Genomic DNA, 223,544 nt, shown 5'->3' with positions numbered 1-223,544 from the left:
TCGGCCCTGCGACCGCCGGGCGCCGCCCCGGCGGCCGAACGCACTCGACCGGTCACCCCCGCTGGCACGGGGGTGACCGGTCGAGTCACGACAGGGGCGTCGCCTCAGCCCTCGGGGGTGTCGGCCTCCCGCTGGCCCTCCAGGTCCGCCGAGCCGGCCGAGCTGGTGGGCTTCTTGCCCTCCTGGGTCGGCGTCGTCGGGGTGTCCGGGCGCTCCTGGACCGAGTCGGCCCCGGACTCGCCCGCGTCGCCGTCCAGCAGCGCCGTCAGGGCCGCCCCGGTGATCCGCCGGAACGTCCGGCCCACCCGGCGGCGGTCCAGGACCGCCACCTCCAACTGGTTGGCCGCGATCGTACGGGCCGCGCCGCCCTCCCCGCCGACGCTGCTCAGCGCCGACAGGGCCAGCCGCGCGGCCTCGCCGAGCGACATGTCGGGCCGGTGCTGCGACTTCAGCGACCCGGAGATCGCCTCCGCCTGCCCGCCCATCGCCATCCGGCCCGGCTCGTCGTTGACCGAACCGTCGTAGGTCAGCCGGTAGAGGGCGTCGTCCTCGGGCGTCGCGCCGACCTCCGCCACGCAGATCTCCACCTCGAACGGCTTGGACTGCTCGGTGAAGATGGCGCCGAGGGTCTGCGCGTACGCGTTGGCCAGCGCCAGGCCGGTGACGTCGCGCCGGTCGTAGCTCAGGCCGTTGAGGTCGGCCATCCGGACCCCGGCGCGACGCAGGTTCTCGAACTCGTTGTACCGGCCGACGGCGGCGAAGCCGATCCGGTCGTAGATCTCACTGACCTTGTGCAGGGTGCTGGAGAGGTTCTCCGCGACGAAGAGCACCCCACCGGAGTAGCTGAGGATCACCGCGCTGCGCCCCCGGGCGATGCCCTTGCGGGCCAGCTCGGAGCGGTCGCGCATGATCTGCTCGGGCGAGGCGTAGAACTGCATGGCCACGGCGGCGGTTCTCCTTTGAGCGGCTGTGGGCGACGACTGCTGACTGAGGCGGGCCGGACGGCTCAGCCGCCCGGGTTCTCCATCCGGGCGGCGACCACGGCCTCGGCGATGGCGGCCGTCTCGGTGTCGGTGAGCCGGTGGGTGCCCTCCGCCGTCGCCGTCATCACCACCGGGTAGATCCGACGGGTCAGGTCCGGGCCGCCGGTCGCGGTGTCGTCGTCGGCGGCGTCGTAGAGCGCCTCGACCGCGAGCCGCGTGGCGTCGTCGATCGACAGGCCGGCCCGGAAGCGCTTCTTCAGCGCCGACCGGGCGAAGATCGAGCCGGAGCCGATCGCGTCGTAGCCGGTCTCCTCGTAGGGGCCGCCGGTGACGTCGAAGCTGAAGATCCGCCCGGCCCGGGCCGGGTCGTCGGCGGCGAGGTCGAAGCCGGCGAAGAGCGGGATGACCGCGAGGCCCTGCATGGCCGCGCCCAGGTTGCCCCGGATCATCGTCGCCAGCCGGTTGGCCTTGCCGTCGAGCGAGAGCATCGCGCCCTCGATCTTCTCGTAGTGCTCCAGCTCCACCTGGAACAGCCGCATCATCTCGATGCCGATGCCCGCCGTGCCGGCGATGCCGACCAGCGAGTACGCGTCGGCGGGGTGCACCTTCTCGATGTCGCGCTGGGCGATCAGGTTGCCCATGGTGGCCCGGCGGTCGCCGGCCATCACCACGCCGCCGGCGGCCGAGATGGCCACGATGGTGGTCGCGTGCGGCGCCATGTCGGCGGCCATCCCCGGCGGCAGCGGCCGGCGGCCGGGCAGCATCTCGGGAGCGACCTTGCTCAGGAACGTGGTGAAGGACGACGTCCCCGCGTTGGTGAACACATCTGGTAGACGCCCGGATGGATCAAAACCCGCTGCCACGTGGTTCCTCTCAGGTACGTGATCGCCCTGGCCAGCCTCGTGGGACTGTCACGGAACTGGCCAAGACCACCGTTGCAGTTGAAGCAGAGTATCCCGCGCACCCATCCGGTGCGGTGATCGTGGTCCAGATGTTGGGGGTCCGCGCCGCCGCAGATCGCGCAGACCCCGTCCTGCTCGGCCAGCAGCTCGTCGAACTCCTGCTGACCGACGCCGTACCGCCGCCGGAGGTGGTACTCCCTCGTGCCGCCGTAGAGCCGCTGGGACGTCTCCTTGCCACGAACGTTGTGGCACGGCTTGCAGTACGAATGCCGCCCGCTGGCCTTTCCTGGGGCGACCCTGGTCCGGGGAAAATCCTCGAGCGGCTTGATGAGACCGCAGTCCGGGCACCATTTCGAACCGACGGGCACCGGGACCGGAGACTTCTTCTGCGAGCTGATCCCGCGCTTGCGGCGGCTCGCCTCCGAGCGGGCCGCCGCGCAGGTCTTGCAGTAATAGGCCAACCCGTCCGGTCGCCTGCGGTTGCGATGGAACTCGGTCGCGGGCAGCTGGCGCTCACACTGGGGGCATCGCTTGTCCGAACCGACGAGCAAATCGGACATATTAGATCATTGTCCCCCTTTTTGGACATAGCCTCTGACGAATTCCTCTGCGTTTTCCTCCAGGACGGAGTCGATCTCGTCGAGCAGGTCGTCGACGTCCTCGGTGATCTCGGCGTGTCGCTCGGCGACCTCCGGATTCGCCTCGGTCGTGACGTCCTCGATCTCCTCGCCCTGCCGGGCCTTGCCGGACTGCGACTGCCCGCCGCTGTCATGAGTGGCCATTGCCGCCTCCTCCACGATCGCCTCCGATGAACTTACCTCGCGGAGGCGACGAAAAGCCCGCCCCGCGCCGGGTTCCCGGCACGCGACGGGCCCGCGTCGACCGACGCCTCAGCCGCCGGTCAGCGACTCCAGCAGGTCCTTGGCGCTGACGCACCGGTCGAACAGCGCGCCCACGTGCGCGCGGGTGCCCCGCTCCGGCTCCATCATCGGCACCCGGACCAGCGACTCGCGGCCCACGTCGAAGATGACCGAGTCCCAGCTCGCGGCCACCACCTCCGAGGCGTACTGGGCCAGGCAGCGGCCCCGGAAGTAGGCCCGGGTGTCCTCCGGCGGCTCGGTCATCGCGGTGCGGATCTGCTCCTCGGTCAGCAGCGTCTTCATCGCCCCCCGGGTCACCAGCCGGTGGTAGAGCCCCTTCTCCGGCCGCACGTCGGAGTACTGCAGGTCGACCAGTTGCAGCTTGTGCGAGCCCCAGCCGAGCTTCTCCCGCTCCCGGTAGCCCTCCAGCAGCCGCAGCTTCGCCACCCAGTCCAGCTCGTCGGCGCAGAGGAACACGTCGCGGCCGAGCCGGTCCAGGACGCTCTCCCAGCGCTCGAGCACGTCGGTGGTCTGCGCGTCGGCGTCCGTGCCGTACCGGTCGTCCACGAAGGACCGGACCCGCTCGTAGTACGCCCACTGCAGGTCCAGGGCGGTCAGTCGACGGCCGTCGCGCAGCCGCATCCGGTGCGTCAGCGACGGGTCGTGGCTGACCGCGCGCAGCTCGTTGACCGGGTCGGCGATGCCCAGGTCGGGGCCGAGCGCCTTCTCCTCGATCATGGTGAGGATCAGCGCGGTGGTGCCGACCTTGAGGTAGGTCGAGATCTCCGAGAGGTTGGCGTCCCCGATGATCACGTGCAGCCGGCGGTACTTGTCGGCGTCGGCGTGCGGCTCGTCGCGGGTGTTGATGATCGGTCGCTTGAGGGTGGTCTCCAGGCCGACCTCGACCTCGAAGAAGTCCGCGCGCTGGGAGATCTGGAAGCCGCTGGCCGCGCCGTCCTGGCCGATGCCGACCCGGCCCGCGCCGCAGACGATCTGCCGGGTCACGAAGAACGGCGTCAGGTACGCGACGATGTCGGCGAACGGCGTCTGCCGCCGCATCAGGTAGTTCTCGTGCGCGCCGTAGCTGGCGCCCTTGTTGTCGGTGTTGTTCTTGTACAGGTGGATGGGGTGGGTGCCCGGGATGGTCGCCGCCCGGCGGGACGCCTCGGCCATCACCCGCTCACCGGCCTTGTCCCAGCGCACCACGTCCAGCGGGGTGGTGACCTCCGGAGTGGAGTATTCCGGGTGGGCGTGGTCGACGTAGAGCCGCGCGCCGTTGGTCAGTATGACGTTGGCCAGGCCCAGGTCCTCGTCGGCGAGGGCCTCGGCGGGGTCGTAGACGGCGCCGGAGTAGGTGAAGCCCCGGGCGTCGCGCAGCGGCGACTCCTCCTCGTAGTCCCAGCGGGCCCGGCCGCCCCGGTTGAGCTCGGGGCGTGCCCCGTAGGCGTTGACCACCTGGGAGGAGGTGACCATCGGGTTGGCCCCGGCCTGGCCGGGGACGGAGATGCCGTACTCGATCTCGGTGCCCATGATCCGTCTTACGCTCATCGACCTACCCGCTTCGCTCGCCGACCCGGTCCCCCGTCACGTCGAGCGTAGTCCGCGTCACGCGGTGCGGGGGTGTGGCGGGCGGGCCGCGTGGCGGTGTCGTCCCGGGACGGTCGGCGGCGGCGGGAGCCGACGGGCCCGCGACGAGGTGCGTCGCGGGCCCGGTGGCGTGCCCGGTCTACAGGTACTGACCGGTGTTGCTGGCGGTTTCGATCGACCGGCCGGCCTCGGTGCCCTTGCCGCCGGAGACGAGCGTGCGGATGTAGACGATCCGCTCGCCCTTCTTGCCGGAGATGCGGGCCCAGTCGTCCGGGTTGGTGGTGTTGGGCAGGTCCTCGTTCTCGCGGAACTCGTCGACGCAGGCGTCGAGGAGGTGCTGCAGGCGCAGGCCCTTGCGGCCGGAGGTGAGGAACTCCTTGATCGCCATCTTCTTGCCCCGGTCGACGATGTTCTGGATCATCGCGCCGGAGTTGAAGTCCTTGAAGTAGAGGACTTCCTTGTCGCCGTTGGCGTAGGTGACCTCGAGGAAGCGGTTCTCCTCGGTCTCGGAGTACATCCGCAGCACCACGGCGTCGATCATGGCGGCGACGGTCGCCTGCGGGTCGCTGCCGTGTTCGGCCAGGTCGTCGGGGTGCAGGGGCAGCCCGGCGAGGATGTACTTCGAGAAGATGTCCTTGGCCGCCTCGGCGTCCGGACGCTCGATCTTGATCTTTACGTCGAGCCGGCCGGGGCGCAGGATGGCCGGGTCGATCATGTCCTCGCGGTTGGAGGCGCCGATGACGATGACGTTCTCCAGCCCCTCCACGCCGTCGATCTCGCTGAGCAGCTGGGGGACGATCGTGTTCTCCACGTCGGAGGAGACGCCGGAGCCACGGGTACGGAAGATCGAGTCCATCTCGTCGAAGAACACGATCACCGGCGTGCCCTCGCCGGCCTTCTCCCGGGCCCGCTGGAAGATCAACCGGATGTGCCGCTCGGTCTCGCCGACGTACTTGTTGAGCAGCTCCGGGCCCTTGATGTTGAGGAAGAAGCTGGTGTGCCGCTCCTTGCCCAACCGCTCGGCGATCTTCTTGGCCAACGAGTTGGCCACGGCCTTGGCGATGAGCGTCTTGCCGCAGCCCGGTGGCCCGTAGAGCAGGATGCCCTTGGGCGGCCGGAGCTGGTGCTCACGGAACAGATCGGCGTGCAGGAAGGGCAGCTCCACCGCGTCGCGGATCTGCTCGATCTGCGACTGGAGGCCACCGATGTCGGTGTAGTCGACGTCGGGCACCTCCTCCAGGACCAGCTCCTCGACCTCGCTCTTCGGGATCCGCTCGTACGCGTACGCCGAGCGGGGCTCGATCATGAGCGAGTCGCCGGCCCGGATCGGCGAACCGATCAGGGTCTCGGCGAGGTGCACGATCCGCTCCTCGTCGGAGTGGGACACCACCAGCGCCCGGTCACCCGGTGCGCCGTCGGGACCCGCCAGGATCTCCTTGAGCATCACCACCTCGCCGACCCGCTCGAAGCCGAACGCGTCGACGATGTTGAGTGCGTCGTTGAGCAGGACCTCCTGGCCACGCCGCAGCTCTGCGACGTCCAGCGAGGGTGAAACGGCGACCCGGAGCTTGCGCCCCCCGGTGAACACGTCCACCGTGCCGTCCTCGTGCGCCGCCAGGAAGACACCGTAGCCACTCGGCGGTTGCGCGAGCCGGTCGATCTCCTCCTTGAGCGTCACGATCTGCGCGCGGGCCTCCTTGAGAGTGCTCACGAGCCGTTCGTTGTTCTCGGTCAGCCGCGCCAACTGTGCCTGGGTGGCCGCCAGCCGCTCTTCGAGCTGCCGGACGTGTCGGGGGCTTTCGGTCAACTTGCGCCGCACCAGGGCGAGTTCCTCTTGGAGGAATGCGACCTGCGTGGAGAGATCGTGGGCCTCCTTCTCCCACCGTGCGGCGCGCGAGTCCGCGTCGTCGCTGCGTGCCACGTCCCACCTCCCCGGGGGGCTTGAACGTTCTGCCCTAACACTAGCCGCTATGAGGCCGATTCGGTCCCACGCAACACCCTCGTCACTGAAGCTTGATCGCCACGGGTGGCCGCAGGGGCAGGTCCGGGCGTTCGGGTACCGTCGTGGGGTCGGGCGGGAGAACATGGGGGGTGCGGCGATGGCCGAGGTCACGACGGACGAGTTGCACGTCTGGGTGGATCAGGACCTCTGCACGGGCGACGGCCTGTGCGTGCAGTACGCGCCGGAGGTCTTCGAGTTCGACGTCGACGGCCTGGCGTACGTCAAGGGCGCCGACGGCGAGCTGCGGCTCGCCCCGGGCAGCCGGGTGGAGGTGCCCGAGCACCTGCGCCTGGAGGTGATCGACTCGGCGAAGGAGTGCCCGGGCGAGTGCATCCACGTGGTGCGCGGCAGCGACGGCGCGGCCGTCGCCGGCCCGGACGCCGAGGACGACTGACCGCCCAGCGGGGCGGCGCAGGACGACCGGCCACCCGGCCCGGACGCCGAGGACGACCGACCGCCCGGCGGGGCGGCGCTCAGAGCAGCGGTCGGCCGACGACCGAGGCGACCAGCCGGGCGAACTCCTCCAACCGGGCGATCTGCCCGGCCCCGCCGTCGTCGATGGTCTTGCCGAAGCGCAGCGCGTCGTGCCGGGGCGTCCCGGCGATCTCGTCGCCCGGCGGGGCCTCGTCCAACGAGGTCAGCAACAGGTAGACGTCGATGCTGTCGACCCGGATGCCGCCGTCGTCGGCCCGGGTGAGCCGCCGTCGGCAGCCCACCTCGGTGACGCTGGAGACCGGCACGACCCGCAGCGACGACGTCATCGACCCCGGCGGCCCCTCCCCCGGCGGCACGTCCTCGCCGTGCCAGAGCACGAGCCGGCTGCCGTCGCAGACCGCCACCTCCTGCCACACCCCGTTGACCTCGTTGACGAAGCGTTCCAGGGTGAAGCCGAGCACGGACGCGCCGCGCAGCACCCCGCCGAGGGCCTCCAGGGCGACGTCGGGGTCGCGCAGGTAGGCGCGCGCCGCCGACTCCAGGTCGGTGTAGGGCGACCAGTCCGGGAAGACCGCCGGCACGTCCTGACCGCCGAATCCGGGCTGGCTCACGCGGCCTCCCCCCACCCGCCGGAACGGGCCGTCCACTCGCCCCGGCCGCCGGCCGACGAGCCCGCGGCAACGGTGGGACGACCCGCACCCGCCCCGCTCGGCCGCCCGTACCCGCCCCACGGGTTCTGCTGTCCGGTCACCGCGCCTCCCGCTCCCCGGTGGCCTCCGGCGGCACCTCGGCGGCGGCGACGGGCGGCACCTCCGCGGCCATCGGCGGGGCCACGGCTGCGGCGGCCTCGGGCGGGGTCGCGGCGGCCTGCCGGGCCGCCTCGACCTGGCGCAGCGCCTCGCGCCGCTCCGCGTACGCCTCGGCGCCCTTGCTGGGCTTGCGCCGCCTCGGCGGGGCGGTGACGCCGGGGGCGAGCTTGCGGGCCGAGACCAGGAACGCGGTGTGCGCGATCATCCGGTGGTCGGGGCGCACGGCCAACCCCTCGGCGTGCCAGTCGCGCACCAGTGACTCCCAGGCCCTGGGCTCGGTCCAGCCGCCGCGCTCGCGCAGCGCCTCCACCAGCTCGGAGAGCTGGGGGGTGGTCGCCACGTAGCCGATGAAGACCCCGCCGGGCAGCAGCGCCCGCTCGACCATGTCGAGGGTCTCCCAGGGGGTCAGCATGTCCAGGATGATCCGGTCGAAGCCGGTCTCGGGGCACCCGGCCACGTCGCCGACGTGCAGCTGCCACGCCGGGTGGGGGCCGCCGAAGAACGCCTCGACGTTGCGCCGGGCGATCTGGGCGAAGTCGTCGCGGACCTCGTAGGAGTGCAGCTCACCGCCGGTGCCCACGGCCCGCAGCAACGAGCAGCTCAGCGCGCCCGAGCCGGCGCCGGCCTCCAGCACCTTCGCGCCGGGGAAGATGTCGCCCATGGCGACGATCTGCGCCGAGTCCTTCGGGTAGATCACCTGGGCGCCGCGCGGCATGGAGAGCACGTAGTCCGACAGCAGCGGGCGCAGCGCGAGGAACGCGGTCCCGCCGCCGGAGGTGGTCACGACGCTGCCGTCGGGCAGCCCGATCAGCGCGTCGTGCTCCAGGATGCCCCGGTGGGTGTGGAAGGCCTTGCCGTGCTCCAGGGTGACCGTGTGCATCCGCCCCTTCGGGTCGGTCAGTTGCACCCGGTCGCCGGGGCGGAACGGCCCCCTGCGCTGGCTCGGGCCCGGCACCTCGGACGCCGCGCCGGGGTCGTGCGCCGGCGGCGTGGGCGGGGTGTCGGCGGGCGTCGGGGTCTCGACGTCGGCCGGGAGGGCGGGGGGTTGTGCGGTCACGTGTTCATCTTCCGTTTGGGTTCCAGGAGCTGCGCCAGATCCGCGATGTGCAGAACGCCGACGACATCTTCGCCTGCCGTCACCACGTACTGCGCGCCCGGGTGGGTCTGCACGGCCGCCATCACCCGTTCGCCGTCGAGGCCGACGGGCAGGGCGGGCAGCCCGGCCAGGGACCGCGACACCGCGTCGACGGCGATCCAGGGCCGCCGCGCCGGCGGCACGGCGTCGGCGGCCACCGGGTCGAGCAGGGCGACCGGCCGCCCGGCGCCGTCGGTGACGGTGATGGCCGCGTCGGGTCGGGCCCCCTCGGCCCGGCGGCGCTGCGCCTCGGCCAGCGGGGTGCCGGTGGGCACCGCCAGCACCGGGCGGGCCAGCCGGCGCAGGTCGATCAGCGGGATCCGGCGGCTGATCCGGGCCAGCCGCACCGACTGCCCGGCGCCGCGCCACAGGGTGAGCGCGACCAGCAGCATCAGCGGCAGCGCCAGGGGCGCCAGCACCCCGTAGGTGGTCAGGACGACGACGGCCACGGCGGTGCCGCCGGCGACGGCCCGGCCGACCCAGCCGGCGACCTCGGTGCCGGTGTGCCGGTCGCGGGTCACCGCCCACACGGCGGCGCGCAGCGCCCGGCCGCCGTCCAGCGGCAGGCCGGGCAGGGAGTTGAACACCGCCACGATGACGTTGCTCACCGCGAGCTGGAAGGCGAGCTGGTGGGCCAGGGTGCCGGCGGGCAGCGCCCAGGTGACGGCGACGGCCGCCGCCCCGAGCAGCGCGGAGACCGCCGGGCCGGCCAGCGACACCAACAGGTCGACCTTGGGGCTGGGCGCGTCGCGGTCCATCTCGGTGTAACCGCCGAGCAGCTCCAGGGTGATTCCCCGGACACCGATGCCGTAGCGGCGGGCGGTGAGGGCGTGCCCGAGCTCGTGCAGCAGCACCGAGCCGAGCAGCGACACGACGAACCCGAAGCCGATCAGGTAGCCGCCGACCTGGGAGAGCTCGAGCTGGCGGCGGGCGAACTCGGCGTACATGACGGTGACGAGGACGGTGAGCAGCAGCATCGTCGCGTCGAGGTGCAGGGGCACCCCGAAGACCCGACCGACGGTGAGCCCGGCGCGCCGCCGTGGTCGCTGCGGCGGCCCGCTCTGCTGCTGTTCCATCGCCCCGATGCTACCGGGATGCGGGCCAGTGCTCCGGCCTTCAGGCCGGGGGTGAAGGCCCGTGCTGTGCGGGCCGTCAAGGCCCGAGCAGTGCCTTAGACCGGGCGGTTCTGCTGCGCGATGTACTGACGCACGATACTCAGCGGTGCCCCGCCGACGGAGCCCGCGAAGTACGAGCCTGACCACAGTTTGTTGGCCCGGTAGTAGTGGCGCGCGAGGTCGGGGAACTCCTGCCGCAGGCGGCGCGAGGAGACCCCCTTGAGGCTGTTGACCAGCTTGGCGGGGGCGACTTTCGGCGGGAAGTTGACGAGCAGGTGGACGTGGTTGTCCTCGCCGTTGAACTCGACCAACTCGGTCTCGAAGTCGGCGCACACCGCCCGCATGATTTCCTCCATCCGGGCGAGGTGCCGGTCATCGAACACCTGGTGTCGGAATTTCGTCACGAAGACCAAGTGGGCGTGCAGAGCGAAAACGCAGTGCCTACCGGTGCGGATTCCTTCAAGTTTAGACATAGACCAATGGTATTGTGTGGGGGTGCAGCTGCGGTACAACTACCGGCTTTACCCGGACTCCGGCCAGCAGGCTTCGCTGGCGAGGGCGTTCGGGTGCGCGCGGGTGGTGTTCAACGACGGGTTGCGCGCACGGCAGGAAGCCCGCGAGCAGGGGCTGGCGTACATCTCCGACGGGGAGTTGTCCCGCCGCCTGATCACCGAGGCCAAGCAGACCCCGCAACGGGCGTGGCTCGGCGAGGTGTCGGCGGTGGTGCTGCAACAGGCCCTCGCCGACCTGAACACCGCCTACCGCAACTTCTTCGCCTCAATCACCGGCAAGCGCAAGGGCCGCAGGGTGGCACCGCCCCGGTTCCGGTCTCGTAAGGACAACCGGCAGGCGGTCCGGTTCACGAAGAACTCCCGGTTCGCGGTGTTGGACAACGGCCGGTTGCGGCTGCCGAAGGTCGGGGATGTGCCGGTGCGGTGGTCCAGGGCGCTTCCCTCGGTCCCGTCGAGCGTGACGGTGATCCGGGATGCGGCGGGCCGGTACTTCGCCTCGTTCGTCGTGCAGGCCACCGACGCACCCCTACCGCCGGTCGACTCCGAGGTGGGTATCGACCTGGGGTTGACGCACTTCGCGGTCCTCTCGGACGGCACGAAGGTGGCCGCCCCGAAGTTCCTGCGCCGGGCGGCCCGCAAGCTGCGCCGGTTGCAGCAGGATCTCGCGCGCAAACAGCGCGGGAGCCGGAACCGGAAGAAGGCCGTCGTGAAGGTCGCCAGGGCACACGCCCGGGTGGCCGACACCCGGCGGGACTGGCAGCACAAACTGTCCACCACGATCATCCGCGACAACCAAGCGGTGTACGTCGAGGACCTGTGCGTGACCGGTCTCGGCCGGACCCGGCTGGCCAGGTCGGTGCACGACGCCGGCTGGTCGCAGTTCGTGGCGATGTTGGAGTACAAGGCGGCCCGGTATGGGCGCACGTTCGGACGTGTGGACCGTTGGTTCCCGTCGACCCGGATGTGCTCCGACTGCGGCCGGGTCAACGACAAGATGACCCTCGACGTCCGATCGTGGGACTGCCCGTGCGGCAGCCACCACGACCGGGACGTCAACGCCGCCAGGAACATCAGGGCCGCCGGACGGGCGGACCTCAACGACCGTGGAGCGCAGGTAAGACCGGGACCCGTGCCGGCACCGCGCCGTGAAGCGGTAACCCACCCGGACGTTGCGTGTTCCACGCGCAGCGTGGAGGGAATCTCCGCCCTTTAGGGCGGAGAGGATGTCAAGGACCCTGCGGCGACGCCGACTGCGCGGAGCGGCGAGTGCGGGTTGTCGGACCGGTGGCCTAACCTTCCGGGCATGACGGCGGAACCGCAGATCGACCAGCAGCAGGCGCAGAGTTCGGCGGGGGTGCCGGCCACCGTCCGGGCGTCACTGTCGCCGTCGCGGGCGGCCGACTTCAAGACCTGCCCGTTGCTCTACCGGTTCCGCAGCATCGACCGGCTGCCCGAGCGGCCCAGCATGGAGCAGGCCCGGGGCACGCTGGTGCATGCGGTGCTGGAGCGGTTGTTCGACCTGCCGGCGGGGGGGCGCACCCCGGAGGCGGCCGGCGACCTGGTGGCCCCGCAGTGGGATCGGCTGGTCACCGAGCAGCCGGAGCTGGCCGCCCTCTTCGACGCCGACGACCCGGCCGGCACGGGTGAGTTCCTGCGCTCGGCGGCCGGGCTGCTGGAGGGCTACTTCGCGGTGGAGGACCCGCGCCGGTTGGAGCCCGCCGAGCGGGAGGCGTTGATCTCCGCCGTGGTCGACGACGAGCTGCTGATCCGGGGCTATCTCGACCGGCTGGACGTGGCGCCGGACGGCGCGCTGCGGGTGGTCGACTACAAGACCGGCGGTGCCCCCCGGGAGGCGTTCGAGGCCCGGGCGCTGTTCCAGCTCAAGTTCTACGCGCTGGTGCTGTGGCGCACCCGGGGCGTGGTGCCCCGGGTGCTGCGGCTGCTCTACCTCAAGGACGCGCAGGTCTGCGACTACGCCCCCGACGCCGAGGAGCTGCTGCGCTTCGAGCGCACGGTGGTGGCGCTGTGGCAGGCGATCGAGGCGGCCACCGCCCGGCAGGACTTCCGGCCCCGCCCGAGCCGGCTCTGCGACTGGTGCAACCACCAGGCGCTCTGCCCCACCTTCGGCGGCACCCCGCCGCCGTTCCCGGTCGCGGCCGCACCGGCCGACCCGCTGGTCGACGCCCGCTCCCGGCCCGCCCGCCCCGGCGCGGACGAGTGACCCGCCGCTGACCCGGGCCACCCACGCGCAGCGCCCCGCCCGCGGCCGGGCGGTCAGTCCGGTGGCGGCTCGCCGAGCAGGGCCGCCAGCAGCTCCAGGTCGACCCCGGTCAGGCTCTCCAACTGGTGTACGCCGTCCGTCGGCGCGATCGGCAGCTCCGCCGGCACGGCCAGCACGGCTGCCCCGGAGGCCAGGGCGCTGGCCACCCCCGTCGGGGAGTCCTCGATCGCCACGCAGCGCTCGATCGGCACCCCGAGCAGCCGGGCGGCGGTCAGGTACGGCTCCGGGTGCGGCTTGGTCGCCCCCACCTCGTCGCCGCAGACGATCACGTCGAAGCTCTCCCGCCCCAGGGTGTCCAGCGCCACCTCGACCACCGAGCGCAGGCTGGAGGTGACCAGGGCGGTCGGGATGCCGGCCGCGCGGACCGCCCGCAGCAGCGTCACCGCCCCCGGGCGCATCGGCACCTCGGTGCGGAACAGCTCCAGGATCCGGGCGTCGATCCACTTCGCGCTGGCGACCGGGTCGCGGTGCGGTTGGCCGAGGTCGTCGTGCAGGATCCGCATCGAGTCGGCCATGCTGGTGCCGATGATGGCCCGGCGGGCGGCCTCGGAGAGGGTGCCGCCGTACTCCACCGCCAGCTCGCGCAGGGCGATGGTCCAGAGTCCCTCGCTGTCGATCAGGGTGCCGTCCATGTCGAAGAGCACGGCGGCGGGATGTTGGCTGCTCAGCGGGTCCTCCAGAGGGGTCACGGGGTCGGCGCGATTGTCTCAGCGCCCGGCGTGCCCGCGACGCCCGGACCCGGCCGGGGTGACCTCGACGACCTCCGCCCGGGCGGGCGCGGCACCCCCGGTCGGCCCGGGTCGCCGGCGGCGTCACCCCAGGTTGCAGGCCGCCAGGCCGGACTCGTAGCCCCGGAAGAAGTAGTCGGTGCGCTGCTCGGCGGTGCCGTGCGCCCCCTCGGCGAACCACGGCTGGTCGGGGTCGTCGCCCACGGCCAGCAGCCCTTCGCGGAACTCCTCCAGGTCGCCCTCTTCCAGGGTCAGCTGCTGCGCCTTGATCGACCCGCCGAGGTACGCCCCGGCCATGCAGTCGGCCTGCAACTCCTGCTGGATGGTGAAGTTGTAGCGGATGCCCAGGCGCACCTGCACGCCGTGGGCGTACTCGTGGCCGAGCAGGTAGAACAGGAACGCGTCGCCGACCTGCCGGAACGCCGCCACCGACCAGTTGACGTCGTAGGCGATGAAGTCGCCCGCCGAGCAGTACACGGCGTTGTTGCGCGGCAGCGCCTGCTCACCGCAGGAGACCTCGCCCTCCCGCTGGTACGGCACGACCCGCCGGATCGGTTGGAACTTGCGGCCGGAGGAGCGGAACTGCGCCTCCCAGTAGAGCTCGGCCTTCTCCACCGCGACGGCGAAGTCCTCCTTGAACTCGTCGACGCTGGTGGAGCCGTCGGCGCGGGTGCGATCCGCGCCGGGTGGGGCGGCGGAGCGCTGGGGCTGCCCGGGGCCGGGCTGCTCCGGTCCGCTCTCGTCGACGCCGCCGCCGACCATGCAGCCGGCGACCAGCACCAACGCCGCGACGAAGCCGGCCAGCGGCCCTCGCGACCGACGTCCCCAGCGTGCCGTCACAGTCGCCCTCCCCGGCTCGTCCCTGACCGGCCCAGTACCCCGGACCTCCGTCGATCATGCCGGCCATCGGCTCCCCGTTGATCATCCTTTTGGTCGGCGTCCCCGCAAGCAGATCAGGGACTGGCGGCGAGGAAGACGAAGGCGGCGAGCAGGACCAGGTGCACGCCGCCCTGCAACAGCGTCGCCCGGCCCGGCACCACGGTCAGCACGCTCGTGACCATCGTCAGCGCCAGCAGCGCCAACTGGGTGCCGCCCAGCCCCAGCAGCAGCGGCCCGTCGAGCCAGATCGACGCCACGGCGATCGCCGGGATGGTCAGGCCGATGCTGGCCATCGCCGAACCGAGAGCCAGGTTCAGGCTGATCTGCACCCGGTCCCGGCGGGCGGCGCGGGCCGCCGCCAGGGTCTCGGGCAGCAGCACCAGCAGCGCGATGACCACACCGACGAACGCCTGCGGCAGGTTGGCCGCGGCCACCCCGGACTCGATGGCCGGTGACACCATCTTCGCCAGGCCGACCACGGCGATCAGCGCCACCAGCAGCAACGCCAGGCTGATCAGGGCGGCGCTCTTCGGCGGCGGGTCGGCGTGCCCGTCGCCGTCGGCGTCGACCACGGTCCCGTCGGCGGTGACCGGGAGGAAGTAGTCCCGGTGCCGGCCGGTCTGCACCAGCACGAACAGCCCGTACAGGGCCAGCGAGGCCACGGCCGCGAAGGCCAGCTGCGGCGGGGAGAACTCCGGGCCGGGACGACTGGTGGTGAAGGTCGGCACGACGAGGCTGAGGGTGGCCAGGGTGGCCACGGTCGCCAGCGCCCCGCCGGTGCCCTCGGGGTTGAACACCGCCACCCCCCGGCGCAGCGCGCCGAGCAGCAGGGACAACCCGAGGATGCCGTTACAGGTGATCATGACGGCGGCGAAGACGGTGTCCCGGGCCAGCGACTGCGTCTTCTCCCCGCCGCTGATCATCAGCGTCACGATCAGGGCCACCTCGATGACCGTGACCGCCACGGCGAGCACCAGCGAACCGAACGGCTCGCCCACCCGGTGGGCGACCACCTCCGCGTGGTGCACCGCCGCCAGCACCGCCCCCGCCAGGAAGACCGCCACGACCACCACTGCCAGCGCGGGAAGCTCCCGCCCCCAGCACGCCGCGAGGAGCACCACAGCGAGCAGCGGTACGACGAGGGTCCAGTCGGTGACACGGGAGCGGAGGAGGGCGACCATGACGACAACCCTGCCAGAAAGCGTGATCATCGCCCACCTGGCGGCGTGTCGTCACCGTTCATCAGCGCAGCTCGGAGCCCATGCTCCCCATGGCGGTGTCCCTTGCGCCCCCTGACGACGCTGGCGGCGGGCGACGTCAGGGGGCGGGGAGTTGCCGCCGGAACCGGACGGGTCAGGCAATGGCCGCTTCGGTGGCCACCGTAGCCGTGTTGGCCACCTGAGCTGCCCGAACGCCAGCCTCGGTCGGCACCCGTTGGTCACCCCCGGTGGACGGCACCCGGCGGTGTCCGACCTGCTCCGGAGCCGCCAATGTCAGCTGTTTCCGCCGATGTAGCCGCGCCTCCAGGCCGTCATGAATCGGGCAAAGGTAATCGGCCGAGCCGACCACAGGTAGACCACCATGAGTGCCAGGCCCCCACCGCCTGCCGTAAGGAGCACCCAACGGGGCAGTTCCTTCGACACCGGGGCCGGCGCGCACCTGGCGGGCGTGTAGTCAACGACCATCCTCGCGTCCAGCGGTGGGAGACGCTCTCCTGGAAACGCCGCCCGGTCGATGCTGCAAAGAGCCGGTCCGTCACGTTCTTCGACCCGCAGCAGCACTGAAGCACCCCGACCACTCGAGCCGGGCTCAACAGCAACCACTGTGGCGGGGACCAGCTCGCCAACCGGCGGTGGCGGCCCCAAGTCGGCAAACAGACCAGCGAGAAGGAGCCCAAGAGACCCGACCACACCCGCGATCGTCGACCGGGGCCAGACCGGCAGGCGCGACGCCCGCCGCCGAGCGCGGCCGGAGAGAGGCATGCCAGCAGGCTAGCGTGCGCCTCGCGGCAGATCCACGCACCAGGTCTCAGCCAAGCCAGGAATCGACCGCGTGTACGTGTGGCCGCACGTCAGGTCCGTCGAGTCAACGCACATGGGCTACTTCGGTCTGGATCAACGCCTGAAGGTGGCCGCTGAGCAGCCGATGTCCATGCGTCCGCCCGGGTGAGGGCTCACCCTCGACGAAGGTAATCTGCTCCACGCACCGCTCGTGGTGGTGGTCGAGGTGACGATCGCCGCCACCACGACCTTGTCGATACCGGCTCGGCCCGTACGATCGCGGCGTGAGTCAAGTCGAGTCGCCCTGTCGCTGCATCCTCTGCCACGACTACGGCGACCCGCAAGATCGGCACCCGTTGGAGCTGACCACGATCGCTCACATCCAGCAGCACGGCTGGAGCGTCATGACGATCGTTGCTACGTCCTGAAATGCGACTGGGCGGCGGTTGGCTGGCGGGCGGGTTGGCCGCGGGGTTGGGAGGGCTGACAGGCTGGGCCTCAGCTGACGCGGGCGGTTCGGTCGAACGCGCCCCCACCGCCGTTCTCATCATGGCCGCCGGCCTCGGTGGCGCAGCCCTGACGATCGGCATTCTCCTGGGTCTGAGCAAACGGCCGACCTGGTGGGCAGCGCTTGCGCTGCTTCCCCTGCCGCTCCTCGCCGGTGTCGAAGAACGCCGTCAGGTATGCGCGCCCGCACCTGGCGGCCTTGTACTCCACCATGGCGGTGAAGCTGGCCCACCCGGCGTCGCGCACGCTCTTGGCGAGCCGGGTCCGACCGAGACCGCTCACGCACAGGTCCTCGACACACACCGCTTGGTTGTCGCGGATGATCACCGTGGACAGTTTGTGCTGCCAGTCCCGCCGGGTGTCCGCCACCCGCGCATGAGCGCAAGCGACCTTCACGACGGCCTTCTTCCCGTTCTGGCTCCCGCGCTGCTTACGCGCGAGGTCCTGCTGCAACCGGCGCAGCTTGCGGGCCGCCCGGCGCAGGAACTTCGGGGCCGCCACCTTCCTGCCGTCCGAGAGGACCGCGAAGTGCGTCAGCCCCAGGTCGATGCCCACTTCGGAGTCGACCGGCGGTAGGGGTGCGTCGGTGCTCTGCACGACGAACGAGGCGAAGTACCGGCCCGCCGCATCCCTGATCACCGTCACGCTCGACGGGTCCGAGGGGAGCGCCCTGGACCAGCGCACCAGCACGTCGCCGACCTTCGGCAGCCGCAACCGGAACCGGGACGGTGCCACCTTGCGGCCCTTGCGCTTGCCGGACAGGGAGTTGAAGAAGTTGCGGTAGGCCGTTGACGTCCTCGTCGGTTTTCTGCGCGTCGTCCACCGACCCATCCTGCCGCACGATGCGACTCCGAGTCGATCATCACCTCAGGGCTCCTGACCGGGCAGTCGGCGGTCACCGGCGGCGGCAGCGCGGTCAGCGTGGCGCTCAGGGCTGCGGCGAGCCCCCCGCACGTCCAGCCCGTCGCCACCGGGGCGACCGGGATCGCGGCCCAGCGCCGCGAGCCCGATCAGGTCGTCGGGCGTGGCGTCGGCGCTGTCGTCGACGAGTCGGGGCAGCCCGACGCCGAGCGCCAGCACCGACAGCAGCACGAGGGCCGCCGCCAGCAGCACGTACAGCAACGCGATTCCCCGTCCCGGCCCGACACCCAGCACCGCGCCGATGCTCGGGGCGAGGGCACCGCCGGGAGCCAGCAGCGGTTCGAGCAGCTCCGACGCGTACGCCGCCAGCAATGCGACGCCCATCGGCAGCGCCGACCATCCGATCATCGTGTGGAGCGCGAGCACCGGACCGTGGAGCCGCTGCGGGACCTTGACCGTCACGATCGCCGCGTGCATGCCGTTGATCAGTGTCAGCGTGAGTGACAGGCCGAACACCCCGAGGCCGATCGTCACCGGATGCGCGGGCAGGCCGGTCAGCAGGGCGCACCCGGCCAGGCACAGCGTGCCCAGCAGCACGCCTCGCATCCGCCCGCGTGACGGGCCACCCCAGGCGCGCATGACGAGACCGCCCAGCACGCCGGCCAGCCCCGCGCCGAGCAGTGTCCCACCGAGCCCGACGAGCCGGCCGGTCTCCAGCGCCAGCGCGGGGATCAGCAGGAACAGCGGCGACAGCAGCACGTTGAGCAGCGTGAAGAACATCAGCATCCGACGCAGCCGGGTGTCCCGCCAGGCGTACCGGAGACCGGCCTTGAGCTCGGCCGTTCCCGGCAGCGCCGGCCCCGCCGCGGTGCGCGGGAAACGGACCGAAAGCGTGACGGTGATCCCGACCGCGGCGCTCAGCGCGGCGAGCGCGAGGACGCCCCGCAGACCCACGACGGCCATCAGCCCGACGGCCGCTACCGGCACGAACAGCCGGCTGGCCGTCGCGGCGACCCTGGTGAGGGCGGTGGCGTGGCCGAGATGACGCTTGGGGACGAGCTGCGGCACGGCGGAGTCGGCGGCGACCCGCTGGAAGGTGAGCGCCACCGACAGGAGGGCGAGCAGCGGATAGGTGTGCCAGGGCTGTAGGCCGCCGGTCCACGACAGCAGCCCGAGCGTCACCTGGACCCCGGCCGCGCCGAGGGCGCCGGCGAGCAGCACCGTGCGGCGGTCGCTGCGGTTCACCACGTCGGCGGCCCGCCCCGCGACGAGCAGCCCGGGAACCAGCCCGGCCACGGCGCAGAGGGCGAACCGGCCGGGCGAGCCGGTGGTCAGCAGCACCCAGATCACCACCGCCAACGCGGCCAGTGCCGCGCCGCCGGCCGAGACGAAGTGCGCCGCCGCGACCGCGAGGAAAGCCCGCATCGTGGGGCGCGGGCCGGCTTCCTGCGGCGTACGCGAGACCTCGCGCAGAGCCCACCCGCCCCCGCCGGTCGGCTGCCCGGCCCGGATGGCGGGATGGGTGGTCGTCACGATCTCGGCGAGTTCGGCCGCGCGGTGCTTCTGGAAGAAGTGACCCGCCTCGTCGAGCACCACCAGGGCGGTGGTGTCGCTGAGCAGGTGCCACTCGCGGAACCGCTCCCGGTGGAAGTCGGACAGGGGGTCGTGCTCCCCGGCCACGCTGATGATCGGGGTCCGTAGCCGCTGCACCGGGCCCTCGAAGAGCCGCGTGAAGTAGTCCTCCGCCTCCTCGGTGTCGCGGCGGGTGTGGTGCACGATGACCCGGGCCTGCGCGGCGTCGATCTCGCTCAGGTCGAGCCCGAGCCCGGTCAGCTCGGCCGCGTAGGAGCGGTCGCTGCGCGACCTGTCCGGGTGGGCGAGCCGGAGCAGGCTACCGAGCGGGCCCCGACCCGGCCGGGCGAAGGGGAAGACCGCGCCGAGGTAGACCGCCTCCGGGACGCGGCCGACCGCCTCCAGTCTCCTGGCGATCTCGACGACGAGCGCCCCGCCGATGCCGCAGTGCCCGTACAACGCGATCGGCCCGGCGACCCGCTCCTGGATCTCCTGCACGCAGCGCGCGGCGATCTCCGCCAGCGGTACGCGCGGCTCGTCGATTCCCGGGTCGTGACCGGGCAGCGCCACGGACCACAGCGCGTGCGTGGCCGGCAGCTCGTCCGCCAGCGACTTGTACGCCATCGCGCTGCCTCCGCCGAACGGAACGGCGACGTAGCTGAGCTCGGCCTCGGCCGACGGCTCCGGCGTCAGCCGGTGCAGGAGCCCACGCTCCGTCGGCGGCTTGCCGTCGAGCAGGGCGGCGAGCCGCCGGATCGTCGCGGTGCCGAAGAGGTCCGTCACGGCGATCGAGGCACCGTCCGCCGTCGCGCGCCTGAGCTGCTCGACCACCTTGATCGCGAGCAGGGAGTGACCGCCCGCTGCGAAGAAGTCGTCGTCGATCCCGATGTCGGCCCGGCCGAGGACGTCCGCCCACACCGCGTGGATCATCCGCTCCGAGTCGGTGCGGGGCGGCACCCGCTCGGCCCCCGCGCCGGCCGGCGCCTCCGGCGCGGGCAACCGCCCCCGGTCCACCTTGCCGTTAGCGGTCAGCGGCAACCGGGGCAGCGTGACGAACGCGTTGGGGACCATGTAGGTCGGCAGTGCCGCGGCAAGGTGCGACCGCAGCCGCGCCGGGTCGGCCACGACACCGGATTCGGCCACCACGTACGCCACGAGCTGGGCGGCGTTACCCGTCCCGTGCGTGGTCACCACGCACTCGGCGACCTCCGGTCGGCGGGTCAGGTGGGCCTCGATCTCACCGAGCTCGATCCGGTAGCCGCGGATCTTGACCTGGGCGTCGGCCCGGCCGAGGAACTCGATCACACCATCGGGCCCGTACCGGCCAAGGTCGCCGGTCCGGTAGAGCCGCGCGCCGGTGCGCGGGTGGGTGACGAACGCCGCCGCGGTCCGCTCCGGGGCCCTCCAGTAACCGGACGCCACGCCGACGCCGCCGATGAAGAGGTCCCCGGGCACGCCGACCGGAACGTCGCACATCCCGCGATCGAGCACATGGAACTGCTGGTTGGTCATCGGGCGGCCGTACGGGATCGACGACCACGACGGGTCGACGTGCCCGATCGGGTAGCAGATGGACCAAATCGATGCCTCGGTCGCCCCGCCGAGGCTGATGATCTCGGCATTCGGGGCGAGCGCGCGGATGCGGTCGGGCAACGTCGGCGGAATCCAGTCGCCGGACATCATCACCAGCCGCAGCGAGCTGATGTCTGTTCCCTCCGACTCGGCGTGCTCGACCAGCAGCTCCATCAGCGCGGGCACCGAGTTCCACACGGTGATCCGCTGCTGCGTGACGATCCGCGCCCACGCGGCCGGGTCCTTGTCCTCCTGCGGCCGTCCCATGACCAGCGTGGCCCCGGCGGAGAGCGTGCCGTAGACGTCGTAGACCGACAGGTCGAAACTCAGGGCGGAGAGCGCGAAGACCCGATCGTCGGGCCCCAGCCCGAACCGGGCGTTGACGTCGCGGACGGTGTTCAGTGCGGCCCGGTGCGCGATCATCACGCCCTTCGGCGTGCCCGTCGACCCCGACGTGAAGATCACGTACGCGAGGTCGCCGGGGTCGGCGGGACAGGCCGGCGTCGGGTCACCCGACTCCTCGGTGACGGGCAGCACCACCAGCCCGGCCGGCCAGTTCAGCCGCGAACACAGCGGCGCCTGGGTGACCGCCACGGCGCAGTTGCCGCGCGCGACGAGCTCGTCGCGGCGGCGCTGCGGCAGGTCGGCGTCGATGGGCAGGTAGGCGGCGCCGGCCTTGTTGATCGCCAGCACCGCGACGACCTGCTCCCACCCCCGCGTCATCACCACGGCCACCAGGTCGCCCCGCGTCACCCCGGAGGCGGTCAGCCGCGCCGCGAGATGGTCGGCCCTGCGGTCGACCTCGCTGTACGAGAGCCGGCCCCCAGGATGGATCACCGCCGGCTGCACCGGCGTGCTGCGCGCCTGCGCTTCGATCGGCGCATGCAGGAGCCGGTCCGGGCCGAGGTCGGCGCTCGTGTCGTTCCAGCGCACGCGCTGCGCGCGTTCGTCGGCGGTGAGCAGCTCGTGGCTCGATATCGGCGCGCTCGGGTCGGCGGCGATGCTTCCCAGGAGAACGCGGAAGTGCGCGCCCAGGCGCTCGATCGAGTCCGCGGTGAACAACGCGGTGTTGTAGGTCATCAGGAACTCGCCGTCGCCGCCGCCGTGGAGCTCAAGGTCGAACCGGGTCACGCGGTACGACAGGTCCACGTCCTCGGCCACCGTGATCGACGGATTGCCCCGCTCGACCGCCGCGTGGCCCGGCATGGAGAAGACCACCTGGAACAGCGGCGAACGGGACACCTCCCGTGGCACGTTCAGCTCGGTGACCAGTCGCTCAAACGGCAGTTCCTGGTGGGCGAACGCGTCTGCGACCACGGCTCGGACCCGCTGGAGCAGCTCCACGAACGTCGGGTCGCCCGAGGCGTCGACCCGCATCGCCACCATGTTGACGAAGCAGCCCACGAGGTCGTCGAGCTCGGGCACCGGCCGCCCGGCCGTCGGCGACCCGATCGTCACGTCGTCCTGCTGCGCCCGGCGACCCAGCAGGACCGCGAACGCCGCCAGCAGCACCATGTACGGCGTGGCCTGCTGCTTCTCCCCCAGCCGGAACAGCTCGTCGAGCACGCCGGGCGCGACCGAGAAACCGTGCGCCGCGCCGGTGTAGGTCGGTGTCGCCGGCCGCTGCCGGTCGGTCGGCAGTTCCAGCGGCGTGACGCCGGCGAGCTGCTCGCACCAGTACGCGACATCCCGCTCGGTGTCGGGCCGGGCGCGGTGCCACGCGGCGAAGTCGCGGTAACGGACCGGCAGGTCCGGCAGCGGGTCGCCGGCCAGGCAGGCCAGCACCTCGTCGAGGAGGAGCCCGGTGGACCACCCGTCGGCGGCGATGTGGTGGACCGCGAGCACGAAGACCTGCTCGGCGGGGGCGACCGTGATCAGCAACGCCCTCGCCACGGGGCCTGCGGCCAGGTCGAACGGTTCGGCCACGAACGCGTCGACGAGCGCGCCCACGGCCTCCTCGGAGCCGGCCTGCGCGGTGGCGAGCGGGAGCGTGCCGACCTCGTCGATCAGCACGACCGGCCGGCCGTCCACGGTCGCGGGAAAGCGAGACCGCAACGGCTCGTGCCGGGCCGCGACCCGGTTCAACGCCCCGGCGAGCGCCTCCGGATCGACCGGACCGTGCAGCCGCCACGCCTTCGGAATCGTGTACGCCGTCGTGCCCGGCGCGTAAGCGTCCATGAACCAGAGACGTTCCTGGGCGTACGAGATCACCGGCTCTCCGTCGGACAACACCGGAATGGTCGGCGTCGGCGGCGGCGTCAGCTCGTGCAGGTCGCTCGTGGGACGTCCACCGGAGATCATCGACGCTCTCCACTCACCACGGCGGCGAGTTCGCGGACCACGGCGTCCTCGAAGAGATCCATGAATGTAACCATAGGGGCGCACGGACCCAGCGCCCGGCCGAGCCCGACGAGCACGCGGGTAATTTACAGAATCGGCCGCCGTGCCGTCGGTTACGGCGTCACTTGGCGTTGAACTGGTGCCTGGTGTCGAGCGAACCGGGCAAAGGATGCCCATTACCTGCCTGAGCTGCGCAAACGCGTGGCATCGATCGCCACCGTTGGGCGTCATTGGCCGACGTTCCACGGCCTTGGCAACGGCCTGACTCCTTGACCCCAGGCCACCAACACAGAGCCGTGACCCGCCGCTACCTGGTTCGTGAGCTGCCATGATGATCTCCCAGCGTCCATGCTGGTCCACCCAGGTGTATGCCGGTCGTCACCCAGCTAGTTACTCATCGACGTCAGCACTCTTCACGGCGGCCTCGAAGTCATCGGGCCTCGTCCGCTGTAGAAGCTCGCAGCGCTCGGCGAAGACATCGAACGCTCGTTGGAGGCTGCATACCTCGGCCTGGCGGATCGCCTTTACCGCCAGGACGTGCCGCCCTTGCACGATGAGGTCGTCGATCGACTGCCAAGCGTCCACGCGGTCATCATGCAGGACGACTGTCAGCTTGGGAATCGGATTGGTTTACCCGTTCAGTAGCCGTACGTCCCGGTCGAGGAGCACCCAGCGTTCGTGCCAGGGCTACTCGGAAACCGGCGCTGACCCTTGCCGACCCCTGCGCCGGGCAGGGTTCCGGCACGCCGACGCTAAGACTTTGTCTGCGGCTTTGCTGAAAGGCCCCATAGCTCGACGATGCGGTCGTTCTCGAAGGTGAACATCTCCAGCATTGTTGCCGTCGAGCCATCGGCGAAGCCGACCATCTCGGTCCGAGTTGCCACGCGTTGGTTGTCCGCAACTAGATCTTTGAGGGTTACCTTCAGGGCTGGATGCTGTTCCCACATACGCTGCCAGGCCCTTTGCACGCACTCCCACCCACTGGCCTTCATCGGATGGCTGTAGAAGCTGCTGGAGAAGATGTCTTTGGCAGCCACCGCGTCCCGGCGGTTGAAGGCTTCGTACATACGCTCTGCGATCTGGCGTCCTTGATCCACAGCGCGAGTATGCCCGCCGTACGACATCGTCAGCCATCCTGTCTGCCGTCGAACCGCCCTGCGGGGGGCCGCGAGCGCGTATTTCGCGGCGGAGCGCGACCCAACCCGGCGACGGCCATGAGGTTCCTCGATGAGCACCGTGACCAGTTCGCGGTCGCGCTCCTGCTACGGGTCCTGAACATCGGCGCCTCGACCTACTACGCCTGGTCAAGCAGGCCGAACAGCCCCGCGACCGCGACGTGTTACCTCCCACCTGCTGCCGGCCAGCGAGGACAGGGCGACGGCGTCACTTGGCGTTGAAGTAGCTCGCCTCCGGGTGGTGCACCACGATCGCGTCGGTGGCCTGCTCCGGCACCAGCTGGAACTCCTCCGACAACTGCACGCCGATCCGCTCCGCGCCCAGCAGGTCCACGATCTTCGCCCGGTCCTCCAGGTCCGGGCAGGCCGGGTAGCCGAACGCGTACCGGCAGCCCCGGTAGTCGGTGCGCAGCAGGCCGGCCAGGTCCGCCGGGTCGTCGTCGGCCACCGTGGCGCCGCCGGGCAGCACCAGCTCGGAGCGCACCCGCCGGTGCCAGTACTCCGCCAGCGCCTCCGTGAGCTGCACCGACAGGCCGTGCACCTCCAGGTAGTCGCGGTAGGAGTTGCTGGCGAACATCTTCGCCGTGTACTCGCTGATCGGCTGCCCGACCGTCACCAACTGCAACGCCACCACGTCGAGCTGGTCGCCCTTGGGCCGGAAGAAGTCGGCCAGGCAGAGCCGCCGCTCCTGGCGCTGCCTCGGGAACGAGAACCGGGCCCGCTCGGCGTGGCCGTTCTCGTCCAGCACCACCAGGTCGTTGCCCTCCGAGTACGCCGGGAAGTACCCGTACACCACGGCCGCCTCGAGGACCTTGTCGGCGGTCAGCCGGTCCAGCCAGTACCGCAGGCGCGGCCGGCCCTCGGTCTCCACCAGCTCCTCGTACGACGGGCCCTTGCCGCCCCGGGCCCCCCGCAGCCCCCACTGCCCCAGGAAGGTGGCCCGCTCGTCCAGCAGCGCCGCGTAGTCGGCCAGCGGCAGGCCCTTCACCACCCGGGTGCCGAAGAACGGCGGGGTGGGCACCGCCACGTCCCGCGCCACGTCGGAGCGCACCGACGCGTCGTCCAGCTCCGGCAGCGACTCGGAGACCATCGCCCGCTGCCGCTCCCGGCGCTCCCGCCGCGCCGCCAGCGCCGCCTCCCGCTCCGGGTCCACCACCGGCGCGCCGCCCCGCTTGGCGGTCATCACCCGGTCCATCAGCGACAACCCCTCGAAGGCGTCCCGGGCGTAGTGCACCTGGCCGGGGAAGAGCGCCCGCAGGTCGTCCTCCACGTACGCCCGGGTCAGCGCCGCCCCGCCCAGCAGCACCGGCCAGCGCTCCGCGACCCCACGGGTGGCCATCTCGGCCAGGTTCTCCTTCATGATGACCGTGCTCTTGACCAGCAGCCCGGACATGCCGATCGCGTCGGCCCGGTGCTGCTCGGCGGCGTCGAGGATCGCGGTGATGGGCTGCTTGATGCCGATGTTGACGACCTCGTAGCCGTTGTTGGACAGGATGATGTCCACCAGGTTCTTGCCGATGTCGTGCACGTCGCCCTTGACCGTGGCGAGCACGATGCGGCCCTTGCCGCCGTCGTCGGCCTTCTCCATGTGCGGCTCCAGGTAGGCCACCGCGGTCTTCATCACCTCGGCCGACTGGAGCACGAACGGCAACTGCATCTGCCCGGAGCCGAAGAGCTCGCCGACGACCTTCATGCCGTCCAGCAGCAGGTCGTTGATGATCGACAGCGGCGTCCGGCCGCCGGCCATCGCGGCGTCGAGGTCGGCCTCCAGGCCGTTGCGCTCGCCGTCGATGATCCGCCGCTTCAGCCGCTCGTCCAGCGGCAGCGCCGCGAGCTCCTCCGCCCGGGTGGCCCGCGCCGACGTCGCGTCCACCCCCTCGAAGGCCTCGATGAAGCGCTGCACCGGGTCGAAGCCCTCGCGGCGGCGGTCGTAGATCAGGTCCAGGGCGACCTCCCGCTGCTCGTCGGGGATCTTCGACATCGGCAGGATCTTGCTGGCGTGCACGATCGCCGAGGTCAGCCCCGCCTGCACGCACTCGTGCAGGAACACCGAGTTGAGCACCTGCCGGGCCGCCGGGTTCAACCCGAACGACACGTTCGAGATGCCCAGGGTGAAGTTCACCCCCGGCCAGCGGCGGGCGATCTCCCGGATCGCCTCGATGGTCTCGATGCCGTCGCGCCGGGTCTCCTCCTGACCGGTGGCGATCGGGAAGGTCAGCGCGTCGATCAGGATGTCGGCCCGGCGCAGCCCCCACCGGCCGGTCAGGTCCTCGATCAGCCGCTGCGCGACCCGGACCTTCCACTCGGCGGTGCGGGCCTGCCCCTCCTCGTCGATCAGCAGCGCCACCACCGCCGCGCCGTGCTCGGCGATGATCGGCATCACCCGGGCGTAGCGGGAGCCCGGCCCGTCGCCGTCCTCGAAGTTGACGGAGTTGACCACGCACCGCCCGCCGAGCATCTCCAGCCCGGCCTCGATGACCTGCGGCTCGGTGGAGTCCAGCATGATCGGCAGCGTCGAGGCGGTGGCGAACCGACCGGCCAGCTCCCGCATGTCGACCGCGCCGTCGCGCCCCACGTAGTCCACGCAGAGGTCGAGCAGGTGCGAGCCGTCGCGGGCCTGACTGCGGGCGATCTCCACGCAGCCCTGCCAGTCGGCGGCCAGCATCGCGTCCCGGAACGCCTTCGACCCGTTGGCGTTGGTGCGCTCCCCCACCATCAGCACGCTGGCGTCCTGGGCGAACGGCACGTGGTGGTAGATCGAGGAGACCCCCGCCTCGGGCTGCGGCTCACGCGCGCCCGGCCGGACGCCGTGCAGCCGCTCGGCGACCACCCGGATGTGCTCCGGCGTGGTGCCGCAGCAGCCACCGATCAGCGACACGCCGTACTCGGCGACGAAGCGCTCCAGGGCGTCGGCCAGCTCCACCGGCGTCAGCGGGTACTCCGCGCCGTCGGCGGTGAGCTGCGGCAGGCCGGCGTTCGGCATCACCGACAGCGGCACCCGGGCGTGCTGGGAGAGGTAGCGCAGGTGCTCGCTCATCTCCGCCGGCCCGGTCGCGCAGTTCAGCCCGATCAGGTCGATGCCCAGCGGCTCCAGGGCCGTCAGCGCCGCGCCGATCTCGCTGCCCAGCAGCATCGTGCCGGTCGTCTCCACGGTGACGTGGCAGATCAGCGGCACCCGACGCCCGAGCGCGGCCATCGCCCGGTGCGACCCGACCACCGCCGACTTCACCTGGAGCAGGTCCTGGCAGGTCTCCACGATCAGCGCGTCCGCGCCGCCGGCGATCAGGCCCGCGGCGTTCTCCTGGTACGCGTCGCGCAGCGTGGCGTAGGCGGCGTGCCCCAGGGTCGGCAGCTTGGTGCCCGGCCCGATGGAGCCGAGGACGAACCGGGGCCGCTGCGGCGTGGCGTACGCGTCGGCGGCCTCCCGGGCGATCCGCGCCCCGGCCTCGGCCAGCTCCCGGATCCGGTGGGAGATGCCGTACTCGCCGAGGTTGGCGAGGTTGGTGCCGAAGGTGTTCGTCTCGACGCAGTCCGCCCCGGCGGCCAGGTACGCCTCGTGCACCCCCCGGACCACGTCGGGGCGGGTGACGTTGAGGATCTCGTTGCAGCCCTCGTGGCCCTCGAAGTCGTCGAGCGTCAGGTCGGCAGCCTGAAGCATCGTCCCCATCGCGCCGTCGGCGACGAGAATCCGGTCTGAGAGCGCATCCAGCAACGAAGTCCGCACGAAACTCAGGGTAGTGCGGGAGGCTGAATCGCGTCAGCCGGGCCGCCTGCGCTCCCACATCGTGCCGGCCGCCCGCCGGGTCGGCGCGGCCGACGGGCCGCATCCCGCGTTGCCCCGTAGGCTGACGGACGTGAAGGACATCAGGGACACCACCGCGCACGGCGGGCGGACGACCGGGCGGGTGCCCCGGATCCCCCGCGACGAGCAGGGTGAGGTGACGGCATGACTGAGTTCGACGGGCTGCCGGTGCTGCGGTCCCCCGTGGCCATCATCGCCTTCGAAGGCTGGAACGACGCCGCCGACGCGTCGACCGCCGCGGTCGAGCACCTGGAACAGGTCTGGCAGGCCCGGGAGGTGACCGAGCTGGACCCGGAGGACTTCTACGACTTCCAGGTCAGCCGGCCGACGATCACGATGGCCGACGGCGAGACCCGCCGCGTCGAGTGGCCCACCACCCGCTTCATGGCGGCCAGCCCCGAGGGCACCGAGCGGGACGTGGTGCTGATCCGGGGCATCGAGCCGAGCATGCGCTGGCGCACCTTCTGCGAGCAGGTGCTGGAGATCTGCCACAGCCTGGAGGTCGAACGGGTGGTGCTGCTCGGCGCACTGCTGGCCGACGTGCCGTACACCCGGCCGTTGCCGATCACCGGCAGCGCCTCGGACGCCGAGGCCGCCCAGCGCTACCAGCTCACCCCCACCCGCTACGACGGGCCGACCGGGATCGTCGGCGTGCTGCAGGACGCCTGCACCCGCGCCGAGGTCGACGCGGTGTCGTTCTGGGTGCACGTGCCGCACTACGCCAACAACCCGCCCTGCCCCAAGGCCACCCTGGCGCTGCTGCACCGGGTCGAGGAGGTTCTCGACCTGCCGGTGCCGATGTCGGAGCTGGCCGAGGAAGCCGCCGAGTGGGAGCAGCGGGTGCGCGGCGCCGCCGAGCAGGACGCCGAGCTCGGCGAGTACGTCCGTGAGCTGGAGGAACGGGTCGGCGACGCGGGCATCACCCCGTTGACCGGTGACGAGATCGCCCAGGAGTTCGAGAAGTACCTGCGCCGGCGCGGCGGCTCGGCCGGCCCCAACGCCGGCTCCTGGTAGCCGCTCCCACTGCCGCCCACGAGGCCCCGGACCGCATTCGGTCCGGGGCCTGCGTGTGTCCGGGGTCGTCCCGCTGAGGGGCCTTGGCGGGCCTTGGGGGGTTTCGGCGCCGCCGGGATCTTTGGGGGCTGCGGGGTGGCGCCGTCACGATCGCTAGGTCATCCTAGGAACCTAGCTGTGATCTCCAGGAGGAGCCATGCAGATCAACCCGGGCGCGGCCGAGTTCCCCCACCGGCAGATCGCCGCGCAGCTCAAGGCGCAGGTGCGCCGGGGTGACTGGGCGCCGGGCGAGCGGCTGCCGTCCATCCCGGCCATCGCCGAGATGTTCGGCGTGGCCAAGCAGACCGTGCAGCGCGCCGTCGATCAGCTGCGGGTCGAGGGCATCCTGATCACCAAACCCGGCTCCGGTACGTACGTGCGGGGCACCCGGCGCCGGCTCAACCGCCTCTCCCGGGGCCGGTACGGCGGCTTCCGCGGTTACCACACCGACCTGGCCGCCCGGTACCGCCAGCAGCTCGTCTCCGTCGGACGGGCCGCCGCCCCGCCCGAGGTGGCCGACGCCTTCGGCGTCGCCGACGGCACCGAGCTGCTCTGCCGCCGGCACCTGGTCCGCACCGAGGACTCCCCCGTCGAGGTGGGCGCGTCCTGGTTCCTCCCGGCGGACACCGCCGGGACCTCCCTGGAGCGGGGCGAGGCGTTCGGCCGGCCGCTGTACCAGGAGGCGGAGGAGGCCACCGGCCGGCGGTACGTCACCGCCACCGACACCATCACCGCCCGCCAGCCCAGCCGGGAGGAGGCGGAGACCCTGCAGATCCGGCCCGACACCCCGGTGCTGCACCTGCTGCACGTCGCCTACGACGACCGGCGCAAGCCGATCGAGGTCGCCCAGGCCACCTGGCCCGGCCCGATGACCACCCTCACCGAGGAGTACCGGGTTCCCGCCCCCGCCCCGCAGCCCGACCCCGACCCCGGCCTCGTCCTGGGCTGAGCCTGGACGGGGTGCCGGTCAGCGGCCGGGGGCCCGGTCAGAGGCGCAGGCCCAGCAGGGCGTCGAGGGTGTCGGCGAAGAGGGTCGGGGCGCTCCGGTCCGTACCCTCGTCGGCGAGGACCCGCGCGGCCCAGTCGTCGGCCACCGCCACCGCGCCGGGGGTGTCGAGGTCGTCGGCGAGCCGGGCGCGTACGGCGGCCAGCAGCTCCGCCCCCGACGGGCCGGCGGTGGCGGCGGCGGCCCGCCGCCACCGGGCCAGGCGCTCGTGGGCGGCGGTGAGCAGGTCGTCGGTCCACGTCCGGTCTTCGCGGTAGTGACCGGACATCAGGGCGAGCCGGACCGCCATCGGGTCCACCCGGTCGGCGCGCAGCCGGGAGACGAAGACCAGGTTGCCCTTGGACTTGGACATCTTCTCGCCGTCCAGCCCGATCATGCCGGCGTGCACGTAGTGACTGGCGAAGGGCGCCCGCCCGGTGAGGCGCTCCGCGTGCGCCGCCGAGCACTCGTGGTGCGGGAAGATCAGGTCGTTGCCGCCGCCCTGCACGTCGATGGTCTCGCCCAGCAGGTCCAGTGCGATCACCGTGCACTCGATGTGCCAGCCGGGTCGGCCCGCGCCCAGGTCGCCGCCGGGCCAGGACGGCTCGCCCGCCCGGGCCCCCCGCCACAGCAGCGGGTCCAGCGGGTCGCGCTTGCCGGCCCGGCCCGGGTCGCCGCCGCGCTCGGGGAAGATCTCCAGCATCTGCGCCCGGGACAGGTTCGACTCGTAGCCGAACGCCGGCGCGGCGGTGATGTCGAAGTACACGTCGCCGGTGCCGTCGTCGAGCTGGTAGGCCGCGCCGTCCTTGAGCAGGGCGAGGACCTTGTCGGCGATGTCCGGGATCGACTCCACCGCGCCCACGTAGTGCGCCGGCGGGATGATCCGCAGCGCCTCCATGTCCTCGCGGAACAGGGCGGTCTCCCGCATCGCCAGGACCTTCCAGTCCTCGCCGTCGCGCTCGGCCCGCTCCAGCAGCGGATCGTCGATGTCGGTGACGTTCTGCACGTACCGCACCGTCAGGCCGGCGTCGCGCCACACCCGCTGCACCAGGTCGAAAGTGATCATGGTGGCGGCGTGACCGAGGTGGGTGGCGTCGTACGGGGTGATGCCGCAGACGTACATGGTGGCGGTCCCGTCGGGGCGACTGGGATGCGCGCCGCGCCGTGCCGAGTCGAACAGCGCCAGCGGACCGCCGGTGCCGGGCAGCCGTGGCACCTCATGCCCCAACCAAGAGTCCATGACGGCCAGCCTAACCAGCCGCGCGCCCCTCGGGAGCCACGCAAAGGGTGATCAACGCGACAGCCCCTCGCGGCGGTGACCTGCGTCCGGGCGGTCGAGCCGTCGTCACATGGGTGGCCAGGGCATGGCCGGCCAGTCCTCGGAGGGCTGCGGAAACCGGCCGGTGTCGCCCAACCGGGCCACCCGGTCGACGAGCCGAGCGACCTCGCTGATCGTCAGGTGCTCCGCCAACTCCTCGCCGAGGGCGCCGGCGAGCTGACCGGCGAGGTCGGCGAGCATCTCCCGCGCGTCCGGCGGCAGCTCGCGGCCGGCCCAGCCCCACAGCACCGTCCGCAACTTGTCCTCGACGTGGAAGCACACCCCGTGGTCGACGCCGTAGATCCGGTCGTCCGCCCCGACCAGCACGTGGCCGCCCTTGCGGTCGGCGTTGTTGATCACCGCGTCGAGCACGGCGAGCCGGGCCAGGCGCGGGTCGTCGGCGTGGGCCAGGGCGTACGGGGCGCCGTCGTCGTCACGGGCCGCCGCGATCGGGAACCAGCGCGGCGGCACCGCCTCGGCGGGCACGAACCCGACCAGCGACTCGGCGTCGTCGGGCTCGTCGATCCAGAGCTGACAGGACCCGGGGCCGAAGGGGCCGTCACGAAGCACCGTCGGCGGCACCAAATCCCACCCGGTGGCCCGGGAGACCAGGTACGCCGAGACCTCGCGGCCGGCGAGGGTGCCGTCGGGAAAGTCCCACAGCGGCCGCTCGCCCCGCACCGGCTTGTAGACGCACCGCGCGCTCGCCCCGTCGAGGGTGAGCGCGCCGACCAGGGTGGCGTTGGAGGCGTCGACCAGCCGCCCCTCGAGGGTCAGCTCACCGTCGCGCAGCAGCCGCAGCGTCGCCGCGCCGTCGTGTCGGGGTTGGAGTTCGGAGGACGTCACCGGTGATAACCGTTGAGCCGCGGGCAGAGGTGCCCGGCGGGGTCCAGCGGCTGGCCACAGAGCGGGCAGGGCGGACGGCCGGCGCTGACCACCCGGCGGGCCCGCTCGATGAACTCACGGGTCGCCTCCGGGGTCAGCCGCACCCGCAGCCGGTCGAGGTCCTCGTCCGGCTCCTCGTCGTCGCCGTCGTCGTCCTCGTCGTCGAGATCGGTCTCGGCGTCGGCCTCGCCGGTGGCGATCGCCTCGATCACCACCGTGGCGGTGTCGACATCGAAGGCCAGCCCGAGGGTGCCGACCCGGAACTCCTCGTCGACCGGAGTGTCCAGCGGCTCGTTGTCGCCCACGGAGACCTGCGCCTCGGGCAGCTGCACCCCGAAGCGGCGCTGCGCCTCGGTCAGCAGCTCGTCCAGCTTCTCGGCCAGCAACGACACCTGGACCTTCTCCAGCGCGACGCTGACCAGCCGGCCGCCGCCGCGCGCCTGGAGGAAGAACGTGCGTTCCCCGGGTGGCCCGACGGTCCCGGCGACGAACCGCTCCGGCGGCTCGAAGGCGTGCACCTGGTGGGTCATACCCACGACCCTATCCGGACCGCCACGGCGTCGCGCACCCCACCGACGCGCAATCGCGCCCCCGTACGCCGCCTGCGGCACGGCCGGATCGACCCCGGCCCGGCGGGCCCCGGGAGACGGCTCACCGCGCGCCCCCCGCGCCACCGCCGACGGCCGCGTCGGAGTCCGCCGACGCCGCCGTCCGCCGCCGCCGCTTGCGCGGTGGCGGCACCAGCGCCGCCAGGTCACCGCCGGTGTCGTTGAGTCGCACCAGGAACGGCCGCAGCGAGGTGTACCGGATCGCCGTCACCGACGCCGGGTCCGCGACGATGCGCTGGAAAAGATCCAGGTGTACGCCCAACGCGTCGGCCACGATGGCCTTGATCACATCGCCGTGGCTGCAGGCCAGCCACACCGCCTCGGGGCCGTGCTCGGCGGTGATCCGCGCGTCCCAGGCACGCACCGTCGCCGCCGCTCGGGCCGCCATCGCCGCCATCGCCTCGCCCTCGGGGAAGACGGCGGCGCTCGGGTGCTGCTGCACCACCGGCCAGAGCGGCTCCTTGGCCAGCTTCTTCAACGGCTGCCCCTCCCAGGTGCCGTACCCGCACTCGATCAACCCCTCGTCGACGGTGGGGGCGGCCTGCGGCAGCGCCAGCTCCAGCGTCTGCCGGCAGCGGATCAACGGGCTGGTCACCACCGCGGCGAGCGGCAGTCCGCGCAGCCGCTCGCCGACGGCGGCGGCCTGGGCCCGGCCGGTGTCGTCCAGCTCGACGGGCTGCCGGCCGGCGAGGCCGCCATCGGCGTTGGCGGTGGTGCGGCCGTGCCGCAGGAGCAGAAGAGTCGCCACACCCGCCACCCTAGGCGGTGACCGCCGGGCTGCCGGACCCGACGCCGGGTGCTCGTCCTACCAACCCCACCCCCGCCATAACGGACAGGTCGACACGTCGCTCTCGGCCCGCCCTTGGCGGTGATCGACTCCGCATCCGTGACATCGTCGGTTCCGGAGACAAGATGGCCGCAATGTCATTGACATTGCGTGGATCGTTCCCTTCCACCCCTCGGCCGACGCTTTTGTTCAGGGCCTGTCCGCTTTCGCGCGTCTTTCCCGCGCCGCATCGGCCGGCTGCCGAGCGGGGTGTGACCGGCGGCATCGCGGGGGCGGAACACCCGCCGGCCCGGGGTGGTTACACATGGCGGCCGATCCAGCAGGGCCGATCGAGCAGGGCCCGTGCCGAGTCTGGCGATCTCCCCGGTCGGTTTCTGGTCCGGCCGCTCGCCGTCAGGGGCGGCAGGCAATTTCCGTTCCGGACGCTATGGAGCTGAGCCGTTCACGACATCGGGTCGGTTCACGCGAAACGTGCCGGACGTGACCCGACGTCGCCTCGGCTGAGTCGTTCACGGCAGTCGCCCCGGCTGAGTCGTTTGCGACATCAGCTCCAGATAGCCCGCGAGAGGTGTCCCCGGCCGGCGAGACTGTCCCCGGCCCGCAGGGAACGCTTCCCGGCCTGGAATGCGGGCCGGCCGCCGGTGGTTACACCTGGACCCCGCCGCCATCACGAGCCCACCCCCATCGGGGCCGTGCAGCGGCACAGACCAACCTTCCCCGTGCTTTCGCTTTCCCCATGTTGGGCGCCCCCAGATGGTGCTCACACCCGCACCGGCCGCTAGTGGTCGCGGGTGTCGAACCCCGAAGGAGTCACCCCCATGACGAACACCATGCTGCGTAAGAGCGTTCTCGGTATCGCCGGTCTGGCGTTCGCCGGTGGTCTCGCCGCCGGCCCCCTGCACCACGACACCACCACCGCCGGCGCCGCCGTCGACGGCAAGCCCGTCGCCGTGGCCGTGCAGGCCGCCGAGAAGCCGGCCGTGGACGAGGGCAAGCTGATCCCGCACGGTGTGCAGGGCGAGCAGTCCCGCATCGAGTTGGACGACGAGCAGACCGCGAACGTGAAGGCGATCATCGCGGCGACGAAGAAGGCCGGGATGGACGAGCGCGCCGCGGTGGTCTCCATCGCCACCGCGTTGCAGGAGTCGAAGCTGGAGAACCTGGGTCACCTCGGTGACCGCAACGACCACGACTCGCAGGGCCTGTTCCAGCAGCGCCCGACCAGCGGGTGGGGCACGGTGGAGCAGATCACCGACCCCGAGTACTCCACGCTGGCGTTCCTCAAGGGCCTCAAGCAGGTCGACGGGTGGCAGGACATGCCCCTGACCAAGGCCGCCCAGACCGTCCAGGTCTCCGCCTACCCCGACCACTACGCCCAGTGGGAGCAGCTCGCCGCCGACCTCGTCGCCGAGCACTGGAACAGCTGACCTGTGCCCCCGTGGTGAGAACCAACGCCCGACTGGCCGGACCCCGCACCCGGGGCCGGCCAGTTCGGCGTCTGAAGGCCTGTGCGTGCCGTGCAGGTCCGGATAGTTCGCCGCGCCCCCGGTTGCGGGCCTCGGCGAGGATGGGGTCATGTCAACGTGGGACAGGTGGCGGGGCCGCCTAGGAACGGTCCTCGGTACGGTCGGGCTCTCGTTGTTCATACCGGTCGCGGCCTGGGCATCGTCGGGCAGCGGCGAGATCGTGGTGCGGGCGGGACAGAACGCACGCCCCGGCAAGGACGGGTTCAGCGGCATCGACTGCTGCATAATCGTGGTTTTCGGCATCGGTCTGCTGGTGGTGCTGCTCATCAAGCTCGCCCGCAGCCGCCCCCCAGACTGACACCGCCACCGCCCACCCGCCCTACCGTTGCACGTCTCGTTGTTCCTGCAGTTTTGACCACGCTCGGCGTCCGATTTTTTCGCCGCGTCCGCTCCCCGCGTGTCGGCAGGCGCAGCCGGGGTCAGGTGGCGGCCAGGGTGCCGGTCATCAGCAGGGCGAGGACCAGGGTGCCCAAGGCCACCCGGTACAGCACGAAGACGTACAGGGTGTGGTGGGCGACGTAGCGCAGCAGCCAGGCGATCGCCGCGTAGCCGATGACGAAGGCGATCAGCGTGGCGACGACCATCTGCGCGCCGCTCGGCGCGGAGGTGCCGGGCGCCGACGGCGCGAAGACGTCCGGGACGCTGAACACCCCGGACATCACCACCGCCGGGATGGCCAGCAGGAACGAGTACCGGGCCGCCGCCTCGCGGGTGAGGTTGAGCAGCAGGCCGGCCGTCAGCGTGCCGCCCGAGCGGGAAACCCCGGGGATCAGCGCCATCGCCTGGGCGAAGCCCATCACCACGCCGTCGCGCAGCCGGAAGTTCTCCAGGGTGCGGGTCTGCCGCCCCCAGTACTCGGCGAAGGCCAGCACGAACGCGAAGACGATCAGCGTGGTGGCCACCACCCACAGGTTGCGGGCCGTGTCGCGGATGGCGTCCTTGAAGAGCAGACCCAGCAGGCCGATCGGGATGGAGCCGATGATCACGTACCAGCCCATGCGGTAGTCCAGGCTGCCGCGCACCGAGCGGTCGAAGAGGCCGACCACCCAGGTCCGGACGATCCGCCAGATGTCCTTGGCGAAGTAGATCAGCACGGCGGCCTCGGTACCGAGCTGGGTGACGGCGGTGAAGGAGGCCCCGGCGTCGCGGTCGAAGAAGATGGCCGAGGTGATCCGCAGGTGCCCCGAGGAGCTGACCGGCAGGAACTCGGTCAGGCCCTGGACGATGCCCAGGACGATCGCCTCGACCCAGGTCACTCGCCGACCCCGGCGAGGTCCAGCGCCTCGGCGACGGTACGCAGGGTCTGCATGCCGCTCTCGGCGTCGGCGACGAAGAGGGAGACCGACAGGGTGGTGACGCCGGAGGCGGCGTACTCCCGAAGTCGGTCGGCGATGCGCTCCTTCGGCCCGAGCAGCGAGGTGCGGTCGATGAACTCCATCGGCACGGCGGCGGCGGCGTCGCGCTGCCGCTTGGCGAGGTAGAGGTCCTGCACCTCGCGGGCGGCCTCGCCGTAGCCCATCCGGGTGGCGAGCTGGTTGTAGAAGTTCTGCTTCCGGCTGCCCATGCCGCCGACGTAGAGGGCGGCGTAGTAGCGGACCAGCTCGGCGCAGGCCGCCACGTCGTCGCCGACGACCACCGGAACGCTCGGGACGACGTCGAAGCCGGCCAACTCCTTGCCGGCCTTCGCCCGGCCGGCCCGCACGGCGGCGAGCTGCTCCTCGGCGAACTCGGGGGCGTAGAAGACGGCCAGCCAGCCGTCGGCGATCTCGCCGGCCAGCTCCAGGTTCTTCGGCCCGACGGCGGCGAGGTAGATCGGGATTTGCTCGCGCGGCGGGTGGAAGCTCAGCCGCAGCGCCTTGCCGGGGCCGTCGGGCAGCGGCAGGGTGTAGAACTCGCCGTCGTACGCGACGGCCTTGCGGGCGATGGCGAGCCGGACGATGTCGACGTACTCCCGGGTGCGGGCCAACGGCTTGGCGAAGCGCACCCCGTGCCAACCCTCGGAGACCTGCGGCCCGGAGACACCCAGCCCGAGCCGGAACCGGCCGCCGGAGAGGGCGTCGATGCTGGCCGCCGTCATCGCGGTCATCGCCGGGGTGCGGGCGGGAATCTGCATCACCGCGCTGCCCACGTCGATCCGCTCGGTCTGCCCGGCGATCCAGGAGAGCATGGTCGGCGAGTCGGAGCCGTAGGCCTCCGCCGCCCAGACCACCGAGTAGCCGAGCCGGTCCGCCTCCTGGGCGAGCGCGAGGTGGTCGGCGGGGGTACTCCACGCCGTCTGGTATCCGAGGCTGAGCCCGAGCCGCACTGGTCCTCCCCCATCCGCACCACAGGTCGCCCCAGGTTACGCAATGAGGGCGGTCGGGCCGGCCCCCGATTCGTGCCGAACGCGTCACACCGTCCGGCGCGGCGACCCGGACGGCGTCACACCGTCGGGCGCGGCGACCCGACTTGCCGGGCAGGCGGGAACTTGACGGAGGCGAGGATATCGGTGGCGGCGGGTTCGAAATAAGGTTCACCCATGCAGCAGCGACCGCTCGGCCGAAGCGGGCTGGCGGTTTCCCGGCTCGCGCTCGGCACCATGACCTGGGGCCGGGACACCGACGCCGACGACGCGGCCGCCCAGTTGAAGAGCTACCTCGACGCGGGCGGCAACCTGGTCGACACCGCCGACGTGTACGGCGACGGCGACGCGGAGTCGGTGATCGGGTCGCTGCTGGGCAGCCTGGCCGCCCGCGACGAGCTGCTGATCGCGACGAAGGCGGGGCTGCGGCCGGGCAGCGGCCGGCGGCGCGACGGCTCCCGGGGGCACCTGCTGCGCACCCTGGACGCCTCGCTGCGTCGGCTCGGCACCGACCACGTGGACCTGTGGCAGGTGCACGGGTACGACGCGGACACCCCCCTCGACGAGACCCTGTCCGCGCTGGACCACGCGGTCGCCAGCGGCCGGGTCCGCTACGTCGGGGTGTCGAACTACTCCGGCTGGCAGACCGCGCGGGCCGCGGCGTGGCAGGCCGCGTGGCCGGGCCGGGCGCCCGTGGTGGCCGCCCAGGTGGAGTACTCGCTGCTGGAGCGGGGGGTGGAGCGGGAGGTGCTGCCGGCCTGTGAGGCGCTGGGCCTGGGAGTGTTGCCGTGGTCACCGCTGGGCCGGGGGGTGCTCACGGGCAAGTACCGGCACGGGCGGCCGGCGGACTCGCGGGTCGCCTCGCCGCACTTCGGGGCGTTCGTGGCGACGTACCTGGAGCCCCGCTGCTCCAGCATCGTGGAGGCGGTCGCCACGGCCGCCGGTGGGCTGGGCGTGTCGCCGCTGGAGGTGGCGTTGGCCTGGATCCGGGACCGGCCGGGGGTGACCGCGCCGATCCTCGGCGCCCGGACGGTCGGGCAGCTGCTCGGCGCGCTCCAGGTGGAGCGGATGACCCTGCCCGACGAGATCGTCGTCGCGCTCGACGACGTCTCGGCCGTGCCGGTGGGCTACCCGGAGCGGGACGGCTGAACGGCGGCCGCTCGGCGGGCCCGAGGGCAGGACCCGGTCGGCGGGCCGAGGGCTGAGGGCGGCCGGTCGGTGGGCCGAGGGCGGCCGGTCGGTGGGCCGAGGGCGGCCGGTCGGTGGGCCGAGGGCGGCGGCGGTCACCCCCGCAGGGGGTGGCGGACGGCCGTCGGGCTGGGCAGCATGGAGGGCATGGAGTACGAATACGCACCGCTACGGCTGCCCTCGAACGTCGACCGGCTGACCGCCGCGGCGCAGTTGGCGATCCAGGCGGAGTTCTCGGGCTGGGAGTTGGCCCGGGTGCGGCTGTACCGGGACGGCACCCGGCAGGTCATGCTGCGCCGCCGACTGGTCAACCAGCCGCAGCCCGGTCTGTCGTACTGACGCCGGGGCTGTCCCCGCGACCGGCCTGCCGCTCGCGGCCGGCCGGAGGGCGGCGAGCACCCGGGCGGGCCCGGGGTGACGCGGTGGTGCCCCGGGGCTCGGGCGTGCGCTCGGGCCCCGGGGCGACTGCCCGCTAGTGGTGGTGCCCCGCGTGGTCGTGCTCCTCGTCGTCGAGGTCGAGGAACGGATGCTCGTCGAGCCGGCCGACCAGCCGGTCGTCGACGGCGGGCTGGAACGGGCCCAGCGGGTCGTCGTCGTCGAACGACTCGAGGTCGACGGGGGTGCCGACCTCGCTGACCATGACCACCCCGTCGAGCGGTTCCAGCTCCGGCACGTCCAGCGCGTTGAGCGAGCCGTCGCCGCTCTGCAGCAGCTCCAGCACCGCCTCGCCGACGCCCTCGACGGGCGCGGGCTCGTCCTCGGCGGGGGTGCCCTCGCGGCGGGCCACCTCGGCGACCCGGAGCAGGGCGGAGACGCTGGGGATCCGGTAGTCGCGGCGCTGACGCACCGAGACGATCCTCGGGTGCGGGTCGCCGGCCTCGCCGCCCTCGGCGTCGACGCCGAAGCGCTCGTCGGCCTCGTCGGGGTCGATGGACTCCACGTCCCAGGGCGTGACCTCGCCGAACGCGTCGAGCAACTGCTCGTCGTACGCGAAGGAGGCGTTGTTCAAGGCGACGTACGCCTGCCAGACGTCGTCGTCGTCGATGCGGCCCTGCGCGGCCCGGACGGCGCTCAGGTGGGCGCGGGCGGCGTCGATCACCCGCTCCAGGGCAGCGTCCAGCTCACCATGCTGGTCGGTCATGTGCGTTCCCTTCGATGGGGATGTTCCGCGCCGAACGGTAGGGCGACGGACACGGTCAGCAACTCCGGAGGAACCGGTCGAGCACCCGCACGCCGAACTGTAGTCCGTCCACCGGAACCCGCTCGTCGATGCCATGGAACAGGCCGGAGAAATTGAGGTCGGCGGGCAGCCGCAGGGGTGCGAAACCGAAGCAGCGGATGCCCAACTGGGCGAAGGCCTTGGCGTCGGTGCCGCCGGAGAGCATGTACGGCACGGGGCGGGCGCCCGGGTCCTCGGCCCGCAGCGCCGTGGACATGGCGTCGACCAGGTCGCCGTCGAAGGTGGTCTCCAGGGCGGGCTGGCGCTGGATGTACTCGATGGCGATGTCCGGGCCGACCAGCTCGCGCAGCTGCCGCTCCAGCAGCTCGGACTGGCCGGGCAGGCTGCGGCAGTCGATGGTGGCGGTGGCCCGGCCGGGGATGACGTTGTCCTTGTAGCCGGCGGCGAGCCGGGTCGGGTTGGCGGTGTTGCGGATGGTCGCGCCGATGATGTTGGCGATCGGGCCGAGCTTGGCGATGGCCGTCTCCGGGTCGTTCGGGTCGAGCTCGACGCCGAGCAGGTCGGAGACCTCCTCCAGGAACGCCCGCACGGTGTCGGTGACGACCACCGGGAAGCGGTGCCGGCCGATGCGGGCCACCGCCTCGGCGAGGGCGGTGACGGCGTTGTCGTCGTGCACCATCGAGCCGTGGCCGGGCCGGCCCTTGGCGTGCAGGCGCAGCCAGTCGATGCCCTTCTCGGCGGTCTCGATGAGGTAGAGCCGCTGTGACTCGTTGATCGAGTACGAGAAGCCGCCGACCTCGCCGATGGCCTCGGTGCAGCCGTCGAAGAGGCCCCGGTGCCGCTGGGTGAGGAAGTGCGCGCCGTAGTCGCTGCCGGCCTCCTCGTCGGCGGTGAACGCCAGCACGATGTCGCGGGTCGGGCGGATCCCCTCGCGCCGCCAGTGCCGCACCACCGCCAGCACCATGGCGTCGAAGTCCTTCATGTCGATGGCGCCCCGGCCCCACAGGTAGCCGTCGCGCAGCTCACCGGAGAACGGGTGGACCGACCACTCGTCGGCGTCGGCGGGAACGACGTCGAGGTGACCGTGCACCAGCAGGGCGCCCCGGCCGGGGTCGGTGCCGGCGATGCGGGCCACCACGTTGGCCCGGCCCGGCGCGGACTCGTGGATCTCGGCGGCGACGCCGACCTCGGCCAGTTTCTCCGCGACGTACTCGGCGGCGGCGCGTTCCCCGACGCTGGTGGCGTTGTCCCCGGTGTTGGTGGTGTCGATGCGCAGCAGGTCACGGCAGAGGTCGACGACCTCTGCGGCGGGGTCGGGTCGGGCGGAGGCAGCGTCGCTCGTCATCGGTTCTTCATACCAGCCCTCGCGCCCCGGGCAGGCTCCGATCTCGCCGAGTGTTTCGCGCGCGGCCGGGGCGGGTACCGCCGGTGCCGTCCCGCACCGCCCACCGGGCCGTCCCGCCTCCCCCGTCGGGGCCGCCGCGCCCACCAGCCGAGGAGGGCACGATGACCGTCCCCCTACCCCCGTTGCCGCCCGTGTCCGTGTCCGGGGAGGAGGGCTACCGCCCCGGCGGGCGCAACCTCGCCGACATCGTCGACGACGAACACCGGCAGTTGCTGGACCTGGCCGACCGGGCCGGCGCCCCGCACGGCGGGCGGGACGGCACCGACGACGGGCTCGACGGCGACCCGGCCGGCGCGGCGGCGGGGCTCGGCCGGGTGGTCGACGTGCTCACCGCGACGGTCTCCCGGCACCTGTCGGCGGAGGAGCAGTACCTCTTCCCCACCCTGCGGGCGGCGTTGCCGCAGGCCGGCGCGCTGGTCGACCGGGAGGTCGCCGAGACCGCCGCGCTGCTGACCGCCCTGAAGGCCCTGACCGGCCCGGCGGATCCCGCGCTGGCCGAGGTTTCCGGACGGCTGCGTCGGCACGTCGCCGGGGTCGCCGCGCTGATCACCGAGCTGCGCCGGGTCAGCACCGACGCCGAGCTGATCCGGCTGGGCAACCGGTGGGAGATCGCCGAGGAGGCCGCGCCGACCCGACCGCACCCGGGGAGCCCGGCGACGCCGCCGTGGAACCGGCTCGTCGAGCCGGCGCTGGGGGTGGTGGACAAGGTCCGCGACGCCGTGACCAGGCGGCCGACGTACGTGACGGATCTCGACCCCGCGGCCGGTCGCCCGGCGGGGCAGCGGCCGCCGGACTGACCGGATACCGGGCGACCCGCCCCGAATATCGGTCAACTTCGCTGTCCTGAGGACTTCCGTCGACCCCGTGGTGGCCATACCGTCACCGTATGAACCTGGAGCTGCGACACCTGCGGGTGGTCTGCGCGATCGCGGAGACGGGGAGTGTGACCAAGGCGGCGTCCGCGCTCGGCCTGGCCCAGCCGGCGCTCACCGCCCAGCTTCAACGCATCGAGCGGGCCCTGGGCGGCGTGTTGTTCGAGCGGGACCGGCGCGGTGCCCGGCCCACCGCCCTCGGCGAGCTGGTGCTCTCCCGGGCGCGGGTGCTGCTGCCGGCGATGCAGGGCCTGCAGGACGAGGCGGCCCGGCTGGCCGGCGCCGACCCCACCCCGGCCCGGTACCGCTTCGGCGGGGTCAACAGCCCGATCCTCGGCCGGCTGGTGCACCGGCTCGCCGCCGCACACCCGCAGGCCCAGATCACCACGTACGCCTCCTGGTCCGCCGACGAGCTGTCCCAGCTCGTCGGCGGCGGGCGGCTGGACTACGCCCTGCTCGGGGTCTGCGGCGACGCGCTGCCGCCGATGGCGCACGGGCTGACCTGGCGGGAGGTGGCCACGGAGCCGGTGCAGGTGCTGCTGCCCGAGGGGCACCCGCTGGCCGAGCGCGTCGAGGTGGGCCTGGTGGACCTGCGCCACGAGCAGTGGGCGGTCGCCCCCGGCGACGGTTGCTTCGGCGACTGTTTCGCCACCGCCTGCGCGCGCGACGGCTTCACCCCACGCAAGGTGTACGAGGCCGACGTGCGCGGCTGCATCGATCTGGTGGAGACGGGGGCGGCGGTGGCGCTCTGCCTGGCGACGTTCCGCCCGGTGCCCGGTCTGCTGACCCGCCGACTGGCCGGTACGCCGCTGCGCTGGCGGCTGATGCTCGGCTGGCATCCGGCGTCGGCCGGGGCGGACTTCGCCGCGGAGGTGCTGGACGCGGCGGTCTCGGCGTACACCGACTCGCTGGCCGCGCACCCGGACTACCTGTCCTGGCTGCTGCGGCACCCGGAGTTCGGGGTGCGCCGGCCGACGCCGGCCGAGCCGCTGCCCGGCGGCGCGGGCTCCGGGGTGCGAACCGCCTGACATCGGGTACCTGGACGGGATGACCGATCCTCGACCCAGCACCGACGACAGGGAGCGGCTGCGCGCGGCCGCCGCCGCGCACACCGCCGCCTCCCGCGACGTGGAGGCGTTCCTACGCCGCCTGTCCCAGGTCCCCGACCCCGCCGACATCACCGAGTACGCCACGCTGGTCAGCCGGGAGGAGCGGGCGCGCGGTGACCGGCAGGCCGCCGCCGACGCCTTCGGGCTGGCGATCGGCAGCATCGAATCGCAGTAGGCCTCGGGCGGCGGGCGGCGGGCGGCGGGCGGCGGGCGGCGGGCGGCGGGCGGCGGGCGGCGGGCGGCGGGCGGCGGGCGGGGTCAGCGTTCCACGAGGACGTCGTGGCCGAGGTCGAGCAGGGCGCGACGCCACTCGTCGTTGCCGGTGCCGCCCTTGGGCGGGGTCGCGGTGAGCGCCCGGATCCGCTCCACCGCGTCGCGCATCACCGCGACGTCCTCCCCCGTCAGGTCGACCTTGCGCTTGCGCAGCACCGCGAGGATCTGCCGGCCCGGTTCGGGCAGGCCGAGGTCCGGGTCCGCGCCGAACGACTCCTCCCCGGAGCCCCGGGTCAGCAGCCAACTGCGCAGCTGCTCGGAGGTGACGTTCACCTCGGCGTGGAAGTCCTCCCAGAGCACCTCGACCTCGGGGTCGAGTCGCGTCTCCCGTGCCATCACGCCTCCTCTGCGCCCGGGCGGCCCGGACTGAACGGATCGTCGTCGCTGTCGGAACGGGGGCCCTCCGGCGGCACCCGCACCCGGGCGGGATTGGCCGTCGGCGTGGCCTTGATCGGTTCGCCGGCTTCCGCGTCGTCGCGCGCGGCCCGCTCGTCGTCCCGCGCGGCCCGCTCGTCGTCCCCCTCGGGTTGGGGCGTCTTACGCGCCCCGGCCCCGGTCACCGGGGGTGGGACGTGCTGGCCGCGGCGTACCCCCGGTCACCGGCGGCCACCTCGAGGGCGAGCGCGCCGTCGCGGGCGTCGACGGTGACCCGCTGGCCGGGCGAGAGGGTGTGCTCCAGCAGCATCCGCGACAGCCGGTTGTCCACCTCCCGCTGGATCAGCCGACGCAGCGGGCGGGCACCGAACTCGGGCTGGTAGCCGTGCTCGGCGATCCAGTCGACCCCGGCGACGGTGAAGTCCACCCCGATGTCCTGGGCGTGCAGCCGACGCCGGGTCTCCTCCAGCAGCAGCTCGGTGATCTGGCGCAGCTGCGGCTGCTCCAGCCGACGGAAGATGACCACCTCGTCGATCCGGTTGAGGAACTCCGGGCGGAAGTTCTCCTGGAGCCGGCGCATCAGCCGCTCGCGCAGTTCGGCGTTCTCCGCGTCGGCGCCGGAGGCGTCGGTGCCGTCGGTGCCGAAGCCGACCGCCCGCTGGGTGCCGGTGATCAACTCCGAGCCCAGGTTGCTGGTCATGATCAGGACGGTGTTCTTGAAGTTGACCGTACGGCCCTGGCTGTCGGTGAGCCGGCCGTCGTCGAAGACCTGCAGCAGGATGTTGAACACGTCGGGGTGGGCCTTCTCGATCTCGTCGAGCAGCACCACCGCGTACGGGCGGCGGCGCACCGCCTCGGTGAGCTGGCCGGCCTCCTCGTACCCGACGTAGCCGGGGGGTGCGCCGACGAGCCGGGAGACGCTGTGCCGCTCCTGGAACTCGCTCATGTCCAGCCGTACCATCCGGTCGGCCTCGCCGAAGAGCGCCTCGGCCAGGGCCCGGCCCAGCTCGGTCTTGCCCACGCCGGTGGGGCCGAGGAAGAGGAAGCTGCCCATCGGGCGTTGCGGGTCGGCCAGCCCGGTACGGGAGCGGCGCACCGCCTCGGCCACGGCGGAGACCGCCTCGTCCTGTCCGACGACGCGCTCGTGCAGGTGCCCCTCCAGGCGCAGCAGCCGGTCCCGCTCCTCCTCGGTGAGCTGGGCGACGGGGATGCCGGTGGCCCGCGACACCACCTCGGCGATCTCCTGCGGCCCGACCGCGGGGACCTGGGAGGCAGTGCCGTCGTCGCCGCGTACCCGGCCGATCTGCTCCTCCAGCTCGGCGAGCCGGTCGCGCAGGGCGGAGGCCCGCTCGTACTGCTCGTCGGCGACGGCCTGCTCCTTGTCCCGGCGTACGTCGTCGAGCTGTTGCTCCAGCTCGCGCACGTCGGAGGCGGGCGTGCGGGTGCGCAGCCGGACCCGCGCGCCGGCCTGGTCGATCAGGTCGATGGCCTTGTCGGGCAGGAACCGGTCGGTGACGTAGCGGTCGGAGAGCTCGGCGGCGGCCACCAGCGCCTCGTCGGTGAAGCGCACCTGGTGGTGGGCTTCGTAGCGGTCCCGCAGGCCGCGCAGGATGGCCACGGTGTCCTCGACGGTGGGCTCGGGCACCAGCACCGGCTGGAACCGGCGGGCCAGCGCCGCGTCCTTCTCGATGGTGCGCCGGTACTCGTCCAGCGTGGTCGCGCCGATCACCCGCAGCTCACCCCGGGCCAGGGCGGGCTTGAGCATGTTGGACGCGTCCATCCCGCCCTCGCTGCCCGACCCGCCCGCGCCGACCAGGGTGTGGATCTCGTCGAGGAAGACGATCAGCTCGTCGTGGTGGGCGCGGATCTCGTCGATGACCTTCTTGAGCCGCTCCTCGAAGTCCCCCCGGTAGCGGGTGCCGGCGACCAGGCCGGCGAGGTCGAGCTGCACCACCCGCTTGCCGAGCAGGGTCTGCGGCACGTCGCCGTCGCAGATCCGCTCGGCCAGCCCCTCCACGATCGCGGTCTTGCCGACGCCGGCCTCGCCGATCAGCACCGGGTTGTTCTTGGTACGCCGGGAGAGGATCTCCACGGCCTGCTCGATCTCGTCGGCCCGCCCGATCACCGGGTCGACCTGGTCGTTGCGGGCCAGCTCGGTGAGGTCCTGGCCGTACTGGTCGAGGGTGGGCGTGCCGTGGTCGGGGCGCGCGCCGGCCGGGGCGCCGCGTTCGGCGCCGGCCGCCTGCAACGATTCGGGCTGGATCCGGCCGGCGGCGAGCATCCGGCCGGCGGGCGACTCGGGGTTCAGCGGCAGGGCCATCAGGATGTGCTCGGGGCCGATGTAGTTGGCGCCCATCGCGCGGGAGAGCTGGTGGGCGTCGAGCAGCGCCCGTTTGGCGGCCGGGGTGAGCGAGAGGTTCGGCGGCACCTCGCCCCGGGGGGCCTTTTCGCCGTCCCCGCCGAGGGCGTTGACCAGGGTGTTCGGGTCGGCCCCGGCGCGTTGGACCAGCTCGCGCAGCGGCTCGCGCTGCAACGCCGCCCAGAGCAGGTGGTCGGTGTCCAGGTCGTTGCTGTTGCGCTGGGCGGCGCGGCGGGCCGCGTCGGCGAGCATCTCCCGGGCGTCGGCGGTCATCAGGCGGGTGATGTCGACCCGGTGCGCCGGTCGGCGACCCCCGTCGCCCCGGCCGAAGTACCGGGCCAGGAACTCGTCCCACGGGTCGGAGCCGAAGTCGCCGGGTCCCATCATGTCTGTTCCTCCCGCGCGGTCGGGCACGCTCGCCGGTGCGATCTGTGCCGGCTCGGTCGGCGGTGGCTACCCGGCCGCCGCCACGACAAACGCGCGCCCCCGACCAGGCGCGGCAGGCACCCCCACGCCGCGGGCCGGAGAACCGGCCGGTGCGCGGCCGGTGCGACCAGCGGCGGCCCGCCGCAGCCGGGCGCGGGGCGACCGCGCGCCGTCGGCCCTCGCGCGCCCCGCACGGCCCGGCGCGCTCGCGTGGCAGGCTGGGGTCCATGGACCCGAGGCCGCTGCTGATCGTGGATGCCGCCAACGTCGTCGGCTCGCGCCCCGACGGCTGGTGGCGGGACCGGGCCGGGGCCGCCGCCCGGCTGCGCGACACCCTCGTCCCGCTGGGCGACGGTGGTCTGCCGCCCGAGCTGCCCGGCCCGCTGGAGGTGGTGTTGGTGGTGGAGGGCGCGGCGCGCGGGGTGCCGCCGGTGCCCGGGGTCCGGGTCGTCGCCGCGCCGGGTTCGGGCGACGACGCGATCGTGGAGTTGGTCGGCGCCGCCCCGGACCGCGACCGGCTGGTGGTCACCGCCGACCGGGAGCTGCGGGGGCGGGTGGGCGCCCTGGGCGCGCAGGTGCGAGGTCCGCGCTGGCTGCGCGACGCTCCGGCGGCCCGAACCGGCGGCGGCCGACCCGGCGGGAAGGGCGACGACGGCGGGAAGGGCGACGACGGCGGCCCGGCCGGCGACGCAGGGCTCGCCGCCGGTCCGGTTGATGGGACCGGCTGACCCGCACCCGGGACTACTTTGCTCCGCCGGGAGGGACTTCGCGCACGTCAGGGCCGTAACCGGACACCGGGGCAGCAACACCGACAGGGCGGATGTTCTCTCCCCGACGGGGATGGGTTGTAATGGAGATCTCCCCGCCCCCAGGAGGTCCACGTGGCGAGCGTCGCCGAGCTGAAGGCAGCCATCGATGTCGCCCTCCAACAGATCGGCGACGGGCAGAGCGCGGTGCAGGCGGCCGGCGAGAAACTGGCCGAGGCGCAGCAGACCCTGGCCGGGGCGCTGGAGGGCAGTGGGCACGAGACGGTGGAGGCGGCGCAGGCCTCGCTGACGCAGGCCAGCCAGGAGCTGGAGGAGTGTCTCGCGGCGACCCTCGTGGCCGTGGAGCAGGCGCAGCTCTACGTCGCGACCCTGTAGGGGCGGGGCGTGTCCATCATCGAGGACGTCGGGGCCCAGGTGCGGGCCGCCGCCGAGGAGTTGCCGCTCGCGCAACTGGCCTTGGCGCTGGAGAAGTTCGGCCAGGCCACCGAGCGGCTGCGCTGGGTGCGCCAGGAGTCGGGGAACCCGATGGGGGCGCCCGAGCTCTCCGCCGCCACCGAGCACGCCGAGTCGGCCGGGCACGCGCTGCGGGTGGCCCAGGAACAGCTCTCGACGTACCTCGCGGCGATCGGGCTGGCCGGCGACGGCGGCCCCGCGCCCCGCCCGGCGGGCGACCGTCAGGTGCACGACGCCCCGCGCGGGGCCCCACCGGCCGCCGACCAGGCACCCCCACCGGCCCAGGGCGAGAACCCGGTGCTGCGCCGCTGGTGGGCGGTGCGGGTGGCGGAGCTGACCGGCGGCCGCGAGGGCGCTTCGGAGAGCCCGGACGAGAACGTCGCCGACTCCCGGGAGTTGCTGCGCCGGGTGGCCGGTGGGGTGCGGGGCGGCGACCGGGACCGGCTGCACCGCGAGCTGCGCGCCGCGCACGCCGACGTCGGCCTCGGCCTGGCCGCGATCGCCCCGCCCCTGCTGCGCGAGCTCGCCTCCGAACTGCTCGGGCACCCGCCGCGCGCCGACGACCTGCCCCGGCTGCGCCGGGAGCTGGACGGCAGGGTCCGCGACCTGCTCCCCGGGCTGCCCCCGCAGACCCTGGAGACCCTGCTGACCCGGGTCTGCCGGATGCCTCCGCCCCGGCGCGACAACAACGAGGAGCAGCCGCATGCCGCCGACGCGGCCGTCACCGCCGGCGTGACGACCGCCGTGCTGCTGGCCCGCCTCGGCAGGGACCTGCCCGGCGACGACGGGCGGCCCGACCCGGCCGCCGGGCGGGCGCGGGAGTCCCGCCGCGAGGCCGAGCGGGACGCCTGGGACACCGCGACGCGGGAGCGCGCCGAGCGGGAACGCGCGGCCCGGGAGCGGACCGCGCAGGGCCTCCCGCCCACGCCGCCCCCACCGCCGCCCGGGTCCCCCCGGGGCGGCACCCGCCGGGGCTCCGATGGCTGACCGCCGTTCGCAACTGGTCACCCGGGTCCGGGGGATGCTCTCCGACGCCCTCGGGGCCACCCGCAACCGGCTCGCCGCCGCCGACGCCGAGCTGGCCGCCACGCGGGCCCGGCTGGCCCGGGTCGAGCGGGCCGCCGCGTCCGTGCCGGCGCGGGTGGGCGCGCAGCGCGACCGGCGGCTGGCCGAGATCGACGCCCGCCACGCCGCCCGGATCGCCGAGCTGGCCGGCCGGGCCCTCGACGCCGCCCGCCGGGAGGCCCCCGGCGCGGCCAGCGCCGACTGGTCGGGGTGGGCCGTCACCCCCGCCGGTCGCGGCGCCTCACCCGGGGCGGTACGGGTCGGCACCGTGCAGATCGCCGGCGCGGAGCCGGTGCCGGCGCTGGTGCCGCTGCTCGACGCCGGGCACGTGCACCTCACCGGGGCGCAGGCCGACGGCGGCGCGGCGGTGCTGCCGGCGCTGCTGCTGCGCAGCCTGGGACGGGCCGATCCGGGCACGGTGCGGCTGTTCGGGTACGACCCGGAGCACCTCGGCGGCGGGCTGGCCGGGTTCGCCCCGCTGGGCACCGCCGGGCTGCTCACCTTCGTCGGGCCGGGCGGGCTGGGCCGGCTGCTGGACGACCTGGTGGAGCAGATCCGCCGGATCAACGAGACGGTGCTGGCCGGCGAATACGCTTCGCTGCGCGAGCTGGCCGCCGCCACGGGCCGCCGGCCGGAGCCGTGGCGGGTGGCGGTGCTGCTCGGCGGCGACGAGCTCTCCCGGCACGAACGCGGCCAGCTCGACCGGGTGGTGCGTACCGGCGCGGCCTGCGGGGTGCACCTGGTGGTGCGGGGCGTGCCGGTGCCCGACGACCCGACCGTTACCCGCGTCGTGGTGGGCCCCGACGGGGCCCGGGTGGGCGGTCCGCCCGGCCTGCCCGTGCGGCTGGACCCGCCGCCGCCGGCCACGTTGGTCACCGAGACCTGCCGGCAGGTCGCCGCGCGGGTCAACGCCGGCCCCCCGCCGGCCCCGTTCACCGACCTGCTCCCGCCGCCGGAGCAGATGTGGCGGGAGAGCTCCGCGACCGGGCTGACCGCGCCGATCGGCGAGGGCCCGCACGGGCGGCCGGTGCTGCTCAGCCTGGGCGACTATCCGCCGCACGCGCTGATCGGCGGCCCGTCCGGCACCGGCAAGACCAACCTGATCTTCGCCTGGATCGGGGCGTTGGCGTCCCGCTACTCCCCCGCCGAGCTGGAGTTCTACCTGCTCGACTTCAAGGAGGGGGTGTCGTTCGCCCGGTTCGCCCAGGGCCGGCGGGACCCGAGCTGGCTGCCGCACATGCGGCTGGTCGGGATCAACGTCAACACCGACCGGGAGTTCGGCCTGGCCCTGCTGCGGTTCCTCGCCGAGGAGCTGCGCCGGCGGGCGGACGCGGCGAAGAAGCACGAGGTGACCAAGCTCGCCGAGCTGCGGGCGGTCGACCCGACCGGGCACTGGCCCCGGATCGTCGCCGTGGTCGACGAGTTCCAGGCGCTGCTGGCCGGCCGGGACGTGGTGGCCCGGGAGGCCGCGGACCTGCTGGAGGACCTGGCCCGCCGGGGCCGTTCGCAGGGCATCCACCTGGTGCTGGCCTCGCAGGACGTGCGGGGCATCGAGGCGCTGTGGGGGCGCCCGGCGCTGGTCGCCCAGTTCACCCTGCGGATCGCGCTGCCCAAGGCGCTGCGGATCCTGGCCGAGCGCAACGACGCCGCCCAGTCCCTGCCCCGCCACCACGCGGTGATCAACGCCGAGTCGGGGTTGACCGAGGGGAACGAGGTGGCCCGGATCCCGTCGGCCAGCGACTGGGACGACTGGAGCCAGTTGCAGCACCGGCTGTGGCGGATGCGCCCGCAGGACGCGAAGCCGGCCCGGCTCTTCGACGGCGACGCGATCCCCCGGCTGGCCGACGCCCCGGACTTCCGGGCGCTCACCCCGCCCGACGGCGGCGCGCCGCCGCGCAGCCCGGTGGCCCTGCTCGGGGAGATCATCGACGTGCAGTCCCGCTCGGCGACGCTGCGGCTGCCCCGGGCCCCCGGGCGCAACCTGGCGGTGCTGGGCACCCGGATCGACGAGGCGTGCGCGGTGCTGGACGCCGCCGCCCGGTCGCTGGCCCGCCAGCACCGCCCCGGCACCGCCCGCTTCTCCATCGCCTGCCTCGACCCCGACGCCGACCCGGCCGCCCGGGAGCTCTACGCCGACCTCGCCGACGACGCCGCCTGGTACGACGACGAGACCGTGCCCGAGCTGATGGCCGAGACGGCGGCGGCGCTGGACCGGCCGGGCACCCCGGCCACCCCGCACTACCTGCTGCTGTACGCCGTCGACGCGGCGTCCGGCCAGTTGGCCGCGCGGGTCGGTGGGCGCAGCGGGCTGGAGCACCTGCGGCGGATCCTGCACGACGGGCCGGAGCGGCGTACCCATGTGCTGGCCTGGTGGCGGGGGGTGGCCCGGATGCGGGTGGACCTCGGCGGGCCGGCCGCCCGCACCGACCAGATCGGCGCGTGGGTGGCCCTCGACGTGCAGGGCGCGGAGCTGGGCTCGTCGCTGTACCCGGGCAGCGGCGGCCCCGACTGGTATCCCCGGCCGTGGCGGGGGCTCTTCTTCGACCGGGCGGCGCACCGCACCGGGCAGGTCATCATCCCCTACGGACCGGCGACATGAACCAACCGGTGACCAGCGAGACGTACGCGGCGCAGGTGCGCCGGCTGGCCGATCTCTCCGACCGGGTGCGCACCCAGCGCGCCGAGGCCCACACCTGGTACGACCAGCAGTGCGCCGCCGCCGAACGGGCGGTCGACGAGGCCGCCGAGCAGCTTCGTTACGCCGAGCGGGAGGCGGCCGAGGCGCGGGAGCTGGTGGAGCGGGTGGACGCCGAGGCGGCCCACCTGTGGCAGGCGTTGCGGGCCCGGCTCGGTGCCGGCGCCCGCCGGCTCGGTGACCCGCCGGGCCCGGCCCTGTCCGCCACGGGCGACCCGTTGCTGCTGCTGCACGGGGTGCGCGGGTTGCTGGACCGCACCCGCCAGCCCGGGGAGCTGCCCGCGTCGACCAATCCGCTGCTGGCGCTCTGCGGGGTGCTCGGCGCGGTGCTGATGTTCGCCCTCGGGGCGGGCGCGCGGGCGCTCGGCACCAGCAACGGCGGTGACCTGGCCGTCGGGCTGCCGGTGCTGGGGCTGGTGGTGACGCTGCTCGGCCCGCTGGTCGGGCTGGCCCCGGCGAAGCTGCTGGCCGACCGCCGGCACGCGGTGCTCTCGCCCCGCCCGGTCGCCGTCGTGCTGGGCGCCGGCCTGGTCACCACCGCCCTGCTGCTGGTCCTGACCCGCTGACCGCGCTGCCGCTGACCGCCGCGATATGGCGTTAGGGACGTAAGCGCGACTTCCATGATCGCAGCGTTCTACGGGCGTAAGAACACCGCTGGCCGGGGAGAGATGTTCTCCTGACGGACCCCTTCCTGGTGAAGCCTCCCTGGCACCGCAAAGACGTGGAGTGCTGGGTGAACTTCCAGGGCGGGACAGCCTGGAGGACATGTTGGAGCGCCTGGAGGCGCTGGAGATCCTTTCCCACGCGCGGCCGGAGGGGAGCCCTCCCATGGCCGCCCAGTCTCTGGCTGGCCTTACCCTGGCCATTTCAAGTCTGACCGTCCGAAGGGGACAGGATATGACCGAACAACCCGTCGTGATCTCCGTGTCAAAGCCGCTCTGGGCTGCCTGGTCGATGACTAGTCGACTAAGAATGGTCAGGGTGAAACCTGCCCAGGTGCCCACGGGCGAACTCCTGGAAGCGCTGTCACTCAACGACGCCGCCTTGCAGGAAAGGGCAGACCACGTGCCGGAGGTGGTCTACGGACTCTGGATGGAAGACCGGTACGACCACCCCATGCCGATCACCAGCAGTGGAGTGGTGCCAGGGGACGACTACTACGTATGCGGGGAGACGCCGGAGGAGACGCTGGGCTTGGCTGAATACCTCCGGGACCACGCGGTGAATGCCGTCAGAGAGGAACTGGCCCGGCGCTGAGACCTCCCCTGGCCGCCAGGTGCCCGCCGGCTGGGTCGATGGCGGGTGCCAGCGCTGCGGGCACGACGGGTGCACTCGCTGACCTGGGCCGGGAACGACTCACGGCGTACCGGGGAACCCTCCCGGTACGCCCGGGTCGTTTCGTCGAGCGGGACCGGCGGCGTGCCGCTCAGCGATTCTCTTACTCTCTTACGATGTGTCGCCACCGCCGCCAGCTAAGGGTCAGCGGGAGGCGACGCCAAGGAGCACCCCTGCTGACTGAAGCGTTGACAGTGCGCCCTTCCTCATCCCTCGGCGGGGACGGCGACGGCCTCGCGGAGCAGGCGGCGGGCCAGCACGACGCGGTCGGCGTCGTCGTCGAGGCCGGGCAGGTCACCGACCCGGGTAGCCGCGCCGGTGAGCAGCGCCCGCAGCGCCGGCTCGCACTGGGCGGGCAGGGTGAGCGTCCGGTCGAACAGCCGCAGCGTCACCCGCTCCGGTCCCGCCGGGGCGAGCTGCCAGCGCAGCCCCGCGCGGGGCGCGAGGCGGGTGTCGGCGTCGAGGGTGTCCAGGGCGGCGGCCTGGGCCAGGGGCCGGATCGGGGCGGGGCGGGCTGCCGGCCAGGCGCGGGCGCGCAGCCGGTCGGCCACGGCGGCCGGGTCGGCGCGCAGCAGCCAGTCCCGCAGCGCCTCGACGGTCTCGCTGAGCTCGGGCTCGATCGCCTCCGGGTCGGTCACGTCGGTGCCGAAGGGCAGGCCGGCGCGCAGCCGCGCGTCGGCGGCGGCGAGGGAGAGCAGTTCCTCGACGATGGCGTACCGGGTCAGCGCCCGGATGCCCACGGTCAGGTGCAGCGAGCTGGCCTCCTGGGCCTGGGCGCTGTGCAGCCAGCCGCGCGGCAGGTACAGCGCGTCGCCCGGTTCGAGGACCACGTCGAGCGCGGCGGGGCCCTGCGCGGTGGCGGAGACCTCGTCGGCCCGCCCGCCCCAGGGCTGGCGCTCCAGCGGGTCGGGCAGCACCGGCGGGTGGATGCGCCACCGCTTGCGCCCGTCGACCTGCAGGACGAAGACGTCGTGGGTGTCGTAGTGGGTGGCGAAGCCCTGGCTGCCGGCCGGGGTCAGGTAGGCGTTGACCTGCAACGGCTGGGCGAGGGCGGCGCCGAGGTCGCGGGCGAGGTCGACCAGGGCGGGCCAGGTGCGGTGCAGGCCCTGCAGCACCAGGGTCGCGCCGGAGGCGTACAGCTCCAGCACCCGCTCGTCGAGGACCTGGTCGCCGATCTCGGCGCCCGCGCCACCGCCGCCGGTGTAGCGCGCCGCCGGCACGAGCTGGCCGTCCTTGGCGATCCGCAGGAACGGGGTACGCAGGCCGCGGCGGCTGAGCAGCTCGTCGGCGTCGGCGGGGCTGAGCAGGTCGGTGAAGCCGTCGGGGTTGGGCAGCTCGGCGGCGCGGGAGAGCAGCGGCGCGGTGCCCCAGTGGGCGGCGGCGAACTTCTCCGGTTCGACGGCGACGCAGCGCGCCAGGGCTCGGGCGGCGGCAGACGTCGCCGCCGGGCGGCCGTGGCCGCCCGGCGGGGCGATGGTCGTCATGGCGTACGTCAGCGGGCGCTGCCGTCGGCGCCGCCGTCGTGCTGGCCGGGGGTCGCGCCGCCGTCGGCCGGACCCTCGGCGGAACCGTCGGCACCACCGTCGTGCTGACCCGGGGTCGCGCCGCCGTCGGCCGGACCCTCGGCCGAGCCGTCCGCACCACCGTCGTGCTGACCGGGGGTCGCACCGCCGTCGGCCGGGCCCTCGATGCCGCCGCCGCTGGTCGTCTGGATGTCGTCGTCGTTGAGTGGCATTCGGTGCTCCCTCGGAAGTGCCGCCCCGCCGCGCGGCGGGATTGGTCGTGCAGCCGGTGGTACCCCCGGCGAGATCGTCTCTAACCACACCGTAGACGGCGCATTCGGCCGGCATGGCCGGTTCGCCCGCTCCGCCCGCGCCCGGAACGTCCGGCTCGACCGGGCCGCGCCAGAACGGGCGGCCGGCCGGTGGCGATGCCACGATGGGGTGGGTCCATGACGGGGTGGGTCCATGACGGGGGTGGAGCGGGGCGAGGGAGGGCGCGTGGCAGCTGGGCGGGTGGCCGGATGATGCTCGTGGGCACCTCCGGGTGGCAGTACCGGGACTGGCGCGGCCCGTTCTACCCGCAGGGGCTGCCGCAGCGGCTCTGGCTGGAGCACTTCGCCGGGCAGTTCGCCACGGTGGAGGTGAACAACGCCTTCTACCGGCTGCCGGAGCGCCAGACCTTCGCCGCGTGGCGGGCCCGCACCCCCGACGACTTCTGCGTGGCGGTCAAGATGAGCCGATACCTGACGCACATCTTGCGGCTGCGGGACCCGGCGGAGCCGGTCGCCCGGTTCCTCGGGCGGGCCACCGCGCTCGGCGACCGGCTCGGCCCGGTCCTCGTGCAGCTCCCCCCGAACCTCCCGGCCGACGTCGACGCGCTCGACGCCACCCTGCGGCTCTTCCCCGCCGACGTGCGGGTCGCCGTGGAGCCCCGGCACCCGACGTGGTGGACCGACGCGACCCGCCGGGTGCTGGAGCGTCGCCGGGCGGCGCTGGTCTGGGCCGACCGGCACAGCCGCCCGATCACCCCGCTGTGGCGTACCACCGACTTCGGTTACCTGCGGCTGCACGAGGGCCGGGCCCGGCCGTGGCCCCGCTACGGCCGCGCCGCCCTGGCGAGCTGGGTCCGCCGGCTGGGCGCGGCGTTCGGCCCCGACGACCCGGCGTACGTCTACTTCAACAACGACCCGGGCGGCGCGGCGATCACCGACGCCGTCGCCTTCGCCGGGCTGGCCCGAGCCGCCGGCCACGAGACGACCCGCACCCCGACCCGGTAGGCCCTCGAACCCCCCGTTCGGGCTGCTTCCCGTACAGCGGGATTTTTGTCTCTCATTCCGGGAGCCGGACTAGCCTCTGGTGATGCTGGCCCCCTCCCCCCGGCGCTGGGTCATGCTCGGCGTCGGCACCGCCGCGCAGACCGCCGGCACCAGCTACCTCTACGGGCTGCCGTTCCTGCTGCCGGCGCTGCGCCGGGCGACCGACCTGGCGCTGTGGGAACTGGGCCTGCTGGTGGCCTGCCCGAGCCTCGGCATGGTGCTGGCCCTCATCGGTTGGGGCGCCCTCGCCGACCGCCGGGGCGAACGCCTCGTCGCCGGACTGGGGCTGACGCTCGGCGCGGCGTTCCTCGCCGGGGCCGCGCTGAGCCACGGGCCCGCGCTGTTCGTGCTGCTGACGCTCGCCGGGGCGGCCGGGTCGGCCGTGTACGCCGCCAGCGCCCGGGTGGTGACCGGGTGGTTCGCGCCCGGAGAGCGCGGCGTGGCAATGGGCATCCGGCAGACGTCCCAGCCGCTCGGGGTGGCCCTGGCCTCGGCCGTCCTGCCCGTGCTGGCGCAGGCCGGCGGGCCCCGGTTGGCGCTGCTGGCGACGGCGGGCGTCTCCGCGCTGGCCGGCGTGGTGACCGCCCTGCTGCTCGTCGACGCCCCCGGCCGCCGTACGCCCCGCCGGGTCCTGGCCCCCGCCGCCGTCGCCTTGACCGGGTGGTGGCACCGGTCGCCGACGGTGTGGCGGATCCACGGGGCGAGCGCCCTGCTGGTCGTGGCGCAGTTCGTCGTCGGCGCGTTCGCCCTGGACTTCCTCATCACCGCGCGTGGTTGGGCGGCGGGGACCGCCGGGCCGGCCATCGCGGGCGCGCAGCTCGTGGCGGCGGCGGCCCGGGTCCTCGCGGGCCGCTGGTCCGACCGCTCCGGCAGCCGACTCCGGCCGCTGCGCGTCATCGCCCTGGGCACGGCCGGCGTGCTCGGGGCCCTCGCCGCCGCCGAAGCGGGCGACGCCCCGGTCGTCGCCCCGCTGCTGCTGGTCGCCCTGGTCGCCACGGTGAGCTGGCACGGCGTCGCGTACGCGGCGGTCGCGGACGCCGTCCCGGTGAGCTGGGCGGGCCGGGCGACGAGCACCCAGACCGTGGTGCAGAACGTCGCCGCCACGGCCACGCCGCCGCTGTTCGGGCTGGCCGTCACCGCGCTGGGCTACGCGCCGGGCTTCACGGTGGCCGCGCTCTTCCCGCTCGCCGCCGTGGCGGTGCTGGCCCGGCTCAGGGAATCATCCGGGCCAGGTCGCGCGGCATCGAGGACTTGACGTCCTGCCACTCCCCCTGGCTGACGTGCCGGCGCAGGGTGTCCAGCACCACCTGGACGATCCGCTGCGGGCCGCCCTGCACGTCGTACGGGAAGCCCTGGCGGACCTCGTAGAGGAAGTCGTCCCGGTTGAGCTTGATCGGCACGTTCTCCGGCTGCCAGCCGTCGAAGTAGATACCGCGAAGCAGCACCGGCAACTGCGCGGCGAACTCCGCGCTCTCCTGCACCGGCAACCGGTCGCGCAGCAAGTGCAGCACCGTGCGCAGCGCCGCGTACGACTGGTTGCGTCGCTCCTTCGGCCAGCCGTACGCGGCCTCGATGTCCTTGAGGATCACATTGGTCTTGTCCAGGCTCGATTCGAACGCGGAGATCATCTGCTCAGCCATTGCGGGCACCTCCGTTAGCCGGGTCGTCCGTTCAGCCGGGTCGTCCTTCGGCTGGATCGGGTCACCGTCGGTCGTCGTCGCGCGGCGGTGGGCCCGCCGGGCCTCGCCACTGTCGGGTCGGGCTGACCCGACCGGGCCGTACCGCCGTCCGGCGGGTGTCGTTCGCCGAGCCGATCACGTGCAGCACGCCGTTGCGCCGTCGCTGCGGCACCTCTCGTACCGTCATGTCCCACCTCCGCATCTTTCGACGTCCGCATCTTTCGACGTCGCCGCCGTCTACCCGGCGAGCGGCCCCGCACACCCCCCGAGATCTGCGCCGGTGCCACGCCGGCACGGATCCTGCCGGCCACATGAACGGCTCCGCGCCGCAGCCAGGAACGGCCACCATTCGCTCAGCGTCCACGGATAACGCGAGGTGTCCGCCTCGCGCGTTCGCCAGGTGTCGTGAAAATGGTGACATTGAGGTAAGGCACTGCGGTCGCACATCACACGGATACTGTCGATGGTCTATTTGATACGTGCTTTTGACTTCCGGTGGGTCTAGCATCGGGTTCACCGTCGGCCGGGTGCCGGTAGTGCAATTTTCCGTCACGTCTGGAGTAGGCATGTCTCAAGTAACTTCTTCCCGCTTCGTCCGCCTGATGGCCGCAGGCGCCGCCGGGGTGGTCGCAGTGGCCGTGTTCCCTGCGGCCAGCGCCCAGGCGGGCACGGGCTCGTTCGCCGTCTCCGTCAAAGGCGGCTACAACAACACCCAATCCCTCGGCACCGCCACCGGCACCGTGACGGGTACGACGGGAAGCACCCAGGCGAGCTACTCGGTGACGCTTTGCGGGGAGAGCACCTATCCCAGCTCCACCGTGACCATCCGGGGAGGAACGGCCACGGCCACCCACACCGTCTACTACCAGAACTGCGAGACCTTCAGCGGCGATCTCGTCTCCAGCTACGGGTTCGCCAACGCTGAGATCACCGTGTCCGGTTCAACCTTCTACCCGGGCAACCAGTACACCACGTACACGAAGACCAAGACGGCGTACTTCTGATCCACTCCCCCGACAGATAGATCTTGGAAGCGGATAGCCCCTCCGGGGGCCGAAATCTTCCAAGATCTCGCCGAGCCGGCCCGCGCGCGTCAGCCTGAGGCGGTCAGCAGGGACTGGAGGCGTTGGCCGTTGCGTTGGGCGTTGTCGCGGTAGCAGTTGTTCATCAGCACGTGGGTCTCGGCCGCCTGGTCGGCCAGTGCGCGCAGCTTCGGGGCCCAGCCCTTGAGCTCCCGGTCGGAGTAGTCGTACCCGAACTTCTCGTGGATGTCCTTGCTGGTCCACTTGTCGCTGTGGCCGTGGAAGCGGACCACCGCCAGGTCCGCGGTGGCCTCCAGCACCGGCGGCACCGAGGAGCGGTGGCCCTGCGGCATGTCCACGCAGACGTACGCCAGCTCGTGCTCGCGCAGGAAGTCCAGCGTCTCGTCCCGGTTGGACCCGTCGAACCAGGAGGCGTGGCGGAACTCGAAGACCGGCCGCAGCGGCGCGCAGCGGCGGCTCACCTCCAGCAGGTACTGCTTGTTGTCCCGCTTGATGGTGAACCACGGCGGGAACTGGAACAGCAGCGCGCCCAGCCGGCCCGCCGCCACCAGCGGGTCCAGGGCGGAGAGGAACCGGGTCCAGACCTCCTCGTACGCCTGCGCGGGCAGGTCGGCCGGGTAGACGTTGCGCTTGTCGGTTTCCGGCCGCAGGTCGGAGTAGAGCGCCGAGACCCGGGTCGGGTGGCCGGTGAGCAGGCTGAACGCCTTGATGTTGAAGGTGAACCCGGCCGGGGTCCGCTCGGCCCAGAGCCGGGCGGTGCGCTCGGCCGGCGGCGCGTAGTAGGTGGCGTCGACCTCGACCAGCGGGAACTGCTTCGCGTAGTACGCCAGCCGCTTCTCCGGGGTGTCGGCCGTCGCCGGGTACCAGCCGGAGTCGAGCAGGGTCCGGTCGGTCCAGGACGCGGTGCCCACCTTGATGTCACCCATGGGTGGTGTTCACCGCGTCCACATCCGAGCGCGTCGAGGAACCGGCGGGGCGCTCAGGCGGCCCGCCGCTCCCGGGTCTGCTTGCAGGTCACGCAGGCGGTGGCGGAGGGGAAGATCTCCAGCCGCTCCACCGGGATCGGGTCCGAGCAGCCCTCGCAGTAGCCGTAGGTGCCCTCGTCGAGCCGAGTCAGGGCGTGCTCGAACTGGGCGCGGCGGTCCAGGATGGTGCGCAGCAACGACTGCGCGGTGTCCCGCTCCGCGGTCTTGGTGCCGCTGTCGGCCTGGTCGTCGCCGGCGGTGTCGCCGACCTCCACCAGCCGCAGCACCTGGCTCTGCAGCACCGTCTGCTCGTACTCCGCCGAGAGCTCGTCGTAGCGCGCCCGCAGGGACGCCCGGATCTTGTCGGCGTCCGCCTGTGACCGGACGGTGGCTACCGTGTCGTGGACGAGCATCGCTGCCTGCCTTTCGTATGGCCGGGTGCGCCGGGACGACGTCCCGGGTCCCGCTCGCACGCGTGGGCGCGGAGCGAGATCACCCGCACCCTGTGAGCCGGGCGATTACCCCGCCCGCCCGTCGGCCAAACCGGCGATTTTTGCGCCCTCGGGGCGCGCGGACGAACCCGCAGGTCGGCGCGGTGTCGACCCGCCCGTCCGGGTTCCCGGCCGCGCCCTCAGCCGGGCTGCGCCGGCTCCACCAGGGCGGGGTGACGGGGGTCGTCGAGGCGGACCACCACGTCGGCGAAGCCGGCCGGGGCGACCTCCTCGGCGTACCGGGCGAAGGCCGGCAGCGTCCAACGCAGCTCCGGGTCCGTGCGCCGGGCCAGCGCCGCCGCCGACATCTCGAGGTGTACGGCGAGGTCGGCGGGGAGCCCGCCGCCGAGCAGCAGCGCCCCGCTGAGCAGGACGATCCCCTCGGGCGGCAGCGTGACGTAGTCGGCCCGGCTGGCCCGGTCGACGCGGGCGTCCCAGAGCGAGGGCAGCACCCGCCCGGAGCCGCCCGGCCCGGCCGGGTCGAGGACCTCCCGGCGCAGGCCGGGCTCGTCGACCCAGCCGGCGTAGTACGCGTCGGGGTTGGTCCGGCCGTACTCCAGGCGCACCGACGCCGGCCGGAGGAAGTCCTCGGCCCGCACGTGCAGCGCCGGCCGGCCGAGAGCACGCAGCGGGGCGACGAGGGCGTCGGCCAGGGCGTCGGGGGCCGCCGCCGGGGCCCCGTCCACGATCACGCGGAGCCGGCCGGGCGCCGCGGTGGCAACCAGCCGCTCGGCCAGCTCGGTGACGAGTCGTTGCGGGGAGATGGGTCGCACGCGCATGACGACCATGGTGCCCCCGCCCCGGCGACGACCGGGCGGGCGGGTCAGGCCGCGTCGTCGATGGTGACCCGGGCGTCGTCGGCGAGCCGGTAGCCGACCCCGTAGACGGTGGTGACCAGCGGGACGTCCATCCCGACCTTGCCGCGCAGCCGGCGCACGTGCACGTCGACCGTGCGCACCCCGGCGTGCTCGTAGCCCCAGACGGCGTTGAGCAGTTGCAGCCGGGTGAAGACGCGGTGCGGGTGGGCGACCAGGTGCAGCAGCAGGTCGAACTCCAGCCGGGTCAGCGGCAGTGGCTCGCCGTCGCGCAGCACCGATCGGGACGACGCCAGGATCCGCAGCGTGGGGATGGTCGCCGCCAGGGGGTTGGCCGGCGTCCGGGCGTCGGGCACCGGGTCGGGTCGACGCTCGGGCACGGGGCCGGTGGTGACGACCGCGTCGCCCTCCTCGAGCATCTCCCGGGCCGCGTCGAGCAGGCGGCGGGCCGCCGGGGTCAGCGACTCGTCGGCGGCCAGTGGGATGTGGAGGGTCACCGTGAGCACCGGCACCGTCGTGGTGCTGGCGGGACGACGCTGACCGCCGGGGGGACGACCGGGGACCGCAGGCTGGGACGTATGCCATCCGGCGCGCGACGAGGCGGGGCTGACCGACATGGTCCTCCTTGGCTGGTCCGGGTTGCCTGCCCCACTCCCCCGGGACGCCGCATCGGTGCTTCCCGGCGCCCGGATGGGGTTTCAGGGGGGCGGCTACGTTGCCTGGACGTGACAATTGACGAACACATCGGAGCCGGGCGCTCGCTCTGCGTACGAGATTTGATGATTACAGCAGAGTCTCGGCAGGCGCGAGATCCCGGGGGGTGTCCGCCGGTTTCACGTTCACCGGCCGGGCCGGCGGTCACGCCCGGCGGCGCGGCGACCGCGTCCGGCACGCGGACGCGGCGCACCCGCCGGGGGTACGCCGCGTCCGGTGGGCGGGCTCAGCGGTCCGGATCGACGCTGACCCGGGCCTCGTCGGCGAGCCGGTAGCCGACGCCGTAGACGGTGGTGACCAGCGGGTTGGCCGCGCCGAGCTTGGCTCGCAGCCGACGCACGTGCACGTCCACGGTCCGGGCCACGGCGTGCTCGTAGCCCCAGACGTTGCTGAGCAGTTGGACGCGGGTGAAGACCCGGCGGGGGTGCGCCGCCAGGAAGTGCAGCAGGTCGAACTCGATACGGGTCAGCGGGATCACCCGCGCGCCCTGCCGGACCACCCGCGACGCGGCGAGGATCCACACCTGCTCGGTCCCCGGCGGCGACGGCGGGACGAAACGGCGCGGGTCGGCGTCCGGCAGGGCGGCGGGGGCGGACCCGACGGCGGCCGGGTGGGCCGCCGCGCCCGCCGGAGCCGACAGCGGCGCCGACGGCTGACCTTCACCCGGGGGCGGTGTCGCCCGCCGGTGCTGCGGCGGGCCGGCCAGCAGGGTGCCCTCCCCCGACTCGGCCAGCTCCCGCAGCAGCTCGACGAGGCGGACGAGGCGGGGCGTCAACTGGCCGGGGGCGATCTCGACGGTGACGGTCAGCGTCGGCGCGGACCGGGGGTGGGCCGGCGCGACCCGCTCACCGCGACCGGTCGGGGCGCGGTCGGGGCGGCCCTGGGGGGCCCGGCCGGCGGGATGGGAACGCGAGGACGTGCCGACGACGGACATGGTGCCTCCTGGGATGGCGGTGTCGGGCGCGGCGCCCGGCGGGGCGCGGCGGTCAGCGGTGCGCCCCGCCGGGGCTCAGCCGTGCGCCCGACCGACGGTCACCGGTGACGCGACGGACGGGGGGCGGGGCGGGGGCGTGGGGCCGAGGGTGGGCAGGCCGGCGATCCGCCAGGCGGCGAAGCCGCCGACGACGTCGGTGGCGCGGTGCAGCCCGATCTCCTGCAGGGCGGCGGCGGCCAGGGAGGAGGTGTAGCCCTCCTGGCAGAGGACCACCACCGGCAGGTCGTAGCGGTCGGCCTGGGGCAGCCGCGCCGGACAGCGGGGGTCGAAGCGCCACTCCAGCACGTTGCGCTCGATCGCCAGCGAGCCGGGCACGCTGCCGTGCGCGGCGCGCTGCGCGGCCGGCCGGATGTCGACCAGCAACGCCCCCTCGCGGTACGCCACGTGGGCCTGCTCGGGGTCGAGCCGGCGCAGCCGGGAGCGGGCCGCGGCGAGGATCTGGTCGATGCCACGGGAGCCGGGGGGCGCGACGGGGACGGGACAGCTGTCGGCGGGGGCGGGGGTCTGCGACATTCTCGGTCCTTCCACTTCACGGGGCGGTCGCCCGTTCGATCGGCGCGGTGCGGGTGTCACCAGGCGGCGCCGGCCTCGGCGACCTCGGCCACCCGGAGCCGACCGTCGACGAGCCGGTAGTGGGTCATCCGGGTCAGCGCGGGCCGGTAGACGTGCACGCTGACGGCGGGCCGGTCGTCGCGGTTGGTCACCACGTGCACGTGGCGGGCGCCGAAGCGCCGGCCGGCACCGGCCGCGAGACGCCGGGGGCGCAGCCGCCCGGCGCTGACGGTCTCCTCGGTGAGGGCCCCGTCGACGACCAGGAACGCCCCGGCCGAGCCACCGTGGTCGTGCAGTTCGGTGCCCTGGCCGGGCAGCCAGCTCAACGCCCAGACCTCGTGGTCGGCCCCGACCGCGAGGCGGGCGTACCACCGCTGGTGGGCGTCGAAGCGCAGCGCGACCGGCCAACCGGTCGGGTCGGCGGCGAAGCGGCCGGCGACGGCGAGCAGGTCGGGCTCGGCGGTGCTGGTGAACATGGTGGACCTCGCGGTGATCGGGCGGGCTTACCCGGACAGCATAGATGGCAAAGCCTATAGGTTTAGTAGGTATTACCATCTGTTGGGACACGGGAGGCGGTTCTCCGCGCGGCGCCCATCCCCCGCGCGCGCCGGCTCGCCCGGCTGTCGGCACGGCCGGCCACCCCGTTGACTAGCCTGGACGGATGAGTGACGAGCTGGACGCCGAGACCCTCGCCTTCGCGCACCGCATGTTCGACCTGGCGCGCGGCGGGGCCACCGAGGAGTTGAGCGCCAACGTCGACGCCGGGCTGCCGGTCAACCTCACCAACGACAAGGGCGACACGCTGCTGCTGCTGGCCGCGTACCACAACCACCCGGAGACGGTGGCCGCCCTGCTGGCGCGCGGGGCCGACCCCGGGCGGGTCAACGACCGGGGGCAGACCGCCCTGGCCGCCGCGGTGTTCCGGCAAAACGCCGAGACGGTCCGCGCGCTGCTCGACGCCGGGGCCGACCCTGCGGCGGGCGGCCCGTCGGCCGTGGAGACCGCCCGCTTCTTCGACCTGCCGGAGATGCTCGCCCTGCTCACCGCGCGCTGACCCCGCCCGGCGGCGGGCCGGGGTATACAGGGTCGGTGGAAGATCCCGTACCCGCGCAGATGCGCACCGCCGCCGCCGCGCTGCTCGACGCGCTCGACGAGGCGGGCCGGGCCCGCGCGGCGCACCCCTTCGACGACGCCGGCCGGCGCTGGCTGGAGTACCGGCCCCGGCCCCGCCCCGGCGTCTGCCTGGCCGACGCCGACCCCGCCGGCCGCAAGGCCGCGCACCGGCTGCTGGCCACCGCGCTCAGCCCCGGCGCGTACGCCCAGGCGATGGCCGTGATGGCGCTGGAGGAGGTCCTCGACCGCGCCGAGGGGTGGCGGCGCGGGCGGCACAGCGGCGACTACTGGGTGGCGGTCTTCGGCGACCCGGCCCGCGACGACCGGTGGGGCTGGCGGTTCGAGGGCCACCACCTGTCGGTGAGCATGACCGTGGTCGACGACCGGGTCTCCCCCGCCCCGATCTTCCTCGGCGCGAACCCGGCCACCGTGCGGCACGCCGGCCACCCGGTGTCCCGGCCGCTGGGCGGGGAGGAGGACCTGGCCCGCGCCCTGCTCGACGCCATCGGCCCGACCGGGCGGGCGGCGGCGATCGTGGCCGACGAGGCCCCCGCCGACATCATCAGCGCCACCCGGCCCCGCGCGCCGGGGCCGATCGAGCCGCTCGGCGTGCCGGCCCACCGGCTCGGCCCCACCGGCCGGGCCATGCTCGACCGGCTCGTCGCCTGCTACCTCGACCGGCTGCCCCCGGCGCTGGCCGCCCGGGAGGCCGACCGGCTCGCCGGGGGCCCGCTGCACTTCGCCTGGGCCGGCCCGACCCGGCCGGGGCAGCGCCACTACTACCGGGTCCAGGGCGACGACCTGCTGATCGAGTACGACAACACGGCCGACGACGGCAACCACGCGCACACCGTGCTGCGCCGCCCGGCCGGCGACTTCGGCGCGGACGTGCTCGCCGCCCACCACGCCGAGGCGCACGGCTGAGCGCCCGCCGGTCCGCTCGCGCGTCGGACCGGTGCTCTTCGCGCGAACCTGAAACACGTCGCGTTCACTGGCGACGTGCGGTGACCAAGGTCGCGCGGGCGCTGCGGCGTCGGCGGGAGGCGGCGTCAGGCGGGCTTGACCGCCTCGATCAGGAAGCGCCGGGCGTGGGTGACGAACGCGCCCTCGGCCTCGATCCGGGCGTGCAGGCGGGCGAGCTGCGGCCGGTACCGCTCCACGGTGAACTCCGGCACCGTCCAGACCACCTTGCGCAGGAAGTAGACCACCCCGGCGATGTCGTGGAAGACGGTGCGCAGGGTCGCCTCGCGCAGGTCGCGCACCGTCAGCCCGGCCGCCCGCGCCGCAGCCGTGGCCTGCTCGGGCAGTTGCCGAACGGGCGGGCGCAGCGGGCCGAGCATGGCCTCCTGCAGCTCGTGCACGCTGCCGCCCCGGATCTGCTGGGACAGGAACGTCCCGCCGGGGCGCAGCACCCGGGCGATCTCGTCGTACGGGGTGTGCAGCGGGTGGCGGGCGACCACCAGGTCCAGCGAGGCGTCCCGCACGGGCAGGTCGTCGCCCTGGGCGACGTGCAGGACGGTCGCGCCGAGCGGGGCGAGCGTGCGCCGGGCCACCGCCACGTTGGGCGGCCACGACTCGGTCGCCAGCAGCACCCGGGGCGGGCGGGGCACCTCGGCGAGCACCTCGCCGCCGCCGGTGTCGATGTCCAGCGCCGCGTCGACCTGCGCCATCCGGGCGCCGATCAGTCGGGCGTAGCCCCACGGTGGACGTTCCTCGCTGGCCCGCCCGTCCAGCCAGGAGAAGCCCCAGCCCTCGACCGGTGCCGCCGCACCCTCGGCCAGCAGTTCCTCGAAGTCCCGTCGCCCGCTCATCCGTCCAGCCTGGACACCACCACCGGCCGTGGCAACGGGTTTTCGCCCGTCGGTGCGGTCGCGGGTCGCCGGCCGGCGGCGCGGGCTGCGCCGTCAGGCGCGGGGACGGGCGATCTCCACGGTGGGGCTGGCGACGCCGCCCAGCGCGTCCAGGGTGGCGGCGTCAGCGCGGCCCGCCTCGAACTCGCGGATCAGGCGGGCGCCGAGCCACACCCCGATCGCGCCGACGCCGAGCGCGGCCAGCTCGGCGGCGACCATGACGCCGGTCGCGCCGCGCTGCGGCGAGTTCGCCCGGACCAGGCAGGTCAGCAGGAACAGCGCGGCCATCCCGGTGTTGGCCAGGTTGAACGTGATCTTGGTGCGGTGGGTCCGGCTGCCGGTGGCGTCCCAGAGGTCGACCATGCCGGCGGCGGTGGTGAGCCCGGCGGCGACCAGCGCGGCGACCGACGTCCAGTAGCCCACCTCGCCCAGGAACGCCGGGCCGCCGAGCACGTCGGCGAGATCGAAGAGCATCGCGCAGACGAAGAGCCCGAACGGGAACGTCACCAGCATCGGTTGGATGGGATGCCCGTGCACCCGCAGTCGACTCTCCATCGTGGCCCCCCAGTTCGTCCCCAGCTCGTCGTACAGGGGGTGCTACCCGGGAAGCCGGCCGTAGAAACGGCGGGTCAGTTCTCGCGGGGGCGGGAGACGGTGAGCACCAGGCGCTCGGCCACCTCACCCACCGGGATCTGTAGCGACAGGGCGGCGCTGCGCAGCACCTGCAGCGCCTCGGGCGCGGGGCAGCCCCGCTGCGTCATGATCACGCCGATCGCCTGCCCGAGCACCCCGTCGGTGAGCTGCGCCGCGTCCACCTCGTGCGCCTGGGCCAGCTGCCGTTCCCGGTCCCGCACCGCCGCCAGCAGCAGGCCGGCGTGCTCGGCGAGGAGCATCGCGGTGAGCTGGTGGCGGGTGGTCAGCGTCGCCGGCGCCGAGGCGTAGAGGTTGATCGCGCCGATCACCTGCTCGTCGACGTCGACGGGTGCGGAGATCACCCCGCGTACGCCCAGGTCCCGGGCCCGTTGCGCCCAGGCCGGCCAGCGCGACTCCCGCTCCAGGTCCTCGGCGAGGATCATCTCGCGGCGGTGGATGGCGCGCAGCGCCGGGGAGTCGTGGTCGTGGCTCAGGTCGTCCAGGCCCGCCAGGGCCGGATCGGAGGCCGCCACCCCGGCCGGCTCCCCGGCCCGCAGGACGGTGAAGCCGCACCAGTCGACCCCGGCTACCGCGCCCCGGGCGATCCCCACCAGCCGGGTCAGCGCCTCGTCGAAATCGGTCACGGAGATCAGCCCGGCGGTCAGCTCCCGCAGCAGCGCCGCGGTCTCCAGGACGCTCAGCGTCTCGGTGTCGGGCGCCAGCGTCTCCAGCTTCACCGGGACCTCGCCCCGGCCGCCGGGACGACCGGCGGCCGCCAAGGCGTGCCGACCATCGCCTGTCTCATCGTCTGCTCTCTCCCGATTCATCGGACCCGCCCTACTACCCCGGCTACCCGGGTCGAAACGGCCGAAAGGGCGCGCGTGCCGGATCGAACCGGGACGCGGGCCGGGCGCGGCGGTGGGGGGGGGGGCCCCCCCCCCCGGGGGGCGGGGGGGCCCCGGGCGCCCGGGGGGGCGCGGCCCGCCCCCCCCGGGCCGGGGGCCGGGGCGCGGGGGCCCCGGCCGCCCCCCCGCCCGGGGGGCCCGCCGGCGACCGGTCAGCGCGGGGCGGAGCTGAGCCGCCGGCCCACCGAGGCGATGAGCCGGTCCAGCTCCGAGCCGAACGGGTTGTCGTGCACCAGGTACGTCCAGGTGGCGCTGGGCCGCACCAGCGTCGAGGCGTCCGGCTCCCAGTCCTCGTCGAACTCGGTCTCGGTGAAGGTGGCGATGGTGCGGGTCTCGATCTCCGGCACCAGCGCGTTGAACGCCGGCACGGCCGCCCGGTGGAACTCGTCGAGCGGGTCCAGCCGGCCCAGGGCGCGCAGGTGCACGCCCTCGCGCACCTCCGACAGCTCGGCCAGGTGCTCGGCCCAGAGCCGGTCGAGGTGGTAGAGGGCGATCGACCGGGCCACCCGGGCGAGGAGGTCCTCGTCCATCTCCTCGGCCTTCTCCGGCACCCGCTCCAGCAGCATCAGGGCGGCGATGTCGCTGGTCAGCAGCCGCTCCCGCCGCTCGGCGAGGGCCTTGCGCTGCTGCTCGATCACCACGCTGTAGCGCCAGGTGTTGCGGTGGATCTCGTGGTTGACGCCCTCGGCGACGCGCTGGGCGTGCTCCACCGCGTACTCCACCTGCGGGTCGGTGACCAGGCCGTCGGCGTTCATCCGGGGCGAGGCCGGCACGGTGTCGCCGGCGTGCTGGACCACCAGCTCGTCCTCCAGGCTGACGAAGAAGACCGAGCCGCCCGGGTCGCCCTGCCGGCCGGCCCGGCCGCGCAGCTGGTCGTCGACGCGGCGGCTGTCGTGCCGGCCGCCGCCCATCACGTAGAGCCCGCCCAGCTCGGCGACCCGCTCCCGGTCGCTCTGGTCGCTGCCGCCGAGCCGGATGTCGACGCCCCGGCCGGCCATCTGGGTGGAGACGGTGACCGCGCCGTACGCGCCGGCCTCGGCGATGATCGCCGCCTCCTCGTCGTCGTTCTTGGCGTTGAGCACCACGCAGGGCACCCCGGCGGCGTTCAGCCCGGCGGCGAGCTGCTCGGACTCCTTGACGTCGAGGGTGCCGACCAGCACCGGACGGCCGGCGTCGTGGGAGCGCTTGATCTCGTCGATCAGCGCCTCCTCCTTCTCGGCCCGGGTGGCGTAGATCCGATCCGGCTCGTCGGCGCGCACGCAGGGGGTGTTCGGCGGGATCACCGCCACCTCGAGGCCGAAGAACTCCCGGAGCTGGTCGCCGACCAGCACCGCCGTCGCGGTCATCCCGCAGACCTTCGGGTAGAGCCCGATGTACGCCTGCACGGCGATGGTGCCCAGCACCTCACCCTCGGCGCTGGCGTCGAGGCCCTCCTTGGCCTCCACCGCCGCCTGCAACCCGTCGGGCCAGCGGCGGTGCTGGGCCACCCGGCCGCGCATCTCGTCGATCAGCTCCACCGAGCCGTCGCGCACGATGTAGTCGACGTCGCGGTGCAGCAGGGCGTGGGCGTGCAGGGCCACGTTGACCGCGGAGAGCTGCCCGACGTGCTCGGTGTCGTAGAGGTCGATGTCGCCGAGCTTGGCCTCGATCGCGGCCAGGCCGGCGGGGGTGAAGGCGACGTTGCGGCCGTCCTCGGCCACCGTGAAGTGCTTGCCCTTGCGCAGGCCGCGCACCAGCGCCGCGGCGGCGTGCACCGGGTCCTGCTCGCCGCCGACCGCGCCGGCCAGCACCATCGGCACCCGGGCCTCGTCGATGAGGATGGAGTCGGCCTCGTCGACGATCGCCGTGGCCAGCGTCGGCTGGACCCGGTCGTCGATGTCGGTGACGAGCTGGTCGCGCAGGTAGTCGAAGCCGGCCTCGCTGACCGAGACGTAGGTCACGTCGCAGGCGTAGGCGTCGCGCCGCTCCTGCGGGGTGGAGGCCTCGTTGACCCAGCCGACGGTCAGCCCGAGCAGGGTGTAGACCGGCTCCATCCAGCGGGCGTCGCGGCGGGCCAGGTAGTCGTTGACGGTGAGCACGTGCACCGGGCCGTTGCCGAGCCGGACGTGCCCGTACGCGGCGATGGTGGCGGTGAGGGTCTTGCCCTCACCGGTGGACATCTCGGCGACCTTGCCGGAGAGCAGGGCCATCGCGCCGAGCAGCTGCACGTCGTACGGCCGCTGGTCCAGCCCGCGCCGGGCGGCCTCGCGGCCCACCGCGCAGATCTCCTCGTAGCCGGTGGCGGCGCCGGCGGCCTCGGTGAGCTCGGCGTCGGTCAATGCCGACAGCTCGTCCTCGCGGGCCTCGATGGCCGGCAGCAACTTCTCCAGCGGGGCCAGCGCGACCGTCGTGCCGGGTCGCTGAAGGAACCGCCGGAACTTGCTCTTGAACCGTTGCGACACACCCATGAGCCGCAACGGTACGCGACCCGGGCCGGATTTTGCGGCCCGGTCCGGGCCGTGGCGCAGGAACCGCGCGCCACGGCCCGCACCGATCAGCCGGCGAGCACCACCTGGAGCTCCTGGCGGCGGCGCTGCGCCAGGTCGGTGAAGAGCGCCGGGGCCTGGTCGAACGGCACCACCGACGACACCAGGTGCTTGCGGATCGCGTCGCCGTGGGCCCGCAGCAGGTCGATCGTCTCGGCCGAGAGCCGCTCCCGGTCCCAGGTCGGGGCGAGCCCGCGCGGCACCCGCCCGATCTGCGCGCAGCGCAGCGACAGCCCGTTGTGGTGGAACTCCTCGCCGAGCCGCACGGCGTCCGCGCCGCCCTGGTAGAACGCCAGGTCGATCACGGTGCCCTGGGGGCGCAGCAGGCGCAGCGCGAGCTGCAACGCCCACGCCTGCCCCCGGCACTGGAAGACCACGTCGGCCCCCCGGTCGCCGGCCGCGTGGTTCCACCGGGTCTTGAGCACCACGGCCGGGTCGTCGCCCTCGGGGTCCAGGGTCTCCAGGCCGAGGGCCTCGGCGACCGCCCGGCGCTGCGGGGTCGGATCGAGCACCACCACCGACGCCGCGCCGTGCCGCTTGGCGAACAGGGCGGTCAGCAGGGCCACCACCCCGCTGCCGACCACCGCCACCCGGCGGCCGCGCACCCCGTCGCCGAGGGAGCGTACGTCGGTGCCGCAGAGGTCGGCGGCGGCGTGCAGCAGCCCGTTGGCGCAGATCGGCCCCATGTGCGCGACGTAGATGCCGAGCAGCGGGTCGAGGTCGTCGGGGAGCGGGACGAACCGCTCGGCGACCGGGTCGGCGACGTAGGAGGTGCGGTGGCCGTACGTCATCGCGCCGACGGTGCCCACGGCGATCGCCGGGGTGCGGCTCTCGACCACCCGTCCCACCTGCATGTACCCCAGCCGCCGCACCGGGTACGGGGTGCTCGCCTCGCCCGGCCGGAACAGCCCGAGCGCGGCGTCGAAGGTCACGTTCAGATAGGGGTTGGTGCCCTTGACGAAGCTCAGCTCGGTGCCGGCGGAGACCCCGCTGTAGAGCGTCTCCACCCGGAACATGCCCTCGCGCAGCTCACCGGCGTCGGACTCGACCAGCTCGACCCGGCCGGGGCCGCTGACCACCACCACCCGGTCACGCATCGACGCCCACCCCCCGCTGGGCGGGCACCACGACCTGGGGGGTCGCGGCGGTGCCGGTGGGCAGCGCCACCGGCCGTCCGGTGGCCGCCGAGGAGGCGATGGCCAGGGCCAGCCGCTGGGTCCCCAGCGCCTCGGCGTACGGGACCCGGACGTCGTCGCCGACGCCGCGCACCGCGTCGACGAAGGCCCGGTCCACGGCGATCCGCGCGGCGTCCGGGTCGGCGGGCACGTGCCGCTCGCCGTCGGCGTCGCGGATGGTCAGCCCGTCCTCGGCCAGCGCCAGGGCGAGGCCGTCGGCCAGGATCTCCAGCCCGGCGCGGTGCTTCCAGCCGAGCACGCAGGCGGCGGCGAGGGTGCCCACCGCCCCGTCGGCGAAGCGCAGGGTGGCCGTGGTCACCGAGTCGATGTCGGCGCCCTCGACGGGCGGCGGGGTGCCGTCGCCGTACGCGGTGACCTCGGTCACCTCGCCGACCAGGGCGCGCATCAGGTCCAGCACGTGCGCGGCCTGCTCGACCACCGGGCCGCCGGAGCGGTCGCGGCGGGCCCACCAGTCGACCGGGGGCACCTTGTCCAGCCAGGCCCCGCTGACCATCCGCACCCGGCGGCCGGCGAGCAGCTCGCGGGCCTGCTCCACGACGTGCAGGTACCGCCAGTGGTGGCCCACGCCGGTGAGCAGCCCTCGCCGGGCCACCAGGTCGGCGATCCGCTCGGCGGTGTCCAGGTCGACCGCGACCGGCTTCTCCACGAACATCGGCACGCCGGCGGCGATCACCTTCTCCTCCACCGGGCCGTGCGCGAACGGCGGCACGCAGACGTACACCGCGTCGGGGCCGGCCGCCAGCAGCTCGTCCACGTCGGCGAAGGTGCGGGCCCCGTGCGCGGCGGCCAGCTCCTGCGCCGCGCCCCGCGCGACGTCGGCCACGCCCAGAATCTCAACGTCGGGGAAGCCGCCCAACACGCGGGCATGGCGCTGCGCCACCCCGCCGGCCCCGACAAGTCCTACCCGGCACACTCGCATCGACACACCCTCTCACCACGGCTTCACGTTTCGCCTCTGCACTTTCCTGGACGGTCCGCAACGAAACGTTCACAGGACGGGAACGGCCAGGCGTCGGGCACGTGATCAAGCTGTTAGGGATTATTCGGTTAGCGGCGCGAGCTGGCTGGGCAAACAACAAGCTGCTTAATCCGCCACGATCTAGAGGGGTGTGTCTGTGCCGGATATTGAATCGACCGTCTCGCCAGTGGTCGAGGCGTGGGCGACGTACCGGACCGCCTCGGCGGACCAGTGGACGGCCCGGCGACTGCTGGAGGCCAAGGGAGACAGCCGGGTCAGCGTGGTGCTGCCCGCGCGCAACGAGGAGGCGACGGTCGGCGCGATCGTGGCCACGATCCGGGAACACCTGATGGATCGGGTGGCCCTGGTCGACGAGCTGATCGTGGTCGACTCCCGGTCGACCGACCGGACCGCGCAGGTGGCGCGGGCCGCCGGGGCGGAGGTGGTGGGTCAGGACGAGATGACCCGGGGCCTGCCGCAGCTCGCCGGCAAGGGCGACGCGCTCTGGGCCGGGCTGGCCGCCGCCGAGGGCGACGTGGTCGCGTTCATCGACGCCGACCTGCACGAGTTCCGGCCGCACTTCGTCACCGGCCTGCTCGGTCCGCTGCTGACCGACCCGTCGGTGGACTTCGTCAAGGGCTTCTACCACCGGCCGCTGGTCGGCGCGACCAGCGTGGAGGCCGACGGCGGCGGCCGGGTCACCGAGCTGATGGCCCGCCCGCTGCTGAACCTGTTCTGGCCGGAGCTGGCCGGCTTCGTCCAGCCCCTCGCCGGCGAGTACGCCGGCCGCCGCGCCGTGCTGGAACGGGTGCCGTTCGTCTCCGGGTACGGGGTCGAGACGGCGATGCTGATCGACCTGCTGGACCTGGTCGGGCTGGACGCGCTGGCCCAGGTGGACCTGGGCGAGCGCAAGCACCGCCACCAGAACACGGCGGCGCTGGGCCGGATGTCGGCGCAGATCATGCTGACCGCGTGGTCGCGGTTGCAGCGGCGCGGCTGGGCCAGCCCCGGCACCACGCCGGCGGCCCTGCTGACCCAGTTCCGGCGCGGCGGCACCGACGCGCTGCCGAACCTGGACCGCGAGATCGTGGTCAGCGACGTCTCGATCGAGGAGCGCCCCCCGCTGGCGGAGCTGCGCCACCGGGTGCCGCGCCGACGGGTGGCGGCGGCGTGAGCACGCGCACACCGCAGGGAAGGAACCCCGCATGAGCCTCACCGTCCTGATGAACGCCGGCCCGTGGCTGTCGGTGCCCCCGCCGGGGTACGGCGGCATCGAGAACGTCATCGCCACCCTGGTGCCGGAGCTGCGCGCGCTCGGCGTGCGGGTGGTGCTCGCCTCCGTGGACTCCAGCACCCTGCCGGTGGACGAGAAGGTCTCCGTCTTCCCCGACGGTCAGTTCGCGGCCCTGCAACGGCCGTACAACCAGGTCTGTGGTGTCGCGCAGGCGCACCTGGCGGGGGTGGTGCGGCTGCTGCACCGCCGCGACGACATCGACCTGGTCCACGACCACGTGGAGGCCGTCGGCCTGGCCACCCTCGCCGCGATGGGGCCCGACGCCCCGCCGGCGCTGCACACCCTGCACTGGGACCTGGCCAAGCACCCGGAGCTCTACGGTCAGTTCGACGGCGGCGACCGGGTCCGGGTCAACGGGGTCTCCGCCTCGCAGCTCGCCCGCGCCCCGCAGGCGCTGCGCGAGCACTCGGTGGGCCACGTGCACCTCTCCACCCCGCTCGCGGTCGACGCCGACCGGCGGGCCCGGCCGGAGAAGGGCGACTACCTGCTCGTCCTGGGCCGGGTCAACCCGGGCAAGGGCCAGGACGTCGCCGCCCGGCTCGCCCAGCGCGTCGGCGTGCCGCTGGTGCTCGCCGGGCCGGTCGGGCCGTACCACCGGCCGCAGGACCTGGCGGCGGCCGGCGACGAGGCCCGGCAGAACCCGGACGTGCGCTTCTTCTACGACGAGGTCGCCCCGCACGTCGACGGCGACCTGGTCCGCTGGGTCGGCACGGTCGCCGGACAGGACCGCGACGACCTGCTGGCCGGGGCCCGCGCGTCGCTCTTCCCGCTGCGCTGGGAGGAGCCCGGCGGCACGGCCGTGGTCGAGTCGCTGGCCCTGGGCACCCCGGTGGTGGCGACCACCCGCGGCTGCCTGCCGGAGCTGATCGAGCACGGCCGCACCGGGCTGCTCACCACCGACGAGGAGGAGCTGGCCGACCTGATCCTGGCCGCCGACGCCCTCGACGTCGACGAGTGCCGGCGGGAGGCCGCGACGCGCTTCACCCCGGCGGTCATGGCGCAGCGCTACGTCGAGCTCTACGAGCGGGTACGCGGGGGCGCCACGGCCCGCAGCCTGCAACCCGCCTGACCCCCGCCCCGCGAAGCACGACGGTCCCCCTGCCGGGTCTCCTCCGGCCGGGGGACCGTTCGCGTTTACGGCCGGCGGTGGCGGGAAGGCGCGGCGCACGGCAGCAGCGCGGCCGACCGGGAGGAGAGCATCGTGGTCAACCCGATGGCCCATTCGCGGGCCCGCCGCAACCCGGCCGAGCAGCGCGCCCCGGCGCGTCGGGCGGCGGCCACCGTCGGCGTGGTGTTCGTGCTGGTCGGGGTGCTCGGCTTCGTCCCCGGGATCACGACCGACTTCGGCGACCTGCGCTTCGCCGGGCACGACTCCGGGGCGAAGCTCCTCGGCCTGTTCCAGGTCTCGGTCCTGCACAACCTCGTGCACCTGCTCTTCGGGGTCGTCGGGCTGGCGCTGTCGCGCACCCGGGCCGGGGCGCGGGCGTTCCTCGTCGGCGGCGGGGCGGTCTACCTCGTGCTGTGGCTCTACGGCCTGGTGGTCGACCACTCCAGCGGTGCCAACTTCCTCCCCCTCAACGGCGCCGACAACTGGCTGCACCTCTTCCTCGGGGTCGGGATGATCGCGCTGGGGATGATCACCCAGCGTGATCGGGACCACTCCTAAAGCGGTCACCCCGGGAAGGGGCGCTGTTTCGCCGTCCGGCGGGCCGGGTACTCGCAGGTCACCCCGAGACCGAAGCGAGGACGCCCATGTCGAGCCGGATCAGCTGCCAGGTCTGCGACGAGTCGCCGGTGACCGTCGTACGGCTCAGCGGCGCCCTCGACCTGGCCACGATGCGGCCGGTGCACCAGGTCCTGGACCGCTGCCTCACCGAGCAGCCGGACGCGCTGGTGGTGGACCTCGGCTCGGTGACCGTCCGTGACCGGCTGGCGTTGTCGGTCTTCGCCGCCGCCGCCCGGCAGGCGGCCGACTGGCCGACCGTGCCGTTCGTGCTCTGCGCCCCGCCGCCCGACGCGGCGCGCTGGCTGGCGGAGTCCACGGCGGGGCGGGTGGTGTCGGTGCGGCAGGACTGCGCGGAGGCGACCCGCACGGCCGGTGCCGCCGCGTCGCCCCGGCTGCGCGCCCGGTTCGAGCCGGTCGCCGGGGCCTGCCGGCGGGCTCGGGAGCTGGTCGCCGACGCCTGCGGGCGGTGGAACCTGCCCGAGGTGGCCGGCCCCGCCTCGGTGGTGCTCAGCGAGCTGGTCGGCAACGTGGTCCGGCATGCCGGCACCCCGATGCGGGTGACGCTGACGCTGCGCCGGCCGTACCTTCAGATCGCCGTCGCCGACGGCAGCCGGGGGGCGCTCCGGCCGGCGGCGGGCAACGATCCGCGCGCCGAGGGTGGCCGGGGGCTGCTGCTGGTCCGGGAGCTGGCCCAGCGGTGGGGCAGCTCGCCGGCCGGGGACGGCAAGGTCGTCTGGGCGATACTGCCGGCCACCTGAGACTCCAGGCCACCTGAACGACTCACCCCCAATTTACCAAATTTACCGCTCTCGCCTGGTTACATGGGGAGAGGGGCGGGTAGGCACGCCCGTCCCTTCTGCCGTGACGACGGGTGAGTGAGCTGACATGCCCAGACGGGTAACCACGGAACCCGGGCGCGACCGGGGCCCCGCGATCCTCGCGCCGGCCCGCTTCGGCGGCTATCCCGGCCCGGTGCGCTCGCCCCTGCCGGGATCCAGTTTGATCAAGCTGCTCGGCAGCACCGACGCCAAGCAGATCGGCCTGCTGTACCTGATCACCTCGTTCGCGTACTTCATCTTCGGCGGCGTGCTGGCGATGCTGATCCGCATCGAGCTGGCCCGGCCGGACATGCAGTTGCTCTCCCCCGAGCAGTACAACCAGATGTTCACCATGCACGGCACGATCATGCTGCTGCTCTTCGCGACGCCGATGGTCTTCGGCTTCGGCAACTACCTCGTGCCGCTGCAGATCGGCGCCCCCGACGTGGCGTTCCCCCGGCTCAACGCCTTCGCCTACTGGCTCTACTTCTTCGGCGCGGCGATGACCGTCGGCGGGTTCCTCACCCCGTCCGGGGCGGCCGACTTCGGCTGGACCGCGTACAACCCGCTGAACCTGTCGCAGCACAGCCCCGGCATCGGGGCGAACCTCTGGGTGGTCGGGCTGGTCGTGTCGGGGCTGGGCACCATCCTCGGCGCGGTCAACATGATCACCACGATCCTGACCCTGCGCGCCCCCGGCATGACCATGTTCCGGATGCCGATCTTCACCTGGAACCTGCTGCTCACCTCGGTCCTGGTGATCCTGGTCTTCCCGCTGCTGGCCGCCGCGCTGCTGGCCCTGGCCTCCGACCGGCTGCTGCACTCGCACGTGTTCGACCCGACCACCGGCGGCCCGATGATCTGGCAGCACCTGTTCTGGTTCTTCGGCCATCCCGAGGTCTACATCATCGCGCTGCCGTTCTTCGGCATCATCACCGAGATCATCCCGGTCTTCGCCCGCAAGCCGATCTTCGGCTACACCGGGCTGGTGCTGGCCACCATCGCGATCACCGTGCTGTCGATGGCCGTCTGGGCGCACCACATGTTCGCCACCGGGCAGGTGCTGCTGCCGTTCTTCAGCATCCTGAGCTACCTCATCGCCGTGCCGACGGGGGTGAAGTTCTTCAACTGGATCGGCACCCTGTGGAAGGGGCAGCTCACCTTCGAGACCCCGATGCTCTTCGCCATCGGCTTCCTGGTGACCTTCCTGCTCGGCGGCCTGACCGGCGTGCTGCTGGCCAGCCCGCCCGTGGACTTCCAGGTGACCGACACGTACTTCGTGGTGGCGCACTTCCACTACGTGATGTTCGGCACGATCGTCTTCGCCGCCTTCGGCGGGGTGTACTTCTGGTTCCCGAAGATGACCGGCCGGCTGCTCGACGAGCGGCTCGGCAAGGCCCACTTCTGGACCATGTTCGTCGGCTTCCACGCCACCTTCCTGGTGCAGCACTGGCTGGGTGCCGAGGGGATGCCCCGCCGCTACGCCGACTACCTGCCCGGCGACGGCTTCACCACGCTCAACATGATCTCCACCGTCGGGTCGTTCGTGCTCGGCGCCTCCACCCTCTTCTTCATCTACAACGTCTGGAAGTCCTGGCGGTACGGGGCGATGGTGGCGGTGGACGACCCCTGGGGCTTCGGCAACTCCCTGGAGTGGGCCACCACCTGCCCGCCCCCGCTGCGCAACTTCGACCGGATGCCCCGGATCCGCTCCGAGCGGCCCGCCTTCGACCTGAAGTACGGCCACCTCGTCGCCGACCTCGGCCGGGACCTGCCGCAGCGCACCACGAAACCGCCGCAGAGCCTCGGCGAGGAGTTGCACCACGAGCGGCACGACGCCGAGTCGCCGGCGGCCGAGGGCGCGCACGGCGCCCGGGAGGCCGTGGCGTACCAGCCCGCGCCGCAGTCGGGGGCCCGGCCGGTGGACGTGCCGAACCCGGAGGACATCCGCCGCCCCAGCTTCGAGCAGAGCGACGCGCCCGAGGACGAGCACGACCCCGGCGCGGGGCGGGAGCCGCGACAGAACGAACGGTGGCGGCACCCGCACAGCCGCGACGACGACTGACGTACGCCGAAGGTGGGGGCGGGCCGGTCGACCGGCCCGCCCCCACCGCGTACCCACTGCTCTTCTCGTCGGCGGCCGCACGCCGGCGGTCCGGTGCCGCCCGACGGGTCGCCGGGCCTGCGCCGGTGCGAGTGCGAGCCCCGCCGGTCAGTCGTGGGCCGGGGGCAGGCCGGCGGCGGTCAGCGACCGGCGGACCGCCGGCTGGACGCGGGTCAGCCGCAGCGGCACCCCGGTCCGCTGCGCGGCGTCCCGGCCGGCCAGCAGCGCGGCGATCCCCCCGGCGTCGAAGCCGCCCGCGCCGACCAGGTCGATGATCACCTCGCGGGGCTGCCCGGTCACCGCCTCCAGCATCGCCCGGCGCAGCTCGTCCGCGCCGTCGCGGTCGACCTCGCCGCCGACCTCCACCACGACCCGGTCGCCGGTGTGCCGCACCGCGATCCTCGTCCGGTCCGGTTCGGCCTCCGCCGGGCCGTTCTGCCACGGCGGCGGGGCGTCGGCCAGCATCGCCTGCCGCAGCCAGGTCAGCGCCCGCGACAGCAGGCGGGACACGTGCATCTGGGAGATGCCGAACCGGGCGGCGATCTCGGCCTGGGTCTGGTTGCCGTAGAAGCGCATGGCCAGGATGCGCCGCTCCCGCCAGGGCAGCCGGTGCAGCAGCCCGCTGACGGTCACCCGGTCGTCGACCGACTCCAACGCGTTGTCGCTCTCCCCCACCAGGTCGCCGAACTCCGCCGAGCTCTCCCCGCCCACCGGCGCGTTCAGCGACGCCGGGCTGTATCCGGCGGCGGACTCCAGCGCCGCGAGGATCTCCGCCTGCGGGGTCTCCAGCCGCTCGGACAGCTCCGCCACCGACGGGGCCCGGGACAGCTCACTGGTCAGCGCCGAGGTGGCCTGGCCGACCTCCAGGATCAGGTCACGCAGCCGCCGGGGCACGTGCACCCCCCAGGTGCGGTCCCGGAAGTGCCGCTTGATCTCCCCCACGATGGTGATGGCCGCGTACGCGGTGAACGAGCCGCGCTCCGGGTCGTACCGGTCGACGGCGTTGACCAGCCCGAGCCGGGCGACCTGCTCCAGATCCTCCAACGGCTCACCCCGCCCCCGGTACCGGCGGGCCAGCCGGCCGGCGAACGGCAGCGCGAAGCGGACCAGGTCGTCGCGCGCCTCCTGCCGCCGCTCGGGGGGCAGCCCCTCGATCCGCGCCGCGTACGCCAGCGCCGCCGCGTCGAGGTCCTCCAGACCTCGTTCGGTGGGTGGTGGTGTGGTCGTGGTGGTCTGTCCGAACATCCGCGCCTCCCTCAGGAAGGTCCCCGCCTGATCGGGAAAGCCGGTCGTGGGCGTGGTCGAGCCACGCACCGGGCCGGAAAGTGGGTCACCTGACGTGGGTCACCTGACGTGTTCGTCGAGAAGCGTCGACCGCAGGGCTGCGCGGCGTGGTGGCCGTCGCAGCCAGCGGACTTCCCGCTCCGTAGGTACTCAATCACGGCGACCCGGGTTCGCGAGGATGTTTCGGCCGGCCGGTGCCGCCGGGCCCGGCGCGGCGGGCGGACCGCGCGACGCCGCCGGGGTCAGCAGACCAGCAATCCCTGCCCACCTGCGCCGTCGCGCAGCGCCTGCACGGCGGTGGCGGCGGGCAGGTGCGGCGGCACCGGCAGGTCGTACGGCTGCGCCCGCAGCACCTCGGTGGCCCGGCGGGTGGGCACCGCCGCCATCGGGTAGCCCCGCGCCGCGGTGCGGTCCACCGCCCGCCGGCGGCGGCCGAAGGCGGCCACGGCCAGCCACTGCGGCAGCCCGGCCAGCGCCGGCGAGCGCAACCCCGGCGACTCCGGCAGCACGTCGACCGAGCTGAACGCCTCACTGCCGGCGAGCCACCACTCCACGGCGTCGACGCTGCGCCGGGTGGCGTTCTCGCACCAGTACGGCACCAGCCCCGCCCGCACCACCTGCCACGGGTCGAGCAGCCGGCCGCACTCGACGACCAGTCGGTCGCCGGTCTTGCCGGCCCGCCGCAGCCACGCCCGGTACAGGTCGGCCACCGCGGCGCTGAGCGCCTCCGGCCGGTCGACGAGCACCCGGTGCAGGCGGTGCCCACGCCGGCCGGCCCACTGCCCGACGGCGAGCTCGAAGCCGGCCTCCACCCCGTGCTCGGCGTAGCCCTGCCCCGTGGTGACCTCCGCCGGCTCCCACCGGGCCCCGTCGCCGCCGGCGCACCGCAGCACCTGACGCAACGCGGGCGAGTCCGGGTGGAAGTCCACCGGCTCCAGCCCGCTGCCCGGTGAGCCGGCCTGGAAGCTGTGTCCCCGTCCGACGTCGTGCACCGGCCAGGTCCGGGCGTCGCGCACCAGCAGCACCGGGGCGCCGGCGCTGACCCGCTCCGCCAGGAACCGGGCGTACGCCGCCGGCAGGCACTGCCAACGCACCGCCAGCGACACGGTCGCCCCGGCCTGCGCGCCCCGGCTGGCCGGGCAGTGCACCTGTCGTACGTGCACGTCGGGGTTGCCGGCCAGCAGCCGCGCGGCCAGCACCGCGCCGTGCTCCAGGGCGGCGGCGGGGCGGTCCACCGCGCCCCGGTGCCAGCGCACCGTCGTCTCGAACGCGGCGGGCAGCCAGGGCACGCCGAGGGCGACCGCGAGGTGCGCCGCCGCGCCGTGCGGGGAACCGAGCACCACCCCCGGGTAGCGTCGGCGCGGGTACTGCTCGACGATCCACCGGGCCACCCGGGCCGCGTCGACCTCGGCGGTCTGCTCCGCAGTCAGCGCCGTCCGCCCGGCGGCCCGAGCGGCGGCGGCCCGCCGCACCGGCTCGGGCACCGCGGTGAACCGGGACAGCACCGTCGGCGTGCCGAGGTCGGCGCAGTCCTCCCCGCGCAGGGCCCGCGCCGCGGCGGCGACCAGGACCCGTCCCGGGCTGCCCACCGCCACCACCCGGTCGCCGGCCAGCCCGGCGCCGTCCGCCGTGAGCCCCCCGCGTACCGGCTGCGCCCGTTCCAGCCCGCCTCGTTCGATCGCCACGCGGCCGGCTTCCCGTCCCGATGGGGTCTAAACGGGGCCTCCGCCACCCGCCGGGGGCATTCCCCGCTGGACGGCGGTGTGCCCCGTCCGCCCCCCGCCGCACCACCTGGGCACCCCGTCCGCCCCGCCCCCGCCCTCCTCCCCTGCCCGCCCCTCTCCCCCTGCTGGCTGAATCCGCGTTCACCCAGCAACTTCGGCGAAGTTGCTGGGTGGGCCGGGTGGGTTGGGGTTTCCGGGTCGGGTGGGTGGGCACTGTGCGGGCATGAGTGCCGACGATTGTCCTGCGAGGGCCACGATCACGCCCTATCCGGACGGGCCGCTGCTGGTGCGGGGGGACTTCGCCCTGGTGACCCCCGAGGGGCAGGCGATCGACGCCCGTCGGGGTGTGGTCGCGCTGTGCCGGTGCGGCAGGTCGGCACTCAAGCCGTTCTGCGACGGCTCGCACAAGGCGGTGGGGTTCCGCGCCGGCACCGACCGGGAGGGCTGACCGCCGGCCCGATCACCCCCACACTGCACACGGCGCCGCCCTCCACCCGGGCCTCATCCGCACCCCGCCCGTCCCGAAACCCACCCGCGTCCCGCAGCGGCCGCGCCGGAGATCTTGGCGAGAAACGGCCCCTGGAGGGGCCACTCTGTACCAAGATCTTCACAATTCCCATGAGGTGGAACGAAAGAATCAAAGGGTGGGCTCGCCCCAGCCGCCTTGACGGGGCCGGGTCTTCCAGCGGCGGGCTCGACTCCTCCCGCCCCGACCCGAGGGCCGGGGCCTCTTGATCCACTCAATGTGCGGCATGTCGCGCTCTCGCAAGAGCAGGAGAGCGCGTTGTACCGCACATCGAGTGGATCATGGCACCCGCTGGCCTGGATCCGTCGCCACCTCTCAGCAAAGCCTGGGCGGAAGTTGCCCACCCAGGCGGGTGCCCCGCCCAGGCGGGGTGGCTCGCCCAGGCGGGTGGCTCGCTCAGGCGATCGCGGAAACGACCGCTGCCCCGGAAACGACCGCTGCCCCGGAAACGACTGCGGCCTCGGATGCGACGGGGACCGGCAGGGCCGAGGTCGAGCGGGCAGAGTCGCGCAGCGAGCTCTCCCCCCGCTCCCAGGCGGCCAGCAGGTGACCGGCGAAGAGGCCCTCCACCGCCAGCGCCGCCGCCGCGCCGAAGACCAGGTCGGGGGCGAGCGCCGGCTCCGCGCGGGCCAGCCCGCCACAGAGGTCGTACGCGGCGATCTGCTCGTGCACGGCGTCGGCCTCGACGTGCTCGTCGTAGAAGGCGGTGGCCGTGGCGTCCAGGCCGAGCCGGCGCAGGCCGTTGCCGTAGCGGCGGTTCGGCAGCGAGGAGGTCATCTCGAACGCCGCCAGGTGCCCCAGCAGCGCCCCGCGCAGCCGGCGGTGCAGCCCGAACAGGGAGATCAGGTTGTTGCTGGCCAGGGTGATCGCCGGTGCCCGGTCCAGGTGGGCGGCGTAGTCGGTGTCCAGGTCGAGGCAGCCCATGGTGCGCCGGAACAGCTCGGCGTGCATCCGGTCCAGCTGGCCGTTGCCGTACTCGTCCATCTGGATCTCGACGAGGGCGGCCTTGGCCGGGCCGCCGAGGCGGGGCAGGCCCCAGCTGTGCGCGTCGGCCTCCCGCAGGTGGTAGATCGAGCGGAGGGTGACGAACTCGCGGAACTGCTCCAGGGTGGCGCGGCGCTGCACGGCGGCGGCCAGCGGCGGGCCGTCGTCGGCGGCCACCAGCTCCGCCAGCGCCTGCGGCACGCCGTCGGGGCGCACCGGCGGCAGGGGGTCGACCAGGCGGCGCACCGCCGTCTCGAAGACCCGCTCGGCGCGGGCCCGCAGGGCCAGCAGGCTTGGCTGCCACTCCCAGTCGTCGGCCACCCCCGCCCAGCCCCGGTAGTGCAGTTCGTAGCAGAGGAAGAGGGTGAGCTGGAGATCCTCGTCGGTCAGCGGGTCGGGCCCGGCCGGGTCGAACGGCGCGTCGAGGCCGGCCGGCAGGTCGTGCGGGGGCTGCCGCAGGGCCCGCACGAGCGCGGCCGAGACCGGCCCCCGGGGCGGCGGCAGGGTCGCAGGACCGTATCGACGGTCGACGGGCTCGGACATCGGTCTCTCCTCGCGGTCGGGCAGAGAGGCAAATGCCCTGGCCAGAGCGGGGTTAAACGAGATCGTCCACCGTGCCGGCCGGCACCCGGTCCCGCACCAGCCGGGCGGTGTCGCCGTCGGCGAAGAGGCTGCGCAGGTCCGCCAGCGCCGGCTCCGGCACGCGCAGCGCCACGGTCGGGTCGACCACGGCTTCCAGCACGCTGGGCCGGTCGGCGGCCAGGGCCTCGTCCCAGGCCGCGCCGACCAGCTCCGGGCGGTCCACCCGCACGCCGTGCAACCCGAGCAGCCGGGCCCACCCGGCGTACGGCACGTCGGGGCGGCGACCGGTCCCGCCGGGCGGCAGCCCACCGGCGTCGGTGCCGGAGTGGTCCCGGTTGTTGAGCACCAGCACCACCAGCCGGGGATCGGGCCACTGCGTCCAGCGGTGGGCCACGGTGATCAGCTCGGCCAGCCCGTTGAGCTGCATCGCGGCGTCGCCGACCAGCGCGATCACGGGCCGGTCCGGGCGGGCCAGCTTCGCCGCCACCGCGTACGGCAGGGCGCAGCCGGTCGCGCCCAGGGTGCCGCAGAGCTGGGCGGAGACCCCGGGCGGCAGGGGCAGGTGCCGGGCGTACCAGTAGAGGACAGAGCCGACGTCGACGGCGAGCGCGGCCGGGCGGGGCAGCCGGGCGGCGAGCTCGTGCAGGACGAGCTGCGGGTTGACCGGTTCGGCGGGGGACTGCGCGCGGGCCGCCGCCTCGGCCCGCCAGCGCTCGACGCTGCCCTCCACCGTCTCCCGCCAGTGTCGCCGGGGCCGGTCGGGCACCCGGTCGAGCAGCGCGCGCAGCGTCTCGGCGGCGTCGCCGACCAGCGGCACGTCCACCGGGTGCCGGGCGCCGACGCGGCGGCCGTCGAGGTCGATCTGGATGGTGCGGGCCTGCCCGGCCAGCGGGTAGTACCCGGTCCACGGGTCGTTGGTGCCGACCATCAGCAGGGTGTCGCAGCCCCCCATGAGCTGGGCGGCGGCGTTGCTGCCCACCTCGCCGAGCACGCCGGTGTGGAAGGGCAGCCGCTCGTCGAGGACGGGCTTGCCGAGCAGGCTCGTCGCCACCCCCGCGCCGAGCCGGTCGGCGAGCCGGACGATCTCGTCGGCCGCGCCGGACGCGCCCTGACCGACCAGGATCGCCGTGCGCTCCCCGACGCCGAGCAGGGCCGCGGCGGCGGCCAGGTCGGCGTCGTGCGGGAGCACCCGGGCCGGCGGCTCCCCCGGCGTCGCCGAGGTCACCCCGGCGGCCTGCGGCAGCAGGTCGGCCACCGCTGCCGTCTGCACCTGCTCCGGCAGCACCACGCAGGTGGGGCTGCGGGTGGCGGCGGCGGTGCGCAGCGCCTGGTCGAGCACGGCGGGCACCTGCTCGGGGGTGCGCGCGTAGCGGAGGAACTGGTGGCAGGCGTCGCCGAGGAGCCGGGTCAGCCCGATCTCCTCGTGGGCGCCGCCGAGCGGGCCGGTGACGTCCTCGCCGACGATCGCCACCATCGGCCTGCTCTCCAGCTTGGCGTCGTAGAGCCCGGTGAGCAGGCCGATCGCGCCGGGGCCCTGGGCGGCCAGGCAGACGCCGATCCCGCCGGTGAACTTGGCGTGCCCGCTGGCCATCAGGGCGGCGGTCTCCTCGTGCCGGGCGGGGACGAACTCCGGGTCCCCTCCCGAGCCGTCCAGGGCCGCGACGACCGGGGCGATCGCCGCCGCCGGGCAGCCGAAGACGCGCGGCACCCGCCAGGCCCGCAGCCGCTCCACCACCAGGTCGGCCCCGGTACGCTCAGCCATCGCCCCGCCCGGGGGTGCCGGCGTCGACGTAGCGCAGCACCGCGCCGACCCCGTCGGTCAGCTCGGGGGCCTCGTCGGGGGCCAGCACGGTCAGCTCCGCGTCGGTGCCGACCAGCGCCCGGATCAGGGCCGCGTCGGCCGGTACCCGGTGCGGTTCGGCGACCGCGGCGGCGGTGAGCTGGCCCGGGTCGGTGCCGAGGTCGGTCGCCTCGGGGCCGATCCAGAGCTGCGCGGTCGATGACGGGTCGTCCACGATGAGCATGGTGTCGACCTGGTTGCGTTGCAGCGCCGAGACCACGGCGTCGAGCCCCGCCCCGACGTCCTGCTGCATGCCGAAGCGGTCCAGCGTGGCGGTGATCCGCTGGTCGGCCACCTCGGCGATGGTCTGCACGGTCAGGTCGTCCATCAGCGTCGGGTCCGCCCCGGCGTGCCTGGACCCGGCGTCGGTGCGGACCACCAGGTCCTGCCAGCGGGGCGGCAGTTGGGCGGCGATCATGCCGGTGGCCCGCACGTCGCCGGCCACCACCAGCACCTCGGCGCCGACCTGCTCGGCCAGCTGCACCGTGGCCGCCGCCGCGTCGCCGGCGTTGTGGTGCCACGCCTCCATGGCGGCGCGCTGGTAGCGCGACTGCGACCAGCCGCCGGGGTTGACCCGGCGCAGCTGGAAGTCCTCCCGGCCGGTGACGTGGGCGCGGCGGGGCACACCGCCGGCGCTGACCGCCACGGCGTCGGCGCCGGCCCGGTCGGCCAGCACCCGCACCCAGGCGACCTGTTCGCCCCGCTGGGCGAGCAGCGGCATGGTGTGCGGCAGCTCCGACACCGTCGCCAGGTCCCGCAGCGGCGGCGCGGAGAGGTACTCGGTGAGCACCACCCGGCCCCGGGCGGCGAAGACGGCGATGCCGTAGTCCCCGGGCATCGGGTCGTGACCCCGGACCACCCGTTCGACGGCGTCGACGGTGGCCGCGTCGGCGCCCTGCTCCAGCAGGTGGCCCTTGAGGGCCCGCCAGCGCAGGTCCAGCGCCGGGTGGGCGTCCTCGGTGTCGCGGGAGGCGTCCAGGTAGACCGAGCACCAGGGCCCGGGACGGTCGTAGAGCGGGCGCAGGAAGGACAGCTGCATGCTCGACCCCTTTCCAGCTCGGCCCCCCGCTTACCCGCGCCGGTGGCCTTGTCACCTGAGCCCGCCACGAACATGACTCGCGTTCATTCACGTCATCCGCCCACCCCGGCGGATACGATCGGTGCAGGGAATCCGGACTCCCGGTGATGGACCTCTCGGCGGTGGTGAACATGGACAGTGACCTCGAATACCGGCCACTCGCTCGCCCGACCCAGCGGGTCGTCACCGGCCGGGTCGTCAAGCTGCTCGACGGCTATCCCCGCGAGCTGCGCATCGGCCAGCCGGTGCTGGTCGCCGTGGTGACGGCGGCGAGCCTGGTGGGGCTGCTGCTGCTGGCGTTCCGCTCGCTGCTGTCCAGCGCCGGTGGCGGCGGGTCCCGGCGCAGCTGGAAGGAGCTGCGCAAGGGGCCGGAGTTCCTGGTCACCCCGTTGCAGCTACGCGACTCCGACAACCGGCTCTGCGAGGTGGAGCTGCACGGTCACCTGGCGCAGAGCGCCCTGCACCCCGCCGACTGGGTGCAGATCACCCTCAAGCCGCAGGATCCGGACCTGCCGCCCCGGGTGGAGCGGATCGTCAACCTCACCACCGGGCAACTGCTCCGCCCCCGGCACGCCACCCTCTGGACCCACCTCGGGCCGCCGCTGCTGCTGCAGGCCATCCTGGGGGCGCTGCTGGTCGTGGTGATCGCCGTCGCCGTCGTCTTGCCGCGCTGAGGGCACCCCGGGCGTCGGGCCGACGTTTCCGCCGATCCGGTGCCGGGCACCGGGGGTGCATGTTCGACGGGTTCACGCTGGAAGAGATCGACGTCGGCGAGGTGCGGCTACGGGTACGCCACGGCGGTTCGGGGCCGCCGGTGGTGCTGCTGCACGGTCACCCGCGCACCCACGCGACCTGGCACCGGGTCGCGCCGCTGCTGGCCCGGGAGCACACCGTCATCTGCCCGGACCTGCGCGGCTACGGCGGCTCGTCGAAACCGCCGAGCGACCCCGGGCACACCACGTACGCCAAGCGGGCGATGGCCCGCGACGTGGTCGGCCTGCTCGACGCGCTGGGCCACGACCGGGCGGCGGTGGTCGGGCACGACCGGGGCTGCTACGCGGCGATGCGTACGGCGCTGGACCACCCCCGCCGGGTGAGCCGGCTCGCGGTGCTCGACGGGGTGCCGATCGGCGAGGCCCTGGCCCGCGCCGACGCCCGGTTCGCGGCCCGCTGGTGGCACTGGTTCTTCCTGGGCCAGTCGGCCAAGCCGGCGGAGCGGGTCATCAACGCCGACCCGGACGCCTGGTACGGCGGCTCGCCGGCCGTCATGGGCGAGCAGGCGTACGCCGACTACCGCCGGGCGATCCACGACCCGGCGACGGTGCACGCGATGTGCGAGGACTACCGGGCCGGCCTGGGCCCGGACCGGGCGGCCGACGACGCCGACCGGGCCGCCGGGCGGCGGATCGCCTGCCCCGTGCTGTTCTGCTGGTCCGAGCGGGACGACCTGGTCGACCTGTACGGCGATCCCACGGCGATCTGGCGGGACTGGGCCGACCACGTGCGCGGCGTCGCGATCGACTCGGGGCACCACATGGCCGAGGAGGCCCCGGAACAGCTCGCCGCCGAGCTGTCGGCGTTCCTCGCCCGGTGACGGGCGCTGCGGTGCGGCCCGCAGGTCAGCCCACCGGGGTCAACGGGCGCTCCGGCTCGGGCGCGGTGCGCAGCATCCCCCGGCGGGCGGCCCAGCGCTCGAAGAACAGGGTGGCGAACGGCGGGACGGCGCACGCCAGCGCGACGAGGGTGGGCCACGGCCGCCACCGCTGCAACCGGGCCACGGCCAGGACCAGCAGGCCGTAGGCTACGAAGAGCGCGCCGTGCACGGGCCCGAAGATCTTCACCCCGATCTCGTTGTCCGGCGGCCCGTACTTGACGGCCATGCCGATCAGCAGGGCCAGCCAGGAGCAGGCCTCGGCGACCGCCGCCGCCACGAAGAGCCTGGTGATCTTCTCGCGCATCGTCACTCCCTCACCGGTTGCCCGACATGGTAGTCAGCCCGGCGGGGCGGTCGGGCGCGCACCGCGGCGCGGCGGTGTGCGTCACCCGGGTGCCGGGCGGGTATGTCGAGGGACCTTCGGGTCTTCCCCCGGCCGGCCGCCGCGTGCGAGGTTGGGTGGACCAACGGTGACAGGGCGGTGACATGGGCGAGGACGTCGGCGTACGGACATTCACCCGCGAGGATCGGGCCCGCTACCGCGAGAAGGTGCGGCGGTGCCTGGACGTCTTCGCCGAGATGCTGCGGGAGTCGCGCTTCGACGTCGAGCGGCCGATGACCGGGCTGGAGATCGAGTTCAACCTGGTCGACGACGACTCGATGCCGACGATGCGCAACAGCGACGTGCTGGCGGCCGTCGCCGACCCGAGCTTCCAGACGGAGCTGGGGCAGTTCAACGTCGAGATCAACGTCGCGCCGCGCCGGTTGACCGGCGGCGGCACCTCGGCGTTCGAGGAGAGCATCCGGGCCAGCCTCAACGCCGCCGAGGCGAAGGCCAGGAGCGTCGGGGCGCACATGGTGATGATCGGCATCCTGCCGACGCTGCGCCCGGAGCACCTGACCGCGTCGACCCTGTCGGCCAACCCGCGCTACGAGCTGCTCAACGAGCAGATCTTCGCCGCCCGGGGCGAGGACCTGCTGATCGCGATCAGCGGGGTCGAGCGGCTGGCGGTGACCGCCGACACCATCACCCCGGAGGCCGCCTGCACCAGCACCCAGTTCCACCTTCAGGTCAGCCCGGCCCAGTTCGCCGACCACTGGAACGCCGCCCAGGCGATCGCCGGCATCCAGGTGGCCCTCGGCGCGAACTCGCCGTTGTTCTTCGGCCGGGAGCTGTGGCGCGAGACCCGCATCCCGCTGTTCCAGCAGGCCACGGACACCCGGGCCGAGGAGATCAAGGCCCAGGGGGTACGCCCCCGGGTGTGGTTCGGCGAACGCTGGATCACCACGGTGTTCGACCTGTTCGAGGAGAACGTCCGCTACTTCCCGGCGCTCCTGCCGGTCTGCGACCCGCAGGACCCGGCCGAGGTCCTCGCCCGTGGCGACGTGCCGAGCCTGGCCGAGCTGCGGCTGCACAACGGCACCATCTACCGCTGGAACCGTCCCGTGTACGACGTGTACAAGGGCCGCCCGCACCTGCGGGTGGAGAATAGGGTGCTGCCGGCCGGCCCGACCGTGCTGGACACCGTCGCCAACGGCGCGTTCTACTTCGGGCTGGTCCGGGCGCTGGCCGAGTCGGACCGGCCGGTGTGGTCGCAGATGTCGTTCAGCGCCGCCGAGGAGAACTTCAACACCTGCGCCCGGCACGGCATCGACGCCCAGGTCTTCTGGCCCGGCCTGGGCTACCTGCCCGTCACCGAGCTGGTGCTGCGCCGGCTGCTGCCCCTGGCCCACCACGGGCTGGACCGCTGGGGGGTGGACCCGGATGAGCGGGACCGGCTGCTCGGCATCATCGAGCAGCGCTGCCTCACCGGCCGCAACGGGGCCACCTGGCAGGTGGAGACGCTGCACCGGCTGGAGTCCGCCGACCACCTGGACCGCCCGGCGGCGCTGCGGGAGGTGGTCCGGCACTACGTGACCCTGATGCACAGCAACCGGCCGGTCCACGAGTGGCCGATCCCCTGACCGACCCCGCACCCCCGCGCGGTCACGATCCGCGCGGGGGCGCGGGGGTCAGGCCACGGATCAGGTTGTCGACCAGGGTCAGCGCGAAGCGCTCGGTGAGCGGCTGGTCGGCCACCAGCAGCCGGTGGTAGCAGGCCCCCCAGAGCTGGTCGACGACCGCCTCGGCGTCGGTGTCGGCACGCAGCTGGCCCCGGGCCACCGCCCGGCCGATCGCCTCGACGGCGAGGGCGCGGCGCGGCCCGGAGTACCGCTGCCGGTACGCCTGCGCCAGCTCCGGGTCGGTCTGCGCCTGACCGATCAGCTCGGCGACGACCCGACCGGCGGGCGTGTCGGCCAGCAGCCGGACGAAGGCGAGCAGTTGGCTGGTCAGGTCGGCCCGGATGTCGCCGGTGTCGGGGAACGCGAGGGTCGGTTCCACCACGGCGAAGTAGCCGTCGAGGGCGAGCGCCCCCTTGGAGGGCCACCACTTGTAGATGGTCATGCGGCTGGCCCCGGCGCGTGCGGCCACCCGTTCGATGGTGAACGCCGCCATCCCCTCGGTGATCAGCAGCTCGCCGGCGGCGGCGAGGATCTCCGCGCGCACCTGGGCCGCCGGGCGGCGACCGCGCCGGCCCGGTCGGGCCGCTTCCTCGGTCACACCCACCACCCTCCTTGTAGACACTCTGTCCACATCCTGGTTATATAGACACAGCGTATACAAGGATCGACCCGAAGGAGAGCACCATGAGCGACTCCCAGCGCGTCGCCGTCGTCACCGGCGGCTCCCGGGGCATCGGCCGTCAGGTCGCCCTGCGGCTGGCCGCCGACGGGCTCGCGGTCGCCGTCGGCTACGCCGGCAACCAGGCCGCCGCCGAGGAGACCGTCGCGGCGATCACCGCAGCCGGCGGCCGGGCCCTCGCCGTACGCGCCGACGTCGCCGACGAGCCGGCGGTGGCGGCACTCTTCGACGCCGCCGAGGCGTCCTTCGGCGGCGTCGACGTGGTCGTCCACGCGGCCGGGGTGATGACGCTCGCCCCGGTCGCCGAGTTCGACCTCGACGCGTTCGACCGGATGCACCGCACCAACGTGCGGGGCACCTTCGTGGTCGCCCAGCAGGCCGCCCGCCGTCTGCGCCCCGGCGGGGCGATCGTCACCTTCTCCACCTCGGTCGTCGGCCTGGCCCTGCCCGGTTACGCCGCGTACGCCGCGACCAAGGGAGCCGTCGAGGCGTTGACCCTGATCCTCGCCCGGGAGTTGCGCGGCCGGGACGTCACCGTCAACGCCGTGGCCCCCGGCCCCACCGCCACCGACCTGTTCCTCGACGGCAAGGACGAGCAGACCGTCGCCCGGCTGGCCGCCCAGCCGCCGCTGCAGCGGCTCGGCACCCCGCAGGACATCGCCGAGGTGGTGGCCTTCCTGGCCGGGCCGGGCCGGTGGGTCAACGGTCAGGTGCTGCGCGCCAACGGCGGCATCGTCTGAGCCGCGCCAACGGTGCCGAGGGTCAGTCGCCGAAGCGGGCGACGAGCCGCCCCGTGACCTCGTTGTTGCGCAGCCGCTCCAGGCCGGCCCCGATCTCGTCGAACGCGATCTGCGTGTAGACGGGCTCGATCTCGCCCCGGAGCATCAGGTCGAAGACCTCCTCGATGTCCTGCACCGTGCCACCGAGCGACCCGACGAGGCTCTTGCCGAGGATCGTGTTGCTGCTGATCGTGAAGGTCGGCGCGCCCAAACCGACCTGCACGACCTTGCCGCCGCGCCGGACGGCGTCGATCGCCTTCTGCGTGGTGTCGAACCCGGCGTAGTCCACGACGAGGTCGAAGCCCTGACCGGCCCACTCGGCCGCGTCGCGCACCACCCCCGTGACACCGGCGGCCGTCGCCAGGCCCCAGACCGACTCCTTCGTCTCGGCGACGTGCACCTCGGCACCGGTGAGGACGGCGGCGCGGGCACCGATCTGGCCCAGGCCGCCGTAGCCGATGACGCCGACCTTCATGCCCGCCGACGCGCCGCCGGCCTTGATGATCGCGTGGTAGGACGTCATGCCCGCGTCGGTCGCCAGGGCGGCCAGGGAGAGGTCGAGCCCGGCGGGAACCCGCGCGAGGTCCGCCGCGTCGGCGACCAGCTTGTCGGCGAAGCCGCCGTGCGCGAACATGCCCAGCGGCGGCCGGACCCCGGAGGAGCAGACGCCGACGACGTCGCCGACCTGCCAGCCCTCGACTCCCTCGCCGAGGGCGCTGATCACGCCCGCGTTCTCGTGCCCCTGGGTCATGGGCAGGAACGGCATCACCGACTCGCCGACCTGCATGTACATGATGTCGCTGTGGCACAGCCCGGCGGCCTTCACGTCGATGATCACCTCCTGCGGGCCGGGGGCGGGCTCCGCCACCTCGTTCATCGCGATCGGCTTGCCCGTGCCTTCGAACTGCCATGCCCTCATGTACTGCTCCTACCAGGTAAAAGGTGTTCCGAGCCTAGCTCGGGTCAGGCCGAGGCGAGCTGGGGATCCGCGGGCCGCTCGGGCAGGTCCCGCCGATGCTTGAGGGGCCCGACCAGCAGGATCAGCCCGGTCAGGGCGAGCCCGCCACACATGATCCACATGGTCGGCCGCACGCCGAGCGCGGTGCCGAGGGTGCCGGCGACGAGCGCGCCGACCGGAATCGCACCGAGGTTGACGAACTGCATGCTGGCCAGCACCCGGCCGAGCAGTTCCGGCGGGGTGTACCGCTGCCGGAACGTACCCTTGATCACGTTGCCGGCCACCACGCCGACGCCGATGACCAGCCCTCCGGCGACCAGCAGGGCCAGCCGAGGCCCGGCCCCGGCCAGCGGGATGAGCAGGGCGAACGGCAGGGCGCCCGCCCCGCAGAGCAGCACCCCCCGGGCGGTGCCGAACCGCCGTCCGATCGGGGTGGCGATCACCGCGCCGAGGACCCCGCCGCAACTGATCGCGGCGAGCAGGACGCCGACCACGCCCGCGCCGACGCCGACGTCGCGGACGAGGAAGACGACCAGGATCGACTGGTAGCCGATCAGGCCGAGGTTGCTCACGGCGCCGAAGACGGTGAGCACCCGCAGGTAGGGATCGCGGGCCACGAACCGGATCCCGTCGGTGATCTCCCGCAGCAGGTTGGCCGCCGCCCGCCGTGGCTCACGCGGCGGCTCGCGGAAGCGGATGGCCCGCAGGCAGAGGGCCGAGACGGCGAAGCTCACCGCGTCGAGCAGCACGGCGGTCACCGCGCTGGCGAGCTGTGCCACCAGGCCCGCCACCCCCGGCCCGGCCACCTGCATCGCGGCCTCCGTGCCCTGCAGCTTCGCGTTGCCCTCCGGCAGCGTCCGCCTGTCGAGCAGGGCCGGCAGGTACGCCTGGTAAGCGGTCTGGAAGAAGACCGCGGCGGTGCCGGCGGCGAAGGCGACGGCGAGCAGGTGCCCGATCGTCAGCACGTCGAGCCAGGCGGCCACCGGGACGCTGAGGAACAGCAGCATCGAGGCCGTGTCGCAGGCGATCATCACGGGGCCCCGCCGCAGCCGGTCCACCCAGGCGCCGGCGGGCAGCCCGACGATCAGCCAGGGCAGCCAGGTGGCCGCGTACAGCAGCGCCGTCTGGAACGTGGTCGCCTTCAGCGTGGCGACCGCGACCAGCGGCACGGCCACGCCCGTCACGCTGCTGCCGAGTCGGCTGCTGGCCTGGGCGGCCCAGAGCAGGCGGAAGTCGCGGTGCCGCAGCAGCCCGCCGCCGGGCCGACGGCCGCCGCCGGCCTGCCGCGCGACGGCGGCGCCGGTCACGGCCGCGCCGGTACGGCGTGGGCGAAGAAGAAGACGGAATCGCGGCGCAGCCCGTCGTCGGGCACTTCCCGGCTGCTCCAGCGCCCGACCAGGTCCAGCAGTTCCCCCTCGAACTCGGCCAGCTCGGCCGGCGTCAGCCGCAACCACTTGTCGGTCGAGAAGGACGTGTCCCCCCACACCTCGCGCGCCGTCTCGCGGTTGGCGTACCAGGCCCGCACCAGGCTCACCTGTCGGTCGAGGTTGAGCGAGATCGCGGCGTTCGCCACCGCCTGGCTCGCGGGATCGTCGTCGAAGTCGCTGCTGGACCAGCGCAAGTGGGGCGAGGCGAGCCGCCACCAGCGCTCGCGCCGGTCGCGGGCCAGCTCCGGGGCCTCCACCACCAGGTCGCACCCGGCGAGCACCTTCAGGTGGTGGCTGATGTTGGCCACCGCCTGCTCGGTCCGCTCGGCGAGCGCGCTCGCCGTCAGCGGACCGTCGACCTTGAGCACGTCCATCAGCCGCCGCCGCAACGGGTGGGCCAGCGCGGCCAGCACGGCGGAGTCGGTGATGGTGCGCGGTGCGGATTGGTCCATGCCGCCATCCTGATATGCACAAGAGCTCTTGCGCAACTGCTGCCGCTGAATATCCGCGAGAAGACCCTTCGCGACGACTAGCGGATAGCCGCCCTGAGCATGGCGATGACCTGCGCGAAATCCGCCGACCGGTCGGGATGAGACCGGCAACGGGCGGATCTGCCTTCGGCCAGCGCCACGATCTCCGCCGAAGAGGCGGCGCCTCGGTCCAGCAGCAGGCGGACGACGGCGGGCCAACCACCTGCCGCAGCGGACCGCAACGGCGTGCTTCGTGATCCTTCCAGACCTTCGACGCTGGCTCCGGTCGAGAGCCGTGCGGGGCGAACCTGCGGCACTTTTCGCATCGACCCGGACGCCCTCCCGCAGAAGACGTGCCACCTGCTCCACATCGCCGGACTCCGCCGCCTGCCCCAACCGCTGTATCGAATCCATTCCGAAGCAACCTACCGATCCCACGCACTCCTACGCGCACTCGCCCGTCGCAGTCCACCAGTGTCGCGTCACCTCCCCGCCCGCCCGCCCGCCTGTCGGCGGCGGGCGGCGCCCGTCTCCAGCCCCGTCGTCCCGAGGACGCCGCCGCCCGGCCGCCGGCAGCGCCCCCGCGTCCGGTTCATCCGTTCGGCCATGCCGATTGACATTCGATAGTTTCTGAGTGATAGTCGATGCATGTTGACCGAGCATCGAGCGGTAGGTCCGCTCAGAGTCTTCCTGGTGCTGCTCTTCGGGATCCTGGTCGTCTTCCAGACCCTCTCCCTGCCGGGGACATTCGCGCACATGGCGAAGGAGTCGCCGAACGACGCGTACCTGAGGTGGCCGGCGACGGCCGTGACCGTGTTCTGGGTGCTCTGCATCCAGGTGGTCATCGTCGCCACCTGGCAGCTGCTCACCCTGGTCAAGCGGGACCGCATCTTCAGCGAGCCCGCCCTGCGCTGGGTGGACGCGATCGTCTGGGCGATCGCCGCCGCCTGGGTGGTGCTGCTGGGCGTGTTCCTCTACGTCGGCTTCAACGCCGGTGACCCCGGGCTGCCGATGCTGCTGTTCCTGATGCTGGTGGGCGTCGCCGTGCTGGGGCTGCTGATGGTGGTGATGCGGGCGCTGCTGCGGCAGGCCACGACGCTGCGCACCGACATGGAGGCGGTGATCTGATGCCCATCGTCGTGCGCATCGACGTCGAGTTGGCCAAGCGCAAGATGAGCGTCGGCGAGTTCGCCGAGCGCGTCGGGCTCACCCCGGCCAACGTGGCGGTGCTGAAGAACGGCCGCGCCAAGGCCGTGCGGTTCAGCACCCTGGAGGCCATGTGCCGGGTGCTCGAATGCCAACCCGGCGATCTGCTGGAATGGGTCGAGGAATGAGGAAAAACAGGCGCTATCTCGTCGCCGCCATCGCCCTGGCCGTGGTCGCGCTCGGCGTCGTCGGTGTCGTGCACGGCGAGGCCGACGACTCGCCGGGCCTGCAACTCATCGGCGGCGCGCTCATCGTCGGCGCGCTCTTCTTCGGCGTACGGGCGCTGCGGCGCGGTCGTCAGCATTAGGGGTATGTCGATCTATAAATGACTTGTATGGTGGGCCGGTCGCCACTCACCCCCGGAAAGGAAGTGGCCATGCCCAGAATCAATCGCGTCCTCAGCGCCATCAGCGCGAGCGTGATCGGCGCAGCCCTCGGCGTGCTGGCGATCGGCGCGCCCGCACAGGCGGCTTCCCGCGACGGGGTCTGCAATGACGGGGAATTCTGCTACTACTACAACAGCGGCAACGCGGGGTCGATCTCCGACCACGGTGGGTCCCTGGGCGACTACGGCTCGACCCAGCCGGGTTGCTACGAGTTCAAGGGCGCCGGCGCGGGCAAGGGCGTATGCGTCAAGAACAACGCCGCTTCGGTGTGGAACCGCACCAACAAGACGGTTCGGGTCTACTTCAACAGCAACTACGGCGGTTCCCACCAGGACGTCGCGGCCGGCGCGAAGAAGGACCTGAACGCCACCCTGAAGAACAACAACGCCTCCCACCAGGCGCTCTCCCCCTCCAGCGGGACGACCTACCCGGCCAAGGATGACTACCCCTACAAGGGGGCGACCTCGGGCATCGACCCGTGGAACTTCTACAAGGGCCAGTGCACCAGCTTCGCGGCGTGGGCGGTGCGCAGCCGGGTCGGCGTGCCCTTCCACAACCAGTACAAGGGCCAGGCCCGCTGGGGCAACGCCAAGGACTGGGTCGGGGCCGCCAACCGCGCCGGCGTGCCGGTCTACAACAACCCGAAGGCCGGCGACGTCGCGGTCCGCCTGGGCGGCACCTACGGTCACGTCGCCTTCGTCACCAGGGTGAACACCAACGGCACCTTTGAAATCGACGAGTACAACTACGTGAACGCCGACAGGTACAGCCACCGGACGGTCTCGGTGGGGACCGCGAACAACCAGTTCTCCAAGTTCATCCGCTTCAAGTGACCCTCCGCCCCGGCTGAGGAGAGCGGGCACGCCCACCGATCCGGCGGGCGTGCCCGCAACGCACATCCGCCACCCCCATGAAATCAGCGGAAAATGAGCGGCATCAGTGCAGGAAGTCGGCCTTTGCGACCCCCGGCCAGCACGACGGCGAAAGCATTAGGGGTTTGGCCGATCATCGATCAGTCGTAGGGTCGACCCGTCCGCACAACTCGGAGAGGATGTGCACATGGCAAGAATCGCTCGCGCCGTCGGCACCGGCCTGCTCAGCGCGGCCCTCGGCGTCATGACGCTGACCGTGCCTGCTCAGGCGGCATCGCCAAGCGCAACGATGAGCCCGAACATCACGCTGACCAACGACAATGTCGTTCAGCGGACGATCTCCATCAACGCCGCCAAGAAGTACCCGGCGAAGAACGACTACCCCTACAAGGGGCAGGGCTCGGGAATCGACCCGTGGAATTTCTACAAGGGGCAGTGCACCAGCTTCGCCGCGTGGGCGCTGCGCAGCCGCGTCGGCGTGAAGTTCCACAACCAGTACAAGGGCCAGGCCCGCTGGGGCAACGCCAAGGAATGGGTCGGGGCCGCCAAGCGCGCCGGTGTGCCGGTCCGCAACAAGCCGAAGGCCGGTGACATCGCGGTCCGCCTCGGCGGCACCTACGGCCACGTCGCCTTCGTCACGAAGGTGAACGCCAACGGCACCTTCCAGGTCGACGAGTACAACTACGTCAGCGCGGACAAGTACAGCCACCGGAGGGTCTCGGTGGGCAAGGGCAACAACCAGTTCTCCAAGTTCATCCGCTTCAAGTGACCCTCGACCTGCGCTGAGCAACGGGCACGCCCACCGACCCGGTGGGCGTGCCCGCAGCAGGTGCGGTCCCCCTCGTCGGCCGGGATGCGACCCTGGCGGCCTGCGGGCGAATTCGATCGCGTCCCGCGTACGCCGCGTGCGATCGTGGCGCAATGCCCCAACCGATCCTGCGCTCCGATCGCCTGCTGATGGTCCCGCTCGCGGACCGGCACCTGGAGCTGGAGGTGCGGCTCGACTCCGACCCGGAGGTGCTGCGCTACATCTTCGGCCGGGCGCGCTCCCGCGACGAGGTGCTCACGTCCCACGCGGGGCGGCTGCGCCTGGCCCAGAAGGTGGACGGCCTCGGCTTCTGGATGGCGTTCGGCACCGACGGCGGGGCGCGCGGCTCGGCGCGGCCGGAGCGCGAGACCGACGGCGACTTCGTCGGGCTGATGATGCTTCCTCCCGCGCACGGCCCCGACCAGCCCGACGACCCGACCGTGGCCGAGCTCGGCTACCGCCTCCTGCGGGACTGCTGGGGCCGGGGCCTGGCCAGCGAGGCGTCCCGGGTGCTGCTGCGGCACGCCTTCGACACCGTCGGGCAGCGCCGGGTGATCGCGCAGACCATGACGGTGAACGCCGGCTCGCGGCGGGTGATGGAGGCCGTCGGCCTGCGGTACGTCCGCACGTTCTACCCGTCCTGGGACGACCCGCTGCCGGACACGGAGCAGGGCGAGGTGGAGTACGAGATGACCCGCGAGATGTGGCAGGCGATGACTGCCCCAACGTCAGCGGGTTAGCCCCTGCGCCGGAGGGATCTTCGTCGCCCGGCGCGCCGGTGCCACGCTGGCCAGCACGCCGACCACGACGGCGGCGAGCAGGAGCAGGCCCAGCGCGCCCCAGGGCAGCCGGACCACGGGCTCGGCGGTCCGGCCGACCGCCGCCGTCACGCCGACCAGACCGACCGGCACCCCGATGACGATGCCGGCCACCGTGCCGACGACCGTGATGGTCACCGCCTCCACGCCCAGCATCGCCCGCAACCGGCCGCGACGGGTGCCGAGGGCGCGTAACAGCGCCATCTCCCGCGTCCGTTCGACGACGGAGAGGCCGAGGAGGTTCGCGATGCCCAGCATGGCGATGACCACGGTCACGGCGAGCATCCCGAACGACAGGCCGAGCAGGATGGCCAGCACGGCGGCGATGTCGCTGCCCTCGGTCACGCCGGCCCCGATCTCGATGCCGGGATCACGCGCGGCGACGGCGTCGACCCTCGCGGCGAGCGCGGCCCGGTCGGAGCCCGCCGGCGCGACGCCCCACACCACGGTCGGAACGGTGCGGACCCCCCGGTCGGCCAGCGCCTCGGCGGCGGCGACCCCGAGCAGCTGGCCGGTCGTGTCGGCCAGTCGGCCGGCACGGGCGGTGAACGTGAGGGTCCGGCCGGCGGCGACGACCTCGATCTCTGCGCCGTCAGCCAGGCCACGCCCGGTCAGGTAGGCGCCCGGCACCAGCAGGACCGGCGAGTCGCCGGAGGCGGTGAGCTCGGGCGCCAACCCGGCGGCCGATCCGGCGGGGAGCGCCGCCAGCAGCTCGGGGGTTGCCTTGCCGCCGTCGGGAAAGCGGGCCGCCACGGTGCCGACGGTGACCGTGCTCGACAATCCGGGCACGGCGGCGAGGGCGGTGGCGGTCTCCCCGCCGATCGGCGCCCCGTCGGTGCGGGCGCTGACGGCCACCGGGTAGCGGCGCTCGAGGTCCGCGTCCACCGTGGCCTGCCCGCTGGTGGCGGCGACCCCCAGGCTGGTGATCAGGGCGGCGCCGACGACCACCGCCATGGCCGCCGCGGCCGTCCGGCGCGCGTTCTGGCTCAGGCTGCTGCCGGCCAGCCCCGCCGCGACGCCGAGGTGCTCCAGGACCCGCGCCACCGGCGGCAGCAGCAGGGCGATCGCCCGGGGCAGGGCCACCAGCAGACCGACGGCGAGCACCAGCCCGCCGGCCAGTGCCAGCGGCAGGGAGGCCCCGACCCCGGCCAGGGTGAGCAGCGCCGCGCCGACGACCGTGACACCCAGGCCGACGACGAGGCGCCGCCCCCCGCGTACGGTCTCGGCGGGCGGCGCGGACGCCTCCCGCAACGCCCGGACCGGCGCGACCCGGGTGGCGTGCCGGGCGGGGAACCAGGCGGCGACCAGGGCGGCCAGCACCCCCGCGAGGGCGCAGAGCACCAGGACGACCGGGTCGACCCGCAGGCCGGCGCCGTCGACGTCGAGCAGGCCGGCGCCCAGATAGCCGACGGCCACGCCGACGAACACGCCCGCGACCGCGCCGACCGTCGCGGCGATGGCGGCCTCGCCGAGCACCAACCGCCTGATCTGGGTACGCCGGGCCCCGACCAGCCGCAGCAACGCGATCTGCCGGACCCGCTGGGCGATCACCACCTGGAAGGTGTTGGCGATGACCAGCACGGAGGCGAGCAGCGCCACCGCCGCGAAGGCGAGCATCAGCACGACCAGTTGGGTGTTGCCGCCGGCGAAGCGGGAGGCCGCCTGATCGGCGGCGGCGGAGGCGGCCATGGCGGAGGTCCCGGGTGGGAGTGCGCCCTCCACGGCCTCGACGGTGGCGGCGAGACGGCCGGAGTCGGCGACGGTGAGCAACGCGGCGGGCGGGACGTCCCCGGCGAAGAAGGCCGGGTCGGCGTAGAACCGGAACGAGGAGCCGGTCAGCGGCCGGAAGCCGAGGTCGGTCGAGCCGGTGACGGTGACGGTGACCGGGGCCGCCGCGCCGTGCCGGAAGACGAGGGTGTCGCCGACGCCGACCCCGAGATCGTCGAGCGTGCGCTGGTCCGCGACGACCTCACCCGGGGTGGCGGGCCACGTCCCGTGGTCGAGCGCGAACCACCGGACCTCGGGGGTCGCGGCGATGCTCTGCACGTTGGCGGAGCCGCGCCGCGCACCGCCGAAGACGCTCACCGTGCGCGCGTACTGCGGGTCGACGGTGCGGACGTTCGGTGCCTTCGCCGCCTCGTACCAGCGGGGGTCGCGTACCGAATCCTTTGCGTCGACGACGATGTCGGCGGTGGTGAGCGGCGCGGCGGCGGTGAGCCGCAGGCCCTCGCCGGAGGTCGCGGCGAAGGTGGCCGTGGCCGCGAGGAGACCCGTGGCCAGCAGCACCGCGGCGACGATCGCCAGCAGCCGGGCGGGATACGCACGGGCCTGCGCCCAGGCCAGGGACAAGATCATGGCCGGACCGCCGTCGCCGTCGCCGTCGCCGTCGCCGTCGCCGTCGCCGCGAGGATCGCCTCGCGCGAGGGCGCGTGCAGCTCGTCGCGGATGGCGCCGTCGGCCAGCACGAGGACCCGGTCGGCGTACGTCGCCGCGCCCGGATCGTGGGTGACCATGATGATCGTCTGCCCGTCCCGGCGCGCCGCGTCACGCAGACCCGCCAGCAGGCCCCGACCGGTCGCGATGTCCAGGGCGCCGGTCGGTTCGTCGGCGAAGACGACGGACGGGCGGGCCAGCAGGGCCCGCGCCACGGCGACGCGCTGCTGCTGGCCGCCGGAGAGCTGCGCGGGCCGATGACGCAGCCGGTCGGCGATCCGCAGCTGCTCGGTGACCGCCCTGAGTCGCGCGGTGTCGACGCGGCGGCCGGCGAGCCGTAGCGGCAGGACGATGTTCTGCTCCGCCGTCAGCGTGGGCAGCAGGTTGAAGGCCTGGAAGATGAAGCCGACGTGGTCGCGGCGCAGGTCGGTCAGCGCGCGGTCGTCCAGCCCGGCCAGCGGGATGCCCGCGATGCTGACCGAGCCCTCCGTCGGGGTGTCCAGGCCCGCCAGCAGGTGCAGCAACGTCGTCTTGCCGGACCCGGACGGCCCCATGACGGCGGTGAACTCGCCCGCGGCGAAGTCGGCGGAGACCCGGTCGACCGCGACCACCGTGGCCTCGCCGCTGCCGTAGGTCTTGCGCGCCTGCCGGCAGGCGACCACATCGGCACTTTTCGTTTGCATAGTCACTGACTCACGGTAGGGATTCGGGGCGGTTGCCCACATCCGTCCACGGCATCGACTCCGGCCTCCGGCCGATACCTTGGTATCACCCCGGGCGTACGGCTGTGCCGACGTCGCCCGCGCCGCGTGCCACGACCGCCCGCCGCTGCCTACGCTGAGAGCGTGCGGGTGCAAACGCGGCGGGTGACGCTGGTCGACGCCGGCAGCGCGCTGGTGGCGGTCGCCGGCTGCGTGCTGCTGGGCGTCGCCGGCCTTGCCGGATGGCAGTGGTCGGCGGCAATGGCCGCGCTGCTGGCGATCCGCCGCGCGGCGCCGGTGGCCATGCTCGTCCTGGTGGCCGTCGTCTCCGGGGTGCACGTGCTGCTCTCGCAGAGCTTCATGTTCCCCGGCGACCTCGTCAGTCTCGTCGCCGTCCACGCCGTCGCCGCGCACGCCCCGGGCCGGCTGCGCCACGCCGGGTTGCTCCTCGGCGCGGCCGGTGCCGTCCTGGTCGTCGGCCATGCGCTGCACGAGCACCGGCCGGGCGCGGCGCTGCCCGCTGTCCTGATCGTGGCGACCGCCCTGGCGGCCTGGTCGACCGGGCTCATGCAACGCCAGCAGCGCATCGCCGTCCGGCACGCGGAACACCGGCGTCGGCTCGCCGAGCTGGACAGCGCGACGCGCGCCCAACTGGCGGTCCACGAGGAGCGGACCCGGATCAGCCAGGAGATGCACGACATCATCGCGCACTCGCTCGCCTCGATCATCGCCCAGGCCGAAGGCGGCCGGGTCGCCGCCCGCGCGGACGCGCTCGTCGCCGGCCCGCTGTTCGACCGGATCGCGGGCATCGGCAGGGAGGCCCTCTCCGACGTCAAGCGGCTGCTCACGGTCGTCGACCACGACGCCCACGACCGGCACGCCAAGGGCCTGCGCGAACTGCCCGAGCTGCTGGCCAGCGTCGCCGCCGCCGGCCTCGACGTGACCACGTCGGTCGAGGGCCGGGCACACTCCCTCGCCCCCGGCATGGACCTCGCCGTCTACCGGGTGATCCAGGAATGCCTCACCAACGTGCTCAAACACTCGCCGCGCCCGCAGGCGCAACTGCACATGGGCTGGACGTCCACCCTGCTCACCGTCAGCGTCACCAGCCCGGCTGCGGAGCGCCACCCGATGGTGGAGGGTCGGGGCCTGTCGGGCATCCGGCAGCGCTGCGCGCTCTTCACCGGCGAATGCGCCGTCACCGGCGACGCCGGGCTGTTCACCGTGACCACCACCTGGCCACTGGCCCCGCAGGGAGCGGCATCATGACCGAGGCCCCCGTCACCGTGCTCATCGCCGACGACCAGGACCTGGTCCGTACCGGGTTCGCCCTCGTCGTCGACTCCGCGCCCGACCTGCGGGTGGTCGCCACCGCCGCCACCGGGACGGAGGCGGTCGCCCTCGCCGCCCGGCATCGGCCGGACGTCGTCCTGATGGACATCCGGATGCCGCAGACGGACGGCATCACCGCCACCCGCGCCATCCTCGCCGCCGCACACCGCCCGAAGATCATCGCCCTGACCACGTACGACAGCGACGACTACGCGACCCGCATCCTGAGCGCCGGGGCCCGTGGATACCTGCTCAAGGACACCACCGCGGAGGGCCTCGTCGCCGCGATCCGGACGGTCCATCGCGGCGGCTCGGTCATCGCCCCCTCGACCACCCGACGGCTGGTCAGCGCCCACCACCCGGCCGGCGCCCGCACGGCACCATCGCCGGCGGCACCGACGCTGGCCACCTTCACGGCCCGCGAACGCGACGTGTTCGAGCTGATCGTGGTCGGGGCCAGCAACGCCGAGATCGCCGCGCGGCTGCACCTGGCCGAGGTCACCGTGAAGACCCACGTCGGCCGGGTGCTGGCCAAGCTCGGCGTGCGGGACCGGGTCAACGTGGTGATCTGGGCATACCGCAACGGCGCCGCCCGCTGAGCCCTCCGCCCGCTGGGTCCTCCGCCCGCCCGGCCCTGCCCGCCCGCGCCGTGTGCGGGATGTTGTGCCATCCAGGCGCTGTCAGAGCGCCTTGTGCCGCACATGGAGTCGATCAATCCTCCCCGCAGCGTCCATCCCGTAATGCAGGCTCGTTTTCCTGCGATTCAGGACAGCAAAGGGGCCTTGACGAATTCTGACCCTGGGCGAGCCCCAGCACCTGTGTCACGGGGCGGCCGACAAGCGTCGCCGGCTGCGGCACGCCAGCCGGCACCGGCCGCGGCACCCGACCGCAGCGATCACCGTACGTGCACGCCACGGCCGCCCCCACGCGCCGCCCCGGGACGCGACCCGACCTGCCCAGCGGGCCCTGTCCGGTGCCGGCCAGGCGCGTACGCCGCGCCTGACCGAACGTGTCGTACGCCGGTCGTAGGGTCACCGGCATGACGAAGAGTGAGACGCGCACCCTGGCCGCGCCCGGCGCCGACCTGGTCTACGACGTGCGCGCACCGCACTCCGGGCCCGGCGGGCACCGCACGTTGCTCATGATCGGCCAGCCGATGACCGCCGACGGCTTCGCCACCCTCGCCGGGCACTTCACCGACCGCACAGTGGTCACCTACGACCCCCGGGGCCTGGGGCGCAGCGCGCGCACCGACGGCCGGTCGGCGCACACTCCGCAGCAGCAGGCGGCCGACCTGCACCTGCTGATCGAGGCGCTCGGCACCGGCCCGGTCGACGTCTTCGGCAGCAGCGGCGGCGCGGTGACGGCGCTCGAGCTGGTCGCGGCCCATCCCGGCGACGTCGGCACGCTGGTGGCGCACGAGCCGCCGATCAACGCCGTGCTCCCCGACGCCGCTGCCGCCGAGCGCGCCCAGGCCGCCTGCTACGAGGCGTACCAGGCCGGGGGCTTCGGCGCGGGGATGGCCGCGTTCATCGCGATGACCTCGTGGCAGGGCGAGTACTCCGGCGCCTACTTCGCCCAGCCCGCGCCCGACCCGGCGGCCTTCGGCCTCCCGACCACCGACGACGGCAGCCGCGACGACCCGCTGCTGTCGGCGGCCTCCTCGGCGATCACCGACTACCGGCCCGACGCGCGGACGCTCACCGCCGCCCCGACCCGGGTCGTGATCGCGGTCGGCGAGGAGTCGGCCGGGACATACACCGCGCGCACGGGCGCCGGCATGGCGGTGCTGCTCGACCAGGAGGCCACGGTCTTCCCGAGCCACCACGGGGGCTTCCTCGGCGAGGAGTTCGGCCAAGCCGGCAAGCCCGACGAGTTCGCGGCGCGGCTGCGTCAGGTGCTGGCCGCCGGCCGAGCGCGTCCGGCGGCGGCAGGAGCCGACCGCTCAGCCCGTGGGCAGGCCGGGCTCGCCGCCGCCGTGCGAGGAGTCCCCGTGCGAGGAGCCGCCGTGCGGTGAGTTCCCGTCCGGTGCGCCGTCGTGCTGCGGTGCGCCCAGCCAGGCCCGGACCGTCCTGATCTCGTCCTCCGACAAGGTGATCTCCGCGGCGTCGGTGCGGTCGAGGACGTTGCTCACGAAGGCCGCGCAGATCTCCTCGGCCGTCGGCGGCGGTTGGCGGTGCAGCGGGCAGCCGCCGAACGACGTGCCTCGCACGACGAACGCGACGGCGTTGCGGCTGACGGGCAGCCCCTGATCGCGCAGCTGGTCCCGACACCAGCCGGTGCACTCGGTCAGGTTGAACCGGTGGGAGCGGGCGTAGTCGGCGAGCGCCTGGTAGATCGCCGGCCATTCCGCCTCGGGCAGTCGCGGCAGGTCGAGCTGGCTGGCCACGCGCTCGACGGGCTCGGGGAGCACGATGCGCGACGGCGTGGCACCGGGTGCCTCCCGAGCCGAGTGGCGGCTGTCGTCCCAGAGGTAGTGCTGCGACATCTGCAGGTTCGGCAGCTTCAGGCTGGCGACCGCCCGGGCGAAGGTGCCGAAGCCGAACCAGTTGCTGTCGGCGACCGCCTGACCGAGCTGCGTGCGCAGCCGCAGGGCGAGCGCGGCCATGTTCATCGGCTCGGACGCCGCCTGGTACTCGCGGGTGGTGGCCGACCGGAACGCCTCGTACGCCTCGCTCTGATCCGAGGCGACGTCGACCACACGATCGCCGAATTCGGCGTCGACGGCGTCCGCTTCGATGTCGCTGTCGATGTCGTCGTCGACGTCGACCGGCTCGCCCTGGACCAGCGCCAACAACTGCTGGCTGTCGAGGACCCGATCGGCGATCGCGGTGAAGGCCTCGGCCGCGTCGGCCGGTGACACGATGGTGGTCCGCCGGTCGGAGCGGCGCAGCCGCTGCAGCAGCGGCGTCATGTCGGAGTCACCGGAGGCGACGACGAACTCGTCGTACCGGGTGTCGGCCGACAGGGCGTCGACGGCATCGACGACGATTCGGATGTCGGCCGCGTTCTTCGTCCCGTTGTAGCGGGGGCAGTCGATGACGTCGAACCCGGCGCGGACGAACCACGGCCGGAACTTCGAGAAGTACAACCGGCTCTGCTCCCCCGCCGCATCCGTGTGGTAGACCCACCCGGCGGGGTTGAGGTAGCAGCGCAGGAGCAGCCAGCGGCGCGGCGCATCCGTCGTGGCCGCCGTCGACAACCGGCGCACCCACGCCCCCGGATTGCTCGCGAACTCGACCGCGACCTCGGGGTCCAGCTTGTGCAGCCCGCTGAACACGTTGTCGAAGTCGAGGTAGAGCGCCGTTCGGACGTAGTTCACGAGCGCAACCTACCAACGCCGCGAACATCTCCTCTGGCCCGGTCACCGGGTGAGGCCCATCAGCGTCGCCAGCCGCGCCACGCCGGCCGGCACCGGCCGCGCCCGCGCCGCCTCCACGAGCACCCTGCGCGCCACCGGCCGGCACCGCACCTCCGCCGGCGCGACGCCGTCCGCGTCGACCAGCGCCCGCCCGGCCCGGCCCAGGTCGCCGACCAGCAGGTACGCCCGCGCCACGTCCACCAGGTACGCCGCCCGGTGCTCCGTCGGCAACCGCCGCCACGCGTCGTCGCGTACCACCTGCTCGTGGCGGCCGATCGCCGTCGCGGCCTCCCCCAGCTCGACCGCCGCCACCACCCGGGCCACCTCCACGGCGACCGGCCCGAAGCCGGTCCGGTACGGGTCGTCGCCGGCCCCGAGCCGGTCGGCGAGCCCGGCGGCGCGGTCGGCCAGCTCCGCGCTCCGGCCGGCGTCGCCGCACCCGGCGGCGGCCAGCGCGCCCTGGATCAGCAGCGCCCCGTGCACCGGCACCGGCGCGAGCAGGCGGGCGGCCTCGGCCGTCACCGCCAGCGCCAACCGGCCGCGCCCCAGCCCCCGCAACGCCTGGCCGACCGAGAGCGCCGCCGACGCCGCCGACATCGGGTCCGCGTCGGCCACGGCCACCGCCCGGTCGGCGGCCAGCCACCCGAGGCCGGCCTCACCGAGCTTGACCAGCACCGCCGAGGCGACCCGGTACGCCTGCACCAGCAGCTCCGGCGCGTCGGTGCGCAGGCCCCGGGCGGCGTCGAGGAGCCCCGGCAGCAGCCGCACCACCTGCGCGTAGTGCGCGTGCTGGAAGCTCAGCCAGGCGTGCTCCACCTGCCGGCCCACCTGCTGCGCCGACGCCGTGGGGCGGCGGATGTCGTAGCGGGCCAGCGCCGCGCGGAGCTCGTCCACCCCGTCGGGCACGCCGGCTGCCGGCGACGGCGGTCGGCCGTCGAGCAGCAGCAGCGAGTCCACCCGCAGCACCTCCGCGACCTCCTGGATCACCGGGTACCGGTCCAGCGGGCGCACGCCTCGCTCGACCTTGTCCACCCAGCTCTTCGACCGGCCCAGCCGATCCGCGAGCATCTGCTGCGTCATCCGCCGCCGCATCCGCCAGCGGGCCACCCGCCGCCCGATCGGCTCGTCAGCGCTGCCACGTCGCCACCGCCGATCCGGCACCGCGCGGGTGGCCTCCTCCACCGGTACGCGCTCCGCCTCGGCCAGGTCGAGCAGCCGCTGCACGGCGGCCTCCCGCTCGGCCGCCTCGGCCCGCTCGGCCCGGCTCCGCGCCGCCTCGTCGTTTTGCATCCGCCACCTTCCCTCCAACCGGGCGAGGAACCTCGCCCACCGGATCGGCCAACCGCTCCCGCGACCGTGAACGCGACGGGCCGGCCTGCAAGCGAACGGCCGCTGCGCTGCCGTCTCGGCCGCGATACGGAGCCGCAGGCACCCACATCGAAGGCGGGCACCTGCGGCGGGACGCCCTGCCGCCAAGCTGGGCAACCCACAGGCAACATAAGACGCAATGTGCGCAGAGTCAACACCTGACGCACATAGCGTTGTAGGTAAGGCCCTCGGTGTGATCTGCTTGGACCAGCCGCCAAGCTGGGAGTACCACCGATGTCTGAAGCCGCCTACTTACAGGTCACCCGCGACATCCGGGAGCAAATCAGCTCCGGCACGTTGAAGCCGGGCGAAAAGCTGCCGTCGTTCGCCGCCCTGTGTGAGCACTACAAGGTCAGCAACACCGTCATTCGCGCCGCCATGCTCCTACTCAAGGCCGAAGGGCTCCTTGACGGCCGGCAGGGCAAAGGCGTGTACGTCGCCGACCCGCTTCCCCAGTAGGGCGGGCACCGAAGGCCGATGCCCCACTCGAGTCCCCCGGACGTCCGGGTGTCCGTGCGCCTCCTGGCCCGCGCAAAGGGTTACGCTGGGCTTATGGGTGCCACCCCGATCCACGCAGCCCGGCGGTACCAGAGTCGGCCGGGGCGCTGCGCCGTGGTCGTCAACGACCTGGCCGCCCTATGCGGGCCGACCGAGGGTGTCGTCGAACTGCCGCACCGGCTGCTGTGGCGGCCGGACCGACACGTCGACCTCGGCCAGGAGTGGGCACTCAGCTCGCTGTACGAGATCGTGCTGACCGAAGCGGTACGGACCGACGAGCTGTGTGCCTGGCTCGACGGCCCGACCCTGGTCCGGGTCTGGAGCGATCTTTACCTGCCCCGAGGCGTGCGCCGCGCATGGGAGGAGCGCCACCCGGTGCTGCGACAGGCCGTGGCCGCTGCCTGATGGCCGATCCCGAGCACACCGAGATCGCGCGTGTCGCCCTCTCCGTGGCCAAGCAGCACGGGTTCGCTCTCGGTGGGGGCTTGGCGTTGGTCCTGCACGGTGTCGTCGACCGACCAACCGAGGACGTCGACACCTTCACCGACCGTGACGGTGGCGTCGCTGCTGCAGCCAAGGCCGTCGAGGAGGCGCTCCGCACGGCCGGCTTCCAGGTGACCCAGGTCGATGACGACAGCGAGCTTCCGGCGCTCATCTACGGCCTTGACGAACACATTACGGAGTGGGAGATCCAGCGGGGCGACCGGGTGGTCCGGCTGAGCCTCTCCTCCCAGGCGCGCCTGCACGCTCCGGTGGCGATGGAGGTGGGGCCGGTGATGGACCTGCCCGACCTCCTCGCTTGGAAGGTCACCGCGCTCGTAGGCCGGGCGCGCGAGCGCGACTACATCGACGTGGCCGCCGTGCTGGACAGGTACACGCCAGCGCAACTGCTGGCCATGGCCCGCCGGATGGACCCAGGGCTTGAGGACGAGGACGTGCCGGTCGTGGGGCGACGCCTGGACAGGATGCCCGACGAGGCGTTCGTGCCCTATCAACTCACTCGGGACGACGTGGCGGAGCTGCGCCGACGTTTTGCCACCTGGCCCCGTACGCCCTGAGCCCTGGCAGCCGCACCGGTACCGGACTCACCGCCACAGCGAACAGGCCCGATTGGGTGCGTTCCTTGTCGCTGTAGCGACAAGAAACGCACCCGAAGCTCGTAGGGCTTCGACGCGGTTACAGGGCGACGATCGCCGCCGTCTCCGCCGGCAGGTCGATGCGGTCCCGGGTGACCGTGACGCCCTCCCCCGTGGCCAGCAGCACCCGCCTCGCCACCCCCGGCAGGGTGACCCGCTGCCGCTTGCCGGCCAGGTTCGCCACCACCAGCGTCTCCCCCCGCCGCATGACCAGGAACCGGTCCCCGTGCCGCACGTCGACGGCGTCCAGCCGGGGATCGGAGAGGTCGGCGCGGCTCTTGCGCAGGGCGATCAGCCGGCGGTGGAAGTCGTACATCTGGCGGTGTTCGGGGTCGTCGAGCTCGGCCCAGTCGAGCCGCGAGCGGACGAAGGTCTGCTCGTCCTGCGGGTCCGGCACGTCGCCGGGCGGCCAGCCGTGGGCGGCGAACTCGCGGCGGCGGCCGGTGGCCACGGCGGTGGCCAGCTCCGGCTCGGGGTGGCTGGTGAAGAACTGCCAGGGGGTGCTGGCCGCCCACTCCTCCCCCATGAAGAGCATCGGGGTGAACGGGGCGGTGAGCAGCAGCGTCGCCCCCACCCGCAGCAGCGCGGGCGAGAGCGTCGCGGAGATCCGGTCGCCGGTGGCGCGGTTGCCGATCTGGTCGTGGTTCTGCAGGTACGCCACGAAGCGGTGGCCGGGGGTGCGCTGGCGGTCCACCGGGCGGCCGTGGGCGCGCTGGCGGAAGCTGGACCAGGTGCCGGTGTGGAAGAACGCCCCGGTGAGCACGTCGGCGAGGCAGTCCAGCGAGCCGAAGTCGCCGTAGTAGCCCTGCCGTTCCCCGGTGAGCAGGGTGTGCAGGGCGTGGTGGGCGTCGTCGTTCCACTGGGCGTGCAGGCCGTACCCGCCGGCCTCCCGGGCCGTGACCAGCCGGGGGTCGTTGAGGTCGGACTCGGCGATCAGCGACAGCGGCCGGCCCAGGTGGGTGGAGAGGGTCTCCACCTCCGTCGCGATCTGCTCCAGCAGGTGGGTGGCGCGGGAGTCGGGCATGGCGTGCACGGCGTCGAGGCGCAGCCCGTCGACGTGGTAGTCGCGCAGCCACATCAGGATGCTGTCGAGGATGTAGCGACGCACCCCGTCGGAGTGCGGGCCGTCGAGGTTGACGGTGCGGCCCCAGGTGTTGCTCTGCGCGGTGAGGTACGGCGCGAACATCGGCGCGTAGGCCCCGGAGGGCCCGAAGTGGTTGTAGACGACGTCGAGGATCACCCCCAGGCCCCTGGCGTGGGCGGCGTCGACGAAGCGTTTCAGCCCGTCCGGGCCGCCGTAGGGTTCGTGCGGGGCGTACCAGCAGACCCCGTCGTAGCCCCAGTTGTGCTGCCCGTTGAAGGCGTTGACGGGGAGCAGCTCGATCAGGTCGACGCCCAGGTCGACCAGGTGGTCGAGGCGTTCGATGGCGGCGTCGAAGGTGCCCTGCGGGGTGAAGGTGCCGATGTGCAGCTCGTAGAGGACGCTGCCGGGCAGTTGCCGGCCGGTCCAGCCGGCGTCGCTCCACTCGAACGCCGCGTGGTCGTAGCGGCGGCTCGGGCCGTGCACGCCCGCCGGCTGCCAGGGCGAGCGGGGGTCGGGCAGCGCCCGGTCGTCGTCGCCGAGGACGAACGCGTAGTCGGTGCCGGGGCCGGCGGCGGGCACCTCGACCCGCCACCAGCCGTCCGGGCCGACGCGCATCTCGTGGTCGCCGGCGCCACCACCGGCCCCGCCACCACCGGCACCGCCACCGTCGTCGCCGGCGCCGGGCAGGCGCAGCCGGACCCGGGCGGCCTCGGGCGCCCACACCGTGAACTCGGTCATGACGAAGCCTCCACGGGGGCGGTGGTGGGCGCCAGCAGCGCGACGGGGTAGGTGGCCAGCAGGTCGGCCAGCGGGGTCGACCCGCCGCCGTGCACCCGGCCGGTGAACAGGTCGGTCAGCTCGCCGTCGGGCAACGTCACGGTGGTGGCGCCCCAGCCGCCGGCACGGGCCAGGCCCAGCGGCAGCCGGGTGGCGACAGCGACCACGCCGCCCCGGTCGAAGGCGACCGCGTGGGCGGCGGCGGGCCCGTGGGCGGGCAGCGGGCGGTAGCCGGTGAAGAGCTCCGGGCGGTCGCGGCGCAGCCGCAGGGTCCGCGACACCACGAGCAGCTTCGCCGCGCCGTCGGCGGCCACCGCCGGGGGCCCGCCGGCGTCGAGCCGCGCCAGCAGCTCCCGGCGTACGGCGAAGTCGACCGGGCGGCGGTTGTCCGGGTCGACCAGGGAGTTCTCCCACAGCTCGGTGCCCTGGTAGACGTCGGGCACCCCGGGCATGGCGAGCTGGACGAGCTTCTGCCCCAGCGAGTTGGACCAGCCGGCTGCGGTGATCTCGGCGACGAACGCGCTCAGCTCGGCGTGCAGCGCCGGGTCGTCGTAAATCCGGTCGACCAGGGCGTGCATGGCGTGCTCGAAGTCGGGGTCGGGGTCGGCCCAGCTGGTGGCGACCGACGCCTCCCGGGCGGCCTTCTCGGCGTACGCGTGCAGGCGTTCCCGCTCGATCGGCCACGCCCCGACGGCGGTCTGCCAGAGCAGGTGGGCGAAGGCCGGGTCGGGCAGCGGCGCGGCGGCGGTCCACCGGTCGACCAGCTCGGCCCAGCGGCCGGGCAGCTCCGCCAGCACGGCGAGCCGGGCCCGGACGTCCTCGCCACGCTTGGTGTCGTGGGTGGAGAGGGCGGTCATCGTGGCCGGCCAGCGGGCCTGCCGGTCGGCGGCGAAGCGGTGGAACTGCGCCGGTGGGGTGCCGAAGTGGGCGGGGCTGCCGCCGACCTCGTTGAGGGCGACGAAGCGGCTCCACCGGTAGTAGGCGGTGTCCTCGACGCCCTTGGCCATCACCGCGCCGGTGAGCTGCGGGAAGCGCCGGCCCAGCTCGTCGTCGGGGTCGCGCAGCCGGCGGGTGATCGCGTCCAGGGCGGCGGCGAGGTCGGGGCAGCGGCGGCCGGCCTCGGCGCGGGCGGCGGCGAGGTGCCCGGCGCCGTGCGGCGGGTACCCCCGGTAGACGGGGAAGCAGGCGGCCAGCTCGGCGAGGGCGGCGCGGGCGTCGTCGGCGGGCAGGTCGGGGGCGAGCGCGGCGAGGCGGGTCAGCTCGGCGGCCAGCAGCCGGGTGGCCGCCTCCAGCTTGGTGTCGTGGGTCAGATCCTGCCAGGAGGTGTGCCGGCCGGTGAGCCGGGCGTCCAGGGCGGTGAAGTCGCCCTCGGCGGCTGGGTCGACGAAGAGCCCGCTGACGGCGGCGAGGGCGTCGTAGCCGGTGGTGCCGTCGACCGGCCAGTCGGGCAGCTCCTCGCCGTACTCCAGGATCTTCTCCACCAGCAGCCACGCGTCGGGCGCGGCGGCGCGCAGCCGGGCCAGGTAGTCGGCGGGGTCGCGCAGCCCGTCGGGGTGGTCGACGCGGATGCCGTCGACCTCGCCGGCCGCCACCCAGCGCAGGATCTCCGCGTGGGTGGCGGCGAAGACCGCCGGGTCCTCCACCCGCAGCCCGGCCAGGTCGGACACGGCGAAGAACCGGCGGTACGTCAGCTCGCGGTCGCCGCGCCGCCAGGAGACCAGCTCGTAGTGCTGGCGGTCGTGCACCTCGCGGGCGGTCCCGTCGCCGGTGCCGTCGGCGATCGGGAAGCGGTGCTCGTGGTAGCGCAGCTCCCCGTCGACGGCCTTGAGGTCGTCGAGGGCGTCCGGGGTGTCGGCGAGCACCGGCAGCAGCAGCCGGCCCCGCTCCCAGTCGATGTCGAACCAGCTCGCGTACGCGGAGTCGCGGCCCCGGCGCAGCACGTCCCACCAGGCGGGGTTGGCCGCCGGGCGGGCCACCCCGGCGTGGTTGGGCACGATGTCGACGACCAGGCCGAGCCCGGCGGCGCGCAGCGCCGCGAGCAGCCGCAGCCGGCCGGCCTCCCCGCCCAGTTCGGGGTTGACCGCCCGGTGGTCGACCACGTCGTAGCCGTGCGCGGAGCCGGGGGTGGCGGTGAGCAGGGGCGCGCTGTAGAGGTGGGTGACGCCGAGGTCGGCCAGGTAGTCGGCGAGGCCGGCGGTGGTGTCGAGGTCGAAGCCGGGGCGGATCTGCACCCGGTAGGTCGCGCCGAGGCGGGGGCGCGGGGCGTCGGGGGTGTCAGGGGTGTCGGGCATGGGTCAGACCGTCCTCTCCAGGACCACCAGGGAGCGGTCGGGGACGCAGATCGTGCCGCCCGCCTCGACGAGGGTCGGCTTCTCCGGCTCCGGTTCCGCGGTGCTGATCACCAGTTCCCAGCTCCGGCCGAACTCCTCGCCGGGGAGGGTGAAGTCCAGCGCGGCGTCGTGGGCGTTGAAGCAGAGCAGGAACGAGTCGTCGCGGTGGCGCTGGCCGTACTGGCCGCGTTCGGGGATGCCGTCGCCGTTGACGAAGAGCGCCACCGAGCGGCCGAAGTCGTTGCCCCAGTCCTCGCCGGTCATCTCCCGGCCATCGGGGGTGTACCAGGCCAGGTCGGGCAGGGCGGAGCCGGCGGCCCGGCCGCCCACGGGCAGGCCGGTGAAGAAGCGGCGGCGGCGGAACACCTGGTGGCGGCGGCGGAAGTCGACCAGCCGGCGGACGAAGTCCAGCAGCGGGGCGTCGACGGCGTCCCAGTCGACCCAGGCCAGCTCGCTGTCCTGGCAGTAGGCGTTGTTGTTGCCGCGCTGGGTGCGGCCCACCTCGTCGCCGTGGCCGATCATCGGCACGCCCTGGGAGAGGATCAGGGTGGCCAGGAAGTTGCGCCGCTGCCGGGCCCGCAGGGCCAGCACGCCCTCGTCGTCGGTGGGCCCCTCGGCGCCGCAGTTCCAGGACCGGTTGTGGCCCTCGCCGTCGCGGTTGTCCTCCCCGTTGGCATCGTTGTGCTTGTCGTTGTAGGAGACCAGGTCGTTGAGGGTGAACCCATCGTGACAGGTGACGAAGTTGATGCTGTGGAAGGGGCGGCGGCCGTCGTCCTGGTAGAGGTCGGCGGAGCCGGAGATGCGGGAGGCGAACTCGGCGAGGGTGGCCGGCTCGCCGCGCCAGAAGTCGCGCACCGTGTCGCGGTACTTGCCGTTCCACTCGGTCCACACCGGCGGGAAGTTGCCCACCTGGTAGCCGCCGGGGCCGACGTCCCACGGCTCGGCGATCAGCTTGACCTGGCTGACCACCGGGTCCTGCTGGACCACCTCGAAGAAGGTGGAGAGGCGGTCGACCTCGTAGAACTCGCGGGCCAGGGTGGCGGCCAGGTCGAAGCGGAACCCGTCGACGTGCATCTCGGTGACCCAGTAGCGCAGCGAGTCCATGATCAGTTGCAGGGAGTGCGGGCTGCGCACGTTGAGGCTGTTGCCGGTGCCGGTGTAGTCGACGAAGTACCGCCGGTTCTCCTCCGAGAGCCGGTAGTAGCTGGGGTTGTCGACGCCCTTGAAGCTCAGCGTCGGGCCCAGGTGGTTGCCCTCGGCGGTGTGGTTGTAGACCACGTCGAGGATGACCTCGATGCCGGCGGCGTGCAGCGCCTTGACCATGCCCCGGAACTCCTGCACCTGCTGGCCGAGGTGGCCGAGGGCGGAGTAGCCGTGGTGCGGGGCGAAGAAGCCGATCGTGTTGTAGCCCCAGTAGTTGCGCAGCCCCAGGTCGGTCAGGCGGTGGTCGTGCACGAACTGGTGCACCGGCATCAGCTCGACGGCGGTGATCCCGAGCTGCTTGAAGTAGTCGATCATGACCGGGGAGGCGATGGCCGCGTACGTGCCGCGCAGCTCCTCGGGGATGTCGGGGTGGCGCATGGTCAGCCCGCGCACGTGGGCCTCGTAGATCACCGAGTGGTGGTACGGGGTGCGCGGCGGGGCGTCGTTGCCCCAGTCGAAGTAGGGGTTCACCACGACCGACTTGGGCAGGTACGGCGCGGAGTCGGTCTCCGACATCCGGTCCGGGTCGCCGCCCACCTCGTAGTCGTAGACGGCGGCGTCCCACTGCACGTCCCCGTCGACGGCCTTGGCGTACGGGTCGAGCAGGAGCTTGTGCGGGTTGCAGCGCACCCCGTTGGCCGGGTCCCACGGGCCGTGCACCCGGTAGCCGTAGCGCTGCCCCGGCCCGATGCCGGGGATGTAGCAGTGCCAGACGTAGGCGTCGACCTCGCGCAGCTCCACGCGGCGCTCCGCGCCGGTGTCCCACTCGTCGAACAGGCAGAGCTCGACCCGCTCGGCCACCTCCGAGAAGATCGCGAAGTTGGTGCCCATCCCGTCGTAGGTGGCCCCAAGGGGGTACCGCTCGCCCGGCCAGACCTGCATGTCGCTCCTTAGCCCATGATGATGAGCGCTGCCGTCGGGGCGGACCCCCACGACAGCGCACGCCGCTAATGCCCCGGCGCCGGCTCGCCCAATCCACCCGATGGTGCCGTAACCGATTGCGCCCGCCTGATGCCGCCTCACCCGTTCAGGTGGTCTTCGTCACGTTCCCGGCTCTCAAGGTGCGGTTCCCGCCCCGATGCCCTTTCCTTGGTGCGGGGGCGTGGAGCAGTACGCGCCCTCACTCGGCCTCTCGGCCATCCCTCACCACGTCCTCACGTCGACATCGCTGTCGGCGCGTTTCACCATGCACAGACGGAGTTCGATGTGACGACTTTGCGGGCAGGCCAGCAGACCACCATCAACCGGGCCTGCCGGCCCACCTTCTCCTCCCGTCCGGCCGTCCCGTCGGCCGCCGGCACCGGGGTGCCCCCGCAGACCCGCCGCATCCTGATGCTCTCCTGGGAGTACCCGCCGGTGCTCGTCGGCGGCCTCGGCCGCCACGTCCACGCCCTCTCCGTCGCCCTCGCCGCCGCCGGCCACGAGGTCACCGTCGTCACCCGCCACACCGACGGCGCACCCCTCGAGGAATACGCCGACGGCGTACGCATCCTCCGCGCCGCCGAAGACCCCGTCACCTTCCCCCTCGCCACCAGCAGCCTCCTCGCCTGGACCATGGCCTTCAACCACACCCTCACCCGCGCCGCCCTGCGCGCCTGCGAATCCGGCACCTACGACGTCGTCCACGCCCACGACTGGCTCGTCGCCCACACCGCCATCACGCTGCGCGACCACCTCGACGTCCCGCTGGTCACCACCATCCACGCCACCGAGGCGGGCCGGCACCAGGGCTGGCTGCCCGAGGAGATGAACCGCACCATCCACGGCGTCGAACACTGGCTGAGCACCGAGTCCAACCGGGTGATCGTCTGCTCCAGGTACATGCGCGACGAGGTCGGCGCGCTCTTCGACGTCCCCGGCAGCCGGGTCGACGTGGTGCCCAACGGCGTCGAGCCGCACCGCTGGAAGGTGCCGACGGCGGCGGTCGCCGCGGCCCGGTCCCGCTTCGCCGCCGACGGCCCGCTGGTCACCTTCGCCGGCCGGCTGGTCTACGAGAAGGGCGTGCAGCACCTGATCGCCGGGCTGCCCCGGCTGCGCGAGCGGCACCCGGGGCTGCGCGCGGTGATCGTCGGCGACGGGCCGTACAAGCCGGCCCTGGAGGCCGAGGTGCAGCGGCTCGGTCTCGGCGGCGTGGTCAGCATGCCGGGCTTCCTCGGCGGCACCGACCTGCCGGCGGTGATGGCCGCCTCGGACTGCTTCGCGGTGCCGAGCATCTACGAGCCGTTCGGCATGGTCGCCCTGGAGGGGGCGGCGGCCGGCGCGCCGCTGGCCGTCTCGGCGACCGGCGGGCTCGCCGAGATCGTCGACCCGGGGGTCACCGGGATGACCTTCGCCCCGCAGGACCCCGACGACCTGGCCGAGGCGGTGCACGCCCTGCTGTCGGACCGCGAGCGCGCCCGGGTGCTGGCCCGCCGGGCCCGCGTCATGGTCAACGAGCAGTACGGCTGGGCGGCCATCGCGCACCGCACCACCAACGCCTACGCCGCCGCGATCGCCAAGGCCCCGGCGTTCATCGCCGAGCGCGCGGAGCGGCGGATGAGCGGGGGCCGCGCCCCGGCGCGGATCGCCGAGGGCAACCTGCTGGCCGCCGCCGGCCTGCGCTGAGCAGGGCTGGCCGGTTCCGCTGCCTCGTGCGCGTAGCCGGCCAGGTCCCAGAGCAGAACGGCGAACGGGCCGCGCACCCCGCAGGGGGTAGCGGCCCGTTCGCCGTTCGTGGCGCCGGTCGGTCAGCGCTCCGTCAGCGAGGTGTACGCCCGCTCCGGGGAGCCGACGTAGAGCTGCCGGGGACGGCCGATCTTGGTCTCCGGGTCGTTGATCATCTCGCGCCACTGGGCGATCCAGCCGGGGAGCCGGCCCAGGGCGAAGAGCACGGTGAACATCTTCGTCGGGAAGCCCATGGCCTTGTAGATCAGGCCGGTGTAGAAGTCCACGTTCGGGTAGAGCCGGCGGGAGACGAAGAAGTCGTCGGCGAGGGCGATCTCCTCCAGCTGCATCGCGAGGTCCAGCAGCGGGTCCGGCTTGGCCATCCGGCCGAGCACGTCCTGGGCGGCCTTCTTCACGATCGCGGCACGCGGGTCGTAGTTCTTGTAGACCCGGTGGCCGAAGCCCATCAGCTTCACGCCGTCCTGCTTGTCCTTGACCTTGCGGACGAAGGACGCGACGTCGCCGCCGTCGGCGTGGATCTTCTGGAGCATCTCCAGCACGGCCTGGTTCGCCCCGCCGTGCAGCGGGCCGAAGAGCGCGTTCACGCCGGCCGAGACCGAGGCGAAGAGGTTGGCGTTGCTGGAGCCGACCAGCCGCACGGTCGACGTGGAGCAGTTCTGCTCGTGGTCGGCGTGCAGGATGAACAGCATGTCCAGCACCTTGGCCATCACCGGGTCGACCTCGTACGGCTCCGCCGGCACGCCGAACGTCCCGCGCAGGAAGTTCTCCACGTAGCCCAGCGAGTTGTCCGGGTACAGCAGCGGCTGCCCGATGGACTTCTTGTACGCGTACGACGCGATGGTGGGGACCTTGGCCATCAGCCGGACCGTCGACATCTCGACGTGGGCGGGGTCGAACGGCTCCAGGCTGTCCTGGTAGAAGGTCGAGATGGCGCTGACGGCCGAGGAGAGCACGGCCATCGGGTGCGCGTCGCGGGGGAAGCCGTCGAAGAACCGGCGCATCTCCTCGTGCAGCAGCGAGTGCCGCCGGATCCGCTCGCTGAACTCGGTCAGCTCCTGCTGGCCCGGCAGCTCGCCGTAGATCAGCAGGTAGGAGACCTCCAGGAAGGAGGACTTCTCGGCCAGTTGCTCGATCGGGTAACCCCGATACCGCAGGATGCCCGCGTCACCGTCGATGTAGGTGATCGCGGAGGAGCAGGCCGCGGTGTTGACGAAACCGGGATCGTACGTGGTCGTCCCGGTTTCCTTCAGGAGCTTGCTCACACCGATGCCGGCGGGGCCCTCGACCGCCGCATGCACCGGCATCGACAGCTGCCCACCGGGGTGATCGAGCTTGACTTCCGTCATGTGTTCCTCGCTTCGCCGGCAGATCTACGTTGAAATTGCCTTCGCATTCACGGTAAACACGGTTGCGGCGACGCCGCCCGCCGTGGTTCGGCGGTGAGGCATGCGTCACCCGGTTCCCGGCCGGCGGGCGGGGAAACCCGAAGGGCGCGCGGGCCACCCCGAACCGGGGCGAAACGGTTTGTTTCCCCCGATCGGTCGGCCCGGGAAGCGCGGGCCGCAGGGGGCAAAACTCTCAGGAAACACTCAGCTGACGAAGCGTGTCGCCGGGGCCGACCCGGTAGACCTCCAGGCGGTTCGCGCCCGCGCGGAACAGCCGGTCGTCGGGGAGGAAGGCGACGAAACGGCCCTCTCCGGCCTCGCCGGGCAGCACCGGGACGACCGCGCCGACCCGGCCGTCGACGGCGACGGCCAACAACGTGCCCTCGGGCACGGCGGCCGGCACGGCGCCCCGGACCAGCGCCGGCAGCCGCCCGGTGTCGGGGTCGACGGCCTCGAACGCGGCCAGGTCCGCCACCCGGGCGACGACGCCGGTGGTGGGCACCTGCCCCACCGTGGTCCCCACCAGGCGGTGCGGCGTCGGCGGCGGCACCGGGGCGGGCACCCCGCCGGGGAGGGTGACCGGCTCGCCGGGCCGGTCGTAGAAGCGCTTCTCGGCGCGCTCGCGCGGGGCCTGCCGGGCGGAGCGCCCGTCGACGCGCCACGGGATCCGCACGTGCGCGTGGTCGGCGACGGTGGGCAGCAGGTCGACGTGTTCCCAGTTGCGGTCGTCGACCCGGCCGGCGCGCTGGCCGGGTTCCTTGACGAACGTCGGCACCCAGGCCACCTGCCCGGCCGCCGCCCGCAGCGCGGCCAACCCGCGCCCCTGCGCGCCGGCGGCGAAGCTGACCCCGTGGTCGGCGGTGACCGCCACCAGCGCCCGGTCGTAGAGGCCGGTGGCGCGCAGGGTGCGCAGCGTCTCGCCGATCAGCCGGTCGGTGTAGCCCAACTGCGCCAGGTGCCGGGCCCGCGCCAGCTCCACCCAGCCCGGGCCGTCATTGGGCAGGTCGTCGGGGGCGGCGTAGCGGGCTCCCGAGGGCAGGAACTGCCACGGCGCGTGCGGCATCAGCAGGTGCAGGAAGTGCAGGGTCGGCCGGTCGCTGGGGCGCAGCCCGGCCAGGAACGCGGTGAACCGGGCCGGCTGGTTGTCGTCGAGGCTGTCCCAGCGGAACTTCGGGTCGGCCGGCACCGGCTCGGCGGCGTCCAGGCCGGCCTCGGCGGCGGTCGGCTCCCGGTAGGACTCCTCCGGGTCCGCCGCGCTCTGCACCGGGGCGGTGATCCCGCCCAGCAACTTGCCGCTTTCCCGCACCAGCGCGCCCAGCCCGGGGTGGGGGCCGGGCGGGGCCTCGCAGCGGCTGGGCGGGCAGAGCCGGGTGATGCTCTCCTGCGCCCGGATGTCGTACCGGCCGCCGAGGGCGGTGAAGAGGTTCTCCGGGTACTGCGAGTAGTGCGGGGCGACCGGCCGCGCCGGGTACCGGCCGGTGAGCAGGGCCGGCAGCGCGTACGGGGTCCAGCCGCTGACCCCGGTGGCGTTGCGGTACCAGGTGGAGCCGGCGGCCAGCTCGGCGAAGTGCGGGTAGCGGGCGGCGTCGACCCGGCCGTCCGGGCCGAGCAGGGAGACCAGCGGCAGCTCGTCGAGGACCAGCAGCACCACCGGGGGGTGCCCGCCCGGCTCGGCCACCCCGGCCGCCCCGGCGGGGCCGCGCGGCAGCAGCACCGCCGAGGTCGGGGAGAGCACGACGAAGAGGGCGACGAAGACCAGCGGGCCGGCGGCGGCCACCCGCAGCACCCGGCCCGGCGCGCGCCACCGCCGGTGCGCCGCCGCCCCGGCGGCCCCGAGCGCCGCCGCGACCACCAGCAGCGGTACGCCCCGCAGCGCCGTGCCGTGCCGCCCCACCTGCACGGCGAGCGCGGCCAGCAGCAGCCCGACCGTGCCGGTGTGCGCGCCGGCCCGGACCGCCCGCCCGGCCAGCCCGCTCGCCGCGCCGAGCCCGGCCACCACCAGCGTGGGGGCCAGCGCGATCAGGGCCACCAGGGCCACCATCTCGCCCCGGGTGGCCCGGTGGAACAGGAAGAAGTCGGGGGTGCGGCCCAGCACGTCCAGCATCGGCTGGGTGACCACCAGCCCGACCAGGGCCACCAGCTCCAGCAGCCGCCCCGCCTCGGCCCGCCACCCACCCCACCGACCCGCCCACCGCCCCGGGCGCCCCGACGCCGGGCCGGAGGCCGGCGCCGGGTCAGCCACCCACCACCGCCTCGTAGAGCGTGCGGGTGCCCGAGGGCAGCTCGGCGCGGTGCGCGATCCGGCAGCGGGCGGCGAGCAGCCGGGCGAACTGATCGGGCCGGTAGTCGCCGAAGAGGCCGGGCGGCTTGTTGGCCAGCAGCCGTCGGGCCATCGGGTCCTCGGGGTGGACGAACTCCACCAGCAGCCGCCCGCCGGGGACGCAGGCGTCGGCGAGCTGGTCGACGATCTGGGCCAGCGGCACGTTGCGCCCGATCGCCAGGTGGTGCACCACGGCCAGGGCCAGCACCACGTCGGCCCGCGCCCGGGTGCCGAAGGCGGCCCGCTCGACGCCGCGCCAGCCGCCGCCGGGCGACGGGTCGGCCAGGTCCAGCACCAGCGGCAGGACCCGCCGCTGCTCCTCGGCGCGCAGCGCGGCGTACACCTGGTCGACCACGGCCGGGTCCTGCTCGACGGCGACGACGTAGCCGGCGTGGCGGGCGGCGAGGCGGGCGTACCGGCCGTCGTTCGCGCCGAGGTCGAGCACCAGCCCCGGCGGCGGCCCGGCGCTCAGCGCGGCGACCACGAAGCGCTCCTTGGCCGCCCGGTCCCCCGCCGAGTACGTGCAGGTGCGCTGGTAGTCGGCCCAGTGGCTCGGGGCGTGGCGCGGGGCCAGCCGGCGCACCAGCCGCTCGATGCGGCGCACGGCGGCCAGGGCCAGCTCGCGGGAGTACCCGGCGGTGCGCAGCTGCGCCCGCACGTCGCTGGTGGTCGCGGCGGCGTGCCGCTGCTGCATCGCGGAGTGCAGGTGCACGTGGGTGGGCACGCCGGGCAGCAGCCGCCGGGTGCCGGTGAAGAGGCGGCGCATCTGCTCCGCGGAGATGCCGTCGACCTGGGCGCGTAGCCAGGGCTGGAAGTCCACCCCGAGATGGGCGGTGAGCAGCAGCGGGTAGAGCAGCGTCTGGCAGAACTGGCGATAGCCGGCCCAGGGCTCGCCGTCGCGGGCCGGCTCGAACGAGCCCACGTCGATGAAGACCGGGCGGGTCCCGTGCCACTGCAGGTTGTAGGCCGAGCCGTCCTTGGTGGTGAAGCCGGCCGCCAGCGCCGCGCGCAGGATCTCCAGGTGCAGCAGCGCGGCGTCGCGCAGCATCCCGAACGACCACTCGTACGGGTGGGAGACGAACGGGACGCGCTCGTGGCGCAGCACCGCCGCCCAGGGCGCGCCGTCGGGGGCGCGGAACGGGGTCGGGTCGACCGGTTCGGTGCCGCAGACCTTGCCGGCGGCGATCAGCTCCGGGAAGAAGCCGCTGCCGCGCAGGGCCCGCCAGTGCTCGGCCGCCCCCGCGTCGAGCCCGCGCAGCACCGCGCCGTCGGCGTAGAAGACGCGGTTGGCCGGGTCGCGGAAGGAGCCGGGTTCGACCCGGACGCCGGCGTCGGGAATCGTCATCGCCGGTGCGTCCGGTCAGGACGGGTCGGTGGGCCGGCGGCGGAACCGGGTGGTGAGCCGACGCCAGTAGAGCTTCGCGGCCACCGCCACTCCGGCCGCCCCGCCGACCACCGCCTGCACGATCAGGCTGCCGGAACCCGCGTCCAGGTAGGCCAGGTGCATCACGGCCCGCTCCTTCCTCTCGCCGTCTCGGAGCCGGCTGCCACCGACACCCAACTGGGTGGCATTTGCGATGGAAAGCCGGCCTTGTCCCATTGCCACCGTACGCGAAGAACAGCCGCGTCGAGGCCACACCGGCCACTCCGCCGCCGCCCGCTCCCGCCCGGACGCCGCAGACGCGAATTTGTTGCCGGTCCACATTCCCGCAGCTCTTGTGGTGAGCGAACGTTTGTGCAACCGTCTTCGCCAAGTGAGCAATCGTTTGTTCAGGAGGGTGGAACGGGTGCGGATCGCAGTGCTGGCAACCGGCGGGACGATCGCGTCGCGGCGGGATCCCGACGGCGGACTGGCGGTGACCGACTCCGTCGCCGACCTGCTGGGGGAGCTCCCGGTCCCCGCCGGGGTCGAGGTGTGCGGCTTCGACCTGTCCCGCCGCCCGAGCTTCACCCTCACCCTGGACGACATGCTGGCCACCGTCCGCCAGGTGCGCGCGAAGCTGGCCGACGGATTCGCCGGGGTGGTCGTCACGCACGGCACCGACACCCTCGAGGAGGCGGCGTACCTGACCGCCCAGCTCACCGACCGCGACGCCCGGGTCGTGCTCACCGGCGCCCAACGCGGCGCCGACGAGCCCGACTCCGACGCCCGCCGCAACATCACCGACGCGATCCGGGTGGTCGCCGCGCCGCACCCGGTCGGCACGGCGATCGTGCTGGGCGGGGTGGCCTGCGCCGCGGTGGAGAGCCGCAAGGTGCACACCTCCGCGGTGTCGGCGTTCTCCGGGGGCACGGCCGGCGTCCTGGCCCTGGTCGACCCCGACGGGGTCCTGCGGCTCTCCTCGGCCGCCCGGGGCAGCCACTACGCCGCCCACCCCGTGCCCGATCGGCTGCCCCGGGTCGACCTGGTCAAGCTCGTCGCCGGGGTGGACGGCACCCACCTGCGGGCCTCGTTGGACGCGGGCGCCGCCGGAATCGTCGTGGAGGCGTTCGGCGCGGGCAACGCGCCGCCGGCCGTGGCCCAGGCCGTCCGCGAGGCCGACCGGCGCGGCGTGCGAGTCGTCGTCACCAGCCGGATCGGCGCCGGCCGGGTCCGGCCCATCTACTCCGGCGGCGGGGCCGAACTCGCCCGGGCCGGAGCGATCTTCGCCGGTGACCTCACCGGCACCCAGGCGCGGGTGGCCCTCTCCCTCGCCCTGGCCATCGAGGAACCCGGCGCCGTGCCGGGGGCCCTGCACGACATGGTGGAAGGACGTCGACCGTGAAGACCGAAGCCGTGATGTTCGACCAGTACGGCGGCCCGGAGGTGCTGACCCGCACCGACGTCGAGCTGCCGGCGCCCGGGCCCGGCGAGGTGATGCTGCGGGTGCTGGCCGTCGCCGTCAACCACCTGGACGCCGACCTGCGCGGCGGGGTCTCCCGGATGCCGCTGCGCCTGCCGCACGTGCTGGGCCGGGAGGTCGTCGGAGTGGTGGAGCAGGTCGGCCCCGGGGTGGTCGACCGGCGGCCGGGCGACCGCGTGCTGGCGCTGCCCAACACCCCCTGCGGGACCTGCGACCGGTGCCTGTCGGGCCTGGCCAACCTCTGCGCCCGGGCGGACATGCCGGGCGTCACCCGGTGGGGCGGCTACGCCCGGCACGCCGTGGTGTCGGCCCACGGCCTGCTGGAGATCGGGGACCTGGATCCGGTGGTGGCCGCCGCCACGCCCATTTCCTTCGGCACGGCGTGGCGGACCCTGTACTCCATCGGGCGGCTGGCCCCGGGCGACTGGGTGCTCGCGCCGGGCGCCGCCGGCGGACTGGGGCACGCGGTGGTCCAGCTCGCCAAGCTCGGCGGCGCCCGGGTCGTCGGGCTGGTGGGTGACCCGGCGAAGGCCGACTTCGTCTCCTCCCTCGGCGCCGACGCGGTGCTCAGCACCAGGGAGCACGACTGGCCGGCGACGGCCCGCGAGATCACCGGGGGCGCGGGCTTCGACGTGATCGTCGAGCACATCGGCGGCGAGGTCTTCGAGGCCGCGCTGGGCACCCTCGCGCCGACCGGCCGGCTGATCGTCGGCGGTGGGCACGCGGGCGAGCACCCCCGGCTCGACCTCATCCAGACCTTCCGCAACGAGTACGAGCTGCGCGGGTCGCGCAGCCAACGCCCCGACGAGATCGCCCGGGTGCTGGACCTGGTGGCCACCGGACGGCTCGCCCCGCGCGTCGACGTGGTGCTGCCCCTGGCCGACGCGGCGCGGGCGCACCAGGCGATGGCCGACCGGCGGGTGCTCGGCAAGCAGGTGATCACGCCGTGAACCGCGCGGAGCACCACGTCGGCGGGGTGCCACCCACCGCCCGGCCCGGCGACGTGCTGGCCGAGCTGGTGGCGGCCGGCGTGGCCGCGGCCGACGCCCTGCTCGACACCGCCGCCGGGCAGGCCCAGGTGCGGCGGGTCGCCGCCCGGCTGACCGCCAACGCGGCGGCGGCGGCCGGCCACCTTCCCGCCGGGTTGGCCGCCGACGGCACCCCCGACGGGCGCTGCACCGTGCTCCCCGCGTCCGGCGGGACCGACCAGCCGGCCCGGGCGGCGGCCGTGACGGCGGCGGCGATCACCACCAGCCAGTGCGACGAGGGGCTGCGGGAGTCCCGGGGGCACCCGGGGCTGCACGCGTACGCCGCCGGCCTGGCCGCCGCCGAGGACGCCGACGCCAGCCTGTCGGTCTTCCTCCGCGCGCTGGCCGTCGGCTGGGAGGTGGGCGCGCGGCTGGGCCTGCTGCTCGGCGCGCCCCGGGCCGGGGTGCACCCGCACGGCGGCTGGGGCGCCGCCGCCGCGGCCACCGCGGCGGGGGTCGCCGTCGGGCTGGACACCGCCGCACTGACCACCGCGGCCAACCTGGCGCTGACCGTCGCGCTGACCGGCCCGGAGCCGTCGACCCGTCGCGGGCAGCCGGCACACCACCTGCTGCCCGCCCTCGGCACCGCCGGTGGGCTCTCGATGGCGTACCTGGTGCGCGACGGCTTCCCGGCGACCGACCCGGCGGTGGCCCACTTCGGCCGGATCGCCCACCAGGGCCCGCCCGCGCCGGCGGCGGCGAGCGCCGCGCTGACCGCCCGACCGCTGCTGCCCGAGGCCTACTTCAAGCCGGTGGGGGTGTGCGCGCACGCGCTGACCAGTTGGACGGTGGCCCGCGCGGTGGCGCGGGAGGTCCCGGCCGCCGACGTCGCGGCGGTCACGGTGCGCACCTACGCCGGGGCGGCCCTGCTCGCCGAGCGGTCCCCCGCCAACCGGCTGGCCCGGCAGTTCAGCATCCCGTGGGCGGTGGCCTGCGGGCTGCTCGACCTGGACCCGGGCGCCCCGAGCGGTCGCCTCCCCGACGAGCGGCGGGCGCTGGCCGCCCGGCTCGCCGAACGGGTCACCGTGCGCCACGACCCGGGCCTGGACGACGGCTACCCGGCCGGGCGACCGGCCGTGGTCGAGGTGACGACCCGCGCCGGCCGGCGGCTCGACGCGCGGGCCCGGTTCCACCCCGGGGACCGGGAGGAGCCGATGACGGCCGACGAGTCGGCCGCCGTCGACGCCGAGCTGCTCCGGGAACCCGCGGCGCCGGCCGGGGCCGCCGAACTGCTCCGGCGGTTGACCCGGGCGACCGGCGCCACCCCCCTGCGACACCTGACCTCGCTGGCACGCGGCGGGGCAGCAGATCTCACCGGCGGCCCACCCCCCGGCCCCGTCGGATCGCACACCCCCGGCAGAAAGGACATGACCCCATGGTGATCAAAGTCGAACCCGGCACCCAGCGGGACTTCGTCGGCTACGGCCCGGACCTGCCCCGGGTGGAATGGCCCGGTGGGGCACGGGTCGCGGTGAGCCTCTGCCTGAACTACGAGGAGGGCGCCGAGCACAGCCTCCTCGACGGCGACAGCGTCAACGAGTGGGTCGGCGAGATCTCGTACACCCCGACGAGCGCGGAGCACCGCGACCTCTCCCAGGAGTCCGTCTACGAGTACGGCAGCCGGGCCGGCGCGTGGCGGCTGATGCGGCTCTTCGAGCGGATGGGCACCCCGGTCACGGTCTACGGCTGCGCCGAGGCGCTGGCCCGGAACCGGCCCTTGGCCAGGGCCTTCGTCGCCGCCGGCCATGAGATCTGCGCGCACGGGCTGCGCTGGCGGGAGCCGTCGTCGATGACGGAGGCGCAGGAGCGCGAGGAGATCCGGCGGGCGGTGGAGCTGATCGGCGAGGTCTGCGGTGAACGGCCCGTCGGCTGGTACTCCCGGTACGCCCCCTCGGACCGGACCCGGCGGCTGCTCGTGGAGGAGGGCGGCTTCCGGTACGACTCGAACGCCTACAACGACGACCTGCCGTACTGGATGCGGGTGGGCGACGCGCGCCACCTGGTCGTGCCCTACACCCACACGTACAACGACGGCCGGTTCGCCTTCAGCCCCGGCTACGGCAACCCGACCGACTTCTTCGAGAACTGTCGACGCGGCATCGAGTACCTGTGGGAGGAGGGCGAGACCTCCCCCAAGATGATCTCGATCGGCCTGCACGCCCGGCTGATCGGGCAGGCCGGTCGCGCCTCCGCGCTGCGGGACCTCATCGCCTGGGCGCAGGAGCTGCCCGGGGTCTGGTTCGCCCGGCGACGGGACATCGCCGACTGGTGGTACGACCACCACCGCGACCTGCCGACCCACGGAGGTCAGTGAGATGCGTATCGAGATCGACAAGGTGGCCAAGGGCTACCCCAAGGCCGACGGGAGCCGCCTGTCGGTGGTGGAAGACCTCACCGTCGCCATCGAGGCGGAGGAGTTCGTCTGCGTCATCGGGCCCAGCGGCTGCGGCAAGTCGACGCTGCTGGGGCTGCTGGGCGGGCTGCGCCGGCCGGACAGCGGGGAGATCCGCTTCGTCGGCGACCGCACCGCCGGCGGCCCGCTCACCTCGATCGTCTGGCAGGACTACGCGCTGATCCCCTGGCGGTCGATCCTGGACAACGTGGCGTTCGGCCTGGAGCTGCACGGGGTCCCGGCCCGACGACGCCGGGAGATCGCCAGGGAGCACCTGGCCATGATGGGGATCGAGGCGTTCGCCGACGCCAAGCCGCACGAGCTCTCCGGCGGCATGCGCCAGCGGGCCGGGATCGCCCGCGCCCTGGCCAGCGACCCCGAGGTGCTGCTGATGGACGAGCCCTTCGCGGCGGTGGACGCGCAGACCCGGACCCTGCTGCAGGACGAGCTGCTGCAGGTCTGGTCCCAGCACCGCAAGACGGTCCTGTTCATCACGCACAGCATCGAGGAGGCGCTGCTGTTGGCGGACCGGATCATCGTGCTCGGCTCCCGGCCGACCCGGGTGGTCGAGGAGATCCGGGTGCCGTTCGCCCGGCCCCGGGACCGGGACGTCGAGCTCGATCCGCGCTTCACCGAGCTGAAGCGTCATCTCTGGGCGCAGCTTCGGGACGCCACCATGGCGGCCGAGTGGGCGGAAGTGAAGGGGGAACGATGACCGAGAGCAGCGTGCCGACCCGCGACCGGGCGGCCGAGCATTCCCCGCCGGTGGTCCGCTATGCGGTGGACCCCCGGGCCGAACGCCCGCCGGGGCGGACGTTCAAGTTGCTCAGCAGCGGGCTGGGCAGCATGGTCCCGGTGCTTGTGGTGCTGCTGCTCTGGCAGGCGGGCAGCATGGCCGGGCTGATCGACAAGACCTTCTTCCCCGCCCCGTCGGAGTGCGTACGGGCCCTCGTGGCGCTGGTCTCCTCCGGGGAGCTGCTGTCGAACGTGGGCATCACGGCACAGCGGATCCTGCTCGGCTTCCTCCTCGGCGTGCTCCCGGCGACCCTGCTGGGCATCGCGATGGGGCGCTCCCGGTGGGTCCGGGTGGTGATCGATCCGCTGATCGCCATCACGTACCCGATCCCGGTGGTGGCCATCCTGCCGCTGCTGCTGGTCATCTTCGGCACCGGCGGCCGGCCGATCGTCGTGCTCGCCGCCATCATCTCGTTCTTCCCGGCCGTGGTGAACGCGATGTCCGGGGTGCTCCAGGTCGACGAGCGGCTCATCCTGATGGCCCGCAACCTGGGCGCCAACCGGCAGCAGATCCTGTGGAAGATCATCCTGCCGGGTGCCCTGCCGTCCATCTTCGCCGGCATCCGGCTGGCCGCCGGGCTGGCCCTGCTGGGCACGATCGCCGGGGAATTCCTCGCCGCCAGCGACGGCGTCGGCTCGATGACGTGGCGCTACTGGCAGATCTACCAGATCGACAACATGTACGCCACGCTCGCGGTCATCGCGGCGATGGGCTTTGTGCTGACCACGGTGACGCTGCGGGTGCAGCGGCGCTTCTTCGGGTGGACGGAAGGCCAGAAATGACAATCAACAAGACAGGCGTGCTCGCCGCGCTGCTGGGTGTCTCGCTGCTGTTCGGCACCGCCGCCTGCGGTGACGACGCCGAGGACTCGACCGGCGCCGACGGTACGGCCAAGGTGACGGTGAACTCGCTGGAGATCCTGTCGTTGGCCCCGATGATGGTGGCCGACGCGAAGGGGTTCTTCGGCAAGCACCAGATCGAGGTGGAGTTCAGCAACGCCGACATCTACTCCCGGCTGGCGGTGCAGGGCCAGGGCAAGTTGGACGTGAACATCCCCGGCACCGGCGGCGCGCTGTTCAACGCGGTCAACCAGGGGCTGCGGGTGCGGGCGGTGGCCGACCGGCAGCAGTACCGGTGTGCCTCGGACAACCTGCTGCTGGCCCGGACCGAGGCGTTCGACGCCGGGCTGACCAGCGTCGCCGGCCTCAAGGGCAAGAAGGTCGCCATCCTGGCCAAGGGGTCGACCACCGAGTACTGGCTGGACCGGGCGCTGGAGGGGGCCGGGATGACGCAGTCCGACCTGGCGCAGGTGGTGACCCTGAGCTACCCGGACACCGCCAACGCGCTCAAGAGCGGGGCGGTCGACGCCGGGTTCGTCGTCCAGCCGCTGGCGTACCAGCTCATCAGCGGCGGGCAGGCCAAGCGGGTGCTCGCGATGAACGAGGTGGCCCCGGAGCAGCAGCAGGGCCTGATCACCATGTCCCAGGACTTCATCGCCAAGCGGCCGGAGGTCGCCGCCCGGTGGACGGCGGGCTGGCTGGAGGGGGTCCGGTTCTACCAGGATCCCGCCAACAAGGACGAGGTCGTCAAGATCGTTGCCGAGCGGACCAAGGTCCCGGCGGAGACGATCGGCAAGCTCTACGGCACCGACCAGTGGCCGTACATGGACCCCAACGGTCGGGTGGACACCGAGGCGGTGGTGGCCCAGGACGGCAAGTGGCTGCTCGACAACAAGATCATTGAGAAGCTTCCGGAGGTCTCCGGCTGGCACGACGGCTCGGTCGTCGACGCTGCCCTGAAGATCGTCGGCGAGGTGCCGGTCGCCCGCGACTGCGCCTCGGTGCAGAAGCTGGAGTCCTGATGTATCCCCGTCCGAGCCGGCTGGCCGCCACCCTGCGCGAGGGTGGGGTCGCCCTGGGCAGCCTCACCCTGCTCCAGGAGCCGGCGCTCGGCGAGATCCTCGGCTGCCTCGGCTACGACTTCCTGGTCATCGACACCGAGCACGCCGCCGCCGACGAGCAGAGCGTGCTGAGCATGGTGCGGGCGGCCGGCTCGGCGGGGACCACCCCGCTGGTCCGGCTGCGCCGGATCGAGGAGAAGGACCTGCTCTGGTCCCTCGACAGCGGCGCCGGCGGGGTGGTGCTGCCGCTGGTGGAGACCGGGGAGCAGGCCGCCGAGGTGGTCCGCCTCACCCGGTACCCCCCGACCGGGGACCGGACGCTCTGCTCGGCGGCCCGGGTCGCCGGGCACGGCACCGCGCGCGGCGACTTCGACAGCTACCTGGCCTGGGCGGCGGAGAACACCACGACGGTCGCCCTGGTGGAGACCCCCACGGGACTGACCAACCTGGACGACATCCTCGCCGCCGACCTCGACGTGCTGATGCTCGGCCGCGCCGACCTGTCGGTCAAGCTCGGCCTGGGCTACCAGCCGACCCACCCCGAGGTGGACAAGCACGCGGTCGCGTTCGTCGAGCGGGTGGTCGCCGCCGGCCGGGTCGCCGGCATGCTGGCCTACTCGCCGCAGGAGGCCCGCCGCTGGATCGCACTCGGCGTCCGGTTCGTCGTCTACTCGCAACCGGAGATGCTGCTCTCCACCGCGTACCGGCAGGCCCGCGAGGAGATCCTGGGCACCGCCGGCTGAGCCCGCCGGCGTCGGCGGTCCGCTGACCGCTGTCCCGCCCGCCCGGTTCGACCGGGCGGGCGGGCGCCGGTGTCCCGCCGCTCCTGCCCCCGGTCGCCGCGCCACGGTCCTCAGGAACGGCCTTCGATGTGTTCGGCGGCAGTCATCTCGGCTAGGTTGCCGGGTAGGCGACCGACGCGATTCGATGGGAGGCACAGTGAACAAGCGGGTGACCCTGCGCGACGTCGCCGGCGTCACCGGTGTGCACGTCTCCACTGTGTCCCGGGTGCTGCGCGGCGACGACGTGCGGGTCAGCCCCGCCACCGCGACGCGGATCACCGAGGCCGCCAAGGAGCTGGGGTTCCACCGGGACCGCTGGGCGGCGAGCCTGCGCAGCGGCAAGACCGGGGTGATCGGCGTGCTGGTCCCCCGGATCACCGACATCGTGCTGGCCACCGTGTTCGAGGGCATCGACGCCGCCGCCGCCGGCGCCGGCTACCAGGCGGTGGTGAGCAGTTCCTGGGACGACGACGACGGCCGGACCGTGCGGATCCAGCGGTTCATCGGCGAACGGGTCGACGGCCTGATCATCGGCGACGCCCGGCGCAACGATCCGACCCTGGCGCGGCTCGCCGCCGACCGGGTGCCGTTCGTGCTGGTCAGCCGGGCCTCGCGGGGTTTCCCCTCGGTGACCGGCCGGGACCGCTTCGGCGGCCGGCTCGCCGCCGAGCATCTGATCGACGTCGGCTGCCGGCGGCTCGCGGTGGTCGCCGGCCCCGCCCACGCCAGCACCTCCGCCGACCGGGTGGCCGGCTTCGTCGCCGCCGCGACGGCCCGCGGGGTGCCGGTCGACCCGCGGCTGGTGATCCCGTCGAGTTTCGACGTCGCCGGCGGGGCGTCGGCGATGGACCGACTGTTGCAGATCGGTCGGCCGGACGGCGTCTTCGCGGTCAACGACTTCGCCGCCATCGGGGCGATGGGCACCCTGCGCGACCACGGCCTGCGCGTGGGCCGGCAGATCGCCGTGATCGGCTACAACGACATCGACGTGGACGCCAAGCTGCTGGTGCCGCTGACCTCCATCCGCACGCCGCTGCGGGACATGGGCACGCGGGCCCTGCACGCGCTGCTGGCCCTGTTGGATTCGGGGAGCACGCAGTCGGCGCGGCTGGAGCCCGAGCTGGTCGTGCGGGCCACCACAAGCGACTTCGTCCCGGCGGCGGCGCTCGCGCCGTGACCGGCCTACGGGTCGCCTCCGCAGGGGGCGCGACCGCCGGCAGGAAGACGGTGCACACGCTGCGCCGGGGCGGCCGGCGACCGCCACACCGGGGACTCCGCCGGTGTCCGTTCCGTTCAAGACGCCGCGCCGGCGGGGGCCGTACCGTCTGCGGCCATGACACCTCGCTTCGACCTCGTCAGCCTGCCGGTCACCGACATGGCCCGGACCCTCGACTTCTACCGACGCCTGGGGCTGGACATCCCGGCCGGCGCGGAGGCCGCGTCGCACGTGGAGTTCGGCGTGGCCGGCGGCCCCCGGCTGGCCTGGGACACCGTGGAGAGCATCCGCAGCTACGACCCGGACCACACGCCGCCGACCGGCAGCGCGCGGGCCAACCTGGCGTTCCGCTGCGCCGACCCGGCCGAGGTGGACCGGTACTGGGGCGAGCTGACCGCAGCCGGCTTCGAGGGCCACCTGGCGCCGTGGGACGCCGACTGGGGCCAGCGGTACGCGGTCCTGCTCGACCCCGACGGCACCGGCGTCGACCTGTACGCCCCGCTGCCCGTGCCGGCCGCCAGCCCGCCCCCCCTCCTGAGGGCGGCGGGCTTCCTGAGGGCGGCGGGCTTAGCGAGCGGCGGCACGGGGTCGGTCCCGTAACAGCACGCCCGGGGGCACCCCGGCCAGCTCGCGCACGTCGCGGGTCAGGTGCGCCTGGTCGGCGTACCCGGCGCGGGCGGCCACCTCGGCCAGCGGCGTGCCGGCGCGGGCCAGGGCCAGCGCCCGGCGCATCCGCAGGATCCGGGCGAGGGTCTTCGGGCCGTACCCGAACAGGTGCCGGCAGCGGCGGTGCAACGCCCGGTCGCCGAGGCCGACCTCGGCGGCGACCGCGCCGACCGGCCGCCCCACGGCCAGCCGGGCCGCCAGGTGCGCGCCGAGCGGATCCGGGCCACCGGCCGCCCGCAACCGGTCCCGGACGACCTCCGCCAGCACGGCGGTGACGCCCCGCCCGCCGGCCGCCCGGTCCTCGACCCCGACGCCGACCGGCCCCCACAGGTCCACCAGGGGCACCCGCCGGTCCCGCAGCTCGTCGGCGGGGACGCCGAAGACGGCCGGGCCGACGCCGGGCGGCAGCCGCAGCCCCACCCAGCGCTCGCCGGCCGCGCTCGTCGACAGGTGCGCCGTGCGGTCCGGCCCGGCGACCAGCAGTCCTCGCCGCGACGACCACAACAGGTCCAGGCAGCCGTCCGGCAACACCCGCACGGGCCCGGTCCCGCTGCTGATGCTCTCCCAGAGCACCGCTCCCGCCAGGCTGGTGCCGCGTTCCCGGTACACGACCGAGAGTCTGCCAGCCGGGCGGAGCCCCCCGCCGGGCGCCGCGCCGGGCGGCGGCCTCCGGGCGGTCCCGCTGGGGGCCGCCTACGGGTTGCCCGCCGGCAGGGTGACGGTGAAGGCGGTGCGCCCGGGGCGGCTGGTGACCTCGACCCGGCCGTGGTGGGCCTCCACGACCGCCGCCACGATGGCCAGCCCGAGGCCGGTGCTGCCGTGGGCGCGCGACCGGGAGCTGTCGCCGCGGGCGAAGCGCTCGAAGACCTCGCCCTGCTGGTCGGCGGGGATGCCGGGGCCGTCGTCGGTGACGCTGAGCGCCACCGACCCCGGCGCGGGGGCGAGCCGGGTCACGACGGTGGTCCCCGGCGGGGTGTGCACGCGCGCGTTGGCCAGCAGGTTCGCCACCACCTGATGCAGCCGGGCGGCGTCGCCGGGCACCACCTGCTCGGCGTCGGGCAGGTCGAGCTGCCAGCGGTGCTCCGGACCGGCGGCATGGGCGTCGCTGACCGCGTCGACGACCAGCGCCGTCAGGTCCACCGGCTCCACGGCCAGCGGCCGGCCGGAGTCCAGGCGGGCCAGCAGCAGCAGGTCCTCGACCAGGCTGGTCATCCGGGCGCTCTCCGACTCGACCCGGCGCAGCGCGTGCGCCACGTCGGGCGGGACCCGGTCGCGGCCCCGGCGGGCCACCTCGGCGTACCCCCGGATGGCCGCCAGCGGGGTGCGCAGCTCGTGGCTGGCGTCGGCGACGAACTGGCGTACCCGCGTCTCGCTGGCCTGGCGGGCGGCGAGCGCGGCGGCGACGTGCCCGAGCATCCGGTTGAGCGCGCCGCCGACCTGCCCGACCTCGGTGCGGGGGTCGGTGTCGGCGGCCGGGACCCGCACCGACAGGGCGACCTCGCCCCGGTCCAGCGGCAGCTCGGTGACCCGGGTGGCGGTGGCGGCCACCCGGCGCAGCGGTCGCAGGGTGACCCCGACGATGAGCGCGCCGAGGCCGCCGGCGACGCCCAGGCCGGCGGCGGCCACCCCGGCCTGGGCCAGCACCATCCACCAGACGGTTTCGGCGACGCCGGCCAGCGGCAGCGCGAAGACCCGCACCTCGCCGTCGGCGAAGCGCCGGGCCACCGCCCGGTAGTCGCCCCGCTCGCCGAGCTCCACCGTGCGGGGTCGGGCTTCGGCGGCCAGGGCGGCCAGCGGGGCCGCCGCGTCGGTGGCCAGCGGCAGGGTCGTACCGGCGGGGGTGCGGATCTTCGCCTCGACGACCCGGCCGTCGGTGACCCGGGCGACGATCGCGCCGGCCGGGAAGCCCGGCGGCAGCTCGACGGCGCGCGGCGGCGTGGGCGGGTCGGTGAGCCAGGCGGGGCGGCCCTCGCCGCGACGGCGCTCGTCGGGGGTGAGCTGGTCGTCGACCTGCTGGATCAGGAAGTGCCGCAGCGCTACCGTGGTCAGGCCGCCGATGCCCACGCTGACCAGGGCCAGCAGCGCCACCACGGCGACCACCAGCCGGGTACGCAGGGACCGGCCGGCCAGCCACCCGCGCGGCCGGTCAGTCGGCGGGCTTGAGGACATACCCCGCGCCGCGCAGCGTGTGGATCATCGGCGCCCGGCCGGCCTCGATCTTCTTCCGCAGGTACGAGATGTAGAGCTCCACGACGTTGGCCTGCCCGCCGAAGTCGTAGTTCCAGACGTGGTCGAGGATCTGTGCCTTGCTGAGCACCCGACGGGGGTTGCGCATCAGGTACCGCAGCAGCTCGAACTCAGTGGCGGTGAGCGTGATCAACTGGCCGCCCCGGCGCACCTCGTGGCTCTCCTCGTCCAGACTGAGGTCGCCGACGGTGAGCACCGCCTCCTCCCGGGTGGCGACGGCGAACCCGGAGCGGCGCAGCAGGGCGCGCAGCCGGGCGATCACCTCCTCCAGGCTGAACGGCTTGGTGACGTAGTCGTCGCCGCCGACGGTGAGCCCGGCGATGCGCTCCTCCACCGCGTCCCGGGCGGTCAGGAAGAGCACCGGCACGGTCGGGGTGTGTTCGCGCAGCCGCCGCAGCACCTGGAAGCCGTCCAGGTCGGGCAGCATCACGTCGAGCACCACCGCGTCGGGCTGGAACTGCCGGGCGGCGCTCAGCGCCGTCATCCCGTTGCCGGCGGTGCGGACCTGCCAGCCCTCGTAGCGCAGGGCCATCGAGAGCAGGTCGGCCAGCGTGGCCTCGTCGTCGACCACCAGCACCCGGACGGGTTCCCCGTCCGGGCGGCGCAGCTCGATGCGGCCCTGCGCGGCCCGCCCCTCCATGACCATGCCTCCCATCGTGGGACGACCGACTGTGTCCCACCTCGGCACCCCCTGTGTACCAGCTGTGCGGGCCGGCGGGGCCGATACCGCCGGCCCGCCCGTGGCGGGTTCGCCCCGCCGCCGGCCCCGCGTGACCCGGTGGCGCGGCGGCGTCGGGTGTTCCCCCACGGACCTACCCGGTGGTAACTTGCTTCGGGTGAGACATTCGTTGGCCGGCCGGGTCGTCCTGGTGACCGGGGCCGCCCGGGGCATCGGCGCGCACACCGCCCGGCAGGCCGCCGCGCGCGGCGCCCGGCTCGCGCTCGTCGGCCTGGAGCCGGAGCGGCTGGCCGCCCTCGCCGCCGAGCTGGGCCCCGGGCACGCCTGGTTCCGCGCCGACGTCACCGACCAGGCGGCGCTGCGCGCCGCCGTCACCGGCGCGGTCGAGGTCTTCGGCGGCATCGACGCGGTGGTGGCCAACGCGGGCGTGGCCAACCGGGGCACCATCGCCGTGGGCGACGTGGAGGCGATGGTCCGCACCGTCGAGGTCAACCTCATCGGCGTGATGCGCACCGCGTCGGCGACCGTCGACGAGCTGATCCGCAGCCGGGGCTACCTGTTGATCGTCTCCTCGGCGGCGGCGTTCGCCGCGCTGCCCGGGATGGCCGCCTACTGCGCGTCCAAGGCGGGGGTGGAGCACTTCGGCACCGCCGTCCGGCTGGAACTGGCCCACCGGGGCGTCGCGGTCGGCACCGCCCACCCGTCGTGGGTGGACACCGACCTGGTCCGCGACGCCCGCGCCGACCTGCCCGCGTTCGACGCCTCGCTGTCCCGGCTGCCCTGGCCGGTCGGGGGGACCACCACCGTCGAGGCCTGCGCCGCCGCGTTCGTCGACGCCATCGAGCGCCGCCGCCGCCGGGTGTACGTCCCGAGGGCGCTCGGCCTGGTGCAGGCCGCCCGGTCGGTGCTGGTCAGCCCGCTGGCCGACCGGCTGATCGGGCGCAACTCCCGCACCCTCGTGCCGCAGATGGAGGAGCAGGTCCGCAGCCTGGGGCGCGGCTTCGGCGCGCACACCGCCGACGAGCGGCGGTGAGCCGGCCCTCGGTCGCCTTCGAGCGGCGCGGCAGCGGCCCGCCGCTGGTGCTGCTGCACGGCATCGGCCACCACTGGGCGGCCTGGACGCCGGTGCTGGACCTGCTGGCCGCCCACCACGACGTGATCGCGCTGGACCTGCCGGGCTTCGGCCGGTCCCCCGTGCCGGCGGGCGGGCTGCCCAGGGACATGGCCGGCGTGGTCGACGCCGTGACGGAGGTCTTCGCCGCGTTGGGGCTGGACCGCCCGCACGTGGCCGGCAACAGCCTCGGCGGCGCGATCGCCCTGGAACTCGCCGCCGCCGGCCGGGTCGCGTCGGCCACGGCGCTCTCCCCGGCCGGCTTCTGCACCCCCCGGGAGCTGCGCTGGGCGCTCGGCGTGCTGACCACCCACCGGGCGGCGGCCCGGATTCCCGCCCCGGCGCTGCGGGCCGTCCTGGCCCGGCCGGCGCTGCGCGCCCTCGCCTTCGGCATGATCTTCGCCCGCCCCGCCGCACTCGCCGTGGACGTGGCCCTGGCCGACGCCCGCGCGCTGCGCGACGCCCGCGCCTTCCGGGCGGTGGCCCGCGCCGGCCGGGACTACGCCTTCACCGGTGCCCCGACCGTGCCGGTCACCGTGGCCTGGGGCACCCGGGACCGGGTCCTGCCGTACCGGCAGGCGGCGGTGGCCCGCCAGCGGTTGCCGCTCGCCCGGCACGTCGACCTGGCCGGCTGCGGCCACGTGCCGATGCACGACGAGCCGGCGCTGGTCGCCTCGGTCATCCTGGCCACCACCGGCGCGACCCCGGCCTGAGACGCCCCGCGCGAGGGCCCGGCCTGAGACGCCCCGCGCGGGGCCCGGCCTGAGACGCCCCGCGCGGGGCCCGGCCGCCCTCCGGCGTGCCCCGCCGAGCGCCCGGTCGCCCCCGGAGCACCGCCGCCGCCAGGCCGACGCGGCACACCCGGTCGACTCCGGGGTGCGGCTCACTGGGTCATGCCCAAGGGGTAGGTGCGGATGAAGCGCATCGTCCAGGTGCCGGTGTCGTCGGGGCGGTCGCGCGCGTAGAGGTGGTCGGCGGCCGCGCCGACCGGCTGCGCGGAACCGCCCGGATGACGCAGCACCCAGCGCTGCGGGGGTGCCCCGTCGGGGCCGGCCGGCACGTCCCGCACCTGATCGTCGGCAGGCCCGCCGACGAACCGCACCACCACCCCGGCCATCGCCCCTCCGTCACCTGCTCGGCACTCGCACCGCCCGATCGTGAAGCGGTCCTCGGCGGCCAGCCGGTCGGCTGGCAACAGCTTCAGGCCGGCGGGGGCAGCGCCCCGATGGAAGCTACCGCGCCCGCCCGCAGCCGCGTGGCGAGATCGGGCGCGAGGGCCGCTCGGGTTTGCCCGCTCCGGCCGCCGGGTACCGGGCGGGGGCGACGGGATTGACCCGCCGGTACGGCGGGCGGGACGAGGAGCGGTCGATGAGGACGCTGGACGGGCGGTACCAGCTCGAACAGCGCATCGGCATCGGTGGGATGTCGGAGGTGTGGCAGGCCCACGACATGGTGCTCGACCGGCCGGTCGCGGTGAAGCTGATCTCCCCCAGTCACGACGAGCCGACCGCCCTGGAACGGATCCGCACCGAGGCCCGCTCCGCCGCCCGGCTGGTGCATCCGAACGTGGCCAGCGTGCACGACTTCGGCACCTCCTCCACGCTGCCCGGCAGGACACTGCCGTACATCGTGATGGAGCTGGCGGAGGGCGAGACCCTCGCCGCGCACCTGCGCGCCGGGCCGCTGGACTGGCGCATCGCGGTCCGGGTCTGCGCGGAGGTCGCCGCGGCGCTGGCCGCCGCGCACGCGCACGACATCGTGCACCGCGACGTGAAGCCCGCCAACGTCATCCTCACGCCCAGCGGGGCGAAGGTGCTGGACTTCGGCATCGCCACGTCGGCCGGCGCGGCCGACGAGATCCCGGACGGGATGGTGGTGGGCACCCCGGCATACCTGGCCCCGGAGCAGCTCGACGGGTGTCCCGCCACCCCCGCCGCCGACATGTACGCCCTCGGCGTGCTGCTGCACTACTGCCTGACCGGCCGGCTGCCGTACCCGGCGCACAGCACCACGCAACTGCTCGGCGCCCGCCGCCAGCAGCCGCCGGAGCGCCTGCCGCAGATCGAGGGCCTGCCGCCGGAGGTCGCCGTGCTCTGCCGGCAACTGATGGACGACGACCCGGAGCACCGCCCCACCAGCCTGGTCACGGCGCTGCTGCTGGCCGAGGCGGTCGACGCCCGGGTGTACGTGCCGATGCTCGCCGCAGGCCGCCCACCCCGGCAGCGCGAGGGGCAGTTGTCCCCGTGGACCGAGCAGGCGGCCGCCGAGGCGACCCAGGCGGCGGTCCCCTGCGACGGCCCGGCCGACTGACCGCAGGCCAGGCGGTTTCACCAGGTCGGGGCCGGGTAGCCGGGCGGGTGACTGAGGGGGGAACGCGATGCCGGATCCGAGTTCCTGGCTGCACGAGGCCGCCGCGACCGCCGAGGGGGGGCACGTCCGCACCGACGACGGGGGGCTGTCGAGCGCCCTGGCCTCCCCGTTGGCGCCGCACTGCACCGGGCTGACCCCGGAGCAGTTGTTGGCCGCCGCCTTCGCGTCCTGCCTGCACCACGCGGCGGTCGAGGCGGCCGGGGAGATCACCGACGAGGCGCACACCGTGCAGGTCCGCGCGGAGGCGCGGCTGGGCCGCGACGACGACGGGCGGTACCGGGCCGACGTGCACGCGTCGATCTCCTCGGCGGGGTTGACCCGCGAGCAGCTCGCCCGACTGGTCGAACACGCCGACCGGCTCTGGCCGTTCTCCAGCGGCGACAACACCCGCCACCGCCTCACGGTCACCGCCGCCGAGAACGGCCGACACTGACGCCGTGCGGTGGGCGCGGTCAGCCGCGCTTGGGCAGCACCACGACGCGGCCGAAGAACTCGTCGATCCGGCGCACCACGTCGTTGAAGTCGTCCAGGTCGATCGGCTTGGTCACGTACGCGTTGGCCTGGAGGGTGTAGCTGCCCACGATGTCGGTGTCGGCGTTGGAGGTGGTGAGCACCACGATCGGGATGGTACGCAGGTCGTCGTCCTGCTTGACCTCGCCGAGCACCTGCCGGCCGTCCATCCGGGGCATGTTCAGGTCGAGCAGGATCATGTCGGGGCGGCGGGCCTCGGTGTGCCGGCCCTCCTGGCGCAGGAACTCCATCGCCTCCTGGCCGTCGCTGACGACGTCGATGACCTTGTCGACGTCGGAGTCGGCGAGGGCCTCCTCGATCATCAGGACGTCACCGGGGTCGTCGTCCACCACGAGGATACGAACGGGGCCGGGGGTGTTTCCAGCCATGGGAGACCTGCCTCGGGTTGACGCGGACGGCGACCTCACGGCCACCTGCTGGCGGGGAAATCTAGCCCATTACAGGGCGGACTGCGACCTCGGGTGCGCCGTGTCGGGGCGGTGGGCCAGGACCTCGGCCAGCCCGGTCAACCGCAGCAGCCGCTCGACCCGCCCGGTGGCCCCGGTGAGCCGGAGCCAGCCGCCCTGGGCCGCGGCCCGGTTGTCGCCCCGGACGAACGCGGCGAGGCCGGTGGAGTCGCAGAAGGTGAGCTCGGTCAGGTCGACCAGGAGGTGCCGTTCCCCCTGTTCGGCGAGGCCGTCGAGGGCGGCGGTCAGCTCGGGCGCGGTGCTCACGTCGAGCTCACCGGCAAGCCGCAGGCAGGCCGCAGCGCCGTCCCGCCGGGCGTACGTGACGGTGAACGTCACCGTGGTCCCCCTCGCTCCCCGCAGGCCGATGCTTGCAGTGGGGCAAGTATAAGCAGTCCCTCGGCGGGATCCGGGAGCACCGCGTGTCACCTCGCCCCGGTGCCCACCCCGGCCGACGCCGACGGGTCCGCCCCGCCTGCGGCCGACGGGTCCGCCCCGCGGAGGAAGCGCGCCGCCCGGGGGAAGTCCCGCAGCTCGTGGCCGAGGTGTCGGAGGGTACGGCCCACCGCCGCGGCCGGCACCCCCCGACTGGCGAGGATCCCGACCAACCACCGTACGAAGTCGGTGAAGAGCGAGCCGTCGTCGACGTAGACCGCGGCGGCGAGGAAGTCGACGATGTGGCCGAGGTCGCTGACCGTGGCGTCGACCTGGGCCGGGCTGTACTCCCGCACCCCGGGGACCCCGGCGCGCAGGTCGGTCAGCGCGCCGTCGACCAACTCCCCGCGCCGCTTGACCAGGCTGGCGTACTCGTGGTCGGCGAGCCGGGACAGTTGCGCCGGCCGGACCCGCCGCAGCGCCCGCTCGTCGGCCACCAGGTCGGCGGCGGCGGGCGCGTCGGGGGCCCAGGCGACCCCGAGCCGGTGGGCCCAGCGCCCGTCGGGGCCGAAACCGCGACCCCCGACCACCACCGGCACGTCGGAGCGGCGGCAGGCCTCGATCATCCGATGGGCGTACGGCAGCCGCATCGACAGCGCGCAGGCCAACGCGACGGCGTGCGCGTCGTGCCGGTGCAGGTAGGACACCAGGTGCGCGGCCGGCACGCTGGCCCCCAGGAAGGTGACCTGCCAGCCGCGCAGCCGAAGCACCTCCGCGACCAGTCGGGGCGGCAGCGCGTGCCACTCACCGTCCATGCAGGCCACGACGACCCGGCCCCGGGTGGGGCGGGGGGCCGCCCGGTTGGCGACGGCCGCCACCACCCGCTCGCTGATGTGGGTGGCGGCGTGCTCCTGGGCGACGCTCCACTCGTTGCGCGCCCAACGCTCCCCCACCTCGACCTGGGCGGGGGCCACCAGGTCGAGCAGCACCCGCTCGGCCGGCACCCCGGCGTCGACCAGCCCGAGGGCCGTGTCGATCGCGGCGTACTCGTCCGCCTCCTGCAGCGAGGCCAGAAAGCCGTGGTAGGCGTCGACCGGGGACAACTCGGCGGCGGCGGTCACGTGCGGTGCTCCTCGGGGGTGGTCGGTCGGTCAGGACGACGGGGGCACCGCGTGCAGGTGCCGGGCCGGTCGGCCGTGCGGCCCGGTGGCCCGCAGCGCGAGCACCGCGATGTCGTCATGGTCGCCGTGGGCGAGCCAGTCGCAGGTGACCTGCTCGATCCGCTCGGCCAGCGCCGGGGCGGGCATCCGGTGGCACCCGGTCAGGGCGTGGACCAGCCGCTCGGTGCCGAACTGCTCGTCGCCGCGCCGACCCCCGCGCGCCTCGGTCACCCCGTCGCTGTAGAGCAGGCAGGTCTCACCCGGCTCCAGGTCGACGGTCACCTCGCCGATGCGCGGCTCGGGCACCACGCCGATCAGCATTCCGGTGAGGTCGACCGACTCGACCTCGCCGGAGGCGCGCAGCACCAACGGCGGCAGGTGACCCCCGCCGGACATGGTCAGGGTCAGCCCGCCCTCGCGGCGCGGCCGGACCACGCCGAGGACCATGGTGGCGAAGCGACCCTGCCCCTGCATCATGGTGGTCTCCAGCAGGGCGTCGTTGAGCAGCCGCAACAGCCGGCCGGGGTGCGGCTGCACCCGGTGCAGCGCCTGGAGGCACTGGCGGAGCTGCCCGGTGAAGACCGCCGCCTCGACGCCCTTGCCGGAGACGTCGCCGAGGAAGAACACCGAGCCGCCGTCGGGCAGCCGGTGCGAGCCGTAGAAGTCCCCGCCGATGCGCAGGCCGGCCTGCGCCGGCCGGTAGGCGGTCCCCCACTGCACGCCGGCGGTCTGCGCCGGCTCGACCGGCACCAGGCTCGCCTGGAGGGTGTCGGCGACCTCGGCCTGGTCGCGGTAGAGCACGGCGGTGGTCATGGCGGCGCCGGCCCGGGCCGCGAAGGCGCGGGCCAGGTCGAGATCGTCGTCGTCGTAGCGGCGGGCGGCCCCCCGGGCGACGAGCAGCACCCCGGCCGGCAGGTCGCGCCCCGGCAGCGGCACCACCCGGACGGTGGTGTCGGTGGTGTCGAGGCCGGGCAGCCAGCCCGCCTCGACGGCCTGCTCCACGAGCCAGTCCAGGGCGTGCGGCTCGGAGCCGGCGAGCGCCTCGTCGATGGCGGCCGGCAGGTCGACGGCGCTGAGCACACCGCCGTCCACGGTCGGGGTCTCGTCGTCGGTGCGGGCGGCCCGCCACCAGCGGGCCCGGCCGGCGCGGGGCGCCGACACCAGCACGGCCACGTCGCCGAGGGTGGGCACGGCGAGCCGGACGACCGCGGCGGCGGCCCGGTCGGGGTGCAGCGGGTTGCCGAGCTTCTCGCCCACCCTGGCCAGGAACGCCGAGCGGGCCCGCGCGGCGAGCAACGCGTCGGCCCGGGTGACGCTGTCGGTGACGTCCTCGACGTACCAGCAGCACCGCGCGGCGGCAAGCGGCGCCGGGCGGACCCGCAGCCGGCGGCCGCGATGAGTGAGCTCGCCGACGCCCGCGTCGGCGGCCAGGCTCACGATGCCGGACGCGGCCAGCAACTCGCCGACGGCCACCTCGGGCAGCAGCCGCGCGGCGACCGGGCTGACGTGACGCACCACGCCGTTGCCGTCGCAGACGATCAGGCCCTCGCGGAAGTGCTCGATGATCTCGGCCCAGTCGGCGGCGAGGAAGCCGCTCTCGGCGGGCGACGAAGCGGGGCCGGGGGCCGGCGACGACGCGGGGCGCTGCGGTAGCGGCGAGGCGGGGCGCTGCGGAACGTCGACGGGGCAGGCAGCAGTTCGTCCGTCGCCCGGGTCGGAGCCCCTGACGTCGGCGGCAGTCACCAGCTCAGCCCCACTCCCTCTCGACATCCCGCGGCACCGGGGGGCCGGACACCGCGTACTGGCCTGATCTCGTCCACCCACCCTACGCCGATACGCCCGTAACGCCATCCGAAGCCCACCCGGGCCGTCGCACCGGGGACGTCGCGCCACGTCGACGGCCGCCCTCACCACGGCGGCGGGCCCGTCCTCGCCGGCAGCGGCACGGCGTTCGCTCCTTGCCTGGCACCCCCCGGTGCGCCGGGGCGGATCGGCTGGAAAACTGGACCCGTGCCCGCCCAGCTGTTGACGATCGAGGTGACCCGGCTCGGAGCCGGGGGTGCCCGGCTGCGGCTCACCGGCGAGCTCGACTTCGACACCTCCCCGGACCTGGTGCACACGGCCGACGAGCTGCGCCGGGAGGGCCGTCACCACCTGGAGATCGACCTCGGCGGGGTCGGGCTCTGCGACTCCTCCGGGCTGAGCGCGCTGCTGGTGATCCACCACCGGGGATCCGCCCCGGTCCGACTGGTCGGGATGAGCGGTCAGGTCCGGCAGTTGCTCGACCGCACCGGCCTGACCGAGGTGCTGACCGTCGCCGAGGCGGCCACCAGCACCGACACCGCCACCGGCTGACAAGACGGGCAGCCCGTCGCGGAACGGACAGGTCACGGGCAGCCCGTCGCGGAACGGACAGGTCACGGGCAGCCCGTCGCGGAACGGGGCGGCGGGCGTACACCGCGCCGCCGGGCCCACTTCGGGACCTTGGACGGCTTCCGTCGCCGGTGCGCGAGAACCGCATGATTCGCAAGCGGACGGGCTCGTGAGCCCAGCGGACGACGGTCGTGAGCCCAGTGGACGACGGTCGTGGACGCTATGGAGCTGATGTCGTCAACGACTCATCGGCCACCGGCAGAGCCGGCCTGGGCGCGGTGGGTGGTGTGGGGTGCGGTGGAAGCGGTGGGGTGCCGGAAATTTGGAAGAGGCCGGTCCCTGCCCGCAGACCGGCCCGCCGTTGGCTGATTCGCTGACGACATCAGCTCCATAGCGGCCGGAAGAGGCATGACCCGTGCCGGACTCGGCAGGCGGCGCGACGCCCCGCCACTCCCGCCGCCGCCACCCACCGCCGCCCACGCCCCACGCCGCCCACGCCCCACGCCGCCCGCGCCCCACGCCGCCCACGCCCCACGCCGCCCGCGCCCCACGCCGCCCACGCCCCACGCCGCCCCGCGCCCCACGCCGCGCACAGGGCGCCGCGCCGCGCACAGGGTGCCGCGCCGCCGATTCTCTGCGTCAACCGGGTGAGTCGCCGTCACCCGGACCGGGTGAGTCGCACCGCCGGCCGGCTCGACGCCGACCACTGGGCGCGCTCCCCCGCACGCTCGCCGGAACCGCTCGTCGCGGCCCGGTGGCCGGACCGTTTCGCCCCGCCGACGCCGGGAACGCGACGGTGGAACAGGCACTCGGAGAAGGAACGAGGTGTGCGATGCGCAAGCAGATGGAGGGCGACAACCCACGCCGCCGGGCGCTGGCCCGCCAGGCCCGCGAACGCGGCCGGCTACCCAGCGAGACCGGGGCCAGCCTCAGCGCGTCCAAGCAGCTCACGCACCTGGACCGGGGCAAGCGGGCCGGGCCGCCGCCGGCCGGGCGGCACAAGCCGGACCCGACCCGGGGCGGGCCGGCCCCGCCGCCGGCCGCCGCCGCGCCGACCGCGCGGGCGCAGCCGCGACCCGCCCGGGACGCCGGTGGGGCCCCGGGGGCGACCACCCTGGGCTACCGGGAGCTGGTCGACGACGTCGGCCGGCGGGCCGGCGTCGACTTCCGCACCGCGAAGGTCGCCGCCGAGGCGACGGTGCTGACCCTGGCCTGGGCGTTGGAGCGGGCCGAACGGGAGCGGCTGCTGGCGGCGGTGCCGGTGTCGCTGCACGACGTGGTGCCGGTGGACGGCATCGAGCGGCACCGCGAGCTGCCCGGCTTCCTCGCCGAGGTGGCCCGGCTCAGCGGACGTACCAGCGAGGAGGCCCGCTACGGGGCGCGGGCGACGCTCACCGCGCTGGCCGACCGGGACGGCGACCTGGTGGCCTCGCTGCACGTGCCGGACGGGTTGCGCGGCTTGCTCGACCGATGAGCGCGCGGGCCGGCGGGCGCGGGTCCGCCGGCCCGCCCGCCGGCCGCCGGGTGGATCGCCCGCCGGGTGGTGGCTACGGTGCCGGGATGTCCTCCGCCGCCGACGGCCCGCAGCTGGTGGCCGACCCGGCCCGCCGCACCGGGCGCACCCTGCTCGCCGGCGGGGTCGCCCAGTCGTACGTCGACGTGGCCGACCCCCGACACCTGCACTTCGAGTACGTCCGCCGGATGGCCGCCGTGGTCGACCTGGCCGCGCCGCCGGGCGTGCCGGTCGACGCGCTGCACCTGGGCGGAGGCGCGCTGACCCTGCCCCGCTACGTCGGGGCGACCCGGCCGGGCTCCGCCCAGCTGGTGGTGGAGCGCGACCCCGCCGTGGTCGAGCTGGTCCGCCGCGAGCTGCCCGCGCCGCCGGCCGGGGTACGGGTGGTGCTCGCCGACGCCCGCGACGCGGTGAGCGCCGCCCCGCCGGCCGGGTACGACCTGGTGCTGGCCGACGTCTACCGGGCGGCCCGGATGCCGGGACACGTGGCCACCGTGGAGTTCGCCGAGCAGGCGGCCCGGGTGCTGCGCCCGGAGGGCATCCTGCTGGTCAACGTCACCGATCTGCCGCCGCTGGCGTTCACCCGCGCCCGGGTGGCCACGCTGCGCGTCGCCTTCGCCGAGGTCTGCCTGGTGGCGGACCGCCGGATGCTGCGGGGGCGGCGCTACGGCAACGTGGTGCTCGCCGCCGCGCGCCGGCCGGGGCGGCTACCGGTCGGCCGGCTGGCGGCGCGGGTGGCCCGCGACCCGGTCCCCGGCCAGGTCCTGCACGGGCCGGCCCTGGACGACTTCGTCGGCGGTGCCGCGCCCACCACCGACGCCGCCGACGCGGGGGTGTGCCGCCGGCCGCCGGGATGACGCCGCGTCGCCCTGCTCAGCGGCGGTGGGCCGGGACCTCGGGCGACGAGCTCTCCAAGGGCACGGCGTTGGCGGGCACCAGGCCGAGCTGCACGACCGGGCGGGGCAGCGTGGCGTCGAGCAGCCAGTCCGCGCCGATGCGGGCCCGGTTTCCGGGCATCGCCAGCAGGTGGTAGCCGCGGGTGACGGCCTTGGCCGGCAGGCCGGCCAGCGAGACCTTCAGCGGGTTCGCGGCGGCGTCCTTCCCGCCGAGGTCGACCACCCAACCGAGGTCGTGGTGCTCGTACGGCCGCCGCCGGCCCTGCCCGTACGAGGCGGCGATGTTCTGGGCGACCAGTTTGCCCTGGCGCTGGGCGTGCTGCGCGGTCATCGCGCAGACCTTCCCGGGGTGGGTCAGGTCGGGCACGGCGGCGGCGTCGCCGACGGCGTAGACCTCGGGGAAGCCGGGGACGTTCAGGTACTCGTCGACCACCAGGCGGCCCTTCTCGGTGCGCAGGCCCAATTCGGCGACGAACGGATCGGGACGCACCCCCACGCACCAGATCAGGCTGCACGTGGGCACGCGCTCCCCGTCGGTGAGGGTCACCCCGTCGGCGGTGGCCTCCGACACCGAGGTGCCCATCCGCACGTCGATGCCCCGCCGGCGCAGCACCCGGTCGGCGGTGACGGACATCCGCCGGTCCAGCTCGGGCAGGACCCGGGGTGCGACGTCGAGCAGCATCCAGCGCGGCCGAATGGTCAGGTGCGGCCGCTGGGCGACCAGCCGGTCGGTGAAGAGCTGCCCGTGCGCGGCGACCTCGGTGCCGGTGTAGCCCGCACCGACCACCACGAAGGTGGTCCGGGCGCGCTGCTCCGCCGGGTCGTCGGTCAGCTCGGCCAACTCGATCTGGCGTACGACGTGGTCGTGCAGGTAGAGCGCCTCGGGCAGCCCTCGGAACCCGTGGGCGTACCGGGTGATGCCGGGGATGGGGAGCAGCTTGTTGACGCTGCCCACGGCGAGCACGAGCCGGTCGTACGCGAGCCGGCAGCGATCGCCCTCGGGCATCGCGTACCCGACCCAGCGGTTCTGCAGGTCCACCCGGTCGGCCTCGCCGACGACCACCCGCACCCCGTCGAGGGTGCCGCTGAGCGGGACGGCGATCCGGCCGGGCTCGACCACGCCGGCGGCAACCTCGGGCAGCAGCGGCAGGTAGAGGAAGTAGTCGGTGGAGTTCAGCAGCACGATCTCGGCCCGGTCGCGGGCCAGCCGGCTCAACGTCTTCGCCGCGTGGTAACCGGCGAATCCGGCCCCCACGATCACCACCCGAGGTTTCGTCATGTCGGGTGCTTCCCGCCGCGGGCCAGGGCAAACGTGAGCGGATCGGCGGCGACTCACCCGATCGGGGGGCCCGAGGTCGAGTGCTGCCATCCGGCACCAGCAAGGGTTAGCGTTTTGCAACCTTTGTCTGATTGGCGGATCTATGACCCTTTTGCACGCGCGCCGGGTCCGGCTGGCGCTGCTACCGTTGGCCGGCCTCGCGGCGCTGCTCGCCATGGCCCTGGTCGTGACCCGTCCCGGCGTGGCCCAGCCACGCCAGGCGATCAACCCGGTGGCACCGGCGCAGGGCTTCCTGGTGGTGACCGAGGGGGATGCCCGGCTGCTGGCCAGCGAGAACGAGGGCACCGTCGCCGTCGGCGGCGACCTCAGCTTCGGCAACTACCAGGTCGCGGTGCTCACCGCCGGCTCGTTCGTGGTCGACGGTGACGCCAATCCCACCGCCCTGGTGGTCGGCGGGCGGGTCGACTTCGCCACCAGTGTGCCCGGCAGCCAACTCCAGGTGCTTCAGAACGGCTACCTCAAGATCGTCGACCTGACCGGCACGATCGGCCGGGACACCGACGACAACGGGGCGGCCGTGAACACCCGGGCGGTGCCGATCGACGACTACGACGCGACCCCGCGCATCGAGTTGGTCACCCGGCAGTTGGTGGGCAGCGTCGGCCCCACCTCCCCGATCGACTTCGGGGGCGCGTTCGCCGGTTTCCGGGCCACCTCCGGCACGCTCGCCGACTGTTCCCAGAACGTGGTGCTGCGTACCCCGGAGGGGAACGTGCTGCCCCGGCCGATCCCGGCCGGCAGCAACGCGGTCGTCACGCTGACCCCGGGGGTGACCAACGTGCTGAACCTGAGCGCGAGTGACCTCGCGGCCATCTCGGTCCTCACGTTCGCCACCGCGCCGACCGCCGACACTCCCCTGCTGATCAACACGGACACCACCGACGTGGCCGACCAGTTCGTCTGGCAGGTGCCTGACTTCGCCGGGATCGGCAGCGAGCCGGCCCGCTACATCCTGTTTAACTTCCGCACCGCCACCTCGCTCACGCTCACCGACCCGAGCGCGACCCTGGAGGGGACGATCTACGCGCCGAACGCGGACCTGTTCGCCCTCACCAACAGCAACATCGAGGGCAGCGTCATCAGCCGCAGCCTCGTCCACGACGGCGGCGAGATCCACAATCTGCCGTTCTCGACGACGCTCGAGTGCCAGCAGCCGACCGGCAGCCCGACGGCCACCCCGACCGGCAGCCCCACGGCCACACCTACGGCCACTCCCACGGTCACACCCACGCAGACACCCACGGCCAGCCCAACGCCCACACCCACGGTCAGTCCGACACCCACGGCCAGCCCGACACCCACGGCCACGCCCACGCCGACCCAGCCGACGCCCACTGCCTCACAGCCGACGCCGACGCCGAGCCCGCAGCCGCTGCCGGTGACCGGCTCGGCGAGCCTGCCGCTGTTCGGCGCGGGAGCCACGGCCGTGGGCGTGGGCCTCGCCCTGCTGTTGCTGGCCGCCGACCGACGCCGCGCCCGCCGCTGACGCCGATCGGCAGACCGGCCCGGGGCGCACGTCGTCCCGGGCCGGTTCCTTGCCGCGCGGCCGCCCGCTCCGGGCAGGCCGGGAGCGCGTCGACTCGGGTGACCCTCCGGTCACCCACGGGTGTGCCCGGTCGCGTTGGCTCGACTGCTGCTGCGGCTGAGCCAGCGGCGGCTCCACCTACGGATACGGGTGCCACCCGGGTCAGCCCCTTCGGGCACACGACAGCGCTCTTGCTCAGTCGAGGAACGGGGCGGGCGAGGAACGCGATCGGGGGTACAGCGCGGAACGGGTCGGGCAAGGAAGGGTTCGGACGTACAGCCCGTAAGGCGGTCGGGCGTACCGCGGGAGCGGACGCGGCGGCCCCGCGCGCCGGGTGGGCGCGCGGGGCCGGCGCGGAGGAGTCAGTGCCCGGTGCCGATCCGGTGGTCGCCCGGGGTGACGTCGCGGGTCGCGCGGAGGCTGGTGAGCGTGACGACGACCAGCACGCCGACGATCACACCGAGGGACGCCAGGGTGGGGATCTCCGGCACGGCCGGCCAGATCCCGTGCGCCCAGTGCAGGCCGAGCTTGACGCCGATGAAGGCGAGAATGACCGCCAGGCCGTAGCTGAGGTGCACGAGGCGGCTCAGCGCGGCCTGCAGCACGAAGTACAGCGCCCGCAGGCCGAGCAGGGCGAAGGCGTTGGTGGCGAAGACCAGGTACGGGTCCTCGGTGATGCCGAAGACCGCGGGCACCGAGTCGACGGCGAAGACGATGTCGGTGGCCAGCAGCGCGACCACCACGAGGGCGAGCGGGGTCAGCGCCCGGCGGCCGTCGAGCCGCACGATCATCTTGGTGCCGTGGTACTCGTCGACGACCGGCATGAACTTGCGCAGCAGCCGCACCGACCGCATCTTGCTGATGTCCACCTGCTGCTCGTGGCCGGAGATGGCGTCGCGGAGCAGCTTGGCGGCGGTGACGATCAGGATGATCGCGAAGATCAGGAAAGCGAAGTCGAGGGTCTGGAGGGCCGCCGCGCCGACGGCGATGAAGACCGCCCGCAGCACCAGCGCGCCGGTGATGCCGAAGAGCAGCGCCCGCTGGGCGAGCGCGGCGGGCACCGCGAACGCGGCGAGCAGGAGCATGAAGACGAAGAGGTTGTCGATGGAGAGGGACTTCTCGACCAGGTAACCGGTCAGATACTCCACGCCCTGCTGTGAGCCGTAGCGCCACCAGACCCAGCCGCCGAAGGCCAGCGGGAGGGCGATGTAGAAGGCCGACCAGCCGAGTGCTTCCTTCATCGACACCTCGTGCGGGCGTCGGGTGACGAGGAAGTCCAGCACCAGCAGGGCGAGCACGCCGACGATGGTGACCGCCCAGAGCATGGGCGTGCCGATCGACGACAACTCGCCGGCGGACAAATATGACAATTCGGTCATGGGGCCTCCTCGAACATCGTGGCATGTTCGAGGTCTCCTTCACCCACGGTCACGTGGGCAACCACCCGAGGCGTGCGCCGGGCACGCCGTACTGACCGGAATGGTTCGTGGGAAGTACTCCCCTCGTGCCGCAAGGTTAGGCCACCCTCGGCCGCTCGCCAACTCCGCACCCGCCTGCCACCAGCGATGATGGATCCCCCGACCCGGCCGGGCGGCGTTCAGGGGCGGCGCGGCGCGGCCGCGCCCGGGGCGAGGGCCGGTTCCACCATCTCCCGGTAGTCGCGCGGGAACCGGACCACGATGTCATCGAATTCTCCCCCGGTCATCGCCTCGCGCAGGGTGACGAAGACCGCCCGGACCGCCTCCCGGGCGGCCCGCTCGTCGAGGGCGGCCCGCTGGCCGACCCGGGCGGCGAACTCGGCCGCGCCGAAGCGCTCGGCGGCCTCGGTGTCCGGGCCGGGACGCAGCATCAGCCGCAGCGGCTTGGGCAGCTGTGCCGCGAGATCCAGCACCTCACCGCCGGTCAGCCGCTGCTCAAGGGTCTCCAGCGTGGCCCGGGTCAGCTCGACGGCCCGCCCGGCGGGCACCCCGGCCCGTCGGGCAACCTGGTCGACGAAGGTGTCGTAGTCCATCGGTTGCTCCTTCCGCCCTGTCTCGGGCGGGTCGCGTACCCGGCGGGCGGGTCCGGAAACGCCCGCCGACGCCGGCCGGTCGACCGGCCCGCACCGAGCGGCGAATCCCCCGCGACGCCGGGGCGTGAGGGGCCGGCGGGTGGGTAACCGCGGCCGGTCGTGAACCGGATCGACAGCGGCGAGGAGCAGCGAAAATGGCGAGTTACGACGACGTCCTGCGCTACCTGTCCCGCCTCGACTACCCGGCCGGGAAGGCCGACGTGGTGCGGGAGGCCGAACGGGCGGGCGCGCCGCCGGACGTGCTACGAGCGCTGCGGGCCCTGCCACCGGTGCGGTACGCCAACGGCAACGAGGTGGCCCGCTCGGCGAAGATCGAGGCCGCCCCCGAGATCGGTGCGGCGCAGCGCGCCGCGCAGGCCCGCGAGCCGCACACCCGGGTCGCGCAGCACCTGCGCGGTCGCTGAGCCGGTGGCGACGGGATCGGGCGACGGGCGGGCGCCCCGGGCCACGAACCGCGGCCTGGGGCGCCACACAGATCCCGTCCCCCACGGTGACCGCGACCCGAACCGGGTCGCACCGTCGGCGGCATCGAACTGCCCACCCGAACCGGGCGGGTGCGATGCTCGATCATCATAGCCGCCGCCATCGTACTAACGGCCAATTCTTGCCCAACTGTGGGCCGGCCCACGCTCGGCCACCCGACCGCCGTGCCCCGGGATGCCCCCCCCCCCGGAACGCCGGGTCGGCGCCGGGTCGGTTCAGCGCAGGACGTCACCGTGGCGGGTGCGGGCCTTGAGCCGGGTGGTCGGCAGCGCGGGCGCCGGCAGCGGCGCCGCCGCGTCGTCGACCACCGTGCCGAAGCGCGCGGTGCCGGCCGTCCACTCCTCCCGGGCGGCGACGATCTCCTCGTGCGATCGGCCGACGAAGTTCCACCACATCACCAACGGCTCCTCGAAGGGCGTGCCGCCCAGCAACAGCAGGCGGCTGCCGGGGGTCGCGGTGAGGGTCAGGCTCTCCCGTCCGACGCCGAGGTGCAGCAGCGCGCCGGGTTCCAGCGGCACGTCGCCCACCTCGGCGGAGCCGGACATGGCCAGCAGGCCGTACTCGAAGTCGCGGCGCAGCGGCAGCCGGGCCGGCGTCGCGCCCCGGGCCGTGAGCTGCGCGCCCACCAGCGGGGTGTGCGTCACCGCCGGGGACCGCTCCCCGCCGAACTCGCCCGCCAGCAGCGTGACGTCCAGGTCGCCGTCGCGCCACGCCGGCAGCTCGGCGTGGTGGGCGAAGCCGGCCGCCGCCGCCCGCGCCGGGTCCGGCAGGGCCACCCAGAGCTGTACGCCGTGCATCAGCGGCGGACGCGTCGCGGGCGACCGCTCCGAGTGGGCGATCCCGTGTCCGGAGGTCATCACGTTGAGCTGCCCCGGGCGGATCGGCTGGACGTTGCCGAGGCTGTCGCGGTGCACGATCTCACCGTCGAGCAGCCAGGTGACCGTCTGCAGGCCGGTGTGCGGGTGCGGGGGCACCTCCATGCCGGGCCGTTCGGCGACGTCGTCCGGGCCGAAGTGGTCGACGAAGCACCAGGCGCCGATCATCCGGCGGCGGCGGTGCGGCAGCAGCCGACGCACCGTCGTGAAGCGGCCGAGCGGCACGTCGTGGCCGGGCAGCAGCACGCTGCCCGGATCGACGGTCGCCTCGCCCGGGGCGCGCGTGTGTGCCGGCAGGGACTCGGTCCGTTCCACCGGCCCGACTGTACGCGCGCACCGGCGCGGTCGGCACCGGCGCGGCAATGCCCGCCGGGGGCGGTGAAGCGGTCACCGAGGGTGGTCGGGGACGCCGTCACGCTGGGCTGAGGGCGGCCGACCCGCGCCGTGGTCTGGGCGCGGGTCGGTGGTCGCGGGCGGGCTGTGCGGCCGGTCAGGGCTTGCGGGCCACCGCGCCGTACATGCTGACGTCGGCCACGGAGGGCCGGGGCTCCGCCTCCTGCTCGGCACGCCACTGCGCGACCGAGACGATGCCCGGCTCGACGACCTCGAGGCCGTCGAAGAAGCGGGTGATCTCGGCCCGGCTGCGCATCCGCAGCAGCTCCTCCGGCCCGCCGTTGCGCGTGGTCGCCTTGGCCTTCTCGGCCACCGGCGGCGGAAGGTACTCGTGGGTGGCGTGCGAGGCGGCCAGGTAGCTGCCGGACGGCAACGCGTCCACCAGGTGACGGACCAGGGCATAGGGGTCGTCCGGGTCCGGCAGGAAGTGCAGGATCGCCACCAGCATCAGCGCCACCGGCTGCCCGAGGTCGATGGTGCGACGCAGCTCGGGGTGGGCGAGGATCTTCTCCGGGTCCCGCAGGTCGGCGTCGATGTAGGCGGTGGCGCCCTCGGGCGAGCTGGTCAGCAGCGCCCGGGCGTGGGCGAGCACGATGGGGTCGTTGTCCACGTAGACCACCCGGGTCTGCGGGGCGATGCGCTGGGCGACCTCGTGGGTGTTGTCGGCGGTGGGGATGCCCGTGCCGATGTCGAGGAACTGCCGCAGGCCGGCCTCGCGGGTGAGGTAGCCGACCGCCCGTTGCAGGAACCGCCGGTTCTCCAGGGCGGTGGTGCGGATGGTCGGGAACGCCGCGGCCATCTCGTCGGCGGAGTCCCGGTCGGCCTGGAAGTTGTCCTTGCCGCCGAGCAGGTAGTTGTACCGGCGGGCGGGGTGCGCCACCGTGGTGTCGATCCGATCGCTCGGGTGGGTGCCGGCCGTGGGGTGGGGGGCTTCGGTGGCCAATGCTCCTCCATGACTCTGCGCTGATCCGAGCGACGACGAGACTCCACAGTCGCCGGTTGCGACCATGGTAGAGCCCCGTCGGGCCGGGGCTGGCACCGGGAAAGCCGTTACCGCGAGTAGAGCTCGTCGCGCAGCTTCGTCAGCAGCCCCGCCGTCCGCTCCGGAGGCTCGGCCTCGACGCAGAGCCGTTCCATGGCCACCGCGTAATAGTCGAGGTCCTCGCGCTTGTCGAGGTAGATGGCGCTGGTGAGCTGCTCGATGTAGACGATGTCGGGCAGGTCCTGGTCGTCGAAGCGCAGGATGGTGAAGGCGCCACCCGCCGCGGCATGCCCGCCGGCGTCGAAGGGGATGATCTGCAACCGCACGTGCGGCGACCGGGTCACCTCGATGAGGGCGTCGAGCTGCTCGCGCATGACCTCGGCCCCGCCGATCGGCCGGCGCAGCGCGGCCTCGTCGACCACCGCCCAGAGCTGCGGCGGCCGTGGTCGGCGCAGCAGCTCCTGGCGCTGCATGCGCAGGCCGACCCGCCGGTCGATCTCCTCCGCCTCGGCGCGACGGTGGCCCAGCAGGACCACCGCTCGGGCGTACGCCGGGGTCTGCAACAGGCCGGGCACGAACTGGACCTCGTAGCTGCGGATCATCGCGGCGGCCGACTCCAGGCCCAGGTACGCCTGGAACCAGGCCGGCAGCACGTCGCCGTAGCGATGCCACCAGCCGGGGCTGTTGGCGTCGCGGGCGAGCTTGAGCAGGGACTCCCGCTCCTCGGTGTCGGTGACGCCGTAGAGGCTGAGCAGGTCGGCGACGTCGCGTTCCTTGAAGCCGACCCGGCCCAGCTCCATCCGGCTGATCTTCGACTCGGAGGCCCGGATCTCGTAACCGGCACCCTCCCGGGTCACGCCCCGGGACTCCCGCAGGCGGCGCAGCTGCGCGCCCAGGAGCATCCGCAGCACGGTCGGCCCGGTGGCCGGACCGCCCTCGGTGGGAACCATCGTCACGTCCGACCTCCGCTAGCCAGCTTTCGTCGACCGGGCCCCACCCCAGCCGACGAGTAAGCATGCCATGGACCTTCGGTGAGATGCAGCGGCCCGCAGGCGTGTCTCGACCCCTTGACGGGACGCTGCCGAACGGTGACGCTGGGTCAGTTGAAAAGGTGGTCGAAGTCGCCGTCGCGGGCCCCGAGCACGAAGGCGGCGATCTCGTCCACTGTGTAGATCAGCGCCGGCCCCTCGGGGTGCCGGGAGTTGCGCAGAGCGATTCCCGCGCCGCCGGGGAGCTCGGCCAGCTCGACGCAGTTTCCACTCGGGTTGCTCCGTCTGCTCTTCTGCCACTTCAGCGGGGGAAGCTGCGCGGCGGGAACGCTGTTGTCGGGCTGCTGCATGGGGGGCGTCTTTCTCTTCAAGAGCCTGCCGATGCCGCGGGGAGGAGCGGTGGTGGCGTGAGGCGGGATCGAAAACGGGTCCTGCTGCACGTGCATCTGCTATTGCATCTGCACCGGACAACGAGCATGATAGCCGAAGTGTGCGGTGTCTATCCGTTCACTTTGGGTTACCCGAAGTGGGGTCGCACCAGGGAAAACGAGGGCCCGCAGGGGCTTCGGCCGGCCCCGGCCGCAGCCGCCGGGGCGGGGGCGCTGAGGGAGGTGTTCGTGCCGGATCCGCTGACCATCGCGTCCGGCATCTCGGCCGCCGGCGCCTTCGTCTCCGCGTGGCAGCTACGCCGTCGCGCGTTGCAGGCCGAGGCGGAGATCGAGCACCTGCAGGCGGAGCTGGCCGCCGAGCGGCACGCCGCCAGCCACGACCCGCTCACCGGGCTGCCCAACCGGCGGGCCTTCTTCCGGCTCGCCGCCACGCTGCTGACCGACGCCGGCGGCGAGCCACTGATCGCCGTGGTGCTCGACCTCGACGACTTCAAGCAGGTCAACGACCGCTACGGGCACTCCGCCGGCGACCAGGTGCTGATCAGCGTGGCCGAGCGGCTGGCCGCGTTCGCCGGCGACAACCTGGTGGCCCGGCTCGGCGGCGACGAGTTCGCCGGCCTGCTGACCACCTCGACGGTCGACCGACGCTGGATCGAGCACTCCACCCGGCGGCTCTGCGAATCGCTCTCCGCGCCCATCCCGCTGGGCAACTCCAGCCTCCGGGTGACCGCCTCGGTCGGCCTCGCCCCGGTCACCGGCCCCGCGCAGCTCACCGAGGCGCTCGACCGCGCCGACGCGGCGATGTACCGGGCGAAGAGCGTCGGCGCGTCCCGCCCCACCCGGCAGCTCGTCGACAGCGCGCACCTCGCCGACCGCTGACCGGCGCGGGCCGGGCCAGCATCGACGCCAGCCGGAGCCGACGTGGGTCCGGGCGGCGCCAGCCGCAGCCCACGGGGGTCCGGTCAGCGCCAGCCGTAGCCGGCGCGCAGGGCCTGACCGACCCGATCGAAGCGGCCCCGGTCCAGCACCGCGCCCTCGCGGCGGATGCTGTCCTCGCGCATGGTGAGCACCCGGTCCAGGCGCACCCAGCTCGGCCGGTTGTCGCGGTCCCACTCGCCGGGGCCGAGCGAGAGCCAGTGCCGCTGGCCGTCGCGCTCGCTCTGGCTGGAGAGCATCAGGCCGAAGAGGGTACGGCTGGAGCGCCCCACGACCAGCACCGGCCGATCCTTTCCCTGCCGCGGGTCGTCCTCGTAGGGCACCCAGGTCCAGACGATCTCCCCCGGGTCGGCCTGCCCGTCGGGCTCCGGGGCGTAGCTGAGCTCCCGCCGTTGCAACGCCGAGACCTGCCGCCGCCGGGCGACCTGGGCCGGGATCTGGCCGGGGTGGGGCGTCGGCGCGGCCCCGCCACGGGTCACCCGCCCCAGCCGGGACACCACATTCCTCAACAGACCAGCCACGGCGGGCAGCCTAGCCCCTCCCCCGGCCCACCGCCGACCCGAGCCCCGACCGGTCGACGGCGGGCCGGGGAGCCGTTCGAGCTGTTGTCGTGAGGACCGCCCCGGGCGGGCACAGTGAAGGCATGACGACGAACCTGCCCGCGCCGCTGGCCCGCTACGCCGCCCGGCTGCACGACTCGATCGGCGACCGACACCACCTGGCGTCCCCGCTGGGCGCCTGGCTGCTGCTGGCCCTCGGCGCGTCGGCGGATGACCCCGACGGCGGCCCCGACCACCTCGCCGACGCCCTGGGCACCGACCGCGCGACGGCGGCGCGGGCCGCCGCCGCGCTGCTCGACGCGCCGCATCCGCTGGTGTCGTCGGCCACCGCCGGCTGGCACCGGCCCGACGCGGCGAGCCCGGCGCTGGCCGCCTGGCTGGCCAGCCTGCCCCGCGCGACGGCGACCGGCCCGCTGCCGGACCAGGCCGGCCTGGACGCGTGGGCCCGGGAACACAGCGCCGGGCTGATCGAGCGCTTCCCGCTGACCGTGTCGCCCCGGGTCGTGCTGGCGCTGGCCTCGGCCCTGGCCACCCGGATCTCCTGGGCCGTGCCGTTCGACGTGGCCCCGGCGGCGGCGCTGGGCCCGCAGAGCCCCTGGGCGGGCCGGCTGACCCGGGTGCTGCGCACCCCGTCGGGCGGGCACCGGGCGTGGATCGCGGCGACGCCGGAGGCCGGGGACGTGGCCGTGCACGTGGCGGAGGCCCGCCCCGCGCCGACGGCCGCCGCCCCGGACGGCAGGGGCACCGCCGCCGGGCGGGGCGACACCGACGTCTCCCGTGGGCGGGTCGGCCAGGATGCCGACGCCGCCGGGGCGGCGGGCGCGGGGCTGTCGGTGGTCTCGGTGGCCGCCGCGCCCGAGGTGGCCCCGCAGCGGGTGCTCGCCGCCGCGTACCGGATCGCCGCCGACGCGGACGCGAGCGCGCCCGCCGGCCGACGGTCCCTGTTCGACCTGCCGCTCGGCGCGACGCCGCTGTGGACGCTGCGCGAGGAGTCGATCCGCACGCACGCCCGCGACGGCCGGGAGGAGCGGCACGCGGCGACGCTGCCCTGCTGGTCGGCCCGCGACGAGCACGACCTCGGCGGGCCGGGGCTCGGGTTCGCCGCCCTCGCCGGGGTCCTCGCCCCGCTGATCGGCGACGCCGAGATGCAGGCCCGGCAGGTGGTGGCCGCCCGGTACACCCGGTACGGCTTCGAGGCCGCCGCCGTGACCGGGGCGTTCGCGCTGACCAGCCTGCCGCCGCAGGGGGTGGCCCGCGTCGCCGAGCTGCGCTTCGGGCACCCGTACGCGGTGGTGGCCGTCGCCACCGACCGGCGCGGCGGCCCGTGGCATCGGGTGCCGGTCTTCTCCGGCTGGGTCGCCGAGCCCGACGACCTGCCCGAGGCCGACCTGGCCGACCCGCCCGAGGGCTGACCGCAGGGTGCCTGCGGCGGTCGATCTTCGCCGCCTCAGATAGCCGCACGACAATGTGTTCTGCCGGCAAAACGTCATAGCTCCGCAATCCGGACGAGAGCTTGCCTCTCCGGCGGCTGGCTCCCTATCCTCACGGTGGAAAGCGCTTTCCAGGGCACCCGGATCGTCCCCGACGGGCGGGGGACGGCCATCGCGGCACCCGCGTCGACTCTGCCGAGCCGTCGCCGCGCGGTTGCCGCCGTCGATGCCACCACCAGCGCGACATCGAAGCACCGCACCGCGACGGCGAGGCCGCTCGTCGGGTTCCCCCTTCCACCGGAGCGGACCTGGCGGCGACAACCAGCGTTCACAGCAGAAGGTGAGGCAGCAATGAGACGACCAGGCGCACTGCGAATCCAGGCGGTGCTGGCCACGGCGGTCGTCGGGGCCGCGATCGGCGTGGCCCTGTCGACCCCCCAGGCGTCGGCGGCCGCCGGCAGCGCCACCGGGTACGCCACCCAGAACGGCGGGACCACGGGCGGCGCCGGCGGGCAGACGGTACGGGCGAGCACGGGAACCGCGATCCACACCGCCCTGTGCACCCGGCCCAGCAGCAGCACCCCGATCATCATCGAGGTCACCGGGACCATCAACCACGGCAACACCGCCAAGGTGTCGGGCGACAGCTGCAACACCGCCGCCGGCGTGATCGAACTCAAGCAGATCAGCAACGTCACGCTCATCGGGGTGGGCTCGGGGGCGGTCTTCGACCAGCTCGGCATCCACATCCGCGACTCCAGCAACATCATCATCCGGAACGTGACCGTGCGGAACGTCAAGAAGTCGGGCTCGCCCACGTCCAACGGCGGCGACGCCATCGGCATGGAGAGCACCGTGCGCAACGTCTGGGTCGACCACGTCGACCTGGCGGCCTCCGGCGGGGAGTCCGAGGGCTTCGACGGGCTGTTCGACATGAAGGACAACGTTCAGTACGTGACGCTCTCCTACAGCACCCTGCGCAACTCGGGCCGAGGCGGACTGATCGGCTCCAGCGAGAGCGACCGGTCGAACGGCTTCGTCACGTTCCACCACAACCTGTACGAGAACATCGACTCCCGCACGCCGCTGCTGCGCGGCGGAATCGCCCACATCTACAACAACTCCTACGTGAGCCTGCACGAGTCCGGAATCAACTCGCGGGCCGGGGCGAAGGCCAAGGTGGAGAACAACTACTTCAAGGACTCCAAGGACGTCCTCGGCACCTTCTACACCAGCGAACGCGGCACCTGGCAGGTCGCCGGGAACATCCTGGACAACGTGACCTGGTCCAGCCCCGGCACCGACAACTACCCCGCCGGCCCCAACCTGGCATCCACCACCACCGTCAGCATCCCGTACTCCTACGCCCTCGACGGGGCCGGCTGCGTGCCGGAGATCGTCCGCCAGACGGCGGGCGCCAACACGGGCCTGAAGGAGTCAGGCGGCAACTGCTCGCCGCAGACGCCGTCGCCGACGCCGACCACCCCCAGCCCGACCACTCCCACGCCCGGTCCGACCACGCCGACACCGGGCCCGACCAGCCCCGGCGGGGTCAACCTCAGCATCGGCGCCGGCGCCGACGGGTCGAGCAAGGCCAGCGGCACCAGCTACGGCAACGTGCGCGACGGCAACATGAGCACCTACTGGTCGCCGGCCGGCTCGACCGGCTCGATCTCGATCAAGTGGGGCTCGGCCACCTCGATCTCCAGGGTCGTCATCCGGGAGGCGGCGGGCTCGGTGGGCGGCATCGGGTCGTGGCGGGTCACCAACGGCGGGACCGGCGCCGTGCTGGCCACGGGCAGCGGGGCGGGCACCATCACCTTCGCTGCGACCTCGCTGACCAAGGTCACCTTCGAGATCACCAGCTCGACCGGCACGCCGAAGGTCGCCGAGTTCGAGACGTACGCCGGCTAGTCGCCGCTCCCGGCGCCCGGTGGGTCCACCCTCGGCGGACCCACCGGGCACTTCGGACCCGAGGTGGTTCGGGGTGGGCTGGACAGTGGGATCGCCGCGGGGTAAGACAGCACAGCGAGGCTCGTCGGGACATCGAAAGAGGACTCGATGTCGAACGCGTCAGCCGACACGCTGGAGGGCCGATGGCAACAGGCCGAGCGATCACCCGGCCGTGGGTGCCGTACACCGCCGCCGTCGCGGCCGGGGTCGCGGTCATCGCGGCGGCCTACCTGGTCGTCTGGCCGGCGGCCGACGTCGACTGCACGCCGCTGCAGGTCAGCGCGTCGGTGGAGAAGGACGTGCTGCTCGGCGAGTTGGCCGAGCGCTACCGGGATGCGGGCCAGCGCTCCGGCCTTCAGGCCGGGGGTGAAGGCCCGCGCGGTGAGGGCCGCCAAGGCCCGAGCAGTGCCTTAGACCGGGCGATTTTGCTGCTCGATGTACTGACGCACGATACTCAGCGGTGCCCCGCCCGCGGAGCCCGCGAAGTACGAGCCTGACCACAGCTTGTTGGCCCGGTAGTAGTGGCGCGTGAGGTCGGGGAACTCCTGCCGCAGGCGGCGCGAGGAGACGCCCTTGAGGCTGTTGACCAGCTTGGCGGGGGCGACTTTCGGCGGGAAGTTGACGAGCAGGTGGACGTGGTTGCTCTCGCCGTTGAACTCGACCAGCTCGGTGTCGAAGTCGGCGCACACCGCCCGCATGATTTCCTCCATCCGGGCGAGGTGCCGGTCACCGAACACCTGGTGTCGAAATTTCGTCACGAAGACCAAGTGAGCGTGCAGAGCGAAAAGGCAGTGCCTGCCGGTGCGAACATGTTCAGGTTCGGCCATAGACCAATGGTATTGTGTGGGGGTGCAGCTGCGGTACAACTACCGGCTCTACCCGGACACCGGCCAGCGTGAAGCGTTGGCGAGGGCGTTCGGGTGCGCGCGGGTGGTGTTCAACGACGGGTTGCGCGCACGGCAGGAAGCCCGCGAGCAGGGGCTGGCGTACATCTCCGACGGGGAGTTGTCCCGCCGCCTGATCACCGAGGCCAAGCAGACCCCGCAACGGGCGTGGCTCGGCGAGGTGTCGGCGGTGGTGCTGCAACAGGCCCTCGCCGACCTGAACACGGCCTACCGCAACTTCTTCAACTCCCTGTCCGGCAAGCGCAAGGGACGGAAGGTGGCCCCGCCCCGGTTCCGGTCGCGCAAGGACAACCGGCAGGCAGTCCGGTTCACCGCGAACTCCCGGTTCAAGGTCCTCGACAACGGGCGGCTGCGGCTGCCGAAAGTCGGGGAGGTTCCGGTCCGGTGGTCCCGGTCCCTGCCATCCGACCCGTCCAGCGTGACGGTGATCAAGGATGCGGCAGGCCGATACTTCGCCTCGTTCGTCGTGCAGACCAGCACGGACGAGACACTGCCGGAGACGGACTCCGAGGTCGGCATCGACCTGGGCTTGACCCATTTCGCGGTGCTCTCGGACGGCACGAAGGTGGCGGCACCGAAGTTCCTGCGCCGTGCGGCCCGCAAGCTGCGCCGGTTGCAGCAGGACCTGTCCCGCAAGCAGCGCGGGTCGAACAACCGCAAGAAGGCCATCGTGAAGGTCGCCCGCGCCCACACGCGGGTGGCGGACACTCGGCGGGACTGGCAGCACAAACTGTCCACGACGATCATCCGTGACAACCAAGCGGTGTACGTCGAGGACCTGTGCGTGACCGGTCTCGGCCGGACCCGGCTGGCCAGGTCGGTGCACGACGCCGGCTGGTCGCAGTTCGTGGCGATGTTGGAGTACAAGGCGACCCGGTATGGGCGCAGGTTCGGACGTGTGGACCGCTGGTTCCCGTCGACCCGGATGTGCTCCGAGTGCGGCCGGATCGGCGACAAGCTGGCGCTGAACGTCCGGTCGTGGGACTGCCCGTGCGGCAGCCACCACGACCGGGACGTCAACGCCGCCAGGAACATCAGGGCCGCCGGACGGGCGGACCTCAACGACCGTGGAGCGCAGGTAAGACCGGCATCCGTGCCGGCACCGCGCCGTGAAGCGGTAACCCACCCGGACGTTGCGTGTTCCACGCGCAGCGTGGAGGGAATCTCAACCCTTTAGGGCGGAGAGGATGTCAAAACGACAGCGATCGGCGATACGGGGGCCGCTGCGCCGTCGTGACCGTCCGTGGCCTGACCTCCGGTGCGTCGACGGACGCGCTGGCCGGTGACTGGGCCGCCAAGCAGCCCGGCGTCCCGCGACCGCAGGTGTGGTTGCCGTCGTCGACCCTCTGGACCGGGCAGCTGAAGCTGCTGGACAAGGCCGCCGGGCGCCCGGCGCAGACCTCCGGGCGATACCCGTCGATCGCGAACAGCCCGCTGGTCATCGCCATGCCGCGCCCCAAGGGAGCGCTCCTACAACGACAGGGGCCGCTCGGCTGGGGCGAGATCCTGGGCCTCTCCGGGCGGACGGGCTGGGCGACCTACGGCCGCCCCGAATGGGGGCGGTTCACCTTCGGCAAGGTCAACCCGAACCTCTCCACCTCCGGGTTGGCGGCCATCATCGCGACGTACTACGCGGCCGTCAACCGGGCCAGCGACCTCACCACGAGCGACCTGGCGGAGCCGAGGGTGACCCAGTTCGTGCGGCGCATCGAGGCCAACGTGTCCCACTACAGCGACGACGTGGTGGACCTGCTCAAGGACCTCGCCGAGGCGGACCTCTCCGGCGACGGCACGCCGGCCTCGACCGACGTGAGCGCGATCGTGACCCAGGAAGAGCTGGTCTACCAGTACAACGAGGGGGAGTTGAGCCCGACCAGGGGCGAGAGACCCCGGGTCCCGCTGGTCGCCCTCTATCCCAAGGAGGGCACGTTCAACCTCGACCACCCGTACGTGGTGCTGCCCTCGGCCAGCCCCGAGCAGCGCGCCGCCGCCGACGACTTCCTGGCCTACCTGAAGGAGCCGCCGCAACAGCGCAGCTTCAGCCGGCTGGGGTTCCGCGACCCCGAACGCCACGCGTCCGGGCCGCTGGTCTCCTCCGTCGGCGGGCAAGGTTCCGGCCCTGAGCTGACCTACTTCGAGCCGCCGGACCCCGCCGTGGTGAAGGCGATCCTCACCGGCTGGGGCACGCTGCGCAAGAAGGCGAACATCCTCGTCGCCGTCGACACGTCCGGCTCCATGAACGCCGAGATCGGTGACCGGAGCAGATTCCAGGTGGCGACCACGGCCGCCACCAAGGGCTTCGGCCTGTTGAACTCCGAGGACCGGGTCGCGCTCTGGTCGTTCTCGTCCGAGACGGCGCAGCGGCCGAAATCGGCCTACAGCGAGGAGGTTCGGCTGTCGCCGTTCGACCAGAAGAGCCTGGCCAAGAAGATCGGCAGCCTGCACGTCGAGGGCAACACCGCGTTGTACGCCACCGTACGGGCGGCGCGCCGCTACATGATCGACCACTACGACGAGTCCCGCATCAACGCGGTGGTCGTGCTGACCGACGGCAAGAACGAGTACGGCAAGGACGGCGATCTGGCCCGGCTGCTCAAGGACGTCGAGCTGGACCCGGACCGCCCCGTCAAGATCTTCTGCATCGCGTTCGACGAGCAGTCGGACTTCGTGACCCTGGACCGGATCGCCAAGGCGTCCGCGGGCAAGGCGTTCGACGCCCGTGACCCGGCCAAAATCGACGAGGCGTTCGTCAAGCTGGTCAGCAGCTTCTGAGCGGCACGCTCGAGCAAGTCGACATCATGCTGGGTAAGTCATTCACGACATCAGCTCCATAGGACGCGCGGAGCAACACCCACCGCGCGACAACACCCCCAGCACGGGCAACACCCACCCGCACGCGAGGCGAGAACACCGGCAACGGTCGCCCGCCCGGTCCCGGGGACCGGCTGCGGGTGCGGCCGGCTGCGTACTCGCCTGAGTTCCTCCACAGCAGGCCGCGACCCCGCAGCCGACCGGCGGACAGACCCGCGACCTGGTTGGCCCCGGCCCTGCTCGCCGACGGCGTCCGGCTCGGCCTGCCGAAACGCCCCTGGCCCATCCCGTTCGAGGTGAGCCTGGCTGGAGGCTAACGGCGACAAGATCGGTGGTCAACGGCCGGTCCGGCGCCCCAGCGGCGGGGCGTTCAGCAGGTCACACCCGGTGACGGTTGTAACGTGTCTGAAACACCGCCGTTCGCATCTGTTGCCAACTTCCCTGGTAGCGGATATGTTCTGGCACACAACAAAGTCTTCTCTCGACCTCGGCCGGTCGAAGGAGACGTCAGCGTCGCGCTGTTCCAAGCCGGCTTCTCGTCCGGCACTCGCCTGAGCCGACGGCTGACTTCCACCGGCCGGTGCCCAGCACCGGCCCGGCACACCTCCCGTTCAGCGCGGGCTTCCGCGCACACGAACCGACTGCGGCACCCGACCCGGTGCGAGCCGGGGGACTCCCCGTGCCGCAAAAAAATGGAAGGTACGACCACCGATGAGGATCCGACCGAGCGCGCCCTGGGTGGCGGGGACGTCAGTGGCAGCGGTCGCCGCGCTGGCCCTCACCCCGGGCCTGCCCGCCTGACCCTCCTCCATCCCCCCTGCGAAAAGGACACTTCTGTGAGAGCACTCTCCAAGCGTCGCCTGGCGACCTGGGTGGCGGCCGTGGCCGCTCCCGTACTCCTGCTCGGTGCCGGTGCCGGCGCCGTCGCCCAGGCCGACGGCAAGGGCGGCGGGCGCGGCGGTGACCCCGTCGTGCAGAGCACCAGCGGCTCCGTGCGCGGCGTCGCGACCGGCCAGTTCGACCAGTTCCTCGGGCTGCCGTACGCGGCGCCCCCCGTCCGCGACCTGCGGTTCGCCCCGCCGGCCGCGCCGCAGTCCTGGCGCGGCGTCCGGGCGGCCGACGAGCAGTCCCCGGCCTGCATCCAGTTCGAGCCGACCGGCATCCGCGAGGAGCAGGCGGTCAGCGAGGACTGCCTCTACCTGGACGTCTACCGGCCCAGCAAGGTCAGCAAGAAGGCCAAGCTGCCCGTCATGCTCTGGTTCCACGGCGGCGGCCACACCCAGGGCACCGGCGTCATCTACGGCGGCGGCACGATGGCGGCCAAGACCGACACCATCGTCGTCTCCATCAACTACCGCCTCGGCGCGCTCGGCTTCCTGGCCCACCCGGAGCTGAGCAAGGTCACCCCCGGCGGCTCCGGCAACTACGGCCGGATGGACCAGCTCGCCTCGATGAAGTGGGTCCGCGACAACATCGCCAACTTCGGCGGTGACCGCAACAACGTGACCATCTACGGCCAGTCCGCCGGTGGGCAGGGCGTCTGCGACATGCTCGCCATGCCGGCCGCTAAGGGCCTGTTCCACAAGGCGATCGTGCAGAGCCAGCAGTGCCTGGCCACCCGCAACACCCTCGCCGCCGGCGAGGAGCGGGGCGTCGGCTTCGCCGAGTCGGTGGGCTGCACCGACGCCGCCACCGCCGTGACCTGCCTGCGCAAGGCGTTCCCGGGCACGCTGGTCGCCAACCAGAAGAACTACCTCGGCAACTCGAAGGTGGGCGGCGAGTTTCTGCCCAAGTCGTTCGCCCAGGCGTTCGCCGACGGCACCTGGAACAAGGTTCCGCTGCTGACCGGCACCACCCGTTCCGAGAACCGGCTCACCGAGACCGCGCTGGCCGGGATCACCGCGCAGGGCTACGTCGACACCATCAAGCGGGAGTACGGCGACAAGGCCGAGCAGGTCCTCGCGGCGTACCCGCTGAGCAAGTTCAACAGCCCGTGGGACGCCATCACCCAGGTCCACACCGACGCCGGCCGGGCGTGCCAGACCGAGCAGGCCGTGCGGACGATCTCGACCAAGGCCCCGGTCTACCGCTACGAGTTCAACGACCCGACCTCGCCGACCCTCTACGGGTTCCGCGTTCCGGGTGAGGACGTCTCCAACGGCCACAGCGGCGAGCTGGCGTACCTGTTCGACTTCACCCTCGGCGAGCGTCCGCTGACCGCGCAGCAGGAGAAGCTGTCGGACCAGATGATGCGGTACTGGGGCGCGTTCGCCCACAAGGGCAACCCGAACTTCCGGGGCGCCCCGACGTGGCCGGTCTACGGCGACGCCGAGAACGTGATGCAGCTGCGCACCGCCGGCGCCAGCAAGGTGATCAACACCTTCGCGGCGGAGCACAACTGCGGCCTCTGGCTGAGCTGATCCACCGCGCACGCGAACGAAAGAGCACAACGGCACGTACGGGCCCGTCTCCGACCCTCGGGGGCGGGCCCGCGCCGACGCCGGGGCCGGTCGTCCGACGGACCCCGCCGCCACCGGCGTTGCCCCACCAGCAGTGCGAGAGGGAGCAGACATGACCCGTTCCGACCTGACCACCTGCGCCGACGCCGACGGCGCGCCCTGCGGCACGCACACCCCGCCGGCGTTGAGCCGGCGCAGCATCCTGGCGGCGGCGACCGCGCTGGCCGGGGCCGCCGCCGTGGGCGGCCTGCCGGGCGTCGCCGCCGCCGGGCCCCGCCCCCGCCCGCGCCTGACCTGGTACGGCCTGGTCCCCGGCTTCGTCGAGGTGGCCGCCGACGAGTACGGCAGACCCGAGGGCGACGGGTTCGCCGCCGCCAACCCGTGGGGCGCGTACACCGCGTATTTGATCTCGGTGAGCAAGCGCGGGCACCGCACCTGGCGGGTGGAGAACATGCAGGCCCTCGCGCCCCGACCGGACGGCAGCCGGTACGCGCAGGGCTCCACGATGTGGCTCTTCGAGGGCGACCGGCGGGCGCTGCTCGTCGACACCGCCATCGACACCCCGGAGACCGCGGGCGTCGACGACCTGGCCACGGTGGTGCGGCACCTGCTCGGCCACGACGACGACGGGACCGTGCGCGCCAACCCGGTCGACTTCGACGTGGCCATCACCCACCGCCACGGCGACCACACCGGCAAGGTCCCGAAGATGACCGACCGGACCGTCTACTACCCCGACCTGGACTGGCAGCCCACGGCCACGCCGAACTGGGTGCCGGTGCGCCACGACGGCGGCAGCACCGCAAACGGCAGCACCGGCCGGACGGTCAGCGCGATCGACCTCGGTGGCCGGCGCATCGACGTGGTGGCGCTCTACGGCCACACCCCCGGCTCGACGGGGTACCTCGACGCGGAGAACCTGATGCTCGCCACCGGCGACGCCATCGGCTCGGCGTACGTCTGGGCACACTTCGCCAGCGCCACCACCAGCACGTACGCCGCGATGCTGCGCAACCTGCGCCGGGACCTGCGGCCGTTGCGCGGGCTGGCCCTGCTGCCCGCCCACTTCTACCAGATCAAGCAGTTCGGCCGGGCCGACCCGCCGATCAACGGGCGACCGCTGGACCTGACGTACCTCGACGACATGATCCGCGCCGCCGAGGGGGCGCTGGACGGCAGCATCCTCGCCGACCCGTACCACGAGATCGGCCGGGAGGCGGTCTGGATCAGCGGCGGCAGCGCCCGGATGGTCTACAGCCTGACCAACCTGTATCCGGGCGGCCCGACCGGCGGCAACGGCGACCTGCGAAAGTTCCACGGGGTACGCATCCCGTCGCGCTACCGCACCGACCCGTTCCTCGACGGCCCGTACGCGTTCCTGGACAACATCCGCACCGACCTGGTGCTGATCCGGGACTCGGCCGACGAGACGTCGCTGCTGTTGACCGGGACGACCCGCGCGCTGCTGGTCACCTCCGGCCGCAGCGCCCCCGGCCTGCTGCGGTACGCCAAGCGCCTCGCCCGGCACCCGCGCATCGAGGTGGTGCTCACCGACGGCGACCCGGCGAGCCTGGCCGGGATCGGGCAGTTCGCCGGCCACCGGCTGATCGTGCCCGACGGCGTGACCGTGCCCCGGCGGCTCGGCCCGGTGACGCGGGTGGGCGACGGCGACCGCATCGACATCGGCCGCGACCGGGCGGGCCGCCGGGTCCGGCTGGAGGTGTACGCCCTGCCCGGCCGCTGCGCCGACTCGGTCACCCTGCTCGACCCGGTGTCGCGGGTGCTCTTCGCCGGTGACGCCCTCGGCGTCCAGGGCACCCGGGGGCTGACCCTGGGCACCTCCCCCGCCGCGTTCCGCACCGGCCTGCGCGCCTGGCGGGCGCGCACCGACGGCCGCTACGACACCATCTACACCGCGCACAACCACCAGTGGCTGACCCGCCCCGGGTACGTCGACGCGGTGCAGGCCGCCGTCGACGGCCCGCCGGTGGCCTCGCCGCAGCCCGGCCACCAGGCGTTCACGTCCGGTGCCGGGGAGTTCCTGGCCTGGGTCTTCGTGCCGCAGTAGTTACCCCGCCGCCCGGTCGACGCCGGGTGAAATCGTGACGGCCCCCGGCGCAACAGCCGGGGGCCATCGCGCGCTCAGTCCTGCCCGTGCAGCAACTCGTCTCGGTCCGCTTCACTCATCAGCGTCAGGTTGTACAGGTGCTCGATCAGGGCCCGCCTGCTGACCCGTAGCCTCGCGGCAAGGGCAGATATCACGGCCCGATCACCAATGGGATCCGGCGCGTCGGCTATGGCCCGCTTTACCAGATCCGGCGGCATGAGGAACATGGCCGCAAAAGCATTCGCCCGCTGCTCCAGCCCGCGCGGCGCCCAGGGGCCGCTCGCGATGGCCAACTTCTTGGCACTGGAGCGATCGAACAGGAGATGGCAGAACTCGTGCGCCAGATTGAAGCGCCGCGCACTGCTGGAATCATAGAAAGATGAGCCCGCATTCTGGATGATCGTGGGTCGGTGATGCTCGCCGAAGATGCCGCAGGCCCTGATCTTCGGGTCATCCAGTTTGCGGTCGATGATCGAAATACCCAGGCGGCGAACCAGATCGGCGATGTCGACCCAGCCGGACGAGAGGTCCAAGTCGAGTTCCGCGTGGACAGCCTCCGCGAGGTCGTACCCCTGCTCCCAGGGCGGCGTGGCCGGGTCCAGCGGGACTGACTCACCAAGGGTGTCCAACTCGGACACGATCGGCACCGGAGAATACTGGCTTACCAGCGCCGAACCTATCGTTCTTATGTCCTTGTCAGTTACGGTGGGTGACATCGAGCTGAACATGAGTTGGAGGGGAGAGGATGCCCTAATAACTAGCGGTCCGCTTATCGTCGCCAGGGTTTCGTGGACGCCTGCCGTGTCGGCCAAGCCCTTCATCCAGGCCACGCTCCGTGACCAGCGTGAGTGAATCTCCTCTTCGAGAGCGCCATGGAGTCGCCCGGTGAGAGCCGACGTCTCACGTAGACCGGCACGCCACTCCTGCCTCCTGTCCTGCTCAACCGGATCCTTCAGGCCCTGCAGGAGGGCCTGCAACCGGACGATCCGCTGGCTGTCGGGCACCTCTTGGGTCAGGTAGTCGGTGGCAGCCAGGAGCACGTCGTAGAGGGGTTGCGCTACCTGCTCAGGAGCCAGCAGGGCGGCGCCGGCAGCGCAACTGAAGTGAAAGCCGTCCAACGCCCCGGCCAACGGCTCGTCATTCCAACTGATTTCAATGGAATCTCGAAGCCTGCGGAAAACGATATTCGGTAGCAGGCCCCCCGAGCGAGCCGTCCGAAGCGCATGCCGCGCTTTCCACTCGTATCGCTCCTGTTCCCAGGAGAACGCCTCCGTCTCCTCCACCAAAAAAGGCGCATTACGAGTGAGTTCAAGTGCCTCTACCGCCGTCTCGGCGATGTTGCGGTTCGGCAGCTTCTCCTCGTGCAACAGGGGGTTCCAGCTCTCGGCGAACCACTCAAGCAGTGGCAGCAGATACCAGTGTGCGTTTTGCAGCACCTCGCCTTGGTCCACGTGAGCACACAGGTTCTGGCCGTCCACCCAGAATTGAATGGCTCCCCAGGAGGCGGCCTCCGCCGGGTCGGCACCTACCCCCTGGTCGGGGTCCGGCATGAAGGCGAGCCGCAGGGCAAAGGAGTCAGTGCTTCCCGCGAACTTCTCCCAGCGCACCGTCATCTGTCTCGCCGCCTCTTAGCCCGCCGAATTTCTTTACGCTCGACCTTATCCTCGGCAACCCAGCGTTGCACCAGGGTGGGCGGCACCTCATCCCAATCGACCGGATAGCCATGCCACCTGCCTGCCCCATGCTGCTGCGCGCAGTATGCGCTTTCGCCGTCTGTTGCGTAGCGCTTCTTCCCGACCAGGTCGCTCTGGGCAAGCAGCCGAGGCCCATCGGCGTGTGGCGGACAGATCGACCCGTGCCGCCCAGGCGTAGGAATCGGCTTGTGTTTCGGATTTGGCTCGTAGGTCAGCTCTCGCGAACCGGTCGCCTCCTGAGCCTGCTCCGCGTCGTCCACTCAGACCTCCGCCCTGACCTTCGCGGACAGGATGACAGACGCCCGCGCGTGGCCACCCAGGGCCCGCCGCATCCGTCGCCCATCCGCTGCACACTGCGCGTATCCGAACTAATCCGATCCGTCACTGTCGACAACTCGATGATGGTAGCGAATTCTTGGCAACCGGTGTTCCCTGGAAGTGGGTGGAGGTGCTACGCGCAGGCGTTGGACGGCGTCCCGGTGGCTGGCGAAGGCGATCTTGAGCCGATATGCACCCGACGAAGGCATCCCCGACGCCACGCCAAGGGCGGCGGCACCTTCTGTTCCGGACGCTTTGGAGCTGATGTCGTCTGCGTCATCACTCGGATGATTCGTTGACGACATCAGCTCCAAAGGACGCGCGGTGTTGGTTCCCGCCGCGCGGGCGGTCACCATCGGTGGCATGCACGAGCAGATAATCCGACCCGAACGGGCTCGACGCCGATGACCGGCCGCTGGTCTGCGGCGGAGCTGCGACTCATCGCCGCCGCCCGGGAGCTGCGGATCGCCGTCCGGCGCGCCGACGGCGGCCTGCGGCCGTGGCTGCCGATCTGGGTCGTACGCGCCGGCGACCGGGTGTACGTGCGGAGCTGGCATCGGCGGGACACCGGCTGGTTCGGCCAGGCCCTGCGGTCACAGCGGGCCCGGATCCGGGTGCCGGGCCTGGACACCGACGTCACCATCGAGGACGTCGGCGGCGCGTCCCCCGACGTGAACGCCGACGTCAACGACGCCTACCGCGCCAAGTACGGCCCAGGCGGCGCAGCTTCCATGGTCACCGACGCGGCCGTGGCAACCACCCTGCGGCTCGACCCCGAGTGACGTGGGGTGTCGGGGCGCCGCTCGGAAAATCGGTTACGAGATCACGGCTGGCCGGAAGCCGATCACGGTTACGCCGTCAGGCGACAGGGCCGAGCCTCTTCGCCAGGTCCACGAACCCCGCCCACGCGGCGGGCGCGAAGGCCAACGTCCCGCCGTCACGGTCCTTGGTGTCCCGCACGAGGACGATGCCGGGCAGATTGTCAGCGACCTCGACGCACGCCCCACCGTTGTTGCCGCTCTTCGTGCTCTTACGCCACTGCGCCTGGCTCATGTCCATGATGCCGCCGCTTTCCTGATGAGTTCTAGAGACTGCGACCGGGGCAGAGCATCGCCGGTGATGCGAGCCCACCGCCGATCCAGGGTAGCAAGGTCAGCAGCTTGATCGATGATCTCAGCGCGGACCTGCCCGTCCACGTGGGCAAGGCGCACCCCATCGCTCAATTCGGCGAGGATGAATGGCCCGCCGAGCCCGGAGTACATGCCGGCGCTCTCCGGAACGACGTGGACCTGCACTGTTGACAAGGCCGCGCAGCTTGCCAGGTGCACGCACTGGGCGCGCATCATGTCCCGGTCCCCGGCGGCGGTACGCCGTAGAACTGCTTCGTCGATGACTGCGACCAGCAGTGGAGGCCTGGCGCGGTGAAGGACCGCTTGTCGTGCGATGCGGGCGGTGACCAGTTCCTCGGCCTCCTCAGCGGTCAGCCCTTCATCCGCGAGGGTGGCTCGCGCATAGGCCTCGGTTTGCAGCAGGCCCGGTATCCACGCCAGCTCGAACCACCGCAGGGAGGAGGCTTCACGCTCGACGTCAGCCCAGCGCCGAAACCATGCTGGCTCACGACGCTTCAGGGCGTCCGGCCACAGGTCGGCGACTTCCCGTCTCAAGACGGCGGCGACCTTCGCCCGGTGGCGAGACTGCGGGATATGTCCGGGGTTTGCCCAGCGGGCGGCGGTTTTGGGGTCCACATCCACCTGAGCTGCAAGTGCCTCGGCAGTCAACCCCAGGACCGCCATGGCATCAATAACTGCATGGTTCATCCGGATTTCCCTCTGCTTTGTCCGGTGCACTCCGAATCGTCGCCACTACGCGGTGTGTTTGTATCACAACTGTCGGAAGCCTGGTAAAGGGCGGCGCGGGGCGGCTGACATGGGTCCCGGCTCGCGTTCGTCGAGGGGGCCGTTCCGGTCCTTCCACACCGTTTAGACCGGGCGGCCCCCTCTCCACTTTCGACGGGCAGGAGGGCGCGCAATGGCGCATCGACAAGGACATCACCGGGCCTATCGTGGCCGGCACTGCGCGTGCCGGGTGTGCATCGAGGGCAGGGCGAGCAGGGAGCGGCGCGGGCCGGAAACCACACAGAACCCCAGTCGGTACGACCCGCCGCCGGTGGTGAGTCCGGTCCCCGCCCCGCAGGCGTTGCAGTTGCACCGCGCGGCAGGCCCCGCCTGGCGGTGCGAGGTCGACGGCGAGCCGTTCCCCTGCTCCGCGTGGCGGGACCTGCCGGTGGACGAGCACTTCGCCCGCGTACTGCTGGCGGTTTTCACGGTGTTTCTCGGGCCGGCGATCCGCGACCTGCGGGGCCGACCCGAGGGGCCGACCCCGCCGGAGATCGTCAAGCGGTTCCTGTGGTTCCTGCCGCTGACCGACGAGGAGGCGCGGGCGACCGCGCTGCGGTGCCGCTGATGCCCGGCCGGCCGCACCGGCCGATGCGTCCCCTCTGGCTGTGCCGGCGGTGCGGGGCCCCGTGGCCGTGCGGGCCGGCGCGGCTGGCGCTGTTGGTCGAGTACCAGGGCAACCGCGCGGCCCTGCTGCTCCACCTGGCCGACCTCAGGCGGGAGGCGGTCGAGCAGCTGACCGTGCTGAACCCGTCGAGCCCGCCGGGCGACCTGCGCAACCGCTTCCTGTCCTGGGTCCGCGCGCCGCGATAACCCCCTTCCTCCTGCTGATGGGCCCGCTCAGTTGGCCGGCTGCCGCTGATGGTCGGCAGGGTCACCTGGTGAGCGGCAGGGTGGGCCAGGCGGCGAGGTCGTCGAGCAACTGCCGGTCGTGGGTGGCGACGACGACCGCCGCGCTGGTCCGGAGCAGGGCGGCGGTCAGCTCGTCGACCAGGGCCGCCGAGAGGTGGTTGGTGGGTTCGTCGAGGATCAGCAGGTCGGGGCGTTCCGCCAGCCGCAGTGCGAGGTTCAGCCGGCGCTGCTGGCCCTGGGACATCCGCCCGACGGGGGTGCGCAGGGCCTCGCCGTCGAGGAGGTTCATCGCGGTCAGGGGCAGCAGGCCGGTGTCGTCGAGGCGTCCGGCGCAGCGGAGCCGGCCGACGTGCTGGTCGTACAGCTCGTCGGCGCGCGCGGTCGGCGGCCAGTCGGGCACCTCCTGCCCGAGGTACGCGACGCGGGCCCCCGCCAGGTGGCGGACGTGCCCGGTCGACGGGGTGAGGTCGTCGGCCAGCACCGCGAGCAGCGTCGACTTGCCCGCCCCGTTGGGGCCGGTGACCAGCAGGCGGTCTCCGCCGTCGAGGCCGAGCGTGACGGGTCGGTGCAGCCGCCCGGCCACGGTGACGTCGTGGCAGCGCAGGATCGGCGCTGCGGGGCGTACGTCGATGTCGGGCCAGCGCAGCGGCAGCGGCGGCTCGGGCACGGTGATCCGGTGGGCGTCGAGGGCTTCCTGCCGTCGCCGCAGCGCCTGCACCAGGCCGGGGGCGTGGGACTGGCGCTGGTGTCTGCCGTGGCCCTTCTCCGGGCGCCAGCCGGTGCTGAGCCGACCCTGCGCCTCGTTCACCGCAGCGGCCAGCCGCTGGTGTTCGGCCTGTTGTGCCTCGTACTCCCGCGTCCAACGTTCGCGTTCCCGCCGCCGGCCGTCCTGCCAGCCGGTGTAGCCGCCGGCGTGCAGGCGCGGTCGGCCGTCCGCGCTGGGGTCGAGGTCCAGGAACTCCTCGGCCACGTCGTCGAGCAGGGCGCGGTCGTGGGTCACGAGCACCACCCCGCCCCGATGCTCACGCAGCCGCGCGGTGAGGAACGCCAGGCTGTCGGCGTCGAGATGGTTGGTCGGCTCGTCGAGCATCAGCAGGTCGTACTGCGCGCCCAGCAGGCACGCCAGGCGGACCCGGTAGCCCTGGCCGACCGACAACGTCGCCAGCGGGCGCTTGCGATCGGTGCAGGCGTCGAGGCCGGCCAGCGCCACGTCGACGCGGCGCTGCGCGTCCCAGGCGTCGAGCCGGACGGCCGCGTCGAGTGCGGCGGCGTACGCGGCCTCCGCGTCGCTGCGGCCCTCGGCCAGCGCGGTTCCGGCGTCGTCGAGGGCCCGCAGGGCGTCTTCGGCCCCTCGCACGGCACCCGCGACGAGGGTGCCCACGGTCTCGCCGCTGCGCGTCGGCAGCGTCTGCCGGGCGACGCCGATCGTGCCGAGCCGCTCCACCGTGCCCTGGTCGGGCGTGCGCAGGCCCGCCAGGACGTGCAGCAACGTGGTCTTGCCCCGGCCGTTCTCGCCGACGATGGCCAGGCGTGCGCCGGCGGAGACGGTCACGCTGACGTCGGCGAGGACCACCCGCCCGCCCAGCACGACGCGTACGCCCTCGGCGCGGACCTGCGCCCGGCCTCCGACCGGCAGCGGGCCGCCCCAGGCCAGGTCGGACCCCGTGGTCGATTCTTGGGTTTCCAGAGAATTGTTCACTCGGTGCTCTCAGCTCGTCATGGAGCCGGGCAGCACAAACACGCCGCCCGGCGGGAACGCCAGGACGGCGGAACAGAGCTACACGAGAAAGCTGGTCAACCCTGCCGCCGTCAGCGGAGGGACCAGGGCTTCCTCATGCCGATGCCTTGATACATGCCGCCGACCATACCTGAGCGGGCACGGATCGACGCCAGATATATCGACGTCGCCAGTTGCGGCGAGAGCGAGAATGGAGGCGGCCAGGTCGGCCCGCCCTTCGGGAAGGACACCATGACTCCAGCACCGGAGCGCATCGCCAAGGCTCAGCGCGTCTGGGACGAGATGGCATCGGACTACGACCGGCAGATCGGCTTCTTCGAGCGCTTCCAGTTCGGTGGCGGCCGGGAATGGCTCGGCGCGCGGGCCCGAGGCCGCGTCCTGGAGGTCGCGATCGGGACCGGCCGCAACCTGCCGCACTACCCGGCCGACGCCACGGTGACGGGGCTCGAGTTGAGTCCGGCGATGCTGGCCATCGCGAGGCAGCGCGCTGCCACCCTCGCCCGTGACGTCGAGCTGCGCCTGGGTGACGCCGAGCATCTGCCGTTCGACGACGCCGCGTTCGACACCGTGGTCTGCGCCCTGTCGCTGTGCGCGATACCCGACCCGGCTGCGGCGATCGACGAGATGCGACGGGTGCTGGTGCCCGGTGGGAGGCTCCTGCTCCTCGACCACGTCGCCAGCACCTGGCCACCGATCTACGCCTTCCAGTGGTTGCTGGAACGGCAGACGATCCGCTACGCGGGCGAGCATTTCACCCGCCGTCAGCTTCCCCTGGTGTTGGCCGCCCGGTTCGAGGTCGTCGAGGTCGAACGGCTCAAGGCCGGCACGGTCGAACGGATCTTCGCGCGCAAGCCCGAAACCACCTGACGCGGGAGACGCCGGAATCAGCCGGCGCAGCAGCCGCCCGCGCCGGAGCCCGCCCCGACCAGCGGCAGGAGCCCGCCGGGCAGCCCCGTGCTCAGCCCTCGGCCGACCGGCTCGGGGGCGGCACCGCAGCAGCCCTCGCCGTCGACCGGCTCGGCCGGGACGCCGCAGCAGCCCTCACCGTCGACCGGGTCGGCGGGCGAGCTGCTGCACACCCCCGTCTCGGGCAGGTCCAGCCGCACGTCGCGCGCCGCCGTCCAGTCCCCGGCCAGCGCCGCGACCACCGAGCGGACCTGCTCGTACCCGGTCGCCATCAGAAAGGTCGGCGCGCGGCCGTAGCTCTTCGCGCCCACCGCGTAGTACCCGGGCTCGGGGTGGGTCAGCTCGTCCACGCCGTGCGGCGGGACGGTGCCGCAGGAGTGCTCGTTGGGGTCGATCAGCGGGGCGAGGGCCCGGGTGGCCCCGAGCACCGGGTCCAGGTCCAGCCGCAGCTCGGCGGCGATGCGGTGGTCGGGCCGGAAACCGGTGGCGGCCACGACCCGGTCCACGGTCAACGACTCCCGCGCATCGGCAGCCCCGCCGGGGCCGTCCAGCGTCACGGTCACCCGGTCGCCGGCCGGGGTGAGGGCGCGCACCGAGCGGCCGGCGAACAGCCGGATCCAATTGGCGTTGACGTGGGCGCGCAGCCGGGACCCGAGGGCGCCCCGGGCGGGCAGCGCGTCGGCGGCCCCGCCGCCGTACGCGCGGGTGGGGGTGGTCGCGCGGATCGCCCAGCTGACCCGGGTGCCGGGCGCGGCGACGGCCAGCTCGGCGAGGGAGAGCAGGGTATTGGCGGCGGAGTGGCCGGCGCCGACGACGAGGGTGTGCCGGCCGGCGAAGCGGTCGCGGTCCGCGCCGAGCACGTCGGGCAGGGCATGTTCGAGGTACGCCCCGGCGTGCTCCTCGCCCCGGGCCGGCAGGCCGGAGCCGCCGAGCACGTTCGGGGTGGCCCAGGTGCCGGTGGCGTCGATGACGGCGCGGGCCAGCAGCTCCTCGCCGTCGGCGAGGCGGACCAGGAAGGGGGTCTGCTCGCGGCCGGCGGTGCGCAGCCGGTCCAGACCGAGGCGGCCGACCGCCGTCACCCGCGCGCCGTGGCGCAGGTGCGGCGCGAGCTGCGGCAGCTCCGCGAGGGGCCGCAGGTACGCGTCGACCAGCTCCGCCCCCGTGGGCAGCGCGTCGGGGTCGGGAGCGGTCCAGCCGGCGGCCTCGAGCAGCCGGCGGGCGGCGTCGTCGACGTCGTACCGCCAGGGTGAGAAGAGCCCGACGTGGCCCCACTGGCGGACGGCCGCCCCGGCGTGCGGCCCGGCCTCCAGGATGACGAAGGGCAGGCCGCGCTCGTACAGGTGTGCGGCGGCGGCGAGGCCGACGGGGCCGGCGCCGATGACCACGACGGGCAGGTCGGTCAGGGCGGTCATGGAGGGCTCCTTCGGTGGGGAAGCGGCGGGCGGGAACAGCCGAGGCCGCGACCGTGGCGCTTGATCAGCAGCACGTCGCCCGCTGTCTCGACATCCGTCGAAGCAGAGACTTGCACGTTGATTAGACGCCTGTCAAGGTAGACCCATGTCTAAGCAAGCAGCTCCCGGGCCCGACCTCGCCACGGTGCCGTGCTGTGCGCCGCTGACGTCTCGGCGGGTGCCCACCGAGACCGCGCGGGCGCTCGCCCCGGCGTTCAAGGCGCTGGGCGACCCGGTGCGCCTGCAACTGTTGTCGATGATCGCCTCGGCCGAGGGCGGCGAGATCTGCGTCTGCGACCTGACCCCCGCCTTCGACCTGACCGGGCCGACGATCTCGCACCACCTCAAGGTGCTGCGCGACGCCGGGCTGGTCGACGCCGAGCGGCGCGGCACCTGGGTCTGGTACCGGGCGCGCCCGGCCGTGCTGGGTCGGCTCGCCGCCCTGCTCGCCGTCGCGCCGACGGCGCACTCCCCCGCCCCGGCCGACGCCCCGTGACCGCCACCGGCGTGGAGCCGGCCGAGACGGCGGCGGTGGTCGGGCGGCTGTCCCGGCTCGACCGGTTCCTGCCCGTCTGGATCGGCCTGGCGATGGCCGCCGGGCTGCTGCTCGGCCGGCTCGTGCCCGGCCTGGGCCGCGCGCTCGACGCGGTGCGGCTCGGCGGGATCTCCCTGCCCATCGCCCTCGGCCTGCTGGTGATGATGTACCCGGTGCTGGCGAAGGTCCGCTACGACCGGCTCGACACCGTGACCTCCGACCGCCGGCTGCTGGTGTCGTCGCTGGTGCTCAACTGGGTCGTCGGCCCGGCGCTGATGTTCGCCCTGGCCTGGGTCTTCCTGGCCGACCAGCCGGAGTACCGCACCGGGCTGATCATCGTCGGGCTGGCCCGCTGCATCGCCATGGTGATCATCTGGAACGACCTCGCCTGCGGCGACCGGGAGGCCGCCGCCGTCCTGGTGGCGCTGAACTCGGTGTTCCAGGTATTCGCGTTCGGGCTGCTCGGCTGGTTCTACCTCGCCGTGCTCCCCGGCTGGCTGGGCCTGCCCGACGCCGGGCTGGCCGTCTCCGGCTGGGACATCGCCCGCAACGTGCTCGTCTTCCTCGGCGTCCCGCTGCTCGCCGGCTGGCTCACCCGCCGGCTCGGCGAGCGCGCCCGAGGGCGCGAGTGGTACGAGGCCCGCTTCCTGCCGAGGATCGGCCCGGTCGCCCTCTACGGGCTGCTCTTCACCATCGTCGTCCTCTTCGCTCTCCAGGGCGACGCGATCACCGGCCGGCCGCTGGACGTGGCCCGGATCGCGTGGCCGCTGCTGGTGTACTTCGCCGTGATGTGGGCCGGGTCGTACCTGCTGGGCCGCGCCGTCGGTCTCGGCTACGCCCGCACCACCACCCTGGCGTTCACCGCCGCCGGCAACAACTTCGAACTCGCCATCGCCGTGGCCATCGGCACCTTCGGGGTCGCCTCCGGCCAGGCGCTCGCCGGGGTCGTCGGCCCGCTGATCGAGGTCCCCGTCCTCGTCGGCCTGGTCTACGTCTCGCTCTGGGCCCGGCGGCACTTCACCCACTGATCCCACGGTACGACAACCCCGAAGGCCACGTTCACGCCTCGCGCCTCAGTCGTCGGCGAGCACGTCGAGCAGCAGCGCCGCCGTCCAGGCGAACGCGGGCGAGCCGAGCCCCGCGCCGGTGTCGGGGTGGAAGTACTCGTGGCAGCCGGCGGTCGCCACCAACCCGACCATCGACTCGCGCAGCCCGGCGGCGAGGTCGGGCCGGCCGTGGGCGCGCAGCCCCCGCCACAGCAGCCAGTCGAGGTTCATCCAGCTCGGGCCGCGCCAGTAGCGCAGCGGCTCGAAGTCCGCGGCGGTGCGGTCGTGGCTGGGCAGCGGCCGGTCCATCCGCGCGGCCAGCCCGAACCGGGGCGAGCAGGCCTGCGCCAGCACCGAGGAGACCTGCACCGCCGGCAGGTCGGGCAGCGCCAGCGGGATCAGCCCGAGCGCGGTACGGGCCGGCACGAGCCGCCCGGTGCGCAGGTCCCGAGCGTGAAACAGGCCGGTGGCCGGGTCGTACAGCCGGTCGACGATGGTGGCGGTGATCCGGGCGGCGCGCTCGCGGTGCGGCCCGGGGTCGGCGCCCACCTCGCGGGCGATCTCGGCGAGGGCGTGTTCGGCGAGCCCCAGCGCGGTGTTGAACAGCGGGCACTCCACCAGGAACGGGTGCCGCCCGGCGAGCCCGTCGTCGGCGTACCCGCCGTCGCGGTAGGCGTCGACCAGCGCGACGTACCGCGCGTAGTCGAGGTCCGTGGGGCGGTGCGCGGCGTCGGCGTGCGCGGTGTCGTGCCGCCGGTACGCCTGCATCAGCGCCGCGTCGGCGGCGACGGCGGCCAGCGACGGGTCCCAGGCGGGGCTGTTGTCCAGGCCGGACTCCCAGGGGTGCACGAGGCAGGCCAGCCCGGCCCCGCCCACGTCGCGCGGGCCGGTCAGGTAGCGCTGCTGGGCGACCAGCCGGGGGTAGAGCCGGGCCAGCTCCGCCCGGCTGCGCGGCGACGGCGCGCGGCGGTGGACCAGCCAGGCGGCCAGGGCGTGCACGGGCGGCTGGACGATGCCGGAGGTCGCCACGGCGGGGGTGCCCGCGCCCAGCGACGAGCGCCAGAACTGCGGTCCCGGGAAGTACGACCCGGCGGGCAGCGCGCGGTTGAACACGATGTGCGGCACCCGCCCGTCGGCCCACTGGGCGGCGAAGAGGGTGCGCAGCTCCCGCCAGGCGCGGGCGGGTCGGACGGTGGCCAGCCCGATGGCGATGAACGCCGAGTCCCAGCTCCACTGGTGCGGGTAGAGGGTGCGCGAGGGCACGGTATGGTCGTGCTCCCAGTTGGCGTCGAGGGTCGCCACCGCCAGCCGCCGCAGCGCGGCGAGGCTCTCCGCGCCGAGCGGGGCGGCGGCGGCCTGGGCGACGGTGGGGGTGGCGGCGGGCGAGAGGGCGCCGGGCGGGGCCGCGGCGCGGGCCGCCGGGGGCGGGGCGTCGGCGGTGCCGGTGCTCATGCCGCCACCTGCTTCGGCTGGGCGTGGCGCAGCACGGTGGCGGCCTGGTGCAGCGCCCGCACCGGGTCGCCGCGCAGCCGGCACTCCAGGGCCAGCCAGCCCCGGTAGTCGATCTCCAGCAGGGTGCGCAGCAGGGCCGGCCAGTCCAGGTGGCCGGCGCCGGGCTGGCAGCGGTTGGAGTCGCTGACCTGCACGTGCCCGAGGTAGGGGGCGGCGGCCCGCAGGGCGGCGGGCACGTCGTCCTCCTCGATGTTCATGTGGAAGGTGTCGGCGACCACCCGCACGGAGGGCAGCCCGACGCCGGCGCAGAGCGCCACCGCCTCGTCGAGCCGGTTGACCATGTGGTCCTCGTACCGGTTGAGGGGTTCGAGGAAGAGGGTGACCCCCTCGGCGCGGGCGTGCTCGCCCAGCTCGCCGAGGGTGTCGAGCAGTAGCCGCCGGTCGCCGGCCGGCGGGCGGGGCGGCTCGAACGGCGGCAGCCGGCGGGAGAACATCCCCCACGCGGCCGGGGTCAGCACCCCGACGCCGCCCAGCTCGGCGACGACCGAGAGCTGCGAGCGCAGGTTGGCCACGGCGTCGCGGGAGCGGTCCTGGTCGAAGTCGCCGATGAAGTGGTCCATCTCGACGCAGACCGTGGGCAGCACCACCCCGGCGGCGCGGGCCCGCCGCAGCTCCGGCAGGCGGCGGGCCAGGGCGAGGTCGCCCCGGCCGCGCAGTTCGAGCCCGTCGAAGCCGAGCGCGACGGCCTGGGCGTGTTTGGCGATCAGATCGGTGCCCGGGAGCAGTTGCTCCTGACAGGCCAGTGGAATGCTCATCTAGAACCTCAGCACGACTTGGAGGGCGTCCGCGTCACCTCGGTCGAGCAACGCCAGCGCGTCGGCCACCGCGCTCGCGTCGACGACGTGGCTCACGAGCGGCAGCGGTTCGACGCTGCCCTCGGCCACCAGGTCCATGAAGGTGTGGGCGATCCGGGCCCCGCTCCACCGGCCGGCCAGGCCGGGCACCGGGTCGGCCCCGGAGACCTGGGCCGGCACGAGTTGGATGCGGTTGTGGTGGAACTCCTCACCGAGCCCCAGGCCGTCGGCGTTGCCCTGGTAGAAGCCGGCCGCCACGACGCGGCCGGCGTGGGTGGTGGCGCGGATCGCCTCGTGCAGCGCCGGGTACGCCCCCGAGAGCTCCAGGCAGACGTCCGCGCCCCGGCCGCCGGTGGCCCGGCGCAGCGCGACGGCGGCGGACTCGACGCCCGCGTCGACGACGAGCCGGGCCCCGCAGCGGGCCGCGTGCGCCAGCCGGCCGGGCAGCCGGTCCACGGCCACCACGCGCGCCCCGGAGAGGGTGGCCAGCCGGGTGGCCAGCAGCCCGATGACGCCCTGGCCGAAGACCCCGACCCAGTCGCCGAGGTGCAGGTCGGCGGCGATGACGGCGGTCAGCGCGATGGCGCCGGGCCGGGCGAAGACGGCGGCGAGCGGGTCGAGGCCGAGCGGGAGCGGGTGGACGGCGTCGGCGCGGACGACCGCGTCGGCGCGGTGGCCCCAGATGCCCCAGACGAGCTGGCCGGGTTGCCGGTCGGCGACGTCGGGGGCGGCCTCGACGACCTGGCCGACCTCCTCGTAGCCGAAGCCGACCAGCGGGTACGGCGTGGGGGCCCGGCGGGGCACGAACATCCGGGTGGCGTCGTCCCAGTCCTTGTTCAGCCGGGGGTTGCTGCCCCGGTAAAGGGTGAGCTCGGTGCCGGCCGAGATGCCGGAGTAACAGGTGCGGATGCGGACCTGGCCGGGGCCGAGCGGATCCGGGGCGCAGGGCTCGAGGCTGATCCGTCGGGGCCCGGCGAGTGAGACAACCCAATTGCCCATGAGTCACATCCCAGTTGCACTGGGATCCAGTGTAGAACAAAAAATCGGTATATGTCTTGTAATTGATCAATGCAACGTATTGAATCCGTCATGTACCCTTCGAGAGGAGTGCCACCGATGCCATCACCCTCGATGCGGATCTTCGCCTCGGCCCTGATCATGGCAGTAACCGGCGTGTCCCTGCTGGCCTGTGACGCCGACGAGTCCGGCGACGACTCGACCCTGACAGTGTGGAGCCTGGAGGACGTGGCCGACCGGGTCACCGCCACCAAGGCGATCGTCGCCGACTTCACCGCCCGCACCGGGACCAAGGTGGAGCTGGTCACCGTCAACGAGGACCAGTTCCCCGCCCTGATCGCCACCAGTGCCGCCTCCGGCGACCTGCCCGACGTGGTCGGGGCCGTCCCCCTGGCCGGCGTGCGCACCCTCGCCAGCAACGAGCTGCTGCACGCCTCCGCCAACGGCGAGATCGTCGACACGCTCGGGCGGCAGACCTTCTCCGCCCGCGCCCTGCAGCTCACCGCCGACGGCGGCCGGCAGCTCGCCGTGCCCAGCGACGGCTGGGGGCAGCTCCTGGTCTACCGCAAGGACCTCTTCGCCGCCGCCGGGCTGCCCGTCCCCGACACGTACGAGAAGATCGCCGCCGCCGCGGCGAAGCTGCACGTCGGCGGGGTGGCCGGGATCGCCGCGTCCACCGCCCCCGGCGACGTCTTCACCCAACAGACCTTCGAGCACCTGGCGCTGGCCAACAACTGTCAGCTCACCGACGATTCCGGGGCGGTGCGGCTGGACTCCCCCGAGTGCGTCGAGGCGTTCCGCTTCTACGGCGACCTGATCCGCACCTCCTCAGTCAAGGGCGCGCAGGACGTGGACACGACCCGGGCCACCTACTTCGCCGGCAAGGCGGCGATGCTGGTCTGGTCGCCGTTCATCCTCGACGAGCTGGCCGGGCTGCGCGACGACGCCCGGCCGACCTGCCCGCAGTGCCAGGCCGACCCGAGCTTCCTCGCCGAGAACAGCGGCTTCGTCACCGCGATCAAGGGCCCCAACGGCGCCGCCCCCGCCCAGTACGGCGAGATCAGCTCCTGGACGGTGCTCGACGGGGCCGCCGACCCGGCCAAGGACCTCGTGCAGTTCATGCTCGGCGAGGCGTACCCGCGCTGGTTCGGCATGTCCCCCGAGGGGCGCTTCCCGGTGCGCAAGGGCACCGCCGACGACCCGGAGAAGTTCCTCACCGCCTGGAACACCAGCCCGGCCGGCGTCGACCGCAAGCAACCCCTGACCGAGGTGTACGACGACGACGTGCTCGCCGCGCTGCGCCGCAGCCCGGACACCTTCCAACGCTGGGGCATCACCCAGGGGCAGGGCAAACTCGTCGGCACGATCCTCGGGGAGCTGCCCGTGCCCCGGGCCCTCGCGGACGTGATCTCCGGCAAGTCCGACGCCGCGACGGCCGCCCGGCGGGCCAAGAAGGACGTCGACGCGATCAAGGCGGGCGTCAATTGACCACCACCGCACCCGGCCCGGGGCGCTCCCGAGAGCAGGATCGCCCCGCCCGCACCGGCCGCCGCCCGCAGACGCAGCGCCGCCGCGAGTCCCGCGACGGGCTCGCCCTGGTCGCCCCCACCCTGCTGGTCGTGCTGGCGGTGGTCGGCCTGCCGATCATCTGGACCATCGCGCTGGCCTTCCAACGGGTCCGCCTGGCCACCCTGCGCAAGCACGGCCTCTTCGGCGAGTTCACCCTCGACAACCTCGACCGGGTGGTGCACACCCCCGGCTTCGTCGACACCCTCTGGACCACCCTGCTCTACAGCCTGGGCGGCACCGGCGGGTCGATCCTGATCGGCCTGGTCGCCGCGCTGGTCGTCCGCCGGCCGTTCCGGGGGCGCACCCTCGTGCGGGCGTCGATGCTGCTGCCGTACGTGGCGCCGGTGGTCGCCGTCGCCTTCGTCTGGCAGGTGATGCTCGACCCGCAGCTCGGCATCGTCAACGACTGGGGCCGGCGCTTCCTCGGCTGGGACAACCCGATCCCGTTCCTGTCCCAGGACTCCACCGCCCTGGCGACGGTGATCGCGTTCGAGGCGTGGCGGTACTTCCCGTTCGCGTTCCTGTTCCTGCTGGCCCGGCTCCAGGCCGTGCCCGGCGAGCTGGAGGAGGCGTCCCGCGTCGACGGGGCCACCCCCACCCAGCGCTTCCGGCACATCCTGCTGCCCCAGCTCATGCCGGTGATCGCCCTGCTCGGGGTGCTGCGCTTCATCATGACGTTCAACAAGTTCGACGACGTGTACCTGCTCACCGGCGGGGCCGCCGGCACCGAGGTGGTCAGCGTCCGGGTCTACCAGTTCCTCACCGCGCGCACCGACGTCGGCGCGGCGGCGGCCCAGGCCGTCGTGCTGGCCGTGGTGCTGCTCGTCTTCGTCGCGCTGTACCTGCGCTTCTTCGCCGGCCGGAAGGAATCGTGATGGACCGGGACCGGATCGAGACGGTGTCCCTGCGCTGGCTGCGCCGGGCGGTGATCGCCGGGTTCCTGGTGATCACCGTGCTGCCGTTCTGGTACATGCTGGTGCTCTCGGTGCGCCCCATCGAGCAGTTGCTGCTGCACCCCGGCTCGCTGCTGGTGCCGCTGGGCGAGCTCACCGTCGCCACGTACGCCGAGGTGCTCAAGGCCACCGACGACGGCGGCCAGGGTTTCCTCACCTTCATCCGCAACAGCGGCCTGGTCGCGGTCGCCGCGACCGCGCTGACGCTGGTGGTGGCCATCCCCGGCGCGTACGCGGTGTCGCGGTTGCGGTTCTTCGGCCGCCGGCACGTCAGCGCGCTCTTCCTGGCGGTCTACCTCTTCCCGTCGATCGTCATCGCGATCCCGCTCTTCGTGGTCTTCACCCGCGCCGGGCTGCGCGGTTCGCTCTTCGGGCTGGTGCTGGTCTACATCTCGCAGACCCTGCCGGTCTCGGTCTACATGCTGAAGAACTACTTCGAGACCATCCCGATCAGCCTGGAGGAGGCCGCCGCGATCGACGGGGCCGGGCGGCTCGGCATCATCCGCCGGGTCAGCCTCCCCCTCGCCGCCCCGTCGATCATGGCGGTCGCCCTCTACGACTTCATGATCGCCTGGAACGAGTACCTCTTCGCCCTGCTCTTCATGGTCGACAAGCCGGACCGCTGGACGGTGTCGCTCGGGTTGTCGCTGCTCTCCGACGGCGTCGAGGTGCCCAAGACGGTGCTGATGGCCGGCTCGGTGATCCTCACCCTCCCCATCGTGCTGCTCTTCTTCGCCAGCGAGCGGCTGCTCACCGAGGGGCTGACCGGCGGCGCGGAGAAGGGCTGAGCGCCCCCGCCCCCGGCCCCGCCGGCCTCCGGCACGTCGGAGGCCGGCGAGCCGGGGTCACGGGGCCTTCGGGCACGTCGAGGCCGGCGGCCGGGGTCGGTGGGTGGCCGGCGGGTCGCCACCGGGCCCGGCTAGCGTGGGGTCATGGCCAACCCGACCCGCTGGACGACCGACACCGGCCCCGAACACTCGCAGTGGTACATCGACCGCTTCCGCCGGATGGCGGCCGAGGGCGCCGACCTGGCCGGGGAGGCCCGGCTGCTGGACGCGCTGGTGCCGCCGGGCTCCCGCGTCCTCGACGCCGGCTGCGGCACCGGGCGGGTCGGCGCGGCGCTGCACGCGCGCGGCCACGCGGTGGTGGGCGTGGACGCCGACCCGGCGCTGGTCGAGGCCGCCGGCGTCGACTACCCCGGCCCGCGTTGGCTGGTCGGCGACCTCGCCGAGCTGGACCTGGTGGCGGCCGGCGAGCCGGAGCCGTTCGACGCGGCCGTGGTGGCCGGCAACGTGATGACCTTCGTCGCCCCCGGCACCGAGCGGGAGGTGCTCCGCCGCATCGCCGCCCACCTGCGCCCCGACGGGGTGCTGGCGGTCGGCTTCGGCACCGACCGGGGCTATGCCCTGGCCGACTTCGACGCCGACGCGGTCGCCGCCGGGCTGCGCCGCGAGCACCGCTTCGCCACCTGGGACCTGCGCCCCTGGCGCGACGACGCGGACTTCGCGGTCACCGTGCTGCGCCGCCCCGCCGACTGACCCACCGGCGGCGATGCCGGCGACGCTCGTCGTCAGATCTGTGCGGAGCCGCCGTCGACGAACCACTGCGCGCCGTTGACGTAGCTCGACGCGTCCGAGGCCAGGAAGAGCGCCACGGCGGCGATGGCGCTCGGCAAGGCCGGCACCGACGAGAGCACCCTGCGGATCGCCGTGCGCCACAACCGAAGCTCCCCCTACCTTTTCCTTCGTGCGGCTCGGCAGGACGCACTTCGATCTAACATCTGCACATGCGTCGATCGGAGTCGGCCGGTTACCGGCCCACGAAGGGACATTCCATGAAGCAGAGACGTCATGGGTTGGCACGCCGGCTGACCGCTTTTGTCGGCGCGGTCGCACTGCTGATCGGGCTGCAGCCGGCGGTGCCGGCCGCAGCGGCAACCGCCACCATCCAGGTCGCGACGCTGAACATCCTCTACAAGCTGAACCGCGCCGAATTCGTCGCCGACCTGGAACTGATCACGTCGAAGGCCGACCTGGTCGGGCTCAACGAGGTGGGCCAGCGCAAGGAGTTCCTGCAGGACTGGGCCGCGGCGAACGGCTGGTGGCTCTACATGCCGGGGCCGACGCAGGCCGCCAACGAGGCCCTGCTGGCCAAGAAGAGCATGTTCGACGTGGTCGGAAAGGACTCCGAATTCGTCTGCGACACCGACGGCCCCGGTGATGCCCCGCCGGCCCGCTACAACAATTGGGTCCGATACAGGCACAAGGCGAGCGGACGCGACATCATCCACATCAACCTGCACGCCAACGCCGACATCGAGACCAACGGCCGACCGGATGACGAGCCACGGACCGAGTGCGCCCAGAAGCAGTTCCAGGACGTCAAGAGCCTGGCGATCCGCAAGCAGGACCTGGGCGAGGTCGTGGTCAGCGGCGACCTGAACGTCGACTTCAGCGCCGACAAGGCGTACGGGCATGTCAAGTTCCCCTGGAAGGTCTTCGAGGCCAACGACCTGCCGAACCTGCGCTCGGTCTACAACCTGAAGGGCGAGAAGGGGGGCGGAACGCACGGCAACCGGCACATCGACTACATCTACTTCTGGAAGCGCGTCGAGGCCCGCCAGCACCTCTGGCTCAACGACTACCACCTCGTCGGCGAGACCAACTCCGACCACAACGGGGTCGTCGCCTCGTTCGACATCGAGCTCTGAAACGCCGCTGTCCGGCGGCATCGCGCGTCGGGTCAGGCGGGAGCGGCGACGGCGCGGGCGGCGGCCGGGTCGAGCGGGCTGCCGGCGGGCACCAGGTCGACCAGGCCCGCCGGCAACCGGACGGGCCGCACGCCCTGGTAGCCGAGCGGGCCGAGCACCTCGGGGTCGGTCAGCACGTACCGCCGGCCGAGGTCGGTGACCACGCAGACCGCGCCGCCGGTGGCACCCGGCGCGGCGACCGCCTCCACGACGGCCCCGTGGCCCGGCTCGACCAGCACGTGGTCGGCGACCGCCGCGCCCGCCGTCCGCGGGCTGCCGGTCAGGTCGGGCAGCCGCGCACCGAGGCGTACGTCGCGCGCCTCGCCGTCGCCGCCGACGCCGACGCAGAGCGCCCCGCCGTCCGCGGTGGCCAACCGGGGCGGGCTGGTCGGCGGGGCGGCCGGCCCGGTCGGCACCAGGTCCGGCTGCTTGGGCAGCGCGGCGAACCGGCCGAGGCTCAGCGCCTGCGGCCCGCCCTGGCCGGTGCGGGCCAGCAGCAGGTTGGCCTGCAACTCGGTGATGCCGGCGAGGCCGTCGGCGAGGGCGACGGCGTACTGCCGACCGCCGCCGGAGTTGCGGATCAGGAAGACGTCGCCGACCACCGCGCCGCTCACCCCGTCCGAGGGGCGGCCGAGGCCGGGCAGCTCCGGCGGGGCGAGGTCGGCCCCGGCCGGGAGGCTGTCGATCAGGGCGGGCGCGGCGGGCACCGCGCGGTGCCGGGTGGCGGCGAGGGCGGCCAGCGACCGGCCGGTGTCGCGCAGCGGGTACCGGCGGGCGTGCCACACCAGGTGCAGCCCGCCGTCGGGGTCCCGCAGCAGCAGCGCGTCGTCGCCCGGGGACCGGCCGCCGCCGGTCGCCGCGCCGATCAGCACGGCCGAGCGGGGGTCGGCCCGCTCGGCCTCGGTGGCGGCGACCGAGCAGACGCTCCACGGTGCGGTGGAGAGCCGGCCCCGGTCGGGCAGCGAGTCGGGGGCGTCGGGGATGCCCAGCGGCAACCCGCGCGGCACCCCCTCGATCGAGCGGCGGGACACCAGCACGGTCCGCGGGCGCTCCGCGCCGATGATCAACAGCGCGGAGGCGTAGTTGAGCACCGGGTGCAGCCGGCCCTCCCGGTAGACGAAACGGGCCCCGGACTCCTTCTCCACGAGCACCGCGTCGGCGTCGCGCCACTTGCCGTCCCCGCCGGTGAAGAGCCCGTACAGGGCGAAGCCGCCCAGCGCGATCGCCGCGACCAGGACGCTGGCCAGGCCGGCCCCGGCCAGCCGCCGAAACGGCGAACGCGGCGGGTCGGTCTCCCGCATCACCAGGGCGGCGACGGCCCGCTGGACGGTGAACTGGTACGAGTGCAGCTGGTCCTGCCGCGACGGCATGCGGTCCCCTCCGACGGTCGGTCGGCGCACAGGATAAGCGGCGCGTCGACCCCGCGAAGACCCTCCGTCGCCGGTGCGGTGACGATGGGCCACGGCACGAGTTCAATGCCGCAGCGCCTCGGCCCAGGTCTCGGTGTGCGCGTCAAGGTACTGCGCCGTCGCCGACCAGTAGGGGCCGTCCTCGTTCCAGATCCTCGCCCACGGCTGGCGCTGTTCGTCGTGGCCCCGGCGCAGCAGGTCGTACATCGCTCGGGCCCGCCGGCCCAGCATGGCGGCCAGGCCCGGCCGGGCGGCCTCGTCGAGGGCGTACCCGTCGACGATCGCCCGCAGTCGAGCCGCGGACTCGGGCACCGGTCGGTCGGAGCGCAGGTCGTCGTGGCTCACCCCACGATCCTGGCCGCAGCGGCCAAGCCATTTCGGCGTACGCCCTCGGTGGGCCGGCCGTGGCGGCCCGCGACGGGGACCGACGGCGGGGCGTGAATGGTGTTGCCGGAGTCTCCCCGGCGCTGCCAGGATCGCCGTCATGTCTGCCGCCGGTCTCTCCGCCCAGGAAGCTCTGCTCGCGATGCACGGGTCGCTGGCCCAGCGGCCACGACCGGAGGACGTCGCGCACCTGGTGCTCCGCGCCGTCGGCGACCAGCTCGGGATCCGGGAGCGGATGCTGTTGGGTCGCGCCGCCCGCGCCGCCTCCCGCTGGAACGGGTGGAGCGCGATGTCGTCGGAGTTCGCCCGTCCGGTCGGCGGCGAGCGCCAGGTCGCGGCGGCGCGGCGCCTGTTCGACCTGCCGGCCGACGGTGTCGACGCCGACGATCCCGCCTCGCTGCTGGAGTTCACCCTCCGGCTCGGCGAGTCCCTCGGGGCCGTCGATCCGCACCGGCTGGACTTCCTTCGGGACCGTCTGAGCCGGCAGGCCCGTTCGGCCGCCGGAATCGAGCTGTCGAAGCGCCAGTACAACCGGCGGTTCCGGGTCGCGCAGCGGGTGGCGGCGAAGGCGGCCCGGCTGGGCACCGAACAGACCAAGCGGGACCTGACCCTGGTCGCCCGGGGCGGTTTCGCCGCCGGCATCGAACGGGGCGCGTTCCTGGCCGACCCCTGGGCGGGGAGCTTCGTCGCCTACTACACGGCCAAGCGCAAGCTGCGCCGGGAATTCACCCTCTCCGGACGGGACAATCCGTACGACGAGGTCGCCGACCTGCTGTTCCGCCGCTGCGCCGGCAACCCGGCCACGGACTGGTGGATGATCGCGCAGGCCTACCCGGCCCCGGAGGTCCTGGCACGGCTCTCCGAGGCCCGGCGCGGGGAGCTGTTGGGCCGCTGGTGGACGACCATGCGGCAGGTCGCCGGCCTGCTCCAGCGGGTCTGGTCGGCCAGCGAGTTCGACCGGGCCACGATGGTCGTTCGGCGCGGCAACGACTCCTCGACGTGGAACCTGCTCTGCGGCGCGTACAACACCGCCCGGGCCGCGTGGCTCGCCACCCTGGCGGCATCGGGCAGCATCGGCCTGCTGGAGGCGTCCTGCCCGGGCAAGGCGATGATGTTGATCGCCGCGGACCTGGCCGCGTGGCACCGGTCGGCCGGCGGCGGGCTCCATCCCGACCTGGGCGTCTGGGCGCGGCTGCCGCTGCCGTGGGAGGTGCTCGACGGCACGGCCACCTGCGTCCGGCGGGACGTGGAGGCCGCCTGCGCCGACGCGGGCGTCGACCCCGTCGGCTCCGGCTGGGTGGCACCGCGACCGGCCGGGGCCCTCGGAGCGTTCCGGCCCACCCCCGAACTGGTGCACGGGGTGTCGATCGCCGACCCCGTCTGGGCCACGGTGCTGCGCTCGGCGGGGGCGTTCTCCGGCAAGGCCGTGACCGGCGGGCTCGACCGGGCCGGCATTCCCGACGGCGTCGTGGTGAGCGACCTGCCGAAACCGAGTGGACACGCGGAAGGCTGATCGGGCAGCATTCCGGGCGGCCCGTCGTAGCTCAGTGGTAGAGCGCCCGGCTTCTTACCGGGTGGACGCTGGTTCGAGCCCAGCCGCCGGGACGCGCGGAGATCCGCCGTAGCTCAGTGGTAGAGCAGCCGGCTAGAGACCGGCAGGACGCCGGTTCGAGCCCGGTCGACGGATCTCCGCACCCCGGGCCAATGCCGCGACCGACGACCCGAAATTCGGCGGCGGCGCCACGAGTGCCCGGAGTACGGTCCGGCGATGGACGACGACGGATACTTCGGGGAGCCGGTCGCGGCGCGCTACGACGACCCGTCGGACGAGCGGTTCCACCCGGCCGTGGTGGCGGCCACGGTGGATCTGCTGGCCGAGCTCGCCGGCGCCGGTCGGGCGCTGGAGCTGGGCGTCGGGACGGGACGCATCGCCCTGCCGCTGGCCGGGCGCGGGGTGCCGGTGCACGGCGTGGACATGTCCCGGGCGATGGTGGCTCGGCTGCGCGCCAAGCCCGGCGGCGAGGCCGTCGGCGTGACGGTCGGCGACTTCGCCACGACCCGGGTCGACGGCACGTTCACCCTGGCGTACCTGGTCTACAACACGATCATGAACCTGACCACCCAGGCGGGGCAGGTGGCCTGCTTCCGCACCGTCGCGGCGCAGCTCGAACCGGGTGGCTGCTTCGTCGTCGAGGTCGAGGTGCCGTCGCTGCGCCGGATCCCGCCCGGCGAGGACGTCGTGCTCTGGCAGGCCGGCCCGACCACCTGGGCGTACGACGTCTACGACGCCGCGACCCAGGCGTGCAGCTCGAACTACGTCAACCTCGTCGACGGGCGCGGCGAGTTCCGGTCGATCCCCTTCCGCTACGTCTGGCCCGCCGAGCTCGACCTGATGGCCCAGCTCGCCGGCCTGCGGCTGCGGGAGCGCTGGGCGGGCTGGGACCGGGCGCCGTTCACGCACGAGAGCACCGGGCACGTCTCGGTCTGGGAGAAGCCCGCGGCCTGACCGGCGCACCCGACGCCGCGCGGCGGGCGTACCGGATCGGTGGTGTCGCGGTGGTCGGCCCGCCGCGGGCGGTAGCATCCGCTCGGACCGGACCGGCCGAAGTGAGGACCCCCGTGGGCGTGCGATTCGAGGAACTGGCCTGGCGGGAGACCCCGATCGGGGAGATCAGCCTGCGGCGGCGGCACGACCCCGCGCTGGACCGCGAGGTGTACGAGGTCAAGCTGGGCGACGAGTTCCTGATGTCCAGCCTCTTCCCGGTGGCGGAGATCGAGCTGGCCCGGCTGGGGCTGGCCCCGCTGGCCGGCGACGCCCTCGACGTGGTGGTCGGCGGCCTCGGCCTGGGCTACACGGCCCGCACCGCGCTGGAGGACCCGCGGGTCCGGTCGATGGTGGTGGTGGAGGCGATCGAGGACGTCATCGACTGGCACCGGCGGGGCCTGCTGCCGTTCGCGGCGGGGCTGGCCGACGACGCGCGCACCCGCTTCGTGCGGGCGGACTTCTTCGCGGCGGTGGCCGACGGCACGGGCTTCGACCCGGACCAGCCCGGCCGGCGCTTCCACGCGATCCTGCTGGACGTGGACCACTCCCCCCGGCACGTGCTGCACCCCGCGCACGCCCCCTTCTACACCGAGGACGGGCTGCGCCGGCTCGCCGACCTGCTGCACCCGGACGGGGTCTTCGCGCTCTGGTCCAACGACCCGCCCGACGGGGACTTCCAGCGGGTGCTGACCGGGGTGTTCCCGACCTCCCTGGCCCACGTCGTCCGCTTCCCCAACCCGTTGCAGGGCCGGGAGTCCGCCAACACGGTCTACGTGGCCCGCCGGTAGCCGGGGCCGGCCTCCGCCGCTGACCGGCACCGACCGGGGCGCGGCAGGAATGGCGGCGGCCGGACCGGGAAAGGCGTCGGGGTCGCCGCGCGGCGGGCGTCGGGCGGGCCACGGGAGGTCAGATGCGCGCCATGCTCTGGGTCGTCGGTGTCGTCGCCGGCGTGCTCATCCTGCTCGGGCTGCTCCTCGAAGCGGTGCGCTGGTTGGTGATCATCGGGGTGGTCGCGGCGGTCGTGTTCGTCGTCCTCGCGTACCTGCGGGGCCGCCGGGCGCTGCGCAGCGAGCGCTCCGGGCGGCGCTGACCGGCCGGCGGGCACCCTACCTACGAGACCGTAGGTTACCGGACCGTAGGGTAGGGCGGTGGGCGGCCGACGGGGTTCCCGTGGGCCGTCCCGCGCCCGCCGGCGCCCAGCGGGACACCGACCGACCGCCTTCGAGGAGAACCGAGTGGAGCCGACCGCCGAACGCCCCTGGCTGCGCAGCTACGCCCCCGGGGTGCCGGCAGGCGTCACCGAGCCCGACGGCTCGCTGGTCGACCTGCTCCGGGACGCGGCCCAGCGCTTCGGCCCCCGGGTGGCGCTGGACTTCTACGGGGCCACCACCACGTACGCGGAACTGGTGGAGCAGGTGGGCCGCGCGGCGGAGGCGCTGCGCCGCCTCGGCGTCGACCGGGGCGACCGGGTGGCGCTGGTGCTGCCGAACTGCCCGCAGCACGTGGTGGCCTTCTACGCGGCGCTGCGGCTGGGCGCGGTGGTGGTCGAGCACAACCCGCTCTACACCGCCTCGGAGCTCGACCAGCAGCTCACCGACCACGGCGCGCGGGTGGCCGTGGTCTGGGACAAGGTCGCCCCGCTGGTACGCGGCCGGGGCGCGGTGCAGACCGTGGTGGCGGTGGACCTCACCGCCGCCCTGCCCCGGCTGAAGCGCTGGGTGCTGCGGCTGCCCACGGCCGGGGTCCGCGCGACCCGCGCGGCCATGACCGGCCCCGCCCCGGGCGCGTTGCGCTGGGCGGACCTGCTGGCCGCCGCCGGGCCGCTGCCGGCCGAGCACCCCGCGCCCGGCCCGGACGACACCGCGCTGTTGCAGTACACCGGGGGCACCACCGGCACCCCGAAGGGCGCGATCCTCACCCACCGTAACCTGCGGGCCAACGCCGCGCAGGGCCGCGCCTGGGTGCCGGGGCTGCGCGACGGCCAGGAGACGGTGTACGCGGTGCTGCCGCTGTTCCACGCGTACGGGCTCACGCTCTGCCTGACCTTCTCGGTGGGCATCGGCGCGACGCTGGTGCTCTTCCCCCGCTTCGACCTCGACCAGGTGCTCGCCGCAGCCCGCCGCCGCCCGCCGACGTTCCTGCCCGCCGTCCCGCCGATCTACGAGCGGCTGGCCACCGTGGCCCGGGAGCGCGGCGTGGACCTCAGCTCCGTGCGGTACGCCATCTCCGGCGCGATGGCGCTGCCGCCGGCGACCGTGGCGCTCTGGGAGTCGGTGACCGGCGGCCTGCTGGTCGAGGGGTACGGCATGACGGAGTCCTCGCCGATCACCCTGGGCAACCCGGTCTCCCCCGCCCGGCGGCCCGGCACGGTGGGGGTGCCGTTCCCCTCCACCGACGTGCGCATCGTCGACCCCGACGACCCGACCACCGAGCGGGCCCCGGGCGAGGCCGGCGAGCTGCTGGTACGCGGCCCGCAGGTCTTCTCCGGCTACTGGCGGCGCCCGGAGGAGACCGCGAAGGCGCTGCTGCCCGACGGTTGGCTGCGCACCGGCGACATCGTGGTGATGGACGACGACGGCTTCGTCACGGTCATCGACCGGATCAAGGAGCTGATCATCACCGGCGGCTTCAACGTCTACCCCTCCGAGGTGGAGGACGCGCTGCGCCGGCTGCCGGGCGTCCGGGACGCCGCCGCCGTGGGCCTGCCCGCCGGGCACGGCGGGGAGGAGGTCGTCGCCGCCGTGGTCGGCGAGCCCGACGCCGAGCTGGACGAGGCGACGTTGCGGGCCGGCTGCCGGGAGCACCTGGCCGGCTACAAGGTGCCCCGGCGGGTGGTCTTCGTCGACGAGCTGCCCCGCTCGCAGATCGGCAAGGTGCTGCGCCGGGAGGTCCGCGAGCGGCTGCTGGCCGGCGACTGAGGGGGCGGCGCCGCACCCGCACCGCGCACCCGCACCGCACCCGCCTCGGGCCGGTCCGGGCCCGTCGGGGATTCCCCTTAGGACGGTGCCGCTACGATTGCGGGTTTCCTCCGATGGATCACCGGCGGCGGCGGTGGCAGCGTGAAGGGCATGGCAACTCGCTCCGGACGCGGCTGGCGTCAGCTCGCCGTGTGGCTGCACGTGACGACCTCGGTGGGCTGGATGGCGCAGGCCCTGGCCATCTTCGTGCTGCTCACCACCAGCCTCACCACCCCCAGCCGGGACGCTGCGGTCAGCGCCACGGCCATGGCCCAGGTGCTCGACGGCCGGCTGCTCGCGCCGCTGGCCAACGCCTCGGCGTTCACCGGCTTCATGCTGGCCGCCGCGACCCCGTGGGGGTTCTTCCGGCACCGTTGGGTGCTGGTGAAGTTCACGATCACCCTGGTCCAGCTCTACCTGGGCATCTTCGTCCTCGGCGACGCCCTGGCCGGGGCGGCCACGGCCGCCGTCGCCGGGCGGGACGGCCCGGCGCTGCCGCTGGCGGTCGGCTCCGCGCTGATGGCCGGTGCCGTCGCGTTCCAGGCCTGGGTGTCGGTGGCCAAGCCGTGGGCGACCACCCGGTGGATGCCGAAGGACCGCCGCCGGGTCTCCCACGACACCGCGCCGCGCTGGGTCTTCGTCGCCACCGTCGCCGCGGTGGCGGCGGACCTGGGCGTCGCCGCGCTGCTGGGCCACCCGGCCCCGCTGGTCTCGCTGACGGTCCTGGGCACCTGGTTGGTGCTGCGCCGCCGGCGCGGCACTCCGGCCGGTCCCCCGCCAACCGGCGCCACCCCGACCGGCGGGGGGCCGGTCGGGGTGGCGGTGTCGGCGGCGGCCGGCGGCCGGCCGGGGTGACCTACGCGTCGACCAGGGCCGGGGTCGGGGTGGGGCGGTCGTCGGCCGGGCGCGGGGCCGGGGTGGAGCGGTTGGGCAGGGAGAGCCGGATGACCTTCCACCAGGCGGACGCGACCTGCTTGGGCAGCGGGCCGACGGTGTACGTCAGGCCGTACTTCGCGAACAGCGCCCGCACCTCGGGGGCGATCTCCTGGTAGCGGTTGCTCGGCAGGTCGGGGAAGAGGTGGTGCTCGATCTGGTACGACAGGTTGCCGGTCATGATGTGCATCAGCTTGCTGCCGCTGATGTTGGCCGAGCCGAGCATCTGCCGCACGTACCACTCGCCCCGGGTCTCCCCCACGATGGAGCGCCGCTCGAAGGTCTCCACGCCCTCCGGGAAGTGCCCGCACATGATCACCGAGTGGCTCCACAGGTTGCGGATCAGGTTCGCGGTGAAGGTGGCGGCCAGGGTGTGCAGGAACGACGGGCCCGACAGCAGCGGGTGGATGATGTAGTCCTTGAGGAACTGGCGGCGGATCTTACGGCCGACCGCGCGGGCGCGGGCCCGGAACTCGGGGGCCTTGTGCCGGCCCTTGCGCAGGTTGCGGCCCAGCTCCAGGTCGTACGCGGCGATGCCGTACTCGAAGAAGCAGGCGTTGATGAAGTTCCACAGCGGCTGGCCCAGGTGGAACGGGTGCCACCGCTGGTCCTCGTCGACGCGCATGATGCCGTACCCGAGGTCGTTGTCCTTGCCGAGCACGTTGGTGTACGTGTGGTGCAGCTCGTTGTGCGAGTGCTTCCACTGCTCGGCCGGGGAGACGTGGTCCCACTCCCAGGTGGTCGAGTGGATCTTCGGGTCGCGCATCCAGTCCCACTGACCGTGCAGGACGTTGTGGCCGATCTCCATGTTCTCCAGGATCTTGGCCACCGCGAGGCCGGCGGTGCCGACCACCCAGGCGGGCGGGAAGAGCGAGAAGAGCAGCACGGCCCGGCTGCCCATCTCCAGCCGGCGCTGGTTCGCGATCAGCTTGCGGATGTACGCGGCGTCGGCCTCCCCCCGGCTGGCGATCACCCGGTCGCGGATGGCGTCGAGCTCCTTGCCGAGGGTCTCGATGTCCTCCGCGGTGAGGTGGGCGATCGGGTTGTGGGCCTTCTTCTGGATAACGGTCACGTCCAGCTCTCCTGTCAGAGGTCGATGTCGCAGGTACCGGCCGCCGCCGACACGCAGGTCTGGATCAGCACGCCGTCACCGGGGGCGGCGGTGGTCAGGTCCCCGTTGCGCAGGTCGCGGACCGCGCCCTCGCGCAGCGGCACCACGCAGCCGTAGCAGATCCCCATCCGGCACCCGGACGGCATCAGCACCCCGGCGTCCTCGCCCGCGTCGAGCAGGGCGGTGGCGCCGTCGGCGACGACGGTGACGCCGGCGCGGGTGAACGTGACGGTGCCCCCGGCGCCCGGGGAGACGATCGTCGGCCGGAACCGCTCGGTGTGCAGTCGGTCGGTCACCGCGCGGTCGGCCCAGTGCGCCTCGACCGCGTCGAGCAGGCCGATCGGGCCGCACGCCCAGGTCTGCCGGTCGAGGTGGTCGGGGACCAGGTCGGCCAGGTCGGCCACGCCGAGCACCCCGTCGGTGTCGGTGTGCCGCTCGACCAGGCGGATCGCGCCCCGCTCGGCGAGGTCGCGCAGCTCCGCGCCGAAGATCACGTCGGCCGGGGTCGGCGCGGAGTGCACCAGCACGACGTCGGCGCCCTGGTGCGCGCCGGCCCGCAGCATCCCCATGACCGGGGTGATGCCGCTGCCGGCGGTGACGAAGAGGATCCGCTCGACGGCCGTCGCGGGCTGGACGAACTCGCCCTGGGCCTGGTCGAGGTGGACCAGGGTGCCGGGCTTCGCCCGGCGGACCAGGTAGTTGCTGACCTTGCCGTCGGGGATCGCCTTCACGGTCACGGAGATCAGCCCGTCGGGGCGGCCGGGGACCGAGGTCAGCGAGTACGCCCGCCACTGGCGGACCCCGTCGACGTCCACGCCGAGGCGGACGTACTGCCCGGGGGTGTGCCCGCGCCAGCCGCGCCCGGGGCGGATGGTCAGCGTCGCCGCGTCGCGCGTCTCGGGGCGCACGTCGACGATCCGGCCGCGCAGCGCCGCCCCGGAGCGCAGCGGCGCGACCAGGTCGAGGTAGTCCTCCGGCAGCAGCGGGGTGGTGACCGTCTCGGCCAGCCGGAACAGTTTGTCCCGGACGGTGAGCCGGCCGGGTGGGCGCGGGACGGTGGTGGTCATACGTTTAGCCTGGCGGCCCGGTCTTATAACATCTAGGCCACAAGAGGTGAATATGCCACCGGGTCTTGTTCTGGGGGAACAAAGAGATGTCGGAAGGGTCCGGGGCGAGCCACCGCGCCGCCCACCTGGAACTGGCCGAGCAGATGGCCGCCGGGCTGCGCGCCACGCTGCCGTTGGTCGCCGAGCGCACGATCACCGCGATCACCGCCGAGGTGCCCGCCTACTCCGGCACGCTCACCGGGCAGATGCGGGAGAAGATCGAGACCGCGGTACGCATCGCGCTGGGCACGTTCCTCAAGCTCATCGTCGGCCCCCCGGCGGCGGACCCGAACATCCCGCTGACCGCCGCGCTGGAGGCGGCGTACGCCCTGGGCAGCGGCGAGGCCCGCTCCGGGCGCAGCATGGACGCGCTGCTGGCCGCGTACCGGGTGGGGGCGCGGGTGGCCTGGCGGGAGCTCTCCGCCACCACCGTGCGCGGCGGGTTGGCCGCCGAGACCGTCGCGGACTTCGCCGAGCTGATGTTCGCCTACATCGACGAGCTCTCCGCCGCCAGCGTGGCCGGGCACGCCGACGAGCTGGCCAGCGCCGGGCGGGCCCGACGACGGTACCTGGAGCGGCTCACCCAGCAGTTGTTGGCCGGCGAGCCCGAGGAGGTGCTGCGCCGCAGCGCCGAGCGGGCGGACTGGCCCCCACCGCAGACGCTGACCGTCGTGCTGCTGCCCCGCAGCAGCCTGCGCGCCGCGCTGGCGGCGCTGAGCCCACACACCCTGGAGAGCGCGGAGGACGTGCCCGCAGTGGGGCCGGCGGAGGAGCTGGCCGTGCTGCTGGTGCCGGACGCGCACGGCGGCCGGCGGCGGCAGCTCGCCCGGGTACTGCACGGGCACCGGGCGGTGCTGGGGCCGGCCCGGCCCTGGCACCTGGTCGCCGAGTCGCACGCGCGGGCCAGCCGGGCGCTGCTGCTCGGCCTGCCCGGCGGCGCCGACGCGCCGTTGGACACCGAGGAGCACCTCGCCGAGCTGCTACTCAGCACCGACCCGCAGGCGCTGGCCGACCTGCGCGCGCAGGTGCTGCGCCCGCTGGCGTCGCTGCCGCCGGCCACCGCCCACCGGCTCGCCGAGACCCTGCGCGCCTGGCTGCTGCACCAGGGCCGCCGCGACGACGTGGCCACCGCCCTCTTCGTGCACCCGCAGACCGTGCGCTACCGGATGGCGAAGGTCCGCGAGCTCTACGGCGACCGCCTGCTGGACCCGGCGACGGTGCTGGACCTGACGCTGGCCCTGGCGATCCTCCCCACCCCACCGGCCCCGGAGTGACCGGGGCGGGGGCGGTCAGGGGGCGCGCAGGATGAAGGCGACCGCCTCGCGGGCGGAGGTGCCGCGCGGCGGAGGGCCGACCAGGTGGTCGAGGACCCGGGCCCAGGAGGGGACCACCAGCAGGTGACCGGCGTCCGGCACGATCTCCAGCCGCGCGTCGGGGAGCGCGTCGCGCCACCACCGGCCGTGCTCCGGGCCGGTGCGGGCGTCGTCGGCCCCGTAGAGCAGCAGGGTGTCGGCGCCGACCTGGGCGGGGGTGAAGCCCCACGGGCGCAGGGTGAACCCGGCCAGGTCGTCGACCATCCCCCGCGCGCCCTGCGCGAACGCCCCGGCCAGCATGTCGCCGAGCCGGCGGGCGGCGCCGGGGGCGGCCAGCGTCGCCTGGTCGGCCGGGCCCACGTCGAGCAGCGGCCCGTACGCCCGAGGGTCCTGCGGGTCCGCCGGCACCATGGGGGCCAGCGCGGCGTCGAGCCGGGCGCGGACCTCGTCGAGCGGCTGACCGCGCAGCGCCGCGACCATGTCCCGCTGCGGCGGGTCGACCCAGGGGACCTCCTCGTCGGGGGCGGGGGTGGCCAGCAGCGCGACCCGGCTCACCAGGTCCGGCCGGCGGGCGGCCAGCGCCAGGGCGACCCGGCCCCCGCCCGACCAGCCCACCACGGGCACCGGGCCGAGGCCGCGCGCCTCGAGCACGGCGGCGAGGTCGTCGGCGGCGGTCGGCACGTCCGCCCAGCCGGTGGTCGGGTCGGAGCCGCCGTAGCCGGGCCGGTCGACCGCCAGCAGGCTGACCCGGGCGGCGCGGGTGGCCGCCGGGTCGGGGTCGAAGGCGCCCGACCCCGGGGTGGCGTGGCAGAACACCACCACCCGATTGCCGGCCTGCGCCCCGAGCCGGTGCACCGCCGCCCGGCGGCCGTCGCTGAGCGTGACGATCTCCCCGGTGCTGGACATGCGGCCGAGTCTGACAGCGCCCGCGTCTGGCGGCGGGGCAACGCCGGGTGGTCACCCGATCGGGTGACCCGAGGGCCGCAGCGGGCGGCGGACGGCGGTGCGCAGGGCCGCCCCGGTCACGGCCAGGCAGCCGCCGCCGGCCAGTGCGAACGCCGTTGACGTGCCGTGCCGCTGGGCCAGCCAGGTGAGCGCCGCCGCGCCGACGCCACCGAGCGAGAAGTGGATCGTCCAGAACGCGGCGGTGACCCGGCCGAGCAGGTGCTCCGGCGTCACCTCCTGCCGCAGCGACATGGAGCAGACGCCACCGACGCTCAGGCCGCCGCAGTAGACCAGCAGCAGCGCACCGGCGGACACGGGGTGGTGGGTCAGCGCCAGGGCCGCGACGGCGACCCCGGTGACGGCCACCGCGCCGATCCAGCACGCGCCGAACCCGAACCGCCGGCGCAGCAGCGCGACGAGCAGCGAACCGGTCATCGTGCCGGCCGCCCCGGCGGTGAGCACCAGGCCGACCACGCCGTCGGCCTGGCCGAGCTCGTGCTTGAGGTGGTAGACGAGCACGTCGTCCACGCCGTAGCTGAGCAGGAGGAAGACCGTCAGCAGCGCGGTGAGCGGGCGCAGCACCGGGTGGCGCAGCAGGAACCGCGCGCCGGCCAGGAACTCCCCCCACGGCCCCGCCCGGTCGCCGGCCCCGGCGGGCGCGGCGGCCCGCGTCGGCAGCCGCACCAGCAGCAGCGCGGCAGAGAGCCCGAAGCTCACGGCGTCGACGGTCACCGCGCCCGCCGGGCCGACCGCGCCCGACAGCACGCCGGCCAGGGCCGGCCCCGCCACCGCGGCCAGTGCGGTGCCGGCGTACAGGCGGCCGTTCGCCCGGGTCAGCTCCGCGTCGGCGACCAGGCCGCGTACGGCGGTGACGGCGGCGACCTGGAACAGCATCCCGACCGCCGAGGCCAGCGGCAGCAGCACGAACAGCGGCCAGATCGGCGGGGTCGGCACCAGCCACCACAGCAGGGGGATCGCCGCGAAGAGCAGCATCCGCGTCAGATCGGCGGCGATCAGCAGCGCCCGCCGGTCGAACCGGTCGACCACGACCCCCGCGAAGAGGCCGGTGAGCACCGCCGCCGTGGCGCCGACTCCGGTGAGCAGCCCGGCGGTGGCGATCGAGCCGGTCGCGTCGAGCACCAGCAGCGGCACGGCGAGCTGCGAGAACGAGTCACCGAGCGCCGAGAGCAGCTGCGCCGACCAGAACGCCTGGAAGCCACGGTTACGCCCCGGCGAAGCGGGGGTGGTCGGCGTCGGCGTGGTGGCCGTCATCGATGCAGGATACCGAGCCGTGACCGGGCCAGCGGGGCAGCGCCCCGGCGCCCCGGCGCGCGACGACGCCCGGGGCGGGATGAGTGGATCAGCGCCCGATGTCCGCTATCGTCGGCGGCAGCAGGCGGGCGCAACCGCCCCTACTGGGACGAAGCGTCGACGAGTTCGGCCGGGTCGAGTCGCAGGGTGGCCAGCAGCCCGACGTGTTTGTCGGCCTCCAGCCACTCCGGCAGCGAGTTCTCGACCCAGTCGGCGCGGGCCTGCTGATCCCGCCCGCGGAGGACCTCGACGACCCGGTCTCGTGCGATCTTCATACGCTGACTCCCTCGTGAGGCCGTGGAGACGGCCGTGGTCCCCTCCGGCTCGGGAGGGGTGGCGGTACGCCCGGCCGGCGGACCGGCGGACCGGTGGCCCCCGTGCCTCGGGCCGGTCGAGGGGCTCGACGAGCGCTCGCGCACGCACCCCTCCGTCAGGAGGGTGGTGGCGGCGGGGCCGGCGAGCCATCGCGGCTCGGGCGACGTGACAACCGTACGCCAGATCGGGCGCAGCGGCAGCCCAGGGCCCCTCCCCCGGCCCGTGGCCGCGGCTGCTTCCGGCCCGTGGCCGCGTCTCCCGCTCGCCCCGGCTCGTGGTCGCGGCGGCGCGGGCACCGGTGCCCGCCGATGGCCCCGATCCGATCGGTCGAGCGGCGCTGGATGCGACGGTGAGCCGGCCCGCCGGCGGTGCCGAGATCGGCGTCGATCGGTCGGATTCCGGACGCCGGGCGTACACAGGGGACGCCCGGCTCCTAGGGTGACTCCGGCACGCCGGCGGTTGGACGCTGCCGGGAGCAGACCCGGTGGCGCGATTCGGCGTCTACAGGGGGTTCTCTTGATGCACGTGCGGAGCCGCGTCATCGCGGGTCTGGTTGTCGCGGCCGTCGTCGTCGTGGGGCAACCGGCGGCGGCCGGCACAGCCGTCCACACCGTCCCGAGCACCGCCGGCGCCGGGAACGCGCTGACGACCCAAACGGTGCCGGGCCACACCCGGCTGGTGCCGAGCACGCCGCGCAACGACGTGCCGAGGATCACCGACGGCGAGATCACCGACATCGAGGTGATCGGGAGCCGGGTCTTCGTCGCCGGGTCGTTCACGTCGATCAGCAACGTCGGCGGCACTCCGCTGGCGCAGCCGGCGCTGGCCGCGTACGACATCGACACCGGCCTGGTCGACACCGCCTTCCGGCCGACCTTCGACGGCTCCGTCGAGGCCGTGGAGGCCTCGCCGGACGGCTCGTCGCTCTATGTGGCCGGGTCGTTCAACACCGTCGGCGGCCTCACGAAGCGCAAGATCGTGCGGCTGAACCCGGCCACCGGCGCCCCGGTCGCGGCGTTCACCGCCCAGGGCAACGGGCGCGGGACCGCGCTGGCCGTGACCGCCACCGCGGTCTACGTGGGCGGCCAGTTCACCAAGGTCAACAACGTGAACCGGGCCGGCCTGGTCGCGCTCAACCCGACCACGGGGGCGGTGGACAGCGGCTTCGACCTGCCGCTGACCGGCGGCATCGGCGTCGGCGGCCTGCTCACCGTGCAGCAGCTCAAGCTGACCCACGACGGCGCCAAGCTGCTGGTCGTGCACACCGGCCGGCAGATCGCCGGCCAGGACCGCTACGGCGTCGGCCTCGTCGACACCGCCGCGAAGTCCCTGCTGCCGTGGCGCACCCGCCTGTGGCAGGACAACCTCTCCTTCGTCGGCGGCATCCAGCGGGTCTTCGCCGGTGACGTCGCGCCGGACGACTCGTACTTCGTCGTCGCCAGCGGCACCGGCGGCGACCGCCCGCCGATCAACGACACCGCGATCGCGTTCCCGATGGCCGGCAACGACAACGTCGAGCCGCTCTGGGTCTCCCGGCACTTCGACAGCATCTACTCGGTCGCCGTCACCGAGGCGGCCGTCTACCTCGGCGGCCACTTCAGCTGGCAGGAGTCGCCGACCTCGAACGTCCCCTGGCCCGGCCTGGACACCGTCGGCTACGGCACCGGCCAGGGGCTGAGCGGCTACGGCCTCGGCGACCAGGTGGTCCGCCGCGACCACCTCGGCGCGCTCGACCCGACCACGGGCACGGCGCTGGAGTGGAACCCCGGTTCCAGCTCGTACGAGGGTGAGAAGGCGATGCTGGCCACCCCGCGCGGCCTCTTCGTCGGCGGCGACGGCAACACCAAGGGTGGCCTGCCGGTGGGCCGGCTCGGCTTCTTCGACCTCGCCGACGCGCCCGCGCCCGCCGCCATCGACACGACGATCGTCACGCCCATCGAGGGCCGGGTCGAGACCGCCAACACGCCCTTCGTGATCGACGGTCAGGCCACCGCGCCCGCCGGTGTCTCCAAGGTGCAGCTGGAGGTCCAGAACCGCGACACCAAGAAGTGGCTCCAGGACGACCTGGTCACCTGGGGCGCCGCCAACACCATCCTGACCACCCTCGCGACCCCGAACGCCGCCGCGACGGCGTGGTCGCTGTCGGTCTCGCTCCCCGTCGGGGAGTACCAGTTGCAGGCGAAGACCTTCAGCGGCAACGGCCAGAGCGATGCCACGAAGGCCATCAAGAAGATCGAGACGTTCCGCTTCGACGACCTGCCCCCGACCACGACGATCAGCGCGCCCGCCGCCGGCCTGCTCACCACCCCCACCTTCATCGCCACCGGCACCGCGACGGACGACAAGGGCGTCACCGCCATGACGTACTCGCTGCGCGCCCCGGACAACCGTTACCTGCAGGACGACGGCACGCTGGCCGCGGTGGCCAACACCTTCCGCGGCGTGCCGGACGTCATCGGCTCGACGTCGACCACCTGGCAGTTCGAGGTGACCCTCCCCGTCGAGGGCGAGTGGCGGCTGACCGCCACCGCCATCGACAACAGCGGGCAGAGCGACCTGCGCGGCGTCAACCGCGACTGGCTCGTCTCGTCCACGGGCGTCGCGCCGGCGGTGACGGTCACCGCCCCCGCGCCGATGACGCCCCCCACCGCCGCCGCGCCGATCACCGTGGCGCCGGGCGGCACGGTCACCTTCTCGGGCACCGCGAGCGACGACGGCACGCTGCGGTCCGTCGAGGTGTACCTGCGCAACAACTCCACCCGTGAGTCGCTGGCCGCCGACGGCACGTGGAGCGCCGACTCGGTCACGGCCTACTACCGCATCTCGCCGCTGAACCTCAACGCCGCGTCGTACAACTGGTCCTACACCTCGGTGCCGCTGACGCCCGGCGTGTACGACTTCCGGGTGCGGGCCACCGACAACCTGGGCCTGGTCACCACCACGGCCAACCTGGGCCGGCTCACCGTCACCGCCCAGGTGCCCGGCGACGCCTTCCCCAACGGCCGGCTGGGCTTCACCGGCACCGACCAGAACGTCAACCAACTGCACCTCGACCTGGCCGGCACCGCCACCGACGACAAGGGCGTGCAGAGCGTGCGGGTGGCGCTGCGCGACCTGGACACCGGGCGGTACGTGCAGCCCAACGGCACGATGGCGGTCAGCTTCGCCACGCTGCCCGCCACCCTGGCCTCGCCCGGGGCGAAGAGCACCGCCTTCACCCTGCCGGTCGACCTGCCGACCAAGGGCGAGTACAGCGTCGAGGCGTGGGCCGTGGACACGGCGGGCCAGTGGGACGGCTCGACCTCCGGCGCCACCGCCAAGTACCTGGTGTACCCGGGCGACCTCGATCCGATCCTGGAGCCGAGCCTCGTGCCGCAGAACGGCGAGGTCTACGCCGACTCGCGGATCGTGGTCACCGGCCGCGCCACGGACGACGTGGGGATGCTGCGGGTCGACGTGCAGATCGTCAACAGCGCCGGCCAGGGGATGAACGCCGCCGGAGCGTTCGCCACGCCGAGCAGCCCGGGCAACTCCCCCTGGATCTCGACCTTCCTCACCAGCCCGGGATCGCCGGGGTCGAACTTCGCGTACACCTCGCCGGTGATTCCGGCGGGCACGTACACGGTCGTGGTGCGGGCTACCGACAACTACGGGCAGGTGCAGCAGCCGCCGAAGACGGTGACCGTGACCGTGAGCTGAGCGGATCGACGAGCGGGCCGGTCCGCGTGGGGCAAGCTCCCCACGCGGACCGGCCCGTCGTCATCGGCTCGCAGTCATCGGCCCGGCCGGGCCGGCCCGGTCAGCCGCCCGGCGGCCGGGGCCACTGCTCCGCCTCCGGGTCGGGTCGGTGCCCCGGCGGCGGGCCACCCTCCCGCGACTGCCGCGGCGGGCCACCCGGCGGCATCCCGTGCGGCGCAGCGTGCGGCGGCGCAGCATGAGGCGGGATGTGGGGCGGCGGGCCGGGCGCCGGGGCGTACTGCGGCGGGGGGCCATACGGCGGGCCGGGCGCCGGGGCGTACTGCGGGGAACCGTACGGCGGGGATCCATACGGCGCGCCGGATGCCGGGGCGTACGGCGGCACGCCGTACTGCGGCGGACCGTACTGCCGCAGGCCCGGCGGCGGACCGTACTGCGGCCCGGACGCCGGGACGTACTGCGGCGGGCCGGGTAGTGGGGCACCTGGCGGCGGGTACGGTCCCACCGGAACCGGCGACGGCATCACGGCGGGGTGCCCCGGGGCCTGCGGTGGCGGTGGGAGGGCCTGCGGTGGTGCGGCGGGCGGCCCCGGAACCTGCGGCGCGGGCGGCGGCGGGTTCCCGCCCGGGGCGGGTTGCGGCCCGGCGACGGCGGTCGGGGCCGCCACCTCAGTGCGCGGACGCCACAACCGCTCCTCGCCGACCAGGCTGCGGAAGTCGAACTTGCACTTCGGGCAGGCCCGCAGCGCCGTCTCCGCCCGCCGGTCGCCGCACCGCTGGCAGTACGTCACCACCGTCTCGTCGGCGTCCATGCCCTGACAGCGCGGGCAGGTGAACTCCGGGTTCTTGCTGTTCAGCTGCGCCAGCCGCCCGGCGAGCACGTAGGGCGTGACCACCGCGCTCAGGCTGGTGGCCAGGTCCCGGGTGCGCCGGGTGCGCTCCTGCAGCCGTTCCATCTCCGGGTTGGTGACCTTCTCCAGCCGACAGGTGGTGCAGGTGCGCAGGGTCCGCACCGGCAGCGCGCCGCGCAGCCGCGCCTGCTGGTGCAGGAAGGTCACCGCCGGCACGTCCGACGGCTCGACGGTGATCCGGCTGGCCGCGCCGGCCGCCCCCGCGCCGGCCGCGAGGTGCTCCTCGACCCGGAAGACCAGCGACTGCACCTGTGCGACGAGGTTCGGCGGCATGCCCCCTGGGCGGCTGGCGATCAGCGCGCCGACCATCAGCATGCCGTCGGCCACCTCGGCGGGGACCTCCGCGACCGCCTTGGCCGTCTCGAAGATGAAGGTGGCACCCCCGGTACGGCTGACCATGCTCTGCCGCTGCGCCTGGCCGTTCTCCCCGTCGAGCAGGCGGGACGCCTGCCGGGAGAGCGCGGCCTGCGCCCGGTTGGCCAGGGTCGCGGCGTTCTGCATCATCGCCACGTCGCCCGGACCGGTCTGGCGCCACCACGGGGCGAACGAGGCCACGGCCGCCGCGTCCAGCCGGCCGAGCACGGCGTCGATCGCGGTCAGCACCGACTCGAACAGCTCGACGTAGACCGAGGTCACGCCCCAGTTGCGGCCCATCTTGCCGGGCCAGCGGTCGACCAGCAGGACGCCGACCCGCGTGGCGGTGCCGTCGACCTCAAGGGTGACCCGCAGCGTGACCGGCACCCGGGCCGCCGAGAGGGTGACCCCGCCGAAGCGGGAGCCGCGCACCGCCTCCAGGAGACTGAACTGCTCGGTGCGCAGGTCGAACTCGAGGTCCCGCAGGGCCCGGAGCAACTGCTGACGCGCCACGTTCGGCGGCGCGCCGACCCGCCGCTCCGCGCCGGCAGCCAGCCGGCCGGGTTCCAGATCGGCCGGGACGGCCGGCGGCACGCCGCCGGCGCTTCCGGCGTCGGCCCAGCTCATTCCGTGACGTCGTAGGTGGAGCCGGCATCAAAGCTGGTTCCCGCGTCGTAGGAGTACGACGTGTCGTAGCTCGACGCGGACGCGTCGTAGGTGGAGCCGGCGTCGTAGGTCGACGTGTCCGTGCCGGTCAGGTCGGCCGAGTCGGTCATGTACGGCGCGACCTCCGCGGCGGCGGACTTCAGGTCGTTGACGACCTCGGCCGAGTGCTCGTCGGCCACGGCGTAGTTGTTGTCGGCGATGGACGCCTGGTCCTCCGCCCGCGCCATGGCGCTCTCGGCGATGTCGAGATTACCGGCGGCGGCGTTCTCGTTGGCGTAGTCGACCCAGTCCTGCGCCGAGGCAGCCCAGTCGTTGCCCTGCTCGGTGTGCCAGCTCGACCAGGCCTGGTCGTCGACCGCGCTGGTCAGCTCGCCTTCCACGATGGACGCCGCCGGCTCGGGCAGCGCCGAGACGACCTCGTCGATCGTCGCCGAGTCGAGGTCGGCGACGGTGTCGATCCCGGTGGTGTCGACCACCGAGGTGTCGGTGGAGAGGTAGTCACCCCAGCCCGAGTCGATGCTCATGTCCTTCATCCCCCACATCTGCTTCGGCCGGCCTGCTCTGCCCGGGCGTCCCGGGGCCGGCACACCGGCGAGAACCCGCCCACCGGCGGCGTCCCGGCGAGGCGATGACGACTGTCGCATATGGAGTCGAGCGTGCGACTCGGCGGAACAGCCACGCCTACGCCACCGATCGAGGTGGTGACTGGTCCGGGGATCGGCCGGGGCCGTAGCTGTCGGCAAGACGACACCGCCGCCGTGCCGTGGCTGGGTGGCACCCCCGCGGCGTCGCGCGGCGGGGTGAGGGCGTCGGAGCATCGCAGCGGCCGGTCAGCCGTCCCGGCCCGGGGCCTGCTCCGCCGCCGGGCCGGGGCGGGGGCTAGACGGAGTAGAAGCCGGTGAGGCCGAAGCAGCCGCAGCAGATCAGCCCCAGCACAACCAGCGTGACGAGCCCCACGCTGTAGTTCGACCACATGCCGAACTTCGTCACGTCGGTGCCGTGCCCGTCGTGGACGCGGTTGCGCCAACCGCCGAAGCGGAACACCAGGTGATGCAGGGCTCCGGGGTGAACGACGACGTCGGTGGTGACGATGGGTAGGCCCAAGAAGTCGGTGTAGCGCACGTCGTGCGGCCCGGCCGGAACGGCCACGTACCAGGTGCCCTCGCCCGGGATCGGCACGTCCCGACGGTCCACCTTGAACCTGCTGGTGGTCGGCACGGGCACGACGTACGGGCCCCGGTTGACCGTGACGGCCAGCACCGCGTGACCCGGCGGCGGCTGAATCGGTTGGGGGTAGGCGGTCAGCGGCGCGACGCCGGGCATCGGCGGCTGGTACGGCTGATGAGGGGGATACGACACGGCCACATCCTGGCACGGCCGCGCACCCCCTCTGACGGGGGTTGTGCCACGTCAGCTCACCGGGCGTCGGGCTTTGCCGCGAGGTTCTCCCCCAGGCACTTCAGCTCGACGAGCCGGCTGTGGTAGCGGGTGTCGCCGTCGTTGGTGAGCATGTGGACCTCGCCCGGCTCGCGGTAGACCACCCCGCCGACGGCCTCGTGCACCAGGCGCGGGTCGCCGCCGGCGAGCGCGTCGATCCGGTTGTCGGCCGCCGAGAGCGCGATCACCAGGTACGGGTTGAGGTGGTGGTGCCAGGGCTGCCGCTCCCCGGGCTCCAGGCTGATCTCCCAGACCCGGACCTGCTCGTTCTCGAAGACCACCCGCTGTCCGACGGCCCCGAGCTGGACCTGGCTGCCGTCCGGCGCGGTGGCGTGACCGTAGTCGCTCACTGGTGCTCCTCCCCCGGACCGCGCGGCCCGGTGCTCACGACCCTCGGCGGCCGACGGCCCGACGAACGCACCGCCGAGCCGGCCACCCACAGCCGGCCTGACCTGCGGCCGCCCGCGTCGGCGGAACCTATCAAAGGCCGGGTGTCCGTCGGCCGTCAGGACCGGGGTACGCCGAGGCCGGCCGCGGTCGGCGGGCCGAGAGCCCCGGGGCGGTCGACGGCCAGTCGATCGCGATTCCCTCGGGCCGGGGCTGCGTGGCGTACCGCAGGCCCAGGCCCCATTGGCTGCCGTCGCCGATCAGGTGCTGAAACTGACTCCGATGTCGTCCGTCATAGGCGGTGGCAATTGCGTCGAGGCGCGATTCCGGTGGATGTGAAACGTGAAAGCCGACAGCTTCCGCGATGCGCCGAACTAATCTGTGCCGATGAAGATTCTGGTCACCGGGGGTGCCGGTTTCATCGGCTCCCATTTCGTTCGCACGGTCATCGCCGACGAACATTCGGAATTGGCGGGAGCGGCCGTCACCGTGCTGGACAGCCTCACCTATTCCGGCGACCTGGCGAGCCTCGCGGGAGTCGCCAGGAGTCCGCGTTTCCACTTCGTACAGGGCGATATCTGCGACCCGGAACTGGTCGACGGACTCGTTCCCGCCCACGACACCGTCGTCCACTTCGCCGCCGAGACGCACGTCGACCGCTCCATCGCGGCGGGCTGCGTCTTCGGTCGCACCAACGTCCTGGGCACCCAGCAGTTGCTGGAGTCGGCGGTGCGCCACCGGATCGACCGCTTCGTCCAGGTCTCCACCGACGAGGTGTACGGCTCCATTCCGCACGGGTCCTGGTCGGAGACCGCGCCGCTGGCGCCGAACTCCCCGTACTCGGCCACCAAGGCGGGGGCGGACCTGTTGGCGCTGGCCTACCACCGGACCCACGGGCTGCCCGTCACGGTCACCCGGGGATCGAACACCTACGGCCCCTACCAGTTCCCCGAGAAGCTCATTCCGTTCTTCGTCACCAACCTGCTGGATGGGCGGCCGGTCACCCTCTACGGCGACGGTGCCAACGTCCGCGACTGGCTGCACGTCGACGACCACGTCCGGGGGGTGGTGCTGGCGCTCGTCGCGGGCCGGGCCGGGGAGGCGTACAACGTCGGCGGCGGGCACGAGTTGTCCAACCGGGAGCTGACCGACCGGCTGCTGCGGGCCTGCGGCGCGGACTGGGACAGTGTCGTGCGGGTGCCCGAGCGCAAGGGCCACGACCTGCGGTACTCGCTGGACACCGGCAAGATCGAAGCCGAGCTGGGCTTCGCGCCCCGGGTGCCCTTCGACGAGGGCCTGGCGGCCACGGTGCGGTGGTACCGAGCCAACCGGGACTGGTGGAGCGCGGCGAAGCGCCGAGGTGGGGGCGTACCCGAGCCGGGGGTGGGCGTGCCCACCCCCCTGGGCGGCCGGCCGTGACCCGCTGGCTGGTGACCGGGGCCGGCGGCATACTCGGCCGGGACGTCGTGGCGGCGCTGGCCCGGGCTGCCGCGGGCGCTGTTCCGGCTCGCCGGCCTGGATCCGCGCCGGGTGCGGCCGGTGCCCGCCAGCCACTTTCCCCGCCCCGCCGTCCGCCCGGCGTACAGGTTGCTGGGACGCCGGCCCCGGTGGCGGTTGGGGCGTCGGCCCGGTAGCGGGCGGCTATCGGCCGCTGAGGACGCGCAGGGCCTGCGCCGGTGGGGTGGCCACGGTGCCGGTCCGGCGGCGGCGCAGGTCGCGCACCGTCAACCGCACGCCCTCCGTGAACCCGATCGTCGGCTGCCAGCCAAGCAACGCCTTGGCCTTGTCGTTGTCCAACGCCATGCTCCGAATCTTCCCGGACTCGCGCAGTTCCTCGTGCAGCGGAGCGGCGGTGACCCCGACGGCCTCGCTGACGGTGCGGTACACCTCGTTGATCGTGGTCTGCCGGCCGGAGGAGACGTTGACCAGCCCGGCACCCTCGCTGTGGCAGGCCAGCGCCACCGCCTCGGCGACGTCGCTGATGTAGACGAAGTCGCGGGTCTGCCGGCCGTCGTCGTGGATCGTCACCGGGCGGCCGTCGAGCAGGGCGTCGACCATCAGGGAGACCACCCCGCAGTCCGCGTCACCCTGGCGCGGGCCGTAGACGTTGCTGAAGACCATCGAGGTGTACGGCAGGCCGTACCGGCGGCCGTACCAGTCGACGTAGCGCACGGCGGCGGCCTTGCTGATGCCGTACGAGCCGATCGGTGCCATCCCGTAGTCCTCCTCGATCGGCAGTTCGCCCGCCGGCACGTCGCCGAAGATCGCACTGCTGGTGGCGTTGACGAAGAGCCGCACCCGGCTGCGTACGCATGCGTCGAGCACGTTGACGGTGCCGAAGACGTTCACGTCGACTTCGTAGAGGGGGGACCGCTCGGCGGCGGGGACGCTGGCCTGAGCGGCCAGGTGCACCACCACGTCGGGCCGCCACTGGTCAATGATCTCCACCCCCTCCGGGGTGCGGATGTCACCCGCGACGACGTCCGCCTCCGTCAGGCCCCCGTACGCGGCGTCGGCCAGGTTCTCGATCCGCCCGGTGGAGAAGTTGTCCACCACCCGGACCTGGCTGCCCATCAGCATCAGTCGGGCCACGACCCGGCTGCCGATGAAGCCGGCGCCGCCCGTGACGAGGATGCGCCGGGGCTCGTGGCCGTCGGCCCGGCTCTCGACGGGGGAAAGTTCAGGTAGGTCCATCGCGAAGCTCCTCGGAACGCCGGGGTCGCCCCCTGGTCATCACCTTGACCAGGCAGACGCTAACCGCGCAAACGCCTCTATGCGTCTGATTCCTCCAAATAACGGACATTCCGTGATTAAGCCCTACGCGAGCAGAATTTTTGTTAGGAGATTAGTCCCTTTATGCCGGCTTTGCCCCGCATAGTGACTCGGGGCGCATTCGTGCTCCCCGTCCCCGGAGGAGGAGGTCAGCGAGATGGAAGAGATGTCCGTACCCACGGCTCTCGCACCGGCCGGTCGCGCCGCGACGGCGGCTCCGCCAGCGGCCGGCCCCGCCCCCTCCCCGCCGCACCAGCCGCCAACCTCCCATCGGCGGGCACGCGTCGTGGTCGTGGCGCCCAGCGACACCACCGCCCCGGCCGACCGGCTCGACGAGGAGCTCGACGTCGCCGCCCGGCTCACGCCGGCGGACGCCGAGCGGGTGGCGTCGGTCCTCGCTCGGCCGCGCGGTGAGGGGCCGAAGCGGTTCTTCGATCTCACCCTGATCGGGCTCAGCGCCGTCCTGGTGATTCCACTGATCCTGCTGATCGCGCTCGTCGTGTCGTTCACCCGTCCACCGTCCTACCTCCAGCGACATGTCGGGGCGGGCAGGCGGCTGGCTGCCGGGGCGGGCCGCGCCGCGCGGGACGAAAGAAGAGAGGCAATGGCCTGATGACGAGGTCAAGGGATGTCAAGGTCCTGCTCGGGGTCTCGTGGCGTCGGGTGGGGGTGCCCCTGCTCGGCCTCTGCGCCGGCCTGGCCGCCGCCCACGCGGTGACACATTTCCTGCCGCAGCGCTACGAAGCGCAGGCTTCCATACTGGTCACCACCAGCGCCGTCGAGCCGAAGCGGCCGGCGGACCTGGGTCTGGCGCAGAACCTCGCTCCGACCATCGCCCGGTTGGTGGAGTCTCGGGAGGTCGCCCTGGACGCGGCGGCCGAGCTGCGGCTTCCCGAACGGGCGGTGCTCGGCCACGTCCGCAGCGAGTTCGAGCCTGGGTTGCAGATAATCACCGTTCAGGCCGACGCCGGCTCGGCCACCCAGGCCGCCGCGGTCGCGAATGCCGCCGGTCGGGCGGTCGGCCGTCATCTCGGCCCGCTGGAAACCCGTGGGGAGACCAAGGTGAGCTCCCGGCTCCTCGACACGGCCAGCCCGCCGAGCCGGCCCGCGTTCCCGAAGCCACTCCTCAACGGCGCCCTCGGCGCGCTGGCCGGGTTGCTGGCCGGATGGGGGGCGGTGACGCTGCGCGAGCGCTTCGACAGCCGGCTGCGGCAGACGGACCAGATCGAGTCGCGGCTGGGCCTGCCGGTGGTCGGGGTGCTGCCGCAACTGCCGCGCCGCTTCGCCCGACACCACGCTGCGGCGTTGTACGCCCGCCCGGAGGTCCGCGACGCCGTACGGACGACGATCTCGACGTTGAGCGTGCTCACCGCTCGCCTGCCCCACCGCCGGCTGCTGATCACCAGCGCGCACGACGACGACGGCAAAGCGTTGGTGGCGGCGTTGCTGGGCATGGGCCTGGCCGACGAGCACTGCTGGACCACGCTGGTGGACGGGGCGGTGCGCGATCCGGTGCTGTCGGGCCACTTCCCCGACGCCCCGTACACCTGGCAGCAGGTGTTGCAGCAGCGGGTCACCCCCAGGCGTCTACCCGACCTGCCCACCCTCACCGTGCTGCCGGCCGAGCCCGGCGACAGCATGGACACCCAGGCCGTCGCCGACCTGGGCGCCATGCTGACCGGGTGGCACGAGGACTGCGTCCTCGTGCACGTGCCACCGATCCTGGCCGGCCGGGAGCTCTCGGCGTTCGCCCAGCAGGCGGACGGGGTGCTGCTCGTCGTGGAGGCGGGGCGGACGAGCCTGGCCGACAGCAGCCGGGCGGCCTGGCTGATCCGCCGCCTCGGGCTTCCGGTGGCCGGTGTCGTGGTGATCGGCGCGATGGCCCGGACCGACCACCGACCGTCCGGGGAGCACCCGAGGGCGGCGGACCTCGGCGCGACGCTGGACGCCCCGCTCCTGCCGGGGCCGAGAGCCGCTGGCAGCAGCCCCGTCCGGGAGTTCGTGACCGCCCATCCCAAGGACTCGTCGAGCGTGACCGGGCGGCACCACCAGCAGCGCCTCGGCCCGGTCATGCGTTCCGCGTTCGAGGAAAGGCCCACGTTGACCGACGTGCTGGTTCGCCGGGCTGCCGGCAGCGAGGCAATGGACGCCCCGCCGGCCGCCGTCGAGTACGCCACCGACTCGCCGGCCCCGTCGCCAGGGCCGGTGACGCCCCCCGGCCCCGCCGCGGGAGCGACCTCGAAGCGCGACCCGCAATGAGCACCGCGAGAGGCCGGCGGGCGAGGCCGACGAAGGCCGGGTTACCTGGTCCGGTTGCCCCACCGCTGTTCATGGACACCAACAAGGAGCAGTAACGACAGGTGGGGTACGGATGCCCTGCCAACCGCACCAGTGACCCTGCCCGGCCGCACCTACCAGTGTGGCCGGGCAGGGTCCGCAGGTCGGTCTCGGCGGCCGGCCTTCCTCCCGCCCGACGTCGCCCGCGACGTCGAAGACCGTTCCACGCCGTCCCCGTAGACACCCGATCACACTTCAGGGTGAACATCGCACTTTGGGGTATTTCGGGTCATTCGAGCGCTAATGCTGACCTTAGCACTCAAAAGGAGGTTTCTAATGTACGGAGTTCCCACCAAGGGACCACACATCGGCGGCAGCCTCGCCGCCACCGGCGTCGCTTTCCAGTCGTGGCTGCTGCTCGGGGTCGGGCTCATCGTTCTGGGCGCGGCTCTGTGGTTCATCTCCATGGCTGGCCAACAGCGGTGAGCCCGTCGCGACAGGGCGCCTGGTGGCGTGCCGCTCTGGCCGGCGTGGTCGGCGTCGCCCTCCCCGCTGCCACCCTATGGCGCTGGCACGACATCGCCAGCGCAGAGGCGTGGCTGAACGCCAGGCTGGTCAGCGCCGCCGGGCTGGCCGACGCAAACTCCATCGGCACGGCGGTCGTCTTCCCGCTCGACCAGCGGTGGGTTGGCTTCACGGTCTCCACCGGCTACTCGGTGGTCATGCTGCTGATCCTGCCGATCATGCTGGCCTCGACGCTGGTCGGGTTCCGGCGGATCTCGGCGCCCCGGGGAATGAGCGCCGTGGCGCTCACTGCGGGACTGTTGATCGTGGTGAACCAGATCCGCATGGTGGCGGTGGCCGTCGCCATGCGGATCTGGGGGCACCAATTCGACTTCGAGAGCAGCCTGGTGCTGATCGGATCGATCATCGCCACCGTCGGGCTGATCGCCATGACGATCCTGTTCATGGTGCTGGTCGGCCACGGCAGGCGGACCCTCGGGACGGCCGGCCGATGAGCGCTGAAGCCCAGTCCCTCACCCTGCTGAACACGGTCGCGTTCGTGCTCTGCTTCACCTTCTGCGCCTACGTGCTGAGCATCCTGGTGTTCCACCTGCGGCTCCCGCGCTCACGGGGGGGCAGCCCGTGGGGCTTCGAATGGCACGTCATCATCCCCTGCCGCAACGAGGCGGCCGTCATCCGGACCACCGTGCAACACCTGTTGCGCGACTTCCCACAGATGACCATCTGGTGCGTCGATGACGCGTCCGACGACGACACCCTCGCCGAGCTCGCCAGCTTCGCCGACGAACCGCGCGTACGGGTGGTCGTCCGCCGGTTGCCCGACGCGCGGCAGGGCAAGGGGGCCGCGTTGAACGCCGCCTGGCGGCTCCTCGACGAGTCGCTGCACGCCGAGGTCGACCGCGCCCGGGTGATCGTCGGGGTCGTGGACGCCGACAGCCAGCTTGACCCACAGTGCCTGGTCGCGCTCTCCGGACAACGGTACTTCGGCGCGCCGGAGGTCGGCGCGGTCCAGTTGGAGGTGCGGATGCTCCAGTGCGCTCCGGCCCGGCACGCCAGCCCGATCGCGCTGAGCCGGTGGGGCCGGCTGCTGGTCCGGTTGCAGGACATGGAGTTCCGCGCGCCGATCGCCGCCATGCAGTCGCTGCGCCGGCGCACCGGCAGCGTCGCGATGGGCGGCAACGGGCAGTTCACCCGGCTGGGCCTGCTCGACGAGATCGCCAAGGAGGACGGCACCCCCTGGCACGGCGCGCTGTTGGAGGACTTCGAACTCGGCCTGCACATCCTGCTGGTCGGCGGGCGCACGGAGTACTGCCCGGACAGCTGGGTGGCCCAGGAGGCACTGACCAAGGTCCGTCCCCTGGTCCGGCAGCGCACCCGGTGGGCGCAGGGCTCGATGCAGTGCGGTCGCTACTTCAGCCGGGTGCTGGGTTCGGCGCGCATCAGCAACGCTGCGGCCTTGGAGATCGCACACTTCCTCACCGCGCCATGGATCCAGTTGCTCGGCATCCCGGTCTACCTGGGTTGTCTGGCGGTGCTGGTCTCCTACTTCCAGCGCACCACGGGCGGGCTGGGCGGCTGGTGGAGCAGCGGCGGCGGCTGGAGCCTACCGCCGCTGGTGGTCGTCTTCGGGATCGCGCCGTTCGCGCTCTGGGGCATCGTGTATCGCGTCCGCTGCGAACCACATCTGACCATCCCTCGGGCCATCGCCCTGGGCATGTGCCACTGGCTCTACAGCTACGCCCAGACGCTGGCCGTCTGGCTGGCCTTCGCACGGATCGTCACCGCGCGCAGCGACTGGCAGAAGACCGCTCGAGCCGGCGACCAGGCCCGCGCGGAGGCGTTGCCGGTCGCGGTGCCGGTCCAGGCGGTGTCGGTCCAGGCGGTGTCGGTCCAGCCGGGCCACGCCCACCTGCAGGAGGGCTAGCGCCCCCGACAGGTCCGCAGCCGATCCGGCCACCCCGGAATCTGGCCCACCTGAACACCACCACAGACCTCCCCAAATCAACACAAGCAAGAAAGTAGGTTATCCATGCCAATCAACAACTCCCGCTGCGGTGCGCACGCCAGCGCGCCCCCGATCCCCGTCATCCCGCTCGCCGGGGTACCGGTCGCGCTCGGTCTCGGCGCGCTCGCGGCCGGTGCCGGAGGCGGATTCTCGCTCTACCGGGGACGGCTCGCGGCAACCACGGCGGACCAGGGCTGAGCCGACATGGATGCGAGGATGCCGACACCGCACGAGATACTGATTCTGGCCGGAACCCGGCCGGAGGGGGTCAAGATGGCGCCCCTGATCCGCTGTCTCCTCGACGATCCGAGGTTCACGGTGCGGGTGGCGGACACCGGGCAACAGCCGGGACGCGTCACCGAGGCGCTCACGCCCTTCGGTCTCAGCCCCACGGTGACCCTGACGCCGCAACGGCGCAGCGGGTCACTTTCGGAGCTGGCCGCGGCGCTGATCACGGGGATCGACGACCTGCTCGCCGAGCGCCGGCCAGCGGCGGTCGTGGTGCAGGGGGACACCACGACCACCCTGGCCGGCGGGTCCGTCGCCTTCTGGCACCGGATCCCGGTGGTGCACCTGGAGGCCGGCCTGCGTACCAACGACCTGGACCGGCCGTTTCCCGAGGAGGCGAACCGGGCCATGCTGGCCCGGATCGCCGCACTGCACCTGGCCCCCACCGCGGCGGCCAGGCAGCACCTGATCGACGAGGGCATCAACGACCGGTCGATCGTGGTGACCGGCAACACGGTGGTGGACGCGCTGGCCCATCTCCTCGCCAGCGGACTGGCCCGACCACCGGCCTGGGCTCAGGGGCCGGGACGTCTCGTGGTGGCCACGGTGCACCGGCGCGAGAACTGGGGGGCCGGAGTCGCCGGGGCGCTCGACGGCTTGCGCCGGCTGGCGCAGCGGCATCCGCAGACTCGGATCGTGCTGGTCTCTCATCCCAACCCGCAGTTGAGCGCGGAGGTCACCGCGCAACTGGCCGGCGTCGCCAATGCCATGGTCACCCCGCCGCTGCCGTATCCGGAGATGATCGGGCTGCTGCGCTGCGCCGACCTGGTGGTCACCGACTCCGGCGGGCTCCAGGAGGAGGCCGCCACCCTCGGCGTGCCCCTGCTGGTCACCCGGGACACCACGGAGCGCCCGGAGGCCATCGGGCCGGGGGTCGGCGAACTGGTCGGCACCGACCCGGCGCGGCTGGTGGCCGCCGCGACCCGGCAGTTCGCCGCCGGCCGCCGCGGCCCGGGGCACTCGCCCTTCGGCGACGGGTTCGCCGGCGCCCGCTCGGTCACGGCGATAGCGGAACTGCTCGGCGTCGCCCCGCTCTCGGCGACCATCCCGACCAACACCGAAAGGTCGGACAAACTTTCCGTACTATCCGGTTGACGGCCTGATCAGGCTGTCCGGTTGACGGTCTGATCAGGCTATCCGGATCTCGGCGCTTCACCAGGCTCAGCAGCATCGGAGGAGTCCAGATGTCGGTGGGATTTGGCAAATCCCACGTCGCCGCCCCGGGCCAGGTGCTCAGCCGGTTTCCCGCGCCCTCCGATACGTCTCGTTCTGCCGCAGCGCCTCTTCGAGCTGGTCTTCCAGGACGATGATGCGGCAGGCCGCCTCCAGGGCGGTGCCCTGGTCCACCATCTCCCGGGCGCGGGCGGCCAGGCGCAGCTGGTAGCGGGAGTAGCGGCGGTGCCCGCCGGCGGAGCGGTGCGGCTCGATCAGGTTCGCCTCGTCCAGGCGGCGCAGGAAGTCCTGCGAGGCGCCGAGCATCTCGGCGGCCTGGCCGATGGTGTAGGCGGGGTAGTCCTCGTCGCCGAACATGTCCTCGGGGTTTCGCCCCATGTCACCTCCACGTCGAGGGCCCCGGCGCATCAGCGCCGGGGCCCAGGGTTACGGGTCAGAACACCATGTGCCGACAGGTTCGTCAGCTTGTCGTATCCGCACCGGCCAGCCGTGCTGGCTGCGGGTGCGAGGATCGCATCTGCGTGACCGGAGACCACCTCTCGTTCGATGGAAACTGCGGTGTCCGCCTGGCCCGACATCGCGGGTGAAGGCGGGCGATCCAACGGTGTAACGCCCTCCCTTTCCTCTGCGTCATTCCTCTGGCGATATCAGCTGGAGCCCTGAAAATGCCCTGGCCCCACCTGCGACACCCCGTCGCGCAACACATCGGGGCTCGCCTGCTTACCTAGCTGTCCTGCGCGCCCGTCGTGACCTCACGGCCGGGCGGTCCGTCTGCGTCTTTGTTGTTACCCTGCGCTCTCAACTGGAATTAGCCTAACCCACCCCGCCGGGAATATCTAGCCACCCCGTACCAAGTTTTTTGCGTAACTTGCCGTAGGTTCTGGCGTCAATCGGTACGGACGCGGACGATCCGGGCATCGGCACGGCCGGGCGGCCCGGCCACGGGAGCACCGTGGCCGGGCCGCCCGGCGATCGAGACGCCCGGCGCGACCGACACCGTCACGAGGTGCCGTGCACCTCCACCTCGTAGAGGCGGGCCGCCAGGAAGTCGGTGGTCTGCGTCGGGGTGAGCACGGCCACCCGCACGTACCGGCCGCTGGCCGTCACCGGGTGGTCGCTGACGTCGGCGGTGTTGCCCCGGACCTGCGCCACGGTGGTCCAGGCCGTGCCGTCCGGCGACACCTGCAGGTCGAAGTCGCGGGTGTTCCAGGCGGGGGTCTCCCCGCCCGCGCCGGCGTGGAAGAGGGTGAACGACCTGATCGACCGGGTGGCGCCGAGGTCGATCCGGAGGAGCTTGGTGGCACCGGTCGAGCACCACTTGTCGGTGCCGCCGCCCCAGATGCTGCCGTTGACGGCCTTCTCCGGGCCCTCGGTGGCCAGGCACTGCGAGTCGGCGGTGGCCGGCCGGTTCAGCGCCAGGTTGGTCCGGCCGTTGCCGCCGTACACCTCGAACTCGTCGATGCGGGCGGCGTTGTTCCCGTCGTTGGTGGGGGTGGTGACGTTGAGTCGGACGTAGCGGGCCGTGGACTGCGCGATCGGGTGGTACGTGCGGCTGGCGCGGTTGCCGGCCACGCTCGTGCGCGTCGTCCAGGTCGTCCCGTCGGTGCTGGTCTGGATGGTGAACGCGCCGGTGTTCCAGCCGGTCTGCTCCCCGCCGAGCCCGGCGTGCTTGACCACGAAGGACCGCACCGGCTGGCTCGAGCCCAGGTCCACCTGGAGGAACTTCGTGCCCTCGGCCAGCGAGCACCACTTGCTGGTGCTGCCGAGCCGGCCGTCGAACGCCAACTCCGGGCCCTCGGTCGCCTCGCAGGGAGCCGAGCCGGTGGCCGGCCGACCGGCGGCCAGGTTGGTGCCGAGCTCGGGGGCGGCCGGCGGCGGGGTGAGCCCGTCGGTGAACGACGGCGGCACGTCGGCCACGGCGGTGCCCCACGACGACGCCGAGGCACCCATCGTGTACGACAGCGTGGCCCCGCCCGCGATGTCGCGGTAGCGCAGCCAGGGGCGCTGCGTCGCCGTGCCGCCCACGGTAAGGCTCTGCACGTACTCGTTGCCCGGCCCGGCGTTGGCGGCGTTGATCTGGATGTCCCCGCTCGGCCGGTCCACCAGGATCGACCGGAACAGCGGGCCGTGCAGCGCCAGCGTGTCCGCACCCGGCGTCGGCGGGTACATGCCCAGCGCCGACCAGACGTACCAGGCGGAGGTGGCGCCGAGGTCGTCGTTGCCGGGCAGGCCGCCCGGGGCGGTGGTGAACGACTCGTCCAGCACCCGCCGCACCACGGCGCTGGTGCGCGACGGGGCCGCCGCGAAGTGGTACGCCCACGGGACGCCGTGCTCGGGCTCGTTGCCGATGTAGAAGTACGGCTGGGACTGCCCGCCGTTGGTCACGGTGAAGTGGTGGTCCAGCCGCTGGATCGCGGTCTGCCGGCCACCCATCAGGTTGATCAGGGCGGCGAAGTTGTAGGTGGTCATCCAGGTGTACTGCGCGGCGTTGCCCTCGACGAACTGCGACTGGCTGGCCGGGTTCAGCGGCCAGGGCCAGCTGCCGTCGGCGTTGCGCGGGTGGATGTAGCCCGACTCGGTGTTGAAGGTGTTGCGCCACCACTGGGCGCGGGTCATGTGGGTGTCGTGGGTGGCCGTGTCGCCCAGGGCCTTGGCGAACTGGGCGACGGCGAAGTCGCTGGCCGAGTACTCCATCGAGTCCGACGGGTCGCCCGCGATGTACTGGCGCTGCGTGTAGTCGCCCTGCCGGCCGCGGATCGGGTTGCCCTGCATGGTGCCGCCGGCGGAGGCCTTCTTCATCAGGGCCAGGGCGGCGGCGGTGTCGAAGTCGCGGGCGCCGAACTGGTAGAGGCTGTCGACGACGATCGGGCCCGGGTCGCCGGTCATGACGAAGGCCTCGTTGGTGTTGTGCGACCACTTGGGCAGCAGGCCGCCCTGCTGGCCGTCGAGCACCATGGACTTCGCGATGTCGGCGGCCTCCGCCGGGGCGATGAAGGCGATCAGCGCCGACCACGAGCGGTAGATGTCCCAGCCGGAGTAGTTCTGGTAGACCGGGTGGCTGGCGGTGTGTACGGCGTTGTCGAAGCCGCGGTACTTGCCGTCGACGTCGTTGGAGACGTTCGGGTTGATCAGGACGCGGTACAGCGCGGTGTAGAACTTGCGCAGGTCGGCGTCGTCGCCGCCGGTGGCCTGCACCCGGTTGAGGTAGGTGTTCCACTGCGCGTCGGCGCCTGCGCGCACCGTGTCGAAGCCGAAGCCCGGCTGCTCGGCGGCGAGGTTGGCCTGGGCCCCCGCCTGGCTGACGAACGAGATGCCCACCTTGGCCTGCACCACCGGGTTGGTGGCGGTGTCGAAGGTCAGGTAGCCGCCGGAGTTGACGCCGCTGGCGCTGGTGGAGCCGGCGCTGACGGTGCCGCCCAGCCAGGTGCCCACGCCGCTGGGGGCGCGGTCGAACTCCATCCGGAAGAAGATCTGGTACGTCCTGCCACTGCCGCAGAAGCCGCCGCCGGTCACGCTGCCGGTCACGGTGGAGCCGCTGATCGTGATGGCGCCGGCGCGGTTGCCGGTGGCGCTGCGGCTGGTGTTGATCAGCACCCGGGCCGCGTCGGTCGCCGGGTAGCTCAGCCGCAGGGCGGCGGTGCGCTGGGTGGCCGACGCCTCGACCCGGGTGTTGCCGTAGTTGCTGAGCACCGCCTGGTAGAAGCCGGGACGGGCCTGCTCCTGGCTCTTGTTCTGGGTGGCCCGGTAGGACGTCCAGGAGGTGCCGGGCGAGGCCCCGATGGCCCCGGTGATCGGCAGGATGCCGAGGTCCTCGTTGTTGGCGCAGCCCGCGCCGTTGAAGTGGGTGAGGCTGAACTCCTCGATCTGGCTGTCGCTGAACCGGTAGCCCGAGGGCGAGGCGGTCGGGGTGTCCGGGCTGAGCTGCACCATGCCGAAGGGCTGCACCGGGCCGGGGATCGTGCTCCCGCCGGCACCGCCGGGGACGGGGTTGGGCGCGCTGCTGTCGTCGGTGCCGATGAACGGATTGACGTACGGGGTGAGGCTCAGCGGCGCGGCCGCCGCGGGCGCGGCGACGGCGACGAGCACGGATGCGCCGGTGACGGCGGCGGCCAACAGGCCGAGCAGACGGGACGGGCCTGATCGGAGCATGGTCCGGATCCTCCCTCTGGGCGCGCGGGCAGGATCACCGCCGCGATACCCACAATCATCGAAGTTTGCCGATATAAGCTCTAGTCGCACGCAGGGCGCGTGTCAACGCCGACCCGACCGGCCGATCGACAAATAGGGGGCCCGGCACGCCGCGCCACGGCGGTCAGGGCCGGTAGCGGTAGCCCATCCCCGGCTCGGTGATCAGGTGCCGAGGGCGGGCCGGGTCGTCCTCCAGCTTGCGCCGCAGCTGGGCCATGTACTGCCGCAGGTAGTTCGTCTCGTGCTGGTACTCCGGGCCCCACACGTCGTGCAGGAGCTGGCGCTGGCTGACCAGCTTGCCGGGGTGGCGCAGCAGCTTGTCGAGCATCGCCCACTGGGTCGGGGTGAGCTTGACCTCCGCCCCGTCGTCCCGGAGCACCGTGCGGTCGGCGAGGTTCACGGTGTGCCGGCCCACCCGCAGCAGCGCGCTCGTCCCGTCGGCCGGGGTCGGGGCGAGGCGACGGGTGACGGCGCGGATGCGGGCCAGCAGCTCGTCCATCCCGAACGGCTTGGTGACGTAGTCGTCGGCGCCCGCGTCGAGGGCGGCCACCTTCTCCTCGCTGCCGGCCCGGCCGGAGAGCACGATGATCGGCACCGCCGTCCAGCCGCGCAGCCCCCGGATCACCTCCACCCCGTCGAGGTCGGGCAGCCCCAGGTCGAGGACCACCAGGTCCGGCCGGTGCGCGGCGGCGGCCTTCAACGCGGCCGTGCCGGTGGCGGCGACCTCGACGTCGTACCCACGGGCCCGCAGGTTGATCCGCAGGGCGCGCAGGATCTGCGGTTCGTCGTCGACGACGAGGATGCGGGTCATCGCGGCGGCCCCGGCGAGGCGTCCGGCGCGGCCGCGGGCAGCCGCAGCACCATGGTCAGCCCACCGCCCGGGGTGGTCTCCGGCGTGATGCTGCCCCCCATGGCCTCGGCGAGGCCCCGGGACAGGGCGAGGCCGAGGCCGACCCCGGTCAGGTTGTCCCGGTCGCCGAGGCGCTGGAACGGCAGGAAGACGTGCTCCCACTGGTCCTCGGGGATGCCGGGGCCGGTGTCGATGATCCGC

At 73.5% G+C, this 223,544-nt stretch carries 206 protein-coding genes, 2 tRNA genes and 3 pseudogenes (1 of these 211 cut by a window edge); 101 read left to right on the top strand and 110 right to left on the bottom strand.

Annotation, left to right across the window (positions count from 1 at the left end):
• Window positions 1-104 precede the first annotated feature (104 nt).
• From prcA to arc, 6 genes are all read right to left on the bottom strand, one after another.
• The gene (gene prcA, locus ACLQ2V_RS15315) at window positions 105-944 is read right to left on the bottom strand and encodes a proteasome subunit alpha (RefSeq protein ID WP_425719129.1); all 840 of its coding nucleotides are present in this window, start codon (window positions 942-944) and stop codon (window positions 105-107) included.
• A gap of 62 nt (window positions 945-1,006) precedes the next feature.
• A complete protein-coding gene (prcB, locus tag ACLQ2V_RS15310) occupies window positions 1,007-1,846 on the bottom strand; it encodes a proteasome subunit beta (RefSeq protein WP_425719128.1) in 840 nt (279 codons plus the stop codon).
• The gene (locus ACLQ2V_RS15305; RefSeq protein ID WP_425719127.1) at window positions 1,765-2,445 is read right to left on the bottom strand and encodes an endonuclease VII domain-containing protein; all 681 of its coding nucleotides are present in this window, start codon (window positions 2,443-2,445) and stop codon (window positions 1,765-1,767) included. Before ACLQ2V_RS15305 ends, prcB begins: the two co-directional genes overlap by 82 nt.
• 6 nt (window positions 2,446-2,451) lie before the next feature.
• On the bottom strand, window positions 2,452-2,667 hold the full coding sequence (locus tag ACLQ2V_RS15300; protein ID WP_387018105.1) for a ubiquitin-like protein Pup: 216 nt from the start codon (window positions 2,665-2,667) through the stop codon (window positions 2,452-2,454).
• Window positions 2,668-2,775: 108 nt separating this feature from the next.
• A complete protein-coding gene (gene dop, locus ACLQ2V_RS15295) occupies window positions 2,776-4,293 on the bottom strand; it encodes a depupylase/deamidase Dop (protein ID WP_425719126.1) in 1,518 nt (505 codons plus the stop codon).
• Window positions 4,294-4,471: 178 nt separating this feature from the next.
• Window positions 4,472-6,253 carry a proteasome ATPase gene (arc, locus tag ACLQ2V_RS15290; protein WP_425719125.1) on the bottom strand — a complete coding sequence of 594 codons (1,782 nt, stop codon included), beginning with the start codon at window positions 6,251-6,253 and terminating at the stop codon, window positions 4,472-4,474.
• 178 nt (window positions 6,254-6,431) lie between these two features.
• Between arc and ACLQ2V_RS15285 the strand changes: the two genes are divergently transcribed.
• The gene (locus ACLQ2V_RS15285; protein WP_425719124.1) at window positions 6,432-6,728 is read left to right on the top strand and encodes a ferredoxin; all 297 of its coding nucleotides are present in this window, start codon (window positions 6,432-6,434) and stop codon (window positions 6,726-6,728) included.
• Between the two features lie 79 nt (window positions 6,729-6,807).
• Here ACLQ2V_RS15285 and ACLQ2V_RS15280 read toward each other — a convergent pair whose 3' ends face one another.
• From ACLQ2V_RS15280 to tnpA (ACLQ2V_RS15265), 4 genes are all read right to left on the bottom strand, one after another.
• Window positions 6,808-7,380: a hypothetical protein gene (locus tag ACLQ2V_RS15280; RefSeq protein WP_425719123.1), complete on the bottom strand. Its 573-nt coding sequence runs from the start codon at window positions 7,378-7,380 to the stop codon at window positions 6,808-6,810.
• 136 nt (window positions 7,381-7,516) lie between these two features.
• The gene (locus tag ACLQ2V_RS15275) at window positions 7,517-8,533 is read right to left on the bottom strand and encodes a tRNA (adenine-N1)-methyltransferase (RefSeq protein WP_425719217.1); all 1,017 of its coding nucleotides are present in this window, start codon (window positions 8,531-8,533) and stop codon (window positions 7,517-7,519) included.
• A 98-nt stretch (window positions 8,534-8,631) separates the two neighbouring features.
• On the bottom strand, window positions 8,632-9,789 hold the full coding sequence (locus ACLQ2V_RS15270; RefSeq protein WP_425719122.1) for a site-2 protease family protein: 1,158 nt from the start codon (window positions 9,787-9,789) through the stop codon (window positions 8,632-8,634).
• A gap of 95 nt (window positions 9,790-9,884) precedes the next feature.
• Window positions 9,885-10,301 (bottom strand): IS200/IS605 family transposase, encoded by a 417-nt coding sequence (gene tnpA, locus ACLQ2V_RS15265; protein WP_425719121.1) that lies wholly within the window; start codon window positions 10,299-10,301, stop codon window positions 9,885-9,887.
• Window positions 10,302-10,323: 22 nt separating this feature from the next.
• On the opposite strand from tnpA (ACLQ2V_RS15265), the gene ACLQ2V_RS15260 reads away from it, so the two are divergent.
• A complete protein-coding gene (locus ACLQ2V_RS15260; protein ID WP_425719120.1) occupies window positions 10,324-11,553 on the top strand; it encodes an RNA-guided endonuclease InsQ/TnpB family protein in 1,230 nt (409 codons plus the stop codon).
• Window positions 11,554-11,643: 90 nt separating this feature from the next.
• A complete protein-coding gene (locus ACLQ2V_RS15255; RefSeq protein ID WP_425719119.1) occupies window positions 11,644-12,561 on the top strand; it encodes a RecB family exonuclease in 918 nt (305 codons plus the stop codon).
• Window positions 12,562-12,614: 53 nt separating this feature from the next.
• Here ACLQ2V_RS15255 and ACLQ2V_RS15250 read toward each other — a convergent pair whose 3' ends face one another.
• From ACLQ2V_RS15250 to ACLQ2V_RS15240, 3 genes are all read right to left on the bottom strand, one after another.
• Window positions 12,615-13,265 (bottom strand): HAD family hydrolase, encoded by a 651-nt coding sequence (locus ACLQ2V_RS15250; RefSeq protein WP_425719216.1) that lies wholly within the window; start codon window positions 13,263-13,265, stop codon window positions 12,615-12,617.
• Between the two features lie 168 nt (window positions 13,266-13,433).
• On the bottom strand, window positions 13,434-14,189 hold the full coding sequence (locus ACLQ2V_RS15245; RefSeq protein ID WP_425719118.1) for a neutral zinc metallopeptidase: 756 nt from the start codon (window positions 14,187-14,189) through the stop codon (window positions 13,434-13,436).
• A 113-nt stretch (window positions 14,190-14,302) separates the two neighbouring features.
• Window positions 14,303-15,409, bottom strand: coding sequence for a calcium:proton antiporter (locus tag ACLQ2V_RS15240; protein ID WP_425719117.1), 1,107 nt, complete (start codon window positions 15,407-15,409; stop codon window positions 14,303-14,305).
• 1,103 nt (window positions 15,410-16,512) lie between these two features.
• Between ACLQ2V_RS15240 and ACLQ2V_RS15235 the strand changes: the two genes are divergently transcribed.
• Complete coding sequence (locus ACLQ2V_RS15235; RefSeq protein WP_425719116.1) at window positions 16,513-16,656, top strand: hypothetical protein; 144 nt, start codon at window positions 16,513-16,515, stop codon at window positions 16,654-16,656.
• Between the two features lie 70 nt (window positions 16,657-16,726).
• On the opposite strand, the gene ACLQ2V_RS15230 is transcribed toward ACLQ2V_RS15235, so the two are convergent.
• From ACLQ2V_RS15230 to metH, 5 genes are all read right to left on the bottom strand, one after another.
• Window positions 16,727-17,566, bottom strand: coding sequence for an RNA-guided endonuclease InsQ/TnpB family protein (locus tag ACLQ2V_RS15230; RefSeq protein WP_425719115.1), 840 nt, complete (start codon window positions 17,564-17,566; stop codon window positions 16,727-16,729).
• A 36-nt stretch (window positions 17,567-17,602) separates the two neighbouring features.
• Complete coding sequence (locus ACLQ2V_RS15225) at window positions 17,603-23,041, bottom strand: non-ribosomal peptide synthetase/MFS transporter (RefSeq protein WP_425719114.1); 5,439 nt, start codon at window positions 23,039-23,041, stop codon at window positions 17,603-17,605.
• Between the two features lie 429 nt (window positions 23,042-23,470).
• Window positions 23,471-23,665, bottom strand: coding sequence for a hypothetical protein (locus ACLQ2V_RS15220; RefSeq protein ID WP_425719113.1), 195 nt, complete (start codon window positions 23,663-23,665; stop codon window positions 23,471-23,473).
• Between the two features lie 167 nt (window positions 23,666-23,832).
• Entirely contained in the window at window positions 23,833-24,177 is a 345-nt protein-coding gene (locus ACLQ2V_RS15215; protein ID WP_425719112.1) for a nuclear transport factor 2 family protein, read from the bottom strand.
• Window positions 24,178-24,463: 286 nt separating this feature from the next.
• Entirely contained in the window at window positions 24,464-27,979 is a 3,516-nt protein-coding gene (gene metH, locus ACLQ2V_RS15210) for a methionine synthase (RefSeq protein ID WP_425719111.1), read from the bottom strand.
• 222 nt (window positions 27,980-28,201) lie between these two features.
• Here metH and ACLQ2V_RS15205 point away from each other — a divergent pair, with 222 nt between their 5' ends.
• Together ACLQ2V_RS15205 and ACLQ2V_RS15200 are read left to right on the top strand one after the other, a co-directional pair.
• Window positions 28,202-29,071 (top strand): PAC2 family protein, encoded by an 870-nt coding sequence (locus ACLQ2V_RS15205; RefSeq protein ID WP_425719110.1) that lies wholly within the window; start codon window positions 28,202-28,204, stop codon window positions 29,069-29,071.
• A gap of 196 nt (window positions 29,072-29,267) precedes the next feature.
• Window positions 29,268-30,059, top strand: coding sequence for a GntR family transcriptional regulator (locus ACLQ2V_RS15200; RefSeq protein WP_425719109.1), 792 nt, complete (start codon window positions 29,268-29,270; stop codon window positions 30,057-30,059).
• Between the two features lie 37 nt (window positions 30,060-30,096).
• Here the strand turns inward: ACLQ2V_RS15200 and mshC are convergent, their stop codons facing one another.
• The 4 genes from mshC to ACLQ2V_RS15180 form a co-directional block, all read right to left on the bottom strand.
• Window positions 30,097-31,335, bottom strand: a complete 1,239-nt coding sequence (gene mshC / locus ACLQ2V_RS15195; protein ID WP_425719108.1) for a cysteine--1-D-myo-inosityl 2-amino-2-deoxy-alpha-D-glucopyranoside ligase — start codon at window positions 31,333-31,335, stop codon at window positions 30,097-30,099.
• Window positions 31,336-31,440: 105 nt separating this feature from the next.
• Window positions 31,441-32,259 carry an SCO1664 family protein gene (locus ACLQ2V_RS15190; RefSeq protein WP_425719107.1) on the bottom strand — a complete coding sequence of 273 codons (819 nt, stop codon included), beginning with the start codon at window positions 32,257-32,259 and terminating at the stop codon, window positions 31,441-31,443.
• The gene (locus ACLQ2V_RS15185) at window positions 32,256-32,828 is read right to left on the bottom strand and encodes a DUF3090 domain-containing protein (RefSeq protein WP_425719106.1); all 573 of its coding nucleotides are present in this window, start codon (window positions 32,826-32,828) and stop codon (window positions 32,256-32,258) included. The genes ACLQ2V_RS15190 and ACLQ2V_RS15185 overlap by 4 nt, the downstream gene beginning before the upstream one ends.
• 121 nt (window positions 32,829-32,949) lie before the next feature.
• Complete coding sequence (locus tag ACLQ2V_RS15180; protein ID WP_425719105.1) at window positions 32,950-33,663, bottom strand: MSMEG_4193 family putative phosphomutase; 714 nt, start codon at window positions 33,661-33,663, stop codon at window positions 32,950-32,952.
• 848 nt (window positions 33,664-34,511) lie between these two features.
• Here ACLQ2V_RS15180 and ACLQ2V_RS15175 point away from each other — a divergent pair.
• Window positions 34,512-35,120, top strand: a complete 609-nt coding sequence (locus ACLQ2V_RS15175; RefSeq protein WP_425719104.1) for a hypothetical protein — start codon at window positions 34,512-34,514, stop codon at window positions 35,118-35,120.
• Between the two features lie 211 nt (window positions 35,121-35,331).
• On the top strand, window positions 35,332-35,517 hold the full coding sequence (locus ACLQ2V_RS15170; protein WP_425719103.1) for a hypothetical protein: 186 nt from the start codon (window positions 35,332-35,334) through the stop codon (window positions 35,515-35,517).
• A 121-nt stretch (window positions 35,518-35,638) separates the two neighbouring features.
• Here the strand turns inward: ACLQ2V_RS15170 and ACLQ2V_RS15165 are convergent, their stop codons facing one another.
• Together ACLQ2V_RS15165 and ACLQ2V_RS15160 are read right to left on the bottom strand one after the other, a co-directional pair.
• A complete protein-coding gene (locus ACLQ2V_RS15165; RefSeq protein WP_425719102.1) occupies window positions 35,639-36,475 on the bottom strand; it encodes an undecaprenyl-diphosphate phosphatase in 837 nt (278 codons plus the stop codon).
• Complete coding sequence (locus tag ACLQ2V_RS15160) at window positions 36,472-37,524, bottom strand: LLM class F420-dependent oxidoreductase (RefSeq protein WP_425719101.1); 1,053 nt, start codon at window positions 37,522-37,524, stop codon at window positions 36,472-36,474. Before ACLQ2V_RS15160 ends, ACLQ2V_RS15165 begins: the two co-directional genes overlap by 4 nt.
• 213 nt (window positions 37,525-37,737) lie before the next feature.
• Between ACLQ2V_RS15160 and ACLQ2V_RS15155 the strand changes: the two genes are divergently transcribed.
• Window positions 37,738-38,709, top strand: coding sequence for an aldo/keto reductase (locus tag ACLQ2V_RS15155; RefSeq protein WP_425719100.1), 972 nt, complete (start codon window positions 37,738-37,740; stop codon window positions 38,707-38,709).
• Window positions 38,710-38,895: 186 nt separating this feature from the next.
• The gene (locus ACLQ2V_RS15150; RefSeq protein ID WP_425719099.1) at window positions 38,896-39,087 is read left to right on the top strand and encodes a DUF5703 family protein; all 192 of its coding nucleotides are present in this window, start codon (window positions 38,896-38,898) and stop codon (window positions 39,085-39,087) included.
• A 133-nt stretch (window positions 39,088-39,220) separates the two neighbouring features.
• On the opposite strand, the gene ACLQ2V_RS15145 is transcribed toward ACLQ2V_RS15150, so the two are convergent.
• Both ACLQ2V_RS15145 and ACLQ2V_RS15140 read right to left on the bottom strand, forming a co-directional pair.
• Window positions 39,221-39,889: a hypothetical protein gene (locus tag ACLQ2V_RS15145; protein WP_425719098.1), complete on the bottom strand. Its 669-nt coding sequence runs from the start codon at window positions 39,887-39,889 to the stop codon at window positions 39,221-39,223.
• A gap of 55 nt (window positions 39,890-39,944) precedes the next feature.
• Window positions 39,945-41,273 carry a M20/M25/M40 family metallo-hydrolase gene (locus ACLQ2V_RS15140; RefSeq protein ID WP_425719097.1) on the bottom strand — a complete coding sequence of 443 codons (1,329 nt, stop codon included), beginning with the start codon at window positions 41,271-41,273 and terminating at the stop codon, window positions 39,945-39,947.
• Window positions 41,274-41,434: 161 nt separating this feature from the next.
• Between ACLQ2V_RS15140 and ACLQ2V_RS15135 the strand changes: the two genes are divergently transcribed.
• The 3 genes from ACLQ2V_RS15135 (at window position 41,435) to ACLQ2V_RS15125 (ending at window position 43,489) form a co-directional block, all read left to right on the top strand.
• Window positions 41,435-42,130: a hemerythrin domain-containing protein gene (locus tag ACLQ2V_RS15135; protein ID WP_425719096.1), complete on the top strand. Its 696-nt coding sequence runs from the start codon at window positions 41,435-41,437 to the stop codon at window positions 42,128-42,130.
• A gap of 89 nt (window positions 42,131-42,219) precedes the next feature.
• A complete protein-coding gene (locus tag ACLQ2V_RS15130; protein WP_425719095.1) occupies window positions 42,220-43,233 on the top strand; it encodes a LysR substrate-binding domain-containing protein in 1,014 nt (337 codons plus the stop codon).
• A 19-nt stretch (window positions 43,234-43,252) separates the two neighbouring features.
• The gene (locus tag ACLQ2V_RS15125) at window positions 43,253-43,489 is read left to right on the top strand and encodes a hypothetical protein (RefSeq protein ID WP_425719094.1); all 237 of its coding nucleotides are present in this window, start codon (window positions 43,253-43,255) and stop codon (window positions 43,487-43,489) included.
• Window positions 43,490-43,572: 83 nt separating this feature from the next.
• On the opposite strand, the gene ACLQ2V_RS15120 is transcribed toward ACLQ2V_RS15125, so the two are convergent.
• Genes ACLQ2V_RS15120 through ACLQ2V_RS15110 form a run of 3 tightly spaced genes read right to left on the bottom strand, consistent with a single transcriptional unit; the run spans window position 43,573 to window position 46,708 of the window.
• Window positions 43,573-43,923 carry a DUF3140 domain-containing protein gene (locus ACLQ2V_RS15120; RefSeq protein ID WP_425719093.1) on the bottom strand — a complete coding sequence of 117 codons (351 nt, stop codon included), beginning with the start codon at window positions 43,921-43,923 and terminating at the stop codon, window positions 43,573-43,575.
• Window positions 43,923-44,147, bottom strand: a complete 225-nt coding sequence (locus ACLQ2V_RS15115) for a hypothetical protein (RefSeq protein WP_425719092.1) — start codon at window positions 44,145-44,147, stop codon at window positions 43,923-43,925. The genes ACLQ2V_RS15120 and ACLQ2V_RS15115 overlap by 1 nt, the downstream gene beginning before the upstream one ends.
• On the bottom strand, window positions 44,144-46,708 hold the full coding sequence (locus ACLQ2V_RS15110) for an ATP-dependent Clp protease ATP-binding subunit (RefSeq protein ID WP_425719091.1): 2,565 nt from the start codon (window positions 46,706-46,708) through the stop codon (window positions 44,144-44,146). Before ACLQ2V_RS15110 ends, ACLQ2V_RS15115 begins: the two co-directional genes overlap by 4 nt.
• Window positions 46,709-46,974: 266 nt before the next feature.
• On the opposite strand from ACLQ2V_RS15110, the pseudogene ACLQ2V_RS15105 reads away from it, so the two are divergent.
• The 6 genes and pseudogenes from ACLQ2V_RS15105 to ACLQ2V_RS15080 form a co-directional block, all read left to right on the top strand.
• Window positions 46,975-47,343 (top strand): annotated as a pseudogene (locus ACLQ2V_RS15105) (hypothetical protein); the annotation flags it as partial.
• A 285-nt stretch (window positions 47,344-47,628) separates the two neighbouring features.
• Window positions 47,629-47,889: a hypothetical protein gene (locus ACLQ2V_RS15100; RefSeq protein WP_250797911.1), complete on the top strand. Its 261-nt coding sequence runs from the start codon at window positions 47,629-47,631 to the stop codon at window positions 47,887-47,889.
• Window positions 47,890-47,898: 9 nt separating this feature from the next.
• Window positions 47,899-48,954: a hypothetical protein gene (locus ACLQ2V_RS15095; RefSeq protein WP_425719090.1), complete on the top strand. Its 1,056-nt coding sequence runs from the start codon at window positions 47,899-47,901 to the stop codon at window positions 48,952-48,954.
• On the top strand, window positions 48,947-51,631 hold the full coding sequence (locus ACLQ2V_RS15090) for an FtsK/SpoIIIE domain-containing protein (RefSeq protein ID WP_425719089.1): 2,685 nt from the start codon (window positions 48,947-48,949) through the stop codon (window positions 51,629-51,631). The genes ACLQ2V_RS15095 and ACLQ2V_RS15090 overlap by 8 nt, the downstream gene beginning before the upstream one ends.
• Complete coding sequence (locus ACLQ2V_RS15085; RefSeq protein ID WP_425719088.1) at window positions 51,628-52,293, top strand: hypothetical protein; 666 nt, start codon at window positions 51,628-51,630, stop codon at window positions 52,291-52,293. The genes ACLQ2V_RS15090 and ACLQ2V_RS15085 overlap by 4 nt, the downstream gene beginning before the upstream one ends.
• A 199-nt stretch (window positions 52,294-52,492) precedes the next feature.
• A complete protein-coding gene (locus tag ACLQ2V_RS15080) occupies window positions 52,493-52,984 on the top strand; it encodes a hypothetical protein (RefSeq protein ID WP_425719087.1) in 492 nt (163 codons plus the stop codon).
• 284 nt (window positions 52,985-53,268) lie between these two features.
• On the opposite strand, the gene ACLQ2V_RS15075 is transcribed toward ACLQ2V_RS15080, so the two are convergent.
• Together ACLQ2V_RS15075 and ACLQ2V_RS15070 are read right to left on the bottom strand one after the other, a co-directional pair.
• The gene (locus ACLQ2V_RS15075) at window positions 53,269-54,546 is read right to left on the bottom strand and encodes a cupin domain-containing protein (protein WP_425719086.1); all 1,278 of its coding nucleotides are present in this window, start codon (window positions 54,544-54,546) and stop codon (window positions 53,269-53,271) included.
• Between the two features lie 8 nt (window positions 54,547-54,554).
• A complete protein-coding gene (locus ACLQ2V_RS15070; protein ID WP_425719085.1) occupies window positions 54,555-54,797 on the bottom strand; it encodes a hypothetical protein in 243 nt (80 codons plus the stop codon).
• A gap of 288 nt (window positions 54,798-55,085) precedes the next feature.
• Here ACLQ2V_RS15070 and ACLQ2V_RS15065 point away from each other — a divergent pair, with 288 nt between their 5' ends.
• Window positions 55,086-55,841, top strand: a complete 756-nt coding sequence (locus ACLQ2V_RS15065) for a DUF72 domain-containing protein (RefSeq protein WP_425719084.1) — start codon at window positions 55,086-55,088, stop codon at window positions 55,839-55,841.
• Window positions 55,842-55,923: 82 nt separating this feature from the next.
• Window positions 55,924-57,135: an MFS transporter gene (locus ACLQ2V_RS15060; RefSeq protein WP_425719083.1), complete on the top strand. Its 1,212-nt coding sequence runs from the start codon at window positions 55,924-55,926 to the stop codon at window positions 57,133-57,135.
• On the opposite strand, the gene ACLQ2V_RS15055 is transcribed toward ACLQ2V_RS15060, so the two are convergent.
• Together ACLQ2V_RS15055 and ACLQ2V_RS15050 are read right to left on the bottom strand one after the other, a co-directional pair.
• Window positions 57,092-57,520: a DUF2267 domain-containing protein gene (locus tag ACLQ2V_RS15055; RefSeq protein ID WP_425719082.1), complete on the bottom strand. Its 429-nt coding sequence runs from the start codon at window positions 57,518-57,520 to the stop codon at window positions 57,092-57,094. The two genes, ACLQ2V_RS15060 and ACLQ2V_RS15055, sit on opposite strands and share 44 nt — an antisense overlap.
• A gap of 61 nt (window positions 57,521-57,581) precedes the next feature.
• Window positions 57,582-57,746, bottom strand: coding sequence for a hypothetical protein (locus ACLQ2V_RS15050; RefSeq protein WP_425719081.1), 165 nt, complete (start codon window positions 57,744-57,746; stop codon window positions 57,582-57,584).
• A 379-nt stretch (window positions 57,747-58,125) separates the two neighbouring features.
• On the opposite strand from ACLQ2V_RS15050, the gene ACLQ2V_RS15045 reads away from it, so the two are divergent.
• Entirely contained in the window at window positions 58,126-58,563 is a 438-nt protein-coding gene (locus ACLQ2V_RS15045; RefSeq protein ID WP_425719080.1) for a hypothetical protein, read from the top strand.
• Between the two features lie 89 nt (window positions 58,564-58,652).
• Here the strand turns inward: ACLQ2V_RS15045 and ACLQ2V_RS15040 are convergent, their stop codons facing one another.
• From ACLQ2V_RS15040 to ACLQ2V_RS15010, 7 genes are all read right to left on the bottom strand, one after another.
• A complete protein-coding gene (locus ACLQ2V_RS15040) occupies window positions 58,653-59,528 on the bottom strand; it encodes a DUF72 domain-containing protein (RefSeq protein ID WP_425719079.1) in 876 nt (291 codons plus the stop codon).
• A gap of 53 nt (window positions 59,529-59,581) precedes the next feature.
• A complete protein-coding gene (locus ACLQ2V_RS15035) occupies window positions 59,582-59,980 on the bottom strand; it encodes a TraR/DksA family transcriptional regulator (protein WP_425719078.1) in 399 nt (132 codons plus the stop codon).
• A 218-nt stretch (window positions 59,981-60,198) separates the two neighbouring features.
• The gene (locus ACLQ2V_RS15030) at window positions 60,199-60,837 is read right to left on the bottom strand and encodes a uridine kinase (RefSeq protein WP_425719077.1); all 639 of its coding nucleotides are present in this window, start codon (window positions 60,835-60,837) and stop codon (window positions 60,199-60,201) included.
• 44 nt (window positions 60,838-60,881) lie between these two features.
• A complete protein-coding gene (locus ACLQ2V_RS15025) occupies window positions 60,882-61,490 on the bottom strand; it encodes a winged helix-turn-helix domain-containing protein (protein ID WP_425719076.1) in 609 nt (202 codons plus the stop codon).
• A 323-nt stretch (window positions 61,491-61,813) separates the two neighbouring features.
• Window positions 61,814-62,521 carry a winged helix-turn-helix domain-containing protein gene (locus ACLQ2V_RS15020; protein ID WP_425719075.1) on the bottom strand — a complete coding sequence of 236 codons (708 nt, stop codon included), beginning with the start codon at window positions 62,519-62,521 and terminating at the stop codon, window positions 61,814-61,816.
• A 75-nt stretch (window positions 62,522-62,596) separates the two neighbouring features.
• Window positions 62,597-63,094, bottom strand: coding sequence for a rhodanese-like domain-containing protein (locus ACLQ2V_RS15015; protein WP_425719074.1), 498 nt, complete (start codon window positions 63,092-63,094; stop codon window positions 62,597-62,599).
• A gap of 56 nt (window positions 63,095-63,150) precedes the next feature.
• Window positions 63,151-63,609, bottom strand: coding sequence for a cysteine dioxygenase (locus ACLQ2V_RS15010; RefSeq protein ID WP_425719073.1), 459 nt, complete (start codon window positions 63,607-63,609; stop codon window positions 63,151-63,153).
• Window positions 63,610-63,794: 185 nt separating this feature from the next.
• Here ACLQ2V_RS15010 and ACLQ2V_RS15005 point away from each other — a divergent pair, with 185 nt between their 5' ends.
• A complete protein-coding gene (locus ACLQ2V_RS15005) occupies window positions 63,795-64,187 on the top strand; it encodes an ankyrin repeat domain-containing protein (RefSeq protein WP_425719072.1) in 393 nt (130 codons plus the stop codon).
• Window positions 64,188-64,246: 59 nt separating this feature from the next.
• Window positions 64,247-65,170 (top strand): DUF3500 domain-containing protein, encoded by a 924-nt coding sequence (locus ACLQ2V_RS15000; RefSeq protein ID WP_425719215.1) that lies wholly within the window; start codon window positions 64,247-64,249, stop codon window positions 65,168-65,170.
• A 125-nt stretch (window positions 65,171-65,295) separates the two neighbouring features.
• Here the strand turns inward: ACLQ2V_RS15000 and ACLQ2V_RS14995 are convergent, their stop codons facing one another.
• The 6 genes from ACLQ2V_RS14995 to ACLQ2V_RS14970 form a co-directional block, all read right to left on the bottom strand.
• Window positions 65,296-66,057: a class I SAM-dependent methyltransferase gene (locus ACLQ2V_RS14995; RefSeq protein ID WP_425719071.1), complete on the bottom strand. Its 762-nt coding sequence runs from the start codon at window positions 66,055-66,057 to the stop codon at window positions 65,296-65,298.
• Between the two features lie 93 nt (window positions 66,058-66,150).
• Window positions 66,151-66,609 (bottom strand): DUF2231 domain-containing protein, encoded by a 459-nt coding sequence (locus ACLQ2V_RS14990; RefSeq protein ID WP_425719070.1) that lies wholly within the window; start codon window positions 66,607-66,609, stop codon window positions 66,151-66,153.
• Between the two features lie 116 nt (window positions 66,610-66,725).
• Complete coding sequence (locus ACLQ2V_RS14985) at window positions 66,726-67,466, bottom strand: GAF and ANTAR domain-containing protein (RefSeq protein WP_425719069.1); 741 nt, start codon at window positions 67,464-67,466, stop codon at window positions 66,726-66,728.
• Between the two features lie 320 nt (window positions 67,467-67,786).
• The gene (gene secA2 / locus ACLQ2V_RS14980; protein ID WP_425719068.1) at window positions 67,787-70,081 is read right to left on the bottom strand and encodes an accessory Sec system translocase SecA2; all 2,295 of its coding nucleotides are present in this window, start codon (window positions 70,079-70,081) and stop codon (window positions 67,787-67,789) included.
• Between the two features lie 86 nt (window positions 70,082-70,167).
• Window positions 70,168-71,256, bottom strand: a complete 1,089-nt coding sequence (locus ACLQ2V_RS14975) for a zinc-dependent alcohol dehydrogenase (RefSeq protein ID WP_425719067.1) — start codon at window positions 71,254-71,256, stop codon at window positions 70,168-70,170.
• On the bottom strand, window positions 71,249-72,274 hold the full coding sequence (locus ACLQ2V_RS14970; RefSeq protein WP_425719214.1) for a Gfo/Idh/MocA family protein: 1,026 nt from the start codon (window positions 72,272-72,274) through the stop codon (window positions 71,249-71,251). The genes ACLQ2V_RS14975 and ACLQ2V_RS14970 overlap by 8 nt, the downstream gene beginning before the upstream one ends.
• Window positions 72,275-72,560: 286 nt before the next feature.
• Here ACLQ2V_RS14970 and ACLQ2V_RS14965 point away from each other — a divergent pair, with 286 nt between their 5' ends.
• The 5 genes from ACLQ2V_RS14965 to ctaD all read left to right on the top strand — a co-directional run bounded on the left by ACLQ2V_RS14965 (window position 72,561) and on the right by ctaD (window position 78,216).
• A complete protein-coding gene (locus ACLQ2V_RS14965) occupies window positions 72,561-73,487 on the top strand; it encodes a glucosyl-3-phosphoglycerate synthase (RefSeq protein WP_425719213.1) in 927 nt (308 codons plus the stop codon).
• Window positions 73,488-73,518: 31 nt separating this feature from the next.
• On the top strand, window positions 73,519-74,676 hold the full coding sequence (locus ACLQ2V_RS14960; protein ID WP_425719066.1) for a glycosyltransferase: 1,158 nt from the start codon (window positions 73,519-73,521) through the stop codon (window positions 74,674-74,676).
• Between the two features lie 144 nt (window positions 74,677-74,820).
• On the top strand, window positions 74,821-75,273 hold the full coding sequence (locus ACLQ2V_RS14955; RefSeq protein ID WP_425719212.1) for a DUF4383 domain-containing protein: 453 nt from the start codon (window positions 74,821-74,823) through the stop codon (window positions 75,271-75,273).
• Between the two features lie 86 nt (window positions 75,274-75,359).
• Window positions 75,360-76,091: an ATP-binding protein gene (locus ACLQ2V_RS14950; RefSeq protein WP_425719065.1), complete on the top strand. Its 732-nt coding sequence runs from the start codon at window positions 75,360-75,362 to the stop codon at window positions 76,089-76,091.
• 127 nt (window positions 76,092-76,218) lie between these two features.
• Complete coding sequence (ctaD, locus tag ACLQ2V_RS14945; RefSeq protein WP_425719064.1) at window positions 76,219-78,216, top strand: cytochrome c oxidase subunit I; 1,998 nt, start codon at window positions 76,219-76,221, stop codon at window positions 78,214-78,216.
• Window positions 78,217-78,363: 147 nt separating this feature from the next.
• On the opposite strand, the gene ACLQ2V_RS14940 is transcribed toward ctaD, so the two are convergent.
• Window positions 78,364-79,500 carry a SigB/SigF/SigG family RNA polymerase sigma factor gene (locus ACLQ2V_RS14940; RefSeq protein ID WP_425719063.1) on the bottom strand — a complete coding sequence of 379 codons (1,137 nt, stop codon included), beginning with the start codon at window positions 79,498-79,500 and terminating at the stop codon, window positions 78,364-78,366.
• Between the two features lie 281 nt (window positions 79,501-79,781).
• Window positions 79,782-81,203, bottom strand: a complete 1,422-nt coding sequence (locus ACLQ2V_RS14935) for a hypothetical protein (protein ID WP_425719211.1) — start codon at window positions 81,201-81,203, stop codon at window positions 79,782-79,784.
• A gap of 283 nt (window positions 81,204-81,486) precedes the next feature.
• On the opposite strand from ACLQ2V_RS14935, the gene ACLQ2V_RS14930 reads away from it, so the two are divergent.
• Entirely contained in the window at window positions 81,487-81,711 is a 225-nt protein-coding gene (locus tag ACLQ2V_RS14930; RefSeq protein ID WP_425719062.1) for a CDGSH iron-sulfur domain-containing protein, read from the top strand.
• 474 nt (window positions 81,712-82,185) lie between these two features.
• Here ACLQ2V_RS14930 and ACLQ2V_RS14925 read toward each other — a convergent pair whose 3' ends face one another.
• From ACLQ2V_RS14925 to ACLQ2V_RS14915, 3 genes are read right to left on the bottom strand one after another with little or no spacing between them, the layout of a single operon-like run.
• Entirely contained in the window at window positions 82,186-83,316 is a 1,131-nt protein-coding gene (locus tag ACLQ2V_RS14925) for an iron-containing redox enzyme family protein (protein WP_425719061.1), read from the bottom strand.
• Window positions 83,317-83,368: 52 nt separating this feature from the next.
• Window positions 83,369-85,117, bottom strand: coding sequence for a thiamine pyrophosphate-binding protein (locus ACLQ2V_RS14920; protein WP_425719060.1), 1,749 nt, complete (start codon window positions 85,115-85,117; stop codon window positions 83,369-83,371).
• Window positions 85,110-86,234 (bottom strand): Vms1/Ankzf1 family peptidyl-tRNA hydrolase, encoded by a 1,125-nt coding sequence (locus tag ACLQ2V_RS14915; RefSeq protein WP_425719059.1) that lies wholly within the window; start codon window positions 86,232-86,234, stop codon window positions 85,110-85,112. Before ACLQ2V_RS14915 ends, ACLQ2V_RS14920 begins: the two co-directional genes overlap by 8 nt.
• Before the next feature lie 161 nt (window positions 86,235-86,395).
• Between ACLQ2V_RS14915 and ACLQ2V_RS14910 the strand changes: the two genes are divergently transcribed.
• Window positions 86,396-86,947: a hypothetical protein gene (locus ACLQ2V_RS14910; protein ID WP_425719210.1), complete on the top strand. Its 552-nt coding sequence runs from the start codon at window positions 86,396-86,398 to the stop codon at window positions 86,945-86,947.
• A gap of 59 nt (window positions 86,948-87,006) precedes the next feature.
• Window positions 87,007-87,867 carry an alpha/beta fold hydrolase gene (locus ACLQ2V_RS14905; protein ID WP_425719058.1) on the top strand — a complete coding sequence of 287 codons (861 nt, stop codon included), beginning with the start codon at window positions 87,007-87,009 and terminating at the stop codon, window positions 87,865-87,867.
• A 25-nt stretch (window positions 87,868-87,892) separates the two neighbouring features.
• Here ACLQ2V_RS14905 and ACLQ2V_RS14900 read toward each other — a convergent pair whose 3' ends face one another.
• Entirely contained in the window at window positions 87,893-88,231 is a 339-nt protein-coding gene (locus ACLQ2V_RS14900; RefSeq protein WP_425719057.1) for a DUF3817 domain-containing protein, read from the bottom strand.
• A 182-nt stretch (window positions 88,232-88,413) separates the two neighbouring features.
• On the opposite strand from ACLQ2V_RS14900, the gene ACLQ2V_RS14895 reads away from it, so the two are divergent.
• Window positions 88,414-89,892 (top strand): glutamate--cysteine ligase, encoded by a 1,479-nt coding sequence (locus tag ACLQ2V_RS14895; protein ID WP_425719056.1) that lies wholly within the window; start codon window positions 88,414-88,416, stop codon window positions 89,890-89,892.
• Between the two features lie 22 nt (window positions 89,893-89,914).
• On the opposite strand, the gene ACLQ2V_RS14890 is transcribed toward ACLQ2V_RS14895, so the two are convergent.
• Window positions 89,915-90,529, bottom strand: coding sequence for a TetR/AcrR family transcriptional regulator (locus ACLQ2V_RS14890; protein WP_425719055.1), 615 nt, complete (start codon window positions 90,527-90,529; stop codon window positions 89,915-89,917).
• Window positions 90,530-90,615: 86 nt separating this feature from the next.
• On the opposite strand from ACLQ2V_RS14890, the gene ACLQ2V_RS14885 reads away from it, so the two are divergent.
• On the top strand, window positions 90,616-91,350 hold the full coding sequence (locus ACLQ2V_RS14885; protein WP_425719054.1) for an SDR family oxidoreductase: 735 nt from the start codon (window positions 90,616-90,618) through the stop codon (window positions 91,348-91,350).
• Between the two features lie 22 nt (window positions 91,351-91,372).
• Here the strand turns inward: ACLQ2V_RS14885 and ACLQ2V_RS14880 are convergent, their stop codons facing one another.
• From ACLQ2V_RS14880 to ACLQ2V_RS14870, 3 genes are read right to left on the bottom strand one after another with little or no spacing between them, the layout of a single operon-like run.
• Window positions 91,373-92,308, bottom strand: a complete 936-nt coding sequence (locus ACLQ2V_RS14880) for a zinc-binding dehydrogenase (RefSeq protein WP_425719053.1) — start codon at window positions 92,306-92,308, stop codon at window positions 91,373-91,375.
• Window positions 92,309-92,352: 44 nt separating this feature from the next.
• Window positions 92,353-93,654 (bottom strand): MFS transporter, encoded by a 1,302-nt coding sequence (locus ACLQ2V_RS14875; RefSeq protein WP_425719052.1) that lies wholly within the window; start codon window positions 93,652-93,654, stop codon window positions 92,353-92,355.
• Window positions 93,651-94,226 (bottom strand): ArsR/SmtB family transcription factor, encoded by a 576-nt coding sequence (locus ACLQ2V_RS14870; RefSeq protein WP_425719051.1) that lies wholly within the window; start codon window positions 94,224-94,226, stop codon window positions 93,651-93,653. Before ACLQ2V_RS14870 ends, ACLQ2V_RS14875 begins: the two co-directional genes overlap by 4 nt.
• 666 nt (window positions 94,227-94,892) lie before the next feature.
• Here ACLQ2V_RS14870 and ACLQ2V_RS14865 point away from each other — a divergent pair.
• The 6 genes from ACLQ2V_RS14865 to ACLQ2V_RS14840 all read left to right on the top strand — a co-directional run bounded on the left by ACLQ2V_RS14865 (window position 94,893) and on the right by ACLQ2V_RS14840 (window position 98,256).
• Window positions 94,893-95,372: a DUF2975 domain-containing protein gene (locus ACLQ2V_RS14865; RefSeq protein WP_425719050.1), complete on the top strand. Its 480-nt coding sequence runs from the start codon at window positions 94,893-94,895 to the stop codon at window positions 95,370-95,372.
• Complete coding sequence (locus ACLQ2V_RS14860) at window positions 95,372-95,578, top strand: helix-turn-helix domain-containing protein (protein WP_184690149.1); 207 nt, start codon at window positions 95,372-95,374, stop codon at window positions 95,576-95,578. Before ACLQ2V_RS14865 ends, ACLQ2V_RS14860 begins: the two co-directional genes overlap by 1 nt.
• Window positions 95,575-95,757, top strand: a complete 183-nt coding sequence (locus tag ACLQ2V_RS14855; protein WP_425719049.1) for a hypothetical protein — start codon at window positions 95,575-95,577, stop codon at window positions 95,755-95,757. The genes ACLQ2V_RS14860 and ACLQ2V_RS14855 overlap by 4 nt, the downstream gene beginning before the upstream one ends.
• Window positions 95,758-95,826: 69 nt before the next feature.
• Window positions 95,827-96,669 (top strand): CHAP domain-containing protein, encoded by an 843-nt coding sequence (locus ACLQ2V_RS14850; protein ID WP_425719048.1) that lies wholly within the window; start codon window positions 95,827-95,829, stop codon window positions 96,667-96,669.
• A 226-nt stretch (window positions 96,670-96,895) separates the two neighbouring features.
• Window positions 96,896-97,477, top strand: coding sequence for a CHAP domain-containing protein (locus ACLQ2V_RS14845; RefSeq protein ID WP_425719047.1), 582 nt, complete (start codon window positions 96,896-96,898; stop codon window positions 97,475-97,477).
• A 152-nt stretch (window positions 97,478-97,629) separates the two neighbouring features.
• Window positions 97,630-98,256 carry a GNAT family N-acetyltransferase gene (locus ACLQ2V_RS14840; protein WP_425719046.1) on the top strand — a complete coding sequence of 209 codons (627 nt, stop codon included), beginning with the start codon at window positions 97,630-97,632 and terminating at the stop codon, window positions 98,254-98,256.
• Here ACLQ2V_RS14840 and ACLQ2V_RS14835 read toward each other — a convergent pair.
• Both ACLQ2V_RS14835 and ACLQ2V_RS14830 read right to left on the bottom strand, forming a co-directional pair.
• Window positions 98,245-100,689, bottom strand: a complete 2,445-nt coding sequence (locus ACLQ2V_RS14835; RefSeq protein WP_425719045.1) for an FtsX-like permease family protein — start codon at window positions 100,687-100,689, stop codon at window positions 98,245-98,247. The genes ACLQ2V_RS14840 and ACLQ2V_RS14835 overlap by 12 nt on opposite strands.
• Complete coding sequence (locus tag ACLQ2V_RS14830) at window positions 100,686-101,456, bottom strand: ABC transporter ATP-binding protein (RefSeq protein ID WP_425719044.1); 771 nt, start codon at window positions 101,454-101,456, stop codon at window positions 100,686-100,688. Before ACLQ2V_RS14830 ends, ACLQ2V_RS14835 begins: the two co-directional genes overlap by 4 nt.
• A gap of 156 nt (window positions 101,457-101,612) precedes the next feature.
• Here ACLQ2V_RS14830 and ACLQ2V_RS14825 point away from each other — a divergent pair, with 156 nt between their 5' ends.
• From ACLQ2V_RS14825 to ACLQ2V_RS14815, 3 genes are all read left to right on the top strand, one after another.
• Window positions 101,613-102,737 (top strand): sensor histidine kinase, encoded by a 1,125-nt coding sequence (locus ACLQ2V_RS14825; RefSeq protein ID WP_425719043.1) that lies wholly within the window; start codon window positions 101,613-101,615, stop codon window positions 102,735-102,737.
• Window positions 102,734-103,399, top strand: coding sequence for a response regulator (locus ACLQ2V_RS14820; protein ID WP_425719042.1), 666 nt, complete (start codon window positions 102,734-102,736; stop codon window positions 103,397-103,399). The genes ACLQ2V_RS14825 and ACLQ2V_RS14820 overlap by 4 nt, the downstream gene beginning before the upstream one ends.
• Before the next feature lie 440 nt (window positions 103,400-103,839).
• Window positions 103,840-104,817, top strand: a complete 978-nt coding sequence (locus ACLQ2V_RS14815) for an alpha/beta fold hydrolase (protein WP_425719041.1) — start codon at window positions 103,840-103,842, stop codon at window positions 104,815-104,817.
• Here the strand turns inward: ACLQ2V_RS14815 and ACLQ2V_RS14810 are convergent.
• Both ACLQ2V_RS14810 and ACLQ2V_RS14805 read right to left on the bottom strand, forming a co-directional pair.
• On the bottom strand, window positions 104,746-106,122 hold the full coding sequence (locus ACLQ2V_RS14810; RefSeq protein WP_425719040.1) for an NYN domain-containing protein: 1,377 nt from the start codon (window positions 106,120-106,122) through the stop codon (window positions 104,746-104,748). The genes ACLQ2V_RS14815 and ACLQ2V_RS14810 overlap by 72 nt on opposite strands.
• Before the next feature lie 42 nt (window positions 106,123-106,164).
• Window positions 106,165-107,451 (bottom strand): helix-turn-helix domain-containing protein, encoded by a 1,287-nt coding sequence (locus tag ACLQ2V_RS14805; protein ID WP_425719039.1) that lies wholly within the window; start codon window positions 107,449-107,451, stop codon window positions 106,165-106,167.
• Between the two features lie 312 nt (window positions 107,452-107,763).
• Between ACLQ2V_RS14805 and ACLQ2V_RS14800 the strand changes: the two genes are divergently transcribed.
• From ACLQ2V_RS14800 to ACLQ2V_RS14790, 3 genes are all read left to right on the top strand, one after another.
• A complete protein-coding gene (locus ACLQ2V_RS14800) occupies window positions 107,764-107,988 on the top strand; it encodes a winged helix-turn-helix domain-containing protein (protein ID WP_425719038.1) in 225 nt (74 codons plus the stop codon).
• 93 nt (window positions 107,989-108,081) lie between these two features.
• Entirely contained in the window at window positions 108,082-108,432 is a 351-nt protein-coding gene (locus ACLQ2V_RS14795; RefSeq protein WP_425719037.1) for a hypothetical protein, read from the top strand.
• Complete coding sequence (locus ACLQ2V_RS14790) at window positions 108,432-109,085, top strand: nucleotidyl transferase AbiEii/AbiGii toxin family protein (protein WP_425719036.1); 654 nt, start codon at window positions 108,432-108,434, stop codon at window positions 109,083-109,085. Before ACLQ2V_RS14795 ends, ACLQ2V_RS14790 begins: the two co-directional genes overlap by 1 nt.
• Before the next feature lie 118 nt (window positions 109,086-109,203).
• On the opposite strand, the gene treZ is transcribed toward ACLQ2V_RS14790, so the two are convergent.
• From treZ to glgX, 3 genes are read right to left on the bottom strand one after another with little or no spacing between them, the layout of a single operon-like run.
• Entirely contained in the window at window positions 109,204-110,985 is a 1,782-nt protein-coding gene (gene treZ, locus ACLQ2V_RS14785; protein WP_425719035.1) for a malto-oligosyltrehalose trehalohydrolase, read from the bottom strand.
• Window positions 110,982-113,315, bottom strand: a complete 2,334-nt coding sequence (gene treY, locus ACLQ2V_RS14780; protein WP_425719034.1) for a malto-oligosyltrehalose synthase — start codon at window positions 113,313-113,315, stop codon at window positions 110,982-110,984. The genes treZ and treY overlap by 4 nt, the downstream gene beginning before the upstream one ends.
• A gap of 3 nt (window positions 113,316-113,318) precedes the next feature.
• The gene (gene glgX / locus ACLQ2V_RS14775) at window positions 113,319-115,439 is read right to left on the bottom strand and encodes a glycogen debranching protein GlgX (RefSeq protein ID WP_425719033.1); all 2,121 of its coding nucleotides are present in this window, start codon (window positions 115,437-115,439) and stop codon (window positions 113,319-113,321) included.
• A gap of 324 nt (window positions 115,440-115,763) precedes the next feature.
• Between glgX and ACLQ2V_RS14770 the strand changes: the two genes are divergently transcribed.
• A complete protein-coding gene (locus tag ACLQ2V_RS14770; protein WP_425719032.1) occupies window positions 115,764-117,161 on the top strand; it encodes a glycosyltransferase family 4 protein in 1,398 nt (465 codons plus the stop codon).
• A 122-nt stretch (window positions 117,162-117,283) separates the two neighbouring features.
• Here ACLQ2V_RS14770 and ACLQ2V_RS14765 read toward each other — a convergent pair whose 3' ends face one another.
• From ACLQ2V_RS14765 to ACLQ2V_RS14750, 4 genes are all read right to left on the bottom strand, one after another.
• On the bottom strand, window positions 117,284-118,567 hold the full coding sequence (locus ACLQ2V_RS14765; RefSeq protein WP_425719031.1) for a citrate synthase: 1,284 nt from the start codon (window positions 118,565-118,567) through the stop codon (window positions 117,284-117,286).
• Window positions 118,568-118,799: 232 nt separating this feature from the next.
• Entirely contained in the window at window positions 118,800-120,848 is a 2,049-nt protein-coding gene (locus tag ACLQ2V_RS14760; protein WP_425719030.1) for a sulfatase-like hydrolase/transferase, read from the bottom strand.
• Window positions 120,841-122,271, bottom strand: coding sequence for a class I SAM-dependent methyltransferase (locus ACLQ2V_RS14755; RefSeq protein WP_425719029.1), 1,431 nt, complete (start codon window positions 122,269-122,271; stop codon window positions 120,841-120,843). Before ACLQ2V_RS14755 ends, ACLQ2V_RS14760 begins: the two co-directional genes overlap by 8 nt.
• Before the next feature lie 15 nt (window positions 122,272-122,286).
• Window positions 122,287-122,436 (bottom strand): hypothetical protein, encoded by a 150-nt coding sequence (locus tag ACLQ2V_RS14750; protein WP_425719222.1) that lies wholly within the window; start codon window positions 122,434-122,436, stop codon window positions 122,287-122,289.
• A 277-nt stretch (window positions 122,437-122,713) separates the two neighbouring features.
• Between ACLQ2V_RS14750 and ACLQ2V_RS14745 the strand changes: the two genes are divergently transcribed.
• From ACLQ2V_RS14745 to ACLQ2V_RS14700, 10 genes and pseudogenes are all read left to right on the top strand, one after another.
• On the top strand, window positions 122,714-123,691 hold the full coding sequence (locus ACLQ2V_RS14745; protein ID WP_425719028.1) for an asparaginase: 978 nt from the start codon (window positions 122,714-122,716) through the stop codon (window positions 123,689-123,691).
• Window positions 123,688-124,719: a zinc-binding dehydrogenase gene (locus tag ACLQ2V_RS14740; protein ID WP_425719027.1), complete on the top strand. Its 1,032-nt coding sequence runs from the start codon at window positions 123,688-123,690 to the stop codon at window positions 124,717-124,719. The genes ACLQ2V_RS14745 and ACLQ2V_RS14740 overlap by 4 nt, the downstream gene beginning before the upstream one ends.
• Complete coding sequence (locus ACLQ2V_RS14735; RefSeq protein WP_425719026.1) at window positions 124,716-126,179, top strand: MmgE/PrpD family protein; 1,464 nt, start codon at window positions 124,716-124,718, stop codon at window positions 126,177-126,179. Before ACLQ2V_RS14740 ends, ACLQ2V_RS14735 begins: the two co-directional genes overlap by 4 nt.
• Window positions 126,173-127,111 carry a polysaccharide deacetylase family protein gene (locus ACLQ2V_RS14730; protein ID WP_425719025.1) on the top strand — a complete coding sequence of 313 codons (939 nt, stop codon included), beginning with the start codon at window positions 126,173-126,175 and terminating at the stop codon, window positions 127,109-127,111. Before ACLQ2V_RS14735 ends, ACLQ2V_RS14730 begins: the two co-directional genes overlap by 7 nt.
• A gap of 1 nt (window position 127,112) precedes the next feature.
• Window positions 127,113-127,904: an ABC transporter ATP-binding protein gene (locus ACLQ2V_RS14725; protein WP_425719024.1), complete on the top strand. Its 792-nt coding sequence runs from the start codon at window positions 127,113-127,115 to the stop codon at window positions 127,902-127,904.
• Entirely contained in the window at window positions 127,901-128,767 is an 867-nt protein-coding gene (locus ACLQ2V_RS14720; protein WP_425719023.1) for an ABC transporter permease, read from the top strand. Before ACLQ2V_RS14725 ends, ACLQ2V_RS14720 begins: the two co-directional genes overlap by 4 nt.
• Window positions 128,764-129,846: an ABC transporter substrate-binding protein gene (locus ACLQ2V_RS14715; RefSeq protein WP_425719022.1), complete on the top strand. Its 1,083-nt coding sequence runs from the start codon at window positions 128,764-128,766 to the stop codon at window positions 129,844-129,846. Before ACLQ2V_RS14720 ends, ACLQ2V_RS14715 begins: the two co-directional genes overlap by 4 nt.
• Entirely contained in the window at window positions 129,846-130,628 is a 783-nt protein-coding gene (locus ACLQ2V_RS14710; RefSeq protein ID WP_425719021.1) for an HpcH/HpaI aldolase family protein, read from the top strand. The genes ACLQ2V_RS14715 and ACLQ2V_RS14710 overlap by 1 nt, the downstream gene beginning before the upstream one ends.
• Before the next feature lie 196 nt (window positions 130,629-130,824).
• Window positions 130,825-131,844: a LacI family DNA-binding transcriptional regulator gene (locus tag ACLQ2V_RS14705; RefSeq protein ID WP_425719020.1), complete on the top strand. Its 1,020-nt coding sequence runs from the start codon at window positions 130,825-130,827 to the stop codon at window positions 131,842-131,844.
• A 156-nt stretch (window positions 131,845-132,000) separates the two neighbouring features.
• Window positions 132,001-132,396, top strand: a pseudogene (locus ACLQ2V_RS14700) (VOC family protein); the annotation flags it as partial.
• 54 nt (window positions 132,397-132,450) lie between these two features.
• On the opposite strand, the gene ACLQ2V_RS14695 reads toward ACLQ2V_RS14700, so the two are convergent.
• From ACLQ2V_RS14695 to ACLQ2V_RS14685, 3 genes are all read right to left on the bottom strand, one after another.
• Complete coding sequence (locus ACLQ2V_RS14695; RefSeq protein ID WP_425719019.1) at window positions 132,451-133,158, bottom strand: helix-turn-helix domain-containing protein; 708 nt, start codon at window positions 133,156-133,158, stop codon at window positions 132,451-132,453.
• An 84-nt stretch (window positions 133,159-133,242) separates the two neighbouring features.
• Window positions 133,243-134,718, bottom strand: coding sequence for a HAMP domain-containing sensor histidine kinase (locus tag ACLQ2V_RS14690; RefSeq protein WP_425719018.1), 1,476 nt, complete (start codon window positions 134,716-134,718; stop codon window positions 133,243-133,245).
• On the bottom strand, window positions 134,696-135,436 hold the full coding sequence (locus ACLQ2V_RS14685; RefSeq protein ID WP_425719209.1) for a response regulator transcription factor: 741 nt from the start codon (window positions 135,434-135,436) through the stop codon (window positions 134,696-134,698). The genes ACLQ2V_RS14690 and ACLQ2V_RS14685 overlap by 23 nt, the downstream gene beginning before the upstream one ends.
• 196 nt (window positions 135,437-135,632) lie before the next feature.
• Between ACLQ2V_RS14685 and ACLQ2V_RS14680 the strand changes: the two genes are divergently transcribed.
• Both ACLQ2V_RS14680 and ACLQ2V_RS14675 read left to right on the top strand, forming a co-directional pair.
• A complete protein-coding gene (locus ACLQ2V_RS14680; RefSeq protein ID WP_425719017.1) occupies window positions 135,633-136,508 on the top strand; it encodes an SDR family oxidoreductase in 876 nt (291 codons plus the stop codon).
• Entirely contained in the window at window positions 136,505-137,299 is a 795-nt protein-coding gene (locus ACLQ2V_RS14675; RefSeq protein WP_425719016.1) for an alpha/beta fold hydrolase, read from the top strand. Before ACLQ2V_RS14680 ends, ACLQ2V_RS14675 begins: the two co-directional genes overlap by 4 nt.
• Before the next feature lie 170 nt (window positions 137,300-137,469).
• Here the strand turns inward: ACLQ2V_RS14675 and ACLQ2V_RS14670 are convergent, their stop codons facing one another.
• Window positions 137,470-137,703 carry a hypothetical protein gene (locus ACLQ2V_RS14670; protein ID WP_425719015.1) on the bottom strand — a complete coding sequence of 78 codons (234 nt, stop codon included), beginning with the start codon at window positions 137,701-137,703 and terminating at the stop codon, window positions 137,470-137,472.
• 251 nt (window positions 137,704-137,954) lie between these two features.
• Here ACLQ2V_RS14670 and ACLQ2V_RS14665 point away from each other — a divergent pair, with 251 nt between their 5' ends.
• Window positions 137,955-138,896 carry a serine/threonine-protein kinase gene (locus ACLQ2V_RS14665; RefSeq protein ID WP_425719014.1) on the top strand — a complete coding sequence of 314 codons (942 nt, stop codon included), beginning with the start codon at window positions 137,955-137,957 and terminating at the stop codon, window positions 138,894-138,896.
• Window positions 138,897-138,963: 67 nt separating this feature from the next.
• Entirely contained in the window at window positions 138,964-139,389 is a 426-nt protein-coding gene (locus ACLQ2V_RS14660; protein WP_425719013.1) for an OsmC family protein, read from the top strand.
• 19 nt (window positions 139,390-139,408) lie between these two features.
• Here ACLQ2V_RS14660 and ACLQ2V_RS14655 read toward each other — a convergent pair whose 3' ends face one another.
• The 4 genes from ACLQ2V_RS14655 to ACLQ2V_RS14640 form a co-directional block, all read right to left on the bottom strand.
• The gene (locus ACLQ2V_RS14655; RefSeq protein ID WP_425719012.1) at window positions 139,409-139,855 is read right to left on the bottom strand and encodes a response regulator; all 447 of its coding nucleotides are present in this window, start codon (window positions 139,853-139,855) and stop codon (window positions 139,409-139,411) included.
• A 69-nt stretch (window positions 139,856-139,924) separates the two neighbouring features.
• Window positions 139,925-140,272 carry an STAS domain-containing protein gene (locus ACLQ2V_RS14650; protein ID WP_425719011.1) on the bottom strand — a complete coding sequence of 116 codons (348 nt, stop codon included), beginning with the start codon at window positions 140,270-140,272 and terminating at the stop codon, window positions 139,925-139,927.
• A gap of 86 nt (window positions 140,273-140,358) precedes the next feature.
• Window positions 140,359-141,429 carry a cobalamin B12-binding domain-containing protein gene (locus ACLQ2V_RS14645; protein WP_425719010.1) on the bottom strand — a complete coding sequence of 357 codons (1,071 nt, stop codon included), beginning with the start codon at window positions 141,427-141,429 and terminating at the stop codon, window positions 140,359-140,361.
• A gap of 30 nt (window positions 141,430-141,459) precedes the next feature.
• On the bottom strand, window positions 141,460-143,211 hold the full coding sequence (locus tag ACLQ2V_RS14640) for a SpoIIE family protein phosphatase (protein WP_425719009.1): 1,752 nt from the start codon (window positions 143,209-143,211) through the stop codon (window positions 141,460-141,462).
• 267 nt (window positions 143,212-143,478) lie between these two features.
• On the opposite strand from ACLQ2V_RS14640, the gene ACLQ2V_RS14635 reads away from it, so the two are divergent.
• The 3 genes and pseudogenes from ACLQ2V_RS14635 to ACLQ2V_RS14625 all read left to right on the top strand — a co-directional run bounded on the left by ACLQ2V_RS14635 (window position 143,479) and on the right by ACLQ2V_RS14625 (window position 146,211).
• Window positions 143,479-143,823, top strand: coding sequence for an STAS domain-containing protein (locus tag ACLQ2V_RS14635; RefSeq protein ID WP_425719008.1), 345 nt, complete (start codon window positions 143,479-143,481; stop codon window positions 143,821-143,823).
• 850 nt (window positions 143,824-144,673) lie between these two features.
• Window positions 144,674-145,306, top strand: a pseudogene (locus tag ACLQ2V_RS14630) (DUF2267 domain-containing protein); the annotation flags it as partial.
• A gap of 95 nt (window positions 145,307-145,401) precedes the next feature.
• On the top strand, window positions 145,402-146,211 hold the full coding sequence (locus ACLQ2V_RS14625) for a spermidine synthase (RefSeq protein ID WP_425719007.1): 810 nt from the start codon (window positions 145,402-145,404) through the stop codon (window positions 146,209-146,211).
• 16 nt (window positions 146,212-146,227) lie between these two features.
• On the opposite strand, the gene ACLQ2V_RS14620 is transcribed toward ACLQ2V_RS14625, so the two are convergent.
• Window positions 146,228-147,529: an NAD(P)/FAD-dependent oxidoreductase gene (locus ACLQ2V_RS14620; protein ID WP_425719006.1), complete on the bottom strand. Its 1,302-nt coding sequence runs from the start codon at window positions 147,527-147,529 to the stop codon at window positions 146,228-146,230.
• Window positions 147,530-147,671: 142 nt separating this feature from the next.
• Between ACLQ2V_RS14620 and ACLQ2V_RS14615 the strand changes: the two genes are divergently transcribed.
• On the top strand, window positions 147,672-149,075 hold the full coding sequence (locus ACLQ2V_RS14615) for a collagen-binding domain-containing protein (protein ID WP_425719005.1): 1,404 nt from the start codon (window positions 147,672-147,674) through the stop codon (window positions 149,073-149,075).
• Window positions 149,076-149,476: 401 nt separating this feature from the next.
• Here the strand turns inward: ACLQ2V_RS14615 and ACLQ2V_RS14610 are convergent, their stop codons facing one another.
• Together ACLQ2V_RS14610 and ACLQ2V_RS14605 are read right to left on the bottom strand one after the other, a co-directional pair.
• Window positions 149,477-150,493: a TerC/Alx family metal homeostasis membrane protein gene (locus ACLQ2V_RS14610; protein WP_425719004.1), complete on the bottom strand. Its 1,017-nt coding sequence runs from the start codon at window positions 150,491-150,493 to the stop codon at window positions 149,477-149,479.
• A gap of 218 nt (window positions 150,494-150,711) precedes the next feature.
• Window positions 150,712-151,125: a DUF2267 domain-containing protein gene (locus ACLQ2V_RS14605; RefSeq protein WP_425719003.1), complete on the bottom strand. Its 414-nt coding sequence runs from the start codon at window positions 151,123-151,125 to the stop codon at window positions 150,712-150,714.
• Between the two features lie 194 nt (window positions 151,126-151,319).
• Between ACLQ2V_RS14605 and ACLQ2V_RS14600 the strand changes: the two genes are divergently transcribed.
• A complete protein-coding gene (locus tag ACLQ2V_RS14600; RefSeq protein WP_425719002.1) occupies window positions 151,320-151,589 on the top strand; it encodes a DUF2795 domain-containing protein in 270 nt (89 codons plus the stop codon).
• A gap of 294 nt (window positions 151,590-151,883) precedes the next feature.
• On the opposite strand, the gene ACLQ2V_RS14595 is transcribed toward ACLQ2V_RS14600, so the two are convergent.
• From ACLQ2V_RS14595 to ACLQ2V_RS14580, 4 genes are all read right to left on the bottom strand, one after another.
• Window positions 151,884-152,858 (bottom strand): pirin family protein, encoded by a 975-nt coding sequence (locus ACLQ2V_RS14595; protein WP_425719001.1) that lies wholly within the window; start codon window positions 152,856-152,858, stop codon window positions 151,884-151,886.
• Between the two features lie 175 nt (window positions 152,859-153,033).
• Entirely contained in the window at window positions 153,034-153,879 is an 846-nt protein-coding gene (locus ACLQ2V_RS14590) for an SAM-dependent methyltransferase (protein WP_425719000.1), read from the bottom strand.
• Between the two features lie 107 nt (window positions 153,880-153,986).
• Entirely contained in the window at window positions 153,987-154,820 is an 834-nt protein-coding gene (locus tag ACLQ2V_RS14585) for a helix-turn-helix domain-containing protein (protein ID WP_425719208.1), read from the bottom strand.
• 197 nt (window positions 154,821-155,017) lie between these two features.
• Window positions 155,018-155,257 carry a DUF397 domain-containing protein gene (locus ACLQ2V_RS14580; protein ID WP_425718999.1) on the bottom strand — a complete coding sequence of 80 codons (240 nt, stop codon included), beginning with the start codon at window positions 155,255-155,257 and terminating at the stop codon, window positions 155,018-155,020.
• A gap of 267 nt (window positions 155,258-155,524) precedes the next feature.
• Between ACLQ2V_RS14580 and ACLQ2V_RS14575 the strand changes: the two genes are divergently transcribed.
• Complete coding sequence (locus ACLQ2V_RS14575; RefSeq protein ID WP_425718998.1) at window positions 155,525-156,175, top strand: GGDEF domain-containing protein; 651 nt, start codon at window positions 155,525-155,527, stop codon at window positions 156,173-156,175.
• Window positions 156,176-156,258: 83 nt separating this feature from the next.
• Here ACLQ2V_RS14575 and ACLQ2V_RS14570 read toward each other — a convergent pair whose 3' ends face one another.
• Window positions 156,259-156,753 (bottom strand): type II toxin-antitoxin system PemK/MazF family toxin, encoded by a 495-nt coding sequence (locus ACLQ2V_RS14570; protein ID WP_425718997.1) that lies wholly within the window; start codon window positions 156,751-156,753, stop codon window positions 156,259-156,261.
• A gap of 122 nt (window positions 156,754-156,875) precedes the next feature.
• On the opposite strand from ACLQ2V_RS14570, the gene ACLQ2V_RS14565 reads away from it, so the two are divergent.
• Complete coding sequence (locus ACLQ2V_RS14565; protein WP_425718996.1) at window positions 156,876-158,204, top strand: hypothetical protein; 1,329 nt, start codon at window positions 156,876-156,878, stop codon at window positions 158,202-158,204.
• Window positions 158,205-158,573: 369 nt separating this feature from the next.
• The gene (locus ACLQ2V_RS14560; RefSeq protein WP_425718995.1) at window positions 158,574-160,136 is read left to right on the top strand and encodes a pectate lyase family protein; all 1,563 of its coding nucleotides are present in this window, start codon (window positions 158,574-158,576) and stop codon (window positions 160,134-160,136) included.
• A gap of 449 nt (window positions 160,137-160,585) precedes the next feature.
• Here the strand turns inward: ACLQ2V_RS14560 and tnpA (ACLQ2V_RS14555) are convergent, their stop codons facing one another.
• Window positions 160,586-161,002, bottom strand: a complete 417-nt coding sequence (gene tnpA / locus ACLQ2V_RS14555) for an IS200/IS605 family transposase (RefSeq protein WP_425718994.1) — start codon at window positions 161,000-161,002, stop codon at window positions 160,586-160,588.
• Between the two features lie 22 nt (window positions 161,003-161,024).
• Here tnpA (ACLQ2V_RS14555) and ACLQ2V_RS14550 point away from each other — a divergent pair, with 22 nt between their 5' ends.
• The 4 genes from ACLQ2V_RS14550 to ACLQ2V_RS14535 all read left to right on the top strand — a co-directional run bounded on the left by ACLQ2V_RS14550 (window position 161,025) and on the right by ACLQ2V_RS14535 (window position 168,418).
• Entirely contained in the window at window positions 161,025-162,257 is a 1,233-nt protein-coding gene (locus ACLQ2V_RS14550; RefSeq protein ID WP_425718993.1) for an RNA-guided endonuclease InsQ/TnpB family protein, read from the top strand.
• 56 nt (window positions 162,258-162,313) lie between these two features.
• The gene (locus tag ACLQ2V_RS14545; RefSeq protein WP_425718992.1) at window positions 162,314-163,852 is read left to right on the top strand and encodes a substrate-binding domain-containing protein; all 1,539 of its coding nucleotides are present in this window, start codon (window positions 162,314-162,316) and stop codon (window positions 163,850-163,852) included.
• Window positions 163,853-164,727: 875 nt separating this feature from the next.
• Complete coding sequence (locus ACLQ2V_RS14540; RefSeq protein WP_425718991.1) at window positions 164,728-166,311, top strand: carboxylesterase/lipase family protein; 1,584 nt, start codon at window positions 164,728-164,730, stop codon at window positions 166,309-166,311.
• 151 nt (window positions 166,312-166,462) lie between these two features.
• Window positions 166,463-168,418, top strand: a complete 1,956-nt coding sequence (locus ACLQ2V_RS14535) for an MBL fold metallo-hydrolase (protein ID WP_425718990.1) — start codon at window positions 166,463-166,465, stop codon at window positions 168,416-168,418.
• A gap of 74 nt (window positions 168,419-168,492) precedes the next feature.
• Here the strand turns inward: ACLQ2V_RS14535 and ACLQ2V_RS14530 are convergent, their stop codons facing one another.
• Together ACLQ2V_RS14530 and ACLQ2V_RS14525 are read right to left on the bottom strand one after the other, a co-directional pair.
• Window positions 168,493-170,070 carry an ImmA/IrrE family metallo-endopeptidase gene (locus ACLQ2V_RS14530; RefSeq protein ID WP_425718989.1) on the bottom strand — a complete coding sequence of 526 codons (1,578 nt, stop codon included), beginning with the start codon at window positions 170,068-170,070 and terminating at the stop codon, window positions 168,493-168,495.
• Entirely contained in the window at window positions 170,067-170,411 is a 345-nt protein-coding gene (locus ACLQ2V_RS14525) for a hypothetical protein (RefSeq protein ID WP_425718988.1), read from the bottom strand. The genes ACLQ2V_RS14530 and ACLQ2V_RS14525 overlap by 4 nt, the downstream gene beginning before the upstream one ends.
• A gap of 462 nt (window positions 170,412-170,873) precedes the next feature.
• Between ACLQ2V_RS14525 and ACLQ2V_RS14520 the strand changes: the two genes are divergently transcribed.
• A complete protein-coding gene (locus ACLQ2V_RS14520) occupies window positions 170,874-171,251 on the top strand; it encodes a DUF2255 family protein (protein WP_425718987.1) in 378 nt (125 codons plus the stop codon).
• A 76-nt stretch (window positions 171,252-171,327) separates the two neighbouring features.
• On the opposite strand, the gene ACLQ2V_RS14515 is transcribed toward ACLQ2V_RS14520, so the two are convergent.
• Together ACLQ2V_RS14515 and ACLQ2V_RS14510 are read right to left on the bottom strand one after the other, a co-directional pair.
• Window positions 171,328-171,528 carry a DUF397 domain-containing protein gene (locus ACLQ2V_RS14515; RefSeq protein WP_425718986.1) on the bottom strand — a complete coding sequence of 67 codons (201 nt, stop codon included), beginning with the start codon at window positions 171,526-171,528 and terminating at the stop codon, window positions 171,328-171,330.
• Window positions 171,519-172,286, bottom strand: a complete 768-nt coding sequence (locus ACLQ2V_RS14510; RefSeq protein WP_425718985.1) for a DUF5753 domain-containing protein — start codon at window positions 172,284-172,286, stop codon at window positions 171,519-171,521. Before ACLQ2V_RS14510 ends, ACLQ2V_RS14515 begins: the two co-directional genes overlap by 10 nt.
• A gap of 349 nt (window positions 172,287-172,635) precedes the next feature.
• Between ACLQ2V_RS14510 and ACLQ2V_RS14505 the strand changes: the two genes are divergently transcribed.
• Both ACLQ2V_RS14505 and ACLQ2V_RS14500 read left to right on the top strand, forming a co-directional pair.
• A complete protein-coding gene (locus ACLQ2V_RS14505) occupies window positions 172,636-172,932 on the top strand; it encodes a hypothetical protein (RefSeq protein ID WP_425718984.1) in 297 nt (98 codons plus the stop codon).
• Entirely contained in the window at window positions 172,932-173,177 is a 246-nt protein-coding gene (locus tag ACLQ2V_RS14500; RefSeq protein ID WP_425718983.1) for a flavin reductase, read from the top strand. Before ACLQ2V_RS14505 ends, ACLQ2V_RS14500 begins: the two co-directional genes overlap by 1 nt.
• A gap of 61 nt (window positions 173,178-173,238) precedes the next feature.
• Here the strand turns inward: ACLQ2V_RS14500 and ACLQ2V_RS14495 are convergent, their stop codons facing one another.
• On the bottom strand, window positions 173,239-174,915 hold the full coding sequence (locus ACLQ2V_RS14495; protein WP_425718982.1) for an ATP-binding cassette domain-containing protein: 1,677 nt from the start codon (window positions 174,913-174,915) through the stop codon (window positions 173,239-173,241).
• A 153-nt stretch (window positions 174,916-175,068) separates the two neighbouring features.
• Here ACLQ2V_RS14495 and ACLQ2V_RS14490 point away from each other — a divergent pair, with 153 nt between their 5' ends.
• Window positions 175,069-175,821: a class I SAM-dependent methyltransferase gene (locus ACLQ2V_RS14490; protein ID WP_425718981.1), complete on the top strand. Its 753-nt coding sequence runs from the start codon at window positions 175,069-175,071 to the stop codon at window positions 175,819-175,821.
• A 17-nt stretch (window positions 175,822-175,838) separates the two neighbouring features.
• On the opposite strand, the gene ACLQ2V_RS14485 is transcribed toward ACLQ2V_RS14490, so the two are convergent.
• Window positions 175,839-177,272 (bottom strand): FAD-dependent oxidoreductase, encoded by a 1,434-nt coding sequence (locus ACLQ2V_RS14485; RefSeq protein ID WP_425718980.1) that lies wholly within the window; start codon window positions 177,270-177,272, stop codon window positions 175,839-175,841.
• Window positions 177,273-177,417: 145 nt separating this feature from the next.
• Here ACLQ2V_RS14485 and ACLQ2V_RS14480 point away from each other — a divergent pair, with 145 nt between their 5' ends.
• Window positions 177,418-177,807, top strand: coding sequence for an ArsR/SmtB family transcription factor (locus tag ACLQ2V_RS14480; RefSeq protein ID WP_425718979.1), 390 nt, complete (start codon window positions 177,418-177,420; stop codon window positions 177,805-177,807).
• Window positions 177,804-178,874, top strand: coding sequence for an ACR3 family arsenite efflux transporter (gene arsB / locus ACLQ2V_RS14475; RefSeq protein ID WP_425718978.1), 1,071 nt, complete (start codon window positions 177,804-177,806; stop codon window positions 178,872-178,874). Before ACLQ2V_RS14480 ends, arsB begins: the two co-directional genes overlap by 4 nt.
• A 45-nt stretch (window positions 178,875-178,919) precedes the next feature.
• Here arsB and ACLQ2V_RS14470 read toward each other — a convergent pair whose 3' ends face one another.
• The 3 genes from ACLQ2V_RS14470 to ACLQ2V_RS14460 are packed head-to-tail and all read right to left on the bottom strand — an operon-like array spanning window position 178,920 to window position 182,197.
• On the bottom strand, window positions 178,920-180,344 hold the full coding sequence (locus tag ACLQ2V_RS14470; protein ID WP_425718977.1) for an MGH1-like glycoside hydrolase domain-containing protein: 1,425 nt from the start codon (window positions 180,342-180,344) through the stop codon (window positions 178,920-178,922).
• Window positions 180,341-181,159 carry a TIM barrel protein gene (locus tag ACLQ2V_RS14465; RefSeq protein WP_425718976.1) on the bottom strand — a complete coding sequence of 273 codons (819 nt, stop codon included), beginning with the start codon at window positions 181,157-181,159 and terminating at the stop codon, window positions 180,341-180,343. Before ACLQ2V_RS14465 ends, ACLQ2V_RS14470 begins: the two co-directional genes overlap by 4 nt.
• Window positions 181,160-182,197 carry a zinc-dependent alcohol dehydrogenase gene (locus ACLQ2V_RS14460; protein WP_425718975.1) on the bottom strand — a complete coding sequence of 346 codons (1,038 nt, stop codon included), beginning with the start codon at window positions 182,195-182,197 and terminating at the stop codon, window positions 181,160-181,162.
• A gap of 117 nt (window positions 182,198-182,314) precedes the next feature.
• Between ACLQ2V_RS14460 and ACLQ2V_RS14455 the strand changes: the two genes are divergently transcribed.
• The 4 genes from ACLQ2V_RS14455 to ACLQ2V_RS14440 all read left to right on the top strand — a co-directional run bounded on the left by ACLQ2V_RS14455 (window position 182,315) and on the right by ACLQ2V_RS14440 (window position 186,275).
• On the top strand, window positions 182,315-183,703 hold the full coding sequence (locus ACLQ2V_RS14455; protein WP_425718974.1) for an ABC transporter substrate-binding protein: 1,389 nt from the start codon (window positions 182,315-182,317) through the stop codon (window positions 183,701-183,703).
• A complete protein-coding gene (locus ACLQ2V_RS14450) occupies window positions 183,700-184,659 on the top strand; it encodes a carbohydrate ABC transporter permease (RefSeq protein WP_425718973.1) in 960 nt (319 codons plus the stop codon). Before ACLQ2V_RS14455 ends, ACLQ2V_RS14450 begins: the two co-directional genes overlap by 4 nt.
• Window positions 184,659-185,525, top strand: a complete 867-nt coding sequence (locus ACLQ2V_RS14445; protein WP_425718972.1) for a carbohydrate ABC transporter permease — start codon at window positions 184,659-184,661, stop codon at window positions 185,523-185,525. The genes ACLQ2V_RS14450 and ACLQ2V_RS14445 overlap by 1 nt, the downstream gene beginning before the upstream one ends.
• Window positions 185,526-185,669: 144 nt before the next feature.
• Window positions 185,670-186,275: a class I SAM-dependent methyltransferase gene (locus ACLQ2V_RS14440; protein WP_425718971.1), complete on the top strand. Its 606-nt coding sequence runs from the start codon at window positions 185,670-185,672 to the stop codon at window positions 186,273-186,275.
• A gap of 32 nt (window positions 186,276-186,307) precedes the next feature.
• Here the strand turns inward: ACLQ2V_RS14440 and ACLQ2V_RS14435 are convergent, their stop codons facing one another.
• Window positions 186,308-186,421 carry an SDR family oxidoreductase gene (locus tag ACLQ2V_RS14435; protein ID WP_425718970.1) on the bottom strand — a complete coding sequence of 38 codons (114 nt, stop codon included), beginning with the start codon at window positions 186,419-186,421 and terminating at the stop codon, window positions 186,308-186,310.
• A gap of 150 nt (window positions 186,422-186,571) precedes the next feature.
• On the opposite strand from ACLQ2V_RS14435, the gene ACLQ2V_RS14430 reads away from it, so the two are divergent.
• Window positions 186,572-187,447 carry an endonuclease/exonuclease/phosphatase family protein gene (locus tag ACLQ2V_RS14430; RefSeq protein ID WP_425718969.1) on the top strand — a complete coding sequence of 292 codons (876 nt, stop codon included), beginning with the start codon at window positions 186,572-186,574 and terminating at the stop codon, window positions 187,445-187,447.
• A gap of 32 nt (window positions 187,448-187,479) precedes the next feature.
• Here ACLQ2V_RS14430 and eccB read toward each other — a convergent pair whose 3' ends face one another.
• Both eccB and ACLQ2V_RS14420 read right to left on the bottom strand, forming a co-directional pair.
• Window positions 187,480-188,856 carry a type VII secretion protein EccB gene (gene eccB / locus ACLQ2V_RS14425; protein ID WP_425718968.1) on the bottom strand — a complete coding sequence of 459 codons (1,377 nt, stop codon included), beginning with the start codon at window positions 188,854-188,856 and terminating at the stop codon, window positions 187,480-187,482.
• Between the two features lie 102 nt (window positions 188,857-188,958).
• Window positions 188,959-189,240 (bottom strand): hypothetical protein, encoded by a 282-nt coding sequence (locus tag ACLQ2V_RS14420; RefSeq protein ID WP_425718967.1) that lies wholly within the window; start codon window positions 189,238-189,240, stop codon window positions 188,959-188,961.
• A gap of 139 nt (window positions 189,241-189,379) precedes the next feature.
• On the opposite strand from ACLQ2V_RS14420, the gene ACLQ2V_RS14415 reads away from it, so the two are divergent.
• The 8 genes from ACLQ2V_RS14415 (at window position 189,380) to ACLQ2V_RS14380 (ending at window position 195,636) form a co-directional block, all read left to right on the top strand.
• The gene (locus ACLQ2V_RS14415; RefSeq protein WP_425718966.1) at window positions 189,380-190,792 is read left to right on the top strand and encodes a hypothetical protein; all 1,413 of its coding nucleotides are present in this window, start codon (window positions 189,380-189,382) and stop codon (window positions 190,790-190,792) included.
• A gap of 20 nt (window positions 190,793-190,812) precedes the next feature.
• Window positions 190,813-190,884, top strand: a tRNA-Arg gene (locus ACLQ2V_RS14410).
• A gap of 10 nt (window positions 190,885-190,894) precedes the next feature.
• Window positions 190,895-190,966, top strand: a tRNA-Ser gene (locus tag ACLQ2V_RS14405).
• 81 nt (window positions 190,967-191,047) lie between these two features.
• On the top strand, window positions 191,048-191,785 hold the full coding sequence (locus ACLQ2V_RS14400) for a class I SAM-dependent DNA methyltransferase (RefSeq protein WP_425718965.1): 738 nt from the start codon (window positions 191,048-191,050) through the stop codon (window positions 191,783-191,785).
• Window positions 191,786-191,904: 119 nt separating this feature from the next.
• Window positions 191,905-192,612, top strand: coding sequence for a spermidine synthase (locus ACLQ2V_RS14395; protein ID WP_425718964.1), 708 nt, complete (start codon window positions 191,905-191,907; stop codon window positions 192,610-192,612).
• A 122-nt stretch (window positions 192,613-192,734) separates the two neighbouring features.
• Window positions 192,735-192,914 (top strand): hypothetical protein, encoded by a 180-nt coding sequence (locus tag ACLQ2V_RS14390; protein WP_425718963.1) that lies wholly within the window; start codon window positions 192,735-192,737, stop codon window positions 192,912-192,914.
• A gap of 145 nt (window positions 192,915-193,059) precedes the next feature.
• Window positions 193,060-194,742, top strand: coding sequence for a long-chain-fatty-acid--CoA ligase (locus ACLQ2V_RS14385; protein WP_425718962.1), 1,683 nt, complete (start codon window positions 193,060-193,062; stop codon window positions 194,740-194,742).
• 150 nt (window positions 194,743-194,892) lie between these two features.
• Window positions 194,893-195,636, top strand: coding sequence for a hypothetical protein (locus ACLQ2V_RS14380; RefSeq protein ID WP_425718961.1), 744 nt, complete (start codon window positions 194,893-194,895; stop codon window positions 195,634-195,636).
• 1 nt (window position 195,637) lies between these two features.
• On the opposite strand, the gene ACLQ2V_RS14375 is transcribed toward ACLQ2V_RS14380, so the two are convergent.
• Entirely contained in the window at window positions 195,638-196,786 is a 1,149-nt protein-coding gene (locus tag ACLQ2V_RS14375) for a fatty acid desaturase family protein (protein WP_425718960.1), read from the bottom strand.
• Between the two features lie 14 nt (window positions 196,787-196,800).
• Window positions 196,801-197,892 carry a ferredoxin reductase gene (locus tag ACLQ2V_RS14370; RefSeq protein WP_425718959.1) on the bottom strand — a complete coding sequence of 364 codons (1,092 nt, stop codon included), beginning with the start codon at window positions 197,890-197,892 and terminating at the stop codon, window positions 196,801-196,803.
• A gap of 86 nt (window positions 197,893-197,978) precedes the next feature.
• Between ACLQ2V_RS14370 and ACLQ2V_RS14365 the strand changes: the two genes are divergently transcribed.
• The gene (locus ACLQ2V_RS14365) at window positions 197,979-199,205 is read left to right on the top strand and encodes a PucR family transcriptional regulator (RefSeq protein ID WP_425718958.1); all 1,227 of its coding nucleotides are present in this window, start codon (window positions 197,979-197,981) and stop codon (window positions 199,203-199,205) included.
• A 15-nt stretch (window positions 199,206-199,220) separates the two neighbouring features.
• Here ACLQ2V_RS14365 and ACLQ2V_RS14360 read toward each other — a convergent pair whose 3' ends face one another.
• The 3 genes from ACLQ2V_RS14360 to ACLQ2V_RS14350 form a co-directional block, all read right to left on the bottom strand.
• Window positions 199,221-200,150, bottom strand: a complete 930-nt coding sequence (locus ACLQ2V_RS14360) for an alpha/beta fold hydrolase (protein ID WP_425718957.1) — start codon at window positions 200,148-200,150, stop codon at window positions 199,221-199,223.
• Between the two features lie 51 nt (window positions 200,151-200,201).
• Window positions 200,202-201,461 (bottom strand): MFS transporter, encoded by a 1,260-nt coding sequence (locus ACLQ2V_RS14355; RefSeq protein WP_425718956.1) that lies wholly within the window; start codon window positions 201,459-201,461, stop codon window positions 200,202-200,204.
• A gap of 140 nt (window positions 201,462-201,601) precedes the next feature.
• Complete coding sequence (locus ACLQ2V_RS14350) at window positions 201,602-201,775, bottom strand: hypothetical protein (protein WP_425718955.1); 174 nt, start codon at window positions 201,773-201,775, stop codon at window positions 201,602-201,604.
• 718 nt (window positions 201,776-202,493) lie between these two features.
• Between ACLQ2V_RS14350 and ACLQ2V_RS14345 the strand changes: the two genes are divergently transcribed.
• On the top strand, window positions 202,494-205,514 hold the full coding sequence (locus ACLQ2V_RS14345; protein WP_425718954.1) for an Ig-like domain-containing protein: 3,021 nt from the start codon (window positions 202,494-202,496) through the stop codon (window positions 205,512-205,514).
• A gap of 100 nt (window positions 205,515-205,614) precedes the next feature.
• Here ACLQ2V_RS14345 and ACLQ2V_RS14340 read toward each other — a convergent pair whose 3' ends face one another.
• The 4 genes from ACLQ2V_RS14340 to ACLQ2V_RS14325 form a co-directional block, all read right to left on the bottom strand.
• Window positions 205,615-207,402: a hypothetical protein gene (locus ACLQ2V_RS14340; RefSeq protein ID WP_425718953.1), complete on the bottom strand. Its 1,788-nt coding sequence runs from the start codon at window positions 207,400-207,402 to the stop codon at window positions 205,615-205,617.
• Window positions 207,399-207,965 (bottom strand): hypothetical protein, encoded by a 567-nt coding sequence (locus ACLQ2V_RS14335; RefSeq protein WP_425718952.1) that lies wholly within the window; start codon window positions 207,963-207,965, stop codon window positions 207,399-207,401. Before ACLQ2V_RS14335 ends, ACLQ2V_RS14340 begins: the two co-directional genes overlap by 4 nt.
• A 355-nt stretch (window positions 207,966-208,320) precedes the next feature.
• Complete coding sequence (locus tag ACLQ2V_RS14330; protein ID WP_425718951.1) at window positions 208,321-208,800, bottom strand: hypothetical protein; 480 nt, start codon at window positions 208,798-208,800, stop codon at window positions 208,321-208,323.
• A gap of 56 nt (window positions 208,801-208,856) precedes the next feature.
• Window positions 208,857-209,228 (bottom strand): cupin, encoded by a 372-nt coding sequence (locus tag ACLQ2V_RS14325; RefSeq protein WP_425718950.1) that lies wholly within the window; start codon window positions 209,226-209,228, stop codon window positions 208,857-208,859.
• A gap of 424 nt (window positions 209,229-209,652) precedes the next feature.
• Here ACLQ2V_RS14325 and rfbB point away from each other — a divergent pair, with 424 nt between their 5' ends.
• Window positions 209,653-210,684, top strand: a complete 1,032-nt coding sequence (gene rfbB / locus ACLQ2V_RS14320) for a dTDP-glucose 4,6-dehydratase (RefSeq protein WP_425718949.1) — start codon at window positions 209,653-209,655, stop codon at window positions 210,682-210,684.
• Between the two features lie 222 nt (window positions 210,685-210,906).
• Here the strand turns inward: rfbB and ACLQ2V_RS14315 are convergent, their stop codons facing one another.
• Window positions 210,907-211,959, bottom strand: a complete 1,053-nt coding sequence (locus tag ACLQ2V_RS14315) for an NAD-dependent epimerase/dehydratase family protein (RefSeq protein ID WP_425718948.1) — start codon at window positions 211,957-211,959, stop codon at window positions 210,907-210,909.
• Window positions 211,960-212,329: 370 nt separating this feature from the next.
• Here ACLQ2V_RS14315 and ACLQ2V_RS14310 point away from each other — a divergent pair, with 370 nt between their 5' ends.
• From ACLQ2V_RS14310 to wecB, 6 genes are all read left to right on the top strand, one after another.
• Window positions 212,330-212,650: a hypothetical protein gene (locus ACLQ2V_RS14310; RefSeq protein ID WP_425718947.1), complete on the top strand. Its 321-nt coding sequence runs from the start codon at window positions 212,330-212,332 to the stop codon at window positions 212,648-212,650.
• Window positions 212,650-214,296: a hypothetical protein gene (locus ACLQ2V_RS14305; protein ID WP_425718946.1), complete on the top strand. Its 1,647-nt coding sequence runs from the start codon at window positions 212,650-212,652 to the stop codon at window positions 214,294-214,296. Before ACLQ2V_RS14310 ends, ACLQ2V_RS14305 begins: the two co-directional genes overlap by 1 nt.
• Window positions 214,297-214,650: 354 nt before the next feature.
• Window positions 214,651-214,800: a hypothetical protein gene (locus tag ACLQ2V_RS14300; protein ID WP_425718945.1), complete on the top strand. Its 150-nt coding sequence runs from the start codon at window positions 214,651-214,653 to the stop codon at window positions 214,798-214,800.
• Complete coding sequence (locus ACLQ2V_RS14295) at window positions 214,797-215,333, top strand: hypothetical protein (protein WP_425718944.1); 537 nt, start codon at window positions 214,797-214,799, stop codon at window positions 215,331-215,333. Before ACLQ2V_RS14300 ends, ACLQ2V_RS14295 begins: the two co-directional genes overlap by 4 nt.
• Complete coding sequence (locus ACLQ2V_RS14290; RefSeq protein ID WP_425718943.1) at window positions 215,330-216,763, top strand: glycosyltransferase; 1,434 nt, start codon at window positions 215,330-215,332, stop codon at window positions 216,761-216,763. Before ACLQ2V_RS14295 ends, ACLQ2V_RS14290 begins: the two co-directional genes overlap by 4 nt.
• 285 nt (window positions 216,764-217,048) lie before the next feature.
• On the top strand, window positions 217,049-218,227 hold the full coding sequence (wecB, locus tag ACLQ2V_RS14285) for a non-hydrolyzing UDP-N-acetylglucosamine 2-epimerase (RefSeq protein WP_425718942.1): 1,179 nt from the start codon (window positions 217,049-217,051) through the stop codon (window positions 218,225-218,227).
• 138 nt (window positions 218,228-218,365) lie between these two features.
• Here the strand turns inward: wecB and ACLQ2V_RS14280 are convergent, their stop codons facing one another.
• The 4 genes from ACLQ2V_RS14280 to ACLQ2V_RS14265 form a co-directional block, all read right to left on the bottom strand.
• Window positions 218,366-218,683, bottom strand: coding sequence for a MerR family DNA-binding transcriptional regulator (locus ACLQ2V_RS14280; protein WP_425718941.1), 318 nt, complete (start codon window positions 218,681-218,683; stop codon window positions 218,366-218,368).
• Window positions 218,684-219,304: 621 nt separating this feature from the next.
• Window positions 219,305-222,454, bottom strand: coding sequence for a GH92 family glycosyl hydrolase (locus tag ACLQ2V_RS14275; RefSeq protein WP_425718940.1), 3,150 nt, complete (start codon window positions 222,452-222,454; stop codon window positions 219,305-219,307).
• A gap of 163 nt (window positions 222,455-222,617) precedes the next feature.
• Entirely contained in the window at window positions 222,618-223,304 is a 687-nt protein-coding gene (locus ACLQ2V_RS14270) for a response regulator (protein ID WP_425718939.1), read from the bottom strand.
• Window positions 223,301-223,544, bottom strand: the end of a protein-coding gene (locus ACLQ2V_RS14265) for a DUF4118 domain-containing protein (RefSeq protein WP_425718938.1). 2,309 nt of this gene lie beyond the right edge of the window; the window shows 244 of its 2,553 coding nt (coding positions 2,310-2,553); its start codon lies off the right edge, out of view — the gene reads right to left on this strand; the stop codon is at window positions 223,301-223,303. Before ACLQ2V_RS14265 ends, ACLQ2V_RS14270 begins: the two co-directional genes overlap by 4 nt.

It is taken from the genome of Micromonospora sp. DT233 (genome assembly GCF_049841815.1).
Classification (GTDB): domain Bacteria; phylum Actinomycetota; class Actinomycetes; order Mycobacteriales; family Micromonosporaceae; genus Micromonospora.
Note: the sequence above shows the minus strand (reverse complement) of the source record. Positions and strands in the feature narration are given on the sequence as shown.

Coding starts and splice junctions, on each gene's coding strand:
- ACLQ2V_RS15305 (WP_425719127.1), bottom strand. CDS start 2,445: ATGTCCGATTTGCTCGTCGGTTCGGACAAGCGATGCCCCCAGTGTGAG.
- ACLQ2V_RS15300 (WP_387018105.1), bottom strand. CDS start 2,667: ATGGCCACTCATGACAGCGGCGGGCAGTCGCAGTCCGGCAAGGCCCGG.
- dop (WP_425719126.1), bottom strand. CDS start 4,293: ATGAGCGTAAGACGGATCATGGGCACCGAGATCGAGTACGGCATCTCC.
- ACLQ2V_RS15285 (WP_425719124.1), top strand. CDS start 6,432: ATGGCCGAGGTCACGACGGACGAGTTGCACGTCTGGGTGGATCAGGAC.
- ACLQ2V_RS15270 (WP_425719122.1), bottom strand. CDS start 9,789: ATGGAACAGCAGCAGAGCGGGCCGCCGCAGCGACCACGGCGGCGCGCC.
- tnpA (WP_425719121.1), bottom strand. CDS start 10,301: ATGTCTAAACTTGAAGGAATCCGCACCGGTAGGCACTGCGTTTTCGCT.
- ACLQ2V_RS15255 (WP_425719119.1), top strand. CDS start 11,644: ATGACGGCGGAACCGCAGATCGACCAGCAGCAGGCGCAGAGTTCGGCG.
- ACLQ2V_RS15240 (WP_425719117.1), bottom strand. CDS start 15,409: ATGGTCGCCCTCCTCCGCTCCCGTGTCACCGACTGGACCCTCGTCGTA.
- ACLQ2V_RS15230 (WP_425719115.1), bottom strand. CDS start 17,566: ATGGGTCGGTGGACGACGCGCAGAAAACCGACGAGGACGTCAACGGCC.
- ACLQ2V_RS15225 (WP_425719114.1), bottom strand. CDS start 23,041: ATGATCTCCGGTGGACGTCCCACGAGCGACCTGCACGAGCTGACGCCG.
- ACLQ2V_RS15205 (WP_425719110.1), top strand. CDS start 28,202: ATGACTGAGTTCGACGGGCTGCCGGTGCTGCGGTCCCCCGTGGCCATC.
- ACLQ2V_RS15200 (WP_425719109.1), top strand. CDS start 29,268: ATGCAGATCAACCCGGGCGCGGCCGAGTTCCCCCACCGGCAGATCGCC.
- mshC (WP_425719108.1), bottom strand. CDS start 31,335: ATGGACTCTTGGTTGGGGCATGAGGTGCCACGGCTGCCCGGCACCGGC.
- ACLQ2V_RS15185 (WP_425719106.1), bottom strand. CDS start 32,828: ATGACCCACCAGGTGCACGCCTTCGAGCCGCCGGAGCGGTTCGTCGCC.
- ACLQ2V_RS15175 (WP_425719104.1), top strand. CDS start 34,512: ATGACGAACACCATGCTGCGTAAGAGCGTTCTCGGTATCGCCGGTCTG.
- ACLQ2V_RS15155 (WP_425719100.1), top strand. CDS start 37,738: ATGCAGCAGCGACCGCTCGGCCGAAGCGGGCTGGCGGTTTCCCGGCTC.
- ACLQ2V_RS15150 (WP_425719099.1), top strand. CDS start 38,896: ATGGAGTACGAATACGCACCGCTACGGCTGCCCTCGAACGTCGACCGG.
- ACLQ2V_RS15145 (WP_425719098.1), bottom strand. CDS start 39,889: ATGACCGACCAGCATGGTGAGCTGGACGCTGCCCTGGAGCGGGTGATC.
- ACLQ2V_RS15140 (WP_425719097.1), bottom strand. CDS start 41,273: ATGACGAGCGACGCTGCCTCCGCCCGACCCGACCCCGCCGCAGAGGTC.
- ACLQ2V_RS15135 (WP_425719096.1), top strand. CDS start 41,435: ATGACCGTCCCCCTACCCCCGTTGCCGCCCGTGTCCGTGTCCGGGGAG.
- ACLQ2V_RS15130 (WP_425719095.1), top strand. CDS start 42,220: ATGAACCTGGAGCTGCGACACCTGCGGGTGGTCTGCGCGATCGCGGAG.
- ACLQ2V_RS15125 (WP_425719094.1), top strand. CDS start 43,253: ATGACCGATCCTCGACCCAGCACCGACGACAGGGAGCGGCTGCGCGCG.
- ACLQ2V_RS15120 (WP_425719093.1), bottom strand. CDS start 43,923: ATGGCACGGGAGACGCGACTCGACCCCGAGGTCGAGGTGCTCTGGGAG.
- ACLQ2V_RS15110 (WP_425719091.1), bottom strand. CDS start 46,708: ATGATGGGACCCGGCGACTTCGGCTCCGACCCGTGGGACGAGTTCCTG.
- ACLQ2V_RS15090 (WP_425719089.1), top strand. CDS start 48,947: ATGGCTGACCGCCGTTCGCAACTGGTCACCCGGGTCCGGGGGATGCTC.
- ACLQ2V_RS15085 (WP_425719088.1), top strand. CDS start 51,628: ATGAACCAACCGGTGACCAGCGAGACGTACGCGGCGCAGGTGCGCCGG.
- ACLQ2V_RS15080 (WP_425719087.1), top strand. CDS start 52,493: ATGTTGGAGCGCCTGGAGGCGCTGGAGATCCTTTCCCACGCGCGGCCG.
- ACLQ2V_RS15075 (WP_425719086.1), bottom strand. CDS start 54,546: ATGACGACCATCGCCCCGCCGGGCGGCCACGGCCGCCCGGCGGCGACG.
- ACLQ2V_RS15070 (WP_425719085.1), bottom strand. CDS start 54,797: ATGCCACTCAACGACGACGACATCCAGACGACCAGCGGCGGCGGCATC.
- ACLQ2V_RS15065 (WP_425719084.1), top strand. CDS start 55,086: ATGATGCTCGTGGGCACCTCCGGGTGGCAGTACCGGGACTGGCGCGGC.
- ACLQ2V_RS15060 (WP_425719083.1), top strand. CDS start 55,924: ATGCTGGCCCCCTCCCCCCGGCGCTGGGTCATGCTCGGCGTCGGCACC.
- ACLQ2V_RS15055 (WP_425719082.1), bottom strand. CDS start 57,520: ATGGCTGAGCAGATGATCTCCGCGTTCGAATCGAGCCTGGACAAGACC.
- ACLQ2V_RS15050 (WP_425719081.1), bottom strand. CDS start 57,746: ATGACGGTACGAGAGGTGCCGCAGCGACGGCGCAACGGCGTGCTGCAC.
- ACLQ2V_RS15045 (WP_425719080.1), top strand. CDS start 58,126: ATGTCTCAAGTAACTTCTTCCCGCTTCGTCCGCCTGATGGCCGCAGGC.
- ACLQ2V_RS15040 (WP_425719079.1), bottom strand. CDS start 59,528: ATGGGTGACATCAAGGTGGGCACCGCGTCCTGGACCGACCGGACCCTG.
- ACLQ2V_RS15035 (WP_425719078.1), bottom strand. CDS start 59,980: ATGCTCGTCCACGACACGGTAGCCACCGTCCGGTCACAGGCGGACGCC.
- ACLQ2V_RS15030 (WP_425719077.1), bottom strand. CDS start 60,837: ATGCGCGTGCGACCCATCTCCCCGCAACGACTCGTCACCGAGCTGGCC.
- ACLQ2V_RS15025 (WP_425719076.1), bottom strand. CDS start 61,490: ATGTCGGTCAGCCCCGCCTCGTCGCGCGCCGGATGGCATACGTCCCAG.
- ACLQ2V_RS15020 (WP_425719075.1), bottom strand. CDS start 62,521: ATGTCCGTCGTCGGCACGTCCTCGCGTTCCCATCCCGCCGGCCGGGCC.
- ACLQ2V_RS15015 (WP_425719074.1), bottom strand. CDS start 63,094: ATGTCGCAGACCCCCGCCCCCGCCGACAGCTGTCCCGTCCCCGTCGCG.
- ACLQ2V_RS15010 (WP_425719073.1), bottom strand. CDS start 63,609: ATGTTCACCAGCACCGCCGAGCCCGACCTGCTCGCCGTCGCCGGCCGC.
- ACLQ2V_RS15005 (WP_425719072.1), top strand. CDS start 63,795: ATGAGTGACGAGCTGGACGCCGAGACCCTCGCCTTCGCGCACCGCATG.
- ACLQ2V_RS15000 (WP_425719215.1), top strand. CDS start 64,247: ATGCGCACCGCCGCCGCCGCGCTGCTCGACGCGCTCGACGAGGCGGGC.
- ACLQ2V_RS14995 (WP_425719071.1), bottom strand. CDS start 66,057: ATGAGCGGGCGACGGGACTTCGAGGAACTGCTGGCCGAGGGTGCGGCG.
- ACLQ2V_RS14990 (WP_425719070.1), bottom strand. CDS start 66,609: ATGCTGGTGACGTTCCCGTTCGGGCTCTTCGTCTGCGCGATGCTCTTC.
- secA2 (WP_425719068.1), bottom strand. CDS start 70,081: ATGGGTGTGTCGCAACGGTTCAAGAGCAAGTTCCGGCGGTTCCTTCAG.
- ACLQ2V_RS14975 (WP_425719067.1), bottom strand. CDS start 71,256: ATGCGTGACCGGGTGGTGGTGGTCAGCGGCCCCGGCCGGGTCGAGCTG.
- ACLQ2V_RS14970 (WP_425719214.1), bottom strand. CDS start 72,274: ATGCGAGTGTGCCGGGTAGGACTTGTCGGGGCCGGCGGGGTGGCGCAG.
- ACLQ2V_RS14960 (WP_425719066.1), top strand. CDS start 73,519: ATGAGCCTCACCGTCCTGATGAACGCCGGCCCGTGGCTGTCGGTGCCC.
- ACLQ2V_RS14955 (WP_425719212.1), top strand. CDS start 74,821: ATGGCCCATTCGCGGGCCCGCCGCAACCCGGCCGAGCAGCGCGCCCCG.
- ACLQ2V_RS14950 (WP_425719065.1), top strand. CDS start 75,360: ATGTCGAGCCGGATCAGCTGCCAGGTCTGCGACGAGTCGCCGGTGACC.
- ctaD (WP_425719064.1), top strand. CDS start 76,219: ATGCCCAGACGGGTAACCACGGAACCCGGGCGCGACCGGGGCCCCGCG.
- ACLQ2V_RS14940 (WP_425719063.1), bottom strand. CDS start 79,500: ATGTTCGGACAGACCACCACGACCACACCACCACCCACCGAACGAGGT.
- ACLQ2V_RS14930 (WP_425719062.1), top strand. CDS start 81,487: ATGAGTGCCGACGATTGTCCTGCGAGGGCCACGATCACGCCCTATCCG.
- ACLQ2V_RS14925 (WP_425719061.1), bottom strand. CDS start 83,316: ATGTCCGAGCCCGTCGACCGTCGATACGGTCCTGCGACCCTGCCGCCG.
- ACLQ2V_RS14920 (WP_425719060.1), bottom strand. CDS start 85,117: ATGGCTGAGCGTACCGGGGCCGACCTGGTGGTGGAGCGGCTGCGGGCC.
- ACLQ2V_RS14915 (WP_425719059.1), bottom strand. CDS start 86,234: ATGCAGCTGTCCTTCCTGCGCCCGCTCTACGACCGTCCCGGGCCCTGG.
- ACLQ2V_RS14905 (WP_425719058.1), top strand. CDS start 87,007: ATGTTCGACGGGTTCACGCTGGAAGAGATCGACGTCGGCGAGGTGCGG.
- ACLQ2V_RS14900 (WP_425719057.1), bottom strand. CDS start 88,231: ATGCGCGAGAAGATCACCAGGCTCTTCGTGGCGGCGGCGGTCGCCGAG.
- ACLQ2V_RS14895 (WP_425719056.1), top strand. CDS start 88,414: ATGGGCGAGGACGTCGGCGTACGGACATTCACCCGCGAGGATCGGGCC.
- ACLQ2V_RS14885 (WP_425719054.1), top strand. CDS start 90,616: ATGAGCGACTCCCAGCGCGTCGCCGTCGTCACCGGCGGCTCCCGGGGC.
- ACLQ2V_RS14880 (WP_425719053.1), bottom strand. CDS start 92,308: ATGAGGGCATGGCAGTTCGAAGGCACGGGCAAGCCGATCGCGATGAAC.
- ACLQ2V_RS14870 (WP_425719051.1), bottom strand. CDS start 94,226: ATGGACCAATCCGCACCGCGCACCATCACCGACTCCGCCGTGCTGGCC.
- ACLQ2V_RS14865 (WP_425719050.1), top strand. CDS start 94,893: ATGTTGACCGAGCATCGAGCGGTAGGTCCGCTCAGAGTCTTCCTGGTG.
- ACLQ2V_RS14860 (WP_184690149.1), top strand. CDS start 95,372: ATGCCCATCGTCGTGCGCATCGACGTCGAGTTGGCCAAGCGCAAGATG.
- ACLQ2V_RS14855 (WP_425719049.1), top strand. CDS start 95,575: ATGAGGAAAAACAGGCGCTATCTCGTCGCCGCCATCGCCCTGGCCGTG.
- ACLQ2V_RS14850 (WP_425719048.1), top strand. CDS start 95,827: ATGCCCAGAATCAATCGCGTCCTCAGCGCCATCAGCGCGAGCGTGATC.
- ACLQ2V_RS14845 (WP_425719047.1), top strand. CDS start 96,896: ATGGCAAGAATCGCTCGCGCCGTCGGCACCGGCCTGCTCAGCGCGGCC.
- ACLQ2V_RS14840 (WP_425719046.1), top strand. CDS start 97,630: ATGCCCCAACCGATCCTGCGCTCCGATCGCCTGCTGATGGTCCCGCTC.
- ACLQ2V_RS14835 (WP_425719045.1), bottom strand. CDS start 100,689: ATGATCTTGTCCCTGGCCTGGGCGCAGGCCCGTGCGTATCCCGCCCGG.
- ACLQ2V_RS14820 (WP_425719042.1), top strand. CDS start 102,734: ATGACCGAGGCCCCCGTCACCGTGCTCATCGCCGACGACCAGGACCTG.
- ACLQ2V_RS14815 (WP_425719041.1), top strand. CDS start 103,840: ATGACGAAGAGTGAGACGCGCACCCTGGCCGCGCCCGGCGCCGACCTG.
- ACLQ2V_RS14805 (WP_425719039.1), bottom strand. CDS start 107,451: ATGCAAAACGACGAGGCGGCGCGGAGCCGGGCCGAGCGGGCCGAGGCG.
- ACLQ2V_RS14800 (WP_425719038.1), top strand. CDS start 107,764: ATGTCTGAAGCCGCCTACTTACAGGTCACCCGCGACATCCGGGAGCAA.
- ACLQ2V_RS14795 (WP_425719037.1), top strand. CDS start 108,082: ATGGGTGCCACCCCGATCCACGCAGCCCGGCGGTACCAGAGTCGGCCG.
- ACLQ2V_RS14790 (WP_425719036.1), top strand. CDS start 108,432: ATGGCCGATCCCGAGCACACCGAGATCGCGCGTGTCGCCCTCTCCGTG.
- treZ (WP_425719035.1), bottom strand. CDS start 110,985: ATGACCGAGTTCACGGTGTGGGCGCCCGAGGCCGCCCGGGTCCGGCTG.
- treY (WP_425719034.1), bottom strand. CDS start 113,315: ATGCCCGACACCCCTGACACCCCCGACGCCCCGCGCCCCCGCCTCGGC.
- glgX (WP_425719033.1), bottom strand. CDS start 115,439: ATGCAGGTCTGGCCGGGCGAGCGGTACCCCCTTGGGGCCACCTACGAC.
- ACLQ2V_RS14765 (WP_425719031.1), bottom strand. CDS start 118,567: ATGACGGAAGTCAAGCTCGATCACCCCGGTGGGCAGCTGTCGATGCCG.
- ACLQ2V_RS14755 (WP_425719029.1), bottom strand. CDS start 122,271: ATGACGATTCCCGACGCCGGCGTCCGGGTCGAACCCGGCTCCTTCCGC.
- ACLQ2V_RS14730 (WP_425719025.1), top strand. CDS start 126,173: ATGGTGATCAAAGTCGAACCCGGCACCCAGCGGGACTTCGTCGGCTAC.
- ACLQ2V_RS14725 (WP_425719024.1), top strand. CDS start 127,113: ATGCGTATCGAGATCGACAAGGTGGCCAAGGGCTACCCCAAGGCCGAC.
- ACLQ2V_RS14720 (WP_425719023.1), top strand. CDS start 127,901: ATGACCGAGAGCAGCGTGCCGACCCGCGACCGGGCGGCCGAGCATTCC.
- ACLQ2V_RS14715 (WP_425719022.1), top strand. CDS start 128,764: ATGACAATCAACAAGACAGGCGTGCTCGCCGCGCTGCTGGGTGTCTCG.
- ACLQ2V_RS14710 (WP_425719021.1), top strand. CDS start 129,846: ATGTATCCCCGTCCGAGCCGGCTGGCCGCCACCCTGCGCGAGGGTGGG.
- ACLQ2V_RS14690 (WP_425719018.1), bottom strand. CDS start 134,718: ATGTCCTCAAGCCCGCCGACTGACCGGCCGCGCGGGTGGCTGGCCGGC.
- ACLQ2V_RS14685 (WP_425719209.1), bottom strand. CDS start 135,436: ATGGAGGGGCGGGCCGCGCAGGGCCGCATCGAGCTGCGCCGCCCGGAC.
- ACLQ2V_RS14670 (WP_425719015.1), bottom strand. CDS start 137,703: ATGGCCGGGGTGGTGGTGCGGTTCGTCGGCGGGCCTGCCGACGATCAG.
- ACLQ2V_RS14665 (WP_425719014.1), top strand. CDS start 137,955: ATGAGGACGCTGGACGGGCGGTACCAGCTCGAACAGCGCATCGGCATC.
- ACLQ2V_RS14660 (WP_425719013.1), top strand. CDS start 138,964: ATGCCGGATCCGAGTTCCTGGCTGCACGAGGCCGCCGCGACCGCCGAG.
- ACLQ2V_RS14655 (WP_425719012.1), bottom strand. CDS start 139,855: ATGGCTGGAAACACCCCCGGCCCCGTTCGTATCCTCGTGGTGGACGAC.
- ACLQ2V_RS14625 (WP_425719007.1), top strand. CDS start 145,402: ATGTCCTCCGCCGCCGACGGCCCGCAGCTGGTGGCCGACCCGGCCCGC.
- ACLQ2V_RS14620 (WP_425719006.1), bottom strand. CDS start 147,529: ATGACGAAACCTCGGGTGGTGATCGTGGGGGCCGGATTCGCCGGTTAC.
- ACLQ2V_RS14615 (WP_425719005.1), top strand. CDS start 147,672: ATGACCCTTTTGCACGCGCGCCGGGTCCGGCTGGCGCTGCTACCGTTG.
- ACLQ2V_RS14610 (WP_425719004.1), bottom strand. CDS start 150,493: ATGACCGAATTGTCATATTTGTCCGCCGGCGAGTTGTCGTCGATCGGC.
- ACLQ2V_RS14605 (WP_425719003.1), bottom strand. CDS start 151,125: ATGGACTACGACACCTTCGTCGACCAGGTTGCCCGACGGGCCGGGGTG.
- ACLQ2V_RS14600 (WP_425719002.1), top strand. CDS start 151,320: ATGGCGAGTTACGACGACGTCCTGCGCTACCTGTCCCGCCTCGACTAC.
- ACLQ2V_RS14585 (WP_425719208.1), bottom strand. CDS start 154,820: ATGCTCCTGGGCGCGCAGCTGCGCCGCCTGCGGGAGTCCCGGGGCGTG.
- ACLQ2V_RS14580 (WP_425718999.1), bottom strand. CDS start 155,257: ATGCAGCAGCCCGACAACAGCGTTCCCGCCGCGCAGCTTCCCCCGCTG.
- ACLQ2V_RS14565 (WP_425718996.1), top strand. CDS start 156,876: ATGACGACGAACCTGCCCGCGCCGCTGGCCCGCTACGCCGCCCGGCTG.
- ACLQ2V_RS14560 (WP_425718995.1), top strand. CDS start 158,574: ATGAGACGACCAGGCGCACTGCGAATCCAGGCGGTGCTGGCCACGGCG.
- tnpA (WP_425718994.1), bottom strand. CDS start 161,002: ATGGCCGAACCTGAACATGTTCGCACCGGCAGGCACTGCCTTTTCGCT.
- ACLQ2V_RS14535 (WP_425718990.1), top strand. CDS start 166,463: ATGACCCGTTCCGACCTGACCACCTGCGCCGACGCCGACGGCGCGCCC.
- ACLQ2V_RS14530 (WP_425718989.1), bottom strand. CDS start 170,070: ATGACGGTGCGCTGGGAGAAGTTCGCGGGAAGCACTGACTCCTTTGCC.
- ACLQ2V_RS14520 (WP_425718987.1), top strand. CDS start 170,874: ATGACCGGCCGCTGGTCTGCGGCGGAGCTGCGACTCATCGCCGCCGCC.
- ACLQ2V_RS14515 (WP_425718986.1), bottom strand. CDS start 171,528: ATGGACATGAGCCAGGCGCAGTGGCGTAAGAGCACGAAGAGCGGCAAC.
- ACLQ2V_RS14510 (WP_425718985.1), bottom strand. CDS start 172,286: ATGAACCATGCAGTTATTGATGCCATGGCGGTCCTGGGGTTGACTGCC.
- ACLQ2V_RS14500 (WP_425718983.1), top strand. CDS start 172,932: ATGCCCGGCCGGCCGCACCGGCCGATGCGTCCCCTCTGGCTGTGCCGG.
- ACLQ2V_RS14490 (WP_425718981.1), top strand. CDS start 175,069: ATGCCGCCGACCATACCTGAGCGGGCACGGATCGACGCCAGATATATC.
- ACLQ2V_RS14485 (WP_425718980.1), bottom strand. CDS start 177,272: ATGACCGCCCTGACCGACCTGCCCGTCGTGGTCATCGGCGCCGGCCCC.
- ACLQ2V_RS14480 (WP_425718979.1), top strand. CDS start 177,418: ATGTCTAAGCAAGCAGCTCCCGGGCCCGACCTCGCCACGGTGCCGTGC.
- ACLQ2V_RS14470 (WP_425718977.1), bottom strand. CDS start 180,344: ATGAGCACCGGCACCGCCGACGCCCCGCCCCCGGCGGCCCGCGCCGCG.
- ACLQ2V_RS14465 (WP_425718976.1), bottom strand. CDS start 181,159: ATGAGCATTCCACTGGCCTGTCAGGAGCAACTGCTCCCGGGCACCGAT.
- ACLQ2V_RS14460 (WP_425718975.1), bottom strand. CDS start 182,197: ATGGGCAATTGGGTTGTCTCACTCGCCGGGCCCCGACGGATCAGCCTC.
- ACLQ2V_RS14455 (WP_425718974.1), top strand. CDS start 182,315: ATGCCATCACCCTCGATGCGGATCTTCGCCTCGGCCCTGATCATGGCA.
- ACLQ2V_RS14445 (WP_425718972.1), top strand. CDS start 184,659: ATGGACCGGGACCGGATCGAGACGGTGTCCCTGCGCTGGCTGCGCCGG.
- ACLQ2V_RS14440 (WP_425718971.1), top strand. CDS start 185,670: ATGGCCAACCCGACCCGCTGGACGACCGACACCGGCCCCGAACACTCG.
- ACLQ2V_RS14430 (WP_425718969.1), top strand. CDS start 186,572: ATGAAGCAGAGACGTCATGGGTTGGCACGCCGGCTGACCGCTTTTGTC.
- eccB (WP_425718968.1), bottom strand. CDS start 188,856: ATGCCGTCGCGGCAGGACCAGCTGCACTCGTACCAGTTCACCGTCCAG.
- ACLQ2V_RS14415 (WP_425718966.1), top strand. CDS start 189,380: ATGTCTGCCGCCGGTCTCTCCGCCCAGGAAGCTCTGCTCGCGATGCAC.
- ACLQ2V_RS14400 (WP_425718965.1), top strand. CDS start 191,048: ATGGACGACGACGGATACTTCGGGGAGCCGGTCGCGGCGCGCTACGAC.
- ACLQ2V_RS14390 (WP_425718963.1), top strand. CDS start 192,735: ATGCGCGCCATGCTCTGGGTCGTCGGTGTCGTCGCCGGCGTGCTCATC.
- ACLQ2V_RS14380 (WP_425718961.1), top strand. CDS start 194,893: ATGGCAACTCGCTCCGGACGCGGCTGGCGTCAGCTCGCCGTGTGGCTG.
- ACLQ2V_RS14370 (WP_425718959.1), bottom strand. CDS start 197,892: ATGACCACCACCGTCCCGCGCCCACCCGGCCGGCTCACCGTCCGGGAC.
- ACLQ2V_RS14365 (WP_425718958.1), top strand. CDS start 197,979: ATGTCGGAAGGGTCCGGGGCGAGCCACCGCGCCGCCCACCTGGAACTG.
- ACLQ2V_RS14360 (WP_425718957.1), bottom strand. CDS start 200,150: ATGTCCAGCACCGGGGAGATCGTCACGCTCAGCGACGGCCGCCGGGCG.
- ACLQ2V_RS14355 (WP_425718956.1), bottom strand. CDS start 201,461: ATGACGGCCACCACGCCGACGCCGACCACCCCCGCTTCGCCGGGGCGT.
- ACLQ2V_RS14350 (WP_425718955.1), bottom strand. CDS start 201,775: ATGAAGATCGCACGAGACCGGGTCGTCGAGGTCCTCCGCGGGCGGGAT.
- ACLQ2V_RS14340 (WP_425718953.1), bottom strand. CDS start 207,402: ATGAGCTGGGCCGACGCCGGAAGCGCCGGCGGCGTGCCGCCGGCCGTC.
- ACLQ2V_RS14335 (WP_425718952.1), bottom strand. CDS start 207,965: ATGAGCATCGACTCGGGCTGGGGTGACTACCTCTCCACCGACACCTCG.
- rfbB (WP_425718949.1), top strand. CDS start 209,653: ATGAAGATTCTGGTCACCGGGGGTGCCGGTTTCATCGGCTCCCATTTC.
- ACLQ2V_RS14315 (WP_425718948.1), bottom strand. CDS start 211,959: ATGGACCTACCTGAACTTTCCCCCGTCGAGAGCCGGGCCGACGGCCAC.
- ACLQ2V_RS14305 (WP_425718946.1), top strand. CDS start 212,650: ATGACGAGGTCAAGGGATGTCAAGGTCCTGCTCGGGGTCTCGTGGCGT.
- ACLQ2V_RS14300 (WP_425718945.1), top strand. CDS start 214,651: ATGTACGGAGTTCCCACCAAGGGACCACACATCGGCGGCAGCCTCGCC.
- ACLQ2V_RS14290 (WP_425718943.1), top strand. CDS start 215,330: ATGAGCGCTGAAGCCCAGTCCCTCACCCTGCTGAACACGGTCGCGTTC.
- wecB (WP_425718942.1), top strand. CDS start 217,049: ATGGATGCGAGGATGCCGACACCGCACGAGATACTGATTCTGGCCGGA.
- ACLQ2V_RS14280 (WP_425718941.1), bottom strand. CDS start 218,683: ATGGGGCGAAACCCCGAGGACATGTTCGGCGACGAGGACTACCCCGCC.
- ACLQ2V_RS14275 (WP_425718940.1), bottom strand. CDS start 222,454: ATGCTCCGATCAGGCCCGTCCCGTCTGCTCGGCCTGTTGGCCGCCGCC.
- ACLQ2V_RS14270 (WP_425718939.1), bottom strand. CDS start 223,304: ATGACCCGCATCCTCGTCGTCGACGACGAACCGCAGATCCTGCGCGCC.